Origin of the sequence: Chryseobacterium taiwanense, from assembly GCF_000813825.1 — a bacterium.
GTDB classification, from domain to species: Bacteria; Bacteroidota; Bacteroidia; order Flavobacteriales; family Weeksellaceae; genus Chryseobacterium; species Chryseobacterium taiwanense.
In genome coordinates this window covers 115,343-346,028 of sequence record NZ_JWTA01000015.1, presented here as the reverse complement: position 1 = coordinate 346,028, position 230,686 = coordinate 115,343, and the positions used below count along the sequence as shown (strand labels likewise).

The window sequence follows — 230,686 nt, the reverse complement described above, 5'->3', positions numbered from 1 at the left end:
AGAGATACTATCACTCCCAAAACAAAAGTAACTGCAAAAACTATAGAAGTTAAACCAGTTAAGACTAATGATAATACAGTTACTGATTTGGCAATTCCAGCTCCCCCACCTCCTGCTGAAAATTTAGTTCAGGCAGAATTTCCGGGAGGTTCCGGTGAACTAAGAAAACAATTTGCCAACAAATTCGACTCTTCTGTTTTCGGAAAAGATGAAAAAGGAACTATGAAAACGGATATTTATTTATCAATAGATGAAAGCGGTAAAATCACCAATATAAAAGCAGACGGAAAAACACAAACTTTCAACAATGAAGCATTACGCACCATAAAAGAAGTTGTTGCCAATAAAACATGGACACCCGCAACAGCAGATGGGAAACCTATTCAAACGGTTTTTAAGTTACCTCTTACAATGAATTTTCAATAAACACAAATGATGATGATTAAAAACCGTTCAGAAGTTTCTGAACGGTTTTATTTTGTAATTTTGTTAGATGCAATTCAAACTTCAGTCAGAATATCAGCCAACCGGAGATCAGCCAAAAGCAATCGAAAAGCTTACCGATGGAATAGAAATCGGCGAGAAATATCAAACGTTATTGGGGGTAACAGGATCCGGAAAAACCTTTACAGTTGCTAATGTTGTGAATAATGTTCAAAGACCTACTCTAGTTTTAGCTCATAACAAAACCTTGGCAGCTCAACTTTTCATGGAGTTCAAAGAATTCTTCCCGGAAAATGCGGTTGAATATTTTGTAAGTTACTACGACTATTATCAGCCTGAAGCTTATATTGCAAGCTCTGGAACGTATATTGAAAAAGATTTAAGTATTAATGAAGAAGTAGAAAAACTTCGTCTTTCGGCCACTGCAAGTTTGCTTTCCGGAAGAAGAGATGTGTTGATTGTTGCTTCTGTTTCCTGTATTTATGGTATTGGAAACCCAAATGAATTTCACAAATCACTTATTTCTCTTGAATTAGGAGAGAAAACAACGAGAACTGCTTTACTTCATTCATTGGTTAACGCATTATATGCAAGAACTTTAAATGAATTCCAAAGAGGAACATTCCGTGTAAAAGGTGATGTCATTGATGTATTTCCTGCTTATGCAGACAACGCCATAAGAATTCAATTTTTTGGTGATGAGATTGAAAAAATACAGAGTTTTGATCCTGTTTCAGGAAATGTAACCTCAAATTTTGAGCAGATACAAATTTATCCTGCTAATTTATTTGTAACCTCAAAGGAAACTCTGAATGGAGCAATTCGGGAAATTCAGGATGATATGGTAAAGCAGGTCGATTTCTTTAATTCTGTCGAAAAGCCTTTAGAAGCTAAAAGATTACAGGAAAGAACCGAACTCGATTTAGAAATGATCAAAGAGCTTGGTTATTGTTCGGGAATTGAGAATTATTCAAGATATTTAGATGGAAGAGAGCCAGGAACCCGACCTTTCTGTCTGATTGATTATTTTCCGAAAGACTTTTTGATGGTGATTGATGAAAGTCACGTTACTGTTCCACAAGTTCATGCGATGTATGGAGGTGACCGAAGCAGAAAGGAGGCTTTGGTAGAATATGGTTTCCGACTTCCTGCTGCGATGGATAATCGACCATTAAAATTTCAGGAGTTCGAAAGTATGCAGAATCAGGTGATTTATGTTTCTGCAACACCGGCAGATTATGAACTGGAAAGAACCGGAGGAGAATATATTGAACAGATCATCCGCCCAACCGGACTTTTAGACCCTATTATCGAAGTAAGACCTTCATTAAATCAGATTGATGATTTAATGGAAGAAATTCAGAAAAGAGCAGATGTCGATGAAAGAGTTTTGGTCACAACGCTGACAAAAAAAATGGCGGAAGAACTAACGAAATACTTTGTAAAATTTGGAATACGAACAAGATATATTCATTCTGATGTAGAAACATTAGAGCGTATTCAGATCATGCATGATCTACGTATTGGTCTTTTTGATGTTTTAATTGGAGTCAATTTACTTCGAGAGGGGTTAGACTTACCTGAAGTTTCATTGGTGGCTATTCTTGATGCTGATAAGGAAGGAATGTTACGAAGCAGAAGATCTATGATCCAAACGGTAGGTCGTGCTGCAAGAAACGTCAATGGAAAAGCCATCATGTACGCCGATAAAATTACAAAATCGATGCAGGCTACTCTTGATGAAACGGAATATCGTCGCGCCAAGCAAATGCAATATAACGAAGAGCACGGAAAAGTGCCTCAAGCACTGAACAAAAAAATATCTGAAAATTTAGTGGGACGAAGTAAGGATTTCCCAGACGAAAAATATACTCAAAAGGAAATTTTACAGAAAGTTGCAGAAACAAAAGCTTCTTATACTTCTGAAGATGTAGAAAAAATCATCACCCAGAAGCAGAAAGAAATGGAAGCAGCGGCGAAAAGCCTTGATTTTATAAAGGCAGCTAAGTTAAGAGATGAAATTGCAGCTTTGAGGGATTAGAAGTACGATTTAAATAATGTATAAAAAACAAGGAAAAAGTTTATTATCCCTATTAACATGAGTACACCTCCTAAAAACCGCATGGATGAAGGTTTGTGTAAGAAAAGAAATTTTCTTCTTACCCAGCTTATTGCTTTATCATATTCTTCATAATAAATCTCGTTAGCATTGTTATAGTAACTTCTCCCTTGAAAAAAAGCTACTAATCCGGCAATAAAAAAATAAATTGAATCAGAAATCATACTATTATTTTTCGGCGGCATCTTCGATGCCGCCGAAATTAGTTTTTAGAATTTAAACGTTTTTGGATTGAGTTTTTGATAATTTACAGATCCTCCACGAAGAGGAATTAACAGATCCATCAAACCATTTAATTTAATTTCATAAATCGTTGAAAGCTGCATTCCCAGTTTTCCATTCGGCATTCCTTTACGGTGAAACCATTCAAGATAGCTTATCGGTAAATCTGCTAGAATTGTTCCTTCGTATTTCCCGAAAGGCATTTTAACAACACAAATTTCTTTTAATATTTCAGGGTTTATTCCTTCCACTTTTATACTATTATATCAATTTTATTATCTGTTTCATCATCACTATCCGGAAGTTTAAGATCCGGGGTACTTTCCTCTGAAAATTCGTTTCTGTACACCTGAATCAAAAGAAGGGTTAAAGAGATCAGAATCGGTCCAAAAATAAGCCCCATAAAGCCAAATAAATTCATCCCCATAATAATTCCGAAAACAGTATTTAAAGGGTGAATATCTTCTAATTTTTTCAATAAGGTAAATCGTAAAAGATTATCTGTTAATCCTACAATTACAATACAATAGGCTGCTAATCCTATTCCCTGTCCTGTATTTCCTTCTGCAATCATAAAAATACAGATCGGAACATATACAATCGCTGCTCCTACTACCGGAATCATTGATGCAGCCGCAGTAAGCGCAAAAAGCAGTACTGGACTTGGCGCTCCAAAAATGAAATATCCTACCAAAGCCACAAGACCTTGCCCCATTGCAACAACAGGAATTCCGATGGCATTGGCGATAATCAGTTTTCTCATTTTTTCACCGATTAAGGCAACATTGGCTCTTTTTAAAGGAGCGGAAGAAGCGATAATTCTTTCAAAAAACCTAGGTCTTTCCAGCATGAAATAGAGAATAAAATACATGGACATAATCACTGTAAGAGTATTGAAAGTACCACTCACAGCCTTTGTTGAAAACTGACCGACATTGCTTTTCAGTTTATCCATGTTTTCTTTACTCAAAATATCAAAGTCTGTTTTTGAATAAATATAGGTATGTATTTTCTCCAGAAACACATTAAACTTCTCCATGTAAGCTTGTGCATTTCCTAATTTCTGAATCAAAAGATCAGCAATAAAATAAACCGGCAGAATAAGAATAATCAAACTCGCAAGCATCAAAACCAATGAGGAAAGCCAAGGTTTCCATTTTTTCTCTTCCTGAAGATAGAAATTGTACTTTCTACAAACGACGTAGATCGTAATTGCTCCTAAAACAGAAGGAATAAACAAGGAAAGATTAAAACAAATTAACCCCGTTAAAATTAAAATAATAGCAAGCAATGAAACCTGCTTGATAGCAACGCTGCTGATTTGTTTATCTTTATTCATCATTATTTATTATATGTTATCTGCCTTGGTTTTCCTAAATAGGCACAATAGGAAGAATACATTACTGTCGTCATGAAAGATCCTGTTAAAAGTACTCCGATACAACATGCAAGAAGTCCCGAAAAACTTAATATTAATCCTAAAAGGGAAACAACAAAGAATGTTCCGTAATTATCTTTTGCAATATTATATGCTTTTCCCATCGCGTCTGTAGCCGTCGCATTTTCAAAAAGTAAAATAGGATAACCCAGTAAGAAGAAAGGAAAAACCAAAAAGAAAGGAATTCCACACATTGCCAATGCAATTCTTAACAAAACATGAGTAATCAAACTGTAAATAAGAATGTTAACAAAATTTTGTCTATATCCGATAAACAAATCCGAAAATTCTATTGCAGCCTTATTATTGTACTTATTGGTCATATAAATTAATCCCACATAAATTGGAGACAATAAAGCTCCTAAAACTCCGGAAAAAGAGTAATACAAAGAAAAACCCGGGGAATAATGATAATTGTAGTTAGAAAAATCTCCGTCGGTGTCTCTAATCGTTTCTCCAAAACTCCAAAGATTAAATCCTACAATTGATTCTAAAATTGAATCCGCAATCACATAAATGATCATACTTACAATTGCGTATAGAAAAACACCTTTATACATTTCGAAGGCATGCGAAATAATAGATCCTGTATCCCGATTAGGCACTGAACCTTGTTGGTCAAATTCGTTAAATTCAGACATGGTTAATATTTTATGGTTTATCAAATTTAATTTTTTTTGATAAAACAACTGTTAAGTATCTGAAAATTTAACTTTTATCTGTAAAAACTACTTTATAAAGGGAATAAATCATTGCATTCCAAAACGGGAAAGTAAACAACCCACCGATAAAGAATACTGCGAAACCAACATATTTAAATAAAAAAGCAACAAGAACACAAACAAAAATTTCTATAAAATTACCTTTCAGCACTTTAAAATTTAGAGAGATGGCTTCAAAACTTCTTCTGTTATTAAAGAACATAAGAGGCGCTACAAAAAACGTTACCAATACCCATATCACTGGTAAAATAATTGTTTGAGCTGTCATAAAATAGATTAAAATCCAAAATAAAGAATATCCTACATATTTAAAGAAATTAAGTCCATTATACCCTATAAATAAATCTGAGATTTCTATTTTTTCTTTTAAATCAATCTTTCTGAAAATTTGAAAAAAACCAATATTTAAAGGATAAAGAAAAACAAGAGTTCCCAAAAATGCATAGCTGAAGTATCGGGAATTATCTGTAGCTCCTAACTCAGCTGCTTTTTGAACATAAACTTCAGTACTTACCTTAAAAGCTTCTATCAACTCCTGTTGCTGATCCCAAATTCCATATTTGGAAGCAAAGAAAAAAAGTGAGGTAAAAAAAACGGCAAAATAAATAATTGAAAACATAAGCTGAAAAACCAATGTCTTATTCCAATAGAAAAAAGCCTGCTTCAAAATAAAATCAATTCCCGGTTTCTGTGGATATTTGTTCTGCATCAAAAAAATTTTGTGCAAAAGTAAACATCAATAATTACTTTTGTCGAATGTTTTCAATGAATCATCAAAAATTTATGGAAATGGACGAACTTTCTCTTCAGAAGGTTCCCTATTTCTTCATCATCGATTTTCTTGGAGAGAATGTGGAAGTCTTCAAAGAAACCGACATCAGAGAATCAGGATTACTTATTGATTTTCAAAACTTTTCAAACACAGAAAGCACCTCAGAGTTAAATAAAAAAGTAGAATGGACCTCTTTTCCGGAAACTCAAGAAAGCTTTGAAAAGGGATTTAATGAAGTTCAGAAAAATATTCGTTTCGGAAACTCGTATCTTGTTAATTATACGCGAAAAACCAAAATTGAAACAAATTTAACACTGGAAGAGATTTTTTATCATTCAACTGCAAAATACAAGGTTTTTTATAAAGATTTTTTTGTATTTTTTTCTCCTGAAACTTTTGTAAAAATTATCGATGGAAAAATTCTGACATACCCTATGAAAGGAACCATAGATGCTTCTTTGGATAATGCTGCAGAAATTCTGAAAAATGACAAGAAAGAAAAAGCGGAACATTATACGGTAGTCGATTTACTTCGAAACGATTTGAGCATGGTAGCTGATGATGTAAAGGTAGACAAGTTCCAATACATTGATTTTATAAAAACACAACAAAAAGATTTATTTGCCATGAGCTCTGAGATTTCAGGATCTTTAAAACCTGAATTTGATGGAAAAGTAGGCAGCATTATGAAAAAACTGCTTCCTGCCGGTTCTATTTTAGGTGCTCCAAAACCTAAAACTTTAGAAATCATCCTTACTGCAGAAGGATACGAAAGAGGATATTACACCGGCGTTTGCGGTTGGTTTGACGGTAAAAACCTAGACAGCTGTGTAATGATACGTTTTATAGAAAAAGAAGGGGAAGACCTTTATTTCAAAAGCGGAGGCGGAATAACGCATATGAGTAAATTAGAAGACGAATATCAGGAAATGAAAAACAAAATATATGTCCCAATTCATTGAGAGCATTAAAGTAGAGGATCAGGAAGTTTTCCTTTTGGAACTTCACCAAAAACGGATCAATCAGACTTTTTCACATTTTGGAAAGGAAGGTTCTATTGACCTGAAAAAAATATATGAAAAACTGGAACATGATGAAGACGGTCTTTTCAAGCTTAGATTCGTGTATGATCTGGATAAAAAAGTACGCACTCAGATGATTCCTTATGCGATTCCTGAAATAGCAGACTTTCAGTTAGTAGAAAACAACAGCTTCGATTATTCTTTTAAGTCTGAAGACCGAAAAGAGCTTGATAAAATGAAGATGAAAGCGAAAACTGAGGAAATCATTATTGTAAAAAACAATCACATTACAGATACTTCTTTCTCCAACCTTTTATTTCTAAAAGGGAAAGACTGGTTTACTCCTTCCACCTATCTTCTAAACGGGGTACAAAGACAGAACCTGCTAAAACAGAAAAAAATTAAAGAAGCTGAGATCACTTTGCAAAACATCAAACAGTTTTCACATTTTCAGTTGATTAACGCCTTAAATGATTTTGATGATATGTTTATTTATCCTATCGACAGAATTATCAATCTTCCGGATAATGAGGAATATCTTGATATTTAATTAAAAGGAATGTATAGCTAAATAAAAAAGCATCCGTATTTTAGAATAGGGATGCTTTTTTATTATTTATAGGTAGAATTAATTTTCTTTCATAAAGTCAAAATAAGCTTTCAGAATATCTGCACTATTTTTCCCGTAGGTATTTACTTCTAAAATTTTCGGTTGGATATCTGCTTTGAAGAAATTCTCCATTACCCTGTCTAATGTTGGTTCGTCTTCAACTTTGATGTAAGAAAAACCAAAATGCTTTGCTAAATGCTCCGCATTCTTATGATGCTTTGTCGCAATAAATTCATCTAATGTATTCGGATTTGCATTTCCAGGTCCCGGAATAATTTTAAAGATATTCCCTTCTCCATTATTAAAAATAATCACCCTTACAAATGGCGGAATGTATTGATTCCAAAGTCCATTGATGTCATAGAAAAAACTTAAATCTCCAGTAATTAACAACGTCGGATTCGCATTTTTAATGGCAAATCCCATTGCTGTAGAAGTAGAGCCATCTATTCCGCTCGTCCCTCTGTTACAGTAGATCTTACTTTTTCCGAAATCAAATAACTGTGCGTATCTGATTGCCGAACTATTACTAAAATGAATATTATAATTCTCAGGAATAGTCTGAGAAGCTTTATTGAAGAAATAAAAATCTGAAAAATCGATCTTGTTCAGAAAAGACTCATGTTTCGCATCCTTTTTATCTCTTAAAACATCCCAAAGGTTAAAGTAAGGCTTTGGCTCAAGACTAACAAATTTCAACAATTTAGAAAAGAAAACTTCGGGCTTTACTTCAACTTTTTCAGTTAATGCAAAATAAGTATCTGGTTGCCAAACCTCATCCAAATGCCAATGTTGTTTTGGATGTGCCTTTCTTAAAAACTGTTTTACTTTTTTTGATACCACATTCTGACCTACCGTAATCAATAAATCCGGAGCATAGGTTTTAAAATCTTCCTCTGTGAAATTATAAATATAACGGTCAATATGTTTAAAGAATTTTTCGTGATGCAGATTAGAATTTGCCTCACTCAATACCACTACAGAATGATTTTTCACCAACTGTGTTAATTGATTTTCCAATTCCGGGCTGTAATCTCTTGTCCCTACCAACAACATGATTCTTTGAGAGGTATTCCAGTCTGCAATCAAATTAGACGGAATTTCATAATCTTTTTGCTTGATGGTCTTTTCCACCGTTGGGAAAGTCGGAAGCTCTGAAACCAACTCATACAAAGGTTCTTCTAACGGAATATTGATATGAACCGGACCTTGTTTTTCAAAACAAAGTTCAATGGCTTTTTTAATGGTTTCAAAATTCAGGTCTTCTGCATTCTCTTTACTGTCTTCCAAAAGCTGGAAGTCTCCGTAGGAATGCTGATGAAAAATATTATTCTGTCTGATGGTCTGTCCGTCAAAAAGGTCTACAAAATCCGTAGGTCTGTCTGCAGTTAAGATCAACAAAGGAATATTCTGATAAAACGCTTCTGCAATTGCCGGATAATAATTTAACGCAGCAGATCCGCTTGTACATGTAATAGCAACTGGCTTTTTCTCGCTTTTTGCCATTCCCATTCCTACAAAAGCTGCACTTCTCTCATCTACAATGCTATAGCAATGAAAATTATCCATTTCTGAAAAATGAATCGCCAAAGGAGCATTTCTGGATCCTGGTGAGATAACAATGTCTGAAATTCCGTACTGTTGAAGAAGATGTGCGAGTATCTGAATACTTCTTTTAGAAGAATATTTTTTCATACGACAAATTTAATTTATAAATACTTAACTCTAAAAAGATTAATTTAAAAAATGTAATTTAGCACCACGAAAAATTTCTAAAATGGACAAAATACCTAGTGTAGACCTGCGTGATTTCCTTTCGGGTGAACCGGAACGCAAACAGAAATTTGTAAATGAAATCGGAAAAGCTTATGAAGAAATCGGATTTGTAGCCTTAAAAGGACATTTCTTAGATGATAAGCTTGTGAGTGAATTGTATGGAGAGGTAAAAAACTTTTTTGAATTACCAACGGAAACAAAACAGAAGTATGAGATTCCGGGAATTGGTGGACAAAGAGGCTATGTAGGATTCGGTAAGGAGACTGCAAAAGGCTTCAAAAAAGGAGACTTGAAAGAATTTTGGCATTTCGGACAGTATGTGTCTGATGATTCAAAATACAAAAGCGAGTATCCGGACAATGTAATCGTTGATGAACTTCCAGAATTCAACGAAGTAGGTAAGGAAACTTACCAAATGCTTGAAAAAACAGGACAATATGTTCTGAGAGCTCTGGCTCTGTATCTTGGTCTTGATGAATTTTATTTTGATGATAAAATTGCAGAAGGAAACTCTATTCTAAGACCTATTCATTACCCTCCTATTACAGAAGAACCAAATGACGCCGTAAGAGCTGCAGCACATGGAGACATCAACTTGATTACTCTTTTAATGGGTTCTCAGGGGAAAGGTCTTCAGGTTCAAAATCACAATGGAGACTGGATTGATGCAATTGCAGAACCGGACGAATTGATGATCAACGTTGGAGATATGTTATCGAGACATACCAACAACAAACTGAAATCTACGATTCACAGAGTGGTAAACCCGCCTAGAGAATTGTGGGGAACTTCAAGATATTCAATTCCTTTCTTTATGCACCCTGTAAGCGGAATGTCTTTAAATGCTCTTGAAAATTGTGTAGACGAAAACCATCCTAAATTGTATGAAGATACGACTGCAGGAGAATTTTTACATGAAAGATTAATTGAATTAGGATTAATCAAAAAATAAAAACAATAGAACCGGGTATTTTTGCCCGGTTTTTTATTTACATTAATTTAATTATAAAATATTCCACATTTGTTTGAGTTATTAGTTTTTTGATTATCTTTACGTTAGTGTCAAACTTTTAACTAAAACAATATGAAAAACTTAAAAAAATTAAACAAAGCACAATTAAAAACTATTACCGGAGCAGGAGGAATCGAAATCCTTCCAGAACCTGAATTTTGTATGTATGCATGTCCAGATGGAACAATTGTTTGCGCAACATGCAGTGACGACTTCAAATGTCCAGATAATTCAATCTAATTGAAATTCAATACACTTTATAAAAAACCGCTCCTTTTGGGAACGGTTTCTTTTTTATATGATCTATCTTTTATCCTTGATAGCCTAATAATTTTCTTATCTGATAAAAGACTCTTTCAATTAATCGTAAGTCTTTCGTTACAATTTCAGCATTCCCTCTTAATTCTTTATCAAATTTTAAGGTTTTGTTATATGAGGTTTTCAATCCTTTAGAAAGAATAACATCTACATAATAATTCCCTTGTGAATCCGGAATAAGCGAAATATTCTGAACTTTACCTTCAATGATACCGAATTCCTGGTAAGGGTAATTATCAAGCTTTATTAACACCTTTTCCCCTGCTATAATTTTCCCGGAATTTACTGTCGGTACAGACATTCTTCCAACCACGGCTTCCTTTTCATCTGGCAAAATAGAAACGATAGGATCTCCACTTTTCACAAACTGATTCACCCCAAAAAACTGCTGAAAACTAGCGACTCCATTCGTAGAAGAAGTAATAAGATACGTTTGTTCCCATTGTTTTAACGACTTTCTGAGCTGTTCAAATAACTGTAGAGTCTGAGAAGAATAGTTTATTTTGTCTTTTTCGGTATTGATGGCTGTTCCGCTTTTTGTTTTATTCAGATTAGAAATACTTTCTTCCATCTGAGACAATGAAATATTGATATTTTCTAAATTTTGCTGAGCCTGAAGATATTTGATTTTTTCATTTTCCAACTCTACGGCGGCAATAACTCCCTGTTTAAATAATTTTTGGGATCTCTGATAGTTCTTCTTGGTAAGGGTATATTTTAAAGCTTCAAGATTTTTTTGTTGTTTTAAAGTCGAAATTCGGCTTCTTGATTCTGCAATACTTTGATTGGCCGCTAGGTTTTCAGGAGCATAGGGCTGAAGCTTGGTAAATAAATGCTCATCCTGAAGTGCTTTTGCAAAATTGTTGTAATCTCCCTGAAGTTCGCCTAATTTGAAATAAGAACTTTCTTGTACAGGAAAAGATGATAAATGATTAGATGCAATCGTATCAACAATTTTTTTAAGATTTAAAATATCCTGATAGTTTCCCGCCGATTGCAAGACCATAAGAACATCACCAGTCTTAACTTTTTGATGGTCTCTGATGAATATTTTCTCAATTTTTGAATTATTCCTCGCCTCAATTTTCTCCGGAGGATTTTGTGAGGTCACAACAATTGGAGCCGGCACAAACTCCGGATATCTGATGATATAGCTCATCATCAATATCATGATTAATATGATGAGAAACATCGTATTTCCCCAGCGGATCATCCAGTGAGGAGGTTCGGTAAGAATATCCTGAACGCTTTCTGAGCGTAATTCTATGTTGTCTAAAACGTCTTTTGTTGGCATCTTTTCATACATTAAATCCCCAGTAATGGGGATTTAACCAATATCTATTATAAATATCTTAGTTTAAATAAATCTTTCTTTTCATAAAGATTTAAAGTTGTCCAACACAAGTTTGTTCATCATACATCGTTTCCCAGATGCAAGATGCTGTATTTGGACACCAAATTAGGTTACAAGGACAAACATATCCTCCATCTTCAGGGATTTGATCTCCAGGAATAATTTGTGCAAAACAATCATCAGAAAGACCTCCTCCTTTAATTGATTTAAGATCTTTTCTTGAGATTTTTTTAAGATTTTTCATAGTAATTTTAGTTAATTTGTTTCCTACTCTATTAGCTTTTCGGATTCCGCTATAGCTTTATTAAATAAATATTTTACACAAGGTAAGCCTCATGATTTGAGTCGTTTTGATGAACGAAGCCAGCTCCTTACTTTAATTACTAAACTTTCATCATCAATATTATAGACCATAAAGTCTTTTACATTGACATGCTATATGAGCCGCATTTTCTGGATAAGCACAATAATCTTCAGGAAGTGCTTCTACAAATTGAGTTATAAGTTGAAGACAAACAATCCGAGTAGGAGTAGTATCACCTCCGATTACATTTTTTAAATCCTTTCTCTTTAATTTTTTTATATTTTTCATATTGTTTTAGTTTAATTTGTTTCCTTTTCTTATTAGCTTTTCGGATTCTGCTTTTATTTATGTTTAAATATAAAAAATATTTCTTTATTGTTTGATTTATTTTTAAGTTTAATTACCTAATTCAAGTTGGTTTTTTACAAGTCTGTAATATTCTCCTTTTATAGCTACCAATTCCGCATGATTTCCTTCTTCTACAACCTTTCCTTTATCTAAAACAATAATTTTATCCGCATGTTTCACCGTAGATAATCTGTGTGCAATAACAACTGCCGTTTTCCCTTCAAAAAAATGTTCTAGATTTTCCATAATCACCTTCTCATTATTAGCATCCAAAGCACTTGTAGCTTCATCAAAGAAGATATATTCCGGAGATTTATATACTGCTCTTGCGATGAATAATCTCTGTCTTTGTCCACCACTTACACCTACACCTTCATTTCCTATTTTGGTATTATAACTTAGAGGTAATCCTTCAATAAATTCTTTAATATTAGCAATTTCCACAGCTTTTCTCAACTTTGCCTTATCTACATAATCTTCACCTACTGCAATATTGTTAGAAATGGTATCATTAAACACATATCCTTCCTGCATCACCACTCCACAGTGATCCCTCCAAAATCTTGGAGAAATGTTTTTCATCTGAGTATTACCAATTTTTATCTCACCCTCATTAGGTTCATAAAATTTCATTAATAATTTTAGCAAAGTTGTTTTCCCGCTTCCGCTGGCTCCAACAATAGCTGTTGTTTTTTGATAAGGAATAGTCAAACTTAAGTTTTCAAAAACATACTGCTCCGATCCCACATATCTAAAGGACATATTTGAGATTTCAATATCCTGTTGAGGAAGTTCCGTCGCATATTGCTCGTCTTTGTTTTCCTCGTCTTCTTTATCATGAATTTCACCTAATCTTTCAAGTGAAATTTTAGCATCCTGTGTTTGTCTTATAAAATCAATTAGCTGCATCAAGGGACTATTAAGCTGGCCAATGATATATTGGACAGAAAGCATCATCCCTAATGTAAGATTTCCAGTTAATACCAATTTGGCAGATAAGAAACTTATCAGAATATCTTTCATCTGATTGATGAAATTTCCTCCTACAGACTGCCATTGTTCTAATGACAAAGATTTTATTCTGAGTTTAAATAGCTTTACCTGTAAAAATTCCCAGTCCCAGCGTTTTTGCTTTTCAGCATTGTGCATTTTAATTTCCTGCATTCCATTGATAAGCTCAATCACTTTACTTTGTTCTTGGGAAACCTGAGAAAATCTTTTATAATCAAGTTCTTTTCTCTTTTTCAGGAAGAAAGTGATCCAACCGATATACAGTGCGGCTCCAATAAAGTATACTACAAACAGTCTGTAATCATAGAACAAAAGGACAATACTGAATATAATAAGATTGACTAAAGAAAACAACGTATTCAGAGAAGAACTGGTAAGAAGCTGTTCAATTCTATGATGATCATTAATTCTCTGCATAATATCTCCCGTCATTCTCGTATCAAAGAAACTAATAGGAAGTTTCATTAATTTGATAAAGAAATCTGAAATAATGGAAATATTTATTCGTGTTGAAAGATGCAACAAAATCCAACTTCTAATAATATCAATTCCCATTCTTCCCAGAAAAAGCATAATCTGAGCTAAAAGGATAATATAAATAAAACTCAGATCCTGATTCTGAATCCCAACATCTACAATACTTTGGGTAAGAAATGGAAGAATAAGAGAAAGTAAACTTCCTGCCAAGAGCCCCATCGCCAATTGTATAATAAGCGATTTATATTTTAAAAGATATTTTGAAAGAAAGGAAAAACTGGCTTTGCTTTCCTGATCATCAAATTCTGTTTGAAAAAATGCAGGTGTAGTTTCAAGAATTAAAGCTATCCCTTCTTCTGTTTTTTCATTCGCATTTTCGCCGATCCATCTTCTAATAAACTCTTCCTTTGTATAAGAAATAAGTCCATAACTAGGATCAGAAATATATACCTGATTGTTTTTGTCAATTTTATAAACCACGACAAAATGGTTTTTGTTCCAGTGAACAATACAGGGAAATGGAACTTCTACAGCTAGTGTCTCAAAATCAACCTGTACTCCTAAAGATCGGTATCCCATATCTTCAGCAGCATCACTCAATCCTAATAAACTACTGCCATCTCGTGTTGTTTCAGACAAATTACGGATTTGCTGTAAGGAAATGCTTTTGCCATAATGCTTACTGATAATTCTGAGACAGGTAGGTCCGCAATCTTTAGAATCTGGCTGAAGGTAAAAAGGAAATTTTTTCAAAATTTGATTTCAAAATTTATAATAAGAAAGAGGTAGTTTATCCAACCTCTTTCTTTAAATGAATGTTAGATTTTTCCGTAGATAGTTTTAAGAAAAAGCTTATATATACTGGGGGCAAACAACAGCCGGACAGTACATTTTCGGACATCTTGGTCTGCCATCTGTTGGGCAGCAACTGTTTGAACAGCCAATAATGATTGGTCCCGCCCCAAAAATGTCTTTCATTTCGTTTCTTGCTAATTTTTTTAAATTTTTCATAATACTTGAATTTGGTAATTCCCTACTCTTTTTAAGCTTTTCGGATTCCGCTATTAATTTCCCTAATTTAGTGAACTTTATATCACAGGGATTATTTCTTTATAAATTTCCTCATCTTCCATCAATTCACCAATAAAATAATGAATATCTTCACGATCATATTTATCCGGGAACTGATACCCATTGATTAAAATGATAGGTGTAAAATTAATTCCGGCATTCTTATTTTCCGTTGACATATTGATAACTGGCGTAAGATTCTCACTACTAGAAGTAATTCCTGCTTTTTGTCTTACTTTGCCTTCATCTCTCGTTTCAAACCAATATTCCACAAGATTAATAAATTCTTGTTCAGGCTTATTTTTGTAAACGTACATGAAATCAGAAATCAGCTGCGTATATTTTTCATTCTGCTGATCCTGAGAGTAATTAAACCTCATCTGAACCGAAATATCATTGGGATACTGATGCAGCAAATTTTCTACTATTTGATGCGCTCCTTTACAAAATCCACAATAAGGATTGGAAACAATAGAAAGATGAAGCTTTGCCTCTTTATTTCCAACAAAAAAAGTATTACTATCAGAAAACTCAATCCTTTCTTTGTCTAAAAGCTCTCTTTTGAAGAGATCATAATTCCTTTTAAATTTAAGATTTTTAGCATTTGATTTTTTAAGTTCTTCCTTTTCTTTAAGTAGATTATTGAGAAAAGCGGTCGTAAAAAACAATGAAACAAAAACAGTAGCACTAATAAAAATAATTGCCAAAGAAGTTGCCCAACTGAAATACACCGTACTTATTACAATCTGAGACAATAAAATAAATATTATCAGGAAACAAACTCTGCAAAAAGATTTCTCTACAAAAAACTGAACATACAAAGAATATAAAATTACCGCCGCAGAAACCAAAGTTGTAATTCGTAATATGAACTGAGCATCAGGGAAAATAAGCCCCATAAAGGTTATTCCTAAGAAATACACCAAACTAAAATCTGATAATTTCAACCCTAAGACATTGGTTTTGTCAGAAGAAAAGATCTTTGAACACGAGCTTTGAGCAGCATTATTTGTTCCTACTCCGCAAATATTATTTACCACAGCAGATACTTGTCCAAATTTTTGATTAAAAAGCTCTAATGAAATATAAACTCCCGCTAAAGACAATATATTAAAAACACTTTCATACCAGCTAAACTGAAACAGTGAATACAATATAATCAATCCGAAAATTGCATAAATAACCGGGTTGTAGTTGAATGATGATCCCGTTTTCGCTCCCTCCACTTTTTCAAAAAGAAGCACAAATTCGCTTGAGCTTTTATAAAGTTCTTCTTTAGTTAGATTTTTTATTTTATCAGAATATACAGCGAACTGATCCCCCTTTTTTTTCACTAAAGAGAAAGAATTATCAACTACTGCGATATATTCCTCTGGAAGCTCATCCCAATATTCTTTATCTAACTCATAAGCATCATTTCTTAATCCTAAAAAGTTTAATGTATCGCTGAAAGCTAAAGCCGACGGATAATTAGGATGTGAGCTAAATTGGAAATAAAACTCCTGTTTATCAAGCTTAAAATAGTCTATTAGTTTTTCAAAATTCATAAATAGTTCAGTAATTTTATGATGGTATATCATTACCTCTCTCCAATCTCTTTTCAAGAAGTAAATCGGATAAATATACTGCTTTCATTCAGAATATTTCTAAAATAAAGGAATTATTCCGTGTTAATTTTAAGAAACCTGATTAATCAATTGATTTTTAATAAATTTTAGAACAATCTCAACTGTTGTTCCTTTGTTCCGGTAAAGTTTTCAGTAGATAATTTGGGAAACTCTCTTCCTTCAAAAAACTTCTTTCTGCCTATTTTAAAAGTATTATGAATCATTTCAGCAATATTCCCATTTCCTTTCTGCCGGTCAAAATATCTTTTTTCGCCTAATTTACCACCTGTCATAGAGCGGATCAGATTTAAAACTTTCTGGGCACGATCAGGGAAACTGGTTTCAATCCAGCGTACAAAAACAGGTTCTACACTATCATTTAATCTTACTAAAGTATACCCAAAACTTTTAGCACCCGCTTCCGAAATCTCTTTTAAAATATTCAAAGGTTCATCACTATTCAAACCCGGAATAATTGGAGCAACCATAACATGTACAGGAATATTATTTTGGGAAAGGATTTCTACAGCTTTCAGTTTATTTTTTGAAGAGCTTGTTCTAGGTTCCATTTTCCTTCGCAATTCTTCATTGATAGTTGGAATACTTAATGATACGGAAACTAAATTTTGTTCAGCCAAAGGTTTTAGAATATCCAGATCTCTTAATACCAAAGCATTTTTTGTCAGAATATTTACAGGATGCCTATACTCCAAACATACCTGCAACATTTTTCTTGTGATCTCAAACTGTCTTTCTGCAGGTTGATAACAATCTGTGTTTCCTGAAAGCAAAATAGGCGCAGGTTTATACCCTTTTTTACGGAAAAATTTCTCTAATAATTCAGGAGCATTTTTCTTCACCATGATTTTTCTCTCAAAATCAATTCCCGCACTGTATCCCCAATATTCGTGCGTCGGTCTTGCAAAACAATAGGAACAACCATGTTCACACCCTTGATAAGGATTCATAGAATATTCCATTGGTAAATCTTCACTTTTCACCTGATTTACAATGGTTTTGGGAAACACTTCTGTAAAAGATGTTTTTACCGTTTCGAAATCTTCATCTTCAGGCTCATACGTATATCTGTCGAAACGGTTGATAACATTTCGCTGCGCTCCTTGACCTTTTATGATATTTTCGTTCTGCATTTCAGATGTAAAATTAGAATGGATTTTTTTGAAAATAATGAGTTTTAACACTAAAGTTTTCCACAAAAAAAACCGACACTTTCAAAAGCGCCGGTTTTAAACATAATTTAAATATATTCTTTTACTACTTCACTGCATAAAACTCTACTCCGTGATAATCTTCATCATGATTTCTTCCATCAAAATGTCTGTGATAATCCGAGTAGACATCATTATATTTTTTATCTTTTTTAGTCAATATCTTTTTAATGCCTATAAAGCTTAATACCGCTAAAAAACCAACTCCTCCTGCCAATAATACTCCAACTTCTTTTTTCATATTTTGTTCATTTTATTTCACTATTTATTACAAAAAGCATACCTATTCTCATTTTTTAAATTATAAATTTTGTTAACATTGATTTTGCCTCAAAATAACGTTTGCATAACCCATTAAATGGTTTAATTATTGTAGTAATAAAAAGAAATAATTAAGGAAAACAAAACTATATGAGCCAAATGACCACCTTAAGCCAAGTAATGGAAACCCTTAAAGAAAGAGGGATAGACAAAGAGCTAAGAATGAACGAACAGGGTGAAATGAAATTTGAAAATTCTGATAAAATTTACCTTCCTTCTGAACTGGTAATTTTAAAAACCTACCGTTTTGAAGGCGACAGCAGTCCAGATGACAACGTAGCGCTGTACGTCATAAAAGACATCACAGGAAACCGAGGAATGATCATTGATTCTTACGGAGCCGAAAGCAACTATCCCGGCGATCAATTCGATACATTTTTAAGAGATATTCCTGTAGAAGAAATTGATGATTATAATTTTTAAAAGATAAAAAACTCCCGAATTTATTCTGTTTCGGGAGTTTCTTTTTTCTTAAATACATTTTTTAAAAATCCTTTTTTCTTTTCTTTGGGTTGAGTGTCTTCCTGTTGTTTTTGTTCCTTTGTATTTTTAGCTTCCTGCTTTAATTCATTTACAGAGCTCTTCATGTCTTTCACTGCAGAAACAGCCTTCTTTACTTTTGTTTCCGTTTTATCAACGTTCTTCCCGATCAAAGTCTTCTTCAATCCATCTTCAATTCCTTTCCAGAAAAGATTAAAGAATGATTTTGTAGGATCTCGCTCTACGTTTTCAACAGCCACTTCTTCAGGGAATTTCCCGGAATCGGTCTTTATAAATAAATTAGCAACCGCTGTCAGAACTCCTTTTTTCTCATGATTCTTTTTATCCAAAATCGCAATCTTCAGATCTTTATGTTTTAAATTGAAAGTTCCATTCAACCCTTTAGGATTTCCTTTAAAATTAAAAAGCATCTCCTGAATCGTTCCTGAAGTCGCAGTTACATGTAAATATGGCCTGATAAAAGGATTTATTCCCTGCACAGGAAGATTGGTTGTTCTTCCGGAAATAGCAAAATTATCTTGCGTATTGGCAACATCAAAATTCCAATTAACAGCTAAAGGGGAAAGATTCATAAATGAGCAGTCGATCTTAATATCTACTCTTGTCGGTTTCCCTTTTGCTTTTGCAGAACTCAGATTTTTAACATTCATATTAAAATTGCTAAAAGTAAGTTTTCCCGGACCTGCACTTTCAGGAGTATCTTCCTCATATACCAACACCGAGTTTTTCACATCTAGATTATCAACACGCATCGGAACTTTTATTGACCGGAGCATTTTTGAATACAAAGCTTTTTCTTTAGGATCATCTTTCGGGATTTTGCTTCGGAAAATATTAGCATCTGCAGACTGAATCGTCACATTGGAAGCATTGACAGATTTATTAGTAGAAAACAAATCCCAGTTTCCTAAAGCTGTAATCTGTTTTGCGGTGATATCGTATAAGTCTCTTTCAACTGGGATCATTTTAATAAACTGAGCTCTGGAAACAAGTGGTTTCATTGCAAAATGATCTATTCTAACTTTATCATTCCCAAATTCAATATTCGCGATCGACATATTATAAAACTTAGTTTTATAGGAGAAATTTTTAGTTGAGAACATATAGTTTTTTACATCAAATCCCAATCCTGATCCGTCAGATTTTTGCTTAATTTCTAATTGATTTAAAGACGCATTCAAATCATTAAATGTTAGAGGCCGATTTCCTTTTTCGTATACAATATTTGAATTCCTTACAGTCACTTTCTTTACGACAAGCGGAAACTGAACTCCATCCAGTTGTAGCTTTTTAGGAACTGTTTTTTCCTTTTCCTGCACTTTAAAGATTCCATTGGCACGATCAACTAAAACTTCATTTACTTCAAGATTGAGTTTTTTATCTATAGTTTCCCATTTATTAATCGTAAAGGCAAATTGATTTAATTTCAAATCTGTAGCCGTTTTAGGAGAAGTGATTTCAATATTTCTGAATTCTCCTTTTTTAGGATTTAATCCAAAACTTTCGCAAATAATATTTTCACCATTAAAATAGGCAATATCTTTTCCTGTAATACTAAAATCCTTATATCGCACAGGAATCATCTCTTCCGAAGTCACTTTATTGAATTCTAATTCATTAATATTCAGATTTAATTCTTTAGCAGATAAAAGTTTATTTCCGTCAGGTTTTATAATCTGAACGGTTGCATTGTCCATTTTAATACCCTTAAGATTGACTTCAAAATTGACAGGTTTTTTAGTATTTTTTTTAACAGCCTCAGTCGTATACACTGTCAGATCAGGATGATGAAAAGATGCCTGCGTAAGAGAAACTCTGTTCTTTTTTAAAATAACATCTTTAAAATCCATTTTAGGAATGTTGAACTGAAAAAGTTGCTTTTTCTGCGGATACTTTTGCTTAAACTGATCAAAGGTAACAAGTGGATCCAACCTGAAGTTATTAACCGACATTTGTCCGTTCGAGGTCGTGATTTTATCAATTTTCAGGGCATAGATATCATCCGGCTGAAAGAAAAAATTCATTCCTTTAATGCTATAACTGTCAAACACTACCGGAAGTTTGTTTTCAACAGATTCTTCAGTCATCTGCAGATTTTCAACGTACAGATCCAGCTGTTCTATTTTCAGAAATGTCTGCTTTGTATGTTTGAAAATCGTAATTTCCCCTTTATTAATTCTGATATTCTCAAACATCACCGGATTTTTCTTTTTTCCAGTCTTCTCATCAACGGGTTTAGCGAGAATAATATTCAGATTAGGTTTGCCCAGTAGAAGATCTGTAGAACTTATTCGTTTATTAAAAAGAGCATCAAAAATTCCGAAACGGCTTACTTTTAGCGTATCAACAGTTCCCTGAAGTCCAATCACTTCAGTATTTTGAGGATTTTTATTATTTACAGTAATTCCGGTTACAAAAATATTTCCTGTCGTAAGATCTACATCTAACATTTTATAGGAAACTTTGTAATCTGTATTTTTTTTGATGTAATCGGGAAGCTTATTTTTAAGCCAAAAATTGAACCCGAAATTTGCCAGCAAAACAATCCCAAGTAGTATTGCAGTTGTAATCAAAAACTTTTTAACCCAGGATTTTTTCATAATTGTGATTTGGTTTATTTTACATTAACTTCAATTCCTCACATGCAGTTCTATCACATACCCTTCATGCCCTCTTACATTGATAAAATTCCCCCCTTCAAAACCAAGATACTGCCCTTTAATTCCAGTCAGTTTTCCTGTGAATTCCGGTTTTTTATCTAGAGTAAATGAGGTTACTTTTGCAGGTTTTTCAAAAGGATAATCAAACTTCCAAAGATTTTCTCCTTCACTATAGAATTGTTGAAAGTCTTCAGGGAAATACTCTTTTATTTTTTGTTGAAAATCTGCTAAATCTATTTCATCTTCGAAATCATCCTGAAGCATTTTTCTCCAGTTGGTTTTGTCCGGAAGATGTTCTTTTAAAGCAACTTCTATCATTCCGGCTTCATAGCGATTTTCTGTTCTTGCAATAGGGAGTGCAAAAGTTGCGCCCTGATCAATCCATCGGGTAGGAATTTGCGTATTTCGGGTGACTCCCACTTTCACATCTCCTGTATATGCCAAATATACAGTGTGTGGCTGCAACTGGATTTCTTTCTCAACCTCCAAATCACGTTCTGCAATCCCTAAATGTGCTGTGGAAAGTTCCGGACGAATAATGGTATCACTTGCATAAGGACTTTCAAAAAAACAGCTTTTACAAAACCCCATTCTGTAGATGGGCTTATTCTCCCCACAATTAACACACTGAAAACCGACATGCTTTATTGTTAGTTCCTTCCCCAATAATTCATTCATATGAATTAAATCTCCTGAAAGGTTAAGATAGTATTGAATCGGCTCATCATTGAAGCTCGTCATTTTTAAAATTTGCCCTTGAAACTGCATAATATTTAATAGTATTACTTTTTTAAGTAAATTTAATGAATTAAAATTTGAAAACTTAATTTTATAGTTTTTGTAAAAGTAAAAAAACGCAGATGAATTATCTTGTCACAGGAGGAAGTGGTTTTATTGGTTCTCATTTGATTGAACAATTATTGAAAAATGGACATTCTGTCATAAACATTGACAACTTCGATGATTTTTATGATTATAAAATAAAAATTAGAAATACTTTAGAATCTATCGGTAATAATTCTGTTTTTGAGTTTTCGGACAAAAAGAATGATTTAGCAAAGCTTGAAGATATCACCGAGTCATCAAATTATAAAATATTTACTGAAGATATCCGTAACAAAGACGCTTTAAAGTCCATTTTTGAAAAACATTCCATTGATCTTGTTATTCATTTAGCTGCCTTAGCTGGAGTTCGCCCCTCAATAGAAAGACCTTTAGAATATGAGGAAGTGAATATAAAAGGAACAATGAACCTTTGGGAACTCTGTAACGAATTCAATATAAAAAAATTCATTAATGCTTCTTCATCAAGTGTCTATGGAAACAACGAAAAAACACCTTTTTCTGAAACCGACAATGTAGACAGCCCAATTTCTCCTTATGCAGCCACCAAAAGATCCGTGGAAGTTATCGGACATGTCTATCACAATTTATATAATATTGACAGCATCCATTTACGTTTTTTCACCGTTTACGGCCCCAGACAAAGACCTGATCTAGCCATTTATAAATTTACAAAGCTCATCACTGAAGGAAAAGAAATCCCTTTTTATGGGGAAGGAAATACTTCCAGAGATTACACTTATATTGATGACATTATTGACGGAATTATTAAATCTATCCATCATATAGAAAAGAATTCAAATATCTATGAAATCATTAATCTGGGGGAAAGTGAAGTAGTCAGTCTAAACGAAATGCTTTCTACGCTGGAAAATACTTTGCAAAAATCTGCCATCAAAAAAAATCTGCCAATGCAACCGGGAGATGTCCTCAAAACAAACGCAGATATTACAAAAGCTAAGACATTAATCGGCTATAAACCTGACACCAAGTTCCAAAATGGCATAAAAAAATTTGTGGAATGGTTTTTGAGAAATGACATGCAGTAAGTCCTCAACAACGATTGCAAAGCAGTCTGTACAAAGGAGAATGAACAAAAATTAATAAAAAGAGTTGAAAATCAAGTATAAAAAAGCATATAATATAAGCTATTTTTATACTTTTGCAAAAAATTAGAAAATTATGTACTGGACATTAGAATTAGCTTCTTACTTAAGTGACGCACCTTGGCCGATGACAAAAGCAGAGCTTATCGACTACGCAATCAGAACTGGTGCACCGATGGAAGTAGTGGAAAATCTTCAAGCAATCGAAGATGAAGGGGAAATTTATGACGCAATCGATGAGATCTGGAGTGACTACCCTACAGACGAGGATTATCTTTGGAACGAAGACGAATATTAATTAAAGCATTGAGCTTTAAGCCATAGCTTAGAGCTTTTTTGCCCTTTTTAAATATCAATTTTGCACGATAAGTGTTATTAAAAACGCTTAAAGTATATCGCTTTAGGCATAAAGTAAAAAATTTATGAGTTTTTTAAATAAAGTTCTAAAAGGGTTTTTGGGAGACAAGAAAGCGCAGGACCTAAAAGAAGTAAAAAAAGTTGTAACAAAAATCAAAGCTGTTGAACCTTCTATTCAGCAATTGTCTGACGATGGTTTAAGAGAGAAAACTGCTGAGTTTAAAGAAAATATTAAATCTGCAACCAGCAAAATCACAGCTCAAATAGAACAGATTCAAGAGCAGATAAAAAATTCAACAAACGTTGACGAAAAAGAAGCTCTTTTTTCAAAAATTGAGACTCTAAAGAAAGAATCATACGAAATTGAAGAAAAAGTTCTAAGTCAAATCCTTCCTGAAGTTTTTGCTTTGGTAAAAGAAACTGCAAGAAGATGGGCTCAGAATGGAGAAATCCGTATAACAGCTTCTGACTGGGACAGACAGTTGGCTGCTATGGGGAAAGATTTCGTATCTATCGAAGGAGATCAAGCTGTTTGGAAAAACTCATGGGATGCTGCCGGAACTCCTGTAAACTGGGATATGGTACATTACGATGTTCAATTTATCGGAGGGGTTATTCTTCACAGTGGTAAAATTGCCGAAATGGCAACCGGTGAAGGTAAAACATTGGTAGGTACGCTTCCAATTTTCTTAAATGCACTTCCAGGAAGAGGAGTTCACGTTGTAACGGTGAACGACTACCTTGCAAAAAGAGACTCGGCATGGATGGGACCGTTGTACCAATTCCACGGAATGTCGATCGACTGTATTGATAACCACCAACCGAACTCAGACGGAAGAAGAAAAGCATACAATTCAGATATCACTTACGGAACCAATAACGAATTCGGTTTCGATTATTTGAGAGATAACATGGTAACTTCTCCTTCAGAACTGGTACAAAGAGAACTAAACTTTGCTATCGTGGATGAGGTTGACTCTGTATTGGTAGATGACGCAAGAACACCATTAATCATTTCTGGTCCAGTTCCGCAAGGAGACAGACAGGAATTTGATGTTTTGAAGCCTTCTATCGACAGAATCGTTGAAGTTCAGAGAAAAACGGTTTCCACAATCTTTAATGAAGCGAAGAAATTAATCGCTGCAGGAAACACAAAAGAAGGAGGATTCAAATTGTTACAAGCGTACAGAGGTCTTCCTAAAAACAGACAATTAATTAAATTCTTATCGGAAAGCGGAAACCGTGCATTGCTTCAGAAAGTTGAAGCTCAGTATATGCAGGACAACAACCGTGATATGCCGATTGTAGATAAAGATCTTTACTTCGTGATTGAAGAAAAGAACAACCAGGTTGATTTGACAGATAAAGGTGTTGAATACATGTCTCAAGGAAACTCTGACCCTAACTTCTTCGTTCTTCCGGATATCGGAACTGAAATTGCTGAAGTAGAAGCTAAAAATTTATCTAAAGAAGAAGAATTTGAAGCTAAAGAAAGACTTTTCTCTGATTTTGCTGAAAAATCTGAGCGAGTTCACACTATGAGCCAATTGCTTAAAGCGTATACATTATTTGAAAAAGATGATGAATACGTGGTAATTGACGGTGAAGTAAAAATCGTTGACGAGCAGACAGGTCGTATCATGGAAGGAAGACGTTATTCTGACGGTCTTCACCAAGCGATCGAGGCTAAAGAAAACGTAAAAATCGAAGCGGCAACTCAGACGTTTGCAACAGTTACCCTTCAGAACTATTTCCGTATGTACAACAAGCTTGCGGGGATGACAGGTACTGCTGAAACTGAAGCAGGTGAGCTTTGGGAAATCTACAAATTAGATGTTGTGGTAATTCCTACCAACCGTCCGATTTTAAGACACGACAGACAAGATTTAGTTTTCAAAACTAACAGAGAAAAATATAACGCCGTAATTGAAGAAATTGAAAGACTGACAGCTGCCAAAAGACCAGTTCTAGTGGGTACAACTTCTGTTGAGATCTCTCAATTACTTTCTAAAGCTCTTCAATTAAGAAAAATTCCTCACCAAGTTCTTAACGCGAAACTTCACAAAAAAGAAGCGGAAATCGTTGCAGGAGCAGGACAGCCGGGAGTTGTAACAATTGCAACGAACATGGCAGGTCGTGGTACCGATATTAAGCTTTCTAAAGAAGTAAAAGAAGCGGGAGGTTTAGCAATTATTGGTACTGAAAGACACGATTCAAGACGTGTTGACAGACAGCTAAGAGGTAGAGCAGGACGTCAGGGAGATCCGGGAAGTTCGCAGTTCTATGTATCTTTAGAAGATAACTTGATGCGTCTATTCGGTTCTGAAAGAATTGCTAAGATGATGGACAGAATGGGTCACAAAGATGGTGAAGTTATTCAGCATTCTATGATCTCTAAATCTATTGAAAGAGCTCAGAAAAAAGTAGAGGAAAATAACTTCGGAACAAGAAAGAGACTTCTTGAATATGATGACGTAATGAACAAACAACGTGACGTTATCTACAAGAGAAGAAAGAACGCTCTATTCGGAGATCACTTAAAATATGATATTACCAATATGATTTTCGATGTTGCCAATTCTATCGTTGCGAAAGGAAAGGCTACAGGAAATTATAAAGATTTCGAATATGAAATCATTAAGACTTTCACTATGGAATCTCCTGTTTCTGAGAACGATTTCAAGAATAAAAATATTCAGGACTTAACGAATATTTTATTCAAAGCAGCTCAGGAAGATTACCAAATGAAACTGAACTTATTAAAAGAGAAATCATTCCCTATCATTGAGAATGTATACCAAAATCAAGGTTCAATGTTTAAAATGATTCAGGTTCCTTTCACAGACGGTCACAAAACAATGACCATCGTTGCAGATCTTAAAGAAGCTTACGATACGCAATGTGAAAGTTTAGTTAATGATTTTGAAAAGAATATCACTTTATCTATCATCGACGAAAACTGGAAACTTCACCTTCGTGAAATGGACGACCTAAGAAGGTCTTCTCAAGGTGCTGTTTACGAACAGAAAGATCCGTTGGTAATTTACAAACAAGAATCTTTCCACTTATTCAGTGAAATGATCGACAAATTGAACAAAGAAATTATTTCATTCTTGTACAAAGGAGAAATTCCAGCATAAGAAAAATAATTAATTCATAATATAAAACCCGCATCAATACAGATTGTTGCGGGTTTTATTATTTATTGTATAATAATTTTATGATAAATATCAATACGGTAATTTATTTAGAATAATTAAAAACAATATCTTTGCAAAAATTTTGTTTCATGAAAAATGTACTGATCTGTGCCTCGTTGTTAGGTTCTATGCTAACTTTTGCTCAGGAAAAAGATACTTTGAAGTCTTCTAATATTGAAGAAGTAGTAGTAAACGGGAAATATTATAAAAAATATGTTGAAAAGGAAGGATCATCTTCTCTACGATTAAATGAAGAACTTATCAAAATCCCTCAAAACATTTCAATTATTACGAATAGGGCATTAGAAGATCAGCAGGTTACTACAATTTCAGACGGACTTTTGAGAAACGTAGCAGGAGCTCAAAGATTGGAACACTGGGGCGAAATGTACTCAAGAATCAATATGAGAGGATCTAGAGCTGGTGCTTTTTTAAACGGAGTAAATGTAACTTCAAACTGGGGACCATTATCTGAAGATATGAGTTATGTTGACCATATTGAATTCGTAAAAGGACCTGGAGGATTCCTAATGTCTGCAGGAGAGCCAAGTGGTATTTACAATATCGTTACTAAAAAACCTACAGGAAATTCATTCAACGGTTCTGCAAGATTTACATTAGGAAGTTTCGACATGTATAGAGCTGAAACAGATTTGGATACAAGAGTATCAAAAAAAGTTTCGGTTCGTTTGAACTTAATGGGTTCACAGAAAAACAGCTTCCGAGATTATGAATTCAATGATAGATATGTTGTAAACCCTTCAGTAAAAGTAGAACTTTCTGATAAAACAACTTTAATTGCAGAATATATCTACCAAAAAGCTAAAATGTCTGAAGTTGGATCAGCATATGTATTCTCAACAGAAGGATATGCTACAAAGCCTGTAAATTATACACATACGGATCCTGGAATTATGCCTTCAAATATAGAAGACCATACCGTGAATGTGAATTTACAACATCAATTCAACAAAAACTGGAAATTAACAGCTCAAGTTACTTACCTAAACGATTATACTAATGCTAGTGATATTTGGCCAGATGCAGTAAATCCAGACGGAACAATGATTAGAAGGCTTTCTTATTGGGAAGGCTCCAATGTAATGAGATTTGGACAAGTCTACCTAAATGGATATGAAAAGACAGGAAAAATTTCTCACAGAATTTTAGCTGGATTGGATTTAGGTTCTAAAAAATATTTAGCAGATTGGGGGTATTCCCACGTTTTAGATGCAACACCATTCAATACTAACGTTTCAACCTATCAACCAGTAACAAATGGTTATGGGTATGAAGAATGGATAGATCGTATCAACGGATCTCCTTTAAACCAAAGGGCAACTCCAGGAGGAACTATTGAACAAAATTATTCAGGAGTATATTTACAAGATGAATTAGGATTCTTAGAAGATAAATTGCGTTTAACAGTTGCTGCAAGATATACTAATATCAAGCAAAATAATTATGGCGACAATTTCAAGGCAGACAAAATCTCTCCAAGAGTTGGGTTAAGTTATTCTATTGATGACAACACTTCAGCTTATGCATTGTATGATCAGTCTTTCACTCCGCAATCCGGCTTATTTAGAGACGGGTCTACAGCAAAACCTTTAACAGGAAACAGTTACGAAATCGGAGTAAAAAGAGATTGGTTTAGCGGAAAATGGAATACAACATTGTCTATTTATAATATCCGAAAAGAAAATGCTGTCAGCAGCGACCCAACAGATCCGACCTACAAATATTCAATTCTGGACGGAAAAACAGGTGTAAAAGGGGTAGAATTTGATCTAAAAGGAGAAATTGTAAAAGGCTTTAATGCAATCTTCAATTATGCATATACAGATAACGAATATAAAGAAGCTATAAACTATATTAATCCTATCACAAATACAACTGAAATACTTCACAAAAAAGGAGATAAAGTTGCTGGTTATGCAAAACATACAGTAAATGGTTGGTTAAATTACACCTTTACAAGCGGTACCCTTGAAGGGTTTGGGCTTTCTTTTGGAGGAAGTTATTTAGCAGACAGAACATCTTGGACTTGGGATTCAACTGGAGCAACAAAAGCAATGAATGATTACCTAAAGTTTGACACAGGAGCTTCTTGGGAAAATTCGAAAATCCGTGTAAATCTAAACATATTCAATGTATTCAACAGATATCTATATTCTGGTGCTAATTATGGAACGTATTACTACTACCAAGCTGAGGCCCCTAGAAACTGGAGATTCTCAATTGCTTACAAATTCTAAATAACTAAAAGCTAGCCCCTCAAAAGGTTAGCTTTTTACTATGAAAAAAAAACATCATCATAAGAAGAATCCTTCATTGATAAAAAAATGGTCTGCCAAGCTGCATTTGTGGTTTGGCTTATCTGTAGGTCTTATTGTTTTCATTGTTTCTTTAACGGGTACCATGTATGTTTTCAAAGACGAAATACAAAACGTTCTTAGAAAAGATGTGATGTACGTTAAGCCAGAAACAGTTTCTCAAAAACCTATGTCCATTGAGCTTCTTAAAGAAAAAATCTCTTTGGAAATCAATGAAAAGTATCCTATCAGTTCGGCAGAAATTCCTTTGGGTAAAAATAAATCGTACGAATTTTTCATCTACGAAAAAGATAAAAAAGGCTGGAATTATTTTAATGAAGTAAAGGTTAACAAACTCATTTATGTCAATCAGTATACAGGAGAAATTTTAGGGATTTACAATGAAAAATATGACCTCTTCCCTATTCTGAAATCCATCCACTGGAGTTTACTTTTGAAATCGGAATGGGGAGTATATGTCGTTGGAATTCCGGTTGTATTATTTATCATTATGTTGATTACAGGAATCGTTCTTTGGTGGCCTAAAAATAAAAAAGCAAGAAAAGGACGTTTTTCATTTGACTGGAAAAATGTAAAAACCTGGAAGCGTAAAAACTATGACCTTCATAATGTTTTAGGTTTTTATGTTTCATTTATTGCTTTATTAATGAGTGTTTCAGGGATTTATTTTTCGTATCCATGGGTGAAAAATGTATTCAATCTTAGCCTTTCAGGTTCATTAGAACTTCCAAAAGAAAAAGAGATCAAATCTCCGGATTCATTATTAGCAAAAAACAATTCGGTTTATGATCTTTCTGTTCAACAGACTAAAAAATTATATCCGGAAGCATCCAGTTTCAGAATTCCGCTAAACGGAAAAAATAAAAAAGGAAAAAAATTAAAAAATATACCTGTCACAGTTTATCAGAAAGACGGAAGATTTAGTGAAAGAAATCTTATTGCTTACGATAAATACTCAGGAAAACTATTATCAAATAAGCCTCATCAAAACTTAAGTAACGCAGAAAAGTATGCCAATGCCAATTATGACATTCACACGGGTTCATATTTTGGATTGTTTGGAAAAATCATATGGTTTTTTGCAGGACTTCTATGTACGTCATTGCCTGTTACGGGCTTTTTAATCTGGTGGGGAAAATATAAAAAACAAGGAAAGAAAAAATCATGAAAAAGGCTCTTTTATCAATAGCTTGTCTAGGATCAGTAACTGCTTTTGCACAAAAAACCGATAGCGTAAAAACATCCAGTGTAGAAGAAGTAGTACTTACCGCTTCTCGAAAAAAAGAAAACATTAAGGAAGTTCCTAGTTCTATTACTATTGTTAATGAAAAACAAATTCAGTCTCAAATCTCTGTAAACTCAGATATTTCCAGCATTTTACAATATACGGTTCCCAGTTTAGGACCAAGCTCTGGACAAACATCGAACTCCGGGCAAACGTTAAGAGGAAGACAGGTTTTGGTACTGATTGACGGTATTCCACAATCTACCCCTTTAAGAAACGGTGCAAGAGACATTCGTTCTATTGATCCTTCAGTTATCGAAAGAATTGAAGTTATAAAAGGATCATCTTCTATCTACGGGAACGGTGCAGACGGAGGAATTATCAATTACATCACTAAAAAGAATACTTCTGATAAAAAAATAACGGGTGTTTCTCAAGTAGGTATTACCGGACAGCCTTATGGAGGAACTTTAGGAGCAAGAGCCAGCCAGTTTTTAGCAGGAAAATCAGGAAAGTTTGATTATGCGCTTTCATTGGCTTATGAAAGAACGGGATATATGAAAGACGGAGACGGAGTACACCTTACTCCTACGTATAGCCCTGCAAAAATGGACAACTACAATGGAATGTTGAAGATCGGGTTTGATATTAATAAAAACCAAAGAGTAGAAGCTTCTTACATAGGGTATGCTTCAAAATCTGATCTTAATCTTGGTCTTAAAACAGGAAAATACGGAATTACGCCCTCTATTGGAGAAGGTATAGGACAAGGATTGGAAACTACTCCGCAAGGAACTCCTAGAAATCATAATTTCAGACTGACTTATGATAACAGCCAAATCTTTAAGAATACTTCTTTAAATATTAATGCCTATTCTCAGGATTTCAGAACCGTATATGGCTACAGCAATACTTTTTTAAACGGAGGACAATCTAACATCATTTCCAAAAAGTATGGAGTAAGAGCCAATTTTGACACTCAGATTTTCAACCATCAGAATGCTCAGCTTGAAGTTATTTACGGAGCAGATATCCTGAATGATCAAACCGTTCAAAAGCTTGAAGACGGAAGATACTGGACTCCTGACATGAACATGACCAATATTGCCCCTTTCGCTTTATTTAAACTTGATTTATTCAAAAAAATAACCATTAAAGGAGGTTTGAGATACGAAAACATGAAGGTGAAAGTAGGAGATTTCAACACCCTTTCCAGTTTAAAAGCTGATGGAACATTTACCCAAAGTATCTTTGTAAAAGGAGGAGATCTGGAATACAATGCTCTTGTAGGAAATATTGGAGTGCGTTATAACATCAACAACGCCCTAAATCTTTTCTCTAGTTTCTCACAATCATATTCGATTAATGAATTAGGTAGAATTTTAAGAACTTCTACAGAATCGACCATTTCTAATCTTGAAGCCAAACCAATTATCGTGAACAACTACGAATTTGGAGCTACAGGACAGATTACTAAGTGGCTAAATTATGAAGTTACCTCTTATGTAAGTACTTCGAAACTTGGAGCTTCATTTATCCAAAGTGCAGATAGAGCAATTACGATACAACGTTCTCCTGAAGTTGTATACGGAGTGGAAGGTTATCTTCATTTCTCTCCATCAAAATGGGTTAAGTTCGGAGGAAGCTACAGCTGGTTAGAAGGTATCACCTCTTTAAATAACGATGGTGATTACTCTGCAAAAATCAATAATTCCAGAATTTCGGCTCCGAAAATCCTTGCATACGTACAATTGCAGCCTACCAAAGCTTTATCAGTAGGATTAGACATGCTGCATTCTTTTGAACAAGACAGATTCACTCCAAATGCGAAAACAGGACTTTACACCTACGGAGAAGGATATGTTCCGGAAAATACAATTTTTAACTTCAGATCCTCTTACCAGATCAATTCTAACTGGAAAGCTTCATTAGGAATAGAAAACCTGTTTAATAGAACCTATCAACCTGCTATTGCATGGTGGAACGCCAGAGATACAGAGTTTGTAAACGCTCTGGGAATGAGAGGAACATTCATGGTTGAATACAAATTTTAATTAATCTAAATAAAACTTAAAGCTTTATCTTTGAGTTTTATTTTATTTTTCTAAAAAATGCAGAAAAAACATCATCATAAAAAAAAGCCAAGCCTATTCAAAAAATGGACAGGAAAACTGCATTTGTGGTTGGGTCTTGGAGTTGGATTTCTCATATTTATCATCTCCATTACAGGAGCTTTATATGTTTTTAAAGATGAGATTGAAAACTTTACCCGTAAAGATGTCATCTATCACAACGAACAAAATATAGAGCAAAAGCAGGTTCTTCCGATTCGTGTATTGGAACGAGCAGTCGTAGCCCAGGTAAAAGAAAAATATCCCGTTCATTGGGTGAATATTCCGATCGATAAAAAGATGTCTTATCTTTTTTATTGGTATGAACATGATCCGAAAGGCTGGAATTATTTTAATGAATTCCCCATCTATAAAGCAGCTTATGTTAACCCTTACAGCGGAAAGGTTTTAAGAACGTATGATGAGAAAAACGGATTCTTCCAGATCGTAAAAATGATTCATTGGAGTTATCTTTTGAAGCAGGAATGGGGAACGTATCTTGTAGGAATTCCCGTGATTATTTTTGTAATCATGCTGATTTCCGGGATTATTCTTTGGTGGCCTAAAAATAAAGCGGCAAGAAAGCAGCGTTTCTCTTTCAAATGGCAAAATGTAAAAAGCTGGAAAAGAAAGAACTACGACCTTCATAATGTATTAGGATTCTATGCCTCTATTTTTGCTTTGATCTTTTCATTAACCGGACTATTCTATGCATTCTTTGTTGTTCAGGCTGCGTTTTACTTCATTTTTTCCGGAGGGGAAACAACTTATCCTGATTTCTCATCCATCAAAACTAAAGCTCCGATTGAGCTTAGAACGGAAGGAACATTGGATAAAATCAGCAATACGGTAAGAGCAAAATATCCGGATTCTTACGGTTTTTCAATCGATCTTGGTCATGAACATATGGATGATCATGAACATCCGAATTTTGAAGTCTATGTGAAGCATTTATCCTACTCTTATCATAAAAGCAGCAGTTTAATTTTTGATGAAAATTCAGGAGAATTGCTTCACACTCATGACATGAAGGACAAAAATTTTGGAGAAAAAACAGTAGGAGCCAATTATGATATTCACGTCGGATCAATTTTAGGACTTCCAACAAAAATCATTGCTTTTATCGTAAGTTTGATATGTGCCTCATTACCAGTTACTGGCTTTATGATTTGGTGGGGAAGGAGAAAAAAGAAAACGCCCAAAACCGTTTAAAATATTTTTTCAATAAATATGTGGTTAATCGTCTAATAACTAAGATCTTTTTTATAATTTTAGCGTTTTAGAATTTTAGAATAGAAATGTCATTAGTAGATTTGTCAAAACATGTTGCGCTAGGAATTGATATTGGCGGAACGAACACAAAATTTGGGGTGGTAAACCACCGAGGTGAAGTTCTTGAAAAAGGAAATATCCGAACGGACGCCTACCCTACTGTAGAGGAATATATTGACGCTTTATACGAAGCTGTTCATCCCATGATCAACGGCCACGGAAAAGAGAAAAATTTTGATGGAATAGGAGTAGGAGCTCCAAATGCCAACTACTATACAGGAACTATAGAACAAGCTCCCAATTTACCATGGAAAGGAGTCATTCCTTTTGCAGAACTGATGAAAGCTAAATTTGGGTTGCCTTGTACAATAACCAATGATGCTAACGCCGCTGCTATTGGGGAAATGCTTTTCGGGGCTGCAAGAGGAATGAAAGATTTTATCATGATTACCTTAGGGACCGGTGTAGGAAGCGGAATCATTGCAGGAGGTAAATTAATCTATGGACACGATGGTTTTGCCGGAGAATTAGGTCATACGATCGTAAAACCGGGCGGTAGAAAACATTGGAGTACAGGTTCTGAAGGAAGTCTTGAAGCCTATGCTTCTGCAACAGGTATCTCGATTACCGCAAAGAAAATGAGAGCAGAATTCCCGGAGTCTATGCTGAACCAATATCCTGAAGAGGCGATCAATTCTAAAACAGTACATGAATGTGCGCTAAAAGGAGATCCAATCTCTATTGAAGTGTTCAGATATACAGGACAGAAATTAGGAGAAGCTTTAGCCAACTTTGTGATGTTCTCTTCTCCGGAAGCCATTCTTTTGTTTGGAGGAGTCATCAAAGCAGGAGATTTTATCTTAAAGCCGACAAAACTTCATATGGAAAGAAACCTTCTTCCAATTTTCAGAAATAAAGTAAAATTGGTTTTCAGTGAACTAGACGAAGCAGACGCTGCCATTTTAGGAGCAAGTGCTTTGGTTTGGGAAAAATAACTGAAACATTTTTAAATAATACTAAGCATCCTTTTTAGGGTGCTTTTTTTGTTTTTATTTTAAACGCAAAGATTTCAATTACTGAACGTTTAATTTGTAGAAGGCAAAAGCAAATAAATTTGCTACACAAGGCTACTGTTATAGCTTCATCCAATCAACTTGTTGATTCTTCTTTGCCCACTTGAAATATCCAATTTTAAAGTAAATTCTTTGTGTTTAAAATTTTATCTCGCAGATCGTGCAGATCAAGCTGATTGGTATATTTTATTTTTAGTCTAAAATAATTTGCCTCATCTATGATTACAATTCATTTTTAGAAAATATGAATAGACATTAATTGAAAAAGTTTTTCATATTTTTGATTGGTTTTTCTTCGTTACATCAACTTGTAAAGAGAAAACAATTAAATACATAATCAACTTAGAATGAATAACAATAATTTAGAGCAAATTACTTTTGGTGGCGGATGTTTCTGGTGTGTGGAAAGCTGCTTTAATATGCTGAAAGGGGTAGAATCTGCTATTTCCGGATATTCCGGAGGACATAAAGATAATCCAACATATCAGGAAGTTTGCACAGGAGAAACAGGACATGCAGAAGTCGTACAAATTACCTACGATCCTTCGATTATTTCTTATGAGCAATTGATGGATGTTTTCTTCTTCCTTCACGATCCTACACAGTTAAACAGACAGGGAAATGATATCGGAACGCAATATCGTTCTGTGATTTATTATAAAGATGATGCTGAAAAAGCAAAAGCTGAAGAAGCGATCAAAGTTTCGATCGAATCAGGAAGATGGGCAGGAACTTATGTAACAGAATTAACGAAATTCGATAAGTTCTGGCCTGCAGAACAATATCACCAAGGATATTACAATGAAAACCCAACGCAGCCTTATTGCAGCGCGGTTGTTGGCCCAAAAATTCAGAAGTTTAAAAAACATTTCGGAGAATTAGGAATGTTGAATGCGGAATAATTTTTAAATATCTTAAGTTTTGGCTAAAGCCAAATAAGAATTTTGAATTTTGAAATGGGCTAAAGCCCATTCCTATTGATAAAAACAAAGCGAAGAGAGAAAACTCCTTCGCTTTGTTATTTGCAAAAATAATCGTTTATATGAAGAAAACTTGTTCTTTAGTATCCGGGATTCTGGGTAAAATCCTTTGATGCATCAATAGTTGCCTGAGGAATCGGGAAAATTCTTCTATAAGGTTGAGAAGCTGGTTTCGCAGTTCCTGCCAAATCAAATTTTCCGAATCTGATCAATGCCTTTCTTCTGTACAATTCCCAATACAATTCAAATCCGGATTCTTTTACTAATGTATTTGCATCCAAAGAAGTAATTGCAACACCTGAAGTATTTCCTTTTAAAGCATCATTGGTTCTGCTTGTTCTTAATTTATTTACATCAGCCAAAGCAGCCGTTACGTTTCCGTTTCTGAAATACGCTTCTGCTCTCATCATGTAGATCGTTCCTAGCCTGTACAATGGAACGTCCATTCCACTTGTTCCGTTATTTCCTAGTCCTGGATCAAATTCAAACTTAAAGTTTCTTACTCCTCTGTTAATTTGAGCTTGTGTAAATACCGCTTCTGAAGGATTATCAAAATTCAATTCAGGAGTAAAATCCGCAGCTAGGGTTGTATTTTTCTCTGTAAATAATTTATAGACTTTAATTCTTCCATCAGAAGTCATATCAAAATTTCCGTTAGCAAGAATTTTTGGACCGTATTGTTGCCCCACCTGCAATCCTCTGTTAAAATGGAACCAAGGTTTTCCTGTTCCCTCTACTTTGCTTGTTGAAGGTACACTTACATCTGTCCCGTCATTTCTGAACCACGTTCCGTCTTCATACTGATACGTTCTTTGGAAACGAGGATCATCATGGTTTCCGTTCCAAGAATAATAGAATTCAGGGGTAACACAGTTTGCATTTGTTCCTCTGTTATCCGGTGAAGGCTTCTGGATTCTTTCCATTGACATATATGCCAAGTCATTATCTGATCCTTTATCTGAGTTGGCAATCTTCTTCTGAACGATCGTAAAAATCATTTCTTTACTCGTATCGTTATTGATATCAAAATTGTGGAAATAATTAGATTCTAAGCTGAAATTTGAATTATTAATTAACAGATCAGAATACATAATCACTTTATCCATATCCGTTCCACTTCCACTCACCGCTTGCTCCAGAAAGTTGAAATTCCCTGAAGTTTTATTCTTCAACACGGCTCTGTTCAGATACATATCTGCCAAAAATGCATAAGCCGCCTGTTTTGTAAATCTTCCGGCGTGTGTATTTTTCGTTTTAATATCTGCCAAATCCGGAAGAATTCCTTCTACTTCTTTAATAAGATCATCAATTGTAGTTTCCGCTTTTCTGATTTGAATCGGAGCATTAATATTATCCGGATCTCTGTAGGGAGCCTGTCCAAACAAATCAATCGTTGTATACGTATAGAACGCTAGCAATCCTTTCGCTTCTGCTAAAAATAAAGCTTTATTCGTTCCTGTACTTTTGCTTGCACTCGAAATAGCTGTTAAAGATTTTGTAATTCCAAAATTCAATTGGTTCCAGGTTGTTTTTACAACATCACTGTTTGCATCCCAAGTGAATTCGTGCATCGCTCTCCATTTTCCACCATCTCCCCAGTCACTTCCTCTTGTTGGTAATATAGCTTCATCGGTAGAATATTCCTGCAAAGCGAAAACACTTCCATGGTCAACAAAAGTTCCTTCACCCAACTGACTATAAGCTGCAGCCAAAGCCGCTTCAGGATCTGCAACTTCAGAACCCAAAACCTCATCGATTACTTTTTCATCCAGATTTGTACATCCCACTAATGATAATACGGCAATGGATAAAACAATTTTATTAATATTTAAAAATTTAGATTTCATGATTTCTTTTAACTTAAATTAAAATTTAACAGTTGCTCCCAAAATGAAAGTCTTCGCAGACGGATATGTCGTATAATCAATTCCAAGCGATTGGTTCCCTCCCACCTGTTTGTTGGTATCTACAAGAGGATCATACCCTGTGTAGCTTGTAATGGTAAATAAATTCTGTGCACTCACATAAAGATTAATGCTTCTCAGGAATTTCAATTGATTGATATCAAAAGTATATCCTAATCTCACATTGTTCAGACGAAGAAAATCTGATTTTTCAAGATATAAAGAAGATAATTGCGGCTGGTTTGTGAAATTTGCTCCAGAATCATAGAAGTTTTTCAAAACGTTTCTATCCGAAGCCAAGTTATTGATATTTAAATCCAATGCGGTATTATTCACCAAATACCCTCCTGTCTGTCCAATAAATGAAAACGCAAAATCAAATTTCTTGTATTTCATATAAGAATTGATCCCGAAAGTGAAGTTAGGAATTGCCCCCTCGAAGATTTTTCTGTCATTCTGATCGATTCTTCCGTCTGCATTGATGTCTTCATAAATATATTTTCCGTTGGCATCAACTCCCAAATAATTATACATATAAAAAGATCCCGCCTCATAACCATTCTTATAAATATTTGCTGTAACTCCGGAAAGTCCAGGTCCTGAAACTTCCCCTGAATAAATGGCAGAAACAGGAAGATCTTTCACCACGTTATTTACTGTAGCTCCGTTTACATCAAAATTCCAGGTGAAGTTTTCATTTTTAATAATTTCTGAACCTAAAGAGAATTCAAAACCTTTGTTCACAATTTTTGCATCAACATTTTTCCATACGGTACTTGTAGGACTTAAAGGTCTTGAAGGAATATTTAAAATAGGATCTTTTGTTGTTTTGTGGTAATATTCCAATGATCCGTACAATTTGTTTTTCAACAAACTGAAATCAGCTCCAATGTTAGTTTGTTCCACAACTTCCCATTTCAGATCGGGATTTACGGTTCTGTTGATCGAAACTCCATTGATCAAATTTAAATTGTCATATAAATAATATCCAGCAGCCTGAGTTAAAGAAGAACTTGCCTGTGTAATTTTGTTCGGTACTTCCTGATTACCGGTTTGTCCCCAACTTCCTCTTAGTTTTAATTCATTAATCAATTGAGAATCTTTAAGGAAATTTTCATTAGAAACCGTCCAACCTACTGCTACAGAAGGGAAATATCCATATTTGTTGTTTTTCCCAAAACGTGTGGAACCGTCTGCTCTTAATGAAGCTGTCAATAAATATTTTTTATCAAAATTATAATTTACCCTTCCGAAATAGGATTGTAATTCATTTTCCTGAGCATATCCCGCTCCCGGAACAAATGCCGTTCCTGAATATCCGGGATTCAGTTCCGGAGCAATTCCCGCTCCTTGAGCAGCAATATCTTTTACTCCGAAATATGTTCCTGTAGATTTAAACTTCTGATAAGAGAAACCTCCTAAAACATTAAAATTATGTCTATTAAGATTAAAATCATAGGTTAAATAATGTTCTAAAAGCACATTGTAAGAATCAAGATTTGCCTGAACATACATTCCTTTTGGTGTTCTGTCGGTAACGTTCGGATAGATAGTTGTATTTCTTTCCGACATTGTTTTATCAATCCCCAAATTGAATTTATAATTTAATCCGGGTAAGATTCTCAACGTTGCTTCTGTATTCCCCAATACTCTGAATGTATTGGTTTTATCATTATAGATGCTCAATAAATACAGAGGATTGTAGTGAGCATTCATGTTGAAATTGGTATAACCTCCAGTTTCATCATACACAGAACGTGTAGGATTCGCCATCAAAGCATGGATAATTACCTGTCCGTCAGATCCTGCATTTCCACCATTTGGAATCCCTGTTTCTTTAATATCACTCGCCGTAAGGTTTAGTTTAATTTTTAATCTCTTGTTATCAAAGAAAGATTCTTCAGCGTTTAAACGGGCTGTTGTTCTTTTAAATCCACTGTTTAGAACGATCCCATCCTGGTCCAGATGAGAAAGAGAGGCAAAATAGTTCCCTGTATCCGTAGATCTTGAAAAAGACACCGAATGATTGGATGAAACGGCATTTCTGTAGATCTCATCCTGCCAGTCTGTATTTCCGCCATGATCATATAATTTATTGATTCCTGCAGCTCTATATTCATCCGCAGCCATCAAATCTAATTTTTTAATCACAGAAGAAAAGCCTAAATACGTATCATAAGTAAACATTGGCTCACCCTTCTTTCCTCTTTTTGTCGTTACCAAGACAACCCCGTTTGAACCTCTTGCACCATAAATTGCCGCTGCAGAAGCATCTTTCAACACAGTAATAGATTCAATATCACTTGTATTTAAAAAGTTTAATGGATTTTTTGCGGATGTATTTCCCAGACCGACATTCGGAGACTGTGCGCTTACTGCATCATTACTCAACGGAACGCCGTCTACAACGAATAAAGGAGTACTTCCACTTCTGATGGAACCGATCCCTCTGATAGAAACGTTAACTCCTGCTCCCGGTTCACCGCTCGTCTGAACGATACGAACTCCTGCTACTTTTCCCTGCATCAGATTATCAACGGAAATATTCATTCCTTCTTTGAAGTTTTCAGCTTTCAACTGGCTTATTGCTCCCGTTAAATCTGATTTCTTCTGAGAACCGTAACCTACCAAAGTCACTTCTTCGATAGAAGTTGCCTCTTTTTTAGATTTTAAGCTCACCGAAATGGAAGTGCTTGAAATCTTCATCGTTTGTGATCCATATCCATCATAAGAAATGGATAATGTTTGCCCGATAGATGCAGAAATAGAAAAATTTCCTGAAGCATCTGTCATTGCTGTTGCTCCGGTTTCTAAGACAGTGACTTTTGCGCCTTCTATCTTCGATCCGTCTTGATCTGTTACTGTTCCGGTAATGGTTTCATTTACCTGTGAAGAAACAGAATAGTTTACCGAAAATTCTTCTGCTTGAGCCTGATTCGCCACCAAGAAGATTAATGCAATCGGAATTAGTTTTTTAAACTTAAAAAAATTAATTTTGTGGTACATATCATTAAGTAAAGTAATTGCATGACGTTTACTTGCTTAATAAAAGCCACTGTTGTTCCCGCAACAGTGGTTTTCATTTCTGCCCGTCGTTAGTTTTTATTTTTCGGCATACAAAGTAAAAACGTTTAAGCTAAAAGTAGTTTAACGTAATATTATCTTAAAATGAATAAAATATAAAGAAGCTTTTACACCAAATATCCTTTATTAAAGGAAAGTTTATTTGTATTTAAAAACATTCACATAATCATAAAAAACACTTAACATAAGATGTAAAAAGATTGGTAAAAGACCTGCTAATTTTGCCGTTACAAAAATTGAAGTAATGAAAAAGGCAGTTTTCTTAGGTTTGTATTTATCTTCGTTAAACCTTTTGTGGTCTCAATCTCAGCATTTAAATGATTTAAAAATCAATGAAATTCAGGTAATTGGTTCTCACAATTCTTATAAAAAGGCAATTCTTCCGGAAGTATACAGTTATTTATCAAAAAAAGATTCTTTACATTTTCTTCCGAGAATTCAATATGAACATATTCCAATCCCTCAACAATTGGATCTGGGCTTGAGAAATCTTGAAATTGATGTATATGCAGACAGCAAAGGCGGAAAATATGCTCATCCGAAAATTTTAGACCTTGTAAAAACTACCCAACTTTTCGATCCGGAAGGGAAAATGAAAAACCCGGGCTATAAAATGATTCATATTACGGATATTGATTATCAAACTCAATATTACACGTTGGAAGATTGTTTAAAAGACCTGAAAAAATGGTCTGATGCACATTCTGATCACGATCCCGTTTTCATTACCCTTGAACCCAAAGACGGAAAAGCCAATCAGTTCGGAACAGAGCCTGAACATTATACGTCAAAACTTTTCGATGATTTGGATAATGAATTGAAAAAGTATTTAGGCAAAAATAAAATAATTACCCCGGATGACATTCGCGGTTCTTATAAAACGCTGAATGAAGCCGTTGTAAATAAAAACTGGCCAAAAGTAAAAGAGGCTAAAGGAAAATTCTTATTCGTCCTTGACAATAATAGTGAAAACAGAGATTTGTATATGAAAGACCATCCGTCTCTGAAAGGGAGAATGGTTTTTACCAACTCCACACCGGGAACTCCTGAATCTGCTGTTTTATTTATGAATGATCCAAGCCCGAAAATCGCTGATCTGGTAAAACAAGGATACATTGTCCGAACAAGAGCCGATGCAGATACAATGGAAGCGAGAAATGAAGATTATTCGCGATTTGAAAAGGCAAAAGAAAGCGGAGCACAGGTAATTACCACGGATTATTATCAGCCGAGTACGTTATTTAAATCAAACTATAAAATTAGTTTTGATAACAATACGTATGAAAGAAAAAATCCTGTGACCGGAAAATAGAACATTTTTACGATTAGATTTATAATTGAAAAGACTGTCAGATTTTGATAGTCTTTTCTGTTTTTGCTTTTAAATAAACATCTTAGATTTTTGACGCAAAGTTTTTATTTTGAAATTTTCTGATCTTAAGTGAGCAAAAGTGAATCAACAAGTTGATTTCATGAAGCCTTCGTTCAAACTTCGCGTAGCAAATTTATTTGCTTTTGCTTTTCTAAAATAAAGGGTAAAATAATTAAATCTTTGCGTTTAAATTAATTTAGGAGACTCTAGACAGTTTTACACCATTGTCATTCTGACGAAGGAAGAATCTTCTCATCATAGCTTAGATTCTTCATTTCACGGCGTTACATTCAGAAGGACAGAGTCATAATAAGAAAATAGCATGAGTAATGTAAAATTGTATATAATTACCTTAATTTCAGCACAAACATCTGTGCAAATCTGCGAGATCTGTGGGAAAATAAAAACTATAACCTCTTAATCTCCTGCTTCTTCAAATCTATTTCAAAATGATCTGCCGGTTCACCATGTGAAAGCAAAGAAAGAATTTTAAAAACAGATTTTAATTTTGATATAAACGGGTCTTCGGATTGGCTCTCCTGAAACAGTTTTTCCAATGTCTGATATTGCTGCTGTCTTTCTTGTGAAATATCTTTTTTAGCAAGCTCATCTGCAGATTGAAACTTATATAAATCCAGTAAGACGTCTTCAAAATTCCATTTTTTAAAAGATTCAGAATTAATCCTTTTTTCTTTTAATTGATTTTTACTTTGAGCTAATAATAACAGATCTTCCCCACTCAATTTCTCTGCTTTTTCAATAAAATCTTTTGGCCAATCATCGGGAATCATTCTCAAACGAACCAATTCTTTGAGATGAAAAAGCATAAAATTATGATAAGATTTCGACTCTAAAATATCTTTATTCCAGAGGATTTTGTTATTATCTTTTTTTAAAGTCTCATATTCCTTTTCATACAATGGAAATAATTCATCAAAATTGGGTACATCATTTAAGACTTCTGTTTCTACTTCCAACTGATTCGAAGATTTTATAGTCAATATTTTATACGCCGGAAGATAAGCCGCCAACGAAGGAACCTGAATATTCACCAACATCTTCCCTCCTGCTTTCCTGATTCCGGTATCATTTATATGCATATGCCCTGCAAAATGAATCTGTAAACCTGCTTCTGCAAAGGTTTTTGCAACTTCTTCTTCCGGAACTCTTTCCAACTGCCATTTTTTTTCGCCTAATAAATTTTCAATTTCATCCGTAGCTCCATCATTAAAATCAATCATTGGATAATGAGTGAAGGCAATCACCGTTTTTCCGTTCAGCTTTGCTTCTTGTGTAACTTTTTTCACCCAGTCGATCAAATGCTTTTTATTCGTTAAAACATTGTTGTACCCGATACTTGCTCCTTTGTAGTTTGAAGGATTATTGGGGTTTTCATTTAGGTTTTTCGGAATGTACGTGTTTCCATCAATCGCAATCATCCAAACACCTTTTACAGGTTCCACAACATAACTTAAATCAGGAACGGAAAAACCTTTTGAAACCTCATACATTCTCCTGGAATAATCTGCACTTTGTAAGGCTTTTTCGTAGGAATAATTTTTAACAGATTGAAAATCGAAAGGCGTACTCCAAAACAAGTTTTCTTTTTTAGGATAAAAACCGAAGTCTTTCAATTCATTCAAAATTTCCAGATATCCTGATTCTGCAATGTCTTTTGTAATGATTTTATTACTGATCTTCCCAATATTTTCTTTACTGTAAATTCCTAAAGGCTTTCCATCCTGTCCAAGAAAATCATCTTTTCCAGCATCCTGTCGAAAAGGTCCCACTGGATCATGATTACCTGTCGTAATGTAAAAATCGATCCCGTATTTTTTGTGATAGCTGTCTAAAATTTTGTGTAATCCTTGGATATTATACGCTTGTCCGTCATCCGAAAAATCTCCGGGCATTGCGACAATTTTAATTCCTTTTTTTGCAATATCATCCAATGCCTTCAGGAAAGCAAAATAGTTTTCATTGAAAATCCTTGTGGAATGCAATTGAGAATCCATTGTTCTCAGAATCGTTGGCTTTCCTGTTTTAGGATTAGTAATTCCTTTAAAATCATTATCCAAAAAGCTTCCATACAAATCCTGAAAATGTACATCTGAAAGAAAAGCAATCTGCACAGGTTTCTGCTGAGACGAAAACAACGAAAATGCGAACAGTAAAAACCAGAATATTCCTTTATTCATCTTTAAAAAAGAACGAAATTAAAGGAATATCCTGTGAACTGTTTTAATTGAATTTTAAATTATTGTGAAGGAATATTACTCTTCTATTTCTGTGATATCCTTTGATCTTCCGGCATATTTATAAAGAATCTGAGGCGTTGATTTTCTTAACTCTCTTCCATTCTCCGGATTTACACCGTCGTCTGTGAAAAACTCAACAATATTATCATATTTTGAATACCAAGTTCTCCCAAGTGCATTGATATCACTCAAAGTATCTTTTCTCATAATCTTTTGAAAATAACGATATTTATGTTCATTCATCGCAACGACATCGAACCCCGGACCAACAAAACTGCTATCTGTAGCAATATATCGTTCTCCATTCCAATACATATAATCTTTCTCAATAGGAGGCTTCACCCTTGACAGCAAAGTAAAAGGCATTGTAATTCCTTTATCTGAACTGTTGTTATTAGAAGAAAAAGCGATATTGCTTGTAAGAAGTAAAGCTAACAGAAGAAGCTCCATAAAACCCAATCCGTTTTGCTTAATTCCGTTCGGAATTTTAAATGTTGGAATACTATCGTTAGTGTTAAGATTGGTAATATTTACGATAATATTTGACCGTTTTTCCGAAAAAAACTCGCTATGATCATCAAAATCTATTTTTATGATGGTTTTACTTGTTTCTTCTCCCTTTTTGGTAAAAGTTCTGGAAAACTCCATAAAGTTTTTATACCCAATATATTCACTTAGCTTATCTAATACCTGAGAATCAATATTCAAATCTTTATCATCTCTTAAAAAAGCATCATAATAACGTACTAATGTTTTATCTGCAATAAGAAATTTTAAATTTTCTTCTAAATACACACATAAATAAAGAGCTTGCCCACTTTTTGATTCTTTACCAGATTCTCTTCTTACTTGTTCAAACACCTCATTAATTAATAGTTTCTTCTTGAACATAATTAGTTTTTAAAAGCAATTACAAAATAGATGAATTTCCATCATGTCGCATTACGGTTTCCCGTAAAATAATTCTGTCCGGATTTTGTCCATCTCTGTCTATGAATTGACTAACACCTGCGTCTTTGCATGCCTCATCTTTGCTTCAGAAAATCAGTTGATAAGCAAACATTAAAATAACAGACAAGACAAATTCACAAAACTGTTTTTCAAAAATAACCAGCCAAAACCGAAGAAAAACTCCCGATTGGGAGGCGGATGTTTCTCCTCAGTTTTTAAAGGTTCACTTCCCAAAAAAAATTTAAGAAGCGCTTCGAAATTTTAATCGTGTACAGCTCGGAATCAATATTCCGAGAGGAAGAAAAACAATTTCAACTTCAAATTTTACGGAAATGATCCAATTCATTATAATGCTATTAAGCTTAGCATTCGGACACAATAATGCCAATACAGCAACATACGACAATACTCAAACAACAGTAACTGTGCAGAGTGATTCTGACCCAACAACGAGACTTGATCCAGACGGAGAACCCGTAGGAGGGAATTCAGGACAGCTACCTCCTCCTCTATCTATAAATCCATAAATTTAAGAAAAGGACAGATTGTATAAATCTGTCCTTTTTACTATTTTGCATGAAACTAAAATATAATGAAAGTTTTAATTTCTATTATTATATTATTACTAATGTTTTCCTGTAAAAAAGACAATATTATAGCTGATAATAATCCTAATTTCCATAAAGCATTTACATATCGAGAATCTCAGGAGTATGATTCCGCATTCTACTATTACAACCTTGCAAAGAATGATTTTATAGAAACAAATGATTCAATAGGAACAGCAAGGTCATTAATAAATATGGCAATGATTCAAACCAATAAAGGTGAATTTTTAGGAGGGATTGAGTCATCCCTCCAAGCAAACACATATCTTAAAAAAGAATCTGATAGCACAATCAGAGTATTGCTTGGCAAAAATTATAATAACATGGCCATTGCTTCTAATTATCTTAAAAACTTTGAAAATGCATATGATTTTTATTTTAAAGCTTTAAAATATATTGATAACACCGAAGACAGGTATTTATGTTATAATAATATTGGCGATGTACTAATAAATCAGGGAAAACCAAATCTTGCAAAAAGCTATTTAGAAAAAGCTATTAATGTAAAAGATAGCATTAATTATTCAAAGGCGCTAAATAATATTGCTAAGGCAAAATATCTTGATAATCCAAATTACGATCCATTACCAGAATTAAATAAAGCTTTAGAAATTAGAAAAATAAAAAAAGATGGACCTGGACAAAACTCGAGCTTTGAGACATTATCTTCTTACTACTTGACAAAAGACAAAAACCTTTCTTTACACTTTGCAAAAAAAATGCTCGAAACTGCAATTAACAATAAAAGTGCAGGCGATCAAATATTAGCTTTAAAGAGACTTATTATTTTAGATTCAATAAATTATTTAAAAAACTTTCAAAGACTTAATTCAATAAATGACAGCTTACAAATCATAAGAAATAAAGATCAAAATCAATTTGCAATAATCAGATTTGACGTTGATAAAATAAAAGAAGAAAAAGAAGGGAAAGAAACAGAAATACTGCAAAGAAATTTTGGTATTGGGGCTCTATCATTACTATTGGTCTGTGGTTTCTTCTTATACAGAAAAAGAAAAAAAAGTCTTCAGCAGGAAAAAGAACTCGAAATCAAAGAAACACAGCTTAAAATGTCGAAAAAAGTTCATGATGTTGTCGCCAACGGAATCTATCAAGTGATGACTAAAATTGAAAATCAGGAACATTTTGATAAAGAGAAGGCGCTGGATGAATTGGAGTTCGTCTACGAAAAATCCAGAGACATTTCTTATGATAAAGCAGACCCCCTAACTGAGGAAAAAAGTTTTAATGAAAAAATTTCCGAAATAGTCAGCTCATTTAAAAATAATGAAATCAATACCTACCTAGCCGGAAACGATAAGGAAATTTGGGAAAATTTGAATTCAAAAAAACAAATTGAAGTATACCAAATCATTCGTGAATTGCTTGTAAACATGAAAAAACACAGCAAAGCAGATCGTGTTGTTTTCAGATTTGAAAGAGAAAATAATCTCATCAGAATATTCTATTCAGACAACGGTGTTGGGATTTCCGGAGATGTAATTTATAAAAATGGTCTCTCTTCTACGGTTTTCCGTATTGAAAGTATCAAAGGAGAAATTACTTTTGACACCAGAACCGAGAAAGGATTGAAAATTAACATTTCATTTCCTGTTTTCTAAAAACTAAAAAAATGTTTAAAAAAATTTTAATTGCCGAGGACCACGAAATGAGTAGCTACTCTGTCCAAAAAACATTAGAAGATCTTAATATTCCAAAAGTTGATTATGTATATTATTGTGATGATGCTTTGGCAAAAGTAAAAAAAGCTATCCGTGAGAACGATCCTTATGACCTGTTGATCACAGATCTTTCTTTCGAAGAAGATCATTATACACAACGTATCAAAGGCGGAGAAGATTTGATTCAAAAAGTAAAGGAAGTTCATCCTTCCCTAAAAGTTATTGTATTTTCCGGGGAACAGAAGTCCGGAATTATAGATACTCTTTTCAAAGATTATCAAATCAATGGTTATGTTCGTAAAGCCAGAAACGATTCAAAAGAATTAAAAAAATCCATCGCTTCTGTTTTTATTAATGAAGATTATTTATCATTTGATTTAAAAAATGAGGTAAAAAAACTTAACAGCTATGAGTTTACCGCTTATGATATTACTCTTGTCTCATTATTATCCAAAGGAATATTGCAAAAATACATTCCGATACATCTCCAGGAAAAAGGAATCAAACCTAATAGCTTAAGCAGTGTTGAGAAAAAATTAAATAGTCTCAAAGAAGGTCTTGAAGTGACGAGCAACGAACAATTGGTCGCATTCTGTAAGGACATTGGAATTATTTAATCTGGCTTTAAATAAAAACCTTTCAATTTTTTTGAAAGGTTTTTTTGTTTTTTACGGAAACCCGTAAGGTTACTAAATTTTATCCATCTATTTTTGAACTGCAAACAATATGTTGACAGATCTTATTGTTCTGAATGTAATTAAACTAATAACCATAAAAACACATTCCATATAAAACTGTCAAAAAAAGCGAGTAAATTAATTTACTCGCTTTTCTTTATTTTCTCAACATTTCCGTATGCGGAATATCGTCTTCTAAATATTTTTTCCCAGTATCTACAAATCCGAACTCAGAATAGAATTTCAATAGATAATCCTGTGCAGAAATTCTGATCTCAGAAGTATGAAAACGGTTTTCAATCGTTTCTAATGCATATTTTATCAACTGTCTTCCTAAGTTTTTACCTCTTGCTTTTTCAGTCGTCAACACTCTTCCGATTGAGGTTTCGTCGTATTTTATCCCTTTATCGAAAATTCGGCAATTGGCAAGTACTTCTCCATCTTCTTCCGCCCAAATATGAACTGCTTTTTGGTCATAATCATCCAAATCAGGATAAGGACAATTCTGTTCAATGACAAAAACATTGATTCTTGCTTTTAAAACGGCATACAACTCGGGAACGGTAAACTCATCAAAAGTTTTAATTTTCCAGATAATATTACTCATCGAAGCTTACATTATTATTAGCCAAAAATTCATTGGTTTTTTGAATGAAACTTAAAATTTCATCACCTCCGGTTTTCTTTTCCGCAGAAGTCACGTACAACTCCGGAAGATCTTCCCAGGTTTTATGAAGTTCCGCTTTATAATCCTCTACATTTTTAATCGCAATATTTGGTTTCAGCTTATCAACTTTTGTAAATACGATTGAAAACGGTACTCCACTTTCCCCACACCATTGAATGAATTCCAAGTCAATAGCCTGAGGTTTATGTCTGGAGTCTACCAACACAAAAAGATTCACTAAGTTTCTTCTGTTTAAAATATAATTGGTGATCAGCTTTTCAAAATCTTTTCTGATTGACTTTGAAACCTTTGCATATCCATACCCCGGTAAATCGGTTAAATACCAACTTTCATTGACTAAGAAATGATTAATAAGCTGTGTTTTCCCCGGAGTCTGTGATGTTTTAGCCAAATCTTTGTGATTCATCATTGCATTAATCAACGAAGATTTCCCAACATTCGATCTTCCGATAAATGCATATTCGGGAATTGTAGGTTCCGGGCAATCTTGCCATTTTCCACTACTTTTTACAAAGTTTGCTGTTTTAATAACCATTTTTATAGAATATTTTAGAAAAACAAACCATTAAGAAAAAGCTCTTAATGGTCATTTTTTATTTTAATTTAAACTTTATCTTTTATCCAGCTATAAAGAATTTCATTGAATTCATCTGGTTTTTCCATCATTGCTGCATGACCACATTTATCAATCCAGAACAGATCCGAATTTGGAATAAACTTGTGCATATCCTCTGCAACTTCAGGAGGTGTTACATTATCCTGTTTTCCCCATATCAGACACGTTGGCGTCAAAATCTTAGGCAAATCATTCAACATATTGTGTTTGATGGCGCTTCTTGCCAACATTACGGTTTTAATCCCCTTCATTCTGTCATTTACCACTCCGAAAACTTCATCTACCAAGTCTTCAGTAGCAACAGCAGGATCATAAAAAACCTCTTCCGTTTTCTTTCTGATATAAGAACGGTCGTTTTTTCTTGGGAAACTATCCCCAAAAGTTCTTTCGTATAAACCAGAACTTCCGGTAAGAACGAGATTTTTAACCAAATCAGGTCTTGCTAAAGTCAAAATTAACCCGACATGACCTCCCATTGAATTTCCGACAATTGTTACCGGACCTCCAACATGGCTTTCAATAAATTTTATAATATATTTTGCTAAAGTCGTAAGATTGGTATTGAGTACCGGCAAATCGTAGATCGGTAACTGAGGAACATATACTTTGTAACCTCTGTTTGAAAAAAAATCGACCATCTTATCGAAATTACTCAAACCACCCATCAAACCGTGCAACAACACCAATGGATGTCCTTCCCCCGCTTCTACAAAGGTATATTTCTTTTCTTTTTTTGTACTAAATATCATATAATGCCTGTAATAAAGCCTTGCAAAAATACAAATTAAACCTCAAAAATATTTTGATTACTCTAATTTAAAATAAAAATAACATAATAATCCTTTTTTTAGCTATTTTTTTGAAATTCTCTTTGTTATGGCGCAAATAATAACAATCACAACCCTCTTCATATCAAATAATTAAACCCTTAAAACTCAATCTTTGATAAAACTTATTAACATTAAGGGAAAAAGTGGGAAAAAGTGGGAAATTTTGGAAATTATTATATAAATTTGCTCCAAATGAAAAGTTTCATTGGGACATATGAGTGTAAAATTGACGACAAAGGCCGCTTAAAAGTTCCTTCATCTTTAATCAAACAGATGGAAAACTTCGACGACAAGGCGTTTGTAGTCAAAAGATCTGTGTTCCAACCTTGCCTGGAAGTTTACCCTATGAATGCATGGGATAAAGTGATGGGCAAAATTAATAAACTTAACAGATTCATTAAAAAGAATGCTGATTTCATTAGAATGTTTACGGCAGGAGTAAAAACAGTGGAACTGGACAACGCAGGAAGATTACAGATCTCTAAAGATCTGACTCATTTTGCAAATCTTCAGAAAGACATTGTCATTACAAGCGCTGGAGAATTGTTTGAAATTTGGGACAAAGAAGCCTACGAAAAGGTAATTTCTACCAATGAAGCCGATTTCGCCAGTCTTGCCGAAGATGTAATGGGCTCTTTCGATGAAGAATAATTACGCTGATTATTAAAGCGAAAAAAAACACAACTTAAGTATGTATCATAACCCCGTTTTGTTGAAGCAAAGTGTAGATGATTTGGTAACGAATCCAGACGGAATATATGTGGACTGTACTTTTGGAGGAGGTGGTCATTCCAGAGAAATATTGAGCAGACTTTCAGACAAAGGAAGATTGTTCAGTTTTGATCAGGATTTAGACGCTCTAAAAAATACAATTGACGATCCGAGATTTACATTAATTAATCAGAATTTCAGATTTCTGGAAAACTCTTTATTAATGTATGGAATTTCTCAGATTGACGGAGTTCTCGCTGACCTGGGAGTTTCTTCTCATCAATTCGATGAAGCAGAAAGAGGTTTCTCTACAAGAAGCAACGCTCCATTGGATATGAGAATGAATGTGATGCAAGGTCTTGATGCCAAAAGAGTCATCAACGATTATGAAGAAGAACAGCTTGCTGATATTTTTTATTACTATGGCGAACTGAGAGAAGCCAGAAAATTAGCCCGAGACATCGTTCATCATAGAAAAACCAAAAGCATTGATACAACAGAAGATCTGAAAAAATTATTCAGTTATCTTCCGCCACATAAAGTGAACAAGTTTTACGCTCAATTATTTCAAGCAATAAGAATTGAAGTAAACCAAGAGCTTGAAGTTTTAAAAGAAATGCTTGTTCAGGCGTACAATGTTTTAAAACCGGAAGGAAGACTGGTTGTTATTTCTTACCACTCTCTAGAAGACAGACTGGTAAAACGATTTTTGAAAAACGGAATGTTTGAAGGAGAACCTGAAAGAGACATTTACGGAAACTATAAAAAAGCATTTGAACTGGTAAAGAGCAAAGCGATCATTCCGGACGACCAGGAGATCGAAGAAAACTCAAGAGCCAGAAGTGCTAAAATGAGAACAGGAATAAAAGTATAAATGATAAACTATAAGTGATAAATGATCTCAAGCATCGATTATCATTTATTAATCATCAATTATAAAGCGTGGCAAAAAGAACAACAAATCGTCCTCAGAAAAAATTAACTTTTATAGATATTATAAAAGGAAATTTCCTGAATCGCGATGAGATCAAAATACATTATAAGTATTTCCTCCTGTTGTTTATCCTAATGATGAGTATGATTTACAGTAACCATCTCGTCAATAAAAAGATAAAGATTGTTAATGCTTTAAAAGAAGAAACAGAAGAATATAAATCGAGAAATGCTTACGCACAAAGTAAGCTGATAAAAGTAAAAATGGAATCGGAACTGGGGAAAGAAGTTGCACGGGATTCTTTGATGACCTTGGAAAACCATCCTCATAAACTGCTAATAAAACTGGACAGTACAGATGCAAAAGCCAAATGAATACGACAACAAACGTAAAAAAACGTTAAGATGGGGCTACCTCTTCGCAGTGGTAGCTTTGTGCGTGTTTGTAATGTTTTTGGCAAGAATTATTATCTTACAAAATACTAATGTTCAGGAAATTAAAGACGATTACATTAATAAAAACTATCGTGAAGCCACTCTGAAGGCTGCCCGCGGAAACCTATTCGCTTCCGATGGTTCAATTCTTGCGACAACAGTGATGCGCTACGACATCTATCTGGATTTCAAAACAATGAAAGACACTGTTTACACCAACAACATTGGTGCGTTGACAGATTCTTTAAGCAAAATGTTCGGAAAGTCCAGAGGTGAATTCAGAAAAAAATTCGACGAACAAAGAAAAAAGAAAAATCAATATTACACTCTTGCAAGAGGCCTGGATTTTGACCAGTACGACAGAATCCGAAAATTCCCAATCTTCAAAAAAGGAAAAAATAAAGGAGGTTTCATTGTAGACAGAAATTATAAGAGAGAATTGGCAACTTCAGAAATCGGATCCGGAACGATCGGAATGGATGATGGAGAACACAAAGCCGGTCTTGAAGGAGCATTCTCAAAATATCTAAGAGGAACCGACGGAAAAAGATTAGAGCAGAGAATCAACTCATCCCAATGGAAGCCAATTGATTTCTGGAAAGTTCAGGAACCTGTTGACGGTGAAGACGTTTACACCACTTTAGATCTTAGAATTCAGGACATTGCACACTCTGCACTTCAAAAGCAATTGATCAATTTCGAAGCAAAGCACGGAACGGTCATTGTAATGGAAGTAGAAACTGGGAAAGTTCGTGCCATGGTTAATTTAAGAAGAGACGATGATGGAAACTATGTAGATTCTTACAATTATGCTTTAAAAGATAATATTGAACCCGGCTCTACCTTTAAAACCATCTCATTATTAGCAGCAATGGACGACGGTTTCATTGATGAAAACACAACAGTAGATGTAGGCAATGGAGTTTGGGTGTATGCAAAACAAAGAATTTCAGACGGCCACGGTGGCGGAACTTATGATATCAGTGATGTTTTAGCAAAATCGAGCAACGTCGGTTCTGCAAAACTGATTACAAAATACTATTCAGATAATCCACAGATTTTTCTGGATCATCTAAAACGCTGGAAGCTATTCGATAAAATGGACATAGAACTTCCGGGAATCACAAAACCAAGATTTGTAACTCCGGAAAGCAAAAGATGGAATCCTGCTGCTCTAGCTTCATTAGCTTACGGATACGCTTCAAATATCAACCTTTTACAATTAGCAACTTTCTACAATGGAGTTGCTAATGGTGGTAAAATGCTAAAGCCATTATTCATCGATAAAATCATGAAAGACGGAAAGGTGATGTACAACGCAAAACCGGAAGTAATGGTGAATAAAATGGCCTCTGAAAAGGCTATTAAAATGATGACTCATGCGTTAACAAAAGCCGTAGAAAAAGGAACTGGAAAAAGTATTTTCACACCCAATTTGAAAATGGCAGGAAAAACAGGAACAGCAAGATTTGAGTATTGGTTGCCTGGTCCCATGAAATATCGTGCGTCATTTGCAGGCTTTTACCCGGCAGATAATCCGAAATATACGTGTTATGTGATGATCAGCGAACCGAATACAGCAAAAGGATTTTACGGAGGAACTGTTTCAGCACCGGTGTTTAAAGAAATTGCAGGAAAGACTTTCCTGAAGACACCACAAAATATTGAAAGAGAAATGCTCGTTAGCAACAAGGTAGACCTTAACAAAATGGTGGAACCTAATGTGAAAGTAGCAGTTAATAATAAACAAATGCCTAATGTGGTAGGATTGATCGGTAAAAATGTAATCCCGCAATTGGAAAATTTAGGCTATCGCGTCGATTTCAAAGGAGTTGGGAAAATTACCCAGCAATTCCCATTGGAAGGCACAACAATAAGTAGAAACCAGAGAATTTATTTATCTCTGCAGAATTAAAATATAAAGCATCAAACAAATGCAATTAATTGAATTATTAAAAAGAATCCCAGTTTTAGAAATTCACGGTAACGATACTCGTGGAGTTTCCGAATTGGTTTTCGACAGCAGAAAGGTTACGGAAAACTCTTTGTATATCGCAATGAGAGGAACGGTTGTGGATGGGCATTCATTTATTGCATCTTCAATTGAAAAAGGAGCAAAAGCAATCGTTTGTGAAGAATTTCCTGAAAGCTTACAAGAAAATATTACTTATGTGAAAGTAAAAGATTCGTCAAAAGCTTTAGGACAGTTAGCTTCCAATTTCTACGGAAACCCTTCTGAAAAATTAAAATTAATCGGAGTTACGGGAACTAATGGAAAAACTTCTGTTTCTACACTTCTTTTTGATGTCTTCAAAAATTTAGGTTACGATTCAGCCTTACTTTCTACTGTTGAAATCAGAATTGGAGAACAGATTATTCCGGCGACTCACACGACTCCTGACGTAATTACCATTAATAAAATTTTGGCTCAGGCTGTGGAAGAAGGTTGCGAATTTGCTTTCATGGAAGTAAGTTCTCACGGAATTGCTCAAAACAGAATTGAAGGATTACATTTTAAAATAGCTGGTTTCACTAATCTTACCCATGATCATTTAGATTATCATAAAACATTTGATGAATATCTTAAGACCAAGAAAAGATTTTTTGATCAGCTGGAAAGTACCGCCATTGCCATCACCAATGTGGATGATAAAAACGGAAATGTGATGCTTCAGAATACAAAAGCAACCAAAAGAACGTATGCTTTGAAAACCATGGCAGATTTTCACGGGAAGCTTTTGGAAGTCGATTTCAATGGAATGCTGTTGAATTTCAACGGAAAAGAATTCTGGACAACACTGACAGGAAAATTCAATGTTTACAATTTGCTGTTGGTTTTCGGAATTGCTTCTGAACTTGGGTTTGAACAGGATGAAATTCTTCAGGCCATCAGTCAGCTGAAAAGAGTTTCAGGAAGATTTGAGACTTTTAAATCTGACGGCGGAATTTTCTTCATTGTAGATTATGCCCACACTCCGGATGCTTTAGAAAACATTTTGGACAGCATTAATGATATCAGAACCAAAAACGAAAGATTAATTACAGTTTTTGGTTGTGGTGGTGACAGAGATCACTCAAAGAGACCTGAAATGGGAAATATTGCCACGAAAAAATCAACATTGGCAATCATCACTTCAGATAATCCAAGAACAGAAGATCCAACAACCATTATAAAAGAGATTGAAGCAGGCGTTGAACCTCAGAATTTCAGCAAATACACTTCAATTCCGGACAGAAGAGAAGCCATAAAAATGGCGATCAAGTTTGCAGAACCTAAAGATATTGTTCTTGTAGCCGGAAAAGGTCACGAAACATATCAAGAGATTAATGGTGTAAAACATCATTTTGACGACAAAGAGACAATCAATGAGCTTTGGAAATTAATGAGTAAGTAAAAATTTGATTTAAAACAAAACTTATTACATCTTAAACCAGAAGAAAATGTTATACTATCTATACGAATATTTAACCAATCACGGAATTCATGTTCCCGGATTAGGAATGTTGAAATACATCTCCTTCCGAGCAGGAATGGCTGTTTTGCTTTCTTTGATCATTGCTCTTGTATATGGAAAAAGAATCATCAACTATTTGAGATCAAAACAAATGGGTGAATTGGTTCGTGACCTTGGATTAGACGGTCAGAAGCAAAAAGAAGGAACTCCAACAATGGGAGGTCTTATCATTATCATCGCTACCATTATTCCGGTATTGTTATTTACCAGAATTACAAATATTTACATTGTACTTCTCTTGATTTCAATGCTTTGGATGGGTGCGATTGGCTTTTTGGATGATTATTTAAAGAAAATCAAGAAAAACAAAGACGGTTTAAGTGGTAAATTCAAAATTATAGGACAAGTCGGATTAGGATTAATTATTGGAATTACCATGTATTTTCATCCTGATATTACCGTAAAAAGAAAATATGCAGATGCGAAAGTAGTGAACAGAAACAATGTAGAGCAAAACTTTATGCCTACTGAAAAAATCACTGTTTCTACCGTTCCTTTTGCTAAAAATAACGAATTCGATTATAGTGGAATTTTGTTCTGGATGAATGATAAAGACGCTCACGAATGGGCATGGATTGTTTTCATTCCTATTGTGATTTTCATTGTAACAGCGGTTTCAAACGGAGCCAATATTACCGATGGAATCGATGGTCTTGCAGCAGGAACCAGTGCGGTGATCCTCTTAGTTTTAGCACTTTTTGCTTACTTATCTGGAAACATCATTTTTGCAGATTACCTCAACATCATGTTCCTTCCGAATATGGGGGAAACTACCATTTTTGCAGTCGCAATGGTAGGTGCGGTAATTGGTTTTTTCTGGTACAATACCTATCCTGCACAGGTTTTCATGGGAGATACCGGAAGTTTGATGTTAGGAGGAGTTATTGCCGTTTTAGCCATTATTTTAAGAAAAGAATTGTTGATTCCTGTATTATGCGGAATCTTCTTAATTGAAAACTTATCTGTAATGCTACAGGTGATCGTTTTCAAATACAGAAAGAAAAAATTCGGGTTGGAATATGCCCAAAACAATAGGTTATTTAGAATGTCACCCTTACACCATCATTATCAGAAAGGCGGTTTCCACGAGAGTAAAATCGTTAACAGAATGATTATCATAGGAGTAATTTTGGCAATTGTGTGTCTAATCACATTAAAAATGAGATAAATTTTGTGAAAAGTAAAAAGTACTTAAGATAAAAAACACCAAATACACTGTACGTTTTACGTTTTACATTTTACAAAAGAATACATATGAAAATAGTTGTTTTAGGAGGAGGAGAAAGTGGTTGCGGAGCTGCTTATTTGGCTAAAAAACAAGGTTTGGAAGTTTTTCTTTCAGACAAAGGAGCCATTAAGGATAACTATAAGCAGTTTCTTACGGAGAATGATATTGAATTTGAAGAAGAAAACCACGATGAAGAAAGAATATTAAATGCAGACTGGATTGTAAAAAGTCCGGGAATTCCGAAAAAAGCAGAAATCATTCACAAGATTCATGAGAAAGGAATCAGACTTTCTTCTGAAATTGAGTTTGCTTCGGAGTTTACAGATGCAAAAATCATCGCAATCACAGGAAGCAACGGAAAAACAACGACTACCTCTTTAATCTATTATATTTTAAAAAATGACGGATTAAATGTAGGATTAGGTGGAAACATCGGATACAGCTTTGCAAAACAGGTTGCCGATGAAAACCATGAATATTATGTATTGGAAGTAAGCTCTTTCCAGTTAGATGATATTCAGAACTTCAGACCTTATATTTCTTTGTTATTAAACTTGTCACAAGATCATTTGGATCAGTACAACTATAATTATGAAGAATATGCTTTAGCAAAATTCAGAATTACTGAAAATCAGGAGAATGACAATTTCTTTATCTATAACAAAGATGATGAGATGAGTAAAAATCTTCTTGAAAAGCTTGAGATAAAAGCGAAAATGATCCCTTTCTCCACAAAAGAAAAGTTGTCTGAAGGAGGTTTTATTGACGGAGAAAATATTGAAGTGGATTTTCAGGATAAATTCTCAATGAAAATTGAAGAATTATCATTGCTGGGGAATCATAATGTAGCCAACAGCTTAGCAGCTTCTATAGCTGGTAAAATACTGAAAATTAACAATGAGAGCATTAGAAACTCATTGATGACTTTTCAGGCCGTTGAACACAGATTAGAGTTTGTTACTGAAGCTGAAGGAGTAAAATACATCAACGACAGTAAAGCAACAAACGTTAATGCTACGTATTACGCATTAGAAAGCATGAAAAATCCAACAGTTTGGATTGTTGGAGGATTAGATAAAGGAAATGACTATACCGAAATTGAGGAGTTAGTTAAAAGAAAAGTAAAAGCTATTGTTTGCTTAGGAATTGACAACCAAAAGATTATAAACTTCTTTAAAGATAAGAAAGAATTAATCTATGATACCTCAAGCATGGAAGAGGCTGTAAAAATTTCAAAATCTCTGGCAAAAAAAGGAGATACGGTTTTACTTTCTCCTTGTTGTGCAAGCTTTGATTTATTCAAAAGCTATGAAGACAGAGGCCGTCAGTTTAAAGAACAAGTATTAAAAGCCAATGGCAATTAGCCAAAAGCCAAGAGCCAAGAGCATAATATATGAACGAACAAGACACAGACAACAGATTTGAATTTCTAAAGGGCGATAAAGTGCTTTGGATGGTCATTCTTGTGATCTCCATTTTCTCTATTTTCCCTGTATACTCTGCAAGTTCGAATCTGGAATATATTGTAAATAATGGGACTACAACAGGTCACGTTATCAAACATATGTTCTTTGTGGTCTTAGGTTTAGGAATTATGCGGGTAGTCGGAATGGTGAAATACGAATATATCGGAAAGCTCAGCAGCATTCTGCTTGGGTTAATGATTGTTCTGCTGATTGTCACCATGTTTACCGGACAAACGATTGACGGAGCAAGTGCATCCAGATGGTTGAAAATCCCAGGAACACCAATTTCCTTCCAGCCTTCATCGTTCGCCTTTTTAATGTTGATTATTTATCTGTGCAGATATTTAACCAAGAAAATAACGAGAGAAAGGCTTCCGATTGAGAACATTATGTATATTTTCGGACCTATCTTATTGGTTTTTGTATTGGTCGCAAAAGATAACGGTTCTACCGCATTAATGATTTTAATGGTTTCTGTAGTGGTCTTAATTATTGGTCAGCTACACTGGAAATACATTGCAGGATTTATTTCCTCATCATTTATTGCTATTGTTCTCTTCTTATTAGTTGCGTTAAATACCAACCTCATCGGAGGAAACCGTGTTCATACATGGATGAGCCGTATCGAAACATTCACCTCGAGCAAAGCCAAAACAGCCGATGTAGATGATGAAAGCGTAAAAGCTAAAAACTATCAGGTAATGATGGCAAAAGCAGCCATCGTTCATGGAGGAGTTACAGGAATGGGGCCGGGAAAAAGTGCTTTAAAACAAATGCTTCCGCAGTCAGCTTCCGACTTTATTTTTGCAGTTATTGTAGAAGAATATGGGGTAATTGGTGCTGCTTTTTTAATTAGTTTATATTTAATCATGATGATTCGTATCGTAATGATAGCCAGTAAGATGCCCGCATTTTTCGGATCTTTGCTCGTTCTCAGCCTCGGTGTGATGATTTTCATACAACTCTCTGTAAATATTGCGGTTGCAGTGAATTTAATCCCTGTAACAGGGCAACCTCTCCCTCTGATAAGTTACGGAGGGACCTCAATGTTGGTAACGTATTTGCAGTTGGGAATTATCTTAAATATCAGCTCAAGAATTCAGATCTATGATGAAGAAGGAATGGGCAAAAAACAAAGCATTGCAGAAATTAACGATATAGCATAACGATGAGCAAAAAACTAAAAGTATTATTATCCGGCGGAGGAACAGGTGGTCACATCTTTCCTGCCATTGCTATTGCAGACGAAATCAAGAAAAGATTTCCTGATACAGAGTTTTTGTTTATTGGAGCCAACGGAAAAATGGAAATGGAAAAAGTTCCGCAGGCAGGCTATAAGATAGAAGGAATTGATATTGCCGGAATTGACAGAGGAAATATGCTTTCAAATTTAGGTTTGCCTTTTAAGATTTTAAAAAGTTTATCTAAATCTAAAAAGATCATTAAAAATTTCGCTCCTGATTTTGCAGTAGGGACAGGAGGTTTTGCAAGTGGTCCCGCTCTGTATGAAGCAAGCAAGCTTGGAATTCCGATTTTTATTCAGGAGCAAAATGCACATGCAGGTGTAACGAATAAGATTTTAAGTAAAAAAGCAAAAGCTGTGTTTACAGCCTACCCGAAAGTGGAAGGTTTTCCGGCTGAAAAAATAAAGTTTCTGGGGAATCCGATTCGTGAGAATATTGTTTCAGGAATGCAGGAAAAAACTCAGGCAAAAGAAAAAATGGGCTTGGCTCAGGATAAATTAACCATTTTATCGGTTGGTGGATCTTTAGGCTCAAGAACATTAAACAACGGCTGGAAAGACAATTTAGAAAACCTAAAAGAAAAAGGTTATCAACTGATCTGGCAAACCGGAAAACTAGATTATAAAGAATTGAGCAATGAATCTCAAATTTCAGATCTAGGATCTCAAATTCAGTTGAAAGAGTTCATCAAAGATATGGAAACAGCCTATTCTGCAGCAGATGTAATCGTTTCCAGAGCAGGAGCAATTGCCATTTCAGAGTTGGCTGTAGCACAGAAGCCTGTTTTATTGGTACCCTTCCCTTTTGCAGCGGAAGACCACCAAACTATCAACGCCATGAATCTGGTTGAAAAAAATGCAGCCAGAATGGTAAAAGACTCTGAAATGCAGGAAAAATTCTGGAATACCCTTTCAGAAATCTGCGAAAATGAAAATATTAGAAAAGAAATGTCTGAAAATCTTAAATATTTTGCCAAGCCCAATGCTGCAAAAGAGATTGTAGACGAGATTTTTAAAGTAATAAAATAGATAAGATTAAAAAATTTAGAAATTCTGAGATTAAGATATTGCGAATTTCTAAATGCCTTAATTTCTTAATCTTTTAATTTAATATAAATGAACAATTTAGAAACATATCAAAATTTTTACTTCGTTGGAATCGGAGGTATAGGAATGAGTGCTTTAGCGCGTTATTTCCATGCTTCGGGCAAAAAAGTGTTGGGCTACGACAAAACCAACACCAAATTGACAACGGCTTTGATGAGCGAAGGCATTGATATTGTTTTTGAAGATGTCATTGATGAAAGAATCATTTCACTTCAAAAGGAAGATACATTGGTAATTTATACTCCTGCGATTAAAAAATTAGGGATTTTAGATTATTTTATTGTTAATGAATTTGAGGTATTAAAACGTGCAAAAGTTTTAGGTTTAATTACAGAAAATACAGATTGTATTGCTGTTGCAGGAACTCATGGAAAAACAACAACTTCTACTTTGGTTGCTCATTTGTGCAAGGAAGCAGATTTGCCTTTTTCATGTTTCTTAGGAGGAATTTCGGAGAATTTTAAATCAAATTTCTTGTACAATGGCTCACAATATTCTGTAGTGGAGGCAGATGAATACGACAGAAGCTTTCTAAACCTTTCTCCGGATTGGGCGGTAATTACTTCCACAGATGCCGATCATTTGGATATTTATGGAGATAAAAGCCATATTGAAGAAGGTTTCAGACAGTTTGCAGCCTTAGTTCCGAATGACAGACAGCTTTTTGTAAGAAAAGGAATTGAAATCGGAAGACCTTCTCTGACGTATGCGGTGAATGAAGTAGCTGATTATTACTCAGATAATCTAAGAATGGAGAATGACAAAATCTATTTTGATTTCCATACTCCGACAGAAACTATTAAAGATTTCATCTGGGAAATTCCAGGGATTCACAATGTTGAAAATGCAACGGTTGCGTTGGCGATTTTAAACAATCTGGGCGTTGATTTCGAAACATTGAAAAAGGCAATTGCCAATTTTAAAGGGATTAAAAGAAGATATACCAAACACAGATACGAAAACGGTAAAATCTATATCGACGATTATGCACACCATCCGACAGAAATCAATGCGGTGATGAGCTCTATCCGAACTTTTTACCCGGAAAAGAAATTATTGGTGGCTTTTCAGCCCCATCTTTTCAGCAGAACGAGGGATTTTGCAGACGGATTTGCGGAAAGTTTAAGCCAGTCAGATGAATTGATTTTGCTTGATATCTATCCTGCAAGAGAGCTTCAGGAAAACTTTGAAGGCATTACTTCAAACTGGTTATTGGAAAAAGTGACTTTAGATAAAAAAGAAGTATCCACTTTAAGTGATGCTTTCAGGAAAATAAAAGAAAAAGATTTTGACATCCTTCTTACAGTAGGTGCAGGAAATATTGATACACTGTATGATCCTATCTGTGAGTGGTTAAGTAAAAATGAATAATGTCAGAAAATTATTTACAAAAAGCATGGGGAGATAGTATTGATAATATCACGATTAATGATATTAAAGATGCAATAAATGAAACTCTTGCAATGGACGATGAACATGGAGCATTTTGGGTAAGCATTATTATTAATGATGAAAATGTTTTGGAAATGAATAAGAATCTTGAAATTGTAGGAATTTTTGAAGATAATAATGATATCCATTATAAAAGAAAATTTAAAAATATAGATGAAATAATATCTATTTATGAATCTTTTTTAGCTGAAGATTTTGATCAAGTAAAATCAATTCTGAAATAGATTAATTAAAGAAAATTAAAACTCGGAACAGAAAACATAGAACCCGAAACTCATTTATGAAAAATAAATACAGAATATTAAAAATTGCCATCACAGTAATCATTCTAGGATTCCTGTTGAGTTTCTCTTTGAAGAAATTCAGCGGTCAGAAGATTACGGACAATAAAATTTCTGTAAAAATGAATGAAAAAACTCCGGTGTATTTCATTGATGAAAAAGATATCCGTGAAATCGTAAAAAAAGAAAATCCTTCAGGGAAAGTTGGTGATCTGAATATTCCGGCACTGGAAAAGAAAATTAATAATCTTCCGGCTGTTGACAGTGCCAATGTTTATTTAAACTTAAATGGGAAATTAAACTTAGACATCAAGCAAAGAGTACCTATTTTCAGATTAAATAAAGAAGGAAGAGATTTTTATGTAGACGAAAAAGGAACTGAATTTCCAATTTCAAAGACCTATTCTCATCCTTGTATGCTGGTAACCGGAGATGTACAAAAAAATGAATATCAAAAGCTCGCTGAACTGGTTGAAAAAATTGATAAAGACGATTTCAGTAAAAAATATTTCATCGGAATTTCAAAAGACCATAAAGGAAGTTACAACCTTTTGACCAGTGAAGGAAATTATAAAGTAGAAATTGGGGACTTAGACAATATTGAATTTAAAGTAAAAGGATTTAAGGCCTTCGTAGAAAAATATCTGGTGTATCAGGATCCTCAGAAATACAGTAAGGTTTCTGTAAAATATCAGAATCAGATTGTCACCACTTTGAATCCTTATTTTAAAGAAAATGACAGTATTCTGAATGTAGGAAACAAAGAATTGGCAAAAGCCTCAACTACCCCGTCTTCTGTCAGGAAAACAGTAGAAGTTCTTCCCAAAACGGCGGCAGTAAAGAAACCGAGCTCCACTTCTTCAAAACCAAAAGCATCCAGCAAGCCAAAGGAAGCGAAGAAAACAGAGAAAAAAGCAGCGGCTACAAAGCCTAAAGCAAAAGTTAAAATAGAGTAAAAAATCAAATCGATATAAACAAATGGAAAATCAAGAGTATTCAGTAGGTCTGGACATTGGGACAACGAAGATTGTCGCCATTGTCGGAAGGAGGAATGCACACGGGAAAATAGAAGTTCTCGGTGTAGGGAAGGCTAAGAGTCTTGGTGTTCACAAAGGTATTGTGAATAATATTTCGCAGACCATTAATTCAATCAAAGCTGCTGTTTCTGAAGCACAGTCCAGCGCTGGAGTTCCTATCCGTAAAGTAACGGTGGGAATTGCAGGGAAACACATCCGTTCTCTGCAGCACTCCGATTATATTATGCGTGAACATCCGGATAAATTCATTACAGATGACGACATTGAAGCATTGAAAGACCAGGTGAAAAAACTGGTAATGCTTCCTGGTGAAGAAATTATCCATGTACTTCCCCAAGAATATAAAGTAGATTCCGAAGGTGAAATTCAAGAACCTGTCGGAATGCACGGGAAACGTTTAGAGGCCAATTTCCACGTTGTAGTCGGGCAAATGGGAAGCATCCGAAACATTGCAAGATGCGTCCGTGAAGCCGGATTAGAGATGGAAGCACTTACTTTGGAGCCTTTAGCATCCTCAGAAGCTGTTCTTACAAAAGAAGAAAAAGAAGCAGGAGTAGCTATCGTAGATATCGGTGGTGGAACAACGGATATTGCTATATTTAAAGACAATATCATTCGTCATACCTGCGTCATTCCTTACGGAGGAGGAATTATTACAGAAGACATAAAAGAGGGCTGTTCAATTATTGAAAAGCATGCCGAGCAATTAAAGGTTAAGTTCGGTTCTGCAGTTCCTGAATTGGAAAAAGACAGCACATACGTTACCATTCCTGGACTTCATGGAAGACCGGATAAAGAGATTTCATTAAAAACTCTGGCACAGATCATCAATGCAAGAGTTGAAGAAATTTTGGAAATGGTAAACACTGAATTAAAAGCTTACGGTGCTTTCGAACAAAAGAAAAAACTGATTGCAGGAATTGTCTTGACTGGTGGTGGTTCAAATCTGAAACATCTCCGTCAGCTGGCTAACTATACAACAGGCTTCGACAGCAGAATCGGTTTTGCAAATGAATATATTGCGAACGATAAAAATCAATATCTTAAAGGACCTGAATTTGCAACTTCTATTGGATTATTAATGGAAAGTTTAAAAATTAGAGATAAAAAGATTATTATTGTAGAAGAAGAACCCGTTGTAGAGCAGCCTCAAGCTAAAACCGAAACAGTTGCGGCTCCAATGGAAACAGTACAACAACCTGTTCAACCCATTGAAACCGTTCAGCAGCAAGAAGTTGCCAATCAGCAGAGCGAAAGCAAAAGAGCGGCAAAACTGACTTTCGGCCAGTCGCTTATGGAAAAAGTAAAAAAATTCTTCGAGGAAGTAGAGTAAAAATATAAATGGTAGGTGATAAAAAGTAATGATTTACCTGTAATTATCACTCATCAATTATCAACTATTAAAAGAACAGTTATGGAAAATATAGGTACACAAGGATTTTCATTTGATTTACCAAAAGGAAATTCATCGATCATCAAAGTAATCGGTGTAGGTGGCGGTGGAAACAACGCACTGAAACACATGTACGAAAAAGGAATTCACGGAGTAGATTTCGTGATATGTAATACAGATGCTCAGACATTAGACAATAACCCGGTTGCCAACAAAGTACAGTTGGGAACAACCATCACTGAAGGTCTTGGTGCAGGAGCAGATCCTGAAGTAGGCGAAAAATCGGCTATCGAAAGCATTGAAGACATCAAAGCGGCAATGGGACAAAATACCAAAATGGTATTCATTACTGCCGGAATGGGTGGTGGAACAGGAACCGGCGCTGCTCCTGTTATTGCTAAAGTAGCAAAAGATATGGGAATCCTTACCGTAGGAATTGTTACCGTTCCTTTCAGCTTTGAAGGTAAAAGAAGATTAGAACAAGCCGAAACCGGACTTGATAAATTAAGAAATAATGTTGACTCATTAATTGTCATCAACAACGATAAATTAAGACAACAATTCGGGAACCTTGGATTCAAGCAAGGGTTCTCAAAAGCCGATGAAGTTTTAACAAATGCTGCAAAAGGAATGGCAGAAGTTATTACGGGTTATTTTGATGTAAACATTGACTTTAGAGATGCTAAATCTGTGCTTCAAAATTCCGGGACGGCATTGATGTCTACTGGAACAGCTTCAGGTGAAAATAAAGCAGAAGAAGCAGTAAGAAAAGCGCTTGACTCTCCATTGTTGAACGACAACAAAATTACTGGTGCTAAAAATGTACTATTACTGATCAGAAGCGGTGCTGAAGAAGTAACCATGGACGAAATCGGGATCATCATGGACCACATCCAGAAAGAAGCAGGACATACTGCTGATATTATTTTCGGAGTTGGAGCAGATGAAGAACTAGGAGATGCAGTAAGTGTTCTTGTTATCGCAACAGGTTTCTCAAACGATGATAAAAAATTCGCAGGACCTACGGAAAAAATCAAAATTAGCTTAAATGACAGTTTTGATGCTCCAAAAGAATCACCTTTTAAAACAAGAGAAGAAAGAAAATCTGCTCCAGAGCAAGATTACAATTTCGGAGGCAAAAACCTTTTCAGATTAGATGACGAAGACAACAATACTCCACAGTTCGGATCTTCGCATACTGAAAAAAAAATGATTATTGAGGAGGAAGAAATAAAAACTGAAATAAAATTCTCTGATAGAGAAGAAGATACGGTAAATACACCTACTCAAGCTTGGAGAAACGAAGAATTGCAGGAAGAAGAATCATTCAGCTTGTTCTCTTCAGACGAAGAAGAAGGAGAAGATCCAAATGATTTGGAAATCCAGTCTTTTTCTTTTGATTTCGAGAAAAAAGATGAACCTACGAAAGATTCTTTTAGCAACTCTTTTTCAGAATCAAAACCTGTTGAGTTTAGTTTCTTTGTAAACGAGCCTGCAAATGAGCCTAAAATAGATTTTGGACAGCCAAAAACAGATTTCCAGACTCCAACAAATGTTGTCGTTGAAGAAACAGCTCCAAAAGTTGAAACATTCTATTTGCCCAAAGAAGAAATTAAAACAGAAATCGAAACTCCAAAACCTGCAGAAGAAGAGTTCACCTTTGTGAATAAAACAATTGATCAGGACAGAGTGATTGAAAGAAGAAATAAATTAAAAGAATTCAACTCCCGTTATCAAAGTTTTGATAGCTCAAGCGAATTCGAATCTGTTCCGGCTTTCAAAAGAAAAAATATTTCTATTGAAGGAACCAATGCCTCTGATCAGAACATCAACACTTATCTTTCCGACAATAACGGAAATATGCAGGTCAGAGAAAACAGATTTTTAAATAAAGATGTAGACTAAATTTAATTTGAGAATGTGGGAATTTGAAAATTATAATTCATTAGCAATTATTCTATTTTCAAATTACTCCATTTTCAAATTTTCAAATTAACAATATGAGTTTAGAAAATACAATCAGCGAAGCTATAAAAACAGCAATGAGAGCTAAAGACAGAGTGGCTTTAGATTCTCTTCGTGCTGTAAAATCTCAAATATTACTGCTAAAAACAGAAGCTATAGGAGTAGAAGTTACGGCAGAACAAGAAATTGCTATTCTTCAGAGAATGGTAAAACAACGTAAAGATTCTTACGATCAATTTACAGCTCAAGGAAGAAATGACTTGGCAGAAGTAGAAGAAGCTCAGATGAAAATTATTGAGCAATTCTTACCCAAACAGCTTTCGGCAGAAGAGCTTGAAGCAGAAATGAAAAACATTATCGCTGAAACCGGCGCTGAATCTGTAAAAGATTTAGGAAAGGTAATGGGAGTAGCATCAAAGACATTAGCCGGAAAATCTGACGGGAAAAGTATTTCCGAGATGGCTAAAAAGCTACTTTCATAAAGCAGGATTGATAAATTATAGTCGATGTTTGATCATCATCCATCAATTATAGTGTATTAATTCTATTTTTTAGGATATTCAACCTTTGCATATCGATTTGATTAAAGAAGCCCGGAACCATGGTTCCGGGCTTCATTTTATTTATAAAAATAATATTTCAAAAATTAAAAAACCTGAAACAAATTGTTTCAGGTTTTTATTATAGTCCTTTATTAAAATCCGATGTTAATTCTAAAAACATTGGTACGGATAAAACAAAGGTGAGGGAATTACACTATCAATCAGTAGTTTATACTGATAATAATTCTTATATTATAATTATAAGTTTTTTTTCATGGAAGCTTGTTTTTAGAATCTTTTCAAAATTAATAAATATTTTTCAATATTAACATATATAAATCAAACATTAATGAAATTTATTATAGTTTTGATATCCTAGATTGAACAACTATTTTGTTTAATAAATTGAATGATAGTTATTATAAATTAATGAAACATTTAGAAATGTTGTAAATTTGCATAGAATTATAAAAAACAAAAAATGTATCCAACAGATTTAGTAATGCCTATGAAGGCTGAACTTACAGATAAAGGCTTCGAAGATTTAACAACTCCAACTCAGGTAGAGGAAGCATTAAAACAATCAGGAACAACACTATTGGTGATCAATTCTGTTTGCGGATGTGCTGCAGGAGCTGCAAGACCGGGAGTAGTATATTCTTTGACAGGAGAGAAAAAGCCTGATCATTTAACAACAGTTTTTGCTGGTTTCGATACAGAAGCAGTAGCAGAGGCTAGAAAACACTTAGCTCCATTCCCTCCAAGCTCACCTTGCGTAGCCTTATTTAAAGACGGAGAATTGGTTCATATGCTGGAAAGACACCACATTGAAGGAAACCCTGCAGGAGCAATTGCTGCAAACCTTCAGGCTGCTTACGACGAGTATTGCTAAGAAACAATAAACTTATATATCAAACCGTTACAAAATTTGTAACGGTTTTTTTATTTATCATCTTAAAAAATTTTTAGGAAATCCAAATATCATTATATTTGTTGGAATGGCAACAAAGGCATTATTCAATACTGTAGTCAACTGGTTCATCCGCCAAAGGATGGATCAGATTCAAAATTTCATGAATCATCCTATTGAGACTCAGAAGGGTATTCTTTTTTCTCAATTGTTTCATGCTGAAGATACTGAATATGGTAAAAAGTATGGGTTCAACTCCATATCAAGCTATCAGGATTTTAAAAATAAAGTTCCGATTGTTACGTATGAAGATTTTGAACCTTATATTGAAAAGGCAAGACAAGGGCAAAAAGATGTAAGTTGGCCCGGATATATTAAATATTTTGCCAAATCATCCGGAACAACCAATGCTAAAAGCAAATTCATCCCTATTTCTGATGAAAGTTTGGAATATTGCCACATGAAGGCGGGAAAGGACATGGTTTCTATTTATGCCAATAATCATCCAGAAAATCAGCTTTTCAATTATAAAAACTTACGTTTAGGAGGAAGTTCAGAATTATACGCTGATTTTAACACAAAATTTGGCGACTTATCGGCTATTTTAATTGATAATCTTCCGTTTTGGGTAGAAATAACCACCACCCCAAGTAAAAAGGTTTCTTTGATGGGTGAATGGGAAAGTAAGCTTAGAGCCATCACTTCTGAAGTTAAAAATGAAGATGTAGGAAGTATTTTAGGAGTTCCGAGCTGGATGATGGTCCTTTTGCAGAGAGTTGTAAAAGAAACTGAGGTCAGCAGTATTTCCGAATTGTGGCCGAATCTTGAAGTATTTTTCCATGGAGGGATCAGCTTTAAGCCTTATAAAGAACAGTTCAAGCAGATTATAGGCAAGAACATTAACTATTATGAGATTTATAATGCTTCTGAAGGGTTCTTTGGGATTCAGGATAAGCCTAATAGTGATGAAATGCTACTTATGCTTGATTATGGTATTTTCTATGAATTTATCCCTATGGATGAGTTTCATTTCTCAAATCCTAAAGTCGTAAGCCTTGAAGACGTAGAAGTAGGAAAAAACTATGCTATGGTTATTACCACCAATGGTGGCTTATGGAGATATCTGATTGGAGATACCGTCGTATTTACTTCGATCAATCCTTTCAGAATAAAAATTACAGGAAGAACAAAACATTATATCAATGCTTTTGGTGAAGAACTTATGATCACCAATGTAGAATCTGCATTGACCAAAGCTTGTGAACTCACCAGCGCCAAGATCACAGAGTTTACAGGAGCACCCGTTTTTATGAAAAATAATGAAAGCGGAGCCCATGAATGGATCTTTGAGTTTCGTGAACAACCTGATAATTTAGATCAGTTTGTAGATATTTTTGACCAGCATTTAAAATCTATAAATTCTGATTACGAGGCTAAAAGATATAATAATATGACCTTAAAAAGGCCAATCGTACATATCGCAAAAACAAATTTATTTTACAACTGGCTGGAATCAAAAGGTAAGCTTGGCGGTCAAAATAAAGTTCCTAGATTGAGTAATGACAGAGAATATATAGATCCTTTACTGGAAATGAATAAATAATATACTCCTTAATTTGATTTAAGGAGTATATTGGGTTTTCATGATTTTAGTTTATATAATTGATTTGTGTTTAATTTAGAATAACCATCTCACAGTTAATCTTCTTTCATAAAGACATTTATGATTCCTTTTTCTTTATAAAAAAAGACATCAGTACTCCAAACAGAATGCTTCCCGAAAGCGATACAAAAATGCCTTTCATACTGATTTCATAATCAGAATAAAAAAAGTAATTCATTCCTAATGAAGCGATAAAAAAGAAAAATGTGATTAACAATAGTTTTTTCATGTATATAATTATTTAGTTTTTTTTAATGATTTTGTTAAAAGAACAATTATAGCAGCAATACTTCCTCCAAAAAATACTCCCCACCATATTGACTTTTTTATATACTCCTGTATTACATTTTCATGATCTGAAAAAAGAGCGGTATAAACAGATGAATCTAAAAAACGTACAAGAGCAATAATTAATACAGCAGCAAATGCTAGAATAGAAATGTTTTCTTTTTTCATCGGTTATTGATTTTTAAAGGTCTTGAATATTCCAAATCCCAAAAAGGAGCTAAAAAATAAAAAACTTATGGCACCACAATAAAATTTCCAGTCACTCGGAGTATCTAAGTTTTTATACAATACCCAAAAGCTATATATGGTCATAAACGAAAGCGGCATTAAGCTTGAGATTACAGTTTTTTTAGCAGTTAATTTATTTTTCATAATGATTAAAGTTTGTTTCTTCGTGATTTCTAAACCAAAAATTTCTATTCATTTTCTTTAAAATTTTCATTTTAATTAAAAATAAACACAGATTAATTTATTGTTTAGAATTGTGTTCTGTTTTGTTGTTCCAAATATATCATCACAAGTTTTCTTAAAACAAATTTTCCTTTTTACACAGGATATAAAAAATTAAAATATCTTTGCTTAACCTCTTCAAAACCTTTGTAAATAGGAAAAATATTTTAAAGGCAGAAGCATAATAAAAAAATATGCAACTGATAGTCAATTACATATTTAAAAATCGCATTTAATTTAAATATTTCCCGATTTTTAAATAAAAACGTTCAAAAAAATGAAAAAAAAATATGGCTTTTTACTTTTACTAAATATAATTCTGGTCATATTTTGTTCTTCTTTTATCAATCAAAATGAATTGTCTTCAAAAAAAATTGATTTTGAAAAGTTTCAAAATAAAATAGCTCTTATTTCTAAAGATCGAAAACAAGCATTCCATTTAACAAAAAAATATATAGAGGCAGCAAAAAGTATTAATAGTATTGATGAATTAATAGCGGGATATGGTCTTGCAACAACATTTGCCCCAGATAATGAAAAAGTAAAATATGCTGATAGCTTAATTCTAGAATCTGTTAAAACTAAAGACAACCGATATATAGGCATGGCATACGCAAGCTCGGCTAATGCTAATTTTAAAAATTACGATTACAAAAAAGCATTAGAAATGGCAATTATTGCAGATGATTATCTCAAAAATGATACATCAAAAGAATTTGCTTACGAAGGACTGTTTACTATTGCTAGGCTCAAAAATAAAATTGGAGATAATACAAAAGCTCAGAAGATAGCAAATGAAATATATGAATATTATAAATGGAAGAAAGACAATAAAAAGACTGTTGGTATCAGAGCTTCCTATACGTATGTTTTAAGTAATTTAATAAGAATAAATTCTGCAGCAAATAATTTCGCGACAAATAAAATTCTCATCAAAGAAGGATACTCATTTATAAAAAACAACTCTGATGTTAGTTTTTATTTGAGTGATTTAATGTCATCCGATGCATTCAATGATTATTCTCAAAGAAAATATTCTTCTGCTATTCAAAAATTAGAAAAGTCATTAAGTTTATACAATGATTCCGATAAACATTTCTATGAAAAATTTTATCTGGGAATGTCCTATTGGAAATTAAAACAAGATGAAAAAGCACTTCCTTTTTTTCAAGAAATCATTGACAATTATAAAAAAACAGAAAAAATTTCTTTAGAATTCCGTCCAGCATTCGAATTTTTTATAGAGTATTATAAAAAAAACGGGAATAGGGAAAAACAGCTTAATGTAGTAGATGAGCTTTTAGGATATGAGAAAAAATTTAAAGAAGATCAAAAAGATATTGCTCAAAAGCTGAAAACGGATTATGATGAAAAAAGATTGCTAGAAGAAAAAGAAGATCTACTTTCCGATCAAAAAAAAGAACGTTGGAGCTTCATTAGTATAGGACTTCTGGGAATTATTTCTGCTACAGGTTTCTTCATCTATCAAAATAAAAAGAATAAGAAGCCACAATCCTCTATTCCAGCCGATATTATAAAAGAATTGGAAAACCCAGAATTTTCCAATAATAAGAGTGAAGAAATATCTACAATCCCAAGCAATATAATTACTGAAAAAAAAGAAAGTAATGATCCATTAAAAACATCTTTTGAAGAGGAAATCCCTATCGTTTACAGCTTACAAAATCAACAAAAGAATAACACTTCTGAAATCGATTATGAAGCCTATCTACCTATTAATAAATTTACAGTTAAGCAGCTCCTTAAAAGTTTAGATGATTTTGAAAAGTCAAAAAAATACCTTACTTCTGACCTAAGATTAAATACACTAGCTGAAAGGTTTAACACAAATGATAAATACCTGAGTCGTATCATTAAAGTAAAAACAGGAAAGACTTTTAACAATTATATCAATGATCTTCGCTTCAGGCATCTTGAAAGCCTGCTAAAAAGTGATGTCGATTTTAAAGAAAGGAAAATAAAAGAAATCGCCAAATATCTGGGCTTTGGAACACCAGAGTTTTTTGCCACGGCTTTTAAAGAAAGATTTGGAAAAACACCAAAAGAGTACTTTGAGCAGTACTAAAATTACAAATAGATGAGAAAAAAATATTGTCTTTTCATTTTAATGGTTTTCTTCACGTTTTTATTCCAATCCTCTTGGGGACAGGACCAGAAAGAGTTGAAATACGAAGACCTATATAAGAGAATTTTAGACTCAGGGAAAAATAAAAAATTAGCTTTTTCATATGTACAGAAATATTTAAAAAAAGCCAAAGATGAAAAAAACATAGACGAACTATTTACAGGATACTCTCTTGCTCCATTATATGTAAACAATAACGAGAAAGAAAAATATGCGGACAGTCTTATTACAGTGGCCATTCAAACAAAAGACGACCGTTATATAGGACTGGCCTATTCTAATTCTTCAAGTCTCTTTTTTTCAACGAACAATTACAGTCGTTCTCTTGAAAACAGCTTAATTGCCTATGATTACCTAAAAAACGATAATAGTAGCAAGGAATATATTAATAGCGTTAAATCATTAATAGGCAATATAAAATTTCTATTAATGGACTATGAAGATTCAAAAAAAATTCTTGATGATGTTGTTATCTATTTCAGATGGAAGAAAGATAATGTAAAAACATTCTCTAACAGAAATGAGTATATCTTTTCATTAATGGCTTTAATTAAAGTCAATGCAGTACTCAAAAGAGTTCAAGAAAATAAAAATCTCATAAAAGAAGGTTATTCTTTTCTTTCAGAAAATCGGGATATGATACTTTATAAACCTGGTTTTATCTCTGTCGATGCATTCAATGATTATTCGCAAGGACATTTTGTCAATGCACAACAAAAACTTACAGCTGCTTTAAAACTACATAATGATACAGAAACTCATTTCTATGAAAAATATTATATAGGAATGTCTTATTGGAAATTGAAACAAGATGAAAAAGCGCTTCCCTTTTTTCAAGAAATCATTGACAATTATAAAAAAACAGAAAAAATTTCTTTAGAATTTCGTCCGGCATTCGAGTTTTTTATAGAGTATTATAAGAAAAATGGGAATAGAGAGAAACTACTTAATGCAGTAGATGAACTTTTAGGATATGAGAAAAAATTTAAAGCAGATCAAGCAAACATTACTCAAAAGCTGAAAACGGATTATGATGAAAAAAGACTCCTAGAAGAAAAAGAAGATTTACTTTCTGACCAAAAAAAAGAACGTTGGAGCTTCATTAGTATTGGAATTTTAGGAATTATTTCCGCTACAGGATTCTTCATGTACCAAAATAAAAAGAATAAGAAGATACATTCTTCACTTCAAACTAACGTTCTAAAAGAATTAGAGAACATAGAATACTCGAATAGTAATACTCAAAATAAAAACGAAGAAATACCTAGAATACAGAGTAACTTTATTACTGAAAAAAAAGAAAGCAATGGTCCATTGGAAACACCTTCTGAAGAAGAAATTTCCATTGTTTACAGTTCACAAAATCAACAAAAGAACAACACTTCTGAAATCGATTATGAAGCTTATCTTCCGATCAATAAATTTACAGTTAAGCAACTTCTCAAAAGTTTAGATGATTTTGAAAAATCAAACAAATACCTTGCTTCAGATCTAAGATTAAATACACTAGCTGAAAGGTTTAATACCAATGATAAATACCTGAGTCGTATCATTAAAGTAAAAACGGGAAAGACGTTTAACAATTACATCAATGATCTTCGCTTCAAGCATCTTGAAAGCCTGCTAAAAAGTGATCTCGACTTTAAAGAAAGAAAAATAAAAGAAATTGCCAAATATCTGGGTTTTGGAACACCTGAGTTTTTTGCTACAGCTTTTAAAGAAAGGTTCGGAAAAACGCCAAGAGAATATTTTGAAACAGCTTAATATCTAATAATTTTAAGCTGTTTTTCAATAAAAACATAAAAAAACTCCAGAAATTGGAGCTTTTTCTATATTTTTCATGTACAAAGAAATATAAATCTATTTCTTTTAGTCTTCTTTCAGTTTCTTAGCTCCAGTTTCTACTTTTTCAGCTCCTTTTGCTACTGCATCTTTTACATCCTTACCAATTTCCTGAGCTCCTTGTTTGATGTCTTTTCCAACATTATGAATATCTTCTTTAGCCTTTTGAGTTGTATTATCCAGTTTTTGGCCTGTTTCTTCTACTTTTTCGTGTATTTCTTTTTTCGTTTCATTGATTTTTGTAGAATCCACTCCTGCAGAAGTTTCAGTAACTGTAGTGGTAGTTGTTGTTACGGATCCGTCCGGATTTTCTACCTGTTCTGTTTTCGTAGTAGATTTGGTACAAGAAACTGCTAGAATGGAGATAGCCACTGCAGATAAAATTTGGTTTTTCATATTTTATATTTTTAGTTCTATTCTGTTTTTACTTCTGTAGATTCCAATGCTTTTTGTTTTTTTTCTTCATTGGCTTTCTTCTTTTCCTTTTCCTCTTCCTCCTTTTTCTTATTTTCTTTTACTAATTCCTCTTCAATTCTTTTTTCTTCCGCCTGAAGTCTTATAGCTTCTTTTACCGAATCCTGATATTTCTGTGAAGACATTCTTATTTTCATAATCACTGCTTCAGAAGTTGCTCCTGCAGAAAAGGAATCTATTGCCGTAGTATCATATCTAGGTCGTAGATCTTGCACATTGTCAACATACACCGGTTCTTTTTTTGAACAAGCACAAAAAATGAATAAAAGAAGGATTGCCGAGAAAATATTTTTCATGGAACTAATTTAGCAGAAATTCTGCAATTACCGGATAATGATCCGACAATTTAACCGAATGATCTACTTTATAGCTAAGAGGAATAATTGATTTTGAGCTAAATATATAATCAATTCTAAGCGGAACTTTATAGTCATGAAAACTGGTAGAGCTGCCATTTCCTGCCGTTAAATAAGCATCTTGAAGGTCTTTTCCCAGATTATAATATTCATAGGAATTAGGAACAGAATTAAAGTCACCCGCCAAAATCACAGGATAAGGAGACAGATCAACCACTTTACGAATCTTTTTTATTTGATTTTCATGCGCCTGAAACGTAGGAATCATATGTGAAAGCAGCGCACTTATCTTATTTTCTTTTCCAAAATCAGCCAAATTAAACATCGCTTTATTTAGTCTAAAAGGTTCCAGATATACGTTTACCACACGAATAATTTTTCCATTGATATCGACATCCGCATAAAAGGAATTTCCTCGCGATTTATCGGTAATCAGTTCTTCTTGTCTTACAATTCTATGTTTTGTTTTTAATATTACGGTAGGATATTTTACCATGTCTTTTCTCAAAGCTCTATTCGTATCCTTTTCCTGAACCAATATAATATCCGCATTTTGATCGGTGATGTATTTTTTTACTTTATCCCATCCAAAATCTCCGTATTTCACATTAAAAGTCAATACTTTGATATCTCTTATACTTCTGACATTATCCGTTTTAGGAGAAAAATTGATCCATCTTCGAATGGGATTAAAAAAAACAAGAGTTCCCAAAGCAAATAGTAAGGCAACTTTCTTTCTTTTAAAAAACCAAATGATGGTAAATAAAATATGAACAATAATAAGATACGGAAATGCTAGAGAAAGTAGATTTAAATTACCCAATAAATTAGGAGCAATCCAAGCATTTCCTAAAGTACATAACAATAGAATCGCAACAAGGATATGGGAAAACAACAATATCTGGTTCGGCTTCATTAAAAAACGGTGTAATCACATTTGTTTTAACAAAAACCCTACCAATTGATTTTATTTAACGTTTTTTATGATTTTAATCTGTTAATTTAAAGGTAGATATTACCGGAAAATGATCAGAAATATTTACGTTACGATCTACTCTGTAACTTATTGGCTGTATTATTTTTGAAGTAAAAACATAATCGATACGTAAAGGAAATTTATAATCATGGAAGCTCGTTCCACTTCCTCTTCCAACTTCTACAAAAGTATCATTAAGACCTTCTGAAGCTTTATAATATTCATAAGAATTAGGAACAGAATTAAAATCTCCAACAACAAATACAGGATAAGGAGAGTTGTCGATTTCTTGTTTTATAATATCAATTTGCTCTTGGTGGTCTTTAAAAGTTGGAATTAGCCTCTTTATTATATTTTTAATCTTAGCCTCATCTTCATCACTATTCCCATTTAATTTTACCATGTTCTTCTCAAACTTAAATGGCTGTAAGTAAATATTGATGAATCTATAATTTTTTCCTTTTATTTCAATATCAATACGTTCCGCAAATGCATTAAACTTTTGATAAAGTTGCAGGTCTTTATGATCTATTATTTTAAATTTTGAATAAAAAGAAACGACAGGTACTTTCTTTTGTCTTTCTAATCCTTCAAATTGATAATTCAAGTCGCCATCTTCTTGTAAAAGAACCAAATCTGCATTTTGCTGATTGATATATTTTTCAATATTCTCTACTCCTAATTTCCCACCTTTTGTATTTAAAGAAACAATTTTAAGGTTTGCTATTTCATCTTTTTTTGAAGTAAAATTCACCCATCTTATAACCGGTTTAAAAAACAATAACCCCAACAAAATAAATATAAAAGCTCGTTTTTTCCAACTTATAATCCAGAAAAAAGTAATGAGAATATATGCGCTAATTAAAATAGGAAATCCTAAAGAGAGTAAATTGAACCAAGGAAATACTTGAGGCGGAACAAAACTGTTCATCAGTACTCCTAATAAGAGAATGAATATTCCTATATGTATTATGAAAAGGATGAGACGAAAAACTTTCACAGAATGATTTTAATTAAATCTATACAAATGTTTTCTCCAAATTCGGGCAAGAACCCAGCCTACCAAAGCTCCGCCAACGTGGGCAAGGTGAGCTATTCCACCTCCACTTCCTGAAACCCCTAAATAAATAGAAATAACAATTACGATGGGCATCACATATTTTACTTTCATAGGAACCGGAATAAACATAATTCCAATTTTTGCATCAGGATACAATGTTGCAAACGCCGTCACAACACCAAAGATTGCACCAGAAGCTCCAACCATAGGGGTTCTTAGCACATCATAAAGCTGCTGTGAAAGTTCTTTTCCTTCTTGAGTTGTTGCACTGATATTCATATCACCTGAATATCCGATTGCTGCTTTTGCATATATTTCAGACACATTTAATCCTAAGTTTTCCAATCCAGAAACAATCTGCTGAACTTCGATAAAGCTCCAAAGATTAAATAAAAAGAATGCCCCTAAACCGCTTAAAAAATATAGAATAAGGTATCTTTTTTCTCCTAATGATTGTTCCAAAATGGGTCCAAAACTAAACAATGTCAACATATTAAAGATAATATGCATATAACCACCATGCATAAACATATGCGTAATAATCTGCCAAGATTTAAAGTTTGGAGAGAAGGGATAAAACCCCGACAATGTATTGTATAATTGCGGCATCATAAAAAATGTCACAATAAAAACAAGCACATTGATAATGATAATATTTCTTGTAATTGGTGGTATACTATTAAACATCTTTAAAATTTGTTTTTAAAATCATTAAATGGTATTTCATAAAAACATCTTTTTCCATTAGGAAGAAATTCCGGGAAACCTAATGCTGTAAAGTCTCTGATAAGCTGTTCCGCATCTTTTTTATAAATAAAATCGAAGCGGGATTTAGACTGCATTTTATTCCATTGATTTTGATAGAATTGCATAAATTCTTCTTCTGTCTTATATTCCAGAATATCAAAAAGGTTTTCTAAAAACTTCATTACCTGAGTTTCCTTTAATCCTTCAGGAGCAGCATCTATTCTCAAGACGTTTTCATGAGCAATACTCATTTCAAATCCAAGTTCGGGAAGGTATTTTTTTATTGATTTGTATTTGTTTTTCTCAATTTCATTCATGTGATATTCAAGAGAGAAAAGAAGGGCATGACTCAAAGTTGATCCTTTTTTGTCAGATTTATTGGTTTCCGAAACCGTTAATCTATGCATTCTTCCCAAATCCAGCATCAAAGTTCTGTCTCCTTTATTGAACAACCAATATCCATTCGGTAACCTCATCAGATCTTCATCAAAGTCTTCATCTTCAAACAAATTGATTTTTGAAGGTTCTGCAGCTATATTCTGATGATACATTTCTGCCAGATTCTGAATTTCAGCTTGTTTTATTGCTCCTCGTTCTTCCAAAAACGGATTGTAATCTCTATCTACAATGATTTCCGGCATTTTAATAAATCCGCTTCCTCCTCCACTGTTACTTTTGCTTGGAAACGTTTTTTGTAGTATTTCATCCAAATGCGGATCTTTCTCGAAGTCAAGACTTGGGGCTACATTATAAATTCCTAACGATCTCTTAATCGTGGAACGCAACAAGGCAAATATAAGATGCTCATCTTCGAATTTAACCTCAGTTTTTTGAGGATGAATATTGACGTCTATCTTCTCAGGATCAAGTTCTAAGAAAAGGAAAAATGTTGGAATATATCCTGGTAAAAGCAGTCCTTCAAATGCTTCCTGAACGGCTTTATTGAAATACGGACTTTTAAAGTATCTTCCATTAACGAAAAGAAATTGTTCACCTCTTGTTTTTTTAGCGCCTTCAGGTTTAGCAACAAATCCGTGAAGTTTACACCAGATAATATCTTCTTTTATCGGAATCAATTGCGGTTGCAGTTTCCTGCCGAAAATATCTACAATACGCTGCATCTGACTTCCTTTTCTCAATCTGAAAACCGCTTCGTCATCGTGAAACAAAGAGAATTCCAAGTTTTCATGGGCTAAAGCAACTCTTTGAAATTCATCAATTACATGTCTGAATTCAATATTATTATTTTTCAGAAATTTTCTTCTTGCCGGAACGTTGTAAAAAAGATTTTTAACTAAAAAATTTGATCCGTCTGCGGTTTGAATAGGGTCCTGAAACTGGAAAACTCCACCTTCAATATAAATATTTGTTCCTATCGTAGCGTCTTTTTGCTTTGTTCTCAATTCAACCTGAGAAACGGCTGCAATTGAAGCCAAAGCTTCACCTCTGAAACCTTTTGTCGCAATTTTAAATATATCTTCTGTTCCTCTGATCTTAGAAGTTGCATGTCTTTCAAAAGCCAGTCGGGAATCTGTTTCTGACATTCCTTTTCCGTCATCTACTACCTGAATAAGATTTTTCCCGGCATCTCTTATAATCAATTCTACTTTAGTCGCCTCTGCATCTATTGCATTCTCCAAAAGTTCTTTCACAATAGACGCTGGTCTCTGCACGACTTCTCCTGCCGCAATTTGATTGGCTACATGATCCGGTAAAAGCTGAATAATATCTGACATAAAAAACTTAAAATCAACTTACAAAAATAAGTAATGAAAATGGGAATAAAAACTTTCTATCCCCGAATTACAATTTAATTATTAACATATCAACAACCTAGCCATGTTTTACACGTTAGCCAAAGTGACACTCCAATGATATTTTCTTAAAATACAATCCCCTAATCGCATTATACAATTAGAGGATTGATTCACAGCTTGTTTACACAAAATTAATACTGAAGTATTTTTATTTTTCTACCACTAGTCTTCAAAAGCAAGTTTTCTTTTTTCTTTTCTTTTGGGGATTCCATGGATTTTATCATATAGGTATGCCAACAAATTTGGTCTTTTATAGATTTTTGAATATCTGTATTTGGTATTAAAATGTCTTACATGAATTTTATAAGCATCATATCCTATGACAACCAAAAGACATAGACTTATAACATAAAACACTCTAAATTCCAGATAATAATACGTAAGCCCGGAAAATACAGCTCCTAAAACATAAGCCAGCATAATACTCATCAATAATTTAGCTCTTGCAATCAATTCCGGATTCTTTCTATACTTTTTCTGGGTAAACATCGAAAACAAAATTCCAAGATCGGTTGTTGTTCCGGTAAGGTGGGTTGTTTTCACCGAGAAATTGGAAATACTTGCCGTTAAACCATTCTGAAGCCCTGTCGCAAATAACATTAAAGCAACCAATGATTCTGTTTCAGCCAATGTTTTCTGATAAAAAAACTGACCATACACCCCCACAAACAATAGACAGATGATCTCTAAGACAATAGGCAATGCATGAGCAAAATATTTACTCTTTTTATTAAAGTTAATAACAATAAAATTAGAGAGAAAGCTTCCGAAGAAAAACAGGAAGATCCATCCTCCAACTGCCATTACCTGAGTCCAGTTTCCTTTACTTATTTCCGCTGCTAAAATAGCGTAGTGTCCCGTTACATTCGACGTAAATGAGAGAAATATCAATAGAGAAGCAATATTTATAGTCCCTGCCGTGAAGGCAGTCAGCGTTCCCAATTTTATGTTATCTCCCAACGTTCTGCTGTTACTATAATTTCTTAACATTTTTTATCTTTTAGAAAATTAGAATTATGCAAAAATCTCAGCAAGTCTTCCTCTTTCCGGAAGTCTCTCGTGAGTTTCAATCGCAATTTCCTGAGATTGAATATTTTTACATTTTTTGATATAAGGAATAAGATCAAACTTCCCTTTTCCTTTACTTTTTATTGATGAGCTATAGTAAGCTTCTTCAATATGCCCTGCCTTGATGTAATTATCGAAGGTTCTCTGAAAACTCCCTGTAAAAACATCACAGATAATCTTTTCTATCAGATGCGGGTATTTGTTTTTGATAATCTCGTAGGCATCATTAAACTCCTGCGGTTTAATTTTATTAAAAATCGTACTCTTGGTATTAAAGAGAAGGTCTCGAATAGAATCTCCCATTTCATAACCTGAAACTAAAAAGATAGTATACTGGTTTTGGTCTTCAGAAGCATTTTTTTCTTTAAGAACTTCCTTTAATATATGTAGAGACTCAAGAGAATAATCTGTCGCTATTAAAATTGTTTTAGTCATATCTTTAAGATTTAGTTTTGTGTTATCTTATTTTGATGATACAAAACTAGAATGACCAAATTAGAAGCTCTTTGGAATGGAATTAAAATGTCATTAAAGAGATTAGAATGAGATTAGAAAATTGTTAAGAGGAATTAATATTGGAACAACAATTAAACAGAACTCTTACTATACTACCCTTAATAAAGGAATGAGTGCTTCGACTTCGCTCGGCATGACATCGCTAAAAAATATATAGAAAAATAAACAGCTAGATTAGAATTGTAATGCAGAACTCATCAATCCAACTTCTCTTCTTTCAATGTACTATAAAAATTAGGAAAACGTAGTTGTACCGTCGTTCCCTGATTTTCATGAGAACTAACGATCAGTTCACCATGATGCATTCTTACGATATTTCTTGCCAATGGGAGCCCGATTCCATAGCCTTCATAGTTTTTCGTGTTAGACGCACGGAAAAACGGATCGTAGATTTTATTCATTTCCTCTTCAGGAATTCCGATTCCGTTGTCTTTTATGATGATGTAGACATCCATATCTGTCGCTCCCAACGAAACTTTAACCTGCTGAAAATTAGAATATTTACAGCCATTCTGAATAATATTTGTAACGGCAAGATGAAGCAATTGTTCATTCCCTTGAACTTTCAGTTTTTTCGGATTATCCGGTAACATACTTATATCCAGATAGATATTATTCCTGGAATCAATTCTTCGTAAGGTTTCAATAACATCCCAAAGCAGCTGATCAATTCTCACCTTATCCATTTTCTGGATCTTTCCATCAAAACCGGTCTGCGCAATCATCAGCAAAGCTTTGATTTTCTTGTCTAATTTTTCAGCTTCATCTAAAATGATTCCTAAGGTTTCCTTATACTCATCATTGGTTCTGGAAATAGAAAGCGCGACATCTGCTTCCCCCATAATGGACGTTAAAGGTGTTCTCAACTCATGAGAAACGTTTCCGATCAGGTGATTTTGAGTTTCGAAAGAAGTTTCGATACGGTTGAGCATATCATTAAAAGTATCAACCAACTCGTTCAGCTCCTTATTATCAGGTTGAGATTCAAGACGTAAATGAAGATTTTCTGAGCTTATTTCTTTTACCTTTCCCGTGATTTTTAAAATAGGTCTAAATAAGGTCTTCGATAAATAAAAAGAGAAGATCATACTGAAAAACAATGACAGCACGATACACGTTATCAATGTTCGCTTCAAGAATCCTAGGTAGTAAACTACATAATGATTTTTGGCAGAAGCTATCGCAATATAATTTTTATCATCGTGTTTAAAGGATTTTCCAATATAATAGAATTCTTTATCATTATAGTTGGCCTCCCCATTTTTCGCTATGCTTTTGAAGAAATAATCCGGAATATGAACTTCGTGTGATATTTTGTTAAAATTAGAATCCGAAGGAATCGCAAAAACATAATCTCGCTCCATTGGAAGCTCCTCATCATTCAGACTGTTTAAAATATAATTTTCAGGAAGATCGAGATCATCTTTACTTTTTTCAATCTGAACAATGGTAGTTGCCCGGATTTTTAATAATTCATAAAACCTCTGATGGGAAAAGTTGACAATCGAAAAATAAACCAAACCACTGAACAGCAATATGATGGCGGTAAAAACCAACATCAAAAGCACCATCGTTTTGGTCTGATTTGTGATAACTTTATTAAACATTCATTATGATTTTTTCAATACATAACCCATCCCTATCACAGTATGAATCAACTTATTATCTTCTTGATTATCTAATTTTTTTCTTAAATAATTCACGTAAACATCCACAACATTGGTTCCCAATTCATAGTTCACTCCCCAAACTGCTTCCAAAACTTCTGTCCTAGAGATTACTTTTTCAGGATTATTTAAGAAATACATTAATAATTTATACTCCGTTGAAGTCAGTGAAATTTCCTCTCCTCCACGCGTAACTTTCTTCGTGTAGTCATTTAAAATCAAATCTGAAAACTGGAAAACATGTTCATTATCAACTTCAGGTTCTATAATTTCCGGAGCCGATCCACCATTATTACTTCGTCTCAGTAAAGATTTCACTCGAGCCACAAGTTCAATGAATTTAAATGGCTTCACCAAATAATCATCACCACCACTTTCCAGTCCAAGCACAATATTCTCAGAAGTTCCCAATGCCGTCAGAAATAAAATAGGAACATGCTGATTGGTTTTTCTGATCTCCTTACAAACATCAAGTCCGTTCATTTCGGGCAACATAATATCCAGAACCACCAAATCAAAATCGTTTGCCTGCACCAACTGTACACCGGTGCGCCCATCAAAAGCCACAGAAACTTCATACCCGTTCTCCTGTAATCCTTTTTTTATAAAGGACACCACACTCATTTCATCTTCGATGAGGATTATTTTTTTCATTGAAATAAGGAATTAGACAAAAATAGAAAATTTATTTGGGTTGAGAAGAAGAGGTTAAAAGCAGAAAACCAAATCATAAAAGCTTACAAACAAAAAGCACCCTGAAAAAATCAGTGTGCTTCCTCTTTAACAAAATTGAAATATATCTAAAAATTGAGTTCCAACAACATTTTTGTATCACAACGCTCATAAGGAGAGTCGGTCACCGTAATATGTTGAAAACCTAACTTTTCATAGAGTTTAATCGCAGGAACGAGCGAAGAATTGGTTTCAAGAAAAATTTCTTTAGCTTTTACATCTTTGGCTTTAGCAATCAATGCTTCACCAATTAAATATCCAATCTTTTTCCCTTGTGCTTTCGGGCTCACTGCCATTTTTGCCAATTCAAAAATCAAAGGCTCCTCAGATGTTTTTATGAGCGCACACGTCCCTACAACCTCTTCGTTTAAAAGAGCAAAAACAATATGTCCACCTTTATTGATTATGTAATCTTCCGGATTGTCAAGTATTTTGTAGTCGCTTGCTTCCATTTTAAAAAATTTACTGATCCATTCTTCATTTAAATTCCTGAAATCCAGCTGATATTTTGAATCATAATCAACAATTTTCACTTCATTATTATTATCGTTCATTGTTTTATTGGTATTAAATTCTATTTTTAATCATTTTCCCCAACTTCTCCAGATCACTTTCTACACGATCTGTCCATTCTAAAGCATAATTTAATCGCATACAATTCTGGTACTGGTTATATTGTGAAAACATTCTTCCCGGCGCAAAATTGATCTTTTGACTGAAGGCTTCATCATACAAATCTTCCGTGCAAATCCGCTTATCCAGTTCCAACCAAAGCATAAAACCTCCTTTTGGCTCAGAAATCTTAGTATTATCTGGAAAATAAGCCGCCACCGACTTTTGAATTTGATGATAATTGGCGTGTAGTTTATTTCGGAATGTCCTCAAATGATGGTCATATCTTCCATATTCCAAAAAATCGGCAATCACATCCGAATACAGCGAAGGACTACAAACCGTTTGCACCAATTTCTGACGAATAATTTTATCTTTAAATTTTCCGGGAGCAACCCACCCGATTCTGTATCCCGGAGCCAATACTTTGGTCACAGAGCCAATCCACATCACCAATCCTGCTTCATCATAAAACTTACAAGGTTTCGGTCTTTCTGACCCGAAATAAACGTTTCCGTAGATGTCGTCTTCAATCAAAGGAACATTGTATTCCGTAATTAATCTTACCAATTCCTTTTTATTATCATCAGGCATCTGAAATCCAAGAGGATTATTAAAATTCGTCACAAAGCAGCAGGCTGACAATTTTGGAAGCGCTTTTTTCAACTCATCCAAGTCAATTCCAAGAATGGGATGCGTGGGAATTTCCACGGCTTTAAGTCCCAATAATTCTATCGCCTGCAAAATCCCAAAATAAACCGGACTTTCCACTGCTACCGAATCTCCGGGTTTTGTAACCGCCATCAAGCAATTGTAAACCGCATTCATCGCTCCCGACGTAATTACTAAATCATCTTCCGTAATTTTTCCTTCTAAAACCAATGCCCATTTCGCAATCTCACGTCGTAAATGTTCACTTCCTTGCACAGGTTCGTAATCTGTTCCGCTATCATTTTTTCGTTTAATGACATTGTTAATGCTTTTCTTCAGCTTTGCCAACGGAAGAAAACTTTCACCCGGAATTCCTAATGCAAACTGTGTAACATCTTTTCCAGAAATTGTTCCAAAAACCTTATCGATAAGATCTTCAGGTGATTTCTCAATGACAGAATCCTTAATTTTTGCAATGGAAGGAAGCGCCAGTTTTCTTTGAGAAGTCTGACTTACAAAATACCCGTATTTAGGACGCGCTTCTATTAAAGACCGGCTCTCAAGCTCCATATAAGCTTGTTTTACTGTATTCAAGCTTACATTATAGAGTTTCTGAGCACTTCTTAATGAAGGCAATCGGTCTCCAAATTGTAGAGTATCACTATGAATCTGTTCTGTTACAGAGTTTGCAATTTTCAGGTATAGAACATCTTTGGACATAAAGATCTGTTTAAGTAAAGTTACAATTTTAAGCCGTTCTTTTAATTATTCAGCCAATCAACCATCCTTTGAATATTGTATTGCAGTTCATCCGGATTTCTAAAATTATCTGATGTATTTCTTATACAGTAATCTTTAGCCTTACTCATAAAATCTTCCCTTTCATTGATTCGTAAATCAAATTTCCCATGAATTTCAAAATCAATCTGATTCTCCTGATTAATAATAAGACTTGCAAATGCCATAATTTTGTTCCCTTTTCTAACCAAAAGAAAAGGAATTCCAAAGTTTTTATTAATCTTATTAAGGTTTAATTGTTGAAGAAAAATATTTTTCAGTTCTAAAATGTCTGATGCATAGACTTCAGCATAGTGAAGTCGATCCTGATATTGAAGAGTCGTTTTCATTCTACTTGCTTTACTTCAGCAAAGTTATAGACTATTCTTTTTTAGACACAGATACAGAAGTTTGTATTTTTATGGATACAGATTCAATAAATAAATGTATTGAGAAAATAGATGGTTTTTTACAAAGGGCATAAAAACAAAAAACCCTCCGTAATTAAATTACAGAGGGTTTTAGTACCCCGGGCGGGACTTGAACCCGCACGCCAAAAGAGGCACAGGATTTTAAGTCCTGCGTGTCTACCAGTTCCACCACCAGGGCATGGAGTGGAGCGAAAAACGGGATTCGAACCCGCGACCCCAACCTTGGCAAGGTTGTGCTCTACCAGCTGAGCTATTTTCGCATACTGTGCGGATGAAGGGACTCGAACCCCCACGCCTCTCGGCACCAGATCCTAAGTCTGGCGTGGCTACCAATTACACCACATCCGCGTTGTTGTTAATCTGAAAACTTATTTTTAAAGAACTTGTTTCGTTTTCCGTTTTCAGTGGTGCAAAGATAGGATAAATTCTTTTACCTCCAAACTTTTCACGAAAAAAAATTAAAATTTTTACATTTTTTTTCTCCTGTACCCTTTATTACGATTGATTTTCTTACTTTTACCGTGTTAATAATTACGATATGGAATTACAAGGAACGGTAAAGAAAATATTTGATGCTCAGACATTTGCGAGCGGCTTCCAAAAGAGAGAAATGGTTATTTTAACTCAGGAACAATACCCGCAACCAATAAACATAGAATTTTTGTCTGATAAGATCAGTTTATTGGATAATCTGAAAGAAGGAGAAAATGTAAAGGTGGGAATCAACATCAGAGGAAGAGAATGGGTTTCTCCTCAAGGAGAGACTAAATACTTCAACTCTATTACAGGATGGAGAGTAGAAAAAGTTTTTGATAACGGTTCAGAGCCTACACAAGCAGCTCCGTCACATGCTGCAGCTCCGGTTTCAAATGAGAATCCTTTTGCTGGAGATGACGATGATGATTTACCTTTTTAATTAAAAGATAATACTGAAAAATATTAATCCTGCTTTTTAAGTGGGATTTTTTTTCCTAAATATGATTCGATTAGACGAAAATGAGATTTCATTTCCCGATCCTGAAATCTATGATGGCCACGAAGGTATTATTGCTTTTGGTGGTGACCTTTCTATAGAACGGATTTGGTTTGCTTATCAGTTGGGTATTTTTCCCTGGTACAATCCGGGGGAAGAAATTCTTTGGTGGTGCCCCGATCCGAGATTTGTTTTATTTCCTGACGAGCTGAAAGTTTCAAAATCGATGAGAAAAATATTGAACAGAAATGTTTTTACCTTTTCAGAAAATCAAAATTTCAGAGAAGTCATTAAAAATTGTCAGGAAGTCAGCAGAAAAGGACAAACCGGAACATGGCTTTCGGATGAACTCATGGAATCTTTCATTCAGCTGCATGAATACGGCTTGGCAAGAAGTATTGAAGTCTGGCAAAACGAAGTATTGGTTGGTGGATTTTATGGACTTCAAATAGGAAATGTATTCTGTGGTGAAAGTATGTTTGCCAAAGTAAGCAATGCTTCCAAAGCCGGATTTATTCATTTTATCGAAACAAATAAAAATTTAGAATTAATTGACTGTCAATCTCATACAGAGCATCTTGAAAGTATGGGAGCGAAGATGATTCCTAAAAAAGAGTTTTTAAAAATTTTACACCACAACAATGAACGCAGATAAAGAAAAATGGATTCTTTTGATTATCCTGAGTATTATTTGGGGATCTTCTTTTATTTTAATTAAAAAATCTTTAGAACATTTCAGCCCGTATCAGGTCGGCGCTTTAAGAGTTCTGATTGCAGGAATTATTTTAATGCCTATTGCGATTTCAAAATATAAATTATTTCCGAAAAAGCATTTAAAATGGCTTATTCTCGCTGCATTTACAGGAAATTTCATTCCTATGTTTTTATTTCCTATTGCCGAGACGGAAGTCAGCAGCAGTATTGCAGGAATCATTAATTCTATGATGCCTATTTTCGTGATTATTGTCGGAGCTTTGGTCTGGAAGTTTGAGACGACAAAACAGCAGATTTTTGGAACTTTAATTAGTTTTACAGGAGTTTGCTTATTGGCTTTCGGCGGAGACGGTGAAGGAGGAAAATTTAAGTTAATCCCTATTTTACTGTTATTGTTGGCAACGTTATGCTATGCAATGAGTACAACTACGGTAAAATCTAAATTGATGGAAGTCTCCTCTACTGTTTTATCTGCTTTTGTATTCTCTTTTGTTTTATTTTTCCCATCAGTTATTGCCTTAACATGGACTGGATTCTTTTCAACATTTAGTCTTAATGAAAATAATTTAACGGGATTGATGTTCGTAAGTTTATTATCAATTTTCGGGACAGGTTTAGCCATGATGATGAATTATCGTTTATTGAAAGTATCTTCACCCCTTTTTGCATCTACCGTTACATTACTAATGCCGATTGTAGCAATCATTTGGGGCTTTCTGGATGGTGAAAAACTGAGTTCTTTACAATTTGTAGGAGCAGTGGTCATTATCGCCGGATTAATCTTTTTAAGGGCAAAACCAAACGTTATAAAAAAATAAATCCTGCATCTCTGCAGGATTTTTATTTGATTTTACTTTAAGATTTTTTCAACCTTATTAGTTTTTCTTCTTAACCTTAGCTTTAGCCTTTTTCACCTCATCTTTAATGAACGGATATTTTTTCTGCATATCTGTTACCAAAGTAGGATCTAAATCTAATGCCTGCTGAAGAGACTCTACGCCTTTTTCCTGCTCTTTCAGATTAAAATAACAGTTACTCAACTGATAGAACAATTCAGCTCTATAATGGGCTTTTAATGCTTTGTTTAAAACCACTATCGCATCTTCGTATTCACCTAAAAGCATCAATACTTCCGAATAGGCATACCAATTATAAAATCTTGATGGTTCTGTATTTACCAATTTTTTCAGGCAAGAAAGACTTTCTTCAAACTTTCCTGAATCAATAAATAAAAACGCCAATCTTTTCTGATAATCAAGATTATTTTCATTCAGATGGGTTGCTTCTTTTGCAAAATGCAACGCTTCAGACATTCCTCCCATTTCTTCGTAAAGATAAGACTGCTCCATCATCGCAAGATAGAATTGCGGATCTTCTCTCAACGATTTCTGAAAAGAATTCAGTGCCATAATCGGCTGTTTTAATGCTTTATAGCAAAGTCCGATTTTATAGAATGTAAATGCTTTCGTATATTCTAACTCCAGCATTTCTTCATAGACTTCTATAGCCTTTTTGTATTGACCTAAAGCTTCATAACAAGCTGCCTTATTAGCATAGACTCCTACAGAACTTGAATTGATCGCCAATAAATAGTCATATCCTTTTATGGCTTCTTCATAATTCTTTCTGTTGAAATAAAATTGTCCGTATTCAAACCAAGCAACTTCTGAATAGGCAAACTCATCTAAATATTCATTTAGAAAAGCTATTGCTTCTTCGTTCTTATTCAGATCAGCAAAGCAAACCATACAGTTTTCTAACGAATATTCATCTGTAGGGTCTTCTTTAAGAGCTTTCCTGTAATGTTTAAGGGCATTAAACGGATCACCCAGGTTTACATATTCATCTGCAATAAAGTTGTGAAGGAAGTTTTCTTCTTCTTTCAGTTCCAATGCTTTTTTACAAATATCAATAGATCTTCTAGGGTTCCCTAAATTAGAATAATACTTGGCGTAGCAAACCAAAAAGTCTGTGTTTTCCATAGAAGACCCCTTCAGCTCATCAATAAGCTCCTTTGCCGTAGTATATTCTTCCCATTCTAATAAAATTTCAAGTTTTTTGATCTTGATATCTAAAGAATTGGGATGAAGCTTTAAACCATAATTAACCGCTGTATCGGCATAATTAAAGTCTCCCAGCTCCAAATAATAAACAATAATGTCTTCTAACTCTTCTGTATCAAAGTAGAATTCATCATTGTTTTCCATCATTTCCTCGAACTTTTTTACAAGTTCATTTCCAAAATATTCTTCCAATATAAAACAGTTTTAAGATTTAAGACTTGAGATATGAGATATACAAATACTCTGTTCTGAAAATCTTAGTACTATAAATTTAATAATAATTCTTTTTAAAATGATGAAATAGATGTTAATTTTATTAAATCAAACTATTGATTTTAGCTATCATTTCATCACCTAATTTATCAGCTTCCTCCTGAGATTTAGCCTCTGTATAGATTCTGATAATTGGTTCCGTATTAGATTTTCTAAGGTGTACCCAATTATTTTCAAAATCTATTTTAACTCCGTCTACGGTAGAAACCTCTTCATTTTGATATTCTTTTTCCATTTTAGTTAAAATATCATCTACATTAATTTCCGGAGTCAGTTCTATTTTCTTTTTACCCATGAAGTAGCTTGGATATCCTGCTCTCAGCTCAGAAACCGTTTTATTTTCCTTTGCTAAATGGGTTAAAAATAATGCAATACCTACTAAAGAGTCTCTTCCGTAATGTAAATCAGGATAGATAATTCCTCCATTTCCTTCTCCTCCAATTACAGCGTTTTTCTCTTTCATTAACGTAACCACGTTCACTTCTCCTACAGCACTTGCAAAATATTCTGAGTTGTGAGTGTGCGCAACATCTCTCAATGCACGGCTAGAAGAAAGATTTGAAATTGCTACCCCATTTTTATGTTTCAATAAATAATCTGCAACAGCAACCAACGTATATTCTTCTCCAAACATTTCACCTTTCTCATCGATCAAAGCTAATCTGTCAACATCCGGATCTACCACGATTCCAAAATCAGCTCCTTCTTTTTTCACCAATTCACAAATATCTCCTAAATGTTCTTTTAACGGTTCAGGATTGTGCGGGAAATGACCTGTAGGCTCACAATATAATTTTACGGTTTCACAACCTAATTTATCCAACAACATGGGAATAGCGATACCTCCTGTAGAATTTACAGCATCTAAAACCACTTTGAAATTCTTAGCTTTAATAGCTTCAGCATCTACCATTGGTAAATCAAGGATCTGCTGAATATGAATATCAAAAGCATCGTCTCTTGTTTCATATTTTCCCAGATCATCTACTTCTGCATAGTTGAAATCTTCACTTTCAGCCAATGCTAAAACTTCTGCTCCATTTTCTCCGGTAATGAACTCTCCTTTTTCATTTAATAATTTCAGCGCATTCCATTGTTTTGGATTGTGAGAAGCGGTTAAGATAATTCCGCCATCTGCTTTCAATTCCGGAACCATTATTTCAACGGTAGGAGTCGTAGAAAGTCCTAAATCAACCACGTTGATTCCAAGACCTTGCAATGTTGCCGTAACCAAAGAAGAAACCATTTGCCCGGAAATTCTGGCGTCTCTTCCGATGATTAACGTTAAATCTTTTTTATTTTTATTATTCTGTAACCAGGTTCCGAATGCCGAAGCAAATTTTACCACATCAAGCGGAGTCAAGTTATCATTTACTTTTCCTCCAATGGTTCCTCGGATTCCTGAAATACTTTTTATTAATGACATTCTGAGTGTTTTATGTGTTTAATTCTAATTTATTTTTTAAAAACTAAGCAAAATTAGATATTATTTATCACACTACCTCAGAAAGTTATGAACATCCGCAGTCTTTGTCGCAGTTTGTTCTTTTGGAGCTAAATTTCTTCGGTGCAAAATTTTTCCTGAATACCTTGAATAAAGAGTAACAGGCAAATGCAACGATGAGTAAAACAATTACGTATTGTAAAATTAATGAAGAGTCCATTATTTCAAAATCTGATATACTATCATCGACACAAAGTATGCCAAACCTGTCATCATAGCAACCTGTAAACCGGTCCATTTCCAGCTTTTGGTTTCCCTGTAGACTACTGCAAGTGTAGAAACACACTGCATTGCAAATGCATAAAATAAGAGCACTGAAATTCCCGTTGCAAAACTGAAAACTTTTTCACCATTAGGTTTTACATCTCGTCTCATTTTATCAATTACTTTCACTTCCGGAGCATCATCTTCAAGGCTGTATAATGTAGACATTGTTCCTACAAAAACTTCTCTCGCCACAAAACTTGTCAAAATCCCAACTCCCATTTTCCAATCGTAGCCAAGAGGAGCAATTACAGGCTCAATTCCTTTACCCATTTTTGCTAGGTAAGAATGGTCAAGATGAACATCTGTTGCCACAAACTGATCCGGTTTTTGTTTCGGTCCGAAATAACTCAGGAACCAAATGATGATACTTACAATGAAAATAATTTTTCCCGCTCCTGTAATGAAGTCCCAAACTTTACCTAAAACCATTTTAAAGTCGTATCCGAAAAGTGGTTTTTTATAAGTCGGTAAATCCATTACCAAGTACGTTTTTCCTTTATTTTTAATAAATCTTTTAAGTATTGAGGCAGAAAGCAACGCTACTAAAAAACCTAGTAAATACATTCCCATTAATACCAATGCTTTGTATTTTATTCCTAAAAATGTTCCGTCTGAAATGATTAATCCAATGATGATACTGTACACCGGAAGTCTTGCAGAACACGTCATAAAAGGTGTTACCAAAATCGTTAACAATCTTTCTTTTACGTTTTCTATATTTCTGGTAGAAATTACTGCCGGAATCGCACAAGCCGTTCCTGAAACTAATGGAACAATACTTTTCCCGTTTAATCCGAAAGGTCTTAGAATTCTATCCATCAGGAAAACAACTCTTGCCATATATCCGGAATCTTCCAATAGGTAAAGGAAATACAACAATATCCCGATCTGTGGAGCGAAGACTACAATTCCTCCGATTCCCGGAACAATTCCATTTGAAATAAGCGAATTGATTGGTCCTTCAGGCAAATGTTCCGTCGTAAAAGCAGTTAACCACGAAAATAAATCATCGATCCAGTTCATCGGATATTCTGCCAAAAAGAAAACACTTTGGAAGATGACTAATAAAATTGCCAGAAAGACAACATATCCCCAGAATTTATGGACTAAAACTTTATCTAATTTCTCTGTCAACAGTTCTTTAAACTGAGTTTTTTTAGAGATTACATCGGATAAAATCTTATCTACATTCTGATATCTTCTTACAGTTTCCTGAACCTGCAATCTTTTCGGAACCAAGCTTTTAGAATCAGGCTCATTGATTAGCTCCATGATCGATTCTATCTTTCCTAAGTCTGTTCCTAAAGAAAGGCTCATCCAGGCTTTATATTCATTGTCAAAACCTTTGTGAGCAGCCAATTTTTGAATAAAGTCTTTATGCTCATTAGGGATTTCGAATGACGGTGTATTGGTTTGTACAAACTGATTATTTAAAACAGCCTCTTTAATATCATCAATTCCAATATTTTCTTTAGCATTGGTCTGAATGATCTTAATACCTAAAGCTTCTGAGAATTTTTGAATATCAATAGTAATTCCTCTTCTTTCTGCCTGATCGATCTGATTCACGACCAAAATCATCGGAATTCCCAAATCCTGAATCTGTTGGAATAATAAAAGTCCTCTTTTTAAGCTTAATGCTTCAAGAATATAAACAACTCCTGCATAGTTTTTCTGCTCATCAATAAGGAATTTAGAAAAGATAGCTTCGTCTTCTGAACTTGGATATACACTGTAAGAACCCGGCAAATCGATTACCTCAACATCCTCATTTTTAAATGTGTAATTTCCTGAATGACTCGCAACAGTAACCCCCGCATAATTCCCCGTTTTCTGCTTCTTATTACAAAGTGCATTGAAAACCGTTGACTTCCCTACATTCGGATTTCCGACTAAAAGTATTTGTTTCTTCTGAGTATTCTGCATTAATTCAATTCTTCAACAATGATATAATCTCCTTCTTCTTCACGAAGAGCAATACGACTTTTTTCATCCCCAAATTCTATATACATCGGTCCGCTAAAAGGCGCTTGATACAAAATCCTGAACGAAGTTTCCGGAAGAAGCCCCATTTCAATGATTTTATTAGGCATTTTCAGATCGTCATTATCATACCCAACTATCTTTCCCTTTTTATTTCTGGGAAATCTACTCATTTTATGTAAATCCGTCTGTTTCAAAGCCAATTTTTTGTGTTTGCAAATATACGTTATTTAAATTTAATCTAAATAACCTGTCCTTATGAAAAAAATCAACCCAAACACTATTTGCGTTTGGGTTGACTCACAATATAATTTAGTTGATAAGAAACTTGTTTAGTTTTCTTTTCCTACCTTTTCTACGTTACCTACTTTCAATTTTTCGTAAGGAGGCTCGATTGGATTATCATTTGCATTAAAAAAGTCTTTGTACATTTTCTCCTGTTTTTTCATCATATCTCCAATAGTACCATCCATTCCAGGAATTGTTTTAGACATAATTTCCTGCGTCATCATTGGTCTTGCTGTTGCAAAAGGATCTTTTTTGAATTCATTGAATGTTTTCTCAAATTTTTCTCTTGGCATTTCGGTTACTTTTAAACCTACATTCGACATCTTCTCCATTTCGGTTAGCTCTTGCCAGTTTGGAACTTTTTTGTTCCCCTGAAGTACCCAAGAATAGTTTTTCCCTTCATCTTCAATCTTTACAATTAGCCCCGGAAGACCTGAAAATTTATACGGTCCGTCTTGAAAAGGCAGATCTGGGCTAAACCAAGCCGTCCATTTTTTTCCTCCGAATTCCGTTGTTGCTTTTTGTGCATTATATGCTCCGATTTTCGCTTTTTCGTTAGATATTTTCCAATCGAATTTTACGGTTTCATTATATCCGATATTCATTGGAGTAAATCCACTTGCAATTCTGTCGATATATTGCATCTTCATGTCCGGATATGTTTTTACGATCTTTTCAGAAAACTTAGGCATTTTGAAAGACTTAGAAATATCTTTGAAAACTCCTGCTTTCTGCATCGCTTCAATCTGAACTTTAAGAATAGAATCTTGTCCTACTGCAGTAAAGTCTCTGTAAATTGATCTGTTTTTAACAATATCAAGAGCCATGATTACTTTTTCAAGTTTTGCAGAGTCTTTTCTTGGCTTAAAAGTCAGCTCATAAAAAAATCGGTTTGCTGTTTCTTTTGAATCATTATCCTGAGCACTTACAAAAGCGAAAAGGGCAATAAAGAATATTGAAAATAGCTTTTTCATTTTTTCTAATGTTTATATAATTAGTTCGTGGTTCTTAATTTTTGTTACAGTTTTTTGAGTTTTATTTTTCGTATAATAAAATTTATGATTTCGTTAAAACAGTTTTATCCCTGAAATATTTAACTTTAATCCACTAAAAAACAAAACGATATGGACACTTTATCACAATTAAAAAATGAGCTTCAGGAAGAATATCAAACAACCAGAAAGTTTTTTGAAATTTATCCTGAAACAAAAAATGATTTTGCTCCTCATGAAAAAAGTATGAAAATGATGCCTCTTGCGACTCATATTGCAGAAGTTTTTGAATGGCCGAATACCATGCTTAAAACCTCAGATCTGGATTTTGCCAATAATGATTATCAACCAAAGAAATTCACCACAAAAGAAGATCTGCTAAAAGCTTTAGATGAAAACTACAAACAAGGAGTTGAGGCCTTAGAAAATGCTAAGGAAGAAGATTTAAATCAAACATGGGCATTAAAACATAATGGTCATGAACTTGCAAAATGGAGCAAATATGGATCTATACGTCATAGCCTAAATCAAATTACCCATCACAGAGCTCAGCTTGGTGTTTATTACAGACTGAACGACATTGCTCTTCCGGGAAGTTATGGACCTTCCGCTGATGACCAAAGCTTTTAAAAGCTTTTTTAAATATATCTCAAACAAAAAACCAATCTCAAGGAGATTGGTTTTTATATTTTATTATTCTACTTTTTATTTGAAGTTGAATTTTACTGTGAACATAACCTGGCTTGGGCGAAGTTGTATTCTTGTAAAAGAAGTACCTTGAGAATTAATTTCATAATTTTCGAATACTTTTTTATTGGCGATATTCATCCATTTCAATTCAAAATCTATATTCTTTTTAGACCATGTAAACTGATAGGAAAGATCGTAGAATCCGTTATGGTATTTTTGATCGGTAGCTGTTACAGTTGAATTCACCTGATCCCAGTTGAATCCAACTGTATGATTTTCGATCGGATAAAAGAATACTCCTAAATTATGCTTGAATCCTGTGGTTTTAGCACCTGAATTAACGTCCCCTACACTGGTCTGATTCGTTCTTGTAAAGCTTGCATTATAGTCCAAGCTCATCCAGCTAAAGTAAGTATTGTTGAATTTCACACCATATGACTGACCATTATTCTTATTGGTATAAGCGTCATTATTTAGAAATGCATCAGATTTCGATGTACTATTGCTGTAGCTTAATGAAGCATTGGTTTTAAATTTCGGAAAATATTTCCCTGCTTCTACACTATACGCATTAGTCAACACATTATTATCCTGCACTTTATATTTCATTTCCGTATATCCGTTTTCGATAGTCGGACTACCAATTAAATTCCTTTTGGCATCTGAGTATCTGTAATTGATATTAAAGAATAAATTATTCAGTGGGTTTCTATATTCTAATCTTGTTCCGGCTGACTTGTTGTTGTTCTGAGGAATTGGGTTTGTAGCATCCATAACATTAATCCCCGACGGTGAAGTCATTAAGAACCCTGAATAGGCAGTATTAATTTCGCCAAAGTTGTTATTGATATTCGCATTTACTGAAGCTTTCCAGAAAGAAGCAAAAGTGTATTGAGCAAAAACACTCGGTTCAAAAGTAACCTTATTCAATTCTCTTGAAACCAATCTTAAAGGATCTTCTGCTTTAATATTATTAGAATTTACAGGGAAGTTAGCATATAACATCCAAGAATCGTTCTTATAATTTACTCCCAGACTTCCATATGGTGTAGCCGTTGTATAGCTAAGGTCATTGCTATATTGTGTCGCAGGAGGCGGGGTTGTAGCTTTTGATTTAACATTGAATAAATCTGAAACCAAATCTGTCGATTTAAAATTAAATCCGACCTCCGGAGTAAATGTCCATCCTTTTGTAGAGAATCCAATGTTTGCAGAATGGTTCGCTTCAAAAGTTTTTAATCTTAAATTCTGACGGACAAAGTCTGAAGATGTCGTTGTATATCCCGGAATAGCAAGATAAGAAGAAGGTGAAACATCCAAAGTCTGTTTATCTGTCTGGTAATTTATAAAAGACAACACATTCACCATTTTTTCCTTCCAAGGAATGATCGTACTCAATGAGTTTTGGAAAGAAGTTGTAGGAGACTCTACCGCCTGTGCTCCATTTCTTTCTGTCAGAGTATTATTATTGATTCTATTTGCATCTGCTCGATCTGCATTCCAATATTGAGAGAAGCTTGTTGTATTTTTAAAGAATCCTTTTTTAGCATTTTTTGTAAAAATAAGCTCTCCTTTTGCTTTATCCGTATAAAAATTATTATGAATATTGATCGTATTGGATTCTCCAGTAAAGAGATTCTGTACAACATTAGATTCTCTTTCTACAGAGTTGTTCGTATAATTTGCATTGGCTTTTAATTCCCATTCTTTTTTCTTATCAATATTGGTCAAATAATTCGCTGATAAGTAATGAACGTTATTCATTAAATATCTTTTTACCGGAAGATTAGGTGTACTTGCATTTTCTACATTCAGCCAATCATTTTGAGAAGCATTGATTCTTCTTCCCTCAAACCTGTTTCCGAAAGCCAAAATATTTCCTTCGTTCTCAACCTGATCTCCCACATTATTGGTTTTATAATTAGCCACCCACTGGCTTTTTTTGCTGAAAAACATTGGGGTTAATTTCACATTCCAAAGAAAAGGATCTGCACCAATACCTACTTCTCCACGACCGGTCATCGTTACAGATTTCTTCAATTTGATATTGATTGCCGCCTGATCTGAAGGCACTTTATCCTGAAGAATTTTTACCGGTTGGTGATTTTCCAATACTTCTACTTTTGCAACAGCATCTTTCGGAAGAGAATTACTAATTGTTCCGTATCCTCCTTCCATCAAGTCTTTTCCTTCTACATAAAATTTGTTGATTGCATTTCCCTGATAAAGAATAGTTCCGTCTGCATTGACTTCAATTCCGGGCATTTTCTTAAGAACATCTGCAAGACTTCGGTCATTTTTACTGTCAAAAGCCTTCAAATCGTACGAAATTGTATCTCCTCTTGCCGTCACCATTTTGGTTTTCAACTGTACTTCTTTTATTTCAGTCGCTTCAGACTCCATTTTAAAAGTTAGACTCTGATCGCTGTTACTGATTTGTCTTGTGATTGGCTTCTGATTAAAAGCTTTTACTTTTAGGTCAACATTAGATTCTCCCGTTGTGAAAGTTACTTTATATTCTCCTTTCGAGTTGGTAATTCCGTACGCCAGAATTGCATCTTTTCCAGGTTCTTCCACCGTCACACTTGCGCTTGGGATAGCCACACCGTCTTCATCCGTAATCTTTCCTGAAACTGTTTTTTGTGCAAAAGACAAAACAGAGAAAAACAACATTAGAAATAAAGAAATATTTTTTCTCATAATTATTATTTGTGTAATTAGTTAATGGTTACCGTTTTTTGTTACACTTTTATAAAGATGTATTTTTACCTTAAAGGTTAAATCCAATTATCACTACAAAAATAGTTATATTTTAAAAACTAAATACATTTATTCACGATATTTTGAAAATTAGAGTTGAAATAATTAATTTTTATTTAGACTAATTATTTAAATTAGTGATTTGAATCATAGATTAAAATAAAATTAAAGCGTACTCCGTATATTTTAATTTAATAATTTTGTAACATAAATTTATTAGAATGGGAATTATTTTAAAGCCTATAGATGTTGTAGATGACATTACACAAGAAGAATTCATCGAAAAATATCTAAAGCCGAGGAAGCCTGTTGTCATCAAAAATATGGCAAAAAAATGGCCTGCTTACCAAAAATGGACAATGGAATATGTGAAAGAGGTTGTAGGAGATGTAGAAGTTCCTTTATATGACAGCTCAAAAGCTGATCCTGCGGCTCCCATCAATGCTCCAACTGCAAAAATGAAGTTTGCTGATTATATAGACCTTATTCAAAGAGAACCTACTGATTTAAGAATATTCTTTTTTGATCCTATAAAGCATGCAAAAAACCTACTTCAGGATTATATTTCTCCAAAAGAATTAATGGGAGGTTTTCTAGATAAATATCCTTCAATGTTCTTTGGAGGAAAAGGTTCTGTTACTTTCCTTCATTATGATATTGATTTAGCTCATATTTTCCATACACATTTTAACGGAAGAAAACATGTTTTGCTTTTTGAATATAAATGGAAAGATAGATTGTATAAACTTCCTTATGCTACTTATGCATTGGAAGATTATGATATTGAAAACCCTGATTTCACTAAATTCCCGGCCTTAGATGGTGTAGAAGGTATTGAATGTTTCTTGGAACATGGCGATACTTTATTTATGCCGACAGGATGGTGGCACTGGATGAAATACCTGGACGGAAGTTTCTCAATTTCTTTAAGAGCCTGGGATAAATCTTGGGCAGTAAAAGCAAATTCTTTATGGAATCTTACTGTACAACGTAAGTTTGACGATATCATGAAGAAGAACTTCAAGAAAAATTATATGGACTGGAAGGAGAAAAAAGCAGTGGTAAAAGCTGAACTCGCCTTAAAAAGAGGTCTACCCAGATAAAATAAAAGACGTTTCTATTTGAAGCGTCTTTTTTATTTTTCAAAATTCAATAATAATTCTTCCATATTTCTGGTAATTTCATTGCAAGAAAAACAGGCATCTTTTCCATCCTGAGAAAACCATCTGCATTGTGAACGAATGGGACAAAAAGATAATTCTGTGTTTTTGATGGTATCTAAATCCTGAACTTTTTTGGATAAGGAGCACTTAGATTCTTCATTATCCCATTGTGTACATCCTTTTTCAACACATTTTCCTGTAAACCGAAATCTTTGTTCGAGGTTATCATTTTGTTGAATAAACTCTTCTGTAACGGTAAGCGGTGTGATAAACTGTACTTTTCCGTCTTTGTTGACTACTCCAAAAAGCTGTGCCCCAACTTTTCCAACATAACTGGGACACATCTTCTTTGAAGAATTAAAGTTAGCCTCCATAACCTTTTATCTGAGTCTGGATATCTTTAATCTGGTTCTGAATATCAATTCCGTGTTTGAAGATAATGATTCCCCAAGGAAACCAGTCTTTAATTTTCATAGGTTTCAACAGTCCTCTGAAATCTCTGTACGCTCCAAAAGCTTGTGTATTATCAACTTTTGAAAGTTCAGAAAGAACAACATTTTGGATTCCTCTGTCAATGTTTTTTAGCTGTTCGTCAGAAAGGTCAACCCCTTCCAATGAAACGAAAAATTGCTTTTTAGTTGCCATAACTGTAGTTTTTATTGGTTTTTACAAAGCAAATTTCGGGAGATAAAAATCAAAATCCCTCAGTATAAACAACAATTCCGAATGTGAAATATACGGAATTACACATTGATTATCAATAAATTAAATCAAATTTTAAAATCTATAAGATTCTATAAATCGGATATTGTCTGAATGTTTTTTCTTCAAAGTAAGGCGAATTTTTGTAGATCCAGTCCAATTGAGCAGTTCCGTCATCTGCAAAGTTTTTATCTGATGTTTTTTTAGCTTCAAATCTTTGTTTTAAATCCTTGTCTTCTTTTAACAACTCTGCTGCGGTATCTTCAAAAATGTATGCTGAGTAATATTCTTTCTGTGCTAAAATTCCATCAAAGAAATTCCAGTTAAAGAAAGAATCCAACGCTTCTGGTTCTAATGTTTCAATGATATATTTTACGCCATCCTGATTGGTTGAAACCACATAATCTCCAGATGAAAAATTCAAATTTTTCTTTGATGTATCAACCGTTGTTTCAAAATGCAGATAATGGCCTTCATAAGGATTTTTCACTGTTTTAAAATCATTAATTTTATATGATTCCACCGCAATGGTACTGTCTTTCTGAATTGGTTTCATCAGAATCTTATTTCTTTTAAATTCTTCAATCACCCGATATTGCGAACGAGGAATTACATAGTATTTCGGAATGGTAATATAACCCGTCGGAACTGCTGTTGTAAACAGCCTAATCTTCTTGGTAAAGGGTTTACTTCTATCGTAGTATAATCTCGGTTTTCCGGAAATCTCACTTGGCTTATATTGTCCTTCAAAACCTTTAAAATCCATCGTTGAATATTTTGTAGAATCAATTTTCCAACGAATTCCGTATTGTTTTCCGGCTTGATATTGCTTTAAATTTTCAATCCGGAGCTGTTTAATCTTTTTATACTCTTTATCTAAATTTTGAAGGTTTACAAGCATATATTTATAGGTCGCATCTACTCTTTTATCATACGGTTTCAACATATGGGTTTCCGGAACGGTTCCCAGAGAGTTGAACAATGTTGTGTAACCCGTAGAATATCTAGGAGAATCTTCAAATGAAGCAAATCCGACCTCCGGAACATCCCCATGAATATTAACATAAGGTGTACTTTCATACCCTAATTTCTTTAAATCTTTAAGATTTTTTGACTGATAAATATTATAAAAATATTCTCCTAATACATTTCCCAAGCGTTCTTTGAATGTAGAAATATAGGTAAATGTGTATTGATAATCTGCTCCGTTACTGACATGATTATCGATAAAAACATCCGGTTTCAACCATTGATAGATCTCCTGAAAGCTTCTTGCATTTTTTGTATCTGCTTTAATAAAGTCTCGATTCAAATCATAATTCCGTGCATTTCCTCTGAAACCGTATTGCTCCGGTCCATTCTGATTTGCTCTTGAAAATGATCCCCGATTCAGCATACCACTTACATTATACGCTGAAATAGCAGCAATGATAAAGTTTTGAGGGGTTTTAATTTTCTTTGTGGCAAGATCACGCATCAACATCATCGTAGCATCAATTCCGTCCGGTTCTCCAGGATGAATCCCATTATTAACAAATAGAATCGCTTTATCTTTTCTTAATTGATTTAAATCTTTTTCAGGAAAAGGATTATAAATAACCACATAAATCGGTTTTCCATTGTCATCCTCTCCTTTTCTCAGATACTGAATCGTTGTGAAATTTTCAGCAAGATTTTGATAATAAGCATTCATCTCTGCATAAGTAACGGTTTGACTTCCGTTGCCTTTTTCAAAAGGTGTTTGAAAATTGTTTTGTGCAACAAGCAAAGATGAAGCAAAGGAGAATAGGAGATATTTCAGTTTCATTGAGGTGATATTTCGAGCTTTAAAATTACTCAAAGTTTGGAAACTGATTGTTGGTTTTTAACATGGGATTTGTCATTCAGAATAACAGAAAAAACTTTAATCTCTGTTTCTCCCTTTTTCATCAGGATATAACTTTGGAAGCGGATCACTTTGCCAGAACTTTTTGGTATCAACATCCATAATACTCAATGCTCCTGTGAAAGCAGCTCCTGTATCCAAATTCCAGACATTCGCTTTATTAATTGGTTCTTTAATCCCTAAATGTAAAGTCGGTGTGTGACCGATGAAAATCTCTTTGTACAAAAGAAGTCTTTTAGGATATAATTCTGAGTTTTTAGATAGCTTCTTATCCATTGCAACCGCAGTCTCCCAAAGCGTTCTGTCCCAACGATAATTACTGGAATACACTTCTTTTTCAGGACCATGCATAGACGAATACCCCGCATGAATAAACAAACGGTTTTCCTCGTCGATATAATAGTTTTTCATTCGTTGAAAAAACTCCAAATGAATTTCTAATTCTTCCAAAGAATAATTGGAATAGCTATCAACTGTACTTTGTCCACCGTTGAAAAGCCAGACATCGGGAGCCGTTCCCAAAGAAAGCCAGTCTTCCGTCCAAGCATCGTGGTTTCCTTTAATAAAAATACATTCCTGCTTTTCTGAAAGTTCTATTAAAAACTGAATGATTTGGGAAGATTCACTCCAGCCGTCAACATAATCTCCCAAGAAAATTAGTTTATCATTTTCAGTTACGTTGGCTCTTTCCAAAACCTGCTTCAACGCTTTGAAACCACCGTGAATGTCACCTATTGTTAATGTTCTTTTCATTTTTACTTCCAAACATTAAATTCATATTTAATAAAGTTTCTTGAACAGAATTTTTTGATTTGTTCAATACAATCTTCATGAGAAAAAAGTTTAATAAAAAGTTCTTTTACTTCGTCAGATGATTTTAATCTTCTTATTATTTTTAACCATTTTGTATTTCTTTTATTGATAATCAGATAATATTCATAATCAAAATCGCCTGTAATATTTTTAACTATTTCACCATTTTCATAACCATAAATTACAATATGATCGGTTATTGAAACCGTAATTGAAATTGTAAGGTTGTCCTTTTTTAAACTATATAATTCAAACTTTGTAGTTGTCACATTGAAATATATTTTGCATCCACAAAATCCGTCAGCCAAACATTATTTTCGGAAAGGTAAAATTCTATTCCGTCATCAAACATTTCTTGCGTTTTAATGATTAAAATAATCGGTTTTCCATGGCGCATTCCGACTTTGGTTGCTGTTTCTTTGTCCTGACTTAGATGAACATGCTGTCTGCTTCTTTTCTCAATCCCTTTTTCTAGAATAGAATCGAGATTCGCTTGAGCTGTTCCGTGATATAGAAATTCAGGTGGTTGTTGCGGTTTCAAAGCCAAATCAATATCAATAGAATGCCCTTGATTGGCTCTGATTTTAGTTTTATCTTCATTAAAAATAAAACGTTTTTTATCATTGGTTTCTACAATTTCTTCGAGTTCTTCAAAAGTGAAACCCTGATGAGAATCTCTTTTTGATTTTGTGATTAATTCATCAACGATTGCCCAACCGTTTTCATCTAAATTTAAATTGATGATTTCTGGTTTATGTCTTAGAACTAAGCTTATAAATTTGCTTATTTTTTTCATTTGTTGTTCATTCATGGTTTGTGTTTTTTACTTCATTAATTTATCTTCTAATTTTATACATACATTCTCAATATCCTCCTTCCTCACCAATACATCAACCCATTCTTCAGGAATATTCTCAAAACCATAATAAATTCCTGCAATTCCACCTGTAATAGCTCCTGTTGTATCGGTATCCTCTCCTAAATTGACTGCTTTTAAAACCGCCTCCGAATAGCTTTCAGAATTTAGAAAACACCATAATGATGCTTCTAGACTATGAAGAACGTAACCATCAGAACTAATTGTATCTTCGTGATAATCTGAAATATCATTCTTTAAAATCCTATCAAAAAGCTGAATCTCTTTTGGGTTAAATCCTTGAATTTCTGCAAATTCCAAAGCTAACTTTTGTGTATAATAATAAGCCTCTCTTTTATTTTTTCCTTTTATTAATTCAATGGCAAAAATCACATAGATAAAACATGCAAAAACAGAACGGAAATGTCCGTGAGTAATGGATGAAACTTCTTTTACTATTTGATATAACTTTTCAATATTTTCTTCATCTTTAAGATAAAAAGCTAAGGGTAGCGTTCTCATTAAAGAACCATTCCCATTATCTTCTTCAAAGATATTTCCTGAAAATCTGGCACTTTCCCCTTTAATTAATCTTGCAATGGAATGTCTGGTTGTTCCGCCAATATCGAAAAGTTTTCCATGGGCTGTCCAATGTCCATATTTCACCCATTTTACAAAGCTTTGTCCGATTTTTTCTAAGTCATACCCTTTTGTCAATTCTTCTGCAATACAAAGAGTTAATGAGCTATCATCACTCCAGGTTCCTTTTGGCTGATTCCAAGATCCGAATTCCTGCATAGTTACAACAGGAAAACTTTTTAAGGTTTCTCGACTTTTAAACTCCACAGGAACCCCCAAAGCATCGCCAATGCAAACTCCAAAAATCCCTGCTTTTACAACATTTTCCATTAGGCAAGATTTAACAATTTATCATACAATAGTTTCATTCCTTTGGTTGCGGTTTCTTTCATGACCACGGCTCTTTGCCCATATCCAAAACCTGTCTCATTGGGGTTGATGACAATTAAAAGACAATCATCTTTGATATCATGAAGCAAACCTGCAGCCGGATACACCTGCAACGACGTACCGATCACTAAGAAAATATCTGCTTCTTTTGCTTTTTTCGTGGCTTTTTTCGTGGCTTCTTTCATCAATGGAACATCTTCTCCGAACCAAACAATGAAAGGTCGCAATTGAGCGCCATCTTCGGCTTTATCTCCGATATTGATGTCGCTTTTTTGTTCGTAAATCAAAGCTTTATTGTTACAAGAACATGATTTGAACAATTCTCCATGCAAATGGAGAATATTGCTGGAACCTGCTCTTTCGTGCAGATCATCGATGTTTTGTGTGATAATCTGAACATCGAAATGTTTCTCCAAATCGGCAATTAATTTGTGGGCATCGTTCGGCTCCACTTCATGAAGTTGGCGACGTCTTTGATTATAAAATTCCAAAACCAACGCTCTGTCTTTTCGCCATCCTTCCGGACTCGCCACATCTGTTATACTATGATTTTCCCAAAGACCGTCTCCATCTCTGAATGTTTTTATTCCGCTTTCGGCGCTGATTCCGGCACCGGTTAATATGGTTAGTTTTTTCATTTGTTTTTTTGTTTTAGTTTTTTAAACGCAAAGTCCGCTAAGATTTTATTTTACTACTAGCTGTCTTTAAGCTCGCAAATGCTTTTCAATCAGTAAATTAGAATTAATTTACTCTTCTAATAATTTTCTATAAATCTCTTCATTTTCATTATCAAAGCAGACGAAGATAACTTTTTCTACGATCGCCGATTTGAAATTTTTCACCTCCTCAACAGCAATTTTTCCCGCCAGTTCTTTTGGAAATCTATACACTCCTGTACTAATATTCGGGAAAGCAATAGTTTTCACTTCAAGGCTTTCAGCCAATTTTAATGCGCTTTTATAGCAATTTGCCAATAATTTTGACTCTTTTCCTTCATTTCCATTCCAAACCGGACCTACTGTGTGAATTACATATTTCGCGGGAAGATTTCCGCCAGTTGTGGCCACAGCTTCTCCTGTTTTACATTTTCCCTGTCGGTTTCTGATTTCAATACATTCATCCAAAATTTGTTTTCCGCCTGCTCTATGAATTGCACCATCAACTCCGCCGCCACCTAACAATGATGAATTTGCTGCATTGACAATAGCGTCTGTTTGTATTTTAGTGATATCGCCCTTTATTAATTCAATGTTCATAAAATTTGCTATTTTTCCATTGTTCAACATCTTTAACCCAAGTTGGAATTGAATTTTCATCGCAACATAAAATACTTATTCCTCCAGCCATTGCACAGGTTGTATCTCTATCTCCTAAGGCTGCAACAGTATTCCAAAGACATTCTTCAAAATTGTTTCTATATCTCGAAAGCATCCAAATAACAATCGGGACTGTGTCCTGAGCGGTCATTTTGATTCCGTTTCCTAATGTTTTAACTAATAATTCAACACTTCGGTTTCCGTCTAAATATAAGGCTTTGTTTAGCTTACTTTTCATATCGGAATCATTTAATTCATCCTTAATTTTTTGAATAAAATCCTGTTGATTTAATTTTATTAATCCTAATTTTTCCTGAGCTGCAAAAGCCGCAGCCAATGCAATTGCCTTTGTTCCTTCAATCGCTTCTTTGTTAGCATGGGTAACTTCGCAGGAAAGTTCTGCATTTAATTTAAGCTTATCCAAATCGTCATAAAAATAAGCTCCAATCAATGATGCTCTCATTGCTCCTCCATTTCCCATTGACCCTTGTCCTTCAAACTTTGAATAGGAAACTTTTTTCCAATTTTCTCCGTCTTTCAATGCTCTGAAATATTGATGCATCGAAGGTCCATAACCTCTGTTGATATCCAAATAATAATTTTTGGTAAACTCTTCCGCTAAAAAATCTTGATTGATCTCTCTAAATTTTTCCAAAGATTTGAAAACAGCAATTGACATAATTGTATCATCAGTAAAATCTAAAGAACTTTCAGGAATAAATCTCTGATGAATATATGATTTCATCAAACTTTCTTCTCCGAAAAAGCTTTCACCAAAAGCATCTCCGATAGAGATTCCCGATAGAGATTTTGAAGCGAGTAGGAGTTTATCTTTCATTATTTTAACCTTAATTTCTTATTTAAATCTTCATCATCAAACAACAATGGTTTTTCTTCAGGAAGAATTAAATTATCTAAGTCATCATTTAATACAAATTGATATTGCTCTTTTACAAAATCTGAAATATTTTCAATTAAAAGAGTATCTTCTTTAGCAAAAGAATGGGTAAATTCATTTCTCAAACCAATCTGAATGGCTCTTCTTTCCAATTTTCCACCAAAAGGATCATGATCTGGATCCCATTGTAACCTCACAGAAGATTCTTTCACCTGATTTTGCCATTCTTCTCTTGAAATTCCCAATCTGTCATTATATGAAGAATAAACTGCATTTTCAAGGTATCTTTTGAAAGCTCCCATTTTTAAATGAATCGCTAAAACATATTCCTGACCTTCTTTTGTTCCCCAACCGTTTCGATACATCATCCATAGAAAATTCGGTTTTATCCAAGTCATTCTTTCCAAGCTGAATGCTCCACCAAAATATTGATTTTTGACAGCAAATTCACCTATTTCTTTTCGATAAGACTGATAAACAATGATTTTCTCATCATCATATTGAGCCATGATGTGATGTCCTTTTTCTGGCCAATCTTCTAGTTGTTCTTTATATTTTTTTAATTTGATTTCCATTATATTTCTTCAAACGGCTCTATCATCTCTTCCTTCTTCGAAAGAATCGCGAAAACCACTCTTTTAAATTTATTCTTATACTTTCCGTGAAGATATTTTTTAAATAACTCCGCGATTTCTTTCGGATCATTTTTGAAAACTCCACATCCCCAAGCTCCTAAAATCAAGGTTTTATTCCCCTGATGTAAAGCCAACCCCAACATTTTATCCGTTCTTACATCCATCGCTCCGAAAATTTCGTGAGTTCTTTCCGGTTCCTGACGTTTTACAACACCTGCATTCACCGCCGGAGATGTGATGAAATTACACAAAACGGGTTTCGATAACAATTCACCTTTATCCTTTCTGAAAACCGGAACTTTCGGGCTGTAAATCATCATATCGGTGTAGAAACAGGACTCCATTTCGCGATGAATTTTGTAATAATCCCAACCTTGAAGCAAGCTTTCATACAATCCTGAAGTTCTCGCCAGACTTTCTTCCTGAGCTTCCGCCCCATTGATGAAACCACCACCCGGATTTTTTGCCGATGCAAAATTCAGACACATGATTTTTTCCTGATTTTCTTCTTCGGCTAATTGTAAAATTGCTTTTACAGAACTGCATCTCCAGACTTCAAACTGCGTTTCAAAATTGAGTTCTGGAAGTTCGTTGTTTTCCAATTCTGAAAGCTCTTCCGGGTAAAACAGAACGGTTCCTTTTGTGGAAATTTCCAGTTCGTTTTCTATAGTTATTTTTTCGTTGTGTTCGTTTATATAATATTTCCTGGCAAGAATTTCCAATGTATCTTTTGCCATTCCTTTATTCGTCATCGTTAGTTTTTTTATGTTTAATAATAAATCTTCTACATCAGTATTTGCAGGCTTCTTAAAATCTTTTCCCATAAATACTTTTGTCACTTTAATATTTCCTACAATTGCCTGATTGAAATTTTCCATTTCTTCCGAAGGAATCCATAACTCGTTATGATTTCTTGCTCCGACATTTTGTGCAGGGTATTTACTCACTTCATTTTCCAATACTTCAAATTCGGTTACAAATCCAAGATAATTTCCCGCTTCATCTCTGGTATTCCATTTTTCTGCAATTTCGGAAGCATAGTCTTCATTTAAAACAGGGTAGAAAATGGGTTGCCATTCCAGCCTTGGAGGAAATTTTTTGTAATTGCTTTCTATAATTAAAAGCATTTCTTTTTCTCCGACAGGTCTGTATAATGTTTTTGTTTTCATGTTGTGCTTTTTTTATTTTTTTTAAAACGCAAAGTCCGCAAAGATTTTCTTTTTAAAACTTGATGTATATTTTTAAGTTCGCAAAGGCGTTTCACTTAGCTAAGCTCATAAAGAATATTTTATGATGTCAAATCTCAAATAATTAATTTATTCAAAATCGTAAACAAATACTTCTATATTATTTTTCTGCAACGTCCTTTCAATAATAGGTTCAATTTCTTCCCATTTTCCACCTGCTAAACCACAACCAATTCGTGGCATATGAACGCTTGCATTTAACTTTAAAGCTTCATCAGAAAGCTTTTCCATACATTTTTCAACCGCTTCATATCTTATAGGCGGAATTCCTTTTGAGTTGGTAATGATTTTATGTTGGGCAATCATGTTGCAAACCCAAAGATTGTCTTCAACCAGAACCATTTGGATTTCTCCAAGTGTAAAATTTTCACCGTTTTGAAACCATTTTCTGTATTCATTTTCAGGGTTTTTCCATCGAGTAGAAATTGCTAAAACAAAACCTTTTCCCCAACCTCCAATATCGTTACAGATATGAGTAATGATCTTATTGCCTTCTATCTGCGGATTTGTAGCATCTCCTTTTAAATATGTTATAGTTTTCATGGTTATTTTTAATTTAATACTAAAACTGCTTCATCATCAGACAGTCTTATTTCCGCCGTTGCTCCACTGTTGAACTGCAGAAAATCCTGCTCAATTACATCACTAAATATAAAACCATTATTCGGCATTAATGACTCTATGATCAGCTTGCTTCCTTTCTTCAACCTCCCGTTGCAAATACCGGTTTGCGTTTTAATGCTTTTAAAAGGTTCTCTTACCGCGAAATACAGATCATCTTCATTCAGTTTCGGATATTTCAAATTACTTTCTCCTAAAATGCCGAAAGCCATATTGAAAATAGAACTCAGCCAACCGGTACTTCCTGTTTTTGTAGAGACAATAATTCCGCTGGATGAATGGGTTTCCTCTTTTCCGTTCAGCAGAATCTTATATCTTGCCGAAGAATGAGACGAAATTCCGATGAACAAATCATTCACAGCTAACAGTTTTTGTCCGTCATTTAAAACAGCTTCTGCAAACTTCATCTTCTTTGAACTAAAACTTTCGTTGATGACAGAATTGACTCCATTTAAGAAGTTTTTTACCGTAAAAGGAAGCAATACTCCATCATATCTTTCCGGATCGGGATTGATTGCTACGATCGGAATATGCTTGGAATATTTCGCTACATTCGCAACCAAACCGTCTTGCCCAACCACCACAATCAAATTGTTTTCTGAGAAAATATAGGACGGAACAAACTCTCTTTCAATCACTTTATTTTTAATCACTTTTGAAAGTTTCGTCTGAACTTCTATAAATGACTGATGAAATTTTTCATGTTCATCTACATACTCCTGAAAATTTCCTCCTGAACTTTCAATATAAAACTTTGCTTGAGCTTTGGTATTGAAGCGTTCAATTAAAGATTCAAGTCTTGTTTTATTTTTGATGATGATGGCGTATTCTATTTTCATTGTATTTCAATTTAAATATTTTTAAACCATTAAGCTTGATTTAGAATTAAAGTTTAGTTAAGAAAATCATTCAGATTTTAAAACTTAAAGCAAAGCTCAACTTAATCATTCTTAACAACTTAAATATTCTTAATGTTTCAAAATACTGTCCAGTAAATCAGGACTAATATTCAGATTTCCGATTTTTCCGGCATTTTCTGCCAATTCTCTAAAAGCTAAGGCAATATTATTTTTGGCATCCTGTTTTCCACTCAAAGCGCTTAAAGTTTTCCAATCCATTTCTTTGTAAGGTTTCAAAGAAGTTTCCAGAATATAGCCTTGCGTTTCTGCTTCTTTTCTGTCGTTTTCTGTTTTTTGTTCAATCAGTTGTTTTCTCTGGTTTTCAACAGAAATATCGGCAGCAATTTTCATTTCTCTCAGAATTCTGTTGTTTTCTTCCTGCTGAACTTCGGTTTCCATTCTTTTTTCTTCAATCTGCTTTTGCTTTTCTTCTACTGCAATTTCCGTATTCAGTTCAGATTCTTTGATTTTTCTTTCCTGCTCAACAGCAAAATTTCTTCTTTCATAAATCGCTTCATCCGCTTGTTGCTGTAGCTTTTCACGAGTTTCCGTTTCCAAAGCTCTTGCCATTTCCGGAGTCGTCTGAACCGCTAAAATATTCGCTCCGAGAATTTCAATTCCCATTGTTTTTATGGCTTCAGAATTTATCAAACCTTCCAAAATATTACCTTCAATCTGTTTTGCAGAGCGGATCGCATCTTTTAAACTTAATTGATGAATAAAAGAAGAAGTTGCAGTCTGAGCGAGATTGATAATTCTCTGATTCAGCTTTTCAATATCATTTTTCTTATATACTCCGGTTTCATTTACGGTGAAATCCAATGTATTGGAAAGTGCTTTTGGATCTGTAATTTTATAACTGATCTGTCCCTGAATCTTCACGGTTTGATAATCGTGTGTATTTTCATTAAAGATAAAAGGCAAATCATTACTTCCCATCGGAATCGCAACAATAGACGAATTGGGAGCAAAATAAAAGAATGATAAGCCTCTTCCCTCTTTTACGGTTTTTCCATTTTTAAAATGAAGAACGTAAGTCATTGAATCGAATTTGATGTGTCTGAAACCAAACATAGCTTTAAGATTTTTAATGAAACAATTTATTAATTTCGTGTATTTTTTACGCAAATTATGGGTAAAATTTTTTTCACTTTGATTTTATTTAAAGCAAAACACTTTTCAATATTCTTTAATGTCCCGCTTTTTCTATTTTTATCTGTATTAAAATCAACAGCAAGAAAATGGGTGCAAAGATCAATTCCGAACATATCTCTTTCATAATTAGTCATAAAACCTCCTATTACATGCCATTTTTCTGCTTTTGTTTTAAACGAATTGGCAAAATATCTTGGTCTTCTTCCTACATGAAGAATCGTCACATTTTCAGTTTTGTCCTTTAAAAATTCCATCATTAAGGTATCTGTTCCTGAAAAATCTCCAATGATAAATTCACATTCTAAAAGATCAAATTTCTTTAACGGTTCAATATAAAACTGATGAAAATTTTCCCAAGACAGATTTCCATTTCCTGAAACATATATCTTTTTCATTTTTTAAGTTTTTAAATACATTACATCTGTTCTTAAAACATATTTCAGTCCGCTAATTAAAGTTTTCCCCTCGTGTCTTAACGGATGGTAAAAAACCAATGCCGAACCTTTCTTTGGAGCCACAGTGAACAGATTTTCAAATTCTGTTTCTCCACCTTCGAAGTCATCATTCAGATAAATTAAAAATGTATAAAAACTTTTCTCATTTTCATTTCTGATATAACTTCCGTCTCTGTGCATTTTGAATCTTTGTCCTGAAGAATATTTATAAATCCTGAACATTTCATTAAAATCCAAAACCTTATAATTCTCATGATTCTGAGGAAGAAATTCAACTGCTTTTTCAAAAAGATTTTTAGCTAAATCATTATCAAAAATCATAAGTCTATCGTTATTTCGGACTCCTTTGCTCATCATTTGACGACCTCCCATATTGATTTTAGCTTCTTCGAAAACTTTGTCCTTGGTTAATTCTATATAATGATCACATTCTGAATCTGAAAGATAATTTTCAATCAAAAATATCTGCGGATGTAATTCTATTTTTTTCATATTTAATATTTTGTGTTTGATTATTGTGTTTTTACCTTCTTAACTCATCTCTTACTTCCATTAAAGCAAACCCTAACAAATTTTCACCATTCCATTGTAAAGGGTTTTCTGCTCTCGGATCTGTTTCTAACATTCCGATTCCCCAAATTGTATCATAAGGACTGGCTTCTACCAGAATTTTATCATTTGTCGAAAGCAGAAATTCTTTGAATTTTTCATGTTGTGAAAACTTCAACAGATTTCCCTGTTTTACAATTTCATATTTATGTTCATCCCAAATCTTCGGATCAAAGTTTTTGACTTTTCTTCCTAAACTTTTAGCCTGATTTGGAGTTTCTGCATTTAGAATTTGCTCTAAAACCTCATGATCATTAAATAATTTCGCTTTTCCAGCCATCATATAATGTTCGGCAGTTTTATAAATGATTCTATTTTCCTGAAACACAAAAGGAAACCATTGACTGAAACAAGCTTTTGTAATTTCATCCTTCATTGTATGTCCCCAAAAGAATAGAAATTCTAATTTTTCTTTTCTCTGGTATCTTTCAATTATATTATTTAATGTAAATTTCATTATTGCGTTATTTTTACACAAATTTAAAAGAATATAGTTTCATTCTCCAAATTTATTTGTGTTAATTTTACACTAAATATTTTAAGTAATTGATTTACAGAAATAAAAATTTATTTTAATAACTATTTTATTTCGAAGTAAAATCCTTGTTCTTCAAGCTCTTTGTATTTCTCCTGATTGAAAGTAAACAGTTTTCCGGGTCTTCCACTGCCTTCTTTTTTAAGCATATTGGTATCATTAAGAAGTCCATAACTCATAATTTTTTTACGGAAATTTCGGCGGTCGATTTCCTTACCAATAATGGTTTTATACAGGTTTTCAAGATCTGAGAAAGCGAATTCTTCATTCAGAAGATTGAAGCCAATCGGTTGATACTGAATTTTTGTACGAAGTCTTTTTAACGCAATATCGATAATTGTTTGATGATCAAAAGCCAGCTTTGGAAGTTGATTCACACTGAACCATTGTGCATCTTCCGCATCAGAATCAGCAAAGAGCTCATGATAAGAAGGATTCACAAGACCCAAATAAGCTATAGAAACGACCCTATTTCGAGGATCACGACCCACATTACCAAAAGTATAGAGTTGTTCTAAAAAATCGGGTTTTATGCCTGCTTCTTCATACAATTCTCTTTTTACTGCATCATCCAGATCTTCATCATCCAAAACCAATCCTCCCGGAAGCGCCCAACCTCCTTTAAAAGGCTCAATATTCCTTTTAATTAAAAGAATTTGAAGGTCTTTTTTATCAAAATATCCGAAAATAACTGCGTCTACAGCAACTTTTATATCCTGTAATTTTTTTGGAGACTCCATTGTATTAATTTGCGTTATGAATACACAAAATTACAACTTACACTGATTACTTTCAAGAATAAAATAAAAAAACTTTGCTTCAAAATTTTCATTACATTTATAATCAACTTAAAACTAAACGATTATGAAAAATTTATTCTTTGCAGCTTGTACTGCTTTTCTATTTATAGCTTGTGACAAAGTGAAAATGGATGTAAAAACTACACAATCTGAAGAGTGGAAACCTGTAGATTCAGCAACAGCAAATAAAGCCTGGATGGACTATGCAACTCCTGGAGAAATGCATAAAATGCTTGCAAAATCTGACGGGGTTTGGAACGGAGCCAACACCACTTGGATGGAAAATGGAGGAAAGCCAATTACAAGTACCTCTGAAGCCACAAATAAGATGATTTTCGGTGGTCGTTATCAGGTAAGCGAGCACAAAGGAAATTTCATGGGAATGCCTTTTGAAGGAATGAGTATTGTAGGATATGACAATGCAAAGAAAAAATTTGTCAGTACCTGGATTGATAATATGGGAACAGGAATTATGTCAGCTGAAGGAGAATGGAATGCTTCAACAAAATCTATTGAATTTAAAGGAAAAATGACAGATCCAGCTAGACCCGGCAAAGATTGTGATATAAGAGAAGTCTTTACTTTTGTTGATGATAATACTCAAAAACTGGAAATGTACGGCCCGGATTCCAAAACCGGAAAGGAATATAAAACAATGGAAATATTATTCACTCGTAAGAAATAAATAAAAAAACCGCTTCAAATTGAAGCGGTTTTACTTTTATCTTTTGCCTTTTTGTAGACTCTTAATCATTAAGCTTTAATACAGCCATGAACGCTGATTGTGGTACTTCCACTCTACCAATCTGCTTCATTTTCTTCTTACCTTCTTTCTGCTTTTCCAAAAGTTTTCTCTTTCTGGAAATATCCCCTCCGTAACATTTTGCGGTAACGTCTTTTCTCAATGCTTTAATGGTCTCTCTAGCAATAACTTTCGTTCCTAAAGCTGCCTGAACTGCAATATCAAACTGCTGTCTCGGAATCAGCTCACGAAGCTTTTCACACATTCTTTTACCAATGTAATACGCATTAGAATCGTGAATCAAAGATGATAAAGCATCTACCATATCTCCGTTGATCAGGATATCCATTTTTACCAACTTAGAGGCTCTGAAGCCAATCGGATGATAATCAAATGATGCATATCCTTTAGAAATAGATTTCAATCTGTCATAGAAGTCAAAAACAACTTCTGCCAAAGGCATATTGAAAACCAATTCTACTCTTTCAGATGTTAAATAACTCTGGTTAACAATTTCTCCTCTTTTTTCAATACAAAGTGTCATTACTGCTCCTACGAAATCAGATTTTGTGATAATAGAAGCTTTAATGAAAGGTTCTTCCACTCTGTCCATCGTTGAAGGATCCATCATTTCCGATGGATTATTGATCAAGATCGGAACTTCCGGTTCTTTTTTAGTATATCCAAAATAAGAAACGTTCGGTACCGTTGTGATCACGTTCATATTAAACTCTCTGTCAAGACGTTCCTGCACAATTTCCATGTGAAGCATTCCCAGGAATCCGCAACGGAAACCGAAACCAAGAGCTGCAGAACTTTCCGGTTCGAAAACCAAAGAAGCATCATTCAATCTTAGTTTTTCAAGAGAGAATCTTAATTCTTCAAAATCCTCAGAATCAATTGGATAAATACCTGCAAAAACCATTGGCTTTACTTCCTCAAATCCATCGATTGGTCCTGCTGCCGGTTTTTCAAAAGAAGTAATAGTATCTCCTACTTTTACTTCTCTTGCATCTTTAATACCAGAAACCAAATATCCTACATCTCCGCAACCAATTGTTTTCTTTGGAACCTGCTTCAACTTCAAAGTACCTACTTCATCAGCTCCATATTCTTTTCCGGTAGCGAAGAATTTAATTTTTTCATTTTTAGTAATGCTTCCATTAACTACTTTAAAGTAAGCCTCAATACCTCTGAACGGGTTATAAACTGAGTCAAAAATCAAAGCCTGAAGCGGTGCATCCGGATCTCCAACCGGAGCCGGAATTCTTTCAACAATCTGCTCCAATAAATGGTGAACTCCTTCTCCCGTTTTACCTGAAACTCTCAATACATCTTCATATTCACAACCGATCAGATTCATGATCTCATCTGTTACTTCTTCAGGGTTTGCAGAAGGAAGGTCAATTTTATTCAAAATAGGAATGATCGTTAAATCATTTTCCAGTGCTAAATATAAATTACTAATTGTTTGTGCCTGAATACTTTGTGCAGCATCTACAATAAGAAGCGCTCCTTCACAAGCAGCAATTGAACGGGAAACTTCGTAAGAAAAGTCAACGTGTCCCGGTGTATCAATTAGATTTAAAATAAATTTTTCGCCTTTATATTCATAATCCATCTGGATGGCGTGAGACTTGATTGTAATCCCACGTTCTTTCTCCAAATCCATATCATCCAGCGTCTGAGACTGTAATTCTCTTTGAGTCACCGTATTGGTATACTCCAAAAGACGATCCGCCAAAGTACTTTTACCGTGGTCAATATGAGCGATTATGCAAAAATTTCGTATGTTTTTCATTTAAGAACTATGTAATTTGCAAAGATAAAAAAAAGCAGGACAATTCCTTATCCTTAATTTTATAGAGACAAAATTTAATTTTTAGTTATAAATAGAACTTGAATTTTTAAACATTCAGCTTATCAGCTCATCCAGAAATCATAGTTTTAATTTCCAAAATTTACGAAACGAGGGATCTCCGTCGCAAAACTATTCATCGGTAACAGATTATTTCGATTGCTGTTAAAATCAAAAACAGAATTATTATCGAAAGGTACACGAGGATAATAAGTGAAAGAAATTTGAATTCTGTTAAATACCAGAAACGGATTATTAATCAAAACCCCTATCCCGATTTTTGTGTTTGCGGTTGTTTTCAATAATTTTTCATCCGGCATTCCCAACCAACCGATTGCAGCCGTTAAGTAAGGACTAAAATGAAAATTCTTCCAGGTTTTATTTACAAAAAGCTGAAGCTGATATCTTAAGACCAATTTTCTTGTTCCGATATAATCACCATTGTACACAGGAAATTCATCATTTGCAGAAAGATTGATCCTGTCTTTATAAGAATAATTATACTGCGGATTTCCCAGTGCTAAAGTCGGAGAAAAGAAATGCCTTGCTTTTGCAAATTTCCAATCCATAAGATTGGTAAAATAGGTTCCATCCAAACGGAAAGACTCGCGGTTTTGCCTATCCTCGTTAAAGAATCTTCCAAACTGAGCCCTCAAAGTAAAGTATCCGAATTTTGTAAAATCCCCATAAGATGTAGAAATTCCGGTATATGGGATAACTTCATTACTTCTTGATAAAGCTCCTGCAATGATGTTGACAGAATTACCATAGGCAATATCTTCCGGCAAATCATATTGAAAAATATTTTTTTGAATTGAAAATTTTCGTTGAATGTATCCGATAGACATCAAAAAACTGCTGTAAGAACTGAAATATTCATATTGATCTATTTCAGGGCTGTCTTTGTACTGATAATTCTGAAACCTTCCTATCAAGGCAATATTACTAGAAACTTTTTCACTTGGGTTTGATGAAACAGGAATTTGATATCCTCCCCATAAATCCTGATTATACACTTTTATCTGAGCTTCCGGAAAAGGCGTCTCAGATCCTATAGGAAGTAAAACATTTCGCATAAAATATTCGAAACTAAAACCTCCCGCCCATTTCGTCAACGGAGAGAAAAAATTCCTGGTCACATTAAAGTCGATTCTTTCATTTTTTGAAAAATCACGTTCTCCCAGAATCTGGGCATTAATATATGAGCCAAAAAGATTGTAGGCTGTATAACTTCCCAAAAGATAATTCTGTTTTTCTTTGGAATCATTTCGATACAGAAAATCGAACTCATGTCCCAATCCAAAAACATTTTCTTCGGTAACTCCCAACCCAATTTTACTTCCCGAATAACTGATTCTCGGTTTTAAACTCCAGGAATCAAGAACTTTAACTATAATATCAATTGAATCTTTCGTAGAAGTACTGTCAGAAACGCTTATATTCACCCTGTTTATAAAAGGCATTGTTCTCAGTAAACGTTCGGATTCATAAATTTTCTGTGCATTATATTCCTCTCCTTTTTGAAAGAGTAAGTAATTATTAACGACAGAGTTTTTCGTATTCGCATGAAGATGATTGGTTACCCAATCGTACCACTTATATTTTTCTTTTTTATTTTGAGAGCCATATCCAAACGGGTCGATTGTTTCAATCTGAATATTTCTGATATATTTCCCGTTATGCGTTTCCTGCAAAAGCTTCTCAGTGGTTGTTCGTACAGAAGTAGAATCTGCTTCTCTACGAAATAGGAGACGATGAAAGAACTTGGTAACTTTTCTTTTATCTGAAAATTTTTCAATTTTATAATAGATCGAATCTTTTCTTTCCTGTGCATTAGAAAAAGAAAAACAGCTTAAAAATACAATGAAGATTACAATCGATTTGTTCATCAAGGATTAAAAATTCAATAAAATTTGAAATATCAATTTACAAACAAAGATAGACCTAACCTACTTTTCTATCACTATATTCTGATCGATAAGTTTAATTATATCTTATATCTGCTATCATTCCTAAGAAAATCTTTAACTTTCCCCTTGAAAATGTTTAAAAATTCAACCATCATTTTTAAAATGAAAAAAATTCTTTTATTTCTTTTAATCATTCCTTTCAATCAAATGCAGTCACAATGGATTGAAAATGCGGTACAAAATCCGGAAGAATTTGTGAATCCTTTAATTGGTTCACTTTCAAAACCTTCCCTTTCCAATGGAAATACGTATCCCGCAGTTGCAGTTCCGCATGGAATGAATTTGTGGACGCCCCAAACCGGAAAAAACGGAAACGGATGGCAATATACTTACGATGCCGATAAAATCCGCGGAATCAAACAAACTCATCAACCTTCCCCATGGATGAATGATTACGGAATGTTTTCCATTATGCCACTAACCGGAAAAATGCGTTTTAATGAAGAAGAAAGAGCAAGTTGGTTTTCCCATAAATCCGAAACTTCAAAACCTTATTACTACAGTGTTTATTTGGCTGATCATAATGTAACGGCAGAAATTACACCAACAGAAAGAGCAGCACAGTTTCGCCTAACCTATCCTGATTCTGAAACTTCATGGTTTGTAGTAGACGCTTTTGATAAAGGCTCCAGTATTACGATTATTCCTTCTCAAAATAAAATTATAGGGTATTCGACAAGATATTCAAGAGGAAAATTGACTGGTTTTAAAAATTATTTCGTGATTTATTCCGATAAACCTTTTACAAAATATTCAACTTGGAAGGATAAAGATTTTGTAAAAGATTCCTTAGAAATTACAGGAAATCATTGCGGAGCTGTCGTTGGTTTTGCCACTAAAAAAGGTGAAAAAGTGAATTTAAAAGTTGCTTCTTCATTCATTAGTTTGGAACAGGCAGAATTGAATTTACAAAGAGAACTCAATAAAGATTCATTTGATGATACGTTTAAAAAAGCAAAATTTGCTTGGAATGAAAAATTAAAACGGGTTGAAGTTGCAGGCGGAACCATCGATCAAATGAGAACATTCTACTCTTCTTTGTACAGAATGCTTTGTTTCCCTCATAAAATGTATGAGATCAATAAAGCCGGAAAAGTTGTTCATTACAGCCCGTATTCAGGGAAAACCGAAGCAGGATATCGTTTTGCAGGAACAGGTTTCTGGGATACGTTCAGAGCGCTCTACCCTTTCTTAAATTTAGTTTATCCAAGCATCAACGTTGAAATGCAGAAAGGATTAATTAGCGATTATAAAGAAGGAGGTTGGCTTCCGGAATGGTCAAGTCCATCCTATTCTGATATTATGATTGGAAATAATTCTGCTTCTGTGGTTGCAGATGCGTATTTGAAAGGTTTAAGAGGCTACGATATTGAAACTTTGTACCAAGCTTTACTTCATGGAGCCAATAATGAAGGTCCACAAGCAACAGGACGATTAGGAATTGAATATTATAAAAAACTGGGCTACGTTCCTTACGATGTAAAAATCAATGAAAATGCAGCCAGAACATTAGAATATGCGTATGATGATTTCGCGATTGCACAATTAGGAAAAGCTCTAGGAAAACCCGAATCTGAATGGGGAGAATATTACAGACGTTCTCAGAATTTCCAGAAAATGATTGATCCGGAGACAAAATTGGCTCGGGGAAGAAATCAGGACGGAAGTTTTCAGGCTCCTTTCAATCCCTTTAAATGGGGCGATGCTTTTACCGAAGGAAATTCGTGGCATTATACATGGTCAGTTTTTCAGGATATTGAAGGCTTGGCAAAATTAATGGGTGGAAAAAAAGAATTCTCAAAAAAACTGGATCAGGTTTTTGAACTCCCTCCAATTTATGATGACTCTTATTATGGCTCAACCATTCACGAAATTCAGGAAATGGTGAATGCTAATATGGGACAATATGCACACGGAAATCAGCCTGCTCAACATATCATTTATCTGTATAATTATTCGGGAGAACCCTGGAAAACACAATATTGGGTTCGTGAAACAATGAATCGCTTATATCAGCCGACTCCGGATGGATATTGCGGAGATGAAGATAACGGACAAACTTCCGCTTGGTATATTTTCTCTGCTCTAGGTTTTTATCCTGTAACTCCGGCGACAGATCAATATGTTTTGGGAGCTCCTTTGTTTAAAAGTGCAACTATTCATCTAGAAAACGGAAAGAATATTGAAATTAAAGCGGATGATAACAGCGACGAAAACCGTTACGTAAAATTATTGAATATGAACGGTAAAAGCTATTCCAAAAACTGGCTAAGTCATGCAGAACTAATGAAAGGCACCACTTTACAGTTTAATATGGATAATAAGCCTAATAAGAGCCGTGGAACGAATGAAAAAGACTTTCCCTACTCCTATTCTACTGAAAATAAATAAAATTAAACGCCCCTCACAAATAAATTGCGAGGGGCGTCCAACATTAAAAAAATAAACTATTATGGGGATTGCTTAGGTCTTGAATCATTCCCGTTTCCATGAGGTTTTCTTTCATTCATTTTATCTCTCATCATTCCCTCGGATTGAAACAGCTTCAAGACTTTCTGGCAAGGAATTACTTGTTGCAGTTTATCCGCATATTTTTTTCTGTTATCCAATAACTTCTGCCCTACTTCAAAGCTTTGTTGCAATTTAGCTTTAGCTTCATCATCAGATAAAGTTTCAGGATTAAAATTAGAATTAAACTGACTTTTTATTTGTTTTTGGTTTTCCAGATATTCGTTATAAATTTCTGTAAATTCAGTTTTATCACTCGGGTCAATATTCAAATTATCCATCACCATATTGTTCCTGAACTTAGTAAGAAGCGCTTTTCTTTCTTCCGGAGAAAGATTGTTGATCACCTCTTTTCTTTGTTTGGGATCCATTTTTTTCCAGTCATAGTCTGTCCTTTGTGCATTTAAGCCAAAACCATAAATGATAAAAAGTGTAAATAATATCTTTTTCATCTCTTTTTTAATTATATAAATCCAAATAAACATCCTGTGTTGAATTACTTGCTAATTCTGCCATTTCAGAATTAGAGAAAGAATCCAAATATTCGTTTACCTGAGTTTCCTCTTTTTTCGAAACAGGTTTTACTGTTTTCGTTACTGTCTTTTGTTCACCACTTGCTTCATTCTGTACAAAAGAATTATTATTCTGATTTACAGTTGTTTGATTATTATTTTCAACGGAAGTTAAATCAGATTTTAAAGTTTCATACGCAAGCTCACTTTCTGTTTTAGGCTCGTTATTATTAACCGCAAACTTCTGCTGCACATCATTAGGATTGTCATTATTAAAAACAAAAGTCGCTCCAAAAATCAATGCTATTGATGCCGCAGCTGCATAAGCCCAATTCAGTTTGAAAATCGGTGCTTTTTTCGCCGGCAATACACTATTCAATACATTTTCCTGAACGTTCTCAAATAATTTTTCAGGAACTGTGTAAATGTTTTTACGTTCTATTTTTTCCAGATCAAAATTATGTATTCCGCTCAATACCTCGTTCTGAATATTTTCAAACAAATTTTCAGGAACTTTATAGATATTTTCACGTTTTAATTTTTCCAGATCAAAGTCTTTCATGTCGTTGTTTCTCAAAAATTATCTTCGTAATTCTCTTTGATATATTCTTCTATTTTTTGTTTGGCATAATGATAATTTGTTTTTAGGGTTCCTACGGACATATCTACAATCTTAGATATTTCTTCGTAAGGCAAATCATCATAATACCGCATCATAAATACCAGTTTCTGCTTTTCAGGCAGGCTTTGTATGGCGTTCTGTAGTAATATTTGTATTTCTTCTGCATCACCTGAAGCATTGTCGGCAATAAGATTCTGCATGTGGTATTCCGGATCCTCATCAGATTTTTGCATTTTCTTCATTTTATTTACCTGCTGTAATGCTTCGTTGGTAGCAATTCTGTATAGCCATGTATACAATTGGCTATCGTTTTTGAACTGGTGAAAATTCTGATAAGCTTTAATAAAAGTCTCCTGCAAAGTATCCTGAGCAAGATCTCCGTCCACAATAATTCTTCTTATGTGCCAATACAATCTACTCTGATAAGCATCCATCAATGCGCGAACTCCTTTCTCCTGAGTTCGTGGGTCTTGCATCAACGAAATAATTTCCGCGTCCTTAATCTTCATAAGATGCTTTCACTGTTTTGGATTACAAAAATATCTAAAAGTTAAATTACTTATTCAATTTTTAGTCCAAATATCAAAAATAATATCAGATAGTTATGTTTATTAGCCTTACAAGAAGAAATATATTCCTTCATTGGTCTTATTTTCTATAACTAAACCTAAAACCTTATCTTTGTTTTATGCAAATTGTAATCATTGGTTCCGGAAATGTTGCCTACCATATGGCAAAAGCTTTTGTTTTGAATGCTATTCCATTAGCACAGATTTTTGGAAGAAACGAAACGGAACTGAAAAAAATTTCTGAAGAATTAAAAGTTCCCTTCTCAACTAATAAATTGGAAGATGCAGATGTCTATATCATTTGTGTGAGTGATAATTCTGTAGAAGCCGTTTCTAAGATCATTACCAAAAAAGATTGTCTGGTTACCCATACTTCGGGATCATTACCCAAAGAAATTCTAGCAGGGGAGTACAGAAAATCAAGTCTTTATCCGTTACAAACCTTTTCAAAATCAAAAGAACTGGATTATTCCAATATTCCGTTTTTTGTAGAGGCAGAAAATGAAGAAGACAAGAAAATATTATTTGATTTGGCTTCAAAAATCTCTAGAAGAGTAATGGAAAGCACTCATGAAAAGAGAAAATACATTCATTTGACAGCTGTTTTTGCCTGTAATTTTGTCAATCATCTTTTTTCAAGGGCTAAAGAAATTTCAGATTCTCAGGAAATTCCGTTTGATTATTTTTTACCATTGATTGATGAAACGGTACAGAAAATTCATGAAATAGAGCCTGAATCTGCACAAACCGGACCTGCGGTAAGAAATGACAAGAGAATCCTGGAACTGCATGAACAATTGCTGAAGGATGAAAGTCTTGAGATTTATAAGACCATGAATCATTCTATTCAAAAAATGTATAATTTATAGAAATGTTAACCGCTTGAGATTCTAAGCTGGGAAAATTAACATTTCAAGAAATTAAAATAAAATGAGTTATAAAGAGAAACTAAAAGATATTAAAGCATTTGTTTTCGATGTAGACGGTGTTTTCACAGACGGAAGCGTTTATCTGATGCCCGGAGGAAATATGTGCAGAGTAATGAATGTCCTTGATGGTTACGCAGTCGTTAAAGCTCTAAAAAACAATTATTTAATTGGAGTAATTACCGGAGGAAATGACGATATGGTAAAGCACAGAATCAATTATCTTGGAATTGAAGATTATTATCCGAAATCACATAATAAATTGGAAGATTTTGAAGATTTTAAAAAGAAATATAATCTTAAAAACGAAGAAATTCTGACGATGGGAGACGATTTACCGGATATTCATATCATGGAGAACTCTGCTATTGCAGCTTGCCCTGAAAATGCTGTTCCGGAAGTGAAAGCAGTTTCGGATTATATTTCTACGATAAAAGGAGGAAGCGGGGCAGTGCGTGATGTGATTGAACAAGTAATGAAAGTTCAAGGAAAATGGCATGATGATAACACTCAATCTATTTAATCTCTGAAAATGAAGATATTATTAGCATCACAGTCACCTAGGAGGAAAGAGCTTTTATCAAATTTAGGCTTCGATTTTGAAGTGGTGAAAATTGATTGTGAAGAAATTGTTCCTAGGCACATACAAGTAGGAGAGGCGGCTGGTTATCTGTCTGAATTAAAAGCAAGTGCCTTTCGAACGCTGGAAGAAAATGAAGTTTTGCTGACAGCAGATACCGTTGTAGCTATTGATAATCAATTTCTTGGAAAACCTATAGGTGAAGAAGAGGCAAGAAAAATGCTTCAACTCCTTTCAGGAAAAACACATCAGGTTTATACAGGAATTACGATTAAAACTATAAATAATACCATCACCAAAACCGATGTTGCAGACGTAGAAATCGATGATTTAACAAATGATGAAATAGAATATTACATTCAAAACTACAAACCATTTGATAAAGCCGGAAGTTATGGAATACAGGAATGGCTCGGAATGGCTAAAATTAAAAAGATAAATGGTAGTTTTTATACCATTATGGGACTTCCTACCCATTTAGTTTACAAAATTTTGAAAGAAATATAAAGAGTTTCAATATAAAATTTTATTATTTTTACAGAATCATCAAATCTGCTGATAATAAAAAGTAGATTAGCGAGTTATATTGAATAATGAAAAAGAAAATTTTATTCCTTTTAACATCCTGTATCGTAATTTCTTGCGGAATGAAAGTCAAGAAGCCGGAACAACGATCTAAATTTTTAAAAGGATTTTCCACATATTACAACACTCTTTTTAATGCTAAAGATGCATTAAACTCTGAGTTTGAAACCCGTGATAAGGCGTATAAGGACAATTTTTATGCTCCTTATATTCCTATTCTTACCTATGAAGATCAGCCATTAGGAAGCGATTTGGGTCAATCATCTGCATTTGCCGAAAATTCCATGAAAATGGGAGGGGTAAATAATAGAACAGATGGTGCAAGAACAACCCCAAATCAGCCTCAAGGAATACCAGGAATGTCTGGGATGCCGGGGAATCCACAGGATCCGAATCAGTCAACTCCAAAAGGAGCAAGTGCATTAGAAATTGCTGAAGCAAAGGCTTTAAAAGCAATTAATAAATATTCAGTCATTAAAAATGGAGAAGAAAAAAACAAAACCATTTTTGATGCGTATATGATTCTTGCCCAATCGAGAATTTATCAGAATAAATCTTTAGATGCTCTGGATGCTTTAAACTATGTCTTTTCTAATATGAAAGGAGATAAAAGAATTCCTTTGGCATATATTTATCAGGGACTGGCTTATTCTCAAATGAAAAATTATAATAAAGCTCACGAAATCTTTGCCAGACTTAAGGATGAGAAAATAGATAAAGATTATAAGAAGCTTTTGACCATTTTCCATTCAGAATCTTTGCTGGATGCCGGAAGAAAAGAAGAGGCTGTAAGAGAATTAGACCTTGCTTTTGAAGTAAACAATAACAGAAAACTAAAAAGTAGAATTGCTTATTTAAGAGGGCAGGTTTTGGAGAATCTTGGACAAAATGAAAAGGCCAGAGAAAGCTTTTTAGCCGCTTATAAATATGCCAATGATTTTGAATTTGAGGTAAAATCTCAGATTGCTATCGCAAAAACGTTCAATGGAAAAGGAGACTATAGCGGAGCGAGAAAATATCTTGAAAACATCAGTAAAAAAGGAACTTATGGTTCCAGAAAGAATGAATTTTACTATGCTTTAGGATTAATGGCCAACAAAGCCGGAAAAGCAGATGAAGCTCAGCAGTTTTTCAGAAAATCTTTGAAAGAAAAGGTTTCAGATCAACAGCTTCGCGGGTTAACTTATTATGAAATAGGAAAGGGGTATTTAGATAAAAATGATTACATAGGAGCAGGAATTTATTATGATTCTGCATTAGCAGTAATGACGTATCAACCTTCTAAAATCCTTTTGCAAGATCAATCCTCTTACATCAAGAAGATTTCTAAAAACTATTATCTGATCAAGAAAAATGACAGTATCATTTCTTTAGCTAAAATGAGCCCTGAGCAAAAAACTGATTTTTTCACAAAGTATATTGCAAAGATAAAAGCTAAAGAAGAGAAAGAAGAACTGGAAAGAAGACGTGCAGAACGAAGCAAAGGTTTTGATACGGGAGATTATAATTCTACTTCTATTTTCGCTAACAGCTCTAATTCTTTTGAAGATTTTGGGGTTGCCGCTAAAGGTTTTTATTTTGCCAATACAGGTACGGTAAGCAAAGGAACATCTTCCTTTAGACAGACTTGGGGAGATAGAGCCCTTTCAGATAACTGGCGTTATTCTAAAAAGATGGCGACTCTTGAAGATATGAAAAACGAGGCTTTAGGAACAACTTCTACGCCTAATCCAAGACGTTTTGAAGCTTCCTATTACATTGAGCAAATTCCGAGTGATATAAGCCAATTAAAGAAAGACAGAGACACTGCTTCTTTAGGATTGGGAGTGATGTATCAGAATTACTTTACCAATACTCCTTTAGCTACAAAAACATTGTATGATCTGGTAGATGTAAAACCTGAAGAAAAAGTAATGATACAGGCGCTTTATGAGATTTTTGCCATGAATTATGAGAAAAATCCTCAAGCAGCCGAAAGAGCAAAACAGATCCTTCTTACAGATTATCCATATACTGCTTATGCAGAATTCGTAAGAAATCCTAAAAACAATACGTTCGTAAAATCATCGGAAGATGTAGAAAACAAATACAAAGAGGCATTTTCTTTGTATGAATCTGAAAAATTTGCAGAAAGTAAAGCCGTTCTCGATCAGGCAATTCAGCAATATCCTAAAGATGCACTGATTCCTAAGCTTTATCTTTTAAATGCTTTTAATTCAGGAAAATCGAGTGGGAAAGAGGTGATGATTCTTCAGCTGGAGCAGATAGCTTTAAATTATACTAAAACACCAGAAGGAATAAAGGCTAAAGAAATGCTTAATTACTTAAAGAGTGATATCAAATTCCAGCCAACGGATAATAAAGGAAATACGATCCCTCAAAATAAGGTAAATAATAATGTTCCTCAGCAACCTAATAATCTCCAACAACAGCAGGTAGGTACATTAAACGAGAGCAGTGGTAACAAGCCTCCGAAAAAACCGAATAATAATCCTCCAGGAATGCAGATCCCAAATACCAATGCGGTTCCGGCAAAACCAAAATAAAATAAAAAAGCGAAGATTAATTTCTTCGCTTTTTTTATTTATATCTGTTATTTCGTATTACTAAGAATCTTCCGATTTCTTTTTCTTTACTCCATGAAAATCTTTAAGATAAAAAGGCTCAAAATACGCTGTATCTTCAAACTCTTTTTGGTTGAGTTTTTCAAGACTCTTTTTAATTAAATATTGAGCAGAAGGGTAGATGTCTTCATGATAATCTGCATTAGGAAGCTGTAAAATCTCCTTCGCTTTTTTAGCACCATCACCTACAAATACCACTTTTTTTTCTTTAAATCCTTCAAAAGAATTTTCATCTAACACTTTGGCTTCCGTCTCAGAAATCTCTTCGCCTGTTTTCCCGTCATAAACGGCTGTATAAACCTCCATTCTTCTCGCATCGATCAAAGGGATCACAAAGTCATAGTTTTTATCTAAAAAAGGCTCTATCATGCTTTCTAAAGAATTAACCGCAATCAATGGAATCTTCAGTCCATAGCAAAACCCTTTTGCAGATGAAGCACCAATTCTTAATCCGGTATACGAACCCGGACCTTTTCCTAAAGAAACCGCTTCGATCTCTTTCATGGAAATTCCGGCACCTTCCAACGCCCATTCTACAAAAGTGTGAAGACTTTCAGACTGCTTATAATTATCGGAAACTTCTTCCGTAAGACACAGAAGTTTTTCATCATCTGAAATCGCTACTGAACAGTTTTTTGAAGAAGTTTCTAGATATAAAATTTTCATTTTCTCAGTATATAATTTAATCACTTAGCCATTAAAAATGCTAAATATTTCTGCAAATTTAAACCATTATTTTGAGACTATTTTCTATAAATTGTTCTCGGTTCTGCCTGAGCAGTTGGATAAATCGTCATATCTGAAACACAAACATGTTTCGGAGCATTTACACAATACGCAATAGAATCCGCAATATCTTCGGCTTTTAAAGGCTCATATCCTGCATATACGGTTGCTGCTTTATCACTGTCCCCTTTAAATCTTACCATAGAAAAATCAGTTTCTACAGCTCCCGGTTGAATATTGGTTACTTTAATTCCAAACTCTGTTAATTCAATTCTCATTCCTTCAGAAATTACATCTACCGCTTTTTTTGTTGCACAATACACAACTCCGTTAGCATACGTTTGCCTTGCAGCAACAGAACTAATATTTACGATATGTCCCGAATTTCTTTCTTTCATTCCTGGAATAATCTTTTTGGAAACATATAAAAGACCTTTCACATTTCCATCGATCATTGAATCCCAATCGTCAGTTTTCCCTGCCGAAAGAGGGTCTAAACCATGTGCGTTTCCGGCATTATTAACCAGAACATCAATATTTTGCCATTCTGCAGGAAGCGAATTGATAGCCGTTTCTACTTCTTCTAAATTCCTTACATCAAAATTTAAACTAAATATTTCGGTGACTTCTGATAATTCAGTTTTTACTGATTCTAATACCTCAGATCTCCTTCCACAAATGATAACTCTGTTTCCTTGTTTAGCAAATAATTCCGCTGTAGATTTTCCTATTCCGGAAGTCGCTCCGGTTACTAATATTGTTTTCATTTTATTGTAAAATGTATAATTATTTTTAGTTGGCATCAAACGCTTCAAAAGCATTTTCAATATGCTCTATAGTTAAATTTCCTTTTTCATCGGGAAGAACAGAAATAATATCAAATCTCACTTCCTGATTTTTATTAAATTCTTCCAGATAATGATCGGTTGCTGAAACGATCAATTTTATTTTGGTTTTATTTACAGCTTCCTGAGGCAATATAAAAGCATCCGTCGAACGTGCTTTTACTTCCACAACGATAATGAGATTATCTTTTTCAGCAATAATATCAATCTCAGCTTTTTGAAATCGAAAATTTCTTGCCAAGATTTTATAGCCGTTTTTCTGTAGAAATTCTACAGCCAGATCTTCTGCTTTTTTTCCGAAATCGTTGTGAGTTGCCATTAAACCGTAAGATTATTTTTAACGCAATAAGCTAATGTACAAAAGCATATAATCAGAGAAATGATCCAAAATAATAATCCATATAAAGCAAGATTATATTCTTCTCTTTTATTCCAAATTTCCCTTAGACTCAATTTATCATCTTTTATTAAAGATCTAAAATAGACTATATACATGCCTAGAGTACGAAGAAATAAGAAGCCCATTTCCTAAAACTCAATCTTAACCTTATCCTCAACTCTCATTTTCACATTTCCACCGATAATCAAAGGTCTATTGTCTTTAATATGTCCATTAGGAAAACCAAAAACGACGGGAAAATCATACTTTGAAATTCTGTATGAAATCAACTGATAAGCAAAATCATCAAAGCTTTCTTCATATTGTTTATTCTCCTTTTCATCGCCCATATTGGTCATTCCTCCAACAATCAATCCTGAAATCTTATTAAATACTCCAGCGAGTTCCAGACTCATGATCATTCTGTCGAGTGCATAGAAGTTTTCTCCAATATCTTCAATGAATAAAATTTTATCTTTAAAGTCAAAAGAATATTTTGTTCCTAAAAGGGCATAAATTAAGGCTAAATTTCCTCCAACTAATTCTCCCTCAATAGTTCCTTGCTTATTAAATTGATGCGATTTAAGACTATATTTTGGAGTTTTTCCTTTTAGAATGTCAAAAATCAATTCATAACTTTCCTCAGTGACTCCAAAACTTGATGTTTTAATGGTTTGTCCATGAATAGAAGCAAAGCCTTTCTTCAACAAATAACTTTGAATCACCGTATTATCAGAATATCCGATATACCATTTCGGATTTTTCGTAAAGTTTTTAAGATCTAGATCCTGAATAAGATGCTGGCAGCCATATCCTCCTCTTGAAGCCCAGATTGCCGCTATTTCATTATCATTTAAAGCCCAGTTGATATCTTTTGTTCTTTCCTGCTCCGTTCCGGCGTAATTATATCCGTTTGAAAATTTGGTGTAAAGATGTTCACCCAAAACAGGTTCGTACCCTTTACTTTTAATCATTTCAATTCCTTTTTCCAGTTGAGAAGCTTCTACGGCTCCTGCAGGAGAAATTACGGCTATTTTAGCACCTTTTGAAAGAGCTTTCGGAAAGATTATTTTTGTCATTTGGCTTTTTGATATTTTACTTCAGTCTTCTCTGCTTCTTCTAATCGTTTATCAAACTGATTAAACATTTTGAAACTTTGTAAAAAGATAAAGAAACTGAATATAATAAGGATTCCGCCTACAATTCTTCTGATTTTATTTGCCAGTTTTTGGGTCAATTTATCATGGAATTGTTTGGCTAAAAATATTTTGATAAGGTCTATGAATAGGTAAGTCCCGATCACAACCCCGATGTATAAAACAAAATTGCCGGTATCCGGATATTGATTTCTCACCGAAATCACCGTTACCAGCCAAAAAAGGATTACTCCAACATTTAAAAGATTGAAGAAAAAACCATTAATAAAAGTCTTAAAATAATTTTGATTAATAATTTTTTCTTCACCAGGAATATGCATTTTGGTTTTCGTGACCATCATTACAATTCCGTATACTAAGATAAGAATAGAGGTAATTCTATAAAATCCAGGATGTTTGTCAATCAGGGTTACAATATCTGCACTCGCATAATATGCTGCTAAAATGCATAATAGGTCGGCAGAAATAACCCCTAAATCCAATGCTAAAGCATGTTTCGGACCTCTGGAAAAACTGGTTTCTATTAAAAGGAAAAAGATAGGTCCTATAAAAACCAGACTCAACATGAATCCTAATACAATAGCAGATAATATAAGTTCAAACATTCAGTATTTTTTTAAAATGAAAAATTAAATTTCCATTTCATTTTATACAAATTTAAACTTTATGATTTAATTATTCAACTATCTTAAAGTCCAATTGCTTTTGGATTAAGTTCGCTTTTACCACTTTTATCTGAACCTGATCTCCCAATTGATATTTTTTTCCATGTTTCATTCCGTATACAGCATGAGTTTTTGCATCGTACATGTATGAATCATCTACTAAATCTCTCAATTTAATCAAACCTTCTGCACCGTTTTCAGGAATTTCAACCCAGAAACCAAATTCAGCAACTCCTGAAATCACTCCATTGAAAGTTTCTCCCAAGTGTTTTTCCATGAATTTCACCTGCATGAATTTGATAGAATCTCTTTCTGCATCTGCTGCCAATCTTTCCATAGAACTGCAATGTTTTGCTTTTTCTTCCAGTTCCGGTCTGTTTGGAGACTTTCCTCCATCCAGATAATGTTGAAGCAATCTGTGAGCAATCAAATCCGGATAACGACGGATAGGAGAGGTGAAGTGGCTGTAATAATCAAAACCAAGACCATAGTGACCAATTGGTTCCGTAGAATACACCGCTTTACTCATACTTCGCATCGCTAATGTTTCAATCATATTTTCTTCGCCTTTCCCTTTTACATCATGCAATAATCGGTTTAAAGATTCAGCAACTTTTTTGGTATTGGCAAGATCCATTTTATATCCGAAAGTAGAAACGAAATCTCTTAAAGATTCTAATTTTGCCGGATCCGGATCATCATGGACTCTATAAATAAAGGTATTCTGAGTGATATCTCCTTTTTTATTTATTGAAACAAATTCAGATACTTTTTTATTCGCCAACAACATGAATTCTTCAATCAAATGGTTGGAATCTTTGCTTATTTTAAAGTAAACTCCGATAGGCTCGTTGTTTTCATCCAAATTAAATCGAACTTCACTTCTGTCAAAAGTGATCGCTCCGTTTTTAATTCTTTGTTGACGCATAATTTTCGCCAGCTTATCTAAAACAAGAATTTCTTCTTTAAAATCTCCGTCTTTCCCTTCAATTCTTTCCTGTGCTTCTTCATACGTAAATCTTCTGTCCGAATGAATTACTGTTCTCCCAAACCATTGTTTTTTGATTTCAGCACTATCATTCAATTCAAAAACCGCAGAGAAGGTAAACTTGTCTTCATTCGGACGAAGCGAACACACATCGTTACTCAATACTTCCGGAAGCATCGGTACAACACGGTCTACCAAATACACCGAAGTTGCTCTTTGGTACGCTTCATCATCTAAAATAGTTCCCGGAACTACATAATGTGAAACATCCGCAATATGTACTCCGATTTCCCAGTTTCCGTTTTCTAATTTCCTGATGGACAACGCATCATCAAAATCTTTTGCATCTTTCGGGTCAATGGTGAATGTTGTAATTCCACGCATATCCCAACGTTTTGCCACTTCTTCATCATTGATGCTTCTGTCGATTTTATCGGCATCTCTTTCTACTTCTTCAGGGAATTCGTAAGGCAAACCATATTCTGCAAGAATAGAGTGGATCTCTGTTTCATGTTCTCCCGGAGCTCCTAAAACCTGGATAATTTCACCTTCCGGATTTTTATCTCCCGGTTTCCATTCTGTCATTTTTACGATGACTTTATCACCGTCTTCAGCACCTCCAAATTTTCCTTTTGGAATGAAAATATCTGTATTGATCGATTTTTTATCACAAACAACAAATCCGAAATCTTTATGAGTAACCACCTGTAAAGTTCCTACAAACTCCGTTCTGGTTCTTTCCAATACTTCCAGCACAGAACCTTCCAGTTTCTTTCCTTTATAAGTATAGGTTACAATTAAAACTTTATCTCCTTGCAACGCATCTTTTACATTTTTAGAATGAATGAAAATATCATCTTCCAACCCTTCAACACTTACGTAAGCATTCCCGGATTGATTGAAATCAATTTTCCCTGTTAACGTTCCTTTTATATTAAGATTGATGATATATTTTCCTTTTTCAGTTTCCTTAATTCTTTCGGAAGCTTGAAGCTTATGTAAAGCCTGAATCACAAGCTCTCTCTGTCTTGGATTTTTATAATCTATTCCATCAGCAATCTGTTTATAGTTATAGATTTTTGTGGAATTTTCATTCATGAAACGCAAGATTAATCTTCCGATTTCCATGAGTTTATGGTCATTTTTTTGACTTATATATTTTCTTTTTTTCATTAGTTTATAAATTTAAATTCATTTTTATTATCTATTACCTTCCATTTTTTATGATCATATTGGAACGTTTTATAGATATCTTCACCATTAATATTATATTTTACCACTACAATTTTTTTTAAGTGGTTTGTAAAATGTAGACTCAAATAATCTGCTTTTTCAACCTCAGTCTTTACTTTTTCTGAAGAAGGGATATAATAAAAACTTGCTTCATTATAAGTTCCTTTCTTTTGGCTTGTAATAAATTTTCTTACTTCTTTTGATACATACCTATCAGAATAGGTTTCTTCATTTAAAAAAATTTCCGAATTACCAAAACCATAATATTTCACAGCAAATATCAGGTTTTTATCTAATTTTTTACTGAGATCTTTTATTGATTTTTCAGTCCAAAATTTATATTCATTATATATTGGATTTATAATATTTATCTTAGAAGAGCAAACAGAATAATCAATTTCATTACCACAAATTGTTCTAATTTTCCGAATATATAATTTTAAATTTTTAGTTTTTAAGCTTTTTGTATTAATATTTTTAATAATCACATCTGCTAATCCTGAATAATCAGTTTCTTTAGATTCTTCCATTAAACGGTCATAATATTCTTTATCTTTTTTATCAAACTCTACACAATCAGGATATTTAATTTCTCCCAATGTATCTTTTCGAATTTGAGAGTTAAAAAAATTTCCTATTAATAAAAAACAAAAGAATAGCAATCTCATATAGTTCCGTTCAATGGTTTTATACTTATTTTTAAAATTAAATACATTATAGTTTTTTCCAATTAACTTATAATGGAAGCTTGACTTTGTATAAAATTACTACAAAAATGGAGAAGAGAGGAGAAAACCTTCTATTAAATATTTTTTACATACTAAAAGGATTCCGTAGGAAATAATAGACTGGTAAAATCTATTGGACATTGCAAAGATATAAAATAAAAAATAAATAAGGCTTGTAATATGATTTACAAGCCTTTATCATTTTAGCAAACTGCAATTTTATTAACTCTATTTTGGTGTCTTCCACCTTCAAAATCTGTAGAAAGAAATTTATTTGCAATTTCTATCGCTACTTCTTTTGCAATGAATCTTGCTGGGATCGAGATCATATTTGCATCATTATGTTGTCTTGCCAATTCCGCAATTTCCGGCATCCAGCAAAGTGCACAACGGATTTTCTGATGTTTGTTGGCAGTGATCTGAACGCCGTTTCCGCTTCCACAGATTAAGATTCCAAGTTCGTTTTCTCCGTTTTCTACTGAAGTTGCTGCAGGATGTACAAAATCCGGATAATCAACACTGTCCGTAGAAAAAGTACCGAAATCCTGAACTTCAAAGTTTTCTTCTAAATGTTTGATAAGGATCTGCTTGTATTCAAAACCAGCATGATCTCCTGCAATAGCAATTTTTCTTTTCATTTTTACTTTTATTTTATATCTACTGAATTAAATCTTTGACAAAGTTACGTTAAATCCAACTTTAATCTTCTTTGTTTCATGAGCTTTTATATTAAAATTCCAAGGAGAGAATTAGAACCCTTATCATAACTTGAATTATGAAGGTTTAAGATTCTTATTTTTATAGTTACTTCCATAGATAGAAAAATACGTCCATTTACTTTAAAGTGTATCGTAATATCATTATTACTCTCAACTATATTTTTCTATTTATTATGTAGTTAATTTTTAATTAAACTAAATATTTAGTTTTTAAATTTATTAATTATATTATGGTAAATACATTAAAATATTTCCTGGAACCAATCAACACCATTTTGAAAAACATCATAAAAGAAGAAATATCTTATAATTCCGCTGTTTTAAAAGATTTTCTCTTTTTTCATTTTAAAGCTCCACCTGTAGAATTTTCCTTCCAAAACCACTTAAAACACTAGAAAAACTAATCAAAATATTGATATTCAATCTATTGATTTTTCACAAATCTAAAATTTTACACTTATTAACTAATTGTTAGTTAAATTCTAATTAAGTGTTAAGAGTATTGTGAATAACTGTGGATAACTTTGCTAAAAATATTTTTTTTTTTGTTCGATAAAATTTGTAATGAAACTTACTCCAAAAAAATCAACCCAAAATTTTTAAAAACTTTTTTTCAAGTAATCTGTATTTTTTCCATAAATCGGTTATCAATAAAGAGGATTGGGGAAAAGTTACTAATATTTGTTAGTAACCAAATGAAAATTCACATTTTCAGGAAATTATATTGTAAATAAAATGTGAATTGAATAAAAATTTCATGTTATCAAGTTTTAACTAAAAAGTTATCCCCTAAACTCACAACACTCAACAACAATACCGTATTCTTTTTTTTAAAAGAAAATAAATTGTTGATTAATGAGTGTTGGGTTTGTGGGGAAATTTTTTTTGAAAACTTTTACAGGGTTGCGGCTTTTCAAAAATTTTAAAATCTTACATTTGTGAAAAGAAAATTCAATATTATTTATGACAACCGGCTCTGCAAGATTTCCTGCTTTGGGAGATATTGGAATGTCGACGCATGACTATAGAAATAAACAGTATATATGAAAACAATCAATGACTTTAATTTTAAAGATAAAAAAGCTCTGGTACGAGTAGATTTTAATGTTCCTCAGGACGATCAGCTGAATGTTACGGATAATACAAGAATTGTTGCTGTAAAGCCTACTGTAGATAAAATTCTTAAAGATGGCGGTTCTGTAATTTTAATGGCACATTTAGGAAGACCTAAGGGAGAAGTAAAAGATGAATTTTCACTTAAACATATCATAAGCGAGGTTTCTAGTGTTTTAGGACAAGAAGTTAAGTTTGTTGAGGAATGTGTGGGAGAAAAAGCTGAAAAGGCTGCTTCTGAACTTAAAGCAGGGGAGGTTCTATTATTGGAAAATCTACGTTTTCATAATGAAGAAGAGAAAGGAGATGAAGGATTTGCTGAACAGCTTTCAAAATTAGCTGATGCGTATGTAAATGATGCTTTCGGTACAGCTCACAGAGCACATGCTTCAACTGCTGTAATTGCTAAATTCTTTCCTTCGACTAAGTTTTTCGGTTTATTGATGGCTAAAGAACTTCAGGCAATCGATAAAGTTTTGAAAAGTGGTGAACGTCCTGTAACTGCGATACTTGGTGGTTCTAAGGTTTCTACTAAAATTACAATTATAGAAAATGTTTTACCGGCAGTTGATAATTTAATTATTGGTGGTGGAATGGCATTTACTTTTATTAAAGCTCTTGGAGGTAAGATTGGAACTTCACTTGTTGAAGAAGATAAATTGCCTTTAGCTCTTGAGATTTTAGGAAAAGCAAAAGAACATAATGTAAAAGTCTATCTTCCTTCCGACACCATCATTGCTGAAAGTTTCAGTAATGATGCTGAGAAAAAAGAAGTAGATATCTATGCGATCCCTGAAGGATGGATGGGATTGGATGCTGGTCCAAGATCTAGAGATCAGTTTAATGATGTTCTTTTAAATTCAAGAACAATTCTTTGGAATGGTCCGATCGGAGTTTTTGAAATGTCAAACTTTGCTGCAGGAACTGTTGCTCTTGGAGACAGTATTGCTGAAGCAACAAGACAAGGAGCTTTCTCTTTAGTAGGAGGAGGAGACAGTGTGGCTTTCGTAAAACAATTCGGTTATGGCGAGAAAGTAAGTTATGTTTCTACTGGAGGTGGAGCAATGCTTGAAAGTTTGGAAGGTTTAGAACTTCCTGGAGTTGCTGCCATTAACAACTAAAGTTAAAAAATATATTAAAAGTCTGCTATACAATAGCAGACTTTTGTTTTTCTGCTTCAAATTTCCAAAATTTCTTTAGTATATCTTTACTTTTGGCAGTTTGCTTTGCCTAAAAGAGTATTTTCTCGAAAATTTTTAGGTTTTCTCTGTCTGTTGTACTGTATAATTATCAATTAAAATAAATCTACGCGATTCTCAGAGGGTTTGTTTGAAGTTTGAAAATGGCTACATCTTGAAAATCTCATTAATCTTTTTATGAATAGTAAAATTTCAAATTAATTATGTTTTCTTTTCTAAATGATTGCTATTTTCTTTCCGTTATACTGAACAATTACTAATTAAAAAAAATCTGTGGCATTCTCAGAGCCTTAGTTTGTACTCTTGACTTCAGTTATTTTTTCCAAATTAGCTTTGATCTTTTCAAGAAACGTAAATTTTTGATTTTTTTGGTTTTTCTCTTTTTAAATTGTACTATTCTCTTTCTTCTATACTGTACAATTATTAATTAAAAATAATTTAAGCGATTCTCAGGCTATTAGTTTTATTTGTTGAATATTTTATATTTTTAGTAATTAGAATACTTACTAACATATTGTCCATATTTTTAAAATTGAATATTCAATTTTTAGAATTTTATCTTTTAGAAAAAATATTAATTAGAATATGGAGTAGGGGAGTAGTTGAACAGAATAAAAAAACTCAGAAAATAATTCTGAGTTTTACTTTTTATACTAAAAATTCGAAAAAATGACCTTTACAAATAGCCCAAAAATCGATTTTCTATTTTTTTTCGATAATGTATATCAAACTTGAAAATTCGTTGGAAAAAATAGCTTTTACGTTAGAAATCGTTCCGTAGATCGTAGCTTTTAGCCAAAAAAGAGGTGATTTCTTGTATTTTTCGCTCAACATCGAGATATAATAAGAGTCAAGAACCAACGGTTTAATTTTTCTCATTTTCCAGTTTGGTTTCTTTGCAATCAGATTTTCCATTCCCATTTTTGAGAAATGATAGATGTGTCTCGGTACATCATAAGCTGCCCAATATTCTTTATAATGTTTTGCATCGTAAGAAGTAGGGTTGGGAACTGCAATAATTAAAAGTCCTTTTTCCTTCAATTTACTATTGAAAATTTCAAGCATTTCATCCTGATTTTCTACGTGCTCGAAAACATGCCAAAGAGTAATTGCGTCTAAACTTTTATCTTCAATAGCATTGATATTATCTAAAATTGTAGCTTTTGAAATTTTATTTTTTGCTGCTTTTCTGGCATCTGAATCTGGTTCAAATCCGAAAGTTTCAAAATCATTTTCTATATATTTTACGAATTCTCCAGCACCACATCCATAATCCAATACTCTTGATCCCTTCTGAATTCTATCCAAAAGGATTGTTTTTTTGTATTGTAAATTGAATGATTGTAAAAATTTGTAAAGCTTTTCTTTTAAACTTCCTGAATCCTGATGATGGGAAATGTAATCTTCACTTTCATAATATTTAGAAATATTTGATGGGATAGGGGAGGTTTTAAAAACTCCTTTTGTCTCTGTTTCTTTAATTTCAAATATTTCCTGTGAAAGAAAATGATCTTTAATTTTCATTGAATTTGTTTCTTTAAATCATAAAAATTAAGATATTTAGAGTTTAAAATAAGCTCATAAATACCTTAATTTTTGCTTTTATTTTATCTATGTTTCACGTGAAACATTTTGTATTTAACGTCCTAAATAGACCAGTAAAACGTTTATATCGGCTGGTGAAACTCCACTGATTCTTCCTGCTTGAGCGATAGTTTTTGGTCTTACATTTGTCATTTTTTGCTTCGCTTCAGCAGACAAACTTGAGATTTTGGTATAATCAAAGTCTTCAGGAATCTTGATATTTTCTAAACGATTTAGTTTTGCTACGTTCTCTTTTTCTTTTTCGATGTAACCTCTATATTTGATATTTACTTCCGCCTGCTCTCTTACTTCATCATTATATGTAGAAGAAACTTCATTAATGAAGTCAATTCCATCCAATTTTTTCAATGTCATATTAGGTCTTGTAAGGATTTGAGCAGCTCTGTAAGCTTGGTCAACAGGGCTACTTTCAATACTTTCAAGAATAGGATTAATCACTCCCGGTTTTAAAGACGTTTCTCGAAGAAAGTTCTCAAGTTCCTCACTTTTAGCTACTTTTTCATTTACTCTTTGTAATCTGTCCTCTTTTGCTAAACCTAAATCAAAAGCTTTCTGAGTAAGTCTAATATCTGCATTATCCTGTCTTAAAAGGAGTCTGTATTCGGCTCTCGAAGTAAACATTCTGTAAGGTTCTTCTGTACCTTTTGTAATCAGATCGTCGATTAAAACCCCAATATAAGCTTCATCTCTATTTAAGATAAATTCATCCTTTTCTTTTACTTTATTGTGAGCATTGATCCCTGCAATAAGACCTTGTCCGGCTGCTTCTTCATACCCTGTGGTACCATTAATTTGCCCAGCAAAGTATAAATTATCGATCAATTTTGTCTCTAAGGTATGCTTCAATTGGGTAGGAGGGAAGTAGTCATATTCAATAGCATAGCCTGGACGGAATACTTTTACGTTCTCAAATCCTGGAATATGCTTCATTGCTTTGATCTGAACATCTTCTGGAAGGGAAGAACTGAATCCATTTACATAGATTTCTACGGTTCTCCAACCTTCAGGTTCTACGAATAACTGGTGTCTGTTTCTCTCAGCAAAACGATTAATTTTATCTTCAATACTTGGGCAATATCTTGGTCCTAAACTTTGAATTGTACCGTTGAACATAGGACTTCTATCGAATCCTTCACGTAAAATATCGTGTACAGTTTCGTTTGTATAAACGATATGACAACTTAATTGTTTGGTTAACTTAGGAGTATCTAAATAGCTGAATTTTTGAGGGTTTTCATCTCCTCTCTGTTCTTCCATTTTAGAATAATCCAAGCTTCTACCATCTACTCTCGGTGGAGTACCTGTCTTCATTCTTCCGGCTTCAAAACCTAAAGAAACTAGCTGTTCAGTGATTCCAAATGCTCTTGGTTCACCCATTCTTCCACCTCCTAATTGCTTATCTCCAACGTGAATCAATCCATTAAGGAAAGTACCGTTTGTAAGAACTACAGAGCGTCCTTTTATCTCAATTCCCAATGAAGTAACAACTCCTACTACCTTGTTATTCTCTACGATAAGTTGTTTTACCATATCCTGGAAAAAGTCAAGATTTGGTGTGTTTTCTAATGCTAATCGCCATTCTTCTGCGAAAAGCATTCTGTCATTTTGTGTTCTTGGAGACCACATTGCAGGACCTTTGGAAAGGTTTAGCATCTTGAACTGGATGGCAGATTTATCTGCTACAATTCCTGAGTAACCTCCCATTGCATCGATTTCTCTTACAATTTGTCCTTTAGCGATTCCACCCATCGCAGGGTTGCAGCTCATCTGTCCGATCGTCTGCATATTCATTGTGATAAGCAGAGTCTTTGAACCCAGATTGGCTGCTGCAGCTGCTGCTTCACATCCTGCGTGACCGGCACCAACTACGATTACATCATATATTTCTGAAATCATCTTTTTATTGCTTGTTTTAAGCCTTAAATTTTAATCTTTTTTATAAATGTTTCACGTGAAACATTGTTTTGAAATACGTGCTAAAATAGCTTGTATTGCGTTTTATTTAGCTTGTTGTCAATTGTATTTTGCTAAATAATGATCTTCTTTTCTACGCATTTCTTTTTCTTCTTCTTCGGTTTTATCCTTATATCCGCAAAGATGGAGTATACCGTGAGCCAAAACTCTTCTTAATTCTTCTTCGTAATCTTTGGATAGGGTAGAAGCATTATCTGAAATGCGCTGCAAAGATACGAAAATCTCTCCGCTTATTGTTTTACCTTTCACATAGTCGAAGGTGATGATGTCTGTATAGTAATCGTGCTGTAGATAGTCTTGATTTACTTTCAATAAATATTCGTCGTCACAGAAGATATAATTGATTTCACCAAGCTTTTTTTCTTCTGAAAGAATAATATCTTTCAGCCAAGCTGTGTAGTCTGTATTTACAGATTCGGGTAGGTTTTCGTAGAAGAATTGTATCATTGTTTTAAAACCAGTGTCCTAAAATAACACTGAATATGCCTTTTTGATTATTTTTAAGTGAGTGACTGAAATTAAGTTTTATCTGTCCGAAAGGAGATTTATAGCCTGCTGTAATTCCCAGGGAACTATAATTCAACTTTACAGCATCTTCAAAACTAATATCGTCTGATAGGTTTGCAAAAGAGAAGTTTCCGCTGACGAAATAGTTCTTATTAAACTTAAATTGAACATCGTTGGAAATTAAAATTACATTATTGGTGTTCAGCTGAGCAAAATTGAATCCTGCAAAGTTTTTAAAATTAACTACATTTTGTTCGAAAATTCCTCCTAACCTATATTGATAGAATTGAGGAAGGTTTTCTCCGATAGTAATTCCTCCGTAAAGATTAAGACGGTAGCTAAAGTATTTTGTCAACGGAATATTAATTCTGATATCTGCTTTTACTTGAACGAGTCTTTTTTCAACCTCTGATTTTAATAAATCTATAACTTTTCCTTCAGCATTGATGTAAATTCCGCGGGTAGGGAAGTCTTTATCATTTTGAGTATCGCTTTTCAAAAAGATATAGGGATTCATAAATCTGTTATATCTCTTATTTGTACCGTTAGATTCTGCTTCAAAATAATCATGACTTAATCCTCCTCCAATCGCAAATTTATCTTTCCAAATAGATTGAATGTAAAGTTCATTTCTAAGCCATTCCCATTTATCTATATCGTAATTATTAATATCTCTAAGGGTGAAGCTCATTCCTGATGAATAAATTCCCAATCCTGGAATATATCCGTTATCTATAAAATAGTTTAAGTAATATCTAGGCTGATCTCCTACGACAACATCTAAAGAAAGATTTGTATTTTTAAACAATAGGCGTTTGGCGGAATAGTTTAAGAGTAATCCTGTTTTGAAAATTTCATCATAATGTAATCCGAATTTCAAAAAATGACGGGTTTCATCTTCCGTCACGTATAACTTGAGATAATTGGCATCGTTTTCAGGAACGATGTCGTAATTGATAAAACGGTAATTATTGGTGGCAACGAGCTTATCTATTTTTCTATTGATACTTCCGTAAGTTTCAAGAGAGGGGAGTCGTAGTCCCATTTTACCGAGAACGTAGTTTTTACCGTATATTTTGCCTCCGTCTATGGAAATACTGTCAATCTTATAGACGTTGGAATAAATGGGGTTTATTTGCTGTCTGAGACGGTCAAACGGACGCTTTGGCAATTGATCCAGAATATCGACATATTTTAAGCCTTCAACAAATCCGCTGTCTAGAATTTTTTTCTTTTCATCGTAGCTTGTTGCCGTCATACCTTTTAGGTCAGGCTTTATATTAATGTCAGTGTATTTATACTGTCTTCGGGTATCTTTTTTAATTCCGAAATCGATGACCTGATTTAAAATCGCTATAATATTGTTTAAATCCTCTCTTTTGGATAGATCCTGGTTAAGATCCACACCAATCACAATATCGATTCCTTTGTCCTTTAATGGCTTTGAAGGATAGTTTACCGTCATTGCTCCGTCGATATAAATACTGTCTCCAATTTTTACCGGATCCATCAAAGAAGGGAACGCTGAGCTCGCCATAATGGATTGTACCAAATCTCCTTTTTCAAAAATTTGCATATTGCCGCTTTCCAAATTGGTGGCCACACACATGAAAGGAATTGGGAGTTTGGAGAAGTCATCAATATTCGAAACGTTCTTAAAGAGTTCTTTAAGCAAATAAACATTTTTTTGTCCTGTACTGATGGAAGATGGGAGAGTGATTTTTCCGTTTTTTAAAGGAATTGATAAAAGATATTTATCAACGGATTTATTATAGAAGGAGGTTTCCTGACGTTTTGCTTTGGGATCCATGATTAATGAATAAAAATCTGTATCCATCACGATCTTTTCGATCTCTTTTCCGGAATATCCTGCTGCATAAAGACCTCCTACAATAGCTCCCATACTAGTTCCGGCAATATAATCTACTTTTACTCCCAAGGAATCCAATACTTTAAGTACACCTACGTGAGAAAATCCTTTAGCTCCACCACCGGCAAGTGAAAGTCCAATTCTTGGATTTTTTGGAATGACCAGATCTTTCTTTACCTGAGAATGGATCAAGAGGAGCTGAAATGCAAATAAAATGATCAGGAGTTTTCTCATAGTTAATCTTTTATATAGATCCGCTTCACTCGGGGTGAAATAGAGGTTAATACTTCATAAGTTATCGTTTTGCAGTACGACGCAAATTCTTTAAGACTAGGATAAGAGTTGAAAACTGTAACGGTATCGCCTTCCTTTACATTGGGAATGTGATCTATATTGATCATCATCATATCCATGCAAATACTTCCTACAATAGGAGCTAATGTTTTATTTATTCCAACATTTCCCACTTGGTTACCGATTAACCTTGGAATTCCATCTGCATATCCTACAGGAATGGTGGCTATTTTTGTTTTGTGATCGGTTTTAAATCGTCTGCTATAACCGACTGATTCACCACTTTCTACTATGGATATTTGAGAAATTACAGTTTTAAAACTGACAACCGATCTTAGTTGTTTTTGTATTTCACTATTTGGTGATTCTCCTAACATTCCTATTCCAATTCTCACCATATCGTATTGATGACTGGTGTAACTTGTTATTCCTGATGAATTTAAGATATGTCGGATAGGAGTGTAGCCCAATTTTTCAATTAAATACCCTGAATTTTTTTCAAAGTTTTCCAGTTGATGTAAAGTGAATTCCTTCTCTTCAGGTATATCAGAAGACGAAAGATGGCTGAAAATACTTTGAACTTTTAAATTTTTATGATGTAAAGTTTCACTTAAATGATCCAGTTCATTGTCTTTAAAACCAAGACGATGCATTCCTGTTTCCAGTTTGATATGGATTGGATATTTTTTATCATAACCGGATTTCTGAACAGCTTCATAAAATAACTCCAACACCCTGAAACTATAGATTTCTGGTTCTAAATTGTATTCTATGACTGTTTCATAGCTATGCTGTTCCGGATTCATTACAACGATGGGAACGGTGATTCCTTTTTTTCGGAGTTCTACCCCTTCATCTACAAATGCAACTCCTAAATAATCGATGTGATGGTGCTGCAAGAATTCTGAGATTTCATAGCTACCCAAACCGTAAGAATTTGCCTTTACCATTGCCATCATTTTTGTGGTTGGTTTTAGTAAAGATTTATGGTAATTAATGTTATGCAAAATTGCATTCAAATTGATCTCTAAAACCGTATCATGTTTTCTGAGTTCAAGAATATCTTTAAGCTTTTCGATTTCAAATTTTCTAGCCCCTTTGAGTAAGATGATCTGATTTTCAATTTCTGTAAGATGTTTGCTTTCAATTAATTCTTGAGTATTGATGAAAGTAAACGTTTTAGCTTTGAATAATTCACTAAATTTTGATATTTCATTCCCGATTAAGAAGACAGAATCAAAATTTTGTTCATTCACCAACTCGGAAACTTCTTCGTACAGTTCTTTTGAATTTGAATTGACCCCTACAATATCAGTAAGTACCAAAGATCTCTTTTGCTTGTTGTATTCGTTTAAGAATTGAAGAGCTGTTTTCAAAGAATCCAAATCAAGATTAAAAGAATCATTAATGATAATATTGCTTTTAATTCCTTCGATGGCTTCAAGCCTCATTTCGACGGCCTTCAGAGCGTTGATTTTTTCGACGATCTTTTTATTTTCGACTCCTAACTCCTTTAAGACAGTTACAAGCGCCAAAGCATTGGTTAACGTCGCTTCGTCTCTCTGATGAACGGGAAATGAGATTTCTTCATCAAAATATTGCACAACAACATTTTCGTCTTTTGAAATATTGTTTTTAAAAGAGATATGATTATTTTCTTTGAAACCGTAAGAGATTAATTTTTTACTTGAATATAATTCCTTTACTTTTTTATCAACCAATGAATTGTCTCCATTGTAAATGATAACTTCAGAGTGTATGAAAAGCTTGATTTTTTCATTGATTAATTCCTCCTCCGATTTGAAATTGGCGAGGTGAGCGGTTCCTATATGAGTCAGTAAACCGATCTGCGGATGGAAAATATTTTCCAGCTTATCCATTTCATTCGGTTTGGAAATTCCAACTTCAAAAATTCCCAGTTCATGAGAAGTATTGATTTGAAGCAGAGAAAGAGGAAGACCGATCTGAGAATTGAAACTTTTCGGACTTTTAACTGTTGGAAATTCGTTCCAGAGGCATTGGTATAACCATTCTTTTAAAATCGTTTTTCCATTACTTCCTGTAATTCCTATAGATTTTAAATGAGCATTTTCAAAATGAAATTTCGCCAGTTTCTGAAGAAAACTCACAGAATTTTCAACAAGAATCCAGGTTATATTTTCGAACTGAGGATATTGATGTTCAGAAATAATGACATTGATACCTCTGTCAATAGCAGATTCAATGAACTTTTCACCGGAATTTTTATGCGTATTGATGGCAATAAATGCGGTGTTTTTTGTGGAATAGATAATCCTGCTATCAAAAGCTATGTTTTTGATAACTAAATTTCCATCACCAATTACGTTAGAACTGGTGATCTCTGCAATTTGATTTACTGTATAGTTCATTGGTGCCCTTTCTGCTACTATTTTGTGTGTTGTTTTTTGTTCGTCAATTATACATACGCAAAGATTTTTGTTTACAATAAGGATTGTAAATGACTTTACATGATGATATTTGACAAAATATATTTTAACCAGATCTAAAATCTAATCTAATGTCTAATTTAATTATTTTTCTTTTTCAAAAGTACTTCATCAATAAAAACACGACGGCTTACTGCTTCATAACTTTCTGTTTCGCCTAATTCCACAAGATTATCGCCTTGAGAAATTCTCATGGAATAATTGGCCAGATTACCTGTTCTCTTGCAAATAGCATGCACTTTTGTTACGTATTCTGCCGTTGCCATCAAATTAGGCATAGGCCCGAAAGGTCGTCCCAAAAAATCCATATCCAATCCGGCAATAACGACTCTTATTCCGCTATTGGCCAACTGATTGGCTACATCTACAATACCCTGATCAAAAAACTGTGCTTCATCTATTCCAATCACATCACAATTGGAAGCCAGCAAAAGAATTTCGTTAGGATTATCTACAGGTGTGCTTCGTATTTTATTCTGATTGTGAGAAATTACGTCTTCTTCAGAATAACGAGTATCCAGTTTTGGTTTAAAAATTTCCACATTTTGCCCCGCCATTTCTGCTCTTCTAAGCCTTCGAATCAACTCTTCGGTTTTTCCGGAAAACATTGAGCCACAAATAACTTCCATCCAACCGCTTTGTTTGGAGTGATTAATTGTATTTTCTAAAAACATTTGTTAAATTAGCCGTATATTTTTAAGATCAAAAGTAAGCAATTTTAATAAGATTCTTAATATGCAAAACATCCAAGATTTAAAGGAAAAGATTTTTTTTGAATCCAAGAATATCATTGATATTTTGGAAAAAATAAATAACGTAGATGAGTTGCTTTCTAAGCAGGATCTTGTGGATGAGCTTGCTAACAGAATTTCATTTTTGAGGTTGCTTGAAAAAAATATTGAGTATTTCATTACGGAAAATTCGTCTTCTGTTTCAGAAAATAGTGAGCTTACCAACAATGAAATTATTGAAGAAGAAGCTATTTTCAATAACGAATTGAATGAAATTGAAGAAAAAGAAGAAATTTTTACAGGAAGTACAGATGAAGAAGAGGCTATTTTTAATAATCAGCTTAATGAGATCACTGAAAATGACTATCACGAAAATATAGTAAGCTTTATCGGTGAAAACCTTGAACCTAAATATGTTGATAATGAATCTTCTAATTCCGGATACGATCAAAAAACAGCCGAAGAAATTGTTTATAATGAGCAGTTAGAAGAAATAGAAGAAAACAGTCTTTCGGAATATCATGAGAGTGCATTGGATTTTGTAGATGAAGAAAGAATTCTTGCTGATGCAAAACCGGATGATGCTGAAGATATTTCAGAAGAAATGTTCCATCAGGAAGTTACAGAGGAAGAAGCGATTTTTAATAATCAGTTGAATGAAATTGATGAAGTTGAAAATAATAATGAAGAGGAAAAAGAAGTTTTGAATGAAGAAAAATTTGTAATAACTCCTGAATCTTCAGAGGTTACAGAAACGATTCCTAGCATGTTTGATATAGAAATCTTTGAAGAAGAAGCTATTTTGACAGAAGAGGATGAAGATCAGTTTTTGATTTCCAATGTTGCTGTAGAGCAGGGGGAAATGATCATGGAAACTTCCAATGTTGAAGATATTCTGACCGAGATAAAACATAATGATTCAACATTCGAAGTGCAAGAAGAAGTACTTGTTGAAGAAGAAACGAGAAGAGGAAAAATTGTAGATTTTGAAACCCCGATTCCTTCAGCAGAGAAAGAAAAACTGGCATCTGACGAAAGTTTTGAAAATCTTGAAAAATATCATCAGGATAAAAAGATAAGATTATCCAACATTCGAGGATTGAAGGCTGTACAAACCCTTTTTGATGATGATCACCTAGAAACAGAAGCTTCCCATCAGGAAAAGCCTGTAGAAATAAAAAAAGAGGATACAGGAAGTCTGTTGAAAACGAACATTTCGACAGAATATATGGAGAAAGAAAAGGAAAAAACAAAGCCTGAATTTAAACTGGATTTAAATGACAGGTTGGCTTTTTCAAAAATGCTATTCGGAGGAAGTCAGTCTGAACTGAATGAGGTCGTAGCAGACCTGAACAGCTTTAGAAATCTGGAAGAGGCAAAAGAATATCTGAGCGACTTATACTATGATAGAAAATGGGATAAAGTGGATGAATATGCTCAGAGACTATGGATATTGGTAGAAAATAAATTTTTATAATTTTGAGCGGGATTCTTTATTTTGTTCCGACACCGGTCGGAAATTTAGAAGATATGACTTTCAGGGCAGTCAACATACTGAAAGAAGTTGATTATATTTTATGTGAAGACACGAGAACTTCAGGAATTTTATTAAAACATTTTGAAATTTCTAAGCCTTTAAAATCGTATCATTTGCATAATGAGCATCAGGCGACTGAAAAAGTGATTACAGACCTTAAAAACGGACAAAATATCGCTATTATTACGGATGCAGGAACTCCCGGAATTTCAGATCCGGGTTATTTATTGGCTAAAGCAGGTTCTGATCATAATATTGAAATGATTTGCCTTCCGGGAGCGACAGCTTTTGTACCGGCTTTGGTAGTTTCCGGATTACCCAATAATGAGTTTTTATTTGCGGGTTTTTTACCACAAAAAAAAGGAAGACAGACAAAGCTTAAACAGCTTGCAGAAGAAAAGAAGACGATCGTTTTATACGAAAGTCCACATAAGATAAATACTACTTTGGAACAAATTAAAGAGTTTTTCGGAGAGGAAACCAAAGTGAGTTTAAGTCGTGAAATTTCGAAGAAATTCGAAGAAACTAAAAGAGGAACAATCAATGAATTAATTGAGTTCTCCAAAACAAAAACTTTAAAAGGAGAAATTGTTCTTATTGTAAACAATGCTATTTAATTTTAATTGAAAACACTAGTTTTTGTATTGTTATCATCGGTTTGTACAGCACAACAAACCGATCAATACACCCAGATACTTTTGTCAAAAAAGCTTGGCAAAGAAGTAAAATTTTACTCAAATGGATATGGCATCACGATCGATGCGGAATCATCAGAATATGGTATTGTAGACTCTACAGGAGTGATTACCTATACTGCGCCGGCTAAAAATGAAATATCACATCTTTACAAAGACCGATTCATTGTTAAGATAAAAGATGGGGACCCGAAAGGAAAAATGGCATTGATTGATCAGAAAGGAAAACTATTGATCCCATTTGATGCCCAAAAAATAAGTCCTTCCTGGAGCATTAACCAAAGACTTATTACATCCAAAGACGGGAAAGAGGGGATATATAATTACGATGGAAAAGAGATCATTCCTTATTCAGATAAAATAAAATTTGCTGGAGAAAATAGATTTTTCGTAAAAAAAGATAATATCTGGCTGATTTATGATGCTGAAGGGAAATTAAAAAGCAACAGAGAATTTAAAGAAAACCTTCATTTTTATAAAAACAAGGTTTATATCCCCACCGGAGAAAAACAGGGAGAAATAATAGATAACGACGGTGTTACCCTGAACACTATATCCAACAGTAATGTAGATAATATCGGAGGATATCCCTTTTTGATAACGAAAAACCCTTCTACCAACAAATACGGAGTTATAGATACGCAGGAAAATCGTCTTGCGGATGAAATCTATGATGAAGTATTTTTAGGAACACGATATATTTACTTTATTAAAAACGAAAAAATAAATATCTTTTCAAAAGAGGCTAAGAAGATCTATTCTACAGATTTCGACTATGTAAAATCATTATTTAACGACTTATTCAGTACTCAAAAAAGCCTTAAAAATCCTAAAATGGCGGTTATACGCATCGACGGAGAAGTTGTAGTTCCAAAAGAATATGATAATATTGAAGGCATAAAAATTGCTGGAAATAACTTCATTTATCTGATAAAAGGAAATGAACAAAGGCTTCTGGATAAAGATTTGAAAGATGTTTTAGAACCTGGATATCAGATTGAAAAGATCTTTCCTAACAGTCTGATATTAAGAAAAGAAGGAGTGTTTTACAAATTTTCGGCGACAGATAAAAAATATGAAGAACTGAAAAATATTGCTGCTTTAAAAGAAAACGGCATTTTTTATTATCCTCAAAATATGTTTCCGGCAGTAGTTTGCAAAAACAAAGATAATTTCTACGGAATTATTGATGAAAACGGAAAAGAAATTGTTCCATTCATTTATGATGATGTTAATGCTTTTCTTCCTGATAATGAAGTTGTTGTTCAGAGAGAAAAGAAATTTGGAGTTACTAATTATCAGAATGAACCATTGAAAGAAGTGGTATATGATAAATTTGCAGTAGACAAGGACGGAATAAAACTTACAAAAGACAAAGGGACAGAGTATCTGTATTTTACAGACTCCGGAAGTGATAATAAGTTGTAATAAAACGATATATAATCATAAAAAGACTTAAAATTTCTATAATTTGACAGGATAAAATGTATTGAATAACAAATTATAATATCTTTGCGGACATTTAAATTTTATCTCTGTAAAATAATTACCTATTAGTCTGCTTTCAAAAAATAGACTGATAAGTTAAAAAAAAGAAATAATTGTCAATAAATATGAAACTATTAGAAGGAAAAGTAGCGCTAATTACGGGAGCTACAAGAGGAATCGGAAGAGGAATCGCTGAAAAATTTGCTCAACAAGGGGCAAAAGTTGCATTCACTTACGCCGGTTCTGTAGACAAAGCGAAAGAATTAGAAGAAACTTTAAGTTCTGTAACTCAAATTAAAGGGTATCAGTCTGATGCATCGGATTTTGATGCGGCTCAAACATTAATAGACGAAGTAATAGCTGAGTTCGGACAAATTGATATTCTGATCAACAATGCAGGTATTACCAGAGACAACCTATTATTAAGAATGTCTAAGGACGATTGGGATACTATTATCAAAGTAAACTTGGACTCTGTTTTCAACCTTACAAAAGCGGTGATCAAACCAATGATGAAGGCAAGATCAGGATCTATCATTAATATGACTTCTGTAGTAGGAATCAGTGGGAATGCAGGACAGGCAAATTATGCAGCTTCTAAAGCAGGAGTGATAGGATTTACAAAATCAGTTGCATTAGAATTAGGATCAAGAAACATTCGTTGTAATGCTATTGCTCCAGGATTTATCGCTACTGAAATGACTGCAGCTCTGGATGAAAAAGCAACTCAGAAATGGAACGAAGCAATTCCTATGAAGAAATTAGGAAAGCCGGAAGATATTGCAAATGCTTGTGTTTTCTTAGGAAGCGAAATGTCTTCTTACATTACAGGACAAACATTGAATGTTGACGGTGGATTGCTTACTTAATACATAAAAAGCATAAAAAGACAAGTATTTTGTCCTTTTTTACAAAAAAATACCTCATTTGAGGTATTTTTTTGTGTATATCATAAAGGTACCTTTGTCCTAAACTAAAGCCAAAAAAACTAATATCATGAGAATCTTTTTCTTTTATTATCAGTTAGTTAGAAGTAGGCAGTAATTAATAACTCTACTTTTCGAAAGCATTAATTAAAAACTTGGTTTTCCTGCTCTTGAACTCGGATGAAAGTTGTTCTTTTAGACAGTTCTTTTAAAGTAGATGCACCTACATAAGTACAAGTAGAGCGAACTCCCCCCAAAATATCCTTTACGGTCTCAGAAACCGGACCTTTATAAGCCACTTTTACAGTTTTTCCTTCAGAAGCGCGATACTCTGCGACACCACCTGAATGCTTATCCATGGCCGTTTTAGAACTCATTCCGTAAAATAATCTGAATTTTTTACCGTTTTCTTCCACGATTTCACCGCCACTTTCATCGTGTCCGGCAAACATTCCTCCGAGCATGACAAAATCTGCTCCGCCACCAAAAGCTTTGGCTACATCTCCGGGAACTTTACAGCCTCCATCTGCAATGATATGACCTTTCAGACCATGTGCTGCGTCTGCACATTCTATAATGGCTGAAAGCTGAGGATAACCGACTCCCGTTTTTACACGCGTCGTACATACAGAACCGGGTCCGATTCCTACTTTTATAATATCTGCACCGGCCAATAAAAGCTCTTCTACCATTTCTCCGGTTACTACATTTCCTGCCATAATGATCTTATCAGGAAAATTAGCCCTTGCTTTCTTCACAAATTGAACGAAATGCTCAGAATAACCATTGGCTACATCTATGCAGAGAAATTCGATTTTTGGGTGCTTTTCGAGGATCATTTTTATTTTTTCTTCATCGGCTTTTCCGGTTCCGGTACTTAGTGCGATATATTGATAAATTTCTTCTGGTTGGTTATTCAGGAAATGAGTCCATTCTTCAGGAGTATAATGCTTATGAATGGCAGTGATGATTTTATCTTTTGCCAGTTCCACGGCCATTTCAAAAGTTCCCACCGTATCCATATTGGCTGCAATAACGGGGGTTCCTTTCCATTTCTTTTGGGTATGTCTGAAAGTAAATTCTCTTTCTAAATCAACTTCTGAACGGGATTTTAACGTAGAACGTTTCGGACGAAACATTACGTCTTTAAAACCCAGCTTTATATCATATTCTATTCTCATAATTTGGAAAATTATTTTACTTAAAATTAGGAAAAAGATTGATTTGAAATTTGATTTAAAAAGATTTTATAAATAATTTATGAGTTAATTTTCTTTTGTCTTGAAACAAAACAAAAGTTCAAGACTTGGAAACTTTCGCTAAAAAATTAATTCTGTTCTCTAAAAATTCTAAAACTCGCGTGAATTCAGTATTTGTTCTTCGGTTTAAATTTTGTCTCACGCTCAAACAGTAGAATTTTTTAATGTTCACAGAGTTAATTTTCTTGATGCTACATTTTCCTAAGTCATTTTTGTGTCAAGATTTACAGAATCATCTGTGAAGATTTGTGAAAATCTGTGGGAAATAAAAGAAGAATTGACAATAGAAAAAGTATTAAAATTTTAATTAAAAACAATATTTTTGAAACCATGGATTTTCCTGTTACCTTTCACATTTTCGGTAAAACGATTCTTGCGCATCCCGTGTTTGAAACACTGGGTATTTTCATCGGAATGCGGTTTTATTTCTATTCAAAGCGAAAATCAAAAGAAAAAGTATCATTCAATACTTCCGCAGCGGTGTTGATTGGTGCAACAGCAGGAGCTTTGTTGGGTTCAAAACTGATAGGAAACCTCGAAAATCCTTACAAACTCTTCGAACATTTTGATTTGAAAACATTCTGGACCAATAATACAATTGTAGGGGGACTTGCTTTTGGTTTAATGGGAGTAGAATTGGCTAAAAAAATTGTCGGACATAAAGAAAGTACGGGAGATTTGATTGTTTTTCCTTTGATGTTGGCTATGATTATCGGAAGAATCGGATGTTTTCTGACAGGAATTCACGAAGAAACCTACGGATTACCGACAGAATCTATTTTCGGAATGCATCTTGGAGATTCTTATCTGAGACATCCTGTTGCATTGTATGAAATTGCTTTTTTAATTGTTCTTTGGATCGCTTTAAAAAAGATTCAGAGGAAAGAAAAACATCCTTCGGGTTTTGTTTTTCAAGTGTTTATGTTGAGTTATTTCACATTCAGGTTTTTGTTGGATTTTATTAAACCGAGGTTAGAACTTATCGGAAATTTAGGAACCATTCAGTTGGTATGTGTAGGTGTAATTATTTATTATATTTTTAAAATCAGAAAAACAAAAACCGTAATTTCACATTAAAATTCACCATATGAAAACTTTAACATTACTGGAAGTAGGAAGTTTGGAAGGAGTGGTCATCATGATTATTGGGATCATAATTCTTGTAGCACTTTCTGTTTCATTTATGATCACCACTTTTGTGAAGTTAATTTATGAATCAAAGGACAGCAGAAAGTTTTCCAAAAAACAATTTTGGCAGACAATGCTTATCTGTCTGCTTCTTTGTGGTTTGGTGAGTGGTGCTATTTGTGGTGGTGGACTTTAATTCGATATTATGCCAGTAAGAAACTATACGTATTACGATTATACAATCAGTCTTTGTCCGGAATGTCTGAAAAGAGTAGGTGCAAAGATTATCATTGAAGATGAAGCTGTTTTCATGACGAAAAGATGTCCTGATCACGGTTTTTTCAAAACCAAAATTGCTTCCGATGTTCAGTACTATAAAAACATCAGAAACTACAATAAAGCCTCTGAAATGCCTGTACATTTTGGAACAGATGTAGAATACGGATGTCCTTATGATTGCGGTTTGTGCGTAGATCATGAGCAGCACAGCTGTCTTTCTATTGTGGAAGTGACAGATCGATGCAATCTCACCTGTCCGACCTGTTATGCAATGTCTTCGCCTCACTATGGAAGTCACAGAAGTCTGGAAGAGATTGAAGCGATGTTTGATATCATTGTAAAAAATGAAGGCGAACCGGATGTGGTACAGATCAGTGGAGGCGAACCTACGATTCATCCTGAGTTTTTCAAAATAATGGATATTGCCAAGTCAAAACCTATAAAACATTTAATGTTGAACACCAATGGAGTTCGAATTGCTAACGATCCGGGTTTTGCAGAGAAATTGGCTACGTATGCTCCCGAATTTGAAATTTATCTTCAGTTTGATTCTCTTAAACCTGAAGTATTACAGGATTTTAGAGGTAAAGATTTGACAGATGTGAGAATGAAGGCTTTGGAGAAATTAAATGCTTTAAATCTCTCTACAACGCTTGTAATCGTTCTTCAGAAAGATAAAAATATAGATGAAATCGGAAAGATCATTGAGTTTGCTTTAAAACAAAAATGTGTCCGTGGAATTACTTTTCAGCCTGTTGAAATTGCAGGAAGAAACAGAGAAGATTCTGCTCACGAAAAAATCACATTGACGGAGGTAAGACAGGAAATTCTGAACCAGTTTCCTTTATTGAATTCAGATGATATTATTCCTGTTCCGTGTAATCCGGATGCTTTGGCAATGGGATATATTTTAAAACTGGAAGGAGAAACGATTCCTTTAACACGATATATTAATCCTGCAGATCTGCTGAATAATGAAACCCGAAATACCATTGTCTATGAACAGGATACCGGGCTGCAGATGCAGCTTTTAGATATCTTCAGTACTGGAATTTCCGTAGATAAAGTGCAACCTAAAGTAAATCAGTTATTGTGTTGTCTTCCTGAAGTTTCCGCTCCGAACTTGGATTATGATAATCTGTTCAGGATTATTATTATGAACTTTATGGATGCTCATGATTTTGATGTTCGCGCAGTAAAGAAATCTTGCGTTCACATCGTAAATAAAGATTTAAAATTAATTCCTTTTGAAACGATGAATCTTTTCTACAGAGATGATAAAAGCAAATATTTGGAAGAATTGAGAAAAGAGGATAGGGTTTTATTTTAAGAAAAAATGATGAAAATGAAACAAGAAATAAGATCAAAAATCAACATTGAATCCTTTTTGATTATTTATTCTTTAACTTTTATGATGTCAATTGTTTTTTCTGCAATTCTGTTTAATAATATCAAAGATCTGCAAAATGAATTCAGTATTTTATTGATACTTAAAAGTTTTTTTATAATTATTGGTTTGATAGTTATTTGGCTATTTTTTATAAATATTCATACAAAGATTTTAATCACAAAAAACAATATTATAATTAAAAAGTTTTTCAAAACAGAACGTTATAATTTTGAAGATTTGAATTTTTACTTTGAAAGAATAGAGCACTCAAAATTAAAAGATTATAAAGGCTTGTTTATTGTAAGAGAAGATGAAGTAATTGCAAGAATTTCAAGTTTCAATTACTCAAATTATGAAGAAATAAAAGAAAATATAAAGTTAGATGAATGTAAAAATGTAGGATTTTCTATTGTAGATGCTATGGCAATCGTGTTTGGGCAGACTATTAGAATTCCAAATAAAAAATCTAAAACAGAAAAAATAAGGCGTAAATAATTTTACGCCTTTATATTTTAATCAAAATTCATTACCTCACTCAAAGTATTCATATACTCGTAAGCGGTTAAATCAAATTTTACCGGAACAATAGAAATATATCCGTTGGCTAAAGCTGTTTCATCAGCATCCGGAGATTCATCCATATTGTTGAAATAACCTGTTAACCAGTAATATTTTTTACCATGCGGATTGATTCTTTCATCGAAACTTTCTTCCCATTTTGCATGAGCTTGTTTGCAAACTTTTACGCCTTTTATTTCTTCTTTTAAAAGCTTCGGGATGTTTACATTTAAAACAATTCCTCTTGGCATTGGGTTTTCCAACGTCTTTTTAACGATACTTTGAATATATTCTTTAGCTTGTGTAAAATCAGCTTCCCAGCTGAAATCCAATAAAGAGAATCCTATTGCAGGAAGGTTTTCTACACCGGCTTCAACAGCTGCAGACATTGTTCCTGAATAAATTACGTTAATTGAAGAATTGGCTCCGTGATTGATTCCTGAAACAACAATATCCGGTCTTCTTGGTAAGATTTTATCAAGAGCCATTTTCACGCAGTCTACGGGAGTTCCGCTACAAGAAAAATCTCTTTGAGGCCCATCTAATTGTACTTCTTCGTAGCTTAATGTAGAATTAATGGTAATGGCATGCCCTTTTCCACTTTGAGGAGAATTGGGAGCTACAACAACTACTTCTCCGATTTCGTTCATAAAGCTTACAAGATTTCTGATACCAGGTGCTGTAATTCCATCATCATTAGTAACCAGAATAAGTGGTCTTTCCATAAAAAAAATATAATTTTAACAAAAATACTTAAAAGTATTCGATATTTATAAATAAGGTGCTAAATTTGATAGTTTGTAACAGAAATTTAATTGTTACTACTAATTAACTATACTATTTTAAAAAAATTAATAAAAACAGACAGTTTATGTGGAAAAATTTTAAGCTGAATAAATTTTTACTCCTAATTCCATTAACAAGTCTAATGTTTTGCTTCAATTCGCCTAAAAATGATGATGAGAAAATGCAGACGATAATGGTGAGTGTAAAAAACACCCTATCTTACTTACATTACAGTCCAAAACCTATTAATGATGCGTATTCCAAAGATGTATACAAGCATTATTTCGAAATGATCGATCCGGCAAAAAGATATTTCCTGCAGTCGGATATGGATGAGTTTGGGAAACATGAAACGAAGTTGGATGATTATCTGAACCAAGGAGATTTGACGTTCTATAAACTTACGGTGGACAGATTGTATCAAAGAGTGGATGAGATCGATAAAATCACTCAGGATATTTTCAGTAAACCTATCAATCTTGAAGAGGACGAAACGCTTACTCTTGAGCCAAAATTAAAGAAAGTACCGGCTAATAAGCAGGAGCAGTATAATGAATGGAAGAAATTCATCAAATACAATATCCTTCAGGAAGTTGAATCGATGAACAGCAAAGAAGAAGCTCAGAAAGAAAAGAAAGATTCTGTTCAGAAATACAATTTAAAAGATACCATCAAATACAAGCCTCTTTCTCCAGAAATGAAAATCAAGCAGGCAACAGATGAAGTGAAAGATCTTGTAAAAGAAACCTTTACGAGATTTAAGAAGAGAAAGAAAATGGATTGGTTCTCTGTATACATGAATGCTTATACAGAAGTTTTTGATCCGCATACCAACTATTATTCTCCAAAAGATAAAGAAGATTTTGATACTAACTTTACAGGAAAAGTAATTGGAATCGGAGCAATTATTCAGGAGAAAAAAGGAAATCTTTATTTAGGTGCTCTTACGATTGGAGCTCCGGCTTGGAAATCAAAACAGCTTTCAGAAGGAGATAAGATCCTTAAAGTAAAATCAAAACCGAAAGAAGATGCAGTAAATGTGGTAGGAATGCTTTCTGATGAAGCCGTAAGACTGATCAGAGGTGAAAAAGGAACTCCGGTTACTTTAACGGTTCAGAAGAAAGACGGAACGATAAAAGATGTTACGATGATCCGTGAAGAAGTAGCTATAGAAGATACTTTTGCAAGAAGTATTGTAGTAAATGCTCCGAACGGTAAAAAATATGGTTTCATTAACCTGCCAAGCTTCAACGCTGATTTTGAAAATGAGAAAGGAAGAAATGCTTCTGACGATATCAAAAACGAAATTATCAAACTTAAAGAACAAAACATCGAAGGAATTGTTTTAGACTTAAGAAATAACGGTGGAGGATCGTTAACGGAAGTTGGAGATATTATGGGACTGTTTATGAATGCAGGTCCATATGTTCAGGTAAAAGACGGAAACGGAAAAATCCAGACGCTTAAAAATAAGAACGAAACTCCGATTTGGACAGGTTCATTGGTGATTATGCAAAATGAGCTTTCAGCTTCAGCTTCAGAAATCCTTGCGGGTGTAATGCAGGATAACGGAAGAGCTTTGGTAATCGGATCTCCACAATCATTCGGAAAAGGAACCGTTCAGACTTTTGTAGACTTGAACAGATTCTTAAATACAGAAGATGATTTCGGATCTTTAAAACTGACGATTCAGAAGTTCTATAGAATTACCGGAGAATCAACCCAAAGAAAAGGAGTGGTTTCAGATATTCAGATGAAAGACTTCTTTACCTATGCAGAAATAGGAGAGAGATATGATGATTATGCTTTAGCTTGGGATAAAATTCCTGCTACAAAATTCGAAAAACTGAATTATTTCAATATTCAGGCTTTGGAAAAAGCAAGTTCAGCAAGAATGGCAAAAAATTCAAACTATCAGTTATTGATTGAATCTGCACAATGGAGAGAGCAATTGGATAAAGAAGAAACAATTACATTGAATATCAATAAATTTAATGAATTGATGAAGCAGAGAAAAGCTCAGATCGAGAAGTTCAAAGTGCTTACGAAATTCGATAACGGACTTAAATTTTCAATGTTCCCTGCAGAAGTTGAAAGAGAGAAGAAAGATGAAGCCTTCAAGAAAAAATCTGAAATGTGGGTGAAGAACCTTAGAAAAGATACTTACCTTCAAGAAGCGATGAACATTCTCGCAGACATGAATGTGAAACAATAAAAAAATAGCCGCTAATTTCTTAGCGGCTATTTTTTTGTAATCGTGGTTTGATATTATTTAATCTCTACACATCCCACTCTTCCTCCTGCATTTCCTGTAGGCTGAGTATGGAAATCATCAGCTGCAGCATGGATGATAAGACCTTTCCCGATGATATTTTTAGATTCGTCTGTACATCCTAGACACCATTTATCAGTTTTGAAAGTAAGCGTAGCCACTCCGTCCTGATTAGCCGTCAAATTTCCAATATCTCCCATGTGGAAGTGTTCAGCTCCCCACTTACCGTGATCGTTCTTAGAAGGGTTCCAATGTCCTCCTGTAGAAGTTCCGTCAGCTGCAGAGCAGTCTCCTTTTTCATGAATGTGTACCGCATGTATTCCCGGAGTAAGGTTTTTTACATCCAGTTTCATCGTCACTTCATCTTTTTTCTGAGTAAACTTTGCAGTCCCTTCCGTCTGTGTTCCACTTTTAGGGTTTACGGTGAACGTTTTTGTAGTACAGCACGACGCTGCCAAAAATGCACTCCCTATCAATAATGACATTGTTTGTATTTTCATTGTAAATGATTTTGTGATAAAATTAAAAAAGATTTACCAAAGCAATCTACGATTACAGTCCTTTTTTACCATTCAGAAACGAAATTTAACAACTCGGTAAGAAAAAAACAGAAGAAGAGAATTTTGATATTATTTTTGAACCGAAAATAAAAAACATGAAAACTCAAGTAAAAAAAATATTTATTCTGACAGCTTTTCTTTCATTTATACTACATTTTTCCCAGGTAAAAATATCAGGGAAAGTAAGCTTTAAAAATAAAGGAATTAAAGAGGTAAATGTTACTTTAAAGGATACATACGATGGTGCCACAACCGACGCGGAAGGTAATTTCTCTTTTGAAACTTCAGAAAAAGGAGATCATATGTTGAGTTTTACTCATCCCAAATATATTGAAGTCAATAAGAATATTACGATTGGCGATCAGAATGTAGTGATGAATGCAGATTTAAAGGAACAGATCAATGAAATAGATGCCGTTGTTGTTTCTGCAGGATCTATTGAGGCAAGTGATAAAAAAAGAGCAACGGCGCTTTTAACTCCTATTGATATTTATACCACTGCAGGAGCAGACGGACAGATTTCTTCAGCGTTAAATTACCTTCCGGGAGTTCAGAAAGTAGGAGAGTCGGAAGGATTATTTATTCGTGGAGGAACAGGAACGGAGTCAAAAATTTTCATGGACGGAAGTTTAATCAACAATTATTTTTCCAACTCAGTACCGGGAATTGCTGGAAGAGATCAGTTCAATACTTCACTTTTTAAAGGAAATGTATTTTCCAGCGGAGGATATTCTGCGTTATACGGACAGGCCCTTTCTGGAGCATTAATGCTGGAAAGTGTAGATCTTCCCGATCAGAGTTCTTATGATTTCGGAATTTCACCCATCTTTTTAAATGCAGGTTTTCAAAAACTAGACGATAAAAAAACGTATTCTTATGGCGCAAGTGCAGGATATTCTTTATTAAGCCTAATGCAGAAAGTCTTTGATTTCAATACCGATTTTATTGATGCACCACAAGGTTTCAATGGAGATGCTAATTTCAGGATTAAAACCAAATCCGGCGGACTTTTCAAATATTACGGAATGTACAATACCAATAAAATGGGGGTGAAAACAGAAAGTCTTGAACCTGAATATGATTTTGCGCTGGTTCGTTTAAAAGGAAAAAATACCTATCACAATTTATCTTTCAAACAAAAATTCGGAAAATATCTGTTGAACGTTGGAACGTCTTATTCATTTAACAGATCTGATCTTAATTTTTCAACAGAAACAAATAACCTTGAATCAGAAAAAACGCAGATTTTAAATGACGGAAATTATATCAACCTTAAAGCTGTTTTAGAAAGAAAAATTAATAAAATAAGTGCATTAAGAGGAGGTTTTGAACTGAATAATGCCAGTGAACAGCTGAATTTTCAGGAAATTCAAAAAAACTATCAGGATTTGATCTCAGCAGCTTTTGTAGAAACAGATTTAGGATTCAGTAATCAACTTTCTGCAAAAATTGGAGTTAGAGGAGAATATTCTTCTTTCTTAGGCAAAGCAAATGTTGCTCCCCGCTTTGCAATTGCTTACCGTTTAGCAAAGGATTGGACGACTTCTCTTGCTTATGGTCTATTTTACCAAAATCCGGAAAGTAAATACATCAATTCACCTTCAAATCTTGATTTTCAGCAGTCGCAGCATTATATTTTCCAGATTCAGAGAGCATCTGAAGGAAGAAGTTTAAGACTGGAAGCTTTTTATAAAAAATATGACGAACTGGTTAAAGTACAGAATATCGGAGAAATAAACGGACAATATCAAACTGTTCAGACGGCTGTAAACAATAATGGATATGGTTTTGCAAAAGGACTGGAGCTTTTTTGGAGAGATAAGAAAACATTCAAAAATATCGACTATTGGGTGAGCTATTCTTATCTGGATTCTAAAAGGGATTTTATGAACTATCCGATGAGTCTGAAACCGAATTTTGCATCAGAACATACCGTTTCAGTCGTAGCGAAGAGGTTTTTCCCGGAACTGAAATTTGGGACGAATCTTTCCTACAGCTATTCCAAAGGAAGACCTTATTATGACATTGCTACAAAATCGGTAAATGGGGAAGATGTTAATTTTATTCGAAATGAAGGACGATTAAAAGATTATAGCGCACTAAATTTCAGCTTTAACTATCTTCCGAACCTAGGTAAAAAAGATGCAAAAGCATTTACAGTTCTTGTACTGAGTGTTTCAAACGTGTTGGGCTCAAAAAATATCTATGGATATAACTTTTCCCGAAACGGAAATCAAAGTTCGGCAGTTGTTCCTCCTGTGAATACATTTGTCTTTGTGGGAGCATTCATTAGCTTTGGAGTAGACAGAACACAAGATGCTATTAACAATAATCTATAAAAAACAAGTACATTTAAATAAAAAATAATCTATAAAAATTTAGAACCTATGAAAAAATACATTTTAACTGCTGCTTTAAGCTGTGTTAGCTTAATTACTTTTGCTCAGGCTAGTTATGATAAAATTATGACCGAGAAAATCGCTAAACTTGAAACCTGCAAAACTATAGAAGAATTTCAGACATTGGCAAATGATTTTCAAAGAATTGGCGATAAAGAAAAAGGAAAATGGCTTCCGAATTACTACGCCGCATTTTCGTCTATTCAAAAAGGGAGAGTACTGATGAGAGAAGGGAAAATGGATGATCTTGATGAGGTGGCAGATCAGGCACAAAAATTTATTGATATGGCAGGAAGTACAGAAACAAACAATTCTGAAATCCATTTGCTGCAAAAAATGATCTATTCTCTGAAAATGATGGTGAATCCTCAGGAAAGATATATGACATTCGGAATGCAGGCTGCAGGAGAGCTGAAAAAAGCTGAAAGTTTAGATGCATCCAACCCGAGAGTAGCTTTAATAAAAGCAGAAGATGTATATTTTACTCCGGAACAATATGGGGGAAGTAAAGCAAAAGGGCTTGAGCTTTTTAAAGTCGCTTTAGAAAAATACAATGCCTATAAGCCAAAAACGGCTTTAGATCCGAACTGGGGAAAATCTGAAGCAGAATATTTTTTGAGTATGGGAGATAAAAAATAATATCTTGGTCTTCTAGAAAGGGAGACCAAATTTTATATAAACCTGATTTTTGATCAGGAAAATTCTGAATATGAGACGTAAAAACATCATAACGTTATTTTGGGTATCATTGGCTACTTCAATGTTCTTCTTCTTTGTATTTACAGATGAGAAAAATATTGAAAACTTTGTACACACCATTCTTATTTCATTTATCTATTCCTTTGTTTTGGGCGTAGGAAACGGGCTGATTAACGATTTTCTTAATAAAAGGTTTCCTTGGTCTGAAGCCACCACAAAACGAGCAGCTATCAGTATTATTTCGATTCTGATTGCCAATATTATTTTGGTGTATTTCTGTAACTATTTAAACTTTGTGGTTATACAGAAGGCGGCTACAGTAGAAGAATACTTTTCTGGGAAATATAATTTTATCAATTGGTTTACCATCAATGTAGCGCTTTTAATTTCGGCATTCCTCCATGCAAGAGGTTTTATGGAAGAGCTGAAAAAGACCTCCAAAAAAGAAGTCGTAGAACAAAAGTTGATAGCCAAATCAGCAAATGCCCAGTTTGAAAGTCTTAAAAATCAGTTAGACCCCCATTTTTTATTCAATTCCCTGAATGTTTTAAGCTCCTTAATTGATGAGAATCCGAAACAGGCGCAGAAATTTACCGCTTCAATGTCAAAAATTTACCGATATGTTTTGGAGCAGAAAGACAAAGAATTAGTTACCGTAGAAGACGAAATTGAATTTGCAAAAACCTATTGTGACCTTTTAAAAACAAGATTTGAGGACAGCGTAGACTTTGAATTTGATATTAAAAATGAAGACTTAAGACAATTGGTCGTTCCGCTTTCCTTACAGTTACTTTTGGAAAACTGTATCAAGCACAATTTTGCCACTTCTTCAAAACCTTTGGTGATCAAAGTATTTTCAGAAAACGATACACTTTGTATTGAAAACAATCTTCAGGTAAGAGAACAGATGAAAGAAAGCGCGGGGATAGGATTGGCCAATATTGTTCAGCGATATTCTTTGCTGACGAAACGAAATGTTTTTATTGAAAAATCGGAGGATTATTTTAAAGTTAAACTTCCGATGTTGTCTAGTAAACCTAGTATAGTCAGTATAAAAAGTGAATCTGAAGACAAAGCCTACGAAAAAGCTCAAAAGAGAGTAAAAGAGATTAAAAGTTTCTACGGAAATTTTTTCTCATACATCATTGTAATTACATTCCTTGCTATTCTTAACCTTATAACTTCTCCTAAACACTTATGGTTTTACTGGCCGATGTTAGGATGGGGAATCGGGATTGTAGCCCATGCAATAAGTGTTTTCTCAATTGGAAGAACTTGGGAAGAGAAAAAAATACGGGAAATATTAGAAAAACAAGATCAACACAAAAACCGATAAAGATGATTAATATAGATGAAAACGATATCCGCTATAAAGAAGCGGAGAAACGGGTAAAAAAGATCAAAGGATTTTATATCCACCTCATGGTATATTGTTTTACGAATTTTTTTGTCATTGCCCTTGAGTTTTTTGATACTGATGATAAAGAACAATGGAGCTGGAATATGCTTCAGTTGCCAGTGTTTTGGGGAATTGGTCTCGCTGCACACGGATTAAGCGTTTTTTTACCGCCTTTTGTGCTTGGAAAACGCTGGGAAGAGAAAAAAATAAAAGAACTCATGGATAAAGAAAAATAACATGAAAGAGCTTACGGTCATATTTTATATTTCGATGGCAATTTGGTTTCTAAGTGAGTTGTACTACAAAAAAGTATTTACATCCGCTCAGAACGCTAAGAAGAAAGATAAATCGACATTAAATGTTTTATGGATCGTTATTATTCCGTCGATATCTCTTGCCATATTCATTTCAGACGTGTCGAGATTTCCCATCAGTAAAGGAGAATGGATCTTTTTTCTCGGTGAGAGTTGTATTGCGATCGGAATTCTTTTCAGATGGATTATTATCAGATCTTTAGGTAAATATTTTACGGTAGATGTGAGTATCCGGGAAGATCATAAAATTAAGAAAGAAGGCTTTTACAAATACATGAGACATCCTTCTTATACATTCGCACTGCTTACTTTTGTAGGATTAGGTTTGTTTCTGAACAACTGGATTTCATTTGCCGTAGCTTTTATTCCTCCGTTTTTAGCATTCAATTATAGGATTAAAGTAGAAGAACAGGCTTTGATTGAACAGTTTGGAGACGAATATATTCAATACAGAAAAGAAACAAAAAGGTTAATTCCCTTTATTTATTAAGGCAAAATAAATCATAAACAGATTATAAGTAAAATCCCGATTCTCCATTGAGTCGGGATTTTTACAATTCAGGAACCATTTTCTACGGTTCGGTAAGATAAAATTGATTTGAGGCTCTTGGCAGAACTACATTTGTATCAACAAAAACAAACAGTTAAACCTTTTAAAAATTATAATTATGGAAAATTTATCTTATCAAAAAGAAGTATTGGCTTACGAAAAAGCATCAAAAAGAGTGAAAGATCTTAAAAGTTTCTACGGAAATCTTAGTTCTTACTGTCTTGTGATTCCTTTCCTGTTTATTTTAAATATTATCACTTCACCTGAACATTTATGGTTTTACTGGCCAATGTTAGGTTGGGGAATCGGACTTTTAGCTCATGCTGTAAACACTTTCGGAATCGGAAAAGATTGGGAAGAAAGAAAGATCAAACAACTGATGGAAGAAGAAAAAAGCAGAACAAAAACACTTTAATTAAAAAATAATAACCAACTAAAAATTAATACAATGGATTACAATCAAGCACAACAAAGAGTAAGCGACCTTAAAAAATTCTATAAAAACCTTCTATGGTTCGGAATCGTTGCCTTTATCATTTACTTTGACGATATTTTTGAAAAAGGAATCTTACATTTTTCAGAGTGGAACGGATCAATTATTTTAATGATTTGGGGAATTATTTTAACCGTAAAGGCAGTGAAATTATTCCTATTAGATTCTCAGTGGGAAAAAAATGTGATCGAAAAAGAAATGAGAAAATCAAAAGAACCGATTAAGTTTTAAAAACCAGTATTTTTAACTACTTTTATTTCAAAATTTTAAAACGTAATCAGGAACACAATGATCAAAACAGTGATTATCGAAGACGAAAAACCGGCTTCAAGGAAATTAGAAAGAATGCTTAATGAATTTCCTGAAATTGAATTGGTTGGGAAAATAGAATCCGTAGAAGAAGGGGTTCAATGGTTTTCAGAAAACGAGCATCCGCAGCTTATATTTTCGGATATTGTTTTAGGAGACGGTTTATCGTTCGATATTTTTGAAAAAGTTCCCACTAAGGGTTTTATTATCTATACCACAGCTTTTGATCAGTACACCTTAAAAGCCTTCAAACTAAACAGTATTGATTATCTTTTGAAGCCTATTTTAGACGAAGATCTGGGAGGAGCGATTGAAAAATATAAATCATTTATTCCTTCAGATAGCTCTGTCAATTCACAAGAAATTAAGCAGTTAATTAAAAAAGAAAAGACAACGCTTTCCAGGATTTTAGTAAAGATTGGATACAACCTGAAAATTGTACAGACCCAGGAAATAAGCTGTTTTTTCAGTGAAAATAAAATTGTTTATCTGCAGACTCAGGAGCGATCTTTTCCGTCAGATTTTACATTGGATGAGCTGGAAGAAACTCTTGATGAGAAAAAATTCTTTCGGGTAAACCGACAGTTTATTATCAATTCCGATTACATTAAAAACATTCATACTTCCCCAAACTATAAAGTAGAGCTGGAGTTTCAGCCGCAGGAAGAGATTACCGTAAGTCGTGACCGTGTAAAAGATTTCAAAGACTGGTTAGTAAGCTGATGCAGAATAAATATTTAATAAATAACTATTTGTAATCTATTCGGTTAGCTTCCGTATCTTCAAGCTGTTTTATAATGGATTTCGGAATCTCATTACTGTCAATAGGGAAGCTTATCGAATCGGGAATGAAGTTTTTTCTGTCTGCTTTTTGGAATATTTCAAACAGAGCAATAGGCTCTTGATTAAAACTAATACATGTACTTATAAAATGCAACTCATGGAGCTTATATTCTGGATTCTTCAGCTTTTCATTGATGTCTTTTATTCTTGAAATAAAATGTCTTTGACGGATGAATGTATTGCTGTTCATGATGATGAAAACATAATCTGAATAGGCGGTTACTTTCCCGAAATATTTGTGGTGATCTCCTCCGCTTCTTTCAACAAAATATTCGCCCGAAGTTTCAGATTTATAGATTTCCACTGCAGAACGCCAGATTCGGTCTTCTTTTGCCTGTAAAGGGTTTTCCGGAAGATTTCTGTTATAAGAATACCAACAGCCGACTAATTTATCAAGTACTTCTGCATTCTGCTTTACATTGTTCATGTCAATTCTGAGATCATTAAAATTAAATGCCTCCGTATTTGAATTAATAAAATCAATGTAATTTGAATATCCTAATGCTTTGACAATCAGACTTAATTTTGCCAGATTCGGTTTGCTTAAAATTGCATTTTCATTCTGGTAATACTTTTTTAATTTATTGATAATCAAATGCTCATATAAGTAATTGGCACCCAATATATCTGGTTCCTTTTTGATTTCCTTTTCGGAGTTTTTATGAATAATTAAATCATTCAACTCTGCAACGATGTAAGACCATTCGGTTTTTGAAACGTCTTCCCATTCATTTTTCTTTAAAAAATGCAGGCTTAAGAAATTCATTAATTTCTCTAGATGCAGAATATCTTCTTTTTTCATAAGACTAATTTAAGATTTTTTTAAAACCAAAAAAGATTTTTCCAAGACTTTTATATTTTTCTAATCATAGATATTTGAGTAGAAAATAAATGATAAAACGATGGAAACAAATAGTGTATTACAAACCGATTCTCTTTGGAACAGGATCCAGAAATTCTCAATAGATGATCCGATAGCTGATTTCCCTTTCTCAAAAAAACTGGCAAAAGAAGAAAATTGGACATTAGATTTCACGAACAAAGCAATTGAAGAATATAAGAAATTCGTTTATCTATGCTGTATCTTGCCAAAAGGAGCTTCACCGAGTACAATTGTAGATAAAGTTTGGCATATGCATCTCATGTACACTCAAAATTACTGGGAAGAATTCTGTCCAAATATTCTACAGCAAGAGCTTCATCATCATCCTTCTTCGGGTGGTTTTATAGAAAAAGTAAAGCATGAAAACTGGTTTGAAGATACGTTGAAGAACTATGAAGATACTTTTCAGCAAAAGCCTCCCGAAGAAATCTGGAAACCTGATGAAATAAAGAAAAGAAGATTCCGAAAACTGAAATTTTTATTCTTGGCGATTATCTCTTTAATAATTATCTGTTTTTCTGATAGTTTTATAGAAGTTTTTATCAAAACATTAGTTACGGGATTTCTTTTTCTAATCATCTATTTAATTTCTATTGCTCACGATCCGGGAAAGAAAATGAAAAGTTCTGATGGAAGTGGATGTGGAACAACGGGTTGTGGAAATGGAGGAGGAAGTTGTAGTAGTGGCTGCGGCGGAGGTTGTGGCGGTTGCAGTGGAGGATAATTAAGACGAGACACTATGAAAAAAATACTCATTCACACAGTTCCGATGGCTATCAGTTTTCTATGGCTCCTTATAGTCAATCATACATTCAATCCAATTTCTTTGAGGGGGCCTGATTTTCTCAAATTCTATTTAATGCTGGTCTTCGGATTCTATCTTTCAGTTGTCGCTTTACAAGTATTCAAAGAAAATTTTTCAAAAACAACAGTGTACTTTATGATTTCCATTTTTCTTTTAGGAGTTATAAAACTGATTAAAGGAATTTTATTGGGAAAACCAGTCGGATTTCTGATCATGATTTTAGTAATGGAAATTATTGTAATACTGTTTATTAAATTATCCCATATAAATCAAAAGATGAATTAATTTAAAAATCCGAAACATGACGTTCCGGATTAGCAAATATGTTATAAAATTAAAATTTCTCTTCTTTTTTTTCTTCTGTTTTAAGTCCGTATTTTCTTACCATTGCAGCAGTAATCGCAACTAAAACTGCAGATAGAAAAAGATCAGACTTTTCCGGATGACAGATTTCCTGATAAATATTATAGCCCATAAGTACCGATACTAGAAAAAGTAAAACACTATGAGCTGCTACATATTGATTTTTTGAAATTGAAGTTTTCATATGACTATTTTTATTGTTATTTAATCAGTAAGTATGAAAACTTAAAATTCGTTACAGAAAAATTTCAAAAAAATAAAAAATCACGGAAATACTATTCCCGTGATTTTAAAGTATGACTTTAGCTTAGTTTCTAAAAGAGCGGTTGAAAGCTACTTTTTTACCGTTGTTAAAGTCTTTTCCGTGCTGTTGAGTATATTTAAAATATTGTTCTCTTGTAAGGATTTTTTTAAGACGTATTTCATAATCTCTTTGGCTTAATCTCTCTCTTGAAAGTGCATTGATTTTTCTTTCCTGAGAAGGAGTCAATTTCAATCCTCCAAAATCTTTTTGGTTTTGGTGAAATTCTACCTGGTTATTTCTAAAACCGTCTTGTCTTTGCTGTGCATTTGTAGCGAATGCGATAAATAAACCTACTACTAAAACTAACTTTTTCATAATAATCAAATTTTAAGATTTATATTTTTTTTGTTTTTCTTACTTTAGAATAAACAAGAGATATGCCTGAAATAGTCGCAAATAAAGGCTTATAGAAGTATAAGCCTTTTTTATAGATGAATAATGAAATTTGATCGATGTATGAAAAAATATCGTTTTATGATATAACTCCACTTCCTAAAAGTTCCTCATCATTGTACCATGATGCGAACTGTCCTTCTGCTATTGCAGACTGAGGTTCTTCAAACTCTACATAGAAAGCACTTTCAAACTGGTATAAAGTGGCTTTTTGCAAAGGCTGTCTGTATCTGAATCTGGCCATTACTTCCATAGATTCACCATTTTTCAGTCTCAGATCCTCACGAACCCAATGCAGCTCAGAATTATCAATTTTAAGAGCTTTTTTCAGTAGTCCCGGAAACTGATGTCCTTCTCCTACGAAAAGGATGTTGTTTTCCATGTCTCTGGAGATGATAAAACAGCTTTCTTTGTGTCCGCCGATTCCTAACCCCTTACTTTGTCCGATCGTGAAAAATTGGGCACCTTGATGCTTTCCGATTACTTTTCCGTCCGTTTTTTTATAATTAATTTTTTGACATAGATATTCAAGTTCTTCTTGTTTTGAAGTAAATACAGGAATTTCCTGAGCAAAAAGGGGAGAGTCTTTGAAAATTTCTACGATTTCACCTTCTTTCGGAACCAATTGTTGTTGTAAAAACTGTGGTAAACTTACTTTTCCGATAAAACATAGTCCTTGAGAATCTTTTTTATCCGCTGTTACCAATCCGATTTCCTTAGCGATTTCTCTTACCTGAGGCTTTGTAAGCTCTCCAATCGGAAACAAGGCTTTAGATAATTGATCCTGGCTCAATTGACATAAGAAGTAAGATTGATCTTTATTGTTGTCTTTTCCAGCCAACAAATGAAAAATTTCTTTGCCATTTTCATCAGTGGTTGAATCCACTCTTGCATAATGTCCGGTTGCTACTTTATCTGCACCCAAAGACATTGCTGTTTTCATAAAAACATCAAATTTTACCTCTCTGTTGCACAAAACATCAGGATTCGGAGTTCTTCCTTTCTGATATTCATCGAACATGTAATCAACAATTCTTTCTTTGTAAAGTTCACTCATATCGATTACTTGGAAAGGAATTCCAAGCTTTTGAGCGACCATTAGAGCGTCATTACTGTCTTCAATCCAAGGGCATTCGTCTTCTAACGTTACCGAAGCATCATTCCAGTTTCTCATAAACAAAGCCACGACTTCATGACCTTGCTGTTGCAGCAAATATGCTGTCACACTTGAGTCTACACCTCCGGAGAGGCCTACTACTACTTTCATTGTATTTCAATTTTACGAAACTCTTAACGGGAGTTCTTAGTTTGACGCCGCAAAAATACAACTAAAAAATTCGTAAAAAAACCATAATTTTAAACATCGACAAAAACAATATTAATATGAAAAAGTTTATTATTCCCTTGTTTCTGATGATTTCAGGAACAATATTTTCTCAGGTTTCGGTAGGAACTTCATCACAAAACAACAACCGCTGGACTTTTGGAGGTGGAATTGGCTTTGGCTTTGGAAGTAACAATTACTTTAACCTTTCAGCAGCTCCAAGAGTAGGATACAGGCTTACCAATGATCTCGAAGGCGGAGTTTTAGGGAGCATCTCTTGGCAGAAATCCAATGCATATAGCTCTACTATGCTTGGGGTTGGGCCGTTTCTGAATTATTATATCGCAAGAACTTTTTATCTAAGTGCCAATTACCAACATTATTTCATTAATTATAAAGATAAAATTTACGATTTTAAGGCAAATGAAGATGAAGAAGCATTATATCTAGGTGGAGGATATATGCAGAGAATCGGAAATAATTCTTTTATGCAAATCGGATTAATGTATAATGTTCTTTGGAAAGAAAACTCAAGTATTTTTTCGAGTGGTTTGGTTCCGAATATAGGATTTGTGATTGGACTTTAATTTTTACTTCTCATGGATCTCGCAGGTTTTCACGGATGATTGTGAAGAAAATCTGCGTAATCTGTAAAACCTGTAAGAATAGATTAGACATCTGTGAAAATCTGTGAAATCTGTGGGAGAAAATCTTAATCAAACATATTTAAAACAAAAAAACTCCGAGATTATCTCGGAGTTTTTTAATATGATCAAACTATGTATTTATGATTGAGAAGACTTTTCAGCCGATGATTTTTTCGCTTTTGGTGCTTTTCCGATCAATCCGTCTTTTGCTTCATTAAGATCAAGAATTACAGTTTCTCCTTCACTTAATTGTTTGTTTACAAGCATTTCTGCCAATAAATCTTCAATATACTTCTGGATAGCTCGTTTCAATGGTCTTGCTCCAAAATCTTTATCCCAGCCTTTTTCAGAAATAAAGTCTTTTGCTTCGTCAGTTAATTCAACTTTATATCCTAATTTTTCAAGTCTGCTGTACAATTTACCAAGCTCAAGATCAATGATTTTCTTGATGTCATTTTGCTCAAGAGAGTTGAAGATCACAATATCATCAATTCTGTTTAAGAATTCAGGAGCAAATGCTTTTTTAAGAGCATTTTCGATCGTGCTTCTTGCTCTGGTATCAGAACTTGTTTTCTTAGCAGATGTTCCGAATCCTACACCGTCTCCGAAATCTTTAAGATCTCTTGTTCCGATGTTTGAAGTAAGGATGATAATAGTATTTCTAAAATCAATTTTTCTACCTAAACTGTCGGTAACGTGACCTTCATCTAAGATCTGTAACAAGATATTGAATACATCTGGGTGAGCTTTCTCGATCTCATCCAAAAGAACCACAGCATAAGGTTTTCTTCTTACAGCTTCAGTTAATTGTCCACCTTCTTCGTATCCAACGTATCCCGGAGGCGCACCAACCAATCTTGAAACTGCGAATTTTTCCATATATTCACTCATATCGATTCTGATCAAAGATTCATCAGATTCGAATAATTCTCTTGCCATTACTTTGGCCAACTCAGTTTTACCAACTCCGGTTGTCCCTAAGAAAATGAATGTACCAATCGGGCGGTTCGGATCTTTAAGACCAGCCCTGTTTCTTTGAATTGCTTTCACAACTTTTTTCACAGCGTCTTCCTGACCGATTACTTTTCCATTTAGTTTTTCATCCATCTGAGCTAATTTATCAAGCTCATTCTTACCAACTTTCGTTACCGGAACACCACTCATCATAGAAACTACTTCTGCAACATTTTCTTCTGTTACGGTTTCTTTTTTCTCCTTCACATCTTTGTCCCATTTATCCTGAGCTGAATTCAGTTCCATTTGAAGTCTTTCTTCTTCATCTTTCAACTTTCTGGCTTCAAGATAATCCTGAGCTTTTACAGCTTTCTGCTTCATTTCTTTGATATCCTCGATTTTCTTTTCAAAATCAATGATTTCAGTAGGAACTTTCATGTTTTTAATATAAACACGGGATCCGGCTTCATCCATCGCATCAATTGCTTTGTCCGGTAAGAAACGGTCTGTAATATATCTTGATGTCAAATTGACACACGCCGCAATTGCTTCCGGAGTATAAATTACATTGTGATGCTCTTCATACTTGTCTTTGATCTGATTTAAAATCTGAATGGTTTCATCAATAGAAGTAGGTTCCACCATTACTTTCTGGAATCTTCTTTCTAACGCACCGTCTTTCTCAATATACTGACGGTATTCATCCAAAGTAGTCGCTCCGATGCATTGAATTTCTCCTCTTGCTAAAGCCGGTTTGAACATATTTGATGCATCCAAACTTCCTGTTGAACTTCCTGCACCTACAATAGTGTGAAGCTCATCAATAAATAAGATGACATCTCTGTTTTTTTCCAGTTCGGTCATGATAGCCTTCATTCTTTCTTCAAACTGACCACGGTATTTAGTTCCGGCAACTAAACTTGCCAGATCTAAAGTGATCACTCGTTTTCCGTAAAGAACTCTGGACACTTTTTTCTGTTGAATTCTTAATGCCAAACCTTCCGCAATCGCAGACTTACCAACTCCCGGCTCCCCGATAAGAAGCGGATTGTTTTTCTTTCTACGCGATAAGATCTGAGAAACTCTCTCAATTTCTTTCTCTCGGCCGATTACAGGGTCCAATTTTCCATCTCTTGCCAAAGAAGTTAAGTCTCTACCAAAGTTATCCAAAGTAGGAGTTTTACTTTTTGCAGAACCTAGATTTCCTGTAGGCTTTCTCATTTGCTCAAATTCCTCTCTTTCATCATCATCGTCATAAGCACTCATTTGAGGGGCCTGTCCGGAATTTTTAAGCATTGTTTGATATTCTCTTGAAACACCTTCATAGTCGATATCGTAAGCGCCTAAAATATTTGAAGTAGGGTCTTCATATTTATAAAGAATGCCTAAAAGCAAATGAACGGTATTAATCTCATTGCTCTTATATTGTCTGCATTCTAACTCCGCACGTTTGATAGCGTGATCCGCCATCTTCGTGAAAGAAATATTGGTAACCTCTTCAGAAATAGGATTAAGACTTGCTGTATTTAGAGTTTCAATTTTTCTTCTGATTTGTGTTAAATCCGCATTAAGGTTTTGAAGGATTTCTTTCGCAGAGTTTTCCGTTTTTATAATACCTAAAAGTAGATGTTCTGTATTAAGAAATTCACTTTTTAGCCTTTTAGCTTCGCTTTTGCTTTGTTTGAACACCTGGCTCAAACCTTGTGAAAACTTATAATCCATAATATATCTCATTAGAATAAAAGCAACATTGCCATTTATTCATTATCTAAATTACAAATATTTTACCAAAAATCAATAAATGACTTTATGGCAGAAAAAATTTTATTATCTTATTGAAAATGATTAAGTTTGTTATTCTCAAAATTTTTCTCATGATTCCCGAAATTGCTACTTATATCGGATATTCCGCTTCACTTTTTATTGTGCTGAGTTTCATATTGAAAGATATAAGAAAAATCAGGGTTGTGAATATGATTGGCTGTATCTGTTTTGTCATTTATGGCTTTTTCAGCGGAATGCTTTGGCCGGTAATTATTCCCAACGGATTAATTTGCTTTATACAAATTTACCATCTTTTGGCGGATAAAAAGAAGCAATGAGTAAGAGAAAAATTATCACTTCTGCGTTTAGCAACTTGTATACAGATCAGCGTATAGAAAAGGTTTGCAGAACTTTATATGAAAACGGGTACGATATTGAACTCATCGGAAATGATTGGAATGGGGCGGAGGAAATGTCTCGACCTTATCCATTTTCCAGAATACAATTAGCTTCAAAAAGTTTAAAAACAGCTTACTTTGAATTCAACTGGAAATTGTACCATCAATTAAAGAAAAAAGCAGATCAACATACGATCCTTCATGCCAATGATTTGGATGCCTTATTACCGAATTATCTGGTTGCTAAAAAATTAAATATTCCATTGGTTTTTGACAGTCATGAAATTTTTTCAGAAATGCCTGCAATTCAGGGCAAAATGTCACAAAAATTGTGGAGATACTTAGAAAAGACAATTGTTCCGAAGATTAAACTGATGATTACGGCAAGTTCAGGATATGCCAATTGGTTTAAAAATCGATACGGAATTAATCCTGTTGTGGTTCAGAATGCACCAAGAAAATTAGATTTTAATCAAGAAATTCCGGATAATAATCCTAAAATTCTTTTATATCAGGGAGCAATCAATCCTTTTCGGGGAATTGATAAAGCAATTCTGGCAATGCATCATGTAGAAAATGTTGTTTTTCAAATTGCTGGAGACGGACCAAGGAAAAAGGAATATGAAGAATTGGTTCTTAAAGAGAATCTTCAGCATAAAGTTAAGTTCCTAGGAAAATTACATCCCGATGATTTAAGAAAAATTACTCTGACTGTAGATTGCGGAATGAGCATCGAAGAGAATGGGGGAGAAAGTTATTACTATTCTTTACCGAATAAAGTGCTGGATTGCATTCAGGCCAGAGTGCCATTACTTTTAGCAAATCTTCCGGAAATGCTGAATATCAAAAATCAGTTTAATGTGGGGGAAATCATTAAAAATCATGAACCTTCCACCATTGCAGAAGCTCTAAAAAGTATTTTGAATAAAGGACGTAAAGATTATCAAACTGAGCTTGAAAAAGCTGCAGATGTCCTTTGCTGGGAAAATGAAGAGATAAAGTTGCTGCAGGTTTTTGAAATGGCTTCTCATTATTCTTAAACTGTTTTTACATTTAAAAATCAGAACAATTAATTACAATTTCAATCTATCATTTATTCTTCCAATGGATTGGTCTGAACTTAACATAAAATGTAAAAACTCTAAAATTTAGTATCTTTGCATAAAGAAAGTATAGAACATGACCATTAAGGAAAAACAGCAGGAAATTGTCGACGAATTTGCGTTTCTTGAAGATTGGGAGCAGAAATATGAGTATATCATTGATCTTGGAAAGGAGCTGAAAGGGCTTTCTGAGGATAAAAAAACTGATGAAAATCTAATCAAAGGCTGCCAAAGTAAAGTTTGGATCGATGCAGAATTCAAAGACGGAAAATTATTTTTTAATGCTGATTCTGACGGTATTCTACCAAAAGGAATTGTTTCTCTTTTAGTGAGTATTTACAGTGGTCACTCTACACAGGAAATTTTGGATTCTGATTTCGAGTTTATTTCGGAAATCGGTTTACAGGAGTTTCTTTCTCCTTCTAGAGCCAATGGTTTAATGGCTATGACCAAGCAAATTAAGTTTTACGCAGTTGCTTATCAGTTGAAATCGTAATTGTGACAAGAATTTTAGCATATCGTTTTTCGGCTTTTGGTGATGTTGCAATGATAGCTCCGGTTTTCCGTGAATTTCTGGAACAAAATCCGGATGTGGAGATTATAATGGTCTCCCGGAAAAATTTTGAGAGTTTATTTGCTGATATTCCGAATGTTATATTCAAAGGAATCAATCTCGATGATTACAAAGGTTTTTTTGGACTCAACAGATTAGCAAATGAATTAATTAAAGAATTTAAACCTGACCTGATCGCCAATCTTCATGATGTGATCAGAACAAAAATTTTAGATAAAATTTATAGAAGAAAAGGACTTAAAGTCTTTAAAATCAATAAAGGAAAAGAAGAAAAGGAACGATTGACAGATATTTGGAATCTGAATAAAGTTCAGTTGAAAAAAACGGTTGAACGTTATGCAGATGTTTTCCGGGAAATGGGATTCAAAGTAAATCTGTCCCATCAGTTAAGACCGAATTCAAAAAATAAATCGGGCATTGGTTTCGCTCCTTTTGCTCAACATCAAGGGAAAATGCTTCCCTTGGAAAAATCTTATGAATTAGCAAGGATTTTAGCCCAAAAACAGAAAGTTTACTTTTTCGGGGGTGGAAAAAAAGAAACGGAAACCTTAGAAAAGTGGGAGAAGGAGATTCCGAATACGTATAGCTTATCAGGAAAATTGAGTCTTTCAGAAGAATTGAATAAAATTTCAGAACTGGAATTGATGATTTCTATGGATTCTGCAAATATGCATTTGGCAAGTTTGATGGGAACGAGATGTATTTCTATTTGGGGATCGACGCACCCTTATGCCGGATTTTTAGGCTTTGGGCAAAGTGAAGATGATGTGGTTCAGATAGAGGATCTGACTTGCAGGCCGTGTTCTGTTTTTGGAGATAAAGAATGCTATCGAGGAGATTGGGCGTGTCTGGAAGAACTTGACGTGCAAAAAATTGTCGAAAAAATTTAATCCAATGAAGCTTTCTATCTGTATTCCTGTATATAATTTTGATGTAAGAGAGCTGGTTTTTGATTTAAAAAAAGAAATTGAAAATAATAAAATAGATGCCGAAATTATTCTTATTGATGATGCATCGGAAGAAAGCTTTACAATAATCAATTCTGAGCTTCAGAAGGAGGTACAAGCATTTGTTTTTCTCGAAAAAAATATAGGGAGAACAAGAATAAGAAACTTGTTTTTAAATTATACAAAAGGTGACTATCTTTTGTTTCTTGATTGTGATGGTCAAATTATTTCAAATACTTTCTTATCATCATATATTCAATTTATAGTAAATAATAAAGGCGCAAATATTGTGTATGGAGGGCGAAAAGTTGCAAATTTTCCGCCAGATAAAAACCATCGCCTCCGATGGAAATTTGCGATAGAAAGAGAAAATCCTCCCGTTAAGCAACGACAAGAAAAGCCTTATTTGTGTTTCCAAACTAATAATTTCATTATTAACAGAGAAGTTCTTGAAAAAATACCTTTTAATCCTGAATTTCAAAAATATGGTTACGAAGATCTCCTTTTTGCAATGGAATTAAAAAGAGAAGGTGTATTGATTGATCACATTGAGAATGCTATTTTTAATAATGATCTGGAAACGAATGAGAAGTATTTAATCAAGGTAAACGAGTCAATGGAAAGTTTAGCAAAAATGCTACAGGATAAAAATTTGAAATCAAACTTGACTGAAATTAAGATTGTAAAAGCATATAATCGAATAAATGAAAAGTTTTTAATAATTCTATTTGCAAATTTGTTTCAAATAATAAAAGTTGGTTTAGAAAAAAAACTTTTAAAAGGAAATGTTAATCTTAGATATTTAGATTTTTATAAACTAGGATTGCTGTTGAAAGAAATGCGTTAATGCTATAATGGCATAGTTTTTTATTTATCTAATAAAAGAATTCATCATGAAAACATTTAAAAAAATAGGTATAATGGTTGTACTAGGTTTGTTTCTTACATCCTGTGTAGGAATAAAGTCTAACGGTAACCATGGTCTGCCTCCGGGTCAGGTGAAAAAAGTGACAGGATCTAAATCCGCAAAACCCTATGCGCCGGGCCAGAATAAATAATAATCTTTCTAAAAAATATGTAGAAAAGAATTTATAAGACTGTATTCAGCTTTATTGATGAGGAATTTGACCTTGTAGAAGTGTTTTGGCACGTGGGAGAGGTTTGTGAAAAATGAAAGGAAATTAACCCTTCTAATAAGTTTTAAATAAATATGATTTGTAAGGATTTAATCCAAGGAAGATTCTTGCGAAAAGCTGAAATTATAAAAATAAAAAAACTCTCTTGAAAAAGAGAGTTTTTTGTGGGTCCTGAGGGATTCGAACCCCCGACCCTCTGGGTGTAAACCAGATGCTCTGAACCAACTGAGCTAAGAACCCGAATTTTTTTGAAAGGTTTCGTTTCCTTTTCTGTGGGTCCTGAGGGATTCGAACCCCCGACCCTCTGGGTGTAAACCAGATGCTCTGAACCAACTGAGCTAAGAACCCTCTGTACTTGTTTCCTCGTTTAGAGTGGTGCAAATATACAACTTATTTATAAACCTCCAAATTTTTTTCTAAAAATTCTCCCACTACAAAGTTACTTCCGCCAATAAAAATCATTTCTTCGTTTGTACATTGTTCTTTCGCAGATAGATAGGCTTCCTGTACGGAATTGAAAATTTTATAAGAAATTTTTGCCTCAATCAGTAAATTCTCATAATCTTTAGGATGCCTTCCTCTGTTTATGGATGGTTTTGCAAAATAGAACTCAGAATTTTCGGGTAAAATTTTGGTTACTTCATCTATTTTCTTGTCATTCACAAAGCCTAAAACAATATGTTTGTGTTTCTCAATAGAATTTAACTGTTCAAAAACGAACTCTAATCCGGCTTGATTGTGTCCTGTGTCACAGATTGTCAAGGGCATTTTAGAGAATTCAAACCAACGACCAATAAAATTGGTGTTTTGATGAACGTGTAAAAGGCCTTCTTCAATATTTTTATCAGAAATGGATAGATCTAATTTTTTTAGTTCTTCAATTAAAGCTAAAACCACTTTAATGTTTTTAGACTGATAATTTCCTTTTAGATCTGAAGTAAGCTCTGTTTTCAACAAAGTAGCATCAATAAAAGGGGCATTTTCTTGATTTGCTTTATTTTGAATGATATTTTTTACAGCATCATTTTCATCGCCAGAAATAATAGGAATCAGATTTTTAATAATTCCGGCTTTTTCCCCAGCAATTTCTTCAATGGTATCTCCTAAAATATTTTGATGATCTAACTGAACATTTGTGATGGCTGCAACTAATGGTTTAATGATGTTTGTTGAATCCAATCTTCCGCCTAGTCCAACTTCAATAATGGCAAAATCAACATTCTGCTGATAAAAATATTCAAAAGCCATAACGGTAGTAAATTCAAAAAACGAAGGACGAATATCTTCCGGAAGATTTTTTAGTTTTTGAATGAATTCAAAGACAAATTCTTTATCACAATTTTTACCGTTTACCTTTATACGTTCTGTAAAGTCAATCAGGTGAGGGGAATTGTAAAGTCCGATTTTGTAACCAGCTTCTTGAAGCACAGAAGCAAGCATGTTACTTGAAGATCCTTTTCCGTTTGTTCCTCCAATATGAATACATTTTATTTTTTCTTGAGGATTCCCAAAGAAATCGCAAAGTCTGGTTATATTTTGTAGGCCTGGTTTATATGCTTTTTGGCCATCGATTTGATAATTAGGAGCTTGTACGAAAAGCCATTCCACGGCTTCTTGGTATTGTTCATTTGTCATGATACAAAATTCTCAAAAGTTTTTTAAAAAGGGACATTAATTTTTTTTAATTGTAACTTTTTTTACATCTTCGCGTCTAATGTGAAAAAAAGCTGAATTATGAAAAAAGTTTTGGTAATTATTTTAGGGTTGAGTTGCTTGGGGCTAAATGCTCAGAAAAGGTGGTCATTGAGAGAATGTGTAGATTATGCTGTGAAAAATAATCTGCAGGTAATACAAAATGAATACTCAAAACAAACTCAGGATGCCAACCTAAAAATTGCCAAAAAAAATTATCTCCCTACTGTTTCCGGAAGTATAGGAAATACCGTTAGCTTTGGACAAACATCTTTCGGAACAGGAAGTTTAAGAAATGATGTCTTTCGAAACAGCGCAAGCCTAGGAGCTGAAATTTTGGTATACAACAACGGAAGACTAGATAAAACACTTAGAAAAACTGAGTATGATTTAGAAGCCAGCTTATATGATGTAGAAACCATTAAGAATGACATCTCATTACAAATTGCACAACAATATTTAACGACGTTATTGAATAAGGAAATTGTAAAGATCTCTGAAAGTACAGTTGCAAACGCTAAAAAGCAATATGACAAAGCGAAAATAACAACATCAGTAGGTACTACGGCGCAAACTGTTTTGGCGGAAGCTGAAGCAGCATTGGCTAGAGAAAAACAAAACCTTAAAACGGCTGAAATTAATGTTGGGAGAAGTCAATTTGCTTTGGCTCAGCTTTTACAATTGCCGGATTATAAAAACTTTGATGTAGAAGACGTAAGTGTTCCTGGTCAATTGACTCCGGAGTTGAAATCGGTTAATGAGGTTTTAGCAACGGCTTACGAATCTCAGCCTCAGATCAAAGCAGCAGAAAGTAGAATAAAATCTGCGGAAGCTCAGACAGAAGTTTCAAAAACTGCTTTCTGGCCTACAGTAACGGCAAGTGCAAGTATAGGGTCTTTCTACAACAACCTGCTTAATACGGATATCGTAGGAGTGGATGATTTGGCAAGGCCTGTTTACGAAAGAAATTTATTTGGGCAGTATAAAGATAACTTTGGACAGCAGGCAGCTTTGTCAGTCAATATTCCGATTTTTAATAAAGGAATTACAAAACTTCAGGTAGAGCAGTCAAAGATTAACGAAAGTGTTGCCAAAAACTCTTTTGAACAACAGAAGCAGACGGTAAGACAAAATGTTCAGAAAGCACAGTTTGATGCTGATGCAAATTACGAAACTTATTTGTCAGCAGTGGAAGCCGAGAAAAGCTCTAAACTTTCTATGGATTTTGCTGAGAAAAGTTATGCTGCGGGAAGAACGACTATTTTTGATCTGAATGTTGCCAGAAATAATTATGCGAATGCGCAAGGTTCTGTAGCACAGGCAAAATATAATTATCTATTTAGCTTAAAATTATTGAATTTCTATGCAGGAATTCCACTAAGTTTGTAGAATGTCAATTCAGTCATTAGAAAAATATTTACCTCAAAATACACTTGCATATTTGAAGAAATGGTTCTCTGATTATTATATTCATATAAAAATTACCAGAGACCGAAGTTCAAAATTGGGAGACTATAGGAAATTACCGGATAAATCCCATGAAATAACAATAAATTCGACATTATCTCCACAACTTTTTTTCTTTGTGCTGACTCATGAGTTGGCACATCTTATTGCTTTTGAGAAGTATGGAAGAAGGATATCGCCTCACGGAAACGAATGGAAACATACGTTCAGAGAAATGCTTTTGGAAAGCGTTGAGGTGTATGAAGATGAATTAAAACCTATTATAATTAAGTTTTCAAAATCTCCCAAAGCCAATTTTATGGCAAGTCCGGATCTGGTAAAGTTTTTTCATTCAGGGAATTCGGCAGATGATAATTCTTGCTATATCGAAGAAATAGAGACCGGAGGATTTTTTGTTTATCAAAATCAAAAATATCTGCAGGAAGGACTTATTAAAAAAAACTATCTTTGTAAGAATCTGGTTACCGGAAGGAAGTACTCTTTCAAACCGTTGGCTAGGGTAGAAAAATGTATGTAAACATGTTACAGTCAGATAAATACTGTGTAATAATGGCCGGTGGAATTGGAAGCCGATTTTGGCCTTTAAGTACACAAAAATTCCCGAAACAGTTTCAGGATATTTTGGGAACGGGAAGAACGATGATTCAGCAGACGTATGACAGAATCAGTAAAATAATTCCTTCAGAGAATATATTTGTAATTACAAATAAGGAATATGTAGGGGTGTCTCATCAGCAATTGCCGGAGATTCCGGAAGAGAATATTGTGGGAGAGCCATTGATGAAAAATACGGCGGCCTGCAATCTGTATATGGCTAATAAAATAGCTGAAAAAAATCCGAATGCGACGATGGTTGTTTTGCCAGCCGATCATTTAATTCTTAAAGAGGATGTCTTTTTACAAAAATTAGAATTGGCTTTTAATTTGGCATCTGAAAACGAGTATTTGGTAACCTTAGGAATTACGCCAACAAGACCGGATACGGGATATGGTTATATTCAGTTTGTAGAAAAGAAAAACGCGGAGTATTTCAAAGTAAAAACGTTTACTGAAAAGCCTATTTTAGAAATAGCACAAAGCTTTTTGGATAGTGGAGACTTCCTTTGGAATGCAGGGATATTTATTTGGAATATTAAAAGCATTCATAATGCGTTCGAAACGTATCTTCCGGATATGACACAGCACTTTATGGCATGCGATTATAATGCAGGCAATGAGCAGAGCTGTATAGAACTTATTTATCCAAAAGTTCAGAAAATATCTATCGATAACGGGATTCTGGAAAAAGCAAAGAATGTTTACGTAATTCCTGCATATCTGGGATGGAGCGATTTGGGAACCTGGACTTCAGTTTATGAAAATACAGAGAAAGATAAAAACCAAAACTCGGTAAATCAGAAACATCTTTTAACGTATAATGCGGAAGGAAACATCATTCACACTAAAAATAATAAAATGGTGGTGATAGACGGATTAAAAGATTATATCGTTGTAGATACAGATAAAGTACTTCTTATTTGTCCCAGAGATCATGATCAGTTGATAAAAGATTATGTTTTAGATCTTAAAAACTTCAAAAAAGGAGAGCGCTTTATGTAATTAAAATGGCATGCTTTATGTCTCTTATTTTAGCTATGATAAAAGTAATTTTAAAATTTGGACTCTTTTCTTTATTATTTTTGGGAATAACCGCTTATTCTCAGGAGAAAAAACACTTTACAGGCTACTCTAATATTCTACAGGGTATTATTCCTAATCAGAAAACAGATTTCTGGATTTTGGTTCATAGCAGTTATGGCAAGAATCAGGAAGTAAAGACTGTAGGAACTAAAAAAGATTATACCCCACAAACTTCAGGATTTAATCTGTTTCCTGATGAAAACGGGTTCTTTTATATCGTTTCTTCTTCAGGCGGAAAGATTGAATATATAACCGATCTTCCTGCAGTTAAAAAATTTATAGGTAAAATTGATAACGTAGAAGAAGCGGCCATCATGCTTACTGCTGAAGGATACTTTGTAGATGAAGAATTTAATGATTTAGCAGGAAATTACTCAGAAGATAATGCTAATTATTATCTGGAGGTAGGAAAGCTTACTTCAAAAGAATGTCCTTATCAAAAAAAGCATTTTAATATAACGGTGAGTAAAGCTAAGGGTGAAATTACAAATACAAAAGACGATGGAACCTATATAGAGCTTTATAATAAGAAATGTACCAACAATCCGAGGCTTTTAAAAATAGAGAAAAAAGAAACCCCAAAAGATGAGCCTAAAAAATCAAACTCCTCCACAAAACGCAGATAATATCTACGAAACAGAGCGATTAATCATTCGTCCCATGTCTTTGGATGATGGAGCGTTTATTCTTGATCTTTATAACAGACCTAAGTTTATTCAGTTCATTGGAGATCGAAATATAAAAACGGTTTCCGATGCAGAAGAGTATATCAGAAATAAGTTTCTTCCTCAGTTTGAAAAACTTGGTTTTGGAAATTATTTGCTCATAACAAAAGAGGGGAACCACAAAATAGGAGGGGTAGGAATTTTCGAACGTGACGGATTAGATATTGTAGATATTGGCTTTTCTCTTTTAGACGAATATGAAGGCAAAGGATACGCTTATGAAGGTGCTTTAAAAGTAAAATCTATCGGAATGGATGATTTTGGGCTTAAAAAGCTTTCTGCCATTACTGCAAAAGAGAATTTTTCTTCTCAGAAATTAATCGAAAAATTAGGCTTAAAATTCAAGAAACATGTAACTCTTCCGGGGGAAGATGAGGAGTTGAGGTATTACGAAACTGAATAACGAATACTATTCAGTTTTATTTTTTACCATTAAGGAATTAAGATGAGATGCAATGAAAGTATCATTGATTTTTCCTTAATTTTCTTAATTCCTTAATGGTTATTTTTTTTAATAATGAAAGAAACGAAATAACTATCCTTTCAAAATCTGTGAAGCGTGTTCTTTGGTTTTTACTTTTTCAATAACCTCGGTGCAGATTCCATTTTCATCAAAAATAAAAGTGGTGCGAACAATTCCCATAAATTCTCTTCCCATGAATTTTTTAAGTTGCCAAACACCGAATTTTTCGATGATATCACGATTTTCATCAGCAATTAAATCATAAGCGAAATTATATTTTTCATGAAACTTCTTTTGTTTCGCTACGGAGTCTGCAGAAATACCCAATACTTGAAAGCCTTGCTTTTGTAAATATTCATAGTTTTCGCTGAGGTTACAGGCTTCTGCTGTACAGCCTGGAGTCATTGCCTTTGGATAAAAGAAAACTACAAGTTTTTTTCCGATTAATTTTTCAGAGGTTACCGTTTCTCCATTCTGATTTGTTCCTTCAAATTGTGGTAGTTTATCTCCAACTTTCAGCATAATGATTTAATTTTGTTCAAATTTAATAGTTAAATGACAAAAAAGCAAAGAGCCGAACTTGTTCAGATAGAATTAGAAAAACTATATCCAGTCGTTCCTATTCCGTTGGATCATACCGATCCTTATACTTTAATGGTTGCTGTAGCATTGTCTGCACAAACGACAGATAAAAAAGTAAATCAGGTAACTCCCGATCTTTTTGCGGTAGCGGGAACGCCACAACGAATGGCAAAACTAGAAGTATTTGAAATCAAAGAACTGATCAAAGAAATAGGATTAGCGAATACAAAAGCCAAAAACCTGAAAAGAATGGCAGAACTTCTCTTAGAAAGACACAATGGAGTAGTTCCTCAAACATATGAAGAATTAGAGGCTCTTCCCGGGGTCGGTCATAAAACGGCTTCGGTGGTAATGAGTCAGGCCTTCAATTTTCCTGCTTTTCCGGTCGATACGCACATTCACAGATTGATGACGCAGTGGAAGCTCACTTCCGGAAAAAACGTTGTAGAAACGGAAAAAGATGCCAAAAATATCTGGAAAGAAGAAGTATGGAATAAATTACACCTTCAGATTATTTTTTACGGAAGAGAATATTCTCCGGCGAGAGGAAAAGGAGAGAAGGATTTCCTTACGAAAATGATGTTTGAAAAATAAATTGACCGCCACAACATTCCCCTCCTTTGGAGGGGTGGCGAAAATTCAAAGAATTTTTGACGGGGTGGTTACATTAAATATCCAACAATCTTCTATGATAATTAATCTGCCCCAAATGATAGCTCAAATGACCGAATAGATGGATCAGGAAATATTCAGTTGTCATTTTGTATCCCAATGCTTCAAGAGGATATTCTTTCTCCATATCTTCCGAAGTCAATTTATCAAGTGTTGAAACCACGATTTCCAATGTTCTTTCAACTTTTTCAATAAGCTCATTTCTTGGAACATCCTTTAATGAAAATTCAAGTTCACGGTTTCTGATGTAGTCTGAACTTCCAAGCTGTGCCCCAATAAAATGATTAAGGTTTCCAACCAAATGAAGGCATAAGTTTCCGGCAGAATTTAAAATGTTTTTATCAATTTTCCAGATTGTTTCTTCGTTTTGATAGGACTCAATTTCTGTTTTTAGTTTATTTAAATCTCTTGTATAAAGTGATTGCAGACTTTCTGTTATCATTTTTCTATTTAATAATTGTTTTAAAATATCCTCTAAAATTTTTTGTAACTAATGAATCCAGACTCGCATTATAATCTATAAATCCATAAATACTGTCATTCTTCCGAAATATGGCTTTATTGAGAATCAGCTTCTGAGAATTGAGATGAGTTTCAATAAATTTAATTTCATCCTTCAACGCTTTCGGGTCAATATCTTTAATTAAAAACTGGTGATTAAACACTTTCACCAAAACTCCATTTCCAAAATATCCATTGTAATTATTAAGCCAAATATTGATGGTATCTCCTTTGTATTCTGCTTTGCATTTATAATCGTTGAATTGAAAAAATCTGTATTCTTTTTCTGTGTAACATCTTATATAGAATCCGTCTTCCTGAACGATATTGGCTGTCCTTGTTGAGCTTTCTAATTTCTCACTTTTAAATAAATGAAGTTCAGGATATTTTGATAGAAGCTTTATGTTATTGTTTTTAGGAAGATCTTTATCAACGCTAAATTTCTCAAAAGCCCATTCTGCTTTTGCCTCCTTTTTACAACTTAAAATGAATAAGCAAAAGATGAATACAAATGAAAAATTTAAAGTTCTCTTCATGATTTAGTTTCAACAAATCTAAACAAAAAAGCCACAAAAATTAATTTGTGACTTTACTATTTTAGTGAGGAATTACTTCTGCTTTTTAGCCCAAAGTTCCATTTTTCTATTTAAAACGTCCAACGGAAGGCATCCTTGGCTCAGTACTTCATCATGGAAGCTTGCCAAATTGAATTTTGTCCCCAATTCCTTTTGATATTTCTCTCTTAGTTCGCGGATTCTCAAAGAACCGATTTTATATCCTAAAGCTTGTCCCGGCATTGCCATATATCGCTCAACTTCGGCAGTTGCACCCGCTTCATCATAAGAAATATTGCTCAGGAAATATTTAATAGCTTCTTCTCTTGTCATTTTTCCTGTGTGTAAACCAGTGTCTACAACCAATCTCACGGCTCTTAACATTTGGTCGCTCAGATAGCCCATTTTCTGGTAAGGATCTGTATACAACCCGAATTCAGGGCCTAAAGTTTCACAATAATGCGCCCATCCTTCACCATAGGCTCCAAACCATCCGAATCTCATGAATTTAGGAAGTTTGGTATTTTCCTGCTGCAAAGAAACCTGATAATGGTGTCCCGGAATAGCTTCGTGTAAGAAAAGAGATTCCATTCCTGAAGTTACATTGAATTTTGAAGGATCGGGAAGCGGAACATAGAAAATTCCCGGTCTTTTTCCATCTGGAGTTCCCTGGATATATTCTGCACTTGCACTGGCTTCTCTGAATTTTTCTGTCTGTCTGATTTCAAAACCGGTCTTTGGAGTTACTGAGAACATCGTTTTCAGTTTCGGAGTAATTTTCGTTAAAATTCCATTGAATGCTGCCAATACTTCTTTTGAAGTCTTATAAGGCATTGCTTTAGGATCTGTTTTCACGAAATTGATGAATTCTTCCAACGAACCGGTGAAACCAACCTGTTGTTTTACCTTTTCCATCTCCGCGCGAAGCATGGCAACTTGCTGAAGACCTATTTTGTTGATTTCTTCAGGTGATTTATTAGTAGTTGTCCAACTTTTTGCATAGTACTGATAGATTTCCTTTCCGTTGGGTAAGCTGTTGTATCCGTCGGTTTCTCTGGCTTTCGGAAGATATTCTTTTTCTAAGAAATCACCCATTTTTGCATAGGCAGGAATGATTTTTTTGAGAATCGTTTCTTTATAAAGTTCTGAAAACTTCTCTTTTTGAGCCTTAGAAAAGTCTTTCGGGAAATTTTTGATCGGTCCGTAAAATATATTTTTGTCTAAATCCGGCGTAATGATTTCTTCCGCTCTCATTTGAGGGATCATTTTAACCACCAGTTTTTTGGGAAGTACGATTTTATTATTAATTCCTTCACGGAAATTATCTGTAGCGGCATTCATCCACTCCGGAAACTTTTCCATTCTTTTTAGCCAGGCGCTGTAATCTTTTTCTGTTTTGAAAGGCTGGCTTCCCTGTCCGCTTCCATAAAGAGGAAAACTTAAAGGCAATCCCCCAAATTGTGTAAACGGAATGTACTCAGGATGATAGGCATAGCCTTCAATTCTGTCTTTCAACATGAAATCCAGTACATCGTATACAACTTTGTCTTCATCAGAAAGATTCTTATAATCAACATTTTCCAATTGTTTCTGCACTGAATTGTAAAAAGAAACTTCCCCCGAAATAAAATCTTTATCTATATTGATCGGCAATTGGTCGTTGTATCTGAGATCACCCTGTGAAGTAGCCTCAAGAGGATAAAGTTTCAGATATTGTTCGTAATAGTTCGATGCGATAGAATCTAAGTTACTGGGAGTTACCTTCGTTAGAGGTGAATCAGACTTCTTACAAGAAGCGACACTCATGAGTAATCCCAGACCAACGATGCTTTTTAATAGAATATTTTTCATTTTCGGAATCTTTGAGAAACAAAAGTAATTAATATTAACAAAAACAGATATTTTAAGGGTGGATTTTGCAAAAATATTTTTCAAAATATTTTTCACATTCAATCTATTTTTTATCTTTGCTGAAAACGTTTAACAATCATACTATTACAGTTCTTTTTTTAAGAAATAATGAAAGGGATTTTAAAAATTTACCATCCGGACGAAACGCTAAAATACAATATCAGAAACACTTATTGCAAAGCGGTCTATAGCAACCAGCAACATTTTTTAGAGGTTGAAGTTATTACGGATGACAGTTTGGATCATGTTGACGATGATTCTCTACAGTACAATTTTCCACAGCTCTCGCTTGAAGTTTTCGATTTTCCTATTGAATCTGCGGAAATAGAAGGGAAAACGATTCAAATCAATGATTCGGATGAAGATAGCTACACCGAAGTAGATCTTTTTGACGATGAAGAAGCATTTATCTATGATAATGAACTTCTGTTCGAAAAAAATGAAGAAGGGGAACTTCAGGTTATCTGGAAAGGAACGATTGATGATTTTTATACCGGTTCGGATACTCCGCTGCCTTTCAGACTTAAATGTGAATTTAAACAAGATGATATTGAGGTAGACGAGGATTAATATCCATCGATCTCAATATTTTTATATTATAAAGTTCTTTTCAATTTTTTTGGAAAGAATTTTGCTATTTGTAAAAGGCAACTTAATTTTAAGTTGTTTTTTAAGCATTTTTTAAGACATCAATTAATAATATTCTATTATTTTTGTCGTTTAAAACCATTATAAAACTAGATATTAATGCTGTTAACGGAACTTACTCAGATTTTATTTGCACAAATTGCTACACCGGCAGTGAATACAGAAGATTTAGAATTTTCATTTTGGAAAATCATGTTTCACGGAGGTGCTTTCGCTAAAATAGTGATGGTAACTGTACTGATACTTGGTGTGTTTTCAGTATATCTGTTTTTTGAACGTTTCTTTTTTATTAAAAGGCTGGCTTCAAAAACGGATTCCAATTTTATGGATAATATTGAAGATTTCATTAAAGAGGGTAAAATAGAGTCTGCTTTAGACTACTGCAAAAGACAAAATTCTCCGGAGGGCAGAATTTTAGAAAAAGGAATTTCAAGATTAGGACGTCCGGTTTCAGACATTGTAAGCGCAATGGAATCGCAGGCTCAGGTTGAGGTGGCGAATATGGAAAAGAATCTGAATCTTTTGGCGGTAGTTCCGAGTATTGCTCCGATGTTGGGACTTTTAGGAACGGTAATCGGGATGATTATCGCTTTCTTTAATCTTTCTCATGCAACAGGATCTTTCTCACCAAAAACGCTTTCTGAGGGTATTTATACAGCATTGGGACAGACTGCGGTAGGTCTTGCAGTGGCAATTCCGGCTAACTTTTTCTACAATATATTGTTAACAAGAATCGATAAGTTTGTATTGAAAGCTCAGAATATGTCGGGTGAATTTTTAGATCTTATCAATAAACCTTTATAAATCTTTCCAGATGAAAATTCAGAGAAGAAATAAAGCGAACCCCGAGTTCAGTTTAGCAGCGATGACCGACGTTATCTTGCTGATGCTGATCTTTTTTATGATAACATCTTCTGCAGCTAATCAAAGTGCGATTGATGTGAAATTACCAAAAGCCGGAGCGGTAGATGATAATATTCCTAATCCTTTAACGGTAAGTATAAAGCCAGACGGTTCTTATTTTGTAGACGATAATCCTGTAACGAAAGACCAACTGGAGCAAATCATCGTTGATAAATTGGCTAACCAGACCAACAAATCTTTTACGATAAGGGCAGACGAAAATACGATGCATAAAGATGTGGTTTTTGCGATGGAAATTGCGGAAAAGAATAAGTTTAATATTGCGATTGCAACGGTAAAAGATAAATAATCAACGATTATCCGGAACAAGATTATTTTAAAAAATGAAGAGCTACGTCATTAATAAACAAGAAGAAAACAGAGACAGAATAAAAAGCGCATTGCTTTCTATTCTTATTTGGTCTGCCATCTTGCTGTTTGTTTTTTTATATAAATTAAAACCTGAACTGGATCCTGAACCGGAGGTTGTTACTACCATGTTGGTGAATTTTGGGGATAACAGAAATGGAAATGGGGTAGAAGAACCCGCAGATCAGCCGGGAAGTCTGGCTGCAGCTACGGAAGAAGTTACTCCGGAACCGGTAGAAACAGCAGTTCCTGAAACTAAGACCATCATAAAACCGGAGCCACAGCCTGAAACTAAAAAATCAGAAGCTAAGGAGAAAATTATCACAGGTAATAATTCTAAAGTAACTGTTCCAAAAAAAGAGGAAGTAAAAGCTGATAGTAAAAAAACTGCTGCAAGTACAAGTGCTTCTAAGAACACTAAAAAATCGGGTGCTGTTACTGCCAATTCAAAAACAGGAAATGGTGACGGAAAAGGAACGGCAGCTATTGGAAACTTAATAAGAGGAAGGGGAACAAAAGCAGGAAGCCAAGGTGATGGAGAAGGCATTGGAAATGCGGGAGATCCTTTAGGAGGTGACGGAAATGGAGATAGTAAAGTAGGAATTGACAGAAAATTGGTAGGATATATTCCCGGAACAATGGGAAGAGGTGGTGCACAACCTTCTCACAGTTGTACAGCAAGCGGATCTATTACCGTTGCTTACACTGTAGATAAAGCGGGGAATGTGGTTTCCGCAAGAAGATCGGGAGGTGTTTCAGATCCTTGCGTTGCATCTACTTCAGTTGCCTGGGTGAAAAAATATGTAAAGGCTGAAAAAGCCAATGTTTCTTCCACAGGAACGTATAAAATTACTTTCTAAGAAAAATAATTTAATTTTTATAGTACCGTGTTAAAGTTTAGCGACTTTGCCACGGTTTTTTATTTGAAAGAAATTGAAGGAGTGCTTATATTTGCTTATACCATGATAAATCACAACAGAAATATGAAATTAAACTCCTTGCTCATCTTATTGTTATTTTGCCCGTTTTTCTTTAAAGCAACTGTAATTCCTTTTGAATTAATAGAGGGAAAGATTGTCCTAAATGTAACGATACAGAACGATCAGCATCATTTTATATTCGATACCGGAGCTTTTACTATTATTTCAGACGAACTGAAGGATAAAATTAACGCCAAAAAAAGTAATATCATTTTTGAGGGGATAGATGCCAATAATGCGAAGTCTAAAATGGACGTTTTTACCATTAATACTCTAAAGGTAGCGGATTTAAGCATCAAAAATGTCAACTTCTCGTTTGCTGATATTAGTTGGATGAGCTCTCGTGCCTGTAAAAAAATAAGTGGGATTTTAGGAGCGAATATGATGAAAGATAAGGTATGGCAAATTAATTTTAAAAATAAAACGCTAACAATATCTGACAAAATAGAAAACGCTTCTTCTTTAAGCTCAGTAATAGTTCCTTTCACAGAACAACACTTTACCGGTGTTCCGAAAATTGAAGTTAAAATAAGAGGACAAGTCTTAGATTATGTATTTGATACGGGTTCCGGGATGAGCTTTTCTCTCACTCAGCAATCTTATAACAAGATAAAAGATCATGATTTTTTGACTTTTGAGGGACTATTGGCGCAATCTTTAAATAGTATAAGCAAGGGAGAAAAACAGGTGGATTTCATGGAAGTCCAGATAGGTAACGTAAACATCGGAAATCAGATCATAGATAGCAGCTTGGAAGCGACAAATTTATTGGGAACTAAGTTCATGGAAAACTATTTAGTAGTTCTTGATTGTATCAATAAAAAAATTATTCTATATCCGAATAGTATTCAACCTGAATATAATTCTTTCGGTGTTTCGTTTGCAGTGAATAAAGATGCTCTTATTATAGTCAATAAGCTGCAGATTCCTCAATTGTCAGAATTAACATTAGCAGAAAAAATTATTAAAATAAACGATATTGATGTATCAAGAGTGAATAATGAAACGTTCTGCGGAATAAAAAAGATGATGGATGAGGTTAAAACGATCACGATAGAAAATGAATCTCACAAGAAATTCACTTTGGAAAAGAAGAATATCTTACAGCTATTGAATTAAAATATTAGAGCGGCCTTTTAAGGCCGCTCTAATATTTATATATGAGGCTTTTAATTTTTCAGTTCATTAATCCTGTTGATGATCGGTAACGCAAAAATTCCGCTTGTCTGAAGATACAATTCGTAGAATGTTTTTGCTTTATCTAAAAAGTCTTTATTTCCGCTCGCTTTCCCATTAAAATAGAACAGATTTCCCAGCATCTCGTAATAATCCTTGTGATCTCTTTCCTGTCTTTCGTTGACGATTCCAATAATTTCTTCTTTCGTTTTTGAGGAAAGAGTGGTGAAATCAAATTTGAAAATATCCTTCATCAAAGTCTCGAAATCCAACTCTTTCTGCATCAAGCTCTCTTCCGGTTTATCCAAAATTAGTTTTTCTAATGCTTGAGTTAACTGACGTATTAATCTTAAGGTGAATTCTTTATCTGTAATCATTTTTTTTGATTTTTTTCTGTTGTTTCTTCGATTTCAGGAGTGGAGGCTGTTTTAGAAATGAAGTGTATTGTACCTTCTTTACTTTTATAAATTCTTAAAGCTAATATTAATCCAATAACAATTCCTAAGATAACAATAGCAACTGCAATAATTAAGGTGAAGTTGTTAGGATTTGGAAAATAAATGATCGCTGCAATTAAAACTCCTATCAAAAGAGGAGAAAGAAAGATTTGAAATCCTCCAATCACTTCTGTTGATTTTTCAAAGATATTAGGTTTGTTTTCTTCCATTATTAAGCAAAGAAAAGATAAGCCAACGCAATAGAAGTAATAACACCTACTAAATCGGCTAAAAGCATGGCAATTACCGTGTATCTTGTATTCTTTATAGCTACTGCTCCAAAATAAACAGCGATCACGTAAAACGTCGTATCTGAGCTTCCCTGAAGAACGGCTGCCAATTTCCCCTGGAAACTATCTGCTCCGAAGGTTGTCATTGTATCCACCATCATTCCACGCGCTCCTGAACCTGATAATGGCTTGATTAAAGCAGTGGGAAGTCCATCTACAAATCGAGGGTCAAAATGTGCAACGTTTGCTACCCATTTCATTCCATCGATAATCACATCAAAAACTCCGGAAGTTCTTAACAGAGAAATTGCGATCAACATTCCGACTAGGTAAGGGATAATTTTCACACAAGTGGTAAAACCTTCTTTTGCGCCTTCAATAAAAGCATCAAAAACATTAATTTTTTTGTAAACTGCCCCAAGAACAATCGAAAGGAAAATAAAGAGAATTAATCCGTTGCTTAATACTTTACTGAAATCATCCAGTTCATCTTTACTCAATTGAACCAGATACAAAACCAATAATGCAATAACTGCTGAAATTCCTCCAACATAAGCAAGAACGACAGGTCTTAATAGATTAATTTTCTGATATAAAGAAACAATGATCATTGCTGCTAAAGTTGCCGCAAAGGTTGCAATCATACACGGAAGAAAAATATCGGTTGGTGTTTTCGAGCCCATAGAAGCTCTGATTGCAATAATCGAAACCGGTATCAATGTCATTCCTCCTGCGTGAAGACACAGGAACATGATCTGGGAATTACTGGCCGTATCTTTATTCGGGTTTAAGGTTTGAAGACTTTCCATTGCCTTTAAACCAAAAGGAGTGGCTGCATTATCTAAACCAAGAAGATTGGCGCTGAAATTCATCAGCATATGTCCGAAAGCCGGATGGTTTTTAGGGATTTCCGGGAATAATTTTGAGAAAAAAGGTTGAATTAACCGACTTAAAAGATTGATTCCGCCTGCTTTTTCGGCAATACTCATAAAACCCATAAATAAAGTCATAATTCCAATCAGCCCCAAACAGATTTTTACAGCGGTTTCAGAAGTTCCGATTACGCCGTCTGCTTCCTGAACGCGGTAAACTTTCACATCCTGCTTCAGTGAATCTGTTTTATAATGAATTCTACTTTCTGCAAAATCAGGTTTTTTCATCAAACTATCTCGGACAATCGGAGAAAGTGTATTTATTTTCTGTGTTGCGATTTGCACGGTGTCTCCGCCTTTTCCTACAACCATATCGTTAAAAATGGTTTTGTAGTGGCTTGAGGAGATGTATTTTATACTTGCAATAGCAATGGCAACAATGATAAATGCGGACCAAATTCTGCTGAGAACCATCTGATTAAATTATAATTGTTTAAACTTATCAAAAAAACTTCAGATTACAAAGAAAGGAAGAGATTTTAAGTCATTGAGACGAGCTGTCATTTCGGCGAATAGTAATCTGTTTATAGATTCTTCACTCTGTTCAGAATGACAGGGAAAGTAGAATTAAATACAAGATTAATTCTTTTCATCAAGATAAACCAAAAAGCCCTCAAAATTATCATCCAGATTTTTTAAGACTTTCGCATTTTTCATTTTCTTTTCCAGAGCCTCGATGAAAAAGCTTTTTTCAAAGAACTGGCGGTGAATTCCGGGAAGTAGCTCCATAAAATAATCCATTCCGATTTTATTGTTATGGAGGTCCATTTTTGTTTCTAAGGGTTGATTGGGGAATAATTCCTCGTGCATATCGGTCATTCTTTTGCAGAACTTCAATGCTTTTTGAGGAGAGGAAATTTTACAGCAGTACATCATGATAAAACAACACCAAAGAGCGTGTCTGAAAGCATTGCCAATACCATTGTTAGACGCTGTTTCCGGGAATTTTTTCTGGGCAATCGTGAATGCTTTTACGGTGGCATGAAAACTTAATAAAGAAAAAAGAGGATGGGGAAGAAGGAGAGATAAAAGACGCAAAATCTTTTTAAAGCTCATACTTCGAATCGTATCAAAAAATATTTTAAAAGTTCTCATAAATAAAAATCTCTCCCTTAATTAGAGAGAGATGATTGTATTTTTGTTACAAATTTTAAGCACGTACTGCTAATAAATTTACTGTTTTTGCTACTGTATCCTGAATTTCAGTTCTTTTCACGATGAAATCCACAAATCCTTTTTCCTGTAAGAATTCAGAAGTCTGGAATCCTTCCGGTAGATCTCTACCGATAGTTTCTCGGATAACTCTTGGTCCTGCAAAACCGATTAAAGCTCCAGGTTCAGCCATGATAATATCTGCTGTCATTGCAAAAGAAGCTGTAATACCACCAAAAGTAGGATCACAAAGGTAAGCAATGTATAAAAGTCCTGCTTCAGAAAGCTGAGCCAATTTTGCCTGTACTTTTGCCAACTGCATCAAAGAATAAGTTGCTTCCTGCATTCTTGCTCCTCCTGACTGACAGATGATCATGTAAGGAAGTTTGTGCTTAATACAATAGTCTATTGCTCTTCTGATTTTTTCTCCCATCACAGAACCTAAAGATCCTCCGATAAAAGCAAAGTCCATACAAGAAACTACCATTTCAGTTCCTTTTACAGTTCCTACAGCATTTCTGATAGAATCTGTAAGTTTTGTTTTCGCTTTTACTTCTTTTAGACGGTCTGCGTAAGGTTTTGTATCTTTAAAGTTAAGGATGTCAATACTTTCAACGTTAGCATCTAACTCAGTGAATTTACCTTCATCAAAAAGGATGTCAAAAAATTCTGCACTTCCAATTCTTACATGAAATCCATCTTCAGGAGAAACGTAGTTGTTTCTTTTTAGTTCTTCATGCTCAACTACTTTTCCTGATGGAGTTTGGTGCCAAAGACCTTTTGGAACATCCTTTTTCTCATCAGTAGAAGTCGTAATGTTTTTTGCTTTTCTTTTAAACCAGTCGAATGCTGCCATTTTTGTAATATATTAATGTACAATGAAAAAAGTAAAATGTATAAATGAGAAAGTATTGAACTTGCTTCTTATAGTATACATTTTACTTTTTACAAATTTTTATTTTAAAGTATTTACGTTATTTAAATCTTCAAATGCCTGAACTAATCTTGTAGAGAAAGTTTCTTCCCCTTTTCTCATCCAAACTCTAGGATCGTAGAATTTTTTGTTAGGTTTTTCTTCTCCTTCAGGGTTACCGATTTGAGTTTTCAAATACTCAACATTGTTTACCATATAGTCTCTAATTCCTTCTGTATAAGCAAACTGAAGGTCAGTATCAATGTTCATTTTGATTACTCCGTAGTCAATAGCTTCTCTGATTTCTTCCAAAGTAGAACCAGAACCTCCGTGGAATACGAAGTTTACAGGCTTAGCTCCAGTTCCGAATTTCTCCTGAACATATTTCTGAGAATTATCAAGGATTTTCGGAGTAAGAACTACATTTCCTGGCTTGTAAACACCGTGTACGTTACCGAATGCTGCTGCAATTGTAAAGTTATCAGAAATTGCTTTCAACTTTTCGTATGTATAAGCGATATCTTCCGGTTGAGTATATAATTTTGAGTTGTCTACGTCTGAATTGTCAACACCATCTTCTTCACCTCCTGTAACTCCGATTTCTACTTCAAGAGTCATCTGAAGTTTAGCCATTCTTTCGAAATATTTAGCAGAAATTTCTAAGTTTTCTTCTAAAGACTCTTCAGAAAGATCCAACATATGAGAAGAGTAAAGAGATTTTCCTGTTTGCTTGAAGAAATCTTCGTTAGCATCCATTAACCCGTCAATCCAAGGTAATAATTTCTTTGCACAGTGGTCTGTGTGAAGAATTACAGTTGCTCCGTAAGCTTCAGCAAGAGTGTGGATGTGTTTTGCTCCTGCAATAGCACCTAAAACAGCTGCTTTCTGACCATCGTTGTTTAATCCTTTCCCTGCATTGTAAGCAGCACCACCGTTTGAAAACTGAATAATAACAGGAGAGTTTAATTTCGCTGCCGTTTCCATAACTGCATTTACATTGCTAGAACCAATTACATTTACTGCTGGTAATGCAAATTTATTTTCTTTCGCATATTGAAAAATGTCGGTAACTAATTGACCTGTGGCAACTCCTGCCGGAAAAATTCTGCTCATGTTTTACTTTTTATATAAATTATTAGGGTCTTTTTAAAATTCCTGTAAAGGTAATGATTTTTGCTCAATAACTAATTTCTTTTGTCTCGTCCCCAAAGTAGCTTTTGGCGGATGGTTTCATAAAAACTTAAATTATTGGGCTGTACCAAAAGGAGCTGAAAAGAAGCCTTTTTTATAATGATTTCTTTATCTGTTTCTATATGTATTAATCTGGAATCTAGTGAAAGAGAATACTGTGGTACTCTGCTTTCTACTCTGAATTTGATTTTTACTCTGTCATTTACCACCAAAGGTCTCACATTCAAATTGTGAGGAGCAATAGGAGTGATCACAAAGTTTTCGTTATTGGGAGAGATTATGGGGCCACCGCAGCTTAATGAATAAGCGGTAGAACCTGTAGGTGTGGAAACGATTACGCCGTCTCCCCAAAATACGTTCAGAAATTCATCATTAATATATGAATCTACCGTAATCATCGATGTTGTTTCTTTTCGGGAAACCGTGACATCATTTAATGCGTAAGGGAAAAAACCTTCTTCTAAGCCTTCAGAAACCACTTCAATCACCGATCTGCGGCTTGTTTTGATGTCTCCTTTCAAAATAGCATCCAATTCTCTGAAAGCTTCTTCCTTTGTAAAGCTTGCCAGGAAACCTAATCTTCCTGTATTTACTCCTACAACGGGAATTTCAAGATCTTCAATAAATGTTAAAGAATTTACGATCGTTCCGTCTCCTCCGAATGTGAAAAAAAGATCAACTTTTTTCTCAAGAAGATCCTGCTTGCAATTGAAGGTTTCGAAAATTTTTGAAAACTGAAGGGCTTCAGCCATTTCGTCATAGAGAACAGATGTTACGCCTCTGCTTTCGAGCTCTGAAATAAATTTACTGAGATACAAAAAGGTGTCAAGATCTTTTTTCTGAGAATATATGGCTGCTTTCATGCTTAGATTTCTAGGAATTTTTGGAAGAATCCGAATCTGTCTTTATACAAATCCGATTTTTCGTCCGAATAATATTTCTCCACAATTTTATAATCGTATCGATCGAATGTGGCATCTATCGAGGTGAGATTCTCATTGCTTATTTTTATGGTAACATGAATTACTTCATCTGACATGAAACTGATAAAGCCCCCGTAAAATTTAGAATTATTGCTTTCTACAATATTGGCAATTTCTGTCATAGAATATTTTCTTGCAGGCGTTTCTATCGTTAGAATAGCTCCTGTTTCAGAAAACAGAGGATATTTTGATAAATCCTGAAAGATATCATCACAGATAATATATCCTAAATATTTTTCATTTTTATTGATAACGGGAATCACATTGGTGTCAAAAGTATGGAACAGTCGAATGCTGTCCATAATATTATTATCTTCCAATATTGCGAAACGCTCTATCTGATGTTCCAGATCTTTTAAGGTGCCTTCTTCCTCATAAAGAAAGTCTATAGCAATGGCTCCGTAAAAATGATGGGATTTTTTAATGAAAACATGAGAATATCCAAAATCTTCTAATATCTCCCTTGCTGCTTCTATTGAATCAGTCAGGCTAAAACACGGAAAGTCTTTTGAGATATAGTCCTTGATAAACATGGTGCTAATTTATAAAAAATTAAACTAAATTTTTTCTGTAGGCCTGTTTTTTTTAATGATTTTTTTTGAAAAGCGATGTTAAAATTTGTTTGTAAGGGAAAAAGAAGTATCTTTGTCGCCTTTCATTTTTACTTTTTATTAGATTTATTTCAAACTGCACTGTCTTTTAGACACATGCAGTTTTTTTATTTTAAGACCTTTGCAAACTCCCACATTACGATTCCTCCGCACACACTTACATTTAAAGAATGCTTGGTTCCCAGTTGTGGAATTTCTAGGAAAGTATCAATATTCGGAAGTGCTTCATCACTGATTCCTTCTACTTCATTTCCTAAGATAATCGCATATTTTTTTGCCGAATCAATGGTAAAATCTGTAATCATCTGGCTGCTTGTTGTCTGCTCAATTCCTACCACTTCAAAACCTTGAGATTTTAAATCATTAATAGTGGTGTTGATGTCGCTTTCATGACTCCAATCAACACTTTCCGTAGCACCCAATGCCGCTTTATGAATTTCACGGTGGGGTGGTTGCGGAGTTATACCACAAAGAATGATCTTGTGAATCAGGAAAGCATCTGCAGTTCTGAAAGTAGCACCTACATTGTGCATGCTTCTGATATTATCTAAAACAACGATCAAAGGAATTTTTTCAACGGTTTTAAATGTTTCCACATCTATTCTGTTGAGTTCTTCCAGTTTTAATTTTTGTACCAATTTTTTATTTTGTAGAGATTAATTTTCCGTCTTTGTAAACTTCTGTTTTTTCAATGCTTCCGTTTTCGCGGTAATGAACTCTGGTTCCGTTCCATTTATCATTTACGAATTCTGTTTCCCTTTGGATTTTTCCAGATGGGTAAAGCGCTTTCCATTTTCCTGTAGCCAAGCCGTTTTCATAAGTTCCGATTTGTTTTACAGACTTTCCGTCCTCATGATAAAATTTACTTTCACCGTGCAATTTACCAAATTTATAATTTGAAACTTCAGCAATTTTACCTGAAGGAGAATAAAATGTAGCGGTAGAGCTATTGTCGTAAATATTTTTTTCTCCGTTTCTGTAGGTTTCTTTTGATGTTAAAACTCCATTTTTATCAAAATATTCCCATTCTTTTACTTTATATCCTTTCTTGAATTCTCCTTTTGCCTGAATTTTTCCGTTTTCATAATAAAAAATAGCATCGCCTTCCGTTTTTCCTTTTTTCCATTCGACGATTTCTTTTACCTGTCCGTTGTCAAAAAATTGTTTACAGGTTCCTTCCTGTAATCCGTCTTTAAATCCGCACGGTTTCTGAGCGCTCATTATTGAAAAAGAAAAAACGGCTAATAAAAGTGAATATTTCATAATTTATTTTTTTTGGGTTAAAATTAATACTTGTTGAAATGATATGCATGAAATGTAATCTGTATCATTAAAAATTAACATTTTCTCCCCAAATTTGGGTATTTATTCCGGGTTATAAAATACCTATATTTGGCTAAAATATAAGTATGAAAAATGCACTCGTTTTAATGACTATCGTATCAGCTTTTAGTTTTACCAAAGCACAAAATACATACTATCCACAAGCTTTCTTTGATAAAAAACTTGCTCAGGATATGATTGGTTTCGGAAATTCTACCCTTGAAGGAGTGGCTTCCACAAAACAGAAGAATAATTGGGGAGTGAAACCTTTATTGGCTGAGAAACATTATGCTAAAAAAGGAACTGTAGTAATGCTTTTTCCTGTAACACCTTATTTTGAGGAGTTTTATAAGATGAGAAAAAAGTATGAAAACAAAAAAACAACGGTTTATATGTCTGAAGAAGCTTTTAAATACAGAATTGATGCTTTAACGGATGATCATGGAAGATTTAAATTCGAAAAATTGAAACCCGGAAAATATTATCTGGAAACCATTATCAATTTTACGGCAACAGCAAGTTATCAGCAACAAACAGGACAATCAAACGCTTACAACGCTTATGGCGGATATTTATACTCTACTCCCGTTTATCAGACGTTTTTCTACGGTTATTCTGCAGGAAACCGCGAAAGTAAATTTGTAGAAATAAAACAGGACGGTGAAATGAAAGAAATCAAGCTTTAAGGCTTGATTTTATTTTTTAGAACCCATGATCTGATGCACATTTCTTTCAATGTTTTGTGCCAATGCTTCCATCGGAATGTCATTTTCATCATTGTTGAACGGGTCTTCAATTTCCTCCGCAATAATTTCTAAGCTCATCAGAACGTAATAGACAAAAACAGTAAGAGGAATCATAAAAAGACCAATGCTGATTACGTAAGCAACAGGTAATGCCAATACATAAAGGATGATGAATTTTTTCACAAAAGAAGAATACGAATAAGGAATCGGAGTGTTTTTAATTCTTTCACATCCTCCGCAAACTTCTAAGAAGCCACTAAGTTGTGTATCCAGATACAGCATTTCTACATCAGAAATTTTTCCTTCCTTTTTTAGTTGATTCAGCTTATGGGTTAAAAGAATGATAATTTCATTGGGTCCATGGTTTTTTATAGATTGTTCAATTTCTGAATAATCTTCGTCTAATACTAATCGCGTAGACTCTTTAGAAAGATGCTTGGCTAAAAAGTGAGGAAAAAACTTAAGGTACCTCGCAATTTGTTCAGCATCTTTTCTGTCATTTTCAAGAATAGAATTGATTTTTATAGCAAAATTTCGGGAATCATTTACCAATTTTCCCCAAAGTTTTCTTCCTTCCCACCATCTGTCATAAGCGGTATTTGTTCTGAATACCAATAATAAAGAAAGGACAAAACCAAGTAAAGAGTGGATCATTCCTACATTGCTGATTCCTGATTTTGAAGTCAGATGAAAATATTCTACTTCTAAATATTCAATTCCCCAGGAATATAAACCGACCATAATCATACTTGGAAAAAGGATTTTCAAAGTATCACTTTTATGCAGGCTGAAAAGAATTTTTAGAAAATGTTTGGTGTCGTAAACTCTCATAAACTCAATTAATCCTTACAAAGATAAAATTTTCGTTTTTATCCTTATTTATAATCATTTAAACTTTCAGTAGGAATAAGAAGGCAATGATAACTGATATTAATTTTAAAACTTTTGTAAATTTCAAAAAAACACTATTTTTATTTCGCATTAAAAAATACCACACAAAATGATTCTCGAAAGTGTAGATGTTGTCACAGATATCAGTAAAGAAGATTTTCAGAAAAATTATTTCAAAATGCATAAACCGCTTTTGATCAAGAATTTTGCGAGCCGATGGGATGCTTTTGATCAATGGAATTTTGATTTTATCCGTGAAAAAGCCGGTGAACAGGAAGTTCCTTTATATGATAACAAACCTGCAGATGCCAACAAAAGTACAGATGCTCCGGTTACAAAGATGAAAATGAAGGACTATATTGATACGATAAAAAATAATCCTTCAGATCTCAGAATTTTCTTTTACATTATTACAGACCGACTTCCGGAATTGCTGAAAAACTTTACGTATCCCGATTTGGGAATGAAGTTTTTTAAAAGACTTCCTACCTTATTTTTCGGAGGGAGTGAAGCGCATGTTTTAATGCATTATGATGTAGATTTAGGAGATTTTCTTCATATTCATTTCGAAGGAAAAAAGAGGATTCTATTATTCGATCAAAAGCAGTCTGCTTTTTTATATAAAGTTCCTTTATCAGTACACACCATCTACGATGTTGATTATGAAAATCCTGATTATGAAAAGTTTCCGGCGTTGAAACACGCGAAAGGCTTTGAAATTTTCATGGAACACGGAGATGCGCTTTTTATTCCAGGAGCTTTCTGGCATTTCAATCGCTATCTGGAGCCTGGATTTTCGATGTCGCTTCGTGCGCTTCCAAATAAGCCGAATGTTTTTGCGAGTATGCTGTATCATGTTTTTATTATGAGATATACTGATAAATTAATGCGAAAGATTTTTAAGGCTAAATGGGTAGATTACAAACAGAAATGGGCGTATAAGAAAAGCTCGAAAGCTTTGGCGAGACATTCTTAATAATTTTTTTCTCCCACAGATTTACACGGATTTGCACAGATGTTTATGTTTTACTTTGTTTAAAAAAAGAAAAAAATAGATACAATAATCTGTGTAAATCCGTGTAAATCTGTGGGAGATTACAAACGTAGTTTTTCAAAAGCTTTCCTTCTACTATTTTATTTCTTACTTTTACCATCCTAATTTTTTAAGACAGATTTTAATGGCAAAGGCAGTGAAGAAAGAAACTCCGTTAATGACTCAGTACAACACCATCAAGGCGAAATATCCTGATGCGCTTTTACTATTCAGAGTGGGGGATTTTTATGAAACTTTCGGGCAGGATGCGGTAAGAACGTCTCAGATTTTAGGAATTGTTTTAACGAAAAGAGCCAATGGAGAAGGACATATCGAATTGGCAGGATTTCCACATCACTCAGTAGATTCTTACTTGCCAAAATTGGTGAGAGCGGGAATGAGAGTAGCGATCTGTGATCAGTTGGAAGACCCAAAAATGGTCAAAGGAATTGTAAAAAGAGGAGTGACGGAACTGGTGACTCCCGGAGTTACGTTCAATGATCAGGTTCTTAACTCAAAAAAGAATAATTTCCTGTTGTCTCTTCACAAAGAAAAAGAGAAATTCGGGATTGCTTTGGTGGATATTTCTACGGGAGAATTTTTGGTGAGTGAAGGGAACTTGGAAAAGTTGCTTCATATCGTCAATACGTTTGATCCTAGTGAAATTATTTATCAGAGAAGTGTTCAGATCCCAGAGCAGATTAAAAATAAAAATGCTTTCAAGCTTGAAGACTGGGCGTATCAATATAATTTCGCTTACGAAAAACTGACGGGTCATTTTAAAACCAATTCATTAAAAGGCTTCGGAGTTGAAAATCAGCCACTAGCAATTACAGCAGCGGGAGCAATCTTCGCGTATTTGGTAGAAGATACCCATCATAATTTATTGGCTCACATTACCAAAATTCAGGTGATTCCGCAGGAAGATTATCTGATGATGGATAATTTTACATTAAGAAACCTTGAAATCGTTTATCCAAGCAATCCGCAGGGAAAATCTTTATTAGATATTATCGATAAAACATCTACTCCGATGGGAGGAAGATTGTTGAGAAGAAGAATTATTTTGCCTCTTAAAGAAGTGAGTGAAATCAACAGAAGACTTTCCCTGATTGATTTTTTAAACGAGAACGACTATCTTAAATATGAGATTTCCCAATTATTAAAATCCATTTCCGATTTAGATCGATTGATGGGAAAACTGGCGGCAGAAAAAATTTCACCCAAAGAATTGGGATATCTTCGTCAGAGCTTGGTTAATATTCATAAAATTAAAGAATTGCTTCATCCTCATGCAGATATTCTGGCTTGGCTGGAACCTTTGTACGATCAGGATGAATTAATTAAAATATTGCAAAACCATCTGAATGAGGAGCTTCCTGTCAATTTAGCGAAAGGAAATGTCATTAAAGAAGGGATTTCTGAAGAATTAGATCGATTGAGAGGTCTTCAGTCTAAAGGTCGTGGTTTCTTGGATGAAATGTGTCAGAGAGAAATCGAAAGAACGGGAATTTCAAGCCTTAAAATAGATTTTAATAATGTTTTCGGATATTATATTGAAGTCCGAAACACCCATAAAGATAAAGTTCCAGGTGACTGGTTGAGAAAACAGACATTGGTCAATGCCGAACGTTACATCACAGAGGAATTAAAAGAATATGAAAATCAGATTCTTGGAGCAGAAGAGAAAATCGGAGTTTTAGAAAACAAACTCTATAGAGATGTTTGTGCTGAAACTATGATTTATATCGATCAGATTCAGGAAAATTCAAATATTATTGCTCAACTGGATGTTGCCGTTGGTTTATCGGAATTGGCGGTTTCTGAAAGCTATACAAAACCTGTTTTGACAGAAACGTTTGCGATCGATTTAAAAGAAGCAAGACACCCGATTATTGAAAATGCTCTTCCTTTAGGCGAAAAATATATCCCGAACGATATTTTCTTAGACAAAAATTCTCAGCAGATCATCATGGTTACAGGACCGAACATGGCGGGTAAATCGGCGATTCTTCGTCAGACAGCGATTGTTTGTCTGTTGGCTCAGATTGGAAGCTTTGTTCCTGCAAAACATGCTGAAATTGGGGTGTTAGATAAGATTTTTACAAGGGTAGGAGCGACGGATAATATCTCTGCAGGAGAATCAACGTTCATGGTTGAAATGAACGAGGCTGCAAATATCCTGAATAATATTTCCGAAAGAAGTTTGATCTTATTAGACGAAATCGGCCGTGGAACATCTACTTACGATGGAGTTTCCATTGCTTGGGCGATTGCGGAATATTTGCACCAACATCCTACGCAGGCAAAGACGTTATTTGCAACGCATTACCATGAGCTGAACGAAATGACCGTAAATTTTGAAAGAGTAAAAAATTTCCACGTTTCTATTCAGGAGAATAAAGGAAATATTATCTTCCTAAGAAAGCTGATTCCTGGTGGAAGTGAGCATAGTTTCGGTATTCATGTGGCCAAATTAGCCGGAATGCCTGCCAAAGTGGTTAACAGAGCCAATGAAATCTTGAAAACCCTAGAAGCAAGCCGTACTCAGGGAAGTTCTTCAGAAAGTATCAAAAGAGTGACAGAAGAAAATATGCAGCTGTCTTTCTTCCAGTTAGACGATCCGGTTTTGGAGAATATTCGAGAAGAACTGACGAAAATCGATATCAATACTTTGACACCAATAGAAGCTTTAATGAAGCTTAATTCGATAAAAAAAATGATTGGAGGATAATCCAATCATTTTTAATCTATCTCTTTTTTATCAAAACGTACCGCTAAAGGAATTTTGAATCTGTAAGGAACTTTCTGACCATTTATTTCTGCAGGAATCCATTTTTGTTTAATTTTTGAAATGGCTCTTATTCCTTCTTTATTAAAACTTTCATTACTTCCAATAGCTTTTATATCTATCATAGAACCTTCTGTATCAATAATAAAAATGAGTTCACAACTTATTTGTTCAGCATTATTGGTCACAACATTCTTCATTTTGAAGTTCTTACTTATCATGTTTTGAAATGCTATTGAGCCTAAAGGAAAAGAAGCCATTTTTTCAGCATCTACTCTTACTTTACCATTTTTTTCGCTTAAAACTAATTCATTCAGCTCTGCAGTTCCTTTTACAGACTCTTGTCCAAAAGAAAAAAAGCTAAGAAGAATACAGGTTCCAAATATTATTTTTCTCATCATGATGTTGAAGACTTAAAACTTCTGCAAAGAAAGCGGGAAGCTGTACAAATAACGAACAGGTTTATCTGCTACTAAAGCGGGTTTCCAACGAACAAGCATTTTCTTTAAAGCGGTTTCTGCTGCTTTTGCGTGATCTTTATTATTGCTTATAGCAGCAATATTATTAACGTAGCCGTTTTTTTCAACGATAAAGTAAACACGCGTATCTATTTTTTTTCCTTTTGCATAAATTACCTCCATGTTTTCAGCGAATTTTCTACGAAAAAGAGCCATTCCACCAGGGAATTCCGGTTCTTTATCTGCAGTCATTACTACTCCAGTAAGGTTAATTCTCTTTTTCAGTTCGTTATAATGTGGAAGTGATTCAACATTGATAATGGTTGCCGGAGCAGGAGCCGGAGTTGTTTTCGTTTCAGGAGTTTCCTGTGCAAAAGCAAAAGAAGCCGTAAACAAAGAAATCATCAGCAATAACCTTATTTTCATAATATAATTTTCCACAAAAATAATTATCCTTCCCGATATAGGGATTATTTTTAAAGAAATTTAAAAGATCATTAAAGTTCTTAACAAAATTTAACAATAAGTCTCTGTAAACTAATATCTTGATTTTCTTAATTTTGAGAAGAAGAAATTTTTAAGTTTAATGGTCTTTGCTTTTGGTTGGTCTTTTTATCAAGGGCAGGAACAAATAGTTGTAAATAATGTTCCCACGATTCAATATGAGCTCTTGGAAAATAAGATTAAAGAAGAAAAAGATATTTTTTTAGTATTGAATTTTTGGTCAACAACCTGTGCTCCATGCGTAAAGGAACTTCCGCATTTTATGGAAGTAAACAATAAGTTTAAAAATAATCCGAAATTTAAGATGCTTCTCGTGTCTTTAGATCGCGCAAAAGACAAAGACCGTGTTATAGAATTTATAAAAAAGAAAAACCTTACCGCTGAAGTTATTCTGCTGGATGATATTAAAAGAATGAACACTTGGATTCCCCATTTTGAAAAGAATTGGGACGGAAATATTCCTGTAACGATCTTTTATAAAAATGGGGAGAAGGTAGGCTTCAATGACGGAGAAATGAGCAAAGAAGAATTGGAAAATACAATTACTAAGCATTTAAACTAAACAAAATACTATGAAAAATTTTAAAATCTTACTAATGGCTTTTGTTGTTGGAATGGGACTCTTGAGTTTTACCACAACAAATCATGATAAAAATGAACCTAAAAAAGAAAGCAAATCTTCAGCAAGAGGTTATGAAGTAGGAGATGAGGCAACTGATTTTAAGCTGAAAAATGTTGATGGAAAAATGGTTTCTCTGAGTGATTTTAAATCAGCAAAAGGGTTTATTGTTGTTTTCACGTGTAATCACTGTCCGTATGCAAAGAAATATGAAGAAAGAATCATCGCTTTAGATAAAAAATACAAATCTCAAGGCTATCCTGTAATCGCGATCAATCCCAATGACCCTTCTGTACAACCTGAAGACGGGTATTCGCAAATGATTGAAAGAGCAAAACAAAAAGGTTTTACTTTTCCGTATTTAGTGGATGAAGGACAAAAGATCTTCCCTCAATATGGAGCTACAAAAACACCCCATGTTTTTCTTCTTCAAAAAGAAGGCGGTAAAAATATTGTAAAATACATTGGTGCCATTGATAACAATTATGAAAATCCAAACGATGTTTCAGAATATTATGTTCAAGATGCCGTAAATGCTTTATTGAAAAACGAGCCGATAAAAATGACCAAAACGGTTGCCATTGGATGTACAGTGAAAGTAAAGAAATAATAGAGTTGTGACTTGAAATGATAGATCGGCATTCACTATTGGATGTCGATTTTTTATAATAAAAATTTATGATGAAATTAAAATTCAGCCTTAAATATTTCCTGTTAACCATTATAATTTTCTTAGTGGAGGTGCTGATTGCAACGAAATTAAAAGATATCTTTTTCGTGAGAGCCTACCTTGGAGATGTGATTGTTGTAATGCTTCTGTATACTTTAGTTAAAAGTTTTATTAAAGTAAATAACCAAAAACTGATAGTTGGAATTTTTATTTTTTCTTGCTTTGTTGAGTTGGCTCAATATTTTAATATCGCAGAAAAACTAGGCTTCCAACCTGGAAGCCTAATGTATATTGTCATTGGAAATTCGTTTTCGTGGATTGATATTTTGTGCTATGGTGTTGGATGCTTATTGCTTTATCTTTATGTGAAAACCCAGTCGATACAACAAGCTTTAAGTTAAATTATCTTCCGAAACTGTCATATTTATCTTCAGCATATTTGATAAAACGGTTCAATAGCGCTACGTTTTCCTTTTCCATAGGAGAAAGGTCTTTATCGACATTATTGGAAACAGGAATATACCAGTCGGTCTGCTCAAAAAAGTTTCTGTAGGTCTGCTTTTTAAAAGCATAACCATGTCTTGCAAAAACAGAATTTTTGATAATTTCCATATCCAGTTTTCGAAGATTTTTAAGGTCTTTTTCAGTTAATTTTTGTTTAGATGCATTGATTTTGAAAACCGCATCAGAAGCAATTCTGTTTTTTGAAGCAGTATAGGTTTCTGTTTTTCCGGTCTCCTCATCAGTATATTTCTCAATAAAATCTTTTGGATTCTCCCAGTCAATGAGATCGCTGTCTTCACTCAGCATGAAATTGGGGTTGTAAACAAATTCTTTTTTGATCAGTTTCAATGTTTTTAAAGGCGCTTTTACCGCAGATTTATTGAAGGCATTCCACTTTCCAGTAAGACTGTCATTGGTTAATTTAACCTCAAATCTACCATCGGTTTTATCATTTCCCGGTTCATCCAACACAAAGGATTTTGTTTCTTCGTTAAAAACGCCTCGGAAAGGACGCTGGTTTCCGTTGACGATACTTTGTCCGTAAACACTATCTTTTGTGATTCTATTGATCTTTAAAGAGATCTTTTTATAAACATCACCTTCATATTCTTCTCCGATTTCCGGGGTAATCATTTCCTTTCCTGCAAAATCACCCATATAAATTCCGTAATATTCCTTATACACTTCAGGAATCACCACCGAATCTTTTTTTGCAGTAAGACTGTCTTTTGAAGAATCTGTTGTTTTTGTCTCTTTTTTACAGCTTACCAAGCTTATGGTAAACAAGGAAATTAAAGTTAATTTTAAAATTTTCATATGTGATTTTTTTGTTGATTTTTAATGGTTATATGCAATCGCAGAATAAAATGTTGGCCTTACAACAAAAGATAAAGCGATATCATAGGTGTTTTTTTGTGATTAAATATTCGATTAAAATGAGATTAGGAATCCAGCCCATCCATGCAATGATTTGATAAACATCCATGGGATTTGGATGAAATAAATATACAATAATTACTTTCCACATTCTCAGGGTGATGGCAGAAACGGTCAGAGCGAAACTCCGCCACATCCATTGCTTATGTTCTTTAAATTTTTTTTGTTTAGCTAATTGATAGGCTTTGTACGTAGAAAACCACCATAAACCGCCTAAAATGACAAATGATATTTTAGAATAGATTCCTCCATTCGCAAACATTCCCATGTAAATTCCTGAAGGAGCCGCGAGAAACAGAATCAGAAGAATATAAATTTTTCCTGCATTTTTATGAAAGCTTTTTAGTCCGAAATCCTTTCTGAGAATAGCCAAAAACCCGCTCAGCAAGACAAATATACTTGTGTAAACGTGAGTATAGAAAAAGTATAAATATTCTCTTCTTTGGATAACTTCAGTCTGTTTGATCATTAAAAAACTAACACTAGTTCTCAAAGGAATGTATTCTAAGGTAATTTTTAACATCAGCCAAAAGAAATATCCGAACCCTATGATCAAAAGGATTTTAAAAATGGACGAAATATTTCTTTTGACTGAAAACATTTTGCAATTTGTGTTTTTACTAAATTATGTATTTAGTTTGTCATTCTGACGAAGGAAGAATCTAAGCTGGTTTTATAGAGGTTCTTCATTTCACTTTGTTCCATTCAGAATGACAGGTTTATTATGAATCAACTATTTCAGATTCAAATCCTGCGCAATCAACCACGCCTCACTCCAGCACGCCTGAAAATTAAAGCCTCCCGTCACGGCATCAATATTCAGAACCTCGCCGGCAACATAAAAATTAGGAAGAATTTTCGAAGACATATTTTTAAAGTTGATTTCCTTTAGATTAACCCCTCCTGCCGTTACAAATTCATCTTTAAAAGTTGATTTTCCGGTTACATTGAATTTCTTTTTGCATAAATTTTCAATGATCTTCTGCGTTTCTTTTCCTGAAATATTGGCAACCTGTTTATTCAAATCTACATTTGAAACTTCAAGGATTCTCTGCCAAAAGCGGTTCGTGATCTCAAAAATTTTCGATTGCCCGATTGTTTTCTTCGGATTGGACTGTTTGAATTTTTGAAATAATTCTTCAGCATCCTCTAGATCTTTAGAAATAAAATTAACTTCAATTTCAAAATTATATTTCACTTTTGCTAAGTTAATCGCTTCCCAAGCCGATATTTTCAAAATTGCCGGTCCTGAAAGCCCCCAATGCGTAATCAATAATGGCCCGCTTTCTTCTGTTTTTAATTTAGGAATAGAGGTTTCAGCCATTTCGAAGCTTGTTCCTGCCAAGTCTTTCAATAGAGGATCTTTGATATTGAACGTGAAAAGTGAAGGAACTAAATCGATGATTTTATGTCCTAAATTTTCGATCATTTTCAACGATTTTGGAGAACTTCCTGTAGTATAAATGATAAAATCGGCTTCAAAATCTCCTAAACTGGTTTTAACCAAATATTTTTCATCTAGTTTTTCAATTTCTTTGACAGAACATTTTGTCTTTACTTCAACATTTTTTTTCTGAATTTCATGTAAAAAAGTATTGATAATGGTCTGTGAGGAATTGCTTTCCGGAAAAATTCTGTTGTCATTTTCTATTTTCAACGAAACTTTTCGTTGATCAAACCAATCCATGGTATCTCCCGGCTGAAACTTGGTGAAAACACTTAGTAATTCCTTATTTCCACGAGGGTAGAACTGAACAAGTTCTCTCGGATCAAAACAGGCATGGGTTACATTGCATCTTCCTCCTCCGGAAACTTTTACTTTCTGAAGAACATCTGAATTTTGTTCGAGAATGGTAATTTTATATTGGCTTTCGTCAAGATTTGCTGCACAGAAAAATCCTGCTGCACCGCCTCCGATAATGATAATTCGTTTCATAGTTTTATTAATCTTATGCTCAAGATTATTTTTACAAAACTACAATTTTTATAAACCATCTTATTTGAGTAATTTTGGAGAATATAATTTTTCATTTTTAAAGTGAAAATTATTAGCGTAATTTAAGTTGTTTTAATCTCTGATTTTTATTATCTATCCAGTTTGTCATTCCGTAGGAATCTCGACTGAGTTATTGAATAATACGGCTTAGATTCCTCCGGAATGACAGTAAGGAGGTTAAAATTTACCGTCAAAATAAACATCAGTATTAAAAATATAATTTAAATGATATTCTACCATAAATTCGAAGTGCGTTGGAGCGATCTTGATGCCAACAAACATTTAGCAAATTCATCTTACGTTCAATATTGTGCTCAAACCAGAATGGCTTTTATGAAGCTTGAAAAAATGGGGGTTACACAAATGAGCCGTTGGGGAATTGGTCCGGTTATTATGCATGAAAGATTTTCTTTCTTTAAAGAAATATTCGCAGATCAGACAGTTATTGTAAGTCTTGAAGTGGATGCTTGTGCAGACGATTGTTCTATTTATCGATTTGTACACAAGTTTTATACTCCTGAAGGAGAGCACTGTGCAACTTCTGAAGCAACGGGGGTTTGGATTGATACCATGTTGAGAAAAATGACAACTCCGCCGGATGATGTGGTAGAAGCGATCAATAAATATAAAACTGAAAATACAGTGGTTTTGACGAGAGAAGATTTTAAAAAATTACCTTTCCGCCCTGAAAATATTGATCCGTCCGCTTTCAATTAAATACATGATAAGCGATAAATGATCGTTGATGAAAAGTAATATCAATATCATTTATCAACATCAATTAAACTAAAAAGATATGTTTGAAGATAAATCACAGGAATTAACCCCGATTTCCAAATTGGGAGAATTTGGGTTAATAAAACATTTGACAGAACACTTTCCTTTATCTAATGTTTCTTCGGAGCTTGGAGTAGGAGATGATGCGGCAGTTATTAATCCTGAAAATAAAAAAATAGTTATTACAACAGATGTGTTGGCAGAAGGAGTGCATTTCAATTTAGGATATGTTCCTTTGAAGCATTTAGGCTATAAAGCTGTTGTTGTAAATCTAAGTGATGTTGCAGCAATGAATGCTACTCCAACGCAGATCTTAGTTTCTCTGGCTGTTTCCAACCGTTTTCCGGTAGAAGCACTGGAAGAATTATATGCCGGAATTCAAGCTGCTTGTGGGCGATATAAAGTAGATTTGATAGGTGGTGATACTACAAGTTCTAATGCAGGTCTTGTAATGAGTATTACAGCGATCGGATTGGAGAATGAAGAGAATATTATCAAAAGAAGCGGTGCAAAACCAAACGATCTTCTTGTGGTTTCAGGAGATTTGGGAGGTGCTTATATGGGACTTCAGATCCTGGAAAGAGAACATGCTGTTTTCCTTGCCGATCCGAATATGCAGCCTGAAATGGAAGGTTACGATTATATTCTTGAAAGACAGTTAAAACCTGAAGCAAGAACAGATGTAAAAGAGATTTTAGAAGAACTGGATATTAAACCAACTTCTATGATTGATATTTCAGATGGTTTGGCTTCAGAAATCCTGCACCTTTCAGACCAGTCGAAAGTTGGTTTCAGATTGTATGAAGAGAAAGTTCCTATGGATAATCTTACGATTGCTACGGCAGATGATTTTAATTTGAATCCTGTAATGGCCGCTTTGAGTGGAGGTGAAGATTATGAATTGTTGTTTACCATTTCACCAAACGACTTTGATAAGATTAAAAATCATCCGGATTTCACCATTATTGGTCATGCTGTAGAGAAAGAAGATGGTAATTTTATGGTGGCAAGAGGTTCTAATCAGTTGGTTGCTTTAACAGCACAAGGTTGGGATGCTTTTCTAGGAAATCAACAAAACGATTAAATTTTATTTAATTTTAAATATTGTGAACCACTGCTTTTGTAGTGGTTTTTTTGTTTTAATTTGCAAGAAAATTAATAATAATGAAAAGGCCTGTAAAGCTTATAATAAAAGGTGTTGATGTTCTTCCTTACGTTTTTGCAGTCTTAATAATAGGAGGATATATTGTACTTTTACTTGCGAAAAAAGGTTTTATTCATGTAAAACGTATAGAATTATTAGCTGCTGTTTGTTGTGGATTTTTTTTGTTGGCTATAATTAATTATTTTAAGAGGATTCACCCTCCGAAAGGAATAAGCTTTGACGCTTTGAAGTCTACAGCAGATATCAGAACACCAAATTTTAGATATAAAAATTCCACAAATAGTGGTAATACAATTACTTACATAAAGTTTTATTTTTCTGAAGATACTGCTTATCTCTATATGAGAAGTTTGCTTAAAATTTATGAAGGTCCCATTTCAATAAAAAGTAAAGATTCAGAAAGCTTTCATATTACTAACTTTACGAGAATTAATGACTATGAAATAAGATTTGGAATAGAATCTTTTAATGGAATCACATCTTACAATGTTTTAATGGTAAATCTTTCAGAAAAAGATCTTAATTTATTAAAGGAAAACTTTGGAAAGATGGGATATGAATTAAAATAAATTATGGCAATCACTTTTTACGATTTAGAAAATAAAAAAACATTATTATTTAGTATTTCTGATATAGAAATTGTTAAGTACAATAATATAATAAACCTATTCAATTTAAAATACAATAATTTGTTTGATGAATATGGTGATTTTAAATTACATGAAAATCACATTTTTTATTTAATTCAATCAATGAGAGAAAATAAAGACTTTTCTTTTGATGCTTTTTTTCAATTTTTAATTGAAGTTAAAGAACAAAATAAAGAATTATTAGTTATCGGAAACTAAAAAATCCAGCTCTGTTTTGAGCTGGATTTTATTTTATTTAAAATGGGAAGATTTTACGCTTTTGCAATATTCAAAATAACCTCCATTGCTTTTTCCATACTTTCCAAAGCAACATATTCGTAAGGTCCGTGGAAATTGATTCCTCCTGCGAAAATATTCGGACAAGGCAATCCCATATAAGACAATTGAGCTCCGTCTGTTCCTCCTCTGATCGCTTTAATTTTAGGCTCTATTCCCGCTTCTTTCATCGCTGTTGCTGCAAGGTCGATGATGTGCATTTTTCCTTCAAATTGCTGCTTCATGTTTCTGTACTGCTCTTTAATTTCAACTTCAGCAGTTCCTTCACCATGTTTTTGATTAAATTCAGCTACTTTTTCTTCCATGAATTTCTTTCTTGCTTCAAATTTATCCGCATCGTGATCACGAATGATATATTGAAGTTTAGCCTCAGAAATATCTGCATTTAAGTCCATTAAATGATAGAATCCGTCAAAACCTTTCGTAGTTGCCGGAGTTTCGTTAGCCGGAAGCATTTGAGCAAATTCAGAAGCCAATAAAGCGGCATTTACCATTTTTCCGTATGCATAACCCGGGTGAACGCTCAATCCGTGGATTTTTACTATAGCTCCTGCTGCATTGAAGTTTTCATATTCCAGTTCTCCAACTTCTCCGCCATCCATAGTGTAAGCGAATTCAGCTCCGAACTTAGCAACATCAAACTTGTGTGCCCCTCTTCCGATTTCTTCATCAGGAGTAAATCCAACTGCGATTCTTCCGTGCTTGATTTCAGGATGAGCCATTAAATATTCAGCAGCTGTTACAATTTCTGCGCAACCTGCTTTGTCATCGGCACCAAGAAGCGTTGTTCCGTCTGTAGTGATCAACGTTTGACCGATATATTTTTTTAAACTTTCAAATTTTGAAGGAGACAGCTTGAAACCTGTTGTTTGGTTTAGAATTAGGTCATTACCATCATAATTTTCCCAAACCTGAGGTTGTACATTTTCACCACTGAAATCCGGTGAAGTATCATAATGCGAAATAAATCCAATGGTAGGTTTATCATCATTTTCAAGATTTGAAGGAACGTAGCCCATGATATAGCCGTTGTTATCAATCGATACATCTTCAAGACCGATCGTTTTCAGCTCTTCAGTAATGAAGTTTGCGATATCCCACTGTCTTTCCGTAGAAGGCGTAGCTTCGCTTTCAGCATCACTCGTTGAATATATTTTTACATAGCTAAGAAAACGGTTCAGTAACTTTTCTTTCCACACTTGGTTGAATTCTATTGTACTCATTATTAGTATAAATTTCCGGCAAAGTTAGCAATTTTGATGCTCAGAATAATTTATTTGGGGATGAATATCAGCTATTGAAATTTTAAATCGGATATAAATCTTTGAAAATCAAAATAATGTTAGATTTGTGAGTGTGTTATATCAAATTATTTAGTTTTATTATATTTGAGAAAATCTAAACGTAAAAATGTTTCTTACTGAATGTCCGCGCGATGCAATGCAGGGTTGGGGAGAATTTATCCCTACCGACAAAAAAATAGATTATATCAACTCTTTAATGGATGTTGGGTTTGATGTATTGGATTGTCTGAGCTTTGTATCTCCAAAAGCAATTCCTCAAATGGCCGACTCTGATGAGGTTGCCGAAAATATTGATAAATCCCGTTCCAATTCGAAAGTCTCTGCAATTGTAGCCAATTACAGAGGTGCCGAAAAAGCATTGAAGCATCAGTCGGTAGATATTATCGGGTTTCCGTTTTCTATTTCTGAAACATTCCAGCATAGAAATACGAATAAAAACCAGGAAGAAGCTTTTAATGAGATCATTAAAATGCTGGAGCTTGTAAAAAGTGAAAACAGACAGCTGAACATCTATTTTTCCATGGCTTTTGGGAATCCTTATGGAGAAATGTGGAAATGGGAAGATGTAGATTTCTGGGCACAGCGATTTTCAGAAATAGGAGTAAAAGATATTTTACTTTCTGATACAACAGGGGTTGCAACTCCAGAAACCATTGCTCTTTTATTTGAAAAAATACCATCTAAATATCCTGAAATTAACTTTGGAGGACATTTTCATAACCGATATGAAGATTCTTACTCAAAATTAAAAGCTGCTTACGATAAAGGCTGTACAAGATTTGACAGCGCCATCAAAGGAATCGGAGGCTGCCCAATGGCAAAAGATGATTTGGTAGGAAATATGCCAACTGAGCAGGTCATCAATTTTATGAGTGTAGAGAAAGTAAATCATAAGTTGAATTTATTAAACTTCGAAAGTTCTTATAATAAAGCGAAGGATATTTTTCATTTTTAAAAAATATTCAGTTAGTATTAGCAATGTGTCATCCTAAGCTTGTCGAAGGATGTAAAAGCAAAATAAAGAAATCAGTAGGAGCGGACTTTAGTCCGCTTTACTTTTCAAAATTCAAATTGGCTTTAGCCAAAACATATTTCAAATTAAGCAACAACAACAACAAAATGTTACCAATAATCACTCCATCCGAATTAAAAAAACTTCCAACCGAAAATCTCATCATCCTAGATGCAAGAGTAGGAAAAGATGTTTATCAAAATTATTTGAATAAGCACATTAAAAGAGCCAGATTCATCGATTTGGATAAAGATTTGGCATACATAGGAGAAGACGCTGCTTTTGGCGGAAGACATCCCCTGCCAAGTGTTGAAAAATTTGCAAAAACGCTTTCAAATCTTGGAGTTTCAGAAGGTTCTCATGTTGTTGTGTATGATGATAAAAATGGATCAAACGCAGCGGCAAGAGCTTGGTGGATGCTGAAATCTTTTGGGTTTAAAAATGTACAGGTTTTGGATGGCGGATTTCAAAGTGCTGAAAAAGAAGGTTTAGAATTTTTTTCAGGCGAAGAAACGTTTGAAAAAACTGAATTCATAAAAAAAGGCAATTGGCTTCTTCCTACTTCGATGCTGGAAAATATTGAAAATGAATTAACAAACCATTCTTCTACAGTGATTGATGTAAGAGATGCTTACCGCTATAATGGAGAATCTGAACCCATCGATTTGGTTGCAGGTCATATTCCAGGAGCGATCAATATTCCTTTTTCTGAAAACCTTGATGAAAACGGAAATTTCCTGAAACCAGAAGCCTTAAAAGAAAAATATTTAAAATTGCTACAGGGAAAACCTGAAAATCTGATTATTCACTGCGGTTCTGGAGTCACGGCTTGTCACACCATTTTAGCATTAAATTATGCAGGATTTGATATTCCGAATTTATATGTAGGTTCTTGGAGTGAATGGAGTAGAAGAGATTGCGAAAGAAGTTTAAAGAATAAAAGATAAAATAAAAGGCTGTCAAATAAATTTGGCAGCCTGTTTTATTTTAATCCGAAATTTAAAGCATTCCCAGCTCAAATTTCGCTTCTTCACTCATCATATCCTTGTTCCAGCTTGGCTCGAAAGTAAGCTCTAAATCGACACTTTTTACATTTTCTACTTCTGCTACTTTGTCTTTTACCTCTTGAGGAAGTGTTTCTGCAACCGGACAGTTCGGAGTGGTAAGTGTCATGATAATTTTTACATCGGCATCATCAGAAATCTGTACGTCGTAAACCAGTCCCAATTCGTAGATGTCTACAGGAATTTCAGGGTCATATACGGTTTTTAAGACGCTAATGATTTCTTCACCGATGTCAGCAATCTGATCGTCTGTAAATTTCATTTTTTAATCTAAATTGATATACCTTTTCAACAAATCTTCCTGACGCATACGTCGGAAAATATTTGCCAAAGTTAAGACATCTTTTTCACAATAGTCAACTATTCTTTGCAAGTCTTTCTCTATGTAGTAAATTGATGAAACCATTGAGCCATCAATATCGTCTTTGGGAGTGGGAATTCCGAACAGATGAGCCAATAATTCCAGAGAAATAAAACTTTTATAATCTCCGAATTTCCACAGTTCCATGGTATCTATATGAGGAATTTCCCAAGGCTTTTTTCCAAACATCTGAAAAGGAGTAGGAGGCTGCATTCCGTTGATTAAATATCTTCTGGCAATCCATGGGAAATCAAATTCTTTCCCGTTGTGGGCGCAGAGAATAACATCGCGAAGCCTCGGGCTGTTAAAAATTTCGCCAAATTCGAGCAGCATCTTCTTTTCATCATCACTTGCAAAACTTTTGATTTTCAGCGTGTCATTTTTTTCAAGCATTCCGATAGTGATACAGACTATTTTTCCGAATTCAGCCATAATTCCGGCTCTTTCAGGATAGAATTCTTCTGCAGAAATCTCATCTTTCCTTTGGTATCTGGTTTTTTTATCCCAAAGCATTTGTTCGGTTTCAGACATGTCTTCCCAAGATCCAAATCCGGGAACGGTTTCAATATCAATAAATAAAACCCTTTCTAGGGGGATGTTTTTTATCATTTTCCTGTTTTTAAACTGAAAGGTATGACATAATAAATGAATAATCAAAAACGTTTTAATAGAACAAAATATTATTTTATGAAAAGGTTATTCATAATAGGAAGCAGTATAAGTGTGCTTTTCTTAGCTTCATGCAATGATTCTGAGGGAGGTGATACTGCTACAGTTAATGTGAGACTTACCGATGGTCCTGCAGCGTATGATGCTGTTAATATTGATATTCAACGAATAGAGATCAATAATAATGGAGAATGGGTAGCACTCAATTTTCCGAGTCCAGGTGTTTATAATCTTCTTAATTTTAAAAACGGAACAGATGTAGTTCTAGGTCAGGCTGTATTACCTGCAGGAGACGTCTCTCAAATGAGAATGGTCTTAGGAACCAATAATACTTTAGTCGTGAATGGTGTTAGTTATCCACTGCAAACTCCTTCGGCACAGCAAAGTGGCCTGAAGTTTAATTGGCACCAGACATTAGCTGCTAATGGAGCTTACACAGTATGGATAGATTTTGATGCAGGAAGATCTGTTGTAACTACAGGAAATGGTTCTTACATTTTAAAACCGGTTATTAGAACATTTTCGGAACTAACAAACGGACAAATAAAAGGCTATGTACAGCCCTTAGCAGCTGACGCTGTAGTACATGCTATTATGGCATCAGATACGATTGCTACAGCGATACCAAATCCGGATGGATTTTTTATGTTTTCCGGATTGCAACAAGGTACTTATACGGTTTCTTATGATGCAGATAACACAACGGGATATCTAGATGAAAATACCAATAATGTATCTGTCGTATTTGGACAAATTACTAATTTAGGAACAAAAACATTAAATCAATAGGTCCTAACCTACTTGAAAACCATTTTTAGTCGGAAGTGATGTTGTGAGCAATGTTACTTCCGATTTATTTTCTCCATATACTCCTAAAACCAGACATTCACTGAAAAAGTTGGCGATTTGCTTTTTGGGAAAATTGACAACAGCTAAAATCTGTTTTCCGACCAGTTCTTCTTTTTTGTATAATGTTGTGATTTGCGCTGAGGATTTTTTGATGCCTAAGCTTCCGAAGTCTATTTCTAATTGATAGGACGGATTTCTGGCTTTTTCAAAATCATTAACAGAAATGATGGTTCCACATCTTATGTCTATTTTTTCAAAGTCTGTCCAGGAAATTTCAGGTTTTATTGTCATGATAATGCGTTAATCAGTTGTTCTATTTCTATTTTTTGTAAGGCATATTTTTGTTGTAATGTTGAACCTTCTCCCATTCTTTTATAGTATTCGAATGCTTTATCGGCAAAAATTTTCTTATGAAAATCTGAGGCATCCGGAATTTTTGGAAAAACTTTGTGGAAAAGCATTTCATAATAGGCCTGAAACTCTCTTTCATTTTTATCCTCAACAGTTTGTATAGAAGATTTTTGTCTTACATGAAGCATTTCGTGGGCCACCACATTTAAAATGAGATTGAGGTCAAAATCAAATAAATTCGGTGGAATCATTACTGTTTGTGGTTCTCCCAGCTCTCCTTCAGTTGTCAGGAGGACTAAGTTGGGAATGGCTTCCCGAAGACCAAAGCCTGCGAAGTTTTCATGCTCCAGATCGAAAGAATACAGTAAATATTTAGCGGCATCAATGACCTGGTTGTTTTCTTTATAGGCGCTCAAATGTAATTTGACCTGTTCGAAATTCATCACAACAATATGTTTTAACAAATGTATTAAAATAATGAAACTTAGAAATGATGAGAGAGTAAATTAATGAAGTTGTAAATCATTTGATTATGTTTTATTTGTTGAAATTTTATTAATTCTTATGCAAGATTTCCTAAAAACCGGATTTATATAAATGAGTACTCAAACGAATAATGTGTAATGCTAAAAAATTAAAATTAATGAAGAAATTAACAGTACTTAAATCTCTAATGATTGCCATAATTGCCTTTTTGGGATTTTCTTTAACGTCATGTAATGATGATAAATATGAACCGGTTCCTCTGAAATTGAGTGATGTAAATGGTAATTACAGAGCAAGATTAGTGACTTCCCAAGGAGGAAAATCCAATGAAAAAATTATTGATTTTACAGCGAAAGATTCGATCATTACTTTCAAAGATTTTCCGGTGAAGGAAATTGTAACATCGGTTGTGAAAGATCCTGTAAAAGCTGAAGCAGCAATAGTTAGCTTAGGAAAAATTGAATATAAACTGAACTATACTTCAAAGCTCAATACAGATCAGAATGTGGTAGAATTAACATTTGAACCAAAGGCCTTGACTTTACCAATTCCGGTAGACGGAACGATTAAAAATACAGTTGTGAAACTGGCTACAAAACAAAAAGGTTTTTTTGTAGGGTATGACTGGTCAATGAGATTTGGTTTGGAAGCGGAAAAAATAATGGTGGATGGAGTTGAACTTACTCCTTATGAAACCATAAAATACGAGATCCCGATTAGTATTAAGAATTAAAAGAATGAATAATTAATGAAAATAGGCAAGACCTCGAACAGAGGTTGCCTATTTTTGCCTACTGAAAATCAATAATTAAACTGAGTTGCGATTGTAATTAGTGAATGAAAGAAAATAAGGAGCAGATTTTGGTGTCCCGCCTTTTGCAAAAGGAAGAAGCGGCCTGGAAAGAACTTTTCGGAGTGTATTCAGGTGGTCTTACCTATGTCTGTTCCCGATATATTATTGATAAGGAAGATGTTCATGATGTTCTGCAGAATAGTTTTATTCAGATGTTTCGTTCGATCGAATCTTTTGAATATAGAGGAAATGGCTCTTTGAAAGCATGGATTACCAGAATTGTGGTAACAGAATCATTAAAACATATCAAAAAGAATCCTGATTTGAAAACGGTTTCTGATGATTTTGAAATTGCGGACGAACAAAATGATGAAGATCCGAATCTGGAAGAAATTTCGCAAAATACAATCATGACGATGATTCGTTCTCTTCCGGATGGTTACAGAACAGTGTTCAATCTCTATGTTTTTGAGACGAAAAGCCATAAAGAGATTGCAGAGATGCTGGGAATTGCAGAAAATTCTTCAGCTTCACAATTACACAGAGCAAAAACAATGCTTGCCCAGAAAATAAAAGAATATAAAATGTCTAAAACAGCGCACTATGAATAATAATGAATGGCTAAATGATTTGCGCAGAAAAATGGAAGATCATACAGAAGATGTTCCGGATGGATTGTGGGATGATATCAGAAACGAATTGTTTGTGGAAGATAAGACGGAGAATATTATTCCTATGGTAATGAGTGATAATCTGAAAGCGCAGAATACAGTTGTTTCAAAAATAAATCATAGACCTCTACTTTATCGTATTTGTGGTGCTGCGGCAGCTATTGCCTTATTCTTTATTGTGGGCAAGCTCCTTGTTTTTAATGGTAAAAAGGAATTCGTAAATACAGATATAATAAAAGAAAATCATGTAGAAAAAATTTCTTCTGATCCGAAATTTAATGAAAGCTCTTTTAAAAAGAAAATACTTTTGGAGAAAGGTAATCCGAATAGTCTTAGTCAAAAATTTATTGTAAAAGGTTTCGGAAATATCTTAAATAAAATAAAACGACCAGAAGAAAGTAATCCGTTTAAAAACCAAGAATCTACGCAGGAGGAGAGATCTGATCTGTATGTACAAAATAGTACAGAACAGAAGCATGAAAATCCTGAAATACAAAAAGTTGGTGAAGAAATAGAAACGTATGAGCTCCTTACAAAAGAAGAAAGAGAAAGAAAACAGAAAATAGAAGAGGCCGAAAAGGTAAAACTTGCGAAAAACAAAAATAAAAAATCCTGGGCAGTAGGATTGCTTACAGGTAATACGGCTTCCAGTTCAACAGAGCAGTTTCCCGGATATGCGACATTAACCGGAGCGACATTAAGCTTACCTGAAATCTGGACTTCGGAATATGCGGAAAACCCATTAATGGCGATTTTATTGGCAAATCAGGACAAAAAAGTAGATGCAAAAGTGAAACATAAAACTCCTGTTACGTTCGGAGCTTCTGTCTCAAAAAGAATCGGAAAAAAATGGTCTGTTGGTACGGGTGTGAACTATACAAAACTGTCTGCCGAGCTTACTTCAGGAAGCGGTTCGAACTTTATAAGCAGTGAACAGAATATTCATTACGTAGGAGTTCCGGTGCAGGTAAATTATAATGTCATTCAAAAAGGAGCATTTACAGGATATATTACAGGAGGAGGTTTAATAGAAAAAGCGGTTTCCGGAGATATTAAAACTAAATATATCGTTGATGGAATTGTAAAAGAAGAATCTAAAGAAGAAATCGGTGAAAAACCTGTTCAAGTATCGGTAAATACAGCAGCAGGATTGCAGTTGAAAGTGATAAAAAATATAGGGATTTATGCTGAACCGGGGGTGAGTTATCATTTCAAGGACAACAGTTCATTACAAACCATTTATAAAGAAAAGCCTCTGAATTTCAATGTGAAGTTCGGAATCAGACTGATCATAGACTAAATAACATTTTATATAAACCATTAAACGAAAGAACTGTAAAAATACAGTTCCTCAACAACTGCGTCCAATTTTTTACTGAATAACACCGGCAAAACTTATTAAATATTATACATATGAAATTAAAATTGATTTTTTTAACAGTCTTGTTTTCCTGTTTTTTCAATGTCAAATCACAACAATGTACACCAACTATTACAAGCCCGAGACTGGGAACTATGTTTCAGGATAAAGTTGTTTTTTGCACCACAGAGACCGAAACTTTGTCCACTACTCAAACTTATGGAAGTTACCAATGGTATAAGCAGATGTGGGATTGGCAAACACCTAATCCAAATCCGTGGGTAGCAATTCCTGGGGCAACCTCACAGTCTTTGACTATAAACGGTTCTGCAGATATGCTGTATTATTTTAAAGTAGAAGTTACTGGGACGGATTGTGTGGCACAAAGTGATCCAATTCTGGCAGATGGATATGCTTATGGTCTTCCATTCCTGATAGCCAACTTTACACCGGGAACCTACGAAGAAATAGCACCGGGAGAATATAATGTCTGCTCAGGAGCATCTGTAGTTTTTGAAAATGGATTTCCAGTTGTATATGGTTTGCATACCTGGTTCAAATGTGTTCCCGGAAGCAATCCACCGTCACCTACCGATCCGTGTATCATCAATGGGGCTACAGGAGACTCTTATACGGCGACTACATCAGGAAAATATGGTTTTTATGCCTGTACAGAATATTGTCCTGATATGTGTGAAATGTTAAGCGATATGGCGTTTATACAGCTTAATTTTGGGAACTGGAGCTTTTGTAATCTAGGAACAGGCGAGGTAAAAACAAAAGAAAATAATTTGAGTATCTATCCTAATCCTGCTACTCAGTTTTTGTATATCGGAAAAGAGTCTGAAAAATATACTGAAGTTTCTATTATCGATATGTCCGGAAGATTGGTATTGCAAAAAAAAGATCATAAATACACACAAGCTATCGATGTGAATGCATTGTCGGCAGGAACTTATCTTGTTGTTTCCAAAAGTGTGGAAGGAAAAACATATAAAAATAAGTTTATAAAAAAATAAATTCTCTTAGTTTGAGAGATTGGTTTTTTCAAATGGTTAGTTGGAAGCGGCACAGTTTTTTGTGCCGTTTTTATTATTTCATACTCTTGATAATAAATTATTTATCTTGAAAAAATTAACTAAGAAATAATCAAAATTCATATAATTAAATCGGGAAAATCTTTTTACATTTACATTAAAACACAAACATGCTGATTAAAATTTATGGAAGCGCAATTCATGGAGTTGCGGCTCAGACTATTACTATTGAGGTCAATGTAGATACAGGAGGGGTTGGCTATCATCTAGTTGGATTACCTGATAATGCCATCAAAGAAAGCAGTTACAGAATCTCTGCTGCATTAAAGAATGTGGGCTACAAAATACCTGGAAAAAAGATTACGATTAATATGGCTCCTGCTGATCTTAGGAAAGAAGGTTCTGCCTATGATCTTAGCATTGCTATTGGGATTTTAGCTGCCTCTGATCAAATTCTTGCAGAAAACATTCAGGAATATATTATTATGGGAGAATTGTCTTTGGATGGCAGTTTACAGCCAATAAAAGGTGTGTTACCTATAGCGATTCAGGCAAGAGAAGAAGGCTTTAAAGGAATAATACTTCCCAAACAAAATACCCGCGAAGCTGCCATTGTCAATAATCTGGATGTGTATGGAGTAGAAAACATAAAAGAAGTCATTGATTTCTTTAATGAAGGAAAGATTTTAGAAAAAACCGTTTTAGATACCCGAAAAGAATTTCAGGATAAGATCAACCTGTTTCCGTTTGATTTTTCAGAAGTGAAAGGGCAGGAAGCGGCCAAAAGAGCAATGGAAGTTGCAGCAGCAGGAGGACATAATATTATCTTAATTGGTCCTCCCGGAAGTGGTAAAACGATGTTGGCTAAAAGAGTTCCCAGTATTTTGCCGCCTTTAACCTTGAAAGAAGCCTTAGAAACGACTAAAATTCATTCTGTAGCAGGGAAAATGGGTGTAGAAACTTCATTAATGACGGTTCGGCCATTTCGATCACCTCATCATACGATTTCAGATGTTATTGTTTGAAATGTAACCATTTTATATATTTGTATAAAATTGTTTGTATGTTAGGCATTTATGCAAGAATATCGAAAGAGAAAGAAGATGGTAAGGATAGATCAATTAATGATCAAGTTGAATTAGGGAAGTCTTTAGCCAAGAATTTGGATATTCCTTACGAAATATATATCGATGAAGGATATTCTGGAACTCTTGATGTACATAACCGTCCAGGACTGGCAAAACTAGTTGAAGATATATTCGATAATAAAATAACTCATGTTTTTTCTTTCGATCAATCAAGGCTTGAAAGGAACAAAGATATTTGGGCAAAACTCTACAATTTATTTCAAAATAAAAAAATTAAACTTTTCTATGATAATATTGGAGAATTTGACTTGAATAGGGATGAAAACTTTTTACAGTCACATATTATTTCCTTGATGAATAATTTTTACATCAAAATAGGAAGTAGAAAAATAAAAAGTGTATTAAAGAGAAATATAGAGGAAGGCAAAGTACATGCAATACCACCTTATGGATATAAAAAAGATTCCGAAGGTTTTTTGACTATAGATGAAGAAGAGAAAAAAACTATTTACAAAATATTCAGTCTCTCATTAGAAGGTAAGGGAACGGATACCATAGCAAATATTTTAAATGATGAAAATATCCCAACATCATATAATAAAATTGGAAAAGGTATATATACAACAAAAAATAAATATACAGGAGAGATTAAAGAAATAAATAAAATAGATGCAAAATGGAGAGGAAACACGATAAGGAGTATTTTAAAAAATACTATATATAAGGGGCAAAGAAAATGGAAAGATGAAATCTATGAAGCTCCAAATTTAATTTCAGAGGAATTTTGGAATAAAGTGAATGATAATCTTATTAATAACTCTAATAATACTGGCAAAAAGGTTAATTATAGATATTTATTAAAAGGATTAATCCGCTGTGGAAAATGTGGAAGGAATATGGTTGGAAGAAGTAGAGAGAATAAAAAAGACCATGCTTATCAATGCTCATCCAAAAGATATAAAGGAGAAAGTTGTGGGAATAGAAGTATTAATATTGATAAAATTGAGGGTATAATTTGGTCAAGGTTTTTTAAAGGAAATGATCTCTTCAATCTTTTAAAGAATGATCTTCTAATGAAGAAAGATAATAAAGAATTCATTTCAGAAAATATTATAAAAGCAAAAAAGCAGTTATCAAATTTGCAACAACAAAAAGAGAACCTAGTTATTGCTGTATCAAAGGGGCTGTTAAGTGAAGAAGAAATAAAAAAACAAAAGAATAGTATTGATTCTGAAATAAAAGAGATTGATATTTTGTTAAAAGATTACGAATTACAATTAAGTAATGTTGTTAATAGCAATGAATTGATAAATAGTTATGTTGAAGAATTTGGGGAATTTAAAGGTTCACTTTCATTTTTACAACAAAAGGAGATAGTAAATAAATACATCCAGAATATAAAAGTTATTTCTTCTGAAAAAAATCATGATATTTATTCTTTAATTATAAGATTTAAAATCAAATCAGAAGAAGAACACTATTTATTCTTTAGGAAAAAAGATTTACTGTATTCTATTACAGATAATGAACTTTTATTTTCAAAATATTTTAACACTAAAGCAGACAAGAGTATAGATTCTATTGGTAATTCAATTATTGAAAATATTGTTTTTATACCATCTGAAAGAAAATTTGTCTTACCACCTTTTATTCAAAATGGAGAAAATTTACAAATTATTAGTAATTCCATATTCCCGTATGGAAACATTAACGATTGGACTATTGAAAAAGTAGTAGAGTTTTATAATAATAATCCTGAATTACTATGCAAAGAATCAGGATTAAATACATTATCTATTTCAAAAGAGAAAGATTCTTATATATTCTTTTGTAAAGAGTATAAACTGTATAAGGATAAACCTTTTGCCGATTGGATTAAAAACTGGTTTAAGAACTAAGAATTTTTTTCACCTTCTGAACTGTCCCCAAACTAACATTACATAGTTTAGCTGTATTTCGGAAGGATTGTCCTTTATTTAAAAACTTAACAACTTCCTTATATTTTTCTAAAACTTGCTCATTGGTTTCAACAGAGCCTTTGAGCCTTCCTTTATAAACACCTTTAGCAACGGCAATTTTAATACCTTCTCTTTGTCTTTCAAGCAATGTTTCTCTTTCCATTTCTGCAATATTAGCCATTACAGAGATAATTAATTTAAATGCAGAATTAGGCTTATTCTCGATTAAACTTTCAATTCCGAGGTTATCTACCTTTAAAACAATTTTCTTGTCATTAAATAGCTCTAAAGTGGCTAAAATGTCAAATAAATTTCTACCTAGTCTATCGATGGAATGAACACTAATATAATTTATATTTCCATTCTCAATATCCTTTATTAGATCTTTTCCTTTTTCTCTTTCCTTAAATGGAATTGCACTACTAATAATATCAATGTATAATTTCTCATCAGGATAACTTTTCTGTAATTGTCTTTCTATTTTTTGGTTGCCAGTGGAAACCCTTATGTATCTTGCCTTCATTTGAAATCGTTATAAAGTGTGTTAAATTTGATGTGGGTATATTTGATACATTTCTAACTTAGTAATAATTTGTTTAATTAGAAAAAAAAATGTATCATGTTTAAAGTATAGTCTATATTTGATACATGTATAAGTCAATATTTATGCCAAGTATAGTTTTTTTAAAAAAAAAGGGATATATAATAACCCTAAGCGCAACAAACAAAAACTGTCAAAAAATATCGATAAAATGTATAGCTTGAAGAATATTAATTGTAAAATGTAAGTGGAAAATAAAGAACTAAATAAAAACAAAAGCTTGTTCTTGAAAAAAACTTAACCATCAGGAGGGGGGCCAAAAAAAACGACTCTTACATCCCACTGCACTGTCCATAGAGGCTTATGTCTTTACACCCATTATAAATTTTGGTGTAAAATTGTCGCAAATTCTTCTATAAAGGGATGACTAATTTTTGGAGAGGGCTTAGAGAAGAGTATTTTTGGCACTAGGGATTTACCACCATTTCTTTTTAGAGTGTCAATTAAAAAGTCTTTATAGATTAAATTATCTTTGTAAAAAACTAAAACATGAATAGACTTATACTTATTGGCAATGGCTTTGATATTGCACATAAAATCAAAACTTCATATAAAGATTTTATACTTGATTATTTAAAAAATGCTTTTAATCTAGCAAAAAATAAAACCATATACGAAGATCAATTTTTAAAATTAAAAAAGAATAACTTTTTTAATAAAGAATTGAATACTAACCCATCTATAAACAGTTGGGATTTGAAAAACTTTTATGATTATATCGAGAAGGATAGTGGTATGAATATTTACATTGGAAATATTTCGACCAATGACTACAGAGAACGGACTCCAAAATATGAATATACTTTAAAGATAAAAAGTAATTTAATGTCCATACTTTTATCTTCTTGCAAAGAATACAATTGGGTCGATATTGAAAATGAGTATTATAAAATTCTTTGTGAGTTATCATCCAAGAATAAAGAGAAAGAAATTGTAGAATTAAATGATTGTTTTCAACTTCTTCAAAATTTATTGTACGATTATTTGATAAGGATTGAGGAAGAATATTTATCTAACAAATATGATGTTTCAAAAAGTAAATTAATAAACCAATTACTAGAGCCAATAGAACATAATGCTGCTCCAAAAGATCAGATAAGTTATCATGCAACTACTGGAAAGATCCAAAGTAAAAGAAGAGTAAATGAGAAACCTAAACCCAAGCCTAACAATATTTTGTTTCTAAATTTTAATTATACATCTACTATTGGGGATTATATAAAAGAAATTCAAAAAACAGTTCCAAATACGGATGTTCTTTATATTCATGGCAAACTCAATGATAATAATAATCCCATGATTTTCGGATATGGAGATGAAGAGGAAACTAATTTTGAAATATTAGAAAAATACGATGAGTGTTTAAAATATGTCAAGACATATTGGTATTTAAGAACACCTAATTATGAGAATTTTTTAAAGTTTATTGATTCTGATGAGTTTGAGGTTTATATTATGGGGCATTCATGTGGAATGTCTGATAAAACTATGTTAAGCTCAATTTTTAACAGCTCAAATTGTAAGAAAATCAAAATTCTTACTTATGATAAATCATTTGGAAGTAAAGATTTAGCAATTGATACGACCAACTATATAGAAATGACCTATCAGATTGGAAGATTATTTAAAAATAAAGCAGATTTAAGAAAAAAACTTATCCCTTTTGAA

The 230,686-nt window shown here is 33.9% G+C and carries 221 protein-coding genes, 5 tRNA genes and 1 pseudogene (2 of these 227 cut by a window edge); 107 read left to right on the top strand and 120 right to left on the bottom strand.

Features of this window, described 5'->3' with window-relative positions:
* Positions 1-426: the final stretch of a M56 family metallopeptidase gene (locus tag RM51_RS16260; protein WP_039371973.1), read on the top strand. The gene continues 1,386 nt to the left of window position 1, outside the view; 426 of the gene's 1,812 nt are visible here — the last part of the coding sequence; its start codon lies off the left edge, out of view; the stop codon is at positions 424-426.
* A gap of 67 nt (positions 427-493) precedes the next feature.
* The gene (uvrB, locus tag RM51_RS16255; protein ID WP_039371971.1) at positions 494-2,485 is read left to right on the top strand and encodes an excinuclease ABC subunit UvrB; all 1,992 of its coding nucleotides are present in this window, start codon (positions 494-496) and stop codon (positions 2,483-2,485) included.
* A gap of 287 nt (positions 2,486-2,772) precedes the next feature.
* On the opposite strand, the gene RM51_RS16245 is transcribed toward uvrB, so the two are convergent.
* The 4 genes from RM51_RS16245 to RM51_RS16230 form a co-directional block, all read right to left on the bottom strand.
* On the bottom strand, positions 2,773-3,027 hold the full coding sequence (locus RM51_RS16245; RefSeq protein ID WP_052248539.1) for a DUF3820 family protein: 255 nt from the start codon (positions 3,025-3,027) through the stop codon (positions 2,773-2,775).
* Between the two features lie 11 nt (positions 3,028-3,038).
* Positions 3,039-4,127: an AI-2E family transporter gene (locus RM51_RS16240; protein ID WP_039371965.1), complete on the bottom strand. Its 1,089-nt coding sequence runs from the start codon at positions 4,125-4,127 to the stop codon at positions 3,039-3,041.
* Entirely contained in the window at positions 4,127-4,864 is a 738-nt protein-coding gene (locus RM51_RS16235) for a hypothetical protein (protein ID WP_039371962.1), read from the bottom strand. The genes RM51_RS16240 and RM51_RS16235 overlap by 1 nt, the downstream gene beginning before the upstream one ends.
* 67 nt (positions 4,865-4,931) lie before the next feature.
* Positions 4,932-5,654, bottom strand: coding sequence for a hypothetical protein (locus tag RM51_RS16230; RefSeq protein ID WP_039371960.1), 723 nt, complete (start codon positions 5,652-5,654; stop codon positions 4,932-4,934).
* Between the two features lie 47 nt (positions 5,655-5,701).
* Between RM51_RS16230 and RM51_RS16225 the strand changes: the two genes are divergently transcribed.
* Both RM51_RS16225 and RM51_RS16220 read left to right on the top strand, forming a co-directional pair.
* Entirely contained in the window at positions 5,702-6,679 is a 978-nt protein-coding gene (locus RM51_RS16225) for an aminodeoxychorismate synthase component I (RefSeq protein ID WP_039371958.1), read from the top strand.
* Complete coding sequence (locus tag RM51_RS16220; RefSeq protein ID WP_039371956.1) at positions 6,663-7,289, top strand: aminotransferase class IV; 627 nt, start codon at positions 6,663-6,665, stop codon at positions 7,287-7,289. Before RM51_RS16225 ends, RM51_RS16220 begins: the two co-directional genes overlap by 17 nt.
* Before the next feature lie 78 nt (positions 7,290-7,367).
* On the opposite strand, the gene menD is transcribed toward RM51_RS16220, so the two are convergent.
* The gene (gene menD, locus RM51_RS16215) at positions 7,368-9,044 is read right to left on the bottom strand and encodes a 2-succinyl-5-enolpyruvyl-6-hydroxy-3-cyclohexene-1-carboxylic-acid synthase (protein WP_039371954.1); all 1,677 of its coding nucleotides are present in this window, start codon (positions 9,042-9,044) and stop codon (positions 7,368-7,370) included.
* An 82-nt stretch (positions 9,045-9,126) separates the two neighbouring features.
* Here menD and RM51_RS16210 point away from each other — a divergent pair, with 82 nt between their 5' ends.
* A complete protein-coding gene (locus tag RM51_RS16210) occupies positions 9,127-10,077 on the top strand; it encodes an isopenicillin N synthase family dioxygenase (RefSeq protein ID WP_039371952.1) in 951 nt (316 codons plus the stop codon).
* Positions 10,078-10,209: 132 nt separating this feature from the next.
* Positions 10,210-10,377 (top strand): bacteriocin-like protein, encoded by a 168-nt coding sequence (locus tag RM51_RS19540; RefSeq protein ID WP_165585015.1) that lies wholly within the window; start codon positions 10,210-10,212, stop codon positions 10,375-10,377.
* Positions 10,378-10,447: 70 nt separating this feature from the next.
* Here the strand turns inward: RM51_RS19540 and RM51_RS16205 are convergent, their stop codons facing one another.
* The 8 genes from RM51_RS16205 to RM51_RS16175 form a co-directional block, all read right to left on the bottom strand.
* The gene (locus tag RM51_RS16205; protein WP_039372101.1) at positions 10,448-11,749 is read right to left on the bottom strand and encodes an HlyD family secretion protein; all 1,302 of its coding nucleotides are present in this window, start codon (positions 11,747-11,749) and stop codon (positions 10,448-10,450) included.
* Positions 11,750-11,840: 91 nt separating this feature from the next.
* On the bottom strand, positions 11,841-12,053 hold the full coding sequence (locus RM51_RS16200; RefSeq protein WP_039371950.1) for a bacteriocin-like protein: 213 nt from the start codon (positions 12,051-12,053) through the stop codon (positions 11,841-11,843).
* Positions 12,054-12,212: 159 nt separating this feature from the next.
* Positions 12,213-12,401 (bottom strand): bacteriocin-like protein, encoded by a 189-nt coding sequence (locus RM51_RS16195; protein WP_039371948.1) that lies wholly within the window; start codon positions 12,399-12,401, stop codon positions 12,213-12,215.
* Positions 12,402-12,509: 108 nt separating this feature from the next.
* Positions 12,510-14,702, bottom strand: coding sequence for a peptidase domain-containing ABC transporter (locus RM51_RS16190; RefSeq protein WP_039371946.1), 2,193 nt, complete (start codon positions 14,700-14,702; stop codon positions 12,510-12,512).
* Between the two features lie 99 nt (positions 14,703-14,801).
* A complete protein-coding gene (locus RM51_RS19535; protein WP_165585014.1) occupies positions 14,802-14,960 on the bottom strand; it encodes a bacteriocin-like protein in 159 nt (52 codons plus the stop codon).
* A gap of 77 nt (positions 14,961-15,037) precedes the next feature.
* Entirely contained in the window at positions 15,038-16,567 is a 1,530-nt protein-coding gene (locus RM51_RS16185) for a vitamin K epoxide reductase family protein (RefSeq protein WP_039371944.1), read from the bottom strand.
* Between the two features lie 167 nt (positions 16,568-16,734).
* A complete protein-coding gene (locus tag RM51_RS16180; RefSeq protein ID WP_039372099.1) occupies positions 16,735-17,778 on the bottom strand; it encodes a PA0069 family radical SAM protein in 1,044 nt (347 codons plus the stop codon).
* A 124-nt stretch (positions 17,779-17,902) separates the two neighbouring features.
* The gene (locus RM51_RS16175) at positions 17,903-18,097 is read right to left on the bottom strand and encodes a hypothetical protein (RefSeq protein ID WP_039371942.1); all 195 of its coding nucleotides are present in this window, start codon (positions 18,095-18,097) and stop codon (positions 17,903-17,905) included.
* A 170-nt stretch (positions 18,098-18,267) separates the two neighbouring features.
* Between RM51_RS16175 and RM51_RS16170 the strand changes: the two genes are divergently transcribed.
* On the top strand, positions 18,268-18,600 hold the full coding sequence (locus tag RM51_RS16170; RefSeq protein WP_039371939.1) for a hypothetical protein: 333 nt from the start codon (positions 18,268-18,270) through the stop codon (positions 18,598-18,600).
* A 20-nt stretch (positions 18,601-18,620) separates the two neighbouring features.
* Here the strand turns inward: RM51_RS16170 and RM51_RS16165 are convergent, their stop codons facing one another.
* Both RM51_RS16165 and RM51_RS16160 read right to left on the bottom strand, forming a co-directional pair.
* Positions 18,621-21,278, bottom strand: coding sequence for a DUF748 domain-containing protein (locus RM51_RS16165; RefSeq protein WP_039371937.1), 2,658 nt, complete (start codon positions 21,276-21,278; stop codon positions 18,621-18,623).
* 30 nt (positions 21,279-21,308) lie between these two features.
* Positions 21,309-22,106 (bottom strand): DUF2797 domain-containing protein, encoded by a 798-nt coding sequence (locus tag RM51_RS16160; RefSeq protein ID WP_039371935.1) that lies wholly within the window; start codon positions 22,104-22,106, stop codon positions 21,309-21,311.
* Between the two features lie 92 nt (positions 22,107-22,198).
* Here RM51_RS16160 and RM51_RS16155 point away from each other — a divergent pair, with 92 nt between their 5' ends.
* The 9 genes from RM51_RS16155 (at position 22,199) to msrA (ending at position 35,763) form a co-directional block, all read left to right on the top strand.
* Positions 22,199-23,230 (top strand): GDP-mannose 4,6-dehydratase, encoded by a 1,032-nt coding sequence (locus tag RM51_RS16155; protein ID WP_039371931.1) that lies wholly within the window; start codon positions 22,199-22,201, stop codon positions 23,228-23,230.
* 133 nt (positions 23,231-23,363) lie between these two features.
* The gene (locus tag RM51_RS16150; protein ID WP_027382805.1) at positions 23,364-23,585 is read left to right on the top strand and encodes a DUF2795 domain-containing protein; all 222 of its coding nucleotides are present in this window, start codon (positions 23,364-23,366) and stop codon (positions 23,583-23,585) included.
* Positions 23,586-23,709: 124 nt separating this feature from the next.
* Positions 23,710-26,784: a preprotein translocase subunit SecA gene (gene secA / locus RM51_RS16145; protein ID WP_039371892.1), complete on the top strand. Its 3,075-nt coding sequence runs from the start codon at positions 23,710-23,712 to the stop codon at positions 26,782-26,784.
* Between the two features lie 149 nt (positions 26,785-26,933).
* Positions 26,934-29,102, top strand: coding sequence for a TonB-dependent siderophore receptor (locus tag RM51_RS16140; RefSeq protein WP_052248533.1), 2,169 nt, complete (start codon positions 26,934-26,936; stop codon positions 29,100-29,102).
* 40 nt (positions 29,103-29,142) lie between these two features.
* Positions 29,143-30,348 carry a PepSY-associated TM helix domain-containing protein gene (locus RM51_RS16135; RefSeq protein WP_039371889.1) on the top strand — a complete coding sequence of 402 codons (1,206 nt, stop codon included), beginning with the start codon at positions 29,143-29,145 and terminating at the stop codon, positions 30,346-30,348.
* The gene (locus RM51_RS16130) at positions 30,345-32,459 is read left to right on the top strand and encodes a TonB-dependent receptor (protein ID WP_039371887.1); all 2,115 of its coding nucleotides are present in this window, start codon (positions 30,345-30,347) and stop codon (positions 32,457-32,459) included. The genes RM51_RS16135 and RM51_RS16130 overlap by 4 nt, the downstream gene beginning before the upstream one ends.
* A 57-nt stretch (positions 32,460-32,516) precedes the next feature.
* A complete protein-coding gene (locus tag RM51_RS16125) occupies positions 32,517-33,728 on the top strand; it encodes a PepSY-associated TM helix domain-containing protein (protein ID WP_039371885.1) in 1,212 nt (403 codons plus the stop codon).
* An 86-nt stretch (positions 33,729-33,814) separates the two neighbouring features.
* Complete coding sequence (locus RM51_RS16120) at positions 33,815-34,783, top strand: ROK family protein (protein ID WP_039371883.1); 969 nt, start codon at positions 33,815-33,817, stop codon at positions 34,781-34,783.
* Between the two features lie 425 nt (positions 34,784-35,208).
* Positions 35,209-35,763, top strand: a complete 555-nt coding sequence (msrA, locus tag RM51_RS16115) for a peptide-methionine (S)-S-oxide reductase MsrA (RefSeq protein ID WP_039371873.1) — start codon at positions 35,209-35,211, stop codon at positions 35,761-35,763.
* Between the two features lie 158 nt (positions 35,764-35,921).
* Here msrA and RM51_RS16110 read toward each other — a convergent pair whose 3' ends face one another.
* Both RM51_RS16110 and RM51_RS16105 read right to left on the bottom strand, forming a co-directional pair.
* Positions 35,922-37,688 carry a RagB/SusD family nutrient uptake outer membrane protein gene (locus RM51_RS16110; protein ID WP_039371870.1) on the bottom strand — a complete coding sequence of 589 codons (1,767 nt, stop codon included), beginning with the start codon at positions 37,686-37,688 and terminating at the stop codon, positions 35,922-35,924.
* 18 nt (positions 37,689-37,706) lie between these two features.
* Positions 37,707-40,751 (bottom strand): SusC/RagA family TonB-linked outer membrane protein, encoded by a 3,045-nt coding sequence (locus RM51_RS16105; RefSeq protein ID WP_039371867.1) that lies wholly within the window; start codon positions 40,749-40,751, stop codon positions 37,707-37,709.
* A gap of 322 nt (positions 40,752-41,073) precedes the next feature.
* Here RM51_RS16105 and RM51_RS16100 point away from each other — a divergent pair, with 322 nt between their 5' ends.
* On the top strand, positions 41,074-42,141 hold the full coding sequence (locus tag RM51_RS16100) for a phosphatidylinositol-specific phospholipase C1-like protein (RefSeq protein WP_039371865.1): 1,068 nt from the start codon (positions 41,074-41,076) through the stop codon (positions 42,139-42,141).
* Positions 42,142-42,608: 467 nt separating this feature from the next.
* On the opposite strand, the gene RM51_RS16095 is transcribed toward RM51_RS16100, so the two are convergent.
* Both RM51_RS16095 and RM51_RS16090 read right to left on the bottom strand, forming a co-directional pair.
* Positions 42,609-44,399 (bottom strand): metallophosphoesterase family protein, encoded by a 1,791-nt coding sequence (locus RM51_RS16095; protein WP_039371862.1) that lies wholly within the window; start codon positions 44,397-44,399, stop codon positions 42,609-42,611.
* A 75-nt stretch (positions 44,400-44,474) separates the two neighbouring features.
* Complete coding sequence (locus RM51_RS16090) at positions 44,475-45,350, bottom strand: hypothetical protein (protein WP_039371860.1); 876 nt, start codon at positions 45,348-45,350, stop codon at positions 44,475-44,477.
* A gap of 392 nt (positions 45,351-45,742) precedes the next feature.
* On the opposite strand from RM51_RS16090, the gene RM51_RS19420 reads away from it, so the two are divergent.
* The 3 genes from RM51_RS19420 to RM51_RS16080 all read left to right on the top strand — a co-directional run bounded on the left by RM51_RS19420 (position 45,743) and on the right by RM51_RS16080 (position 48,317).
* Entirely contained in the window at positions 45,743-45,937 is a 195-nt protein-coding gene (locus RM51_RS19420) for a hypothetical protein (protein WP_131667087.1), read from the top strand.
* A gap of 65 nt (positions 45,938-46,002) precedes the next feature.
* Positions 46,003-47,640 (top strand): tetratricopeptide repeat-containing sensor histidine kinase, encoded by a 1,638-nt coding sequence (locus RM51_RS16085; protein WP_039371857.1) that lies wholly within the window; start codon positions 46,003-46,005, stop codon positions 47,638-47,640.
* Between the two features lie 11 nt (positions 47,641-47,651).
* Positions 47,652-48,317, top strand: coding sequence for a response regulator (locus tag RM51_RS16080; protein WP_039371855.1), 666 nt, complete (start codon positions 47,652-47,654; stop codon positions 48,315-48,317).
* A 217-nt stretch (positions 48,318-48,534) separates the two neighbouring features.
* On the opposite strand, the gene RM51_RS16075 is transcribed toward RM51_RS16080, so the two are convergent.
* The 3 genes from RM51_RS16075 to RM51_RS16065 form a co-directional block, all read right to left on the bottom strand.
* Positions 48,535-48,984 (bottom strand): GNAT family N-acetyltransferase, encoded by a 450-nt coding sequence (locus RM51_RS16075; protein WP_039371852.1) that lies wholly within the window; start codon positions 48,982-48,984, stop codon positions 48,535-48,537.
* Positions 48,977-49,600, bottom strand: a complete 624-nt coding sequence (gene yihA, locus RM51_RS16070; RefSeq protein ID WP_039371849.1) for a ribosome biogenesis GTP-binding protein YihA/YsxC — start codon at positions 49,598-49,600, stop codon at positions 48,977-48,979. Before yihA ends, RM51_RS16075 begins: the two co-directional genes overlap by 8 nt.
* 68 nt (positions 49,601-49,668) lie before the next feature.
* Positions 49,669-50,430 (bottom strand): alpha/beta fold hydrolase, encoded by a 762-nt coding sequence (locus RM51_RS16065; RefSeq protein ID WP_039371847.1) that lies wholly within the window; start codon positions 50,428-50,430, stop codon positions 49,669-49,671.
* 273 nt (positions 50,431-50,703) lie between these two features.
* Here RM51_RS16065 and mraZ point away from each other — a divergent pair, with 273 nt between their 5' ends.
* From mraZ to RM51_RS15975, 17 genes are all read left to right on the top strand, one after another.
* Positions 50,704-51,162, top strand: a complete 459-nt coding sequence (gene mraZ / locus RM51_RS16060) for a division/cell wall cluster transcriptional repressor MraZ (protein WP_039371845.1) — start codon at positions 50,704-50,706, stop codon at positions 51,160-51,162.
* Positions 51,163-51,202: 40 nt separating this feature from the next.
* The gene (gene rsmH / locus RM51_RS16055) at positions 51,203-52,096 is read left to right on the top strand and encodes a 16S rRNA (cytosine(1402)-N(4))-methyltransferase RsmH (protein ID WP_039371842.1); all 894 of its coding nucleotides are present in this window, start codon (positions 51,203-51,205) and stop codon (positions 52,094-52,096) included.
* A gap of 68 nt (positions 52,097-52,164) precedes the next feature.
* Positions 52,165-52,530, top strand: coding sequence for an FtsL-like putative cell division protein (locus RM51_RS16050; protein WP_039371838.1), 366 nt, complete (start codon positions 52,165-52,167; stop codon positions 52,528-52,530).
* Complete coding sequence (locus tag RM51_RS16045; protein WP_039371835.1) at positions 52,514-54,505, top strand: penicillin-binding transpeptidase domain-containing protein; 1,992 nt, start codon at positions 52,514-52,516, stop codon at positions 54,503-54,505. Before RM51_RS16050 ends, RM51_RS16045 begins: the two co-directional genes overlap by 17 nt.
* A 19-nt stretch (positions 54,506-54,524) precedes the next feature.
* Positions 54,525-55,985: a UDP-N-acetylmuramoyl-L-alanyl-D-glutamate--2,6-diaminopimelate ligase gene (locus RM51_RS16040; RefSeq protein WP_039371832.1), complete on the top strand. Its 1,461-nt coding sequence runs from the start codon at positions 54,525-54,527 to the stop codon at positions 55,983-55,985.
* 46 nt (positions 55,986-56,031) lie between these two features.
* Positions 56,032-57,273, top strand: a complete 1,242-nt coding sequence (gene mraY, locus RM51_RS16035) for a phospho-N-acetylmuramoyl-pentapeptide-transferase (protein ID WP_039371829.1) — start codon at positions 56,032-56,034, stop codon at positions 57,271-57,273.
* Between the two features lie 86 nt (positions 57,274-57,359).
* Positions 57,360-58,697 (top strand): UDP-N-acetylmuramoyl-L-alanine--D-glutamate ligase, encoded by a 1,338-nt coding sequence (gene murD / locus RM51_RS16030; protein WP_039371826.1) that lies wholly within the window; start codon positions 57,360-57,362, stop codon positions 58,695-58,697.
* A gap of 29 nt (positions 58,698-58,726) precedes the next feature.
* The gene (locus tag RM51_RS16025) at positions 58,727-59,965 is read left to right on the top strand and encodes an FtsW/RodA/SpoVE family cell cycle protein (RefSeq protein ID WP_039371823.1); all 1,239 of its coding nucleotides are present in this window, start codon (positions 58,727-58,729) and stop codon (positions 59,963-59,965) included.
* Positions 59,966-59,967: 2 nt separating this feature from the next.
* On the top strand, positions 59,968-61,071 hold the full coding sequence (gene murG / locus RM51_RS16020; protein WP_039371820.1) for an undecaprenyldiphospho-muramoylpentapeptide beta-N-acetylglucosaminyltransferase: 1,104 nt from the start codon (positions 59,968-59,970) through the stop codon (positions 61,069-61,071).
* A gap of 87 nt (positions 61,072-61,158) precedes the next feature.
* Entirely contained in the window at positions 61,159-62,520 is a 1,362-nt protein-coding gene (gene murC, locus RM51_RS16015) for a UDP-N-acetylmuramate--L-alanine ligase (protein ID WP_039371817.1), read from the top strand.
* Positions 62,520-62,825 (top strand): hypothetical protein, encoded by a 306-nt coding sequence (locus tag RM51_RS16010; protein WP_039371814.1) that lies wholly within the window; start codon positions 62,520-62,522, stop codon positions 62,823-62,825. Before murC ends, RM51_RS16010 begins: the two co-directional genes overlap by 1 nt.
* A gap of 56 nt (positions 62,826-62,881) precedes the next feature.
* Entirely contained in the window at positions 62,882-63,838 is a 957-nt protein-coding gene (locus tag RM51_RS16005; RefSeq protein ID WP_039371810.1) for a cell division protein FtsQ/DivIB, read from the top strand.
* A 22-nt stretch (positions 63,839-63,860) separates the two neighbouring features.
* Positions 63,861-65,252 carry a cell division protein FtsA gene (gene ftsA / locus RM51_RS16000; RefSeq protein ID WP_039371807.1) on the top strand — a complete coding sequence of 464 codons (1,392 nt, stop codon included), beginning with the start codon at positions 63,861-63,863 and terminating at the stop codon, positions 65,250-65,252.
* 81 nt (positions 65,253-65,333) lie between these two features.
* Complete coding sequence (gene ftsZ / locus RM51_RS15995; protein WP_039371805.1) at positions 65,334-67,217, top strand: cell division protein FtsZ; 1,884 nt, start codon at positions 65,334-65,336, stop codon at positions 67,215-67,217.
* Between the two features lie 95 nt (positions 67,218-67,312).
* On the top strand, positions 67,313-67,759 hold the full coding sequence (locus RM51_RS15990) for a GatB/YqeY domain-containing protein (RefSeq protein WP_039371801.1): 447 nt from the start codon (positions 67,313-67,315) through the stop codon (positions 67,757-67,759).
* A 541-nt stretch (positions 67,760-68,300) separates the two neighbouring features.
* Positions 68,301-68,711: a BrxA/BrxB family bacilliredoxin gene (locus RM51_RS15980; protein ID WP_039371795.1), complete on the top strand. Its 411-nt coding sequence runs from the start codon at positions 68,301-68,303 to the stop codon at positions 68,709-68,711.
* A 106-nt stretch (positions 68,712-68,817) separates the two neighbouring features.
* Positions 68,818-70,332: a GH3 auxin-responsive promoter family protein gene (locus RM51_RS15975; RefSeq protein WP_039371792.1), complete on the top strand. Its 1,515-nt coding sequence runs from the start codon at positions 68,818-68,820 to the stop codon at positions 70,330-70,332.
* 297 nt (positions 70,333-70,629) lie between these two features.
* Here the strand turns inward: RM51_RS15975 and RM51_RS15970 are convergent, their stop codons facing one another.
* Complete coding sequence (locus tag RM51_RS15970; protein WP_039371789.1) at positions 70,630-70,848, bottom strand: hypothetical protein; 219 nt, start codon at positions 70,846-70,848, stop codon at positions 70,630-70,632.
* A gap of 559 nt (positions 70,849-71,407) precedes the next feature.
* On the opposite strand from RM51_RS15970, the gene RM51_RS15965 reads away from it, so the two are divergent.
* On the top strand, positions 71,408-73,216 hold the full coding sequence (locus RM51_RS15965; protein WP_039371787.1) for a helix-turn-helix domain-containing protein: 1,809 nt from the start codon (positions 71,408-71,410) through the stop codon (positions 73,214-73,216).
* 12 nt (positions 73,217-73,228) lie between these two features.
* Positions 73,229-75,040, top strand: a complete 1,812-nt coding sequence (locus RM51_RS15960) for a helix-turn-helix domain-containing protein (protein WP_039371784.1) — start codon at positions 73,229-73,231, stop codon at positions 75,038-75,040.
* Between the two features lie 105 nt (positions 75,041-75,145).
* Here the strand turns inward: RM51_RS15960 and RM51_RS15955 are convergent, their stop codons facing one another.
* The 16 genes from RM51_RS15955 to RM51_RS15880 form a co-directional block, all read right to left on the bottom strand.
* On the bottom strand, positions 75,146-75,514 hold the full coding sequence (locus RM51_RS15955; RefSeq protein WP_039371781.1) for a hypothetical protein: 369 nt from the start codon (positions 75,512-75,514) through the stop codon (positions 75,146-75,148).
* Positions 75,515-75,531: 17 nt separating this feature from the next.
* Positions 75,532-75,888 carry a hypothetical protein gene (locus RM51_RS15950; RefSeq protein WP_039371778.1) on the bottom strand — a complete coding sequence of 119 codons (357 nt, stop codon included), beginning with the start codon at positions 75,886-75,888 and terminating at the stop codon, positions 75,532-75,534.
* A 4-nt stretch (positions 75,889-75,892) separates the two neighbouring features.
* Complete coding sequence (locus RM51_RS15945; protein WP_039371774.1) at positions 75,893-76,864, bottom strand: endonuclease/exonuclease/phosphatase family protein; 972 nt, start codon at positions 76,862-76,864, stop codon at positions 75,893-75,895.
* 73 nt (positions 76,865-76,937) lie between these two features.
* Positions 76,938-77,678: an endonuclease/exonuclease/phosphatase family protein gene (locus RM51_RS15940; RefSeq protein ID WP_228375825.1), complete on the bottom strand. Its 741-nt coding sequence runs from the start codon at positions 77,676-77,678 to the stop codon at positions 76,938-76,940.
* 255 nt (positions 77,679-77,933) lie between these two features.
* Positions 77,934-78,671 carry a rhomboid family intramembrane serine protease gene (locus tag RM51_RS15935; RefSeq protein ID WP_039371768.1) on the bottom strand — a complete coding sequence of 246 codons (738 nt, stop codon included), beginning with the start codon at positions 78,669-78,671 and terminating at the stop codon, positions 77,934-77,936.
* Positions 78,672-78,673: 2 nt separating this feature from the next.
* Positions 78,674-80,467, bottom strand: a complete 1,794-nt coding sequence (gene mutL, locus RM51_RS15930; protein WP_039371765.1) for a DNA mismatch repair endonuclease MutL — start codon at positions 80,465-80,467, stop codon at positions 78,674-78,676.
* 243 nt (positions 80,468-80,710) lie between these two features.
* Complete coding sequence (locus RM51_RS15925; RefSeq protein WP_039371762.1) at positions 80,711-81,538, bottom strand: YoaK family protein; 828 nt, start codon at positions 81,536-81,538, stop codon at positions 80,711-80,713.
* Between the two features lie 24 nt (positions 81,539-81,562).
* Positions 81,563-82,051 (bottom strand): hypothetical protein, encoded by a 489-nt coding sequence (locus RM51_RS15920; protein WP_039371759.1) that lies wholly within the window; start codon positions 82,049-82,051, stop codon positions 81,563-81,565.
* A gap of 278 nt (positions 82,052-82,329) precedes the next feature.
* Complete coding sequence (locus RM51_RS15915; protein ID WP_039371756.1) at positions 82,330-83,739, bottom strand: sensor histidine kinase; 1,410 nt, start codon at positions 83,737-83,739, stop codon at positions 82,330-82,332.
* Positions 83,740-83,742: 3 nt separating this feature from the next.
* Positions 83,743-84,453 carry a response regulator transcription factor gene (locus RM51_RS15910; protein WP_039371754.1) on the bottom strand — a complete coding sequence of 237 codons (711 nt, stop codon included), beginning with the start codon at positions 84,451-84,453 and terminating at the stop codon, positions 83,743-83,745.
* 146 nt (positions 84,454-84,599) lie between these two features.
* Positions 84,600-85,085, bottom strand: a complete 486-nt coding sequence (locus RM51_RS15905) for a GNAT family N-acetyltransferase (RefSeq protein ID WP_039371752.1) — start codon at positions 85,083-85,085, stop codon at positions 84,600-84,602.
* 13 nt (positions 85,086-85,098) lie between these two features.
* The gene (locus RM51_RS15900; protein ID WP_039371749.1) at positions 85,099-86,514 is read right to left on the bottom strand and encodes an aminotransferase-like domain-containing protein; all 1,416 of its coding nucleotides are present in this window, start codon (positions 86,512-86,514) and stop codon (positions 85,099-85,101) included.
* Positions 86,515-86,555: 41 nt separating this feature from the next.
* Positions 86,556-86,921, bottom strand: coding sequence for a hypothetical protein (locus RM51_RS15895; RefSeq protein WP_039371746.1), 366 nt, complete (start codon positions 86,919-86,921; stop codon positions 86,556-86,558).
* A gap of 175 nt (positions 86,922-87,096) precedes the next feature.
* Positions 87,097-87,180: transfer RNA gene (locus RM51_RS15890), tRNA-Leu, on the bottom strand.
* 6 nt (positions 87,181-87,186) lie between these two features.
* Positions 87,187-87,262: transfer RNA gene (locus RM51_RS15885), tRNA-Gly, on the bottom strand.
* A 6-nt stretch (positions 87,263-87,268) separates the two neighbouring features.
* A tRNA-Leu gene (locus RM51_RS15880) sits at positions 87,269-87,350 on the bottom strand.
* A gap of 190 nt (positions 87,351-87,540) precedes the next feature.
* Between RM51_RS15880 and RM51_RS15875 the strand changes: the two genes are divergently transcribed.
* From RM51_RS15875 to RM51_RS15865, 3 genes are all read left to right on the top strand, one after another.
* The gene (locus tag RM51_RS15875) at positions 87,541-87,918 is read left to right on the top strand and encodes a DUF3127 domain-containing protein (RefSeq protein ID WP_039371743.1); all 378 of its coding nucleotides are present in this window, start codon (positions 87,541-87,543) and stop codon (positions 87,916-87,918) included.
* Between the two features lie 61 nt (positions 87,919-87,979).
* The gene (gene aat, locus RM51_RS15870) at positions 87,980-88,630 is read left to right on the top strand and encodes a leucyl/phenylalanyl-tRNA--protein transferase (RefSeq protein ID WP_039371742.1); all 651 of its coding nucleotides are present in this window, start codon (positions 87,980-87,982) and stop codon (positions 88,628-88,630) included.
* Positions 88,617-89,507 carry a DMT family transporter gene (locus RM51_RS15865; RefSeq protein ID WP_039371740.1) on the top strand — a complete coding sequence of 297 codons (891 nt, stop codon included), beginning with the start codon at positions 88,617-88,619 and terminating at the stop codon, positions 89,505-89,507. The genes aat and RM51_RS15865 overlap by 14 nt, the downstream gene beginning before the upstream one ends.
* Positions 89,508-89,564: 57 nt before the next feature.
* Here the strand turns inward: RM51_RS15865 and RM51_RS15860 are convergent, their stop codons facing one another.
* The 5 genes from RM51_RS15860 to RM51_RS15840 form a co-directional block, all read right to left on the bottom strand.
* A complete protein-coding gene (locus tag RM51_RS15860) occupies positions 89,565-90,944 on the bottom strand; it encodes a tetratricopeptide repeat protein (RefSeq protein WP_039371737.1) in 1,380 nt (459 codons plus the stop codon).
* A gap of 124 nt (positions 90,945-91,068) precedes the next feature.
* Positions 91,069-92,451 (bottom strand): phosphoglucosamine mutase, encoded by a 1,383-nt coding sequence (gene glmM, locus RM51_RS15855; RefSeq protein ID WP_039371733.1) that lies wholly within the window; start codon positions 92,449-92,451, stop codon positions 91,069-91,071.
* 237 nt (positions 92,452-92,688) lie between these two features.
* Complete coding sequence (gene feoB, locus RM51_RS15850) at positions 92,689-94,722, bottom strand: ferrous iron transport protein B (RefSeq protein WP_039371731.1); 2,034 nt, start codon at positions 94,720-94,722, stop codon at positions 92,689-92,691.
* Positions 94,722-94,952, bottom strand: a complete 231-nt coding sequence (locus RM51_RS15845; RefSeq protein WP_039372095.1) for a FeoA family protein — start codon at positions 94,950-94,952, stop codon at positions 94,722-94,724. Before RM51_RS15845 ends, feoB begins: the two co-directional genes overlap by 1 nt.
* 159 nt (positions 94,953-95,111) lie before the next feature.
* Positions 95,112-96,041 carry a GLPGLI family protein gene (locus RM51_RS15840; protein ID WP_039371728.1) on the bottom strand — a complete coding sequence of 310 codons (930 nt, stop codon included), beginning with the start codon at positions 96,039-96,041 and terminating at the stop codon, positions 95,112-95,114.
* 150 nt (positions 96,042-96,191) lie between these two features.
* Here RM51_RS15840 and RM51_RS15835 point away from each other — a divergent pair, with 150 nt between their 5' ends.
* Positions 96,192-96,689, top strand: coding sequence for a DinB family protein (locus tag RM51_RS15835; protein WP_039371724.1), 498 nt, complete (start codon positions 96,192-96,194; stop codon positions 96,687-96,689).
* A gap of 75 nt (positions 96,690-96,764) precedes the next feature.
* Here RM51_RS15835 and RM51_RS15830 read toward each other — a convergent pair whose 3' ends face one another.
* Positions 96,765-99,449 (bottom strand): carboxypeptidase-like regulatory domain-containing protein, encoded by a 2,685-nt coding sequence (locus RM51_RS15830; protein ID WP_039371722.1) that lies wholly within the window; start codon positions 99,447-99,449, stop codon positions 96,765-96,767.
* A 281-nt stretch (positions 99,450-99,730) separates the two neighbouring features.
* Between RM51_RS15830 and RM51_RS15825 the strand changes: the two genes are divergently transcribed.
* Positions 99,731-100,612, top strand: a complete 882-nt coding sequence (locus RM51_RS15825; protein WP_039371718.1) for a cupin-like domain-containing protein — start codon at positions 99,731-99,733, stop codon at positions 100,610-100,612.
* A gap of 32 nt (positions 100,613-100,644) precedes the next feature.
* Here the strand turns inward: RM51_RS15825 and RM51_RS15820 are convergent, their stop codons facing one another.
* From RM51_RS15820 to RM51_RS15725, 19 genes are all read right to left on the bottom strand, one after another.
* Complete coding sequence (locus tag RM51_RS15820; protein WP_131667086.1) at positions 100,645-101,046, bottom strand: hypothetical protein; 402 nt, start codon at positions 101,044-101,046, stop codon at positions 100,645-100,647.
* Positions 101,036-101,317 carry a hypothetical protein gene (locus RM51_RS15815; protein ID WP_039371712.1) on the bottom strand — a complete coding sequence of 94 codons (282 nt, stop codon included), beginning with the start codon at positions 101,315-101,317 and terminating at the stop codon, positions 101,036-101,038. Before RM51_RS15815 ends, RM51_RS15820 begins: the two co-directional genes overlap by 11 nt.
* A 139-nt stretch (positions 101,318-101,456) precedes the next feature.
* Complete coding sequence (locus RM51_RS15810; RefSeq protein ID WP_039371709.1) at positions 101,457-103,181, bottom strand: M14 family metallopeptidase; 1,725 nt, start codon at positions 103,179-103,181, stop codon at positions 101,457-101,459.
* A gap of 96 nt (positions 103,182-103,277) precedes the next feature.
* Positions 103,278-104,012 carry a metallophosphoesterase family protein gene (locus RM51_RS15805; RefSeq protein ID WP_039371706.1) on the bottom strand — a complete coding sequence of 245 codons (735 nt, stop codon included), beginning with the start codon at positions 104,010-104,012 and terminating at the stop codon, positions 103,278-103,280.
* Between the two features lie 2 nt (positions 104,013-104,014).
* The gene (locus RM51_RS15800; RefSeq protein WP_131667085.1) at positions 104,015-104,380 is read right to left on the bottom strand and encodes a hypothetical protein; all 366 of its coding nucleotides are present in this window, start codon (positions 104,378-104,380) and stop codon (positions 104,015-104,017) included.
* Positions 104,338-104,883, bottom strand: coding sequence for an RNA 2'-phosphotransferase (locus RM51_RS15795; RefSeq protein WP_039371700.1), 546 nt, complete (start codon positions 104,881-104,883; stop codon positions 104,338-104,340). Before RM51_RS15795 ends, RM51_RS15800 begins: the two co-directional genes overlap by 43 nt.
* Before the next feature lie 12 nt (positions 104,884-104,895).
* Positions 104,896-105,837: an ADP-ribosylglycohydrolase family protein gene (locus RM51_RS15790; RefSeq protein WP_039371697.1), complete on the bottom strand. Its 942-nt coding sequence runs from the start codon at positions 105,835-105,837 to the stop codon at positions 104,896-104,898.
* Positions 105,837-106,535, bottom strand: a complete 699-nt coding sequence (locus RM51_RS15785; RefSeq protein ID WP_039371694.1) for a Sir2 family NAD-dependent protein deacetylase — start codon at positions 106,533-106,535, stop codon at positions 105,837-105,839. Before RM51_RS15785 ends, RM51_RS15790 begins: the two co-directional genes overlap by 1 nt.
* 108 nt (positions 106,536-106,643) lie before the next feature.
* Positions 106,644-107,153, bottom strand: a complete 510-nt coding sequence (locus RM51_RS15780; protein WP_039372093.1) for an O-acetyl-ADP-ribose deacetylase — start codon at positions 107,151-107,153, stop codon at positions 106,644-106,646.
* Positions 107,143-108,051, bottom strand: coding sequence for an ADP-ribosylglycohydrolase family protein (locus RM51_RS15775; RefSeq protein WP_052248532.1), 909 nt, complete (start codon positions 108,049-108,051; stop codon positions 107,143-107,145). Before RM51_RS15775 ends, RM51_RS15780 begins: the two co-directional genes overlap by 11 nt.
* Positions 108,051-108,686, bottom strand: coding sequence for a DUF4291 domain-containing protein (locus RM51_RS15770; RefSeq protein WP_039371691.1), 636 nt, complete (start codon positions 108,684-108,686; stop codon positions 108,051-108,053). The genes RM51_RS15775 and RM51_RS15770 overlap by 1 nt, the downstream gene beginning before the upstream one ends.
* The gene (locus RM51_RS15765) at positions 108,686-109,915 is read right to left on the bottom strand and encodes a TIGR02452 family protein (protein ID WP_228375824.1); all 1,230 of its coding nucleotides are present in this window, start codon (positions 109,913-109,915) and stop codon (positions 108,686-108,688) included. The genes RM51_RS15770 and RM51_RS15765 overlap by 1 nt, the downstream gene beginning before the upstream one ends.
* A 147-nt stretch (positions 109,916-110,062) precedes the next feature.
* A complete protein-coding gene (locus RM51_RS15755) occupies positions 110,063-110,536 on the bottom strand; it encodes a macro domain-containing protein (RefSeq protein ID WP_039371688.1) in 474 nt (157 codons plus the stop codon).
* A gap of 8 nt (positions 110,537-110,544) precedes the next feature.
* Positions 110,545-111,453 carry a diacylglycerol kinase catalytic domain-containing protein gene (locus RM51_RS15750; protein WP_039371685.1) on the bottom strand — a complete coding sequence of 303 codons (909 nt, stop codon included), beginning with the start codon at positions 111,451-111,453 and terminating at the stop codon, positions 110,545-110,547.
* 129 nt (positions 111,454-111,582) lie between these two features.
* Positions 111,583-112,587 carry an SPFH domain-containing protein gene (locus RM51_RS15745; RefSeq protein ID WP_039372084.1) on the bottom strand — a complete coding sequence of 335 codons (1,005 nt, stop codon included), beginning with the start codon at positions 112,585-112,587 and terminating at the stop codon, positions 111,583-111,585.
* Between the two features lie 29 nt (positions 112,588-112,616).
* A complete protein-coding gene (locus RM51_RS15740; RefSeq protein ID WP_052248531.1) occupies positions 112,617-113,063 on the bottom strand; it encodes a hypothetical protein in 447 nt (148 codons plus the stop codon).
* Positions 113,064-113,066: 3 nt separating this feature from the next.
* Positions 113,067-113,615 (bottom strand): 2OG-Fe(II) oxygenase, encoded by a 549-nt coding sequence (locus tag RM51_RS15735; protein ID WP_039371682.1) that lies wholly within the window; start codon positions 113,613-113,615, stop codon positions 113,067-113,069.
* Positions 113,616-113,646: 31 nt separating this feature from the next.
* Positions 113,647-114,189 (bottom strand): NADAR family protein, encoded by a 543-nt coding sequence (locus RM51_RS15730; RefSeq protein WP_039371679.1) that lies wholly within the window; start codon positions 114,187-114,189, stop codon positions 113,647-113,649.
* A 122-nt stretch (positions 114,190-114,311) separates the two neighbouring features.
* Complete coding sequence (locus RM51_RS15725; protein WP_039371676.1) at positions 114,312-115,007, bottom strand: NUDIX hydrolase; 696 nt, start codon at positions 115,005-115,007, stop codon at positions 114,312-114,314.
* Positions 115,008-115,131: 124 nt separating this feature from the next.
* On the opposite strand from RM51_RS15725, the gene RM51_RS15720 reads away from it, so the two are divergent.
* Complete coding sequence (locus tag RM51_RS15720; RefSeq protein WP_039371673.1) at positions 115,132-115,752, top strand: DUF1579 domain-containing protein; 621 nt, start codon at positions 115,132-115,134, stop codon at positions 115,750-115,752.
* A 61-nt stretch (positions 115,753-115,813) separates the two neighbouring features.
* Here the strand turns inward: RM51_RS15720 and lepA are convergent, their stop codons facing one another.
* Together lepA and RM51_RS15710 are read right to left on the bottom strand one after the other, a co-directional pair.
* Positions 115,814-117,610 (bottom strand): translation elongation factor 4, encoded by a 1,797-nt coding sequence (gene lepA, locus RM51_RS15715; RefSeq protein ID WP_039371670.1) that lies wholly within the window; start codon positions 117,608-117,610, stop codon positions 115,814-115,816.
* A gap of 146 nt (positions 117,611-117,756) precedes the next feature.
* The gene (locus RM51_RS15710; protein ID WP_039371666.1) at positions 117,757-119,556 is read right to left on the bottom strand and encodes a BamA/TamA family outer membrane protein; all 1,800 of its coding nucleotides are present in this window, start codon (positions 119,554-119,556) and stop codon (positions 117,757-117,759) included.
* 183 nt (positions 119,557-119,739) lie between these two features.
* Here RM51_RS15710 and RM51_RS15705 point away from each other — a divergent pair, with 183 nt between their 5' ends.
* Positions 119,740-122,028, top strand: a complete 2,289-nt coding sequence (locus RM51_RS15705; protein WP_039371664.1) for a GH92 family glycosyl hydrolase — start codon at positions 119,740-119,742, stop codon at positions 122,026-122,028.
* Between the two features lie 59 nt (positions 122,029-122,087).
* On the opposite strand, the gene RM51_RS15700 is transcribed toward RM51_RS15705, so the two are convergent.
* The 3 genes from RM51_RS15700 to RM51_RS15690 are packed head-to-tail and all read right to left on the bottom strand — an operon-like array spanning position 122,088 to position 123,788.
* Entirely contained in the window at positions 122,088-122,597 is a 510-nt protein-coding gene (locus RM51_RS15700; protein ID WP_039372078.1) for a hypothetical protein, read from the bottom strand.
* Positions 122,598-122,604: 7 nt separating this feature from the next.
* Positions 122,605-123,234 (bottom strand): hypothetical protein, encoded by a 630-nt coding sequence (locus RM51_RS15695; RefSeq protein ID WP_228375823.1) that lies wholly within the window; start codon positions 123,232-123,234, stop codon positions 122,605-122,607.
* A complete protein-coding gene (locus RM51_RS15690) occupies positions 123,231-123,788 on the bottom strand; it encodes an RNA polymerase sigma factor (protein WP_039371662.1) in 558 nt (185 codons plus the stop codon). Before RM51_RS15690 ends, RM51_RS15695 begins: the two co-directional genes overlap by 4 nt.
* A gap of 179 nt (positions 123,789-123,967) precedes the next feature.
* On the opposite strand from RM51_RS15690, the gene RM51_RS15685 reads away from it, so the two are divergent.
* From RM51_RS15685 to porW, 4 genes are all read left to right on the top strand, one after another.
* Complete coding sequence (locus RM51_RS15685) at positions 123,968-124,717, top strand: Rossmann-like and DUF2520 domain-containing protein (RefSeq protein WP_039371659.1); 750 nt, start codon at positions 123,968-123,970, stop codon at positions 124,715-124,717.
* Positions 124,718-124,778: 61 nt separating this feature from the next.
* Positions 124,779-125,297 (top strand): KdsC family phosphatase, encoded by a 519-nt coding sequence (locus tag RM51_RS15680; RefSeq protein ID WP_039371657.1) that lies wholly within the window; start codon positions 124,779-124,781, stop codon positions 125,295-125,297.
* 9 nt (positions 125,298-125,306) lie between these two features.
* Positions 125,307-125,861 carry a Maf family protein gene (locus tag RM51_RS15675; protein ID WP_039371655.1) on the top strand — a complete coding sequence of 185 codons (555 nt, stop codon included), beginning with the start codon at positions 125,307-125,309 and terminating at the stop codon, positions 125,859-125,861.
* 86 nt (positions 125,862-125,947) lie between these two features.
* Entirely contained in the window at positions 125,948-128,485 is a 2,538-nt protein-coding gene (gene porW, locus RM51_RS15670; protein WP_084111171.1) for a type IX secretion system periplasmic lipoprotein PorW/SprE, read from the top strand.
* 60 nt (positions 128,486-128,545) lie between these two features.
* Here porW and tsaB read toward each other — a convergent pair whose 3' ends face one another.
* From tsaB to rpiB, 8 genes are all read right to left on the bottom strand, one after another.
* Complete coding sequence (gene tsaB, locus RM51_RS15665; protein WP_039371653.1) at positions 128,546-129,229, bottom strand: tRNA (adenosine(37)-N6)-threonylcarbamoyltransferase complex dimerization subunit type 1 TsaB; 684 nt, start codon at positions 129,227-129,229, stop codon at positions 128,546-128,548.
* A gap of 77 nt (positions 129,230-129,306) precedes the next feature.
* On the bottom strand, positions 129,307-130,056 hold the full coding sequence (locus tag RM51_RS15660; protein ID WP_039372069.1) for an SDR family NAD(P)-dependent oxidoreductase: 750 nt from the start codon (positions 130,054-130,056) through the stop codon (positions 129,307-129,309).
* Positions 130,057-130,081: 25 nt separating this feature from the next.
* Positions 130,082-130,453: a YraN family protein gene (locus RM51_RS15655; protein ID WP_039371650.1), complete on the bottom strand. Its 372-nt coding sequence runs from the start codon at positions 130,451-130,453 to the stop codon at positions 130,082-130,084.
* Between the two features lie 209 nt (positions 130,454-130,662).
* Positions 130,663-131,592 carry a S66 peptidase family protein gene (locus RM51_RS15650; protein WP_039371648.1) on the bottom strand — a complete coding sequence of 310 codons (930 nt, stop codon included), beginning with the start codon at positions 131,590-131,592 and terminating at the stop codon, positions 130,663-130,665.
* Positions 131,589-132,275, bottom strand: a complete 687-nt coding sequence (locus RM51_RS15645; RefSeq protein ID WP_039371645.1) for a LysE family translocator — start codon at positions 132,273-132,275, stop codon at positions 131,589-131,591. Before RM51_RS15645 ends, RM51_RS15650 begins: the two co-directional genes overlap by 4 nt.
* 70 nt (positions 132,276-132,345) lie before the next feature.
* Entirely contained in the window at positions 132,346-134,496 is a 2,151-nt protein-coding gene (rnr, locus tag RM51_RS15640; RefSeq protein ID WP_039371642.1) for a ribonuclease R, read from the bottom strand.
* Entirely contained in the window at positions 134,496-135,224 is a 729-nt protein-coding gene (locus RM51_RS15635; RefSeq protein WP_039371639.1) for a hypothetical protein, read from the bottom strand. Before RM51_RS15635 ends, rnr begins: the two co-directional genes overlap by 1 nt.
* Positions 135,225-135,487: 263 nt before the next feature.
* Complete coding sequence (gene rpiB, locus RM51_RS15630; protein WP_039371636.1) at positions 135,488-135,922, bottom strand: ribose 5-phosphate isomerase B; 435 nt, start codon at positions 135,920-135,922, stop codon at positions 135,488-135,490.
* Positions 135,923-137,046: 1,124 nt separating this feature from the next.
* Between rpiB and RM51_RS15625 the strand changes: the two genes are divergently transcribed.
* The gene (locus RM51_RS15625) at positions 137,047-138,237 is read left to right on the top strand and encodes a phosphoglycerate kinase (RefSeq protein ID WP_039371633.1); all 1,191 of its coding nucleotides are present in this window, start codon (positions 137,047-137,049) and stop codon (positions 138,235-138,237) included.
* A gap of 780 nt (positions 138,238-139,017) precedes the next feature.
* Here the strand turns inward: RM51_RS15625 and RM51_RS15620 are convergent.
* The 6 genes from RM51_RS15620 to RM51_RS15595 all read right to left on the bottom strand — a co-directional run bounded on the left by RM51_RS15620 (position 139,018) and on the right by RM51_RS15595 (position 147,707).
* Positions 139,018-139,839, bottom strand: coding sequence for a class I SAM-dependent methyltransferase (locus tag RM51_RS15620; RefSeq protein WP_039371630.1), 822 nt, complete (start codon positions 139,837-139,839; stop codon positions 139,018-139,020).
* 114 nt (positions 139,840-139,953) lie between these two features.
* Complete coding sequence (mnmG, locus tag RM51_RS15615) at positions 139,954-141,816, bottom strand: tRNA uridine-5-carboxymethylaminomethyl(34) synthesis enzyme MnmG (RefSeq protein ID WP_039371627.1); 1,863 nt, start codon at positions 141,814-141,816, stop codon at positions 139,954-139,956.
* Between the two features lie 117 nt (positions 141,817-141,933).
* Positions 141,934-142,341, bottom strand: coding sequence for an rRNA maturation RNase YbeY (ybeY, locus tag RM51_RS15610; RefSeq protein WP_039371624.1), 408 nt, complete (start codon positions 142,339-142,341; stop codon positions 141,934-141,936).
* 4 nt (positions 142,342-142,345) lie between these two features.
* Entirely contained in the window at positions 142,346-144,505 is a 2,160-nt protein-coding gene (locus RM51_RS15605; RefSeq protein ID WP_052248530.1) for a patatin-like phospholipase family protein, read from the bottom strand.
* Positions 144,506-144,507: 2 nt separating this feature from the next.
* Positions 144,508-146,955: a bifunctional UDP-N-acetylmuramoyl-tripeptide:D-alanyl-D-alanine ligase/alanine racemase gene (locus RM51_RS15600; RefSeq protein WP_039371622.1), complete on the bottom strand. Its 2,448-nt coding sequence runs from the start codon at positions 146,953-146,955 to the stop codon at positions 144,508-144,510.
* A 158-nt stretch (positions 146,956-147,113) separates the two neighbouring features.
* Complete coding sequence (locus tag RM51_RS15595) at positions 147,114-147,707, bottom strand: thymidine kinase (RefSeq protein ID WP_039371618.1); 594 nt, start codon at positions 147,705-147,707, stop codon at positions 147,114-147,116.
* 61 nt (positions 147,708-147,768) lie between these two features.
* Here RM51_RS15595 and RM51_RS15590 point away from each other — a divergent pair, with 61 nt between their 5' ends.
* From RM51_RS15590 to fabG, 4 genes are all read left to right on the top strand, one after another.
* Positions 147,769-149,241, top strand: a complete 1,473-nt coding sequence (locus RM51_RS15590; protein WP_039371615.1) for a hypothetical protein — start codon at positions 147,769-147,771, stop codon at positions 149,239-149,241.
* 2 nt (positions 149,242-149,243) lie between these two features.
* Positions 149,244-149,918, top strand: coding sequence for a 16S rRNA (cytidine(1402)-2'-O)-methyltransferase (gene rsmI, locus RM51_RS15585; RefSeq protein WP_039371612.1), 675 nt, complete (start codon positions 149,244-149,246; stop codon positions 149,916-149,918).
* A 6-nt stretch (positions 149,919-149,924) separates the two neighbouring features.
* The gene (locus RM51_RS15580; protein ID WP_131667084.1) at positions 149,925-151,424 is read left to right on the top strand and encodes a WG repeat-containing protein; all 1,500 of its coding nucleotides are present in this window, start codon (positions 149,925-149,927) and stop codon (positions 151,422-151,424) included.
* Positions 151,425-151,609: 185 nt separating this feature from the next.
* Positions 151,610-152,353 carry a 3-oxoacyl-[acyl-carrier-protein] reductase gene (gene fabG, locus RM51_RS15575; protein ID WP_039371605.1) on the top strand — a complete coding sequence of 248 codons (744 nt, stop codon included), beginning with the start codon at positions 151,610-151,612 and terminating at the stop codon, positions 152,351-152,353.
* A gap of 200 nt (positions 152,354-152,553) precedes the next feature.
* On the opposite strand, the gene RM51_RS15570 is transcribed toward fabG, so the two are convergent.
* Positions 152,554-153,591, bottom strand: coding sequence for a GMP reductase (locus RM51_RS15570; protein ID WP_039371602.1), 1,038 nt, complete (start codon positions 153,589-153,591; stop codon positions 152,554-152,556).
* Between the two features lie 408 nt (positions 153,592-153,999).
* Between RM51_RS15570 and RM51_RS15565 the strand changes: the two genes are divergently transcribed.
* Genes RM51_RS15565 through RM51_RS15550 form a run of 4 tightly spaced genes read left to right on the top strand, consistent with a single transcriptional unit; the run spans position 154,000 to position 156,961 of the window.
* Positions 154,000-154,746, top strand: a complete 747-nt coding sequence (locus RM51_RS15565) for a prolipoprotein diacylglyceryl transferase (RefSeq protein WP_039372065.1) — start codon at positions 154,000-154,002, stop codon at positions 154,744-154,746.
* 10 nt (positions 154,747-154,756) lie between these two features.
* Positions 154,757-154,993 (top strand): hypothetical protein, encoded by a 237-nt coding sequence (locus RM51_RS15560; protein ID WP_185095014.1) that lies wholly within the window; start codon positions 154,757-154,759, stop codon positions 154,991-154,993.
* 9 nt (positions 154,994-155,002) lie between these two features.
* Positions 155,003-156,406, top strand: a complete 1,404-nt coding sequence (locus RM51_RS15555) for a radical SAM protein (RefSeq protein ID WP_039371597.1) — start codon at positions 155,003-155,005, stop codon at positions 156,404-156,406.
* A gap of 15 nt (positions 156,407-156,421) precedes the next feature.
* Positions 156,422-156,961 (top strand): hypothetical protein, encoded by a 540-nt coding sequence (locus RM51_RS15550; protein ID WP_131667083.1) that lies wholly within the window; start codon positions 156,422-156,424, stop codon positions 156,959-156,961.
* Positions 156,962-156,978: 17 nt separating this feature from the next.
* On the opposite strand, the gene surE is transcribed toward RM51_RS15550, so the two are convergent.
* Entirely contained in the window at positions 156,979-157,749 is a 771-nt protein-coding gene (gene surE / locus RM51_RS15545) for a 5'/3'-nucleotidase SurE (RefSeq protein ID WP_039371591.1), read from the bottom strand.
* A gap of 146 nt (positions 157,750-157,895) precedes the next feature.
* Between surE and RM51_RS15540 the strand changes: the two genes are divergently transcribed.
* On the top strand, positions 157,896-160,025 hold the full coding sequence (locus tag RM51_RS15540) for a carboxy terminal-processing peptidase (protein WP_039371588.1): 2,130 nt from the start codon (positions 157,896-157,898) through the stop codon (positions 160,023-160,025).
* A 53-nt stretch (positions 160,026-160,078) separates the two neighbouring features.
* On the opposite strand, the gene RM51_RS15535 is transcribed toward RM51_RS15540, so the two are convergent.
* On the bottom strand, positions 160,079-160,582 hold the full coding sequence (locus RM51_RS15535; protein WP_081999208.1) for a superoxide dismutase family protein: 504 nt from the start codon (positions 160,580-160,582) through the stop codon (positions 160,079-160,081).
* 155 nt (positions 160,583-160,737) lie between these two features.
* On the opposite strand from RM51_RS15535, the gene RM51_RS15530 reads away from it, so the two are divergent.
* The 8 genes from RM51_RS15530 (at position 160,738) to RM51_RS15495 (ending at position 167,528) form a co-directional block, all read left to right on the top strand.
* Positions 160,738-162,981, top strand: a complete 2,244-nt coding sequence (locus RM51_RS15530; protein ID WP_039371584.1) for a TonB-dependent receptor — start codon at positions 160,738-160,740, stop codon at positions 162,979-162,981.
* A gap of 48 nt (positions 162,982-163,029) precedes the next feature.
* Complete coding sequence (locus RM51_RS15525) at positions 163,030-163,680, top strand: hypothetical protein (protein ID WP_039371582.1); 651 nt, start codon at positions 163,030-163,032, stop codon at positions 163,678-163,680.
* Positions 163,681-163,750: 70 nt separating this feature from the next.
* Positions 163,751-165,076 (top strand): 2TM domain-containing protein, encoded by a 1,326-nt coding sequence (locus RM51_RS15520; RefSeq protein ID WP_039371579.1) that lies wholly within the window; start codon positions 163,751-163,753, stop codon positions 165,074-165,076.
* Between the two features lie 2 nt (positions 165,077-165,078).
* A complete protein-coding gene (locus tag RM51_RS15515) occupies positions 165,079-165,375 on the top strand; it encodes a 2TM domain-containing protein (RefSeq protein WP_039372061.1) in 297 nt (98 codons plus the stop codon).
* Between the two features lies 1 nt (position 165,376).
* A complete protein-coding gene (locus RM51_RS15510) occupies positions 165,377-165,943 on the top strand; it encodes a methyltransferase family protein (RefSeq protein WP_039371575.1) in 567 nt (188 codons plus the stop codon).
* Positions 165,944-166,121: 178 nt separating this feature from the next.
* Positions 166,122-166,418: a 2TM domain-containing protein gene (locus RM51_RS15505; protein WP_039371572.1), complete on the top strand. Its 297-nt coding sequence runs from the start codon at positions 166,122-166,124 to the stop codon at positions 166,416-166,418.
* 33 nt (positions 166,419-166,451) lie between these two features.
* Entirely contained in the window at positions 166,452-166,727 is a 276-nt protein-coding gene (locus RM51_RS15500; protein WP_039371569.1) for a 2TM domain-containing protein, read from the top strand.
* A gap of 57 nt (positions 166,728-166,784) precedes the next feature.
* Positions 166,785-167,528 (top strand): LytR/AlgR family response regulator transcription factor, encoded by a 744-nt coding sequence (locus RM51_RS15495; RefSeq protein ID WP_084111168.1) that lies wholly within the window; start codon positions 166,785-166,787, stop codon positions 167,526-167,528.
* Between the two features lie 25 nt (positions 167,529-167,553).
* On the opposite strand, the gene RM51_RS15490 is transcribed toward RM51_RS15495, so the two are convergent.
* A complete protein-coding gene (locus tag RM51_RS15490; protein WP_039371566.1) occupies positions 167,554-168,450 on the bottom strand; it encodes a hypothetical protein in 897 nt (298 codons plus the stop codon).
* A gap of 100 nt (positions 168,451-168,550) precedes the next feature.
* Between RM51_RS15490 and RM51_RS15485 the strand changes: the two genes are divergently transcribed.
* Together RM51_RS15485 and RM51_RS15480 are read left to right on the top strand one after the other, a co-directional pair.
* Positions 168,551-169,255, top strand: a complete 705-nt coding sequence (locus RM51_RS15485; protein ID WP_039371563.1) for a glycine-rich domain-containing protein — start codon at positions 168,551-168,553, stop codon at positions 169,253-169,255.
* A gap of 15 nt (positions 169,256-169,270) precedes the next feature.
* Entirely contained in the window at positions 169,271-169,621 is a 351-nt protein-coding gene (locus tag RM51_RS15480) for a hypothetical protein (protein ID WP_039371559.1), read from the top strand.
* Between the two features lie 49 nt (positions 169,622-169,670).
* Here RM51_RS15480 and RM51_RS15475 read toward each other — a convergent pair whose 3' ends face one another.
* The 3 genes from RM51_RS15475 to mnmA all read right to left on the bottom strand — a co-directional run bounded on the left by RM51_RS15475 (position 169,671) and on the right by mnmA (position 171,663).
* A complete protein-coding gene (locus tag RM51_RS15475) occupies positions 169,671-169,883 on the bottom strand; it encodes a hypothetical protein (RefSeq protein ID WP_039371556.1) in 213 nt (70 codons plus the stop codon).
* A gap of 123 nt (positions 169,884-170,006) precedes the next feature.
* Complete coding sequence (locus tag RM51_RS15470; RefSeq protein WP_039371553.1) at positions 170,007-170,318, bottom strand: hypothetical protein; 312 nt, start codon at positions 170,316-170,318, stop codon at positions 170,007-170,009.
* Positions 170,319-170,475: 157 nt separating this feature from the next.
* Positions 170,476-171,663: a tRNA 2-thiouridine(34) synthase MnmA gene (mnmA, locus tag RM51_RS15465; protein ID WP_039371552.1), complete on the bottom strand. Its 1,188-nt coding sequence runs from the start codon at positions 171,661-171,663 to the stop codon at positions 170,476-170,478.
* Positions 171,664-171,779: 116 nt separating this feature from the next.
* On the opposite strand from mnmA, the gene RM51_RS15460 reads away from it, so the two are divergent.
* Positions 171,780-172,307, top strand: coding sequence for a hypothetical protein (locus tag RM51_RS15460; protein WP_039371549.1), 528 nt, complete (start codon positions 171,780-171,782; stop codon positions 172,305-172,307).
* A gap of 198 nt (positions 172,308-172,505) precedes the next feature.
* Here the strand turns inward: RM51_RS15460 and RM51_RS15455 are convergent, their stop codons facing one another.
* The gene (locus RM51_RS15455; protein WP_039371546.1) at positions 172,506-175,043 is read right to left on the bottom strand and encodes an ATP-dependent Clp protease ATP-binding subunit; all 2,538 of its coding nucleotides are present in this window, start codon (positions 175,041-175,043) and stop codon (positions 172,506-172,508) included.
* Between the two features lie 152 nt (positions 175,044-175,195).
* Here RM51_RS15455 and RM51_RS15450 point away from each other — a divergent pair, with 152 nt between their 5' ends.
* The 5 genes from RM51_RS15450 (at position 175,196) to RM51_RS15430 (ending at position 178,954) form a co-directional block, all read left to right on the top strand.
* Positions 175,196-175,423: a hypothetical protein gene (locus RM51_RS15450; protein WP_039371543.1), complete on the top strand. Its 228-nt coding sequence runs from the start codon at positions 175,196-175,198 to the stop codon at positions 175,421-175,423.
* Positions 175,420-176,523 carry a glycosyltransferase gene (locus RM51_RS15445; protein WP_039371540.1) on the top strand — a complete coding sequence of 368 codons (1,104 nt, stop codon included), beginning with the start codon at positions 175,420-175,422 and terminating at the stop codon, positions 176,521-176,523. Before RM51_RS15450 ends, RM51_RS15445 begins: the two co-directional genes overlap by 4 nt.
* Positions 176,524-176,662: 139 nt before the next feature.
* Positions 176,663-177,082, top strand: coding sequence for a SufE family protein (locus RM51_RS15440; protein WP_039371538.1), 420 nt, complete (start codon positions 176,663-176,665; stop codon positions 177,080-177,082).
* 2 nt (positions 177,083-177,084) lie between these two features.
* Positions 177,085-178,050 (top strand): glycosyltransferase family 9 protein, encoded by a 966-nt coding sequence (locus RM51_RS15435; RefSeq protein ID WP_039371535.1) that lies wholly within the window; start codon positions 177,085-177,087, stop codon positions 178,048-178,050.
* A 4-nt stretch (positions 178,051-178,054) separates the two neighbouring features.
* Positions 178,055-178,954, top strand: a complete 900-nt coding sequence (locus RM51_RS15430; RefSeq protein WP_039372057.1) for a glycosyltransferase family 2 protein — start codon at positions 178,055-178,057, stop codon at positions 178,952-178,954.
* A 454-nt stretch (positions 178,955-179,408) separates the two neighbouring features.
* Here the strand turns inward: RM51_RS15430 and RM51_RS15425 are convergent.
* The 3 genes from RM51_RS15425 to RM51_RS15415 form a co-directional block, all read right to left on the bottom strand.
* Positions 179,409-179,483: transfer RNA gene (locus tag RM51_RS15425), tRNA-Val, on the bottom strand.
* Between the two features lie 33 nt (positions 179,484-179,516).
* Positions 179,517-179,591, bottom strand: a tRNA-Val gene (locus RM51_RS15420).
* A 42-nt stretch (positions 179,592-179,633) separates the two neighbouring features.
* Positions 179,634-180,878, bottom strand: a complete 1,245-nt coding sequence (locus tag RM51_RS15415) for a bifunctional folylpolyglutamate synthase/dihydrofolate synthase (RefSeq protein WP_039371533.1) — start codon at positions 180,876-180,878, stop codon at positions 179,634-179,636.
* A gap of 99 nt (positions 180,879-180,977) precedes the next feature.
* On the opposite strand from RM51_RS15415, the gene RM51_RS15410 reads away from it, so the two are divergent.
* Genes RM51_RS15410 through RM51_RS15390 form a run of 5 tightly spaced genes read left to right on the top strand, consistent with a single transcriptional unit; the run spans position 180,978 to position 185,210 of the window.
* Complete coding sequence (locus RM51_RS15410) at positions 180,978-182,324, top strand: TolC family protein (protein WP_039371532.1); 1,347 nt, start codon at positions 180,978-180,980, stop codon at positions 182,322-182,324.
* Between the two features lies 1 nt (position 182,325).
* On the top strand, positions 182,326-182,919 hold the full coding sequence (locus tag RM51_RS15405; RefSeq protein ID WP_039371529.1) for a SprT-like domain-containing protein: 594 nt from the start codon (positions 182,326-182,328) through the stop codon (positions 182,917-182,919).
* Positions 182,920-182,921: 2 nt separating this feature from the next.
* On the top strand, positions 182,922-184,001 hold the full coding sequence (locus tag RM51_RS15400) for a mannose-1-phosphate guanylyltransferase (RefSeq protein WP_039372055.1): 1,080 nt from the start codon (positions 182,922-182,924) through the stop codon (positions 183,999-184,001).
* A 17-nt stretch (positions 184,002-184,018) separates the two neighbouring features.
* Complete coding sequence (locus tag RM51_RS15395; protein WP_228375822.1) at positions 184,019-184,708, top strand: hypothetical protein; 690 nt, start codon at positions 184,019-184,021, stop codon at positions 184,706-184,708.
* Positions 184,668-185,210 carry a GNAT family N-acetyltransferase gene (locus tag RM51_RS15390; protein WP_052248529.1) on the top strand — a complete coding sequence of 181 codons (543 nt, stop codon included), beginning with the start codon at positions 184,668-184,670 and terminating at the stop codon, positions 185,208-185,210. Before RM51_RS15395 ends, RM51_RS15390 begins: the two co-directional genes overlap by 41 nt.
* Positions 185,211-185,342: 132 nt before the next feature.
* Here RM51_RS15390 and bcp read toward each other — a convergent pair whose 3' ends face one another.
* On the bottom strand, positions 185,343-185,792 hold the full coding sequence (bcp, locus tag RM51_RS15385) for a thioredoxin-dependent thiol peroxidase (protein WP_039371526.1): 450 nt from the start codon (positions 185,790-185,792) through the stop codon (positions 185,343-185,345).
* A gap of 33 nt (positions 185,793-185,825) precedes the next feature.
* Between bcp and RM51_RS15380 the strand changes: the two genes are divergently transcribed.
* Entirely contained in the window at positions 185,826-186,446 is a 621-nt protein-coding gene (locus RM51_RS15380) for an endonuclease III domain-containing protein (RefSeq protein ID WP_039371524.1), read from the top strand.
* 73 nt (positions 186,447-186,519) lie between these two features.
* Here RM51_RS15380 and RM51_RS15375 read toward each other — a convergent pair whose 3' ends face one another.
* The 3 genes from RM51_RS15375 to RM51_RS15365 all read right to left on the bottom strand — a co-directional run bounded on the left by RM51_RS15375 (position 186,520) and on the right by RM51_RS15365 (position 189,430).
* The gene (locus RM51_RS15375) at positions 186,520-186,966 is read right to left on the bottom strand and encodes a DinB family protein (protein WP_039371520.1); all 447 of its coding nucleotides are present in this window, start codon (positions 186,964-186,966) and stop codon (positions 186,520-186,522) included.
* A gap of 4 nt (positions 186,967-186,970) precedes the next feature.
* Entirely contained in the window at positions 186,971-187,561 is a 591-nt protein-coding gene (locus RM51_RS15370) for a hypothetical protein (protein WP_039371517.1), read from the bottom strand.
* 72 nt (positions 187,562-187,633) lie between these two features.
* Positions 187,634-189,430: a DUF885 domain-containing protein gene (locus tag RM51_RS15365; RefSeq protein WP_039372049.1), complete on the bottom strand. Its 1,797-nt coding sequence runs from the start codon at positions 189,428-189,430 to the stop codon at positions 187,634-187,636.
* Positions 189,431-189,598: 168 nt separating this feature from the next.
* On the opposite strand from RM51_RS15365, the gene RM51_RS15360 reads away from it, so the two are divergent.
* From RM51_RS15360 to RM51_RS15340, 5 genes are all read left to right on the top strand, one after another.
* Positions 189,599-190,060 carry a hypothetical protein gene (locus RM51_RS15360; protein ID WP_039371516.1) on the top strand — a complete coding sequence of 154 codons (462 nt, stop codon included), beginning with the start codon at positions 189,599-189,601 and terminating at the stop codon, positions 190,058-190,060.
* A 177-nt stretch (positions 190,061-190,237) separates the two neighbouring features.
* Positions 190,238-190,942: a MotA/TolQ/ExbB proton channel family protein gene (locus tag RM51_RS15355; RefSeq protein WP_039371514.1), complete on the top strand. Its 705-nt coding sequence runs from the start codon at positions 190,238-190,240 to the stop codon at positions 190,940-190,942.
* A 10-nt stretch (positions 190,943-190,952) separates the two neighbouring features.
* Positions 190,953-191,351 carry an ExbD/TolR family protein gene (locus RM51_RS15350; protein WP_039371511.1) on the top strand — a complete coding sequence of 133 codons (399 nt, stop codon included), beginning with the start codon at positions 190,953-190,955 and terminating at the stop codon, positions 191,349-191,351.
* Between the two features lie 34 nt (positions 191,352-191,385).
* On the top strand, positions 191,386-192,270 hold the full coding sequence (locus RM51_RS15345; RefSeq protein ID WP_039371509.1) for an energy transducer TonB: 885 nt from the start codon (positions 191,386-191,388) through the stop codon (positions 192,268-192,270).
* A gap of 123 nt (positions 192,271-192,393) precedes the next feature.
* On the top strand, positions 192,394-193,509 hold the full coding sequence (locus RM51_RS15340) for a retropepsin-like aspartic protease (protein ID WP_165585013.1): 1,116 nt from the start codon (positions 192,394-192,396) through the stop codon (positions 193,507-193,509).
* 50 nt (positions 193,510-193,559) lie between these two features.
* On the opposite strand, the gene RM51_RS15335 is transcribed toward RM51_RS15340, so the two are convergent.
* From RM51_RS15335 to RM51_RS15290, 10 genes are all read right to left on the bottom strand, one after another.
* Positions 193,560-193,943, bottom strand: coding sequence for a hypothetical protein (locus RM51_RS15335; RefSeq protein WP_039371505.1), 384 nt, complete (start codon positions 193,941-193,943; stop codon positions 193,560-193,562).
* On the bottom strand, positions 193,940-194,233 hold the full coding sequence (locus tag RM51_RS15330) for a hypothetical protein (protein ID WP_039371502.1): 294 nt from the start codon (positions 194,231-194,233) through the stop codon (positions 193,940-193,942). The genes RM51_RS15335 and RM51_RS15330 overlap by 4 nt, the downstream gene beginning before the upstream one ends.
* Before the next feature lie 2 nt (positions 194,234-194,235).
* Positions 194,236-195,639, bottom strand: coding sequence for a nucleoside recognition domain-containing protein (locus tag RM51_RS15325; RefSeq protein WP_039371500.1), 1,404 nt, complete (start codon positions 195,637-195,639; stop codon positions 194,236-194,238).
* A 165-nt stretch (positions 195,640-195,804) separates the two neighbouring features.
* The gene (locus RM51_RS15320; protein WP_039371498.1) at positions 195,805-196,320 is read right to left on the bottom strand and encodes a DUF6973 domain-containing protein; all 516 of its coding nucleotides are present in this window, start codon (positions 196,318-196,320) and stop codon (positions 195,805-195,807) included.
* Positions 196,321-196,375: 55 nt separating this feature from the next.
* Entirely contained in the window at positions 196,376-197,233 is an 858-nt protein-coding gene (accD, locus tag RM51_RS15315) for an acetyl-CoA carboxylase, carboxyltransferase subunit beta (protein ID WP_039371495.1), read from the bottom strand.
* Between the two features lie 99 nt (positions 197,234-197,332).
* A complete protein-coding gene (gene fbaA, locus RM51_RS15310) occupies positions 197,333-198,403 on the bottom strand; it encodes a class II fructose-bisphosphate aldolase (protein WP_039371493.1) in 1,071 nt (356 codons plus the stop codon).
* Between the two features lie 71 nt (positions 198,404-198,474).
* Complete coding sequence (locus RM51_RS15305; RefSeq protein ID WP_039371491.1) at positions 198,475-199,344, bottom strand: NAD kinase; 870 nt, start codon at positions 199,342-199,344, stop codon at positions 198,475-198,477.
* 2 nt (positions 199,345-199,346) lie between these two features.
* Positions 199,347-199,997 carry a CBS domain-containing protein gene (locus tag RM51_RS15300; protein ID WP_039371489.1) on the bottom strand — a complete coding sequence of 217 codons (651 nt, stop codon included), beginning with the start codon at positions 199,995-199,997 and terminating at the stop codon, positions 199,347-199,349.
* A 185-nt stretch (positions 199,998-200,182) separates the two neighbouring features.
* A complete protein-coding gene (locus RM51_RS15295; RefSeq protein WP_039371486.1) occupies positions 200,183-200,713 on the bottom strand; it encodes an RNA methyltransferase in 531 nt (176 codons plus the stop codon).
* A 4-nt stretch (positions 200,714-200,717) separates the two neighbouring features.
* Positions 200,718-201,338, bottom strand: coding sequence for a toxin-antitoxin system YwqK family antitoxin (locus RM51_RS15290; protein ID WP_039371483.1), 621 nt, complete (start codon positions 201,336-201,338; stop codon positions 200,718-200,720).
* 146 nt (positions 201,339-201,484) lie between these two features.
* Here RM51_RS15290 and RM51_RS15285 point away from each other — a divergent pair, with 146 nt between their 5' ends.
* A complete protein-coding gene (locus RM51_RS15285; RefSeq protein ID WP_039371480.1) occupies positions 201,485-202,084 on the top strand; it encodes a hypothetical protein in 600 nt (199 codons plus the stop codon).
* A gap of 9 nt (positions 202,085-202,093) precedes the next feature.
* Here the strand turns inward: RM51_RS15285 and RM51_RS15280 are convergent, their stop codons facing one another.
* Positions 202,094-202,975 carry a bestrophin family protein gene (locus RM51_RS15280; protein ID WP_039371477.1) on the bottom strand — a complete coding sequence of 294 codons (882 nt, stop codon included), beginning with the start codon at positions 202,973-202,975 and terminating at the stop codon, positions 202,094-202,096.
* Between the two features lie 169 nt (positions 202,976-203,144).
* Here RM51_RS15280 and RM51_RS15275 point away from each other — a divergent pair, with 169 nt between their 5' ends.
* Complete coding sequence (locus tag RM51_RS15275; RefSeq protein WP_039371472.1) at positions 203,145-204,011, top strand: cupin-like domain-containing protein; 867 nt, start codon at positions 203,145-203,147, stop codon at positions 204,009-204,011.
* Between the two features lie 202 nt (positions 204,012-204,213).
* Positions 204,214-206,802: a DNA mismatch repair protein MutS gene (gene mutS, locus RM51_RS15270; protein WP_039371469.1), complete on the top strand. Its 2,589-nt coding sequence runs from the start codon at positions 204,214-204,216 to the stop codon at positions 206,800-206,802.
* 11 nt (positions 206,803-206,813) lie between these two features.
* On the opposite strand, the gene RM51_RS15265 is transcribed toward mutS, so the two are convergent.
* Both RM51_RS15265 and RM51_RS15260 read right to left on the bottom strand, forming a co-directional pair.
* Positions 206,814-207,257: an energy transducer TonB gene (locus RM51_RS15265; protein ID WP_165585012.1), complete on the bottom strand. Its 444-nt coding sequence runs from the start codon at positions 207,255-207,257 to the stop codon at positions 206,814-206,816.
* A 15-nt stretch (positions 207,258-207,272) separates the two neighbouring features.
* On the bottom strand, positions 207,273-207,743 hold the full coding sequence (locus RM51_RS15260; RefSeq protein ID WP_131667081.1) for an energy transducer TonB: 471 nt from the start codon (positions 207,741-207,743) through the stop codon (positions 207,273-207,275).
* A 160-nt stretch (positions 207,744-207,903) separates the two neighbouring features.
* On the opposite strand from RM51_RS15260, the gene RM51_RS15255 reads away from it, so the two are divergent.
* From RM51_RS15255 to RM51_RS15245, 3 genes are all read left to right on the top strand, one after another.
* The gene (locus RM51_RS15255; RefSeq protein ID WP_039371463.1) at positions 207,904-208,383 is read left to right on the top strand and encodes a TlpA family protein disulfide reductase; all 480 of its coding nucleotides are present in this window, start codon (positions 207,904-207,906) and stop codon (positions 208,381-208,383) included.
* Between the two features lie 10 nt (positions 208,384-208,393).
* Complete coding sequence (locus RM51_RS15250; protein ID WP_039371460.1) at positions 208,394-209,050, top strand: redoxin domain-containing protein; 657 nt, start codon at positions 208,394-208,396, stop codon at positions 209,048-209,050.
* Between the two features lie 71 nt (positions 209,051-209,121).
* Positions 209,122-209,511, top strand: coding sequence for a ribosomal maturation YjgA family protein (locus RM51_RS15245; protein ID WP_185095015.1), 390 nt, complete (start codon positions 209,122-209,124; stop codon positions 209,509-209,511).
* 1 nt (position 209,512) lies between these two features.
* Here the strand turns inward: RM51_RS15245 and RM51_RS15240 are convergent, their stop codons facing one another.
* The 3 genes from RM51_RS15240 to RM51_RS15230 all read right to left on the bottom strand — a co-directional run bounded on the left by RM51_RS15240 (position 209,513) and on the right by RM51_RS15230 (position 212,498).
* Positions 209,513-210,430: a YARHG domain-containing protein gene (locus tag RM51_RS15240; protein WP_039371456.1), complete on the bottom strand. Its 918-nt coding sequence runs from the start codon at positions 210,428-210,430 to the stop codon at positions 209,513-209,515.
* Between the two features lie 82 nt (positions 210,431-210,512).
* Positions 210,513-211,151, bottom strand: a complete 639-nt coding sequence (locus RM51_RS15235; protein ID WP_039371454.1) for a DUF2306 domain-containing protein — start codon at positions 211,149-211,151, stop codon at positions 210,513-210,515.
* Between the two features lie 132 nt (positions 211,152-211,283).
* Complete coding sequence (locus RM51_RS15230) at positions 211,284-212,498, bottom strand: BaiN/RdsA family NAD(P)/FAD-dependent oxidoreductase (RefSeq protein WP_039371452.1); 1,215 nt, start codon at positions 212,496-212,498, stop codon at positions 211,284-211,286.
* 273 nt (positions 212,499-212,771) lie between these two features.
* On the opposite strand from RM51_RS15230, the gene RM51_RS15225 reads away from it, so the two are divergent.
* From RM51_RS15225 to RM51_RS15210, 4 genes are all read left to right on the top strand, one after another.
* Positions 212,772-213,263, top strand: a complete 492-nt coding sequence (locus tag RM51_RS15225) for an acyl-CoA thioesterase (RefSeq protein ID WP_039371449.1) — start codon at positions 212,772-212,774, stop codon at positions 213,261-213,263.
* Between the two features lie 79 nt (positions 213,264-213,342).
* On the top strand, positions 213,343-214,407 hold the full coding sequence (gene thiL / locus RM51_RS15220) for a thiamine-phosphate kinase (RefSeq protein ID WP_039371446.1): 1,065 nt from the start codon (positions 213,343-213,345) through the stop codon (positions 214,405-214,407).
* A gap of 80 nt (positions 214,408-214,487) precedes the next feature.
* The gene (locus RM51_RS15215) at positions 214,488-215,057 is read left to right on the top strand and encodes a hypothetical protein (RefSeq protein ID WP_039371443.1); all 570 of its coding nucleotides are present in this window, start codon (positions 214,488-214,490) and stop codon (positions 215,055-215,057) included.
* Between the two features lie 3 nt (positions 215,058-215,060).
* Positions 215,061-215,336 (top strand): hypothetical protein, encoded by a 276-nt coding sequence (locus RM51_RS15210; protein ID WP_039371440.1) that lies wholly within the window; start codon positions 215,061-215,063, stop codon positions 215,334-215,336.
* Between the two features lie 53 nt (positions 215,337-215,389).
* Here RM51_RS15210 and pepT read toward each other — a convergent pair whose 3' ends face one another.
* Positions 215,390-216,637 (bottom strand): peptidase T, encoded by a 1,248-nt coding sequence (pepT, locus tag RM51_RS15205; protein WP_039371437.1) that lies wholly within the window; start codon positions 216,635-216,637, stop codon positions 215,390-215,392.
* Between the two features lie 187 nt (positions 216,638-216,824).
* Between pepT and RM51_RS15200 the strand changes: the two genes are divergently transcribed.
* Together RM51_RS15200 and RM51_RS15195 are read left to right on the top strand one after the other, a co-directional pair.
* On the top strand, positions 216,825-217,673 hold the full coding sequence (locus RM51_RS15200) for a hydroxymethylglutaryl-CoA lyase (RefSeq protein ID WP_039371434.1): 849 nt from the start codon (positions 216,825-216,827) through the stop codon (positions 217,671-217,673).
* A 164-nt stretch (positions 217,674-217,837) separates the two neighbouring features.
* Positions 217,838-218,677 (top strand): sulfurtransferase, encoded by an 840-nt coding sequence (locus tag RM51_RS15195; protein WP_039372046.1) that lies wholly within the window; start codon positions 217,838-217,840, stop codon positions 218,675-218,677.
* Between the two features lie 52 nt (positions 218,678-218,729).
* Here the strand turns inward: RM51_RS15195 and RM51_RS15190 are convergent, their stop codons facing one another.
* Entirely contained in the window at positions 218,730-219,056 is a 327-nt protein-coding gene (locus RM51_RS15190; RefSeq protein WP_039371432.1) for an SUF system Fe-S cluster assembly protein, read from the bottom strand.
* A gap of 3 nt (positions 219,057-219,059) precedes the next feature.
* Positions 219,060-219,764, bottom strand: coding sequence for a 3'-5' exonuclease (locus RM51_RS15185; RefSeq protein ID WP_039372044.1), 705 nt, complete (start codon positions 219,762-219,764; stop codon positions 219,060-219,062).
* A gap of 78 nt (positions 219,765-219,842) precedes the next feature.
* On the opposite strand from RM51_RS15185, the gene RM51_RS15180 reads away from it, so the two are divergent.
* Positions 219,843-220,613, top strand: a complete 771-nt coding sequence (locus RM51_RS15180) for a DUF4382 domain-containing protein (RefSeq protein WP_039372042.1) — start codon at positions 219,843-219,845, stop codon at positions 220,611-220,613.
* Between the two features lie 3 nt (positions 220,614-220,616).
* Here the strand turns inward: RM51_RS15180 and RM51_RS15175 are convergent, their stop codons facing one another.
* Positions 220,617-220,964: a tRNA-binding protein gene (locus RM51_RS15175; protein WP_039371430.1), complete on the bottom strand. Its 348-nt coding sequence runs from the start codon at positions 220,962-220,964 to the stop codon at positions 220,617-220,619.
* Positions 220,961-221,467, bottom strand: coding sequence for a hypothetical protein (locus tag RM51_RS15170; RefSeq protein ID WP_039371428.1), 507 nt, complete (start codon positions 221,465-221,467; stop codon positions 220,961-220,963). Before RM51_RS15170 ends, RM51_RS15175 begins: the two co-directional genes overlap by 4 nt.
* A 200-nt stretch (positions 221,468-221,667) precedes the next feature.
* On the opposite strand from RM51_RS15170, the gene RM51_RS15165 reads away from it, so the two are divergent.
* The 6 genes and pseudogenes from RM51_RS15165 to RM51_RS15140 all read left to right on the top strand — a co-directional run bounded on the left by RM51_RS15165 (position 221,668) and on the right by RM51_RS15140 (position 228,357).
* A complete protein-coding gene (locus RM51_RS15165) occupies positions 221,668-222,243 on the top strand; it encodes a DUF4840 domain-containing protein (RefSeq protein WP_039372039.1) in 576 nt (191 codons plus the stop codon).
* A 104-nt stretch (positions 222,244-222,347) separates the two neighbouring features.
* Entirely contained in the window at positions 222,348-222,914 is a 567-nt protein-coding gene (locus RM51_RS15160; protein ID WP_039371426.1) for an RNA polymerase sigma factor, read from the top strand.
* Entirely contained in the window at positions 222,907-224,274 is a 1,368-nt protein-coding gene (locus tag RM51_RS15155; protein WP_084111165.1) for an outer membrane beta-barrel protein, read from the top strand. The genes RM51_RS15160 and RM51_RS15155 overlap by 8 nt, the downstream gene beginning before the upstream one ends.
* Before the next feature lie 113 nt (positions 224,275-224,387).
* Positions 224,388-225,353 carry a T9SS type A sorting domain-containing protein gene (locus RM51_RS15150; RefSeq protein WP_039371420.1) on the top strand — a complete coding sequence of 322 codons (966 nt, stop codon included), beginning with the start codon at positions 224,388-224,390 and terminating at the stop codon, positions 225,351-225,353.
* Positions 225,354-225,541: 188 nt separating this feature from the next.
* A pseudogene (locus tag RM51_RS15145) lies at positions 225,542-226,387 on the top strand (YifB family Mg chelatase-like AAA ATPase); the annotation flags it as partial.
* Positions 226,388-226,434: 47 nt separating this feature from the next.
* Entirely contained in the window at positions 226,435-228,357 is a 1,923-nt protein-coding gene (locus RM51_RS15140) for a recombinase family protein (RefSeq protein ID WP_052248526.1), read from the top strand.
* Here the strand turns inward: RM51_RS15140 and RM51_RS15135 are convergent.
* The gene (locus RM51_RS15135; protein ID WP_039371419.1) at positions 228,347-228,940 is read right to left on the bottom strand and encodes a recombinase family protein; all 594 of its coding nucleotides are present in this window, start codon (positions 228,938-228,940) and stop codon (positions 228,347-228,349) included. The two genes, RM51_RS15140 and RM51_RS15135, sit on opposite strands and share 11 nt — an antisense overlap.
* A gap of 567 nt (positions 228,941-229,507) precedes the next feature.
* On the opposite strand from RM51_RS15135, the gene RM51_RS15130 reads away from it, so the two are divergent.
* On the top strand, positions 229,508-230,686 hold the 5' portion of the coding sequence (locus RM51_RS15130; protein ID WP_039371415.1) for an AbiH family protein. 72 nt of this gene lie beyond the right edge of the window; 1,179 of the gene's 1,251 nt are visible here — the first part of the coding sequence; it begins with the start codon at positions 229,508-229,510; the stop codon falls past the right edge of the window.

What these genes read in the sequence shown, in the direction of transcription:
- RM51_RS15415 (WP_039371533.1), bottom strand. Translation starts at nt 180,878, where the DNA reads ATGACAAATGAACAATACCAAGAAGCCGTGGAATGGCTTTTCGTACAA.
- RM51_RS16175 (WP_039371942.1), bottom strand. Translation starts at nt 18,097, where the DNA reads ATGAAAAAAGAAGTTGGAGTATTATTGGCAGGAGGAGTTGGTTTTTTA.
- RM51_RS15780 (WP_039372093.1), bottom strand. Translation starts at nt 107,153, where the DNA reads ATGAACATTGAATTAATAAAGGGCGATATCACTAAAATACAAACAGAC.
- RM51_RS15140 (WP_052248526.1), top strand. Translation starts at nt 226,435, where the DNA reads ATGTTAGGCATTTATGCAAGAATATCGAAAGAGAAAGAAGATGGTAAG.
- RM51_RS16045 (WP_039371835.1), top strand. Translation starts at nt 52,514, where the DNA reads ATGCAAAAGCCAAATGAATACGACAACAAACGTAAAAAAACGTTAAGA.
- RM51_RS15750 (WP_039371685.1), bottom strand. Translation starts at nt 111,453, where the DNA reads ATGAAAATAGAATACGCCATCATCATCAAAAATAAAACAAGACTTGAA.
- RM51_RS15590 (WP_039371615.1), top strand. Translation starts at nt 147,769, where the DNA reads ATGCAAAACATCCAAGATTTAAAGGAAAAGATTTTTTTTGAATCCAAG.
- rnr (WP_039371642.1), bottom strand. Translation starts at nt 134,496, where the DNA reads ATGAAAAAAAGAAAATATATAAGTCAAAAAAATGACCATAAACTCATG.
- RM51_RS15980 (WP_039371795.1), top strand. Translation starts at nt 68,301, where the DNA reads ATGTATCCAACAGATTTAGTAATGCCTATGAAGGCTGAACTTACAGAT.
- RM51_RS15235 (WP_039371454.1), bottom strand. Translation starts at nt 211,151, where the DNA reads ATGTTTTCAGTCAAAAGAAATATTTCGTCCATTTTTAAAATCCTTTTG.
- RM51_RS15190 (WP_039371432.1), bottom strand. Translation starts at nt 219,056, where the DNA reads ATGAAATTTACAGACGATCAGATTGCTGACATCGGTGAAGAAATCATT.
- RM51_RS15240 (WP_039371456.1), bottom strand. Translation starts at nt 210,430, where the DNA reads ATGAAAATTTTAAAATTAACTTTAATTTCCTTGTTTACCATAAGCTTG.
- RM51_RS15935 (WP_039371768.1), bottom strand. Translation starts at nt 78,671, where the DNA reads ATGTTTAATAGTATACCACCAATTACAAGAAATATTATCATTATCAAT.
- RM51_RS15830 (WP_039371722.1), bottom strand. Translation starts at nt 99,449, where the DNA reads ATGAGAAAAAATATTTCTTTATTTCTAATGTTGTTTTTCTCTGTTTTG.
- RM51_RS15475 (WP_039371556.1), bottom strand. Translation starts at nt 169,883, where the DNA reads ATGAAAACTTCAATTTCAAAAAATCAATATGTAGCAGCTCATAGTGTT.
- RM51_RS16075 (WP_039371852.1), bottom strand. Translation starts at nt 48,984, where the DNA reads ATGAGTAATATTATCTGGAAAATTAAAACTTTTGATGAGTTTACCGTT.
- RM51_RS16195 (WP_039371948.1), bottom strand. Translation starts at nt 12,401, where the DNA reads ATGAAAAATATAAAAAAATTAAAGAGAAAGGATTTAAAAAATGTAATC.
- RM51_RS16235 (WP_039371962.1), bottom strand. Translation starts at nt 4,864, where the DNA reads ATGTCTGAATTTAACGAATTTGACCAACAAGGTTCAGTGCCTAATCGG.
- RM51_RS15990 (WP_039371801.1), top strand. Translation starts at nt 67,313, where the DNA reads ATGAGTTTAGAAAATACAATCAGCGAAGCTATAAAAACAGCAATGAGA.
- RM51_RS15300 (WP_039371489.1), bottom strand. Translation starts at nt 199,997, where the DNA reads ATGTTTATCAAGGACTATATCTCAAAAGACTTTCCGTGTTTTAGCCTG.
- RM51_RS16105 (WP_039371867.1), bottom strand. Translation starts at nt 40,751, where the DNA reads ATGTACCACAAAATTAATTTTTTTAAGTTTAAAAAACTAATTCCGATT.
- RM51_RS15840 (WP_039371728.1), bottom strand. Translation starts at nt 96,041, where the DNA reads ATGAAAAAGCTATTTTCAATATTCTTTATTGCCCTTTTCGCTTTTGTA.
- RM51_RS15755 (WP_039371688.1), bottom strand. Translation starts at nt 110,536, where the DNA reads ATGAAAACTATAACATATTTAAAAGGAGATGCTACAAATCCGCAGATA.
- pepT (WP_039371437.1), bottom strand. Translation starts at nt 216,637, where the DNA reads ATGAGTACAATAGAATTCAACCAAGTGTGGAAAGAAAAGTTACTGAAC.
- RM51_RS15510 (WP_039371575.1), top strand. Translation starts at nt 165,377, where the DNA reads ATGAAAGAGCTTACGGTCATATTTTATATTTCGATGGCAATTTGGTTT.
- RM51_RS15390 (WP_052248529.1), top strand. Translation starts at nt 184,668, where the DNA reads ATGAGCCTAAAAAATCAAACTCCTCCACAAAACGCAGATAATATCTAC.
- RM51_RS15185 (WP_039372044.1), bottom strand. Translation starts at nt 219,764, where the DNA reads ATGATAAAAAACATCCCCCTAGAAAGGGTTTTATTTATTGATATTGAA.
- RM51_RS15515 (WP_039372061.1), top strand. Translation starts at nt 165,079, where the DNA reads ATGATTAATATAGATGAAAACGATATCCGCTATAAAGAAGCGGAGAAA.
- ybeY (WP_039371624.1), bottom strand. Translation starts at nt 142,341, where the DNA reads ATGATACAATTCTTCTACGAAAACCTACCCGAATCTGTAAATACAGAC.
- RM51_RS15945 (WP_039371774.1), bottom strand. Translation starts at nt 76,864, where the DNA reads ATGAAGCCGAACCAGATATTGTTGTTTTCCCATATCCTTGTTGCGATT.
- RM51_RS15865 (WP_039371740.1), top strand. Translation starts at nt 88,617, where the DNA reads ATGAACGCAGATAAAGAAAAATGGATTCTTTTGATTATCCTGAGTATT.
- feoB (WP_039371731.1), bottom strand. Translation starts at nt 94,722, where the DNA reads ATGCAGAATACTCAGAAGAAACAAATACTTTTAGTCGGAAATCCGAAT.
- RM51_RS16170 (WP_039371939.1), top strand. Translation starts at nt 18,268, where the DNA reads ATGAGCCAAATGACCACCTTAAGCCAAGTAATGGAAACCCTTAAAGAA.
- mraZ (WP_039371845.1), top strand. Translation starts at nt 50,704, where the DNA reads ATGAAAAGTTTCATTGGGACATATGAGTGTAAAATTGACGACAAAGGC.
- RM51_RS15305 (WP_039371491.1), bottom strand. Translation starts at nt 199,344, where the DNA reads ATGAAAGCAGCCATATATTCTCAGAAAAAAGATCTTGACACCTTTTTG.
- RM51_RS15445 (WP_039371540.1), top strand. Translation starts at nt 175,420, where the DNA reads ATGAGTAAGAGAAAAATTATCACTTCTGCGTTTAGCAACTTGTATACA.
- bcp (WP_039371526.1), bottom strand. Translation starts at nt 185,792, where the DNA reads ATGCTGAAAGTTGGAGATAAACTACCACAATTTGAAGGAACAAATCAG.
- RM51_RS15135 (WP_039371419.1), bottom strand. Translation starts at nt 228,940, where the DNA reads ATGAAGGCAAGATACATAAGGGTTTCCACTGGCAACCAAAAAATAGAA.
- lepA (WP_039371670.1), bottom strand. Translation starts at nt 117,610, where the DNA reads ATGAAAAACATACGAAATTTTTGCATAATCGCTCATATTGACCACGGT.
- RM51_RS15335 (WP_039371505.1), bottom strand. Translation starts at nt 193,943, where the DNA reads ATGATTACAGATAAAGAATTCACCTTAAGATTAATACGTCAGTTAACT.
- RM51_RS16205 (WP_039372101.1), bottom strand. Translation starts at nt 11,749, where the DNA reads ATGCCAACAAAAGACGTTTTAGACAACATAGAATTACGCTCAGAAAGC.
- RM51_RS16120 (WP_039371883.1), top strand. Translation starts at nt 33,815, where the DNA reads ATGTCATTAGTAGATTTGTCAAAACATGTTGCGCTAGGAATTGATATT.
- RM51_RS15920 (WP_039371759.1), bottom strand. Translation starts at nt 82,051, where the DNA reads ATGACTAAAACAATTTTAATAGCGACAGATTATTCTCTTGAGTCTCTA.
- mnmG (WP_039371627.1), bottom strand. Translation starts at nt 141,816, where the DNA reads ATGATTTCAGAAATATATGATGTAATCGTAGTTGGTGCCGGTCACGCA.
- RM51_RS15355 (WP_039371514.1), top strand. Translation starts at nt 190,238, where the DNA reads ATGCTGTTAACGGAACTTACTCAGATTTTATTTGCACAAATTGCTACA.
- RM51_RS15245 (WP_185095015.1), top strand. Translation starts at nt 209,122, where the DNA reads ATGAAATTAAAATTCAGCCTTAAATATTTCCTGTTAACCATTATAATT.
- RM51_RS15875 (WP_039371743.1), top strand. Translation starts at nt 87,541, where the DNA reads ATGGAATTACAAGGAACGGTAAAGAAAATATTTGATGCTCAGACATTT.
- RM51_RS16130 (WP_039371887.1), top strand. Translation starts at nt 30,345, where the DNA reads ATGAAAAAGGCTCTTTTATCAATAGCTTGTCTAGGATCAGTAACTGCT.
- RM51_RS15215 (WP_039371443.1), top strand. Translation starts at nt 214,488, where the DNA reads ATGAAAAGGCCTGTAAAGCTTATAATAAAAGGTGTTGATGTTCTTCCT.
- RM51_RS15180 (WP_039372042.1), top strand. Translation starts at nt 219,843, where the DNA reads ATGAAAAGGTTATTCATAATAGGAAGCAGTATAAGTGTGCTTTTCTTA.
- RM51_RS16005 (WP_039371810.1), top strand. Translation starts at nt 62,882, where the DNA reads ATGAAAAATAAATACAGAATATTAAAAATTGCCATCACAGTAATCATT.
- RM51_RS19420 (WP_131667087.1), top strand. Translation starts at nt 45,743, where the DNA reads ATGATCCAATTCATTATAATGCTATTAAGCTTAGCATTCGGACACAAT.
- RM51_RS15810 (WP_039371709.1), bottom strand. Translation starts at nt 103,181, where the DNA reads ATGAAACTGAAATATCTCCTATTCTCCTTTGCTTCATCTTTGCTTGTT.
- mutS (WP_039371469.1), top strand. Translation starts at nt 204,214, where the DNA reads ATGGCAAAGGCAGTGAAGAAAGAAACTCCGTTAATGACTCAGTACAAC.
- secA (WP_039371892.1), top strand. Translation starts at nt 23,710, where the DNA reads ATGAGTTTTTTAAATAAAGTTCTAAAAGGGTTTTTGGGAGACAAGAAA.
- tsaB (WP_039371653.1), bottom strand. Translation starts at nt 129,229, where the DNA reads ATGAAAATTTTATATCTAGAAACTTCTTCAAAAAACTGTTCAGTAGCG.
- RM51_RS15645 (WP_039371645.1), bottom strand. Translation starts at nt 132,275, where the DNA reads ATGTTTGAACTTATATTATCTGCTATTGTATTAGGATTCATGTTGAGT.
- RM51_RS15440 (WP_039371538.1), top strand. Translation starts at nt 176,663, where the DNA reads ATGACCATTAAGGAAAAACAGCAGGAAATTGTCGACGAATTTGCGTTT.
- RM51_RS16220 (WP_039371956.1), top strand. Translation starts at nt 6,663, where the DNA reads ATGTCCCAATTCATTGAGAGCATTAAAGTAGAGGATCAGGAAGTTTTC.
- RM51_RS15330 (WP_039371502.1), bottom strand. Translation starts at nt 194,233, where the DNA reads ATGGAAGAAAACAAACCTAATATCTTTGAAAAATCAACAGAAGTGATT.
- RM51_RS16225 (WP_039371958.1), top strand. Translation starts at nt 5,702, where the DNA reads ATGTTTTCAATGAATCATCAAAAATTTATGGAAATGGACGAACTTTCT.
- RM51_RS16040 (WP_039371832.1), top strand. Translation starts at nt 54,525, where the DNA reads ATGCAATTAATTGAATTATTAAAAAGAATCCCAGTTTTAGAAATTCAC.
- RM51_RS15925 (WP_039371762.1), bottom strand. Translation starts at nt 81,538, where the DNA reads ATGTTAAGAAATTATAGTAACAGCAGAACGTTGGGAGATAACATAAAA.
- RM51_RS15175 (WP_039371430.1), bottom strand. Translation starts at nt 220,964, where the DNA reads ATGACAATAAAACCTGAAATTTCCTGGACAGACTTTGAAAAAATAGAC.
- RM51_RS16160 (WP_039371935.1), bottom strand. Translation starts at nt 22,106, where the DNA reads ATGCAGTTTCAAGGGCAAATTTTAAAAATGACGAGCTTCAATGATGAG.
- RM51_RS15685 (WP_039371659.1), top strand. Translation starts at nt 123,968, where the DNA reads ATGCAAATTGTAATCATTGGTTCCGGAAATGTTGCCTACCATATGGCA.
- glmM (WP_039371733.1), bottom strand. Translation starts at nt 92,451, where the DNA reads ATGTCATTAATAAAAAGTATTTCAGGAATCCGAGGAACCATTGGAGGA.
- RM51_RS16100 (WP_039371865.1), top strand. Translation starts at nt 41,074, where the DNA reads ATGAAAAAGGCAGTTTTCTTAGGTTTGTATTTATCTTCGTTAAACCTT.
- RM51_RS15290 (WP_039371483.1), bottom strand. Translation starts at nt 201,338, where the DNA reads ATGAAATATTCACTTTTATTAGCCGTTTTTTCTTTTTCAATAATGAGC.
- RM51_RS15950 (WP_039371778.1), bottom strand. Translation starts at nt 75,888, where the DNA reads ATGAAAAATATTTTCTCGGCAATCCTTCTTTTATTCATTTTTTGTGCT.
- RM51_RS15555 (WP_039371597.1), top strand. Translation starts at nt 155,003, where the DNA reads ATGCCAGTAAGAAACTATACGTATTACGATTATACAATCAGTCTTTGT.
- RM51_RS15725 (WP_039371676.1), bottom strand. Translation starts at nt 115,007, where the DNA reads ATGGAGTCTCCAAAAAAATTACAGGATATAAAAGTTGCTGTAGACGCA.
- RM51_RS15320 (WP_039371498.1), bottom strand. Translation starts at nt 196,320, where the DNA reads ATGAGAACTTTTAAAATATTTTTTGATACGATTCGAAGTATGAGCTTT.
- RM51_RS15960 (WP_039371784.1), top strand. Translation starts at nt 73,229, where the DNA reads ATGAGAAAAAAATATTGTCTTTTCATTTTAATGGTTTTCTTCACGTTT.
- RM51_RS15720 (WP_039371673.1), top strand. Translation starts at nt 115,132, where the DNA reads ATGAAAAATTTATTCTTTGCAGCTTGTACTGCTTTTCTATTTATAGCT.
- RM51_RS16135 (WP_039371889.1), top strand. Translation starts at nt 29,143, where the DNA reads ATGAAAAAAAAACATCATCATAAGAAGAATCCTTCATTGATAAAAAAA.
- RM51_RS15710 (WP_039371666.1), bottom strand. Translation starts at nt 119,556, where the DNA reads ATGAACAAATCGATTGTAATCTTCATTGTATTTTTAAGCTGTTTTTCT.
- RM51_RS15525 (WP_039371582.1), top strand. Translation starts at nt 163,030, where the DNA reads ATGAAAAAATACATTTTAACTGCTGCTTTAAGCTGTGTTAGCTTAATT.
- RM51_RS15210 (WP_039371440.1), top strand. Translation starts at nt 215,061, where the DNA reads ATGGCAATCACTTTTTACGATTTAGAAAATAAAAAAACATTATTATTT.
- RM51_RS15410 (WP_039371532.1), top strand. Translation starts at nt 180,978, where the DNA reads ATGAAAAAAGTTTTGGTAATTATTTTAGGGTTGAGTTGCTTGGGGCTA.
- RM51_RS15570 (WP_039371602.1), bottom strand. Translation starts at nt 153,591, where the DNA reads ATGAGAATAGAATATGATATAAAGCTGGGTTTTAAAGACGTAATGTTT.
- RM51_RS15405 (WP_039371529.1), top strand. Translation starts at nt 182,326, where the DNA reads ATGTCAATTCAGTCATTAGAAAAATATTTACCTCAAAATACACTTGCA.
- RM51_RS15150 (WP_039371420.1), top strand. Translation starts at nt 224,388, where the DNA reads ATGAAATTAAAATTGATTTTTTTAACAGTCTTGTTTTCCTGTTTTTTC.
- RM51_RS15260 (WP_131667081.1), bottom strand. Translation starts at nt 207,743, where the DNA reads ATGAAAATAAGGTTATTGCTGATGATTTCTTTGTTTACGGCTTCTTTT.
- RM51_RS15605 (WP_052248530.1), bottom strand. Translation starts at nt 144,505, where the DNA reads ATGAGAAAACTCCTGATCATTTTATTTGCATTTCAGCTCCTCTTGATC.
- murC (WP_039371817.1), top strand. Translation starts at nt 61,159, where the DNA reads ATGAACAATTTAGAAACATATCAAAATTTTTACTTCGTTGGAATCGGA.
- mutL (WP_039371765.1), bottom strand. Translation starts at nt 80,467, where the DNA reads ATGTCAGATATTATTCAGCTTTTACCGGATCATGTAGCCAATCAAATT.
- RM51_RS15905 (WP_039371752.1), bottom strand. Translation starts at nt 85,085, where the DNA reads ATGAACGATAATAATAATGAAGTGAAAATTGTTGATTATGATTCAAAA.
- RM51_RS16180 (WP_039372099.1), bottom strand. Translation starts at nt 17,778, where the DNA reads ATGCAGAACGAAAATATCATAAAAGGTCAAGGAGCGCAGCGAAATGTT.
- RM51_RS16090 (WP_039371860.1), bottom strand. Translation starts at nt 45,350, where the DNA reads ATGTTCAAGAAGAAACTATTAATTAATGAGGTGTTTGAACAAGTAAGA.
- RM51_RS15560 (WP_185095014.1), top strand. Translation starts at nt 154,757, where the DNA reads ATGAAAACTTTAACATTACTGGAAGTAGGAAGTTTGGAAGGAGTGGTC.
- RM51_RS16230 (WP_039371960.1), bottom strand. Translation starts at nt 5,654, where the DNA reads ATGCAGAACAAATATCCACAGAAACCGGGAATTGATTTTATTTTGAAG.
- RM51_RS15835 (WP_039371724.1), top strand. Translation starts at nt 96,192, where the DNA reads ATGGACACTTTATCACAATTAAAAAATGAGCTTCAGGAAGAATATCAA.
- RM51_RS15350 (WP_039371511.1), top strand. Translation starts at nt 190,953, where the DNA reads ATGAAAATTCAGAGAAGAAATAAAGCGAACCCCGAGTTCAGTTTAGCA.
- RM51_RS15620 (WP_039371630.1), bottom strand. Translation starts at nt 139,839, where the DNA reads ATGAAAATTAAAGATCATTTTCTTTCACAGGAAATATTTGAAATTAAA.
- RM51_RS15595 (WP_039371618.1), bottom strand. Translation starts at nt 147,707, where the DNA reads ATGTTTTTAGAAAATACAATTAATCACTCCAAACAAAGCGGTTGGATG.
- RM51_RS15745 (WP_039372084.1), bottom strand. Translation starts at nt 112,587, where the DNA reads ATGTTTGGTTTCAGACACATCAAATTCGATTCAATGACTTACGTTCTT.
- RM51_RS15470 (WP_039371553.1), bottom strand. Translation starts at nt 170,318, where the DNA reads ATGAAAAAGTTAGTTTTAGTAGTAGGTTTATTTATCGCATTCGCTACA.
- RM51_RS15250 (WP_039371460.1), top strand. Translation starts at nt 208,394, where the DNA reads ATGAAAAATTTTAAAATCTTACTAATGGCTTTTGTTGTTGGAATGGGA.
- murG (WP_039371820.1), top strand. Translation starts at nt 59,968, where the DNA reads ATGAGCAAAAAACTAAAAGTATTATTATCCGGCGGAGGAACAGGTGGT.
- RM51_RS15345 (WP_039371509.1), top strand. Translation starts at nt 191,386, where the DNA reads ATGAAGAGCTACGTCATTAATAAACAAGAAGAAAACAGAGACAGAATA.
- RM51_RS15480 (WP_039371559.1), top strand. Translation starts at nt 169,271, where the DNA reads ATGAAAAAAATACTCATTCACACAGTTCCGATGGCTATCAGTTTTCTA.
- RM51_RS15915 (WP_039371756.1), bottom strand. Translation starts at nt 83,739, where the DNA reads ATGTTTAATAAAGTTATCACAAATCAGACCAAAACGATGGTGCTTTTG.
- RM51_RS15815 (WP_039371712.1), bottom strand. Translation starts at nt 101,317, where the DNA reads ATGGCAACTAAAAAGCAATTTTTCGTTTCATTGGAAGGGGTTGACCTT.
- RM51_RS15535 (WP_081999208.1), bottom strand. Translation starts at nt 160,582, where the DNA reads ATGAAAATACAAACAATGTCATTATTGATAGGGAGTGCATTTTTGGCA.
- rsmH (WP_039371842.1), top strand. Translation starts at nt 51,203, where the DNA reads ATGTATCATAACCCCGTTTTGTTGAAGCAAAGTGTAGATGATTTGGTA.
- RM51_RS16125 (WP_039371885.1), top strand. Translation starts at nt 32,517, where the DNA reads ATGCAGAAAAAACATCATCATAAAAAAAAGCCAAGCCTATTCAAAAAA.
- RM51_RS16240 (WP_039371965.1), bottom strand. Translation starts at nt 4,127, where the DNA reads ATGATGAATAAAGATAAACAAATCAGCAGCGTTGCTATCAAGCAGGTT.
- RM51_RS15200 (WP_039371434.1), top strand. Translation starts at nt 216,825, where the DNA reads ATGTTTCTTACTGAATGTCCGCGCGATGCAATGCAGGGTTGGGGAGAA.
- RM51_RS15660 (WP_039372069.1), bottom strand. Translation starts at nt 130,056, where the DNA reads ATGAAAACAATATTAGTAACCGGAGCGACTTCCGGAATAGGAAAATCT.
- RM51_RS15550 (WP_131667083.1), top strand. Translation starts at nt 156,422, where the DNA reads ATGAAACAAGAAATAAGATCAAAAATCAACATTGAATCCTTTTTGATT.
- uvrB (WP_039371971.1), top strand. Translation starts at nt 494, where the DNA reads ATGCAATTCAAACTTCAGTCAGAATATCAGCCAACCGGAGATCAGCCA.
- RM51_RS16065 (WP_039371847.1), bottom strand. Translation starts at nt 50,430, where the DNA reads ATGATATTTAGTACAAAAAAAGAAAAGAAATATACCTTTGTAGAAGCG.
- RM51_RS15970 (WP_039371789.1), bottom strand. Translation starts at nt 70,848, where the DNA reads ATGAAAAAAGAAAACATTTCTATTCTAGCATTTGCTGCTGTATTAATT.
- fabG (WP_039371605.1), top strand. Translation starts at nt 151,610, where the DNA reads ATGAAACTATTAGAAGGAAAAGTAGCGCTAATTACGGGAGCTACAAGA.
- RM51_RS15785 (WP_039371694.1), bottom strand. Translation starts at nt 106,535, where the DNA reads ATGAAAAAACTAACCATATTAACCGGTGCCGGAATCAGCGCCGAAAGC.
- RM51_RS15650 (WP_039371648.1), bottom strand. Translation starts at nt 131,592, where the DNA reads ATGACAAAAATAATCTTTCCGAAAGCTCTTTCAAAAGGTGCTAAAATA.
- RM51_RS16155 (WP_039371931.1), top strand. Translation starts at nt 22,199, where the DNA reads ATGAATTATCTTGTCACAGGAGGAAGTGGTTTTATTGGTTCTCATTTG.
- RM51_RS15895 (WP_039371746.1), bottom strand. Translation starts at nt 86,921, where the DNA reads ATGAAAACGACTCTTCAATATCAGGATCGACTTCACTATGCTGAAGTC.
- RM51_RS15495 (WP_084111168.1), top strand. Translation starts at nt 166,785, where the DNA reads ATGATCAAAACAGTGATTATCGAAGACGAAAAACCGGCTTCAAGGAAA.
- RM51_RS15675 (WP_039371655.1), top strand. Translation starts at nt 125,307, where the DNA reads ATGAAGATATTATTAGCATCACAGTCACCTAGGAGGAAAGAGCTTTTA.
- RM51_RS15195 (WP_039372046.1), top strand. Translation starts at nt 217,838, where the DNA reads ATGTTACCAATAATCACTCCATCCGAATTAAAAAAACTTCCAACCGAA.
- RM51_RS15635 (WP_039371639.1), bottom strand. Translation starts at nt 135,224, where the DNA reads ATGAGATTGCTATTCTTTTGTTTTTTATTAATAGGAAATTTTTTTAAC.
- RM51_RS15455 (WP_039371546.1), bottom strand. Translation starts at nt 175,043, where the DNA reads ATGGATTATAAGTTTTCACAAGGTTTGAGCCAGGTGTTCAAACAAAGC.
- RM51_RS15365 (WP_039372049.1), bottom strand. Translation starts at nt 189,430, where the DNA reads ATGAAAAATATTCTATTAAAAAGCATCGTTGGTCTGGGATTACTCATG.
- RM51_RS15655 (WP_039371650.1), bottom strand. Translation starts at nt 130,453, where the DNA reads ATGGCAACTCACAACGATTTCGGAAAAAAAGCAGAAGATCTGGCTGTA.
- RM51_RS15155 (WP_084111165.1), top strand. Translation starts at nt 222,907, where the DNA reads ATGAATAATAATGAATGGCTAAATGATTTGCGCAGAAAAATGGAAGAT.
- RM51_RS16010 (WP_039371814.1), top strand. Translation starts at nt 62,520, where the DNA reads ATGTCAGAAAATTATTTACAAAAAGCATGGGGAGATAGTATTGATAAT.
- RM51_RS16185 (WP_039371944.1), bottom strand. Translation starts at nt 16,567, where the DNA reads ATGAATTTTGAAAAACTAATAGACTATTTTAAGCTTGATAAACAGGAG.
- msrA (WP_039371873.1), top strand. Translation starts at nt 35,209, where the DNA reads ATGAATAACAATAATTTAGAGCAAATTACTTTTGGTGGCGGATGTTTC.
- RM51_RS16210 (WP_039371952.1), top strand. Translation starts at nt 9,127, where the DNA reads ATGGACAAAATACCTAGTGTAGACCTGCGTGATTTCCTTTCGGGTGAA.
- RM51_RS15625 (WP_039371633.1), top strand. Translation starts at nt 137,047, where the DNA reads ATGAAAACAATCAATGACTTTAATTTTAAAGATAAAAAAGCTCTGGTA.
- RM51_RS16150 (WP_027382805.1), top strand. Translation starts at nt 23,364, where the DNA reads ATGTACTGGACATTAGAATTAGCTTCTTACTTAAGTGACGCACCTTGG.
- RM51_RS15360 (WP_039371516.1), top strand. Translation starts at nt 189,599, where the DNA reads ATGAAAGGGATTTTAAAAATTTACCATCCGGACGAAACGCTAAAATAC.
- RM51_RS15160 (WP_039371426.1), top strand. Translation starts at nt 222,348, where the DNA reads ATGAAAGAAAATAAGGAGCAGATTTTGGTGTCCCGCCTTTTGCAAAAG.
- RM51_RS15485 (WP_039371563.1), top strand. Translation starts at nt 168,551, where the DNA reads ATGGAAACAAATAGTGTATTACAAACCGATTCTCTTTGGAACAGGATC.
- RM51_RS16200 (WP_039371950.1), bottom strand. Translation starts at nt 12,053, where the DNA reads ATGAAAAATCTTAAAAAAATCTCAAGAAAAGATCTTAAATCAATTAAA.
- RM51_RS15690 (WP_039371662.1), bottom strand. Translation starts at nt 123,788, where the DNA reads ATGAAGATTAAGGACGCGGAAATTATTTCGTTGATGCAAGACCCACGA.
- fbaA (WP_039371493.1), bottom strand. Translation starts at nt 198,403, where the DNA reads ATGAGCAGAATTTTTCCGGCAGGAGTTGCCACAGGTCAATTAGTTACC.
- accD (WP_039371495.1), bottom strand. Translation starts at nt 197,233, where the DNA reads ATGGCAGCATTCGACTGGTTTAAAAGAAAAGCAAAAAACATTACGACT.
- RM51_RS15795 (WP_039371700.1), bottom strand. Translation starts at nt 104,883, where the DNA reads ATGAATGAACAACAAATGAAAAAAATAAGCAAATTTATAAGCTTAGTT.
- surE (WP_039371591.1), bottom strand. Translation starts at nt 157,749, where the DNA reads ATGGAAAGACCACTTATTCTGGTTACTAATGATGATGGAATTACAGCA.
- RM51_RS16025 (WP_039371823.1), top strand. Translation starts at nt 58,727, where the DNA reads ATGAACGAACAAGACACAGACAACAGATTTGAATTTCTAAAGGGCGAT.
- RM51_RS15790 (WP_039371697.1), bottom strand. Translation starts at nt 105,837, where the DNA reads ATGGAAAATGTTGTAAAAGCAGGGATTTTTGGAGTTTGCATTGGCGAT.
- ftsZ (WP_039371805.1), top strand. Translation starts at nt 65,334, where the DNA reads ATGGAAAATATAGGTACACAAGGATTTTCATTTGATTTACCAAAAGGA.
- RM51_RS15450 (WP_039371543.1), top strand. Translation starts at nt 175,196, where the DNA reads ATGATTCCCGAAATTGCTACTTATATCGGATATTCCGCTTCACTTTTT.
- RM51_RS15370 (WP_039371517.1), bottom strand. Translation starts at nt 187,561, where the DNA reads ATGAAGAGAACTTTAAATTTTTCATTTGTATTCATCTTTTGCTTATTC.
- RM51_RS19535 (WP_165585014.1), bottom strand. Translation starts at nt 14,960, where the DNA reads ATGAAAAATTTAAAAAAATTAGCAAGAAACGAAATGAAAGACATTTTT.
- aat (WP_039371742.1), top strand. Translation starts at nt 87,980, where the DNA reads ATGATTCGATTAGACGAAAATGAGATTTCATTTCCCGATCCTGAAATC.
- RM51_RS15600 (WP_039371622.1), bottom strand. Translation starts at nt 146,955, where the DNA reads ATGAACTATACAGTAAATCAAATTGCAGAGATCACCAGTTCTAACGTA.
- RM51_RS15775 (WP_052248532.1), bottom strand. Translation starts at nt 108,051, where the DNA reads ATGAAAGATAAACTCCTACTCGCTTCAAAATCTCTATCGGGAATCTCT.
- ftsA (WP_039371807.1), top strand. Translation starts at nt 63,861, where the DNA reads ATGGAAAATCAAGAGTATTCAGTAGGTCTGGACATTGGGACAACGAAG.
- RM51_RS15265 (WP_165585012.1), bottom strand. Translation starts at nt 207,257, where the DNA reads ATGAGAAAAATAATATTTGGAACCTGTATTCTTCTTAGCTTTTTTTCT.
- RM51_RS15280 (WP_039371477.1), bottom strand. Translation starts at nt 202,975, where the DNA reads ATGAGAGTTTACGACACCAAACATTTTCTAAAAATTCTTTTCAGCCTG.
- RM51_RS15505 (WP_039371572.1), top strand. Translation starts at nt 166,122, where the DNA reads ATGGAAAATTTATCTTATCAAAAAGAAGTATTGGCTTACGAAAAAGCA.
- RM51_RS15275 (WP_039371472.1), top strand. Translation starts at nt 203,145, where the DNA reads ATGATTCTCGAAAGTGTAGATGTTGTCACAGATATCAGTAAAGAAGAT.
- RM51_RS15520 (WP_039371579.1), top strand. Translation starts at nt 163,751, where the DNA reads ATGAGACGTAAAAACATCATAACGTTATTTTGGGTATCATTGGCTACT.
- RM51_RS15820 (WP_131667086.1), bottom strand. Translation starts at nt 101,046, where the DNA reads ATGGAGGCTAACTTTAATTCTTCAAAGAAGATGTGTCCCAGTTATGTT.
- RM51_RS15460 (WP_039371549.1), top strand. Translation starts at nt 171,780, where the DNA reads ATGAAAAAGTTTATTATTCCCTTGTTTCTGATGATTTCAGGAACAATA.
- mnmA (WP_039371552.1), bottom strand. Translation starts at nt 171,663, where the DNA reads ATGAAAGTAGTAGTAGGCCTCTCCGGAGGTGTAGACTCAAGTGTGACA.
- RM51_RS15565 (WP_039372065.1), top strand. Translation starts at nt 154,000, where the DNA reads ATGGATTTTCCTGTTACCTTTCACATTTTCGGTAAAACGATTCTTGCG.
- RM51_RS15975 (WP_039371792.1), top strand. Translation starts at nt 68,818, where the DNA reads ATGGCAACAAAGGCATTATTCAATACTGTAGTCAACTGGTTCATCCGC.
- RM51_RS16080 (WP_039371855.1), top strand. Translation starts at nt 47,652, where the DNA reads ATGTTTAAAAAAATTTTAATTGCCGAGGACCACGAAATGAGTAGCTAC.
- RM51_RS15730 (WP_039371679.1), bottom strand. Translation starts at nt 114,189, where the DNA reads ATGAAATTTACATTAAATAATATAATTGAAAGATACCAGAGAAAAGAA.
- thiL (WP_039371446.1), top strand. Translation starts at nt 213,343, where the DNA reads ATGTTTGAAGATAAATCACAGGAATTAACCCCGATTTCCAAATTGGGA.
- RM51_RS15700 (WP_039372078.1), bottom strand. Translation starts at nt 122,597, where the DNA reads ATGAAAAAGATATTATTTACACTTTTTATCATTTATGGTTTTGGCTTA.
- RM51_RS15225 (WP_039371449.1), top strand. Translation starts at nt 212,772, where the DNA reads ATGATATTCTACCATAAATTCGAAGTGCGTTGGAGCGATCTTGATGCC.
- rpiB (WP_039371636.1), bottom strand. Translation starts at nt 135,922, where the DNA reads ATGAAAAGAAAAATTGCTATTGCAGGAGATCATGCTGGTTTTGAATAC.
- RM51_RS15965 (WP_039371787.1), top strand. Translation starts at nt 71,408, where the DNA reads ATGAAAAAAAAATATGGCTTTTTACTTTTACTAAATATAATTCTGGTC.
- RM51_RS15325 (WP_039371500.1), bottom strand. Translation starts at nt 195,639, where the DNA reads ATGGTTCTCAGCAGAATTTGGTCCGCATTTATCATTGTTGCCATTGCT.
- RM51_RS15530 (WP_039371584.1), top strand. Translation starts at nt 160,738, where the DNA reads ATGAAAACTCAAGTAAAAAAAATATTTATTCTGACAGCTTTTCTTTCA.
- RM51_RS15705 (WP_039371664.1), top strand. Translation starts at nt 119,740, where the DNA reads ATGAAAAAAATTCTTTTATTTCTTTTAATCATTCCTTTCAATCAAATG.
- RM51_RS15805 (WP_039371706.1), bottom strand. Translation starts at nt 104,012, where the DNA reads ATGAAAAGAACATTAACAATAGGTGACATTCACGGTGGTTTCAAAGCG.
- porW (WP_084111171.1), top strand. Translation starts at nt 125,948, where the DNA reads ATGAAAAAGAAAATTTTATTCCTTTTAACATCCTGTATCGTAATTTCT.
- RM51_RS16165 (WP_039371937.1), bottom strand. Translation starts at nt 21,278, where the DNA reads ATGAAAAAATCCTGGGTTAAAAAGTTTTTGATTACAACTGCAATACTA.
- RM51_RS15340 (WP_165585013.1), top strand. Translation starts at nt 192,394, where the DNA reads ATGAAATTAAACTCCTTGCTCATCTTATTGTTATTTTGCCCGTTTTTC.
- RM51_RS15900 (WP_039371749.1), bottom strand. Translation starts at nt 86,514, where the DNA reads ATGTCCAAAGATGTTCTATACCTGAAAATTGCAAACTCTGTAACAGAA.
- yihA (WP_039371849.1), bottom strand. Translation starts at nt 49,600, where the DNA reads ATGGTTATTAAAACAGCAAACTTTGTAAAAAGTAGTGGAAAATGGCAA.
- RM51_RS16110 (WP_039371870.1), bottom strand. Translation starts at nt 37,688, where the DNA reads ATGAAATCTAAATTTTTAAATATTAATAAAATTGTTTTATCCATTGCC.
- RM51_RS15910 (WP_039371754.1), bottom strand. Translation starts at nt 84,453, where the DNA reads ATGAAAAAAATAATCCTCATCGAAGATGAAATGAGTGTGGTGTCCTTT.
- RM51_RS15765 (WP_228375824.1), bottom strand. Translation starts at nt 109,915, where the DNA reads ATGAAAACAAAAACATTATACAGACCTGTCGGAGAAAAAGAAATGCTT.
- RM51_RS15255 (WP_039371463.1), top strand. Translation starts at nt 207,904, where the DNA reads ATGGTCTTTGCTTTTGGTTGGTCTTTTTATCAAGGGCAGGAACAAATA.
- RM51_RS15375 (WP_039371520.1), bottom strand. Translation starts at nt 186,966, where the DNA reads ATGATAACAGAAAGTCTGCAATCACTTTATACAAGAGATTTAAATAAA.
- RM51_RS15285 (WP_039371480.1), top strand. Translation starts at nt 201,485, where the DNA reads ATGAAAAATGCACTCGTTTTAATGACTATCGTATCAGCTTTTAGTTTT.
- RM51_RS15400 (WP_039372055.1), top strand. Translation starts at nt 182,922, where the DNA reads ATGTTACAGTCAGATAAATACTGTGTAATAATGGCCGGTGGAATTGGA.
- RM51_RS15825 (WP_039371718.1), top strand. Translation starts at nt 99,731, where the DNA reads ATGGGAATTATTTTAAAGCCTATAGATGTTGTAGATGACATTACACAA.
- RM51_RS15500 (WP_039371569.1), top strand. Translation starts at nt 166,452, where the DNA reads ATGGATTACAATCAAGCACAACAAAGAGTAAGCGACCTTAAAAAATTC.
- RM51_RS15490 (WP_039371566.1), bottom strand. Translation starts at nt 168,450, where the DNA reads ATGAAAAAAGAAGATATTCTGCATCTAGAGAAATTAATGAATTTCTTA.
- murD (WP_039371826.1), top strand. Translation starts at nt 57,360, where the DNA reads ATGAAAATAGTTGTTTTAGGAGGAGGAGAAAGTGGTTGCGGAGCTGCT.
- RM51_RS16095 (WP_039371862.1), bottom strand. Translation starts at nt 44,399, where the DNA reads ATGAATAAAGGAATATTCTGGTTTTTACTGTTCGCATTTTCGTTGTTT.
- RM51_RS15845 (WP_039372095.1), bottom strand. Translation starts at nt 94,952, where the DNA reads ATGAGTAGATTTCCCAGAAATAAAAAGGGAAAGATAGTTGGGTATGAT.
- RM51_RS15170 (WP_039371428.1), bottom strand. Translation starts at nt 221,467, where the DNA reads ATGAATTTCGAACAGGTCAAATTACATTTGAGCGCCTATAAAGAAAAC.
- RM51_RS15395 (WP_228375822.1), top strand. Translation starts at nt 184,019, where the DNA reads ATGTCTCTTATTTTAGCTATGATAAAAGTAATTTTAAAATTTGGACTC.
- RM51_RS15740 (WP_052248531.1), bottom strand. Translation starts at nt 113,063, where the DNA reads ATGAAAAAGATATATGTTTCAGGAAATGGAAATCTGTCTTGGGAAAAT.
- RM51_RS16140 (WP_052248533.1), top strand. Translation starts at nt 26,934, where the DNA reads ATGAAAAATGTACTGATCTGTGCCTCGTTGTTAGGTTCTATGCTAACT.
- menD (WP_039371954.1), bottom strand. Translation starts at nt 9,044, where the DNA reads ATGAAAAAATATTCTTCTAAAAGAAGTATTCAGATACTCGCACATCTT.
- RM51_RS15955 (WP_039371781.1), bottom strand. Translation starts at nt 75,514, where the DNA reads ATGAAAAACCAAATTTTATCTGCAGTGGCTATCTCCATTCTAGCAGTT.
- RM51_RS15540 (WP_039371588.1), top strand. Translation starts at nt 157,896, where the DNA reads ATGTGGAAAAATTTTAAGCTGAATAAATTTTTACTCCTAATTCCATTA.
- RM51_RS15770 (WP_039371691.1), bottom strand. Translation starts at nt 108,686, where the DNA reads ATGGAAATCAAATTAAAAAAATATAAAGAACAACTAGAAGATTGGCCA.
- RM51_RS15680 (WP_039371657.1), top strand. Translation starts at nt 124,779, where the DNA reads ATGAGTTATAAAGAGAAACTAAAAGATATTAAAGCATTTGTTTTCGAT.
- RM51_RS16085 (WP_039371857.1), top strand. Translation starts at nt 46,003, where the DNA reads ATGAAAGTTTTAATTTCTATTATTATATTATTACTAATGTTTTCCTGT.
- RM51_RS15735 (WP_039371682.1), bottom strand. Translation starts at nt 113,615, where the DNA reads ATGAAAAAAATAGAATTACATCCGCAGATATTTTTGATTGAAAATTAT.
- RM51_RS15165 (WP_039372039.1), top strand. Translation starts at nt 221,668, where the DNA reads ATGAAGAAATTAACAGTACTTAAATCTCTAATGATTGCCATAATTGCC.
- RM51_RS15430 (WP_039372057.1), top strand. Translation starts at nt 178,055, where the DNA reads ATGAAGCTTTCTATCTGTATTCCTGTATATAATTTTGATGTAAGAGAG.
- RM51_RS15380 (WP_039371524.1), top strand. Translation starts at nt 185,826, where the DNA reads ATGACAAAAAAGCAAAGAGCCGAACTTGTTCAGATAGAATTAGAAAAA.
- mraY (WP_039371829.1), top strand. Translation starts at nt 56,032, where the DNA reads ATGTTATACTATCTATACGAATATTTAACCAATCACGGAATTCATGTT.
- RM51_RS19540 (WP_165585015.1), top strand. Translation starts at nt 10,210, where the DNA reads ATGAAAAACTTAAAAAAATTAAACAAAGCACAATTAAAAACTATTACC.